This window comes from Cyclobacterium sp. SOCE241, assembly GCF_056867545.1.
This window is the reverse complement of the sequence record NZ_CP149779.1, coordinates 4,498,366-4,729,051: the sequence shown is the minus strand read 5'-3', so window position 1 is coordinate 4,729,051 and position 230,686 is coordinate 4,498,366. Positions and strand designations below refer to the sequence as shown.

Sequence of the window (230,686 nt, the reverse complement as noted above, 5' to 3'; positions counted from 1 at the left end):
TTCATTCTGTCCGGCATGTAGCTGACTACCGGGCAATAAAAACATGGTAGCGTCTTTCAACTTTATTTCCCCTATCCCTTGGGAAACTATTTGACAGGGGGGGGGATTTTGCAAAAAATTCGAATGCTTCTTTCGTAAGGGGATGATGTTGGGAAGCAAGAATCCAACCTGAGCCAATAAATTCTAAACCTTCAATTTTTAACCACTGTCCATCATCACTCACCACAACAACTTCATACAACTCACCAAAAAGTATTTGGGTACTTAACCCGGCATCACTCACAGGTTTCTCATAAACACTGAGGAGCGAAAGCCTACAGATACCAAAAGTAGGATTAGAATGCCATTCTTTGAAGGTCTCGTTTTGCATCTTTTTCTTTTAGTGAATGTCGTTTGTCATGCACTTTTTTCCCTTACCCAGCGCCACTTCTATCTTAGCCAGCCCCTTGTCATTAATAAATACCCTAATAGGCACTATGGTAAGTCCTTTTTCTGCAAATTTGTTTTGCAGTTTTTTCAATTCTTGTTTTTGTAGCAATAGCTTTCTTTCTCTAACCGGGTCATGATTAAAATGAGCGGCCAGCGTATAAGGTGCTATATGCATTTGTTTTATAAACAATTCATTGTTTCGGAAATAGCAATAGGCCTCTGTAAGCGAGACCTTTCCTTCCCGAATTGACTTAATCTCCGTCCCCTTCAGTACAAGCCCTGCTTTGTATTTATCGATGAATTCAAACTCAAAGCTTGCTTTCTTATTTTTAATATTTATTATTTTCTCGAATTTATTCTTTTTAGCCATGATTTCCAATTTTCAATTTTGCCAACGGACTGACGTTCAAATCTGTAAACAAACCTTCCTGGTACTTAAAATGCGCCGCCATGGCTACCATGGCCGCATTGTCTGTACAATATTCTAATTTGGGAAGGTAGACTTTCCAGCGGTATTTTTTTGCGGCATCCGCAATTGTTTGCCTTAGGCCTGAATTGGCTGAGACTCCTCCGGCAATCGCCACTTCTTTTATTCCCTGTTCTTTGGTGGCCTTTACAAGTTTTTGCATCAACATTTTTATTAATGTGTGTTGCACAGAAGCACATATATCCTCCAAGTTATTCTCAATGAAGTTGGGATCTTTCTTTATGTTTTCTTTAAGGAAATAAAGCACCGCAGTTTTTATGCCACTAAAGGAAAAAGAGAGTCCTTTCATTTCTGATACCGGAAAAGGATAAGCCAACGAATTTCCTTTGGCAGCTAATTTATCCAAGTATGGCCCCCGGGGTAGGGTAAACCTAAAATTTTAGAAATTTTATCAAAAGCTTCGCCTACTGCATCGTCCTTCGTTTCTCCCAAAACCTCCATGGACAAAGCACTTTTTACCAATACTAGCTGTGTATGTCCTCCACTAACGGTTAAACAGATAAAAGGAAAGGAGGGTTTTGGCGCATCAATAAAATGGGCCAAGACATGGGCTTCCATGTGGTTCACCTCAATAATTGGTTTATCCAAGGCATAGGCAAAGGACTTGGCAAAAGAAACTCCTACCAATAAAGCCCCCATCAATCCCGGGCCACGGGTAAAAGCAATGGCGTCTAACTCAGATTTAGCGATTCCCGAGGATTTAATTGCTTCAGCAACAACCGGTATAAGATGCTGCTGATGCGCTCTAGAGGCCAATTCCGGTACAACTCCACCATATTTCTCATGTACAGATTGCGTGGCGACAATATTATTAAGTATTTTGCCATCAGAAATCACTGATGCTGACGTTTCATCACAAGAGGATTCTATTGCTAATATATTACAACTCATTTCGTGCCTGTTGGAAAATAAATCGAAAGTTAAGGAAATTTTGCTGAACGCCCTTAGAAGGACGTTTAGGATCATGAGCTATCTGCTTATATTCCTACTTACCATTACTTTATTGTTACAGATTCCTGTATTGCAAACTTATCTTGCCGGTTTCTTTACCAATCATATTAGCAAAGAAACAGGCTATGAAACAGAAATCGGTCGGGTAAACATCAGATGGTGGGATGCTATCAGTTTGCAGGAAGTAACCATAATGGACCTTCAGGATAGCCTGATGATGGATCTAGAGGAAGTGTACATAGACTTTTCCATTAAAGGTTTGATGGACACAGAACAACCGGGATTTGATGAAATTAACCTTAAAAATGGGAATGTAAGAATCCTTACACACGCAGATGGACAGGGATTAAATATTTCCGTATTTCTTTCTCGGCTTCGGTCTATTTTCTTGCCCAAAAAGGAAAAAACCAATCTTAAAGCCTCCACTTTTACCATAGGTTATATATCCTTGATGGAAACTTCACTTGATATTGTGGACTATACCCTCCCGCCTTTCGACATAAAATTTGATTATAGTGACCTTCAATTCAGAAATCTGGTAGCCTCTGCCACTGACTTTTATGTGAGAAGAGACACGGTGGCATTTGACCTCAAGCACATGAAAGGAGTTGAGGCCAATTCGGGTATGGTTTTCCAACAATTACAAACTAATTTCACTTACTCCAATACGGGGATGGAGTTCAAAGACCTCTACCTAAAATCTAACCAAACGGAAATAAAAAATTACCTTAAATTCGAGTATGATTCCCCTACAGATTTACGTGACTTTAACCACATGGTGGAAATATCCGCTGAATTAGATGAGGCCATCTTAGACATAAGAGATCTAGGTTATTTTTCTGACAATATCCCCTCAATAGACGATAGGCTTTCGTTAAGTGGAGAAATAAACGGAAGGGTGGATTCCATCTATTCTGATGAGCTACTGCTAAGGTTCGGGGATAAAAGTGCATTGTTTGGAAAATTCAATATTGAAGGCTTACCGACGGTAGCCAATACCAATTTTGAACTTTCATTAATCAACTCCACCGTTAACCCTGACGACCTTTATCCCTATGCCACCCCACAAGCCAGAAGAGAATTAAATAAATTTGGTGTCATTCGCTTCAACTCCGATTTTGAAGGTCAGCTTGATAATTTCACAGCACAAGGTAACTTTCGAACTGAAATCGGAAGACTCAATGGAACGCTTAATTACCTACAGCAAAACGGAACCCCAACCTATGAGGGTCAATTAGAAGCCACAAATTTGAATTTAGGAGTTTTAATGGGATACCGGAAAACTTTCAGAAAACAAGTTTTCGAGGACAAATTAAGGGATCAGGTTTAAGTGTAGCTACGGCCATAATTGAATTGGATGCAACCTTTAGCAAATTGGGAATCAACCATTATAATTTTCAAAACATAACCACCAAAGCCACATTTGCAAAGGATCTTTTTGCCGGAAAAATGACAGTAAATGATCCAAACCTGGTGATGGGGGTAGATGGTATGCTAGACCTCAGAAATGACAAGGACTCAGCAAACTTAATTTTGGATCTGGACACGGCATTTTTAAATGAAATAAATATTTCCAATCAAGCTATCTTCCTAAGTGGTAATTTTGAGTTAGACACCAAAGGGGTAAGCCTAGATGACATTGAGGGGGTGGCCAGATTTAGAGACATTTTGGTAAGCTATGATGGCAGGGACTTATTTCTGGATTATTTTCTTTTCCAATCTCTATTCACAGACAATTCCAGGGTAATCTCTCTTAACTCAGACCTATTAGTGGCCGGAATCAGCGGGAATTTTAAGGTAAAACAACTGGGAGAAGACTTGAAACAATTATGGAAAGATTACCAAGCCATATTAACCAATAATTACTCCGGAAATAAAATAAAACCCTCGGCTACGGAAAAACCTTATCAAATTGACATTTCTCTTGATCTAAGGGATGCAAACCCAATTTTAAATCTGATTGACCCCATGCTCTTCATTTCCAACAATACGCTTGTAGAGGGGCTTTTTATCAGACAGACCAAAATACAGTATTTAACTTCTTCAGTGGTATTGACACCATCTATTATGGAAACAATTATTTTATCGACAATAATATTGATTTAAATACTGCCAAATACAAAAACAGCAAAGAGGTTTTGGCCTCTTTCTATGTATTGTCTAAAGAGATTCAACTTAATTCCGGCTTAAATTTTCAAAACTTATCAGCAGAAACCATCTGGAACCAGTCCAAACTGGACATGACATTCTATTTAGATCAGCTTCTTACTGAAAGCTATTTTGATATAGAGGCAGAAGTGAACCTTTCTCAGGACAGCACCCTCATCAAATTTTCCCCTTCAGAAATAAAATTGCTCAATGATTATTGGCAGTTTGAGGAAGGAAACAGCATTAGCCTAAAAGCAGATGAAACCCAATTTGACAAACTTAAAATATATCATGAAAATGAATACATAGCCGCCGATGGTAAAATCAATCATAAGCCTGAGGATAAAATGGAAATTGTAATCAATGAATTGAATCTTGATTTTTTAAACTCTTTTGGTCTTAGGGAATATGAAGGGATCGCCAATGGTATGGTCCACCTTGAAGAAGGCTGGAACAAAAAAGGGATGAAGGGCAATTTATCCATAAGAGACATCTACATCAATAAATTTCTGGTAGGAGAATTAGAGGCCAGTGCATTTTATGACGATGATGCCATCAACCTTACCATTCAAAATATCCGCGAAGGGCAGAAAATCATTGAACTGTCCGGAGATATGGGTAATGAAGAAAGAGAAATGGCATTGAATGCTCGTTTCTCTAATGCTCGCCTGTCGGTGATTGAACCTTTTGTAGCCGACTATCTCACAAATATTGACGGAAAGCTCAGTGGAAGCCTCACTGTGGGGGGAAGCATTACCCATCCGATTGTAGAAGGCCTTGGAGAACTCGAGGGAGCTACTTTTAGATTTAACTACCTCAACACCACCTACCAAGTAGATGGAAATATTATTTTTGAGCCAAACGACATTAGTTTCAGAGGATTGGAATTGCGTGACTTTAATAACAATGTTGCCGGCCTGAGAGGAGGAATTGTTCATGACAATTTCGATAATTTCATTCTAGATCTTACGGCTCAGATAAGCAACTTTCAGGTAATGAACACCAGCTCTTCAGACAATGACCTGTTTTTGGGACAGCTTTTGCTACTGGAGATATTAACGTATTCGGTGCAGCCAATAATTTGGAATTAACAGCTAACGCAAGGTCTAATGCCAATACTAAAATTTACATCCCTATAGGAGAATCAAATGGCCAAGCTCAAGAGGAATTTATAAACATCATTAACCTTAGGGATACCACCAACAATGTAGCGTTTGAAGAAACCGTTGAAAAACTAAGCATCAATAACCTTCGAATGAATTTGAACCTGGACATTACGCCCGATGCCTATATAGAGATTCAAATCGACCCCAAAACAGGCGAGAATATACAGGGCCGTGGCAGAGGCGTATTCAATATGGACATTGATACCCAAGGGAATTTCACCATGACAGGCAATTTTGAAATAGTAGATGCCTTATACAACTTCTCCCTGTACAATGTAATCAACAAAAAGTTTGTTATTGAACCTGGAGGAATTATCAATTGGTATGGAGACCCTTATGCCGGAGTGATGGATATATCTGCCGTGTACGAGGAGAGCGTGTCCCTTACCTCACTCCAAACAAATACAACCAGCTCCACCTTGGAAAACAGCCAGATAAAAAGGCGCTTTCCTGTAAAGGTCATCATGGATCTTGAAGGAGAGTTATTGTCTCCGGACATAGGCTTTGATTTTGATTTTTCTGAATTCCCTGAAGACAGTGAATTGCAAACCACTATCTCCGCTTTTAAAAACAGAATCGCCAATGACGAACAAGAGAAAAACAGACAAGTTTTCTCTTTGATCATGCTTCGTAGATTTTCACCTGAAGGTCAATTCAATAGTGCAGGAATAGGTTTTTCTAACCTCAGTCAACTCATTTCTTCCCAATTGAATAACCTGATTGCCCAAGTAGATGAAAACCTTGAAATCGATTTTGACTTGCTCACCTTAGATGAATCTGCCTTGGAATCTTTTCAACTTAGGGTAGCTTATACCTTTTTTGATGGCCGGTTAAGAGTAACCCGGGATGGTGGATTTACAGATTTGCAGGGTAAAGCTGACTTGAATACTATTGCAGGAGATTGGCAGGCCGAATATCTATTGACAGAAAATGGCCAATACCGTGTAAGAATTTATAACCGAAATAATTTCAATACGCTCACAGCTTTGGATATTAATAACCGTGCCCCAAATACTTACGGGGTATCCATTTCCCAAAACCTCTTGTTTAGCTCATTAAAAGAACTTTTTCAAAACTTTAAAAGAAATAAAAAGAACTTATACATTAATGATTCTGACGAATACCTGAGGGGAGAATTTGACATCAACCTTGAAGAAGTGGCTCCAGATCTATTTAAACCTGATCCCAGGGAAGCTCCTTCTGTAATCAATATTATCGACAAAGAAAATCCTTAATTCATCCAAACAATTTGGCCTGGATTTGATTAAAGTATTATGGATAAAGTTACTCTATTTTGGTTTAGAAGAGACCTTAGGCTTTCGGATAATATTGGGCTCTTTACGGCCTATGAAAACGAGAAAAATGTGTTGCCTCTTTTTATTTTTGATGAAAACATCCTTGAAAAACTTGAAAACAAAAATGATGCAAGGGTTCAATTCATCCATAATCAGGTTAAAAAACTTCATTCAGCGCTTAAGGATTATGACAGCTCGATTCTTGTAAAAATAGGCAAACCCCTTGCTATTTTTGAAGCTTTGACGAAAGCTTACGCTATCCAAAATGTTTACACCAACCGAGATTATGAGCCTTATGCCCGAGATAGGGATGAGAAGATTGAGCAATTTTTAGCTGAAAAAGACATCCCTTTTTATGATTTTAAGGATCAAGTAATCTTTGAAAAAGACGAAATCACCAATAATTCGGGCAGCTATTACAAGGTTTTTACCCCTTACAGTAAGGGCTGGCTACAAAAATTAAAGCAAACGACATTAACGCCTGTGGATCTGGATGGAAGAAAAAGTCCTTTTATAAGACCCAACCCTTTCCTCTCCCCAGCCTGAAAGATCTAGGCTTTAAGACGAGTGAAAATAGCATTCCTCCATTAGAGATTGATGAAAAATTGATTCGTGCATATGACAAAAATCGGGATTTCCCTGCTCGGCAAGGTACAAGTAGGCTCGGGATTCACCTGCGGTTTGGTACGATTAGTATACGACGTTTGGTGAGCGATGCTCACGAGCTTAATGACACTTATCTCAATGAATTAATTTGGCGGGAATTTTACATGATGATCCTCTACCATAACCCTGCGTTAGTTGACACTTCTTTTAAGGAAAAGTATGACAGGATTCGGTGGGATAATAATGAGGAATTATTCCAAAAATGGTGCGAAGGGAAAACAGGCTACCCTTTGGTGGATGCTGGCATGCGCGAACTGAATACCACCGGATACATGCACAATAGAGTAAGAATGCTTACGGCCAGTTTTTTAACCAAGCACCTTTTGATAGACTGGCGTTGGGGAGAGGCCTATTTTGCAAGTAAGTTACTGGATTATGAATTGGCTTCAAACAATGGTGGCTGGCAATGGGCCGCTGGCACAGGAACAGACGCCCAACCCTATTTTCGGATTTTTAATCCGGAATCCCAAATGAAAAAGTTTGACAAAGATAAAAAATACATAAAAAAATGGATTCCCGAATACGGATCCTCAGCCTACCCGAAGCCGATTGTTGAACATAAACAGGCAAGAGAACGGGCCTTAGAAACTTATAAAAAAGCTTTAGATGGAGAATAGGGCTATGGACTTAGGGGAAAGTAACTATTCTTTTATAAGATGCTGATTGAATCCCAGCTTTACCAATTGTTCGAAAGCCTGCCAAACTTCCTGAGGGATTTCTTGTTCTATTTGAAAACCAAGCTTTGGATAGGCTTTAATTCTTTGCAAATCCCCCACCATTGACTGAATCACAATGGCCATTGAAATTTCTTCATTGGGATAGTTTTCAAAACTAATTTTGGGACTTGTAACCGTAACGGATTTTTCCGGCCAGTTCTTTTTAAAGGTCGCATAAGACCTTCTTTCCATATAAGGTTTTTGGACGATAATAAATCGATGAAAGTCAAGCCCCTTTTCTTTAAGAATTTTTTGAGTAAACCGGATATTTTCACCGGTATTGGTTGACTTGTTTTCTACAATAATGCGGGCTTCTGACACTCCCATATTCAACGCGATTTTTGCGAATTTATCCGCCTCAGTTTCTTCCCATACGCCTAATGTAAAATTTCCTAAACCACCTGAAAGTATTAAATAGTCTGCCATGCCTTCCAGCCATAATTGTGCTCCTCGCTCCGCCACTCTGGTGTCATGACTACCTAAAACAAAAATGGCATCAGCTTTTTTAAGGTATCATTTAATTGGTGATAATCCCATAGCACCTTCGCCAAAGTTTTAATCTCTGTGGTAATTGCAGGTTGTGTTTTATTGAGCATTCCTTTTTTATGTTTAATCCTTAAAATCTATTCGGTATATTAAATTTACCACTGAAACCGCCAAATTACCTGTAAATTTTAAAAATGATATATTTTTCCGACTAAATTTAAAAAGGCGGACGATAATTGTTAAATTGATGCCCTAAAATCACACTAACAACATCATGATATCAAGAAGGAAATTAATTAAGCGCCTGGCCTCTCTTCCTGTTTTGGGAGGAATGGCAGGAAGTACTACATTATTGGCTGAATCTTTACCATCTGCTACAGAAGCCGTAGCCAAGAGAGATTTAATTAAAGAATTAGGTTTAAGAACTTTTATCAACGCTGCCGGAAATTACACATCCATGACGGCTTCTTTAATGCCACCGGAAGTAATGGAGACCATTAATATGGCTTCCAAAAAATATGTATTGCTAAACGATGTACAAGACAAAGTCGGTGAAAAAATTGCCAAACTATGCCATGCAGAGGGCGCAATGGTTACGGCCGGTTGCTGGTCTGCCTTGGTTTTAGGGATGGCCGGAGTATTGACAGGGAAAGATGCAAAAAGGCGGCAAAACTCCCGTTTTTGGAGGGTACAGGAATGAAATCAGAAGTTATCCTTCAGAAAAGTCATGCCAATGGATACCACCATGCACTGACCAACACCGGGGTAAAGCTGATATTTATTGAAACGAAAGAAGAATTAGAAGCAGCCATCAACGAAAAAACTGCCATGATGTGGTTTTTAAACAGAGAGGCTCCAGTAGGAAAAATCAAACACGAAGAATGGGTTGCAATCGCTAAAAAGCATGGCATCCCAACCATGAATGACATTGCTGCGGATGTTCCTCCGGTAGAGAATTTATGGAGATTCAATGACATGGGGTTTGACTTAGTAGCCATCTCCGGAGGTAAGGCCATGGCCGGGCCACAGAGTGCGGGAATTTTGATGGGTAAAAAACACTTGATTGAAGCAGCTAGAATTAGTGCTCCACCTAGAGGAGGGAATATTGGTCGTGGACAGAAGGTTAATAAGGAAGAAATTTTGGGCATGTATATGGCCTTGGAAACTTTCATCAACAGAGACCATGACAAAATCTGGGAAACTTGGGAAAACAGGGTCGCATTGATTGACGGGGCCATTGCCGGCATCCCGGGGATCAGCACCGAAGTGGTGATTCCGGAAGTAGCCAATCACAACCCATCCCTAAAAATTTCTTGGGAAGGGACTCAGCATGATTTTTCTGCCAAAGATCTGGGGGCTGATCTGAGGGATGGAGACCCTTCCATCGAAACTATCGATTGGGAAGAACCAAAAAGCCTGAGACTGACCGTTTTTATGTTAGAAAAAGGTCAAGATAAAATTGTAGCCAAAAAGTTAAAAGAGGCCTTAACAAAAAGAACTGCCTAATAATAGCTAAACTAGGCTTTAAGAGAGCAATAATGGATCCGGCCGCATTAGTTTTGGTGACTAATCGCGCCGGATTTATTCTTTCTGAAAATCAACTTTATAGTTTACCATTGCTATCAGACAGTAAGAAGAAAATCTTGAATAGTGCCGAGTAAAAGTGCCAATTTTTTTATTAAAATCAAGGTCTAAATTAGCTTCCTAATCAGACAAAAAATAATAAATCCGGCTCGAATCATAAGTTTAAAGAAAATTCCAAAGTGAGCAATACTTCTTCTATCTTCTAATACGAATCAAATAAAAAAGGGCCAACACACATAGTTTTTCACCGTTGCCGATGGTTTCTGATATTCTATATTTATTATTGTAAGATTTTCTATGGTGAAGTTACCCCAAATACAAAGAGGAAAAATATATATCCTCCTGGCTGTCCTTTCTTGGATGGGCTTGCTGCTGGTCAATTTGATCAGGGTATTCGGTGAAATTAACCAAATGGAAGGGGTCATTAGCAAGGAAATCACATGGGTCCTTGAAATCTTATTTTTTATTTGGCTTTACATTTATTTCAATGATTCCATTAAAAAGAATGAAAACCGAAGTTTTATAGATTTTATTTGGAGACCGGCATCTACAGGTTTAATAGCTACCGGTACTTCTTTTCTGATCAATTTTTTTTATTACCTGCTAGGGGATTCAAGGCTGTCGGAAGATCTCCTTTTGATGAATTTCTTTTACCATGTTAATTTTGCAGTGGTTTCCATTTTTCTAATATCTACTACCCTGAGTTGGAAACACCTTATACTCTACCAAAAGAGCAAGGCCATTGTTCAACAATGGCAGGCTTATGAGGTAATCTTACTGATCAGTATGTTTTTTGTATTGATTAGTCAGGCCAGTTTCAATTATGGTTTCATGTTTGGATTGATCTTTTTGATCATCTATGGCGCCATACTTTCCATCAATTTAAAGTGGATTCCTTATTTAACCTTTAGGGAAAAATGGAAATCTATTCTTTTTATGGTGATAATCATTGCCTGTACTGGATACCTTTTCTTCCGCTTGGTTTCCTACACCCAACAAAACATTCATTTTGTTAACCTTTCGGAAAACCTCTTTCTTCTGGGACTTTTTGTGTTCGTATTGCTGTATGCGGTGTTTAGCTTATTGGTGACCTTGTTTAACCTACCCACATCCTCGGTGTTTGAGCAAAAACTTACTGAGGCCATTAGTTTTCAGAAACTAAGCCAATCTATAAAGCCCGGAGAAAATGAGGAGCAAGTATTGGATATATTAATGGACAGCTGCATGAGTGCTGCTTATGTGGATGCAGGCTGGCTGGAGTTGCACCCTTCCGAACCGGAAGAAACTTCCAAAATTCAATTACAAAAATTTATTAGCAATGGAGAAAGGCAGGAAGTGCTGGAATTGTTAAGAAAAGTAGAACCATTTTCCTCTTATTTAACCCAACGGTCTGAAATAAAAAAGAATACCTATATGGGCAAATTCCCCACGAAACCTATAAATCGGTATTGGTACTTTCCGTTTCTGCCAATAAAAAAACCCTTGGCGACATTTTTTTATTAAAAGAAGTCAAAGATGGCTTTAATAAAGAAATGATAAATATTATTTCAACTTTTGTTGGCCAGACTTCCATCTCCATAGAAAATCACCGACTACTTAATGAGGCCATTAAAAATGAACGGTACCGGGAAGAACTGGAAATTGCCCAAAGGGTACAAAGAAGTCTTCTGCCTTCAGAGTTACATCATAACAACAGTTTTGAAATTGATGGTTTTTCTGCTGCAGCCGATGAAGTAGGTGGCGATTATTATGAGACCTTTCGCTTTGATAATGAAAACTTTGCATTAATTATTGGAGATGTTTCAGGAAAAGGAACTTCGGCGGCATTCAATATGTCACAAATGAAAGGGGTTTTTCACAGTTTGGTACAATTAAATCTCTCACCAATAAACTTTTTATCCAAAGCCAACAGTGCTCTAAGCCGCTGCTTAGAAAAAACAACTTTATAACTACTACGTATTACACCATCAATACATCTTTGAAGGAGATTTATTTTGCCCGAGCCGGCCATTGCCCTACCCTATTTTATTCCCTAGAGCAAGGTTGTTCTCGCTTTCTGAATATCAAGGGCATGGGACTTGGAATAGTAAGAAATGAAGGATATGAAAATTACCTCGAAGAGGGCTATTTAAAGTACCGGCCGGGAGATGTCATGGTTATGTATACAGATGGAATAGTGGAAGCTAAAAATCAAGAAAACCAAGAATTTGGTTACGACAAACTAAGGCTTCTATTGGATCATTATAAGACATTACCTGCAAAGGAAATAAAAAGTAAGATTGTAAATGAAGTTTATGATTTTGTGGGTAGAGAGGCCCTACCGGATGATGATTATTCTATTTTAGTCATCAAATTTAATGCATAAACTTATAATAGCTTAAAACGTATAATTGAATATGTTAACTATAAATAAGACGGCTGAAAAAAGCCATTTAACAATTGGCTTGCAAGGAGAAGTTGATGCCAGCAATTCTGTAGAATTGGATGAGGTGATACAAGAGGCATTGGATGACAACATCAAGAATATTTTGGTGGATGGCACTGAACTCCAATACATTTCCTCGGCCGGCTTGGGCGTGTTCATGTCCTATTTGGAGGATTTTAATGAGCAAAACATCTTATTTATTATTTACGGTTTAAATGATAAGGTCATGAATGTCTTTCATATCCTTGGTCTTGACCAATTGATTACGATTATAGACAGCAGGGAGGAAGCCGAAAAGTTAGTCCATGAAGCATGAATTAAAATTATATTGTGAAAAAAGTCGGCTGTCGGAATTAAGAACATTTATTACAGAAGTTCTTTCCACTACCGACTTGAATGATATAAGCCAGAATCAATTGATTTTGGCAGTGGAAGAGGTATGTGCCAACCTTATCATTCATTCACATGATTGTAACCCCCATAGTTTTATCTCACTCAAAGTGCGGTTAAACGATGACAACATCGTCTTCGAGATAAGGGACTCTGGAAAAGCTTTTAATTTAAAAAAATACAAATCCCCGGAGGTTAATTCTGTGGTTAAAGAGAAACGAAAGGGAGGACTGGGTTTACTTCTGGTAAGGAAAATAATGGATAAAATAGAATTTGAAACCAATCATTCTATCAATACCTGCCGCCTGATAAAAAAACTCAATTCCAAATAAATGTTAAATCCCTTCACTTATCCGAGGTAACAACCCAAATTGTGGGGTAAAATTTGTAACATTGCAGATTAAATTGTACCAATTGTCCTATGAATTTGAAGCATATATATTTCCTTTTGGTAGGAATTTTATTTGCAAGTGCCTCTCCGCTTCCTGATCCAATCAAGGAAACAAATCTACCGTCGGACTATCTCTTGAAAATTAATGGTGAGGCTTCTTATTCTGAGGAGTTTTTATACGTACTCAATAAAAACCGGCAACAAGAGGACGCACCGATCAGTAAAGAGGATTTTGATCAAAATTTTGACCTTTTTGTTGATTACAAGTTAAAAGTAAAGCATGCCATGGACTTGGGTATGCACCAAACCGAAGAATTTATAGAGGAATTCATTGCTTTTAAGGAGGAGTTAAAAAAACCCTACCTTTTAGAAAACTCACTTACTGAAGGGGAGTTAAGGAAAGCCTACAGCAGGATGCAAGAAATTGTAAAGGCAAGTCATATACTTTTCAAGTTTCCCCCAAATGCCGCTAAGGAAGATTCTATTGCAGTTTTTAAAATGGCAATAAAAGTTAAAGCCGAAGCCGAAGCCGGTGCTGATTTCCATAAATTGGCAGCAACCTATTCAGAGGACCCTTCCGCAAATATCAATAAAGGAGATTTGGGATACTTTACTGCTTTGCAAATGGTCTTGCCTTTTGAAGAAGCTGCCTACAATTTAAAACCCGGGGAAATATCCGATCCAGTCATATCTGATTACGGTTACCATATTATCAAACTAGAAGACCGCAGACCCAACCCGGGACAGCTTCATGTTTCACATCTTTTGATTCGTTCCGGAGAACATACGGGAGATCAAGAAGACCAAATTGCCCGAAATAAAATTAACCAAATTCATCAATCACTGCTCAATGAGCCTTCTATTTGGCCGGAATTGGTGAATACTTATTCTGAAGATGAGGCCAGTAAAGTGAACAAAGGCCTTATACCATGGTTTGGAGTAGGAGCCATTGTTCCGGAATTTGAACATGCCGCCTTTTCATTAAAAAATAAAGGAGATTTTTCGGCTCCGGTTAAAACAGACTATGGTTACCACATCATTAGACTGGAGGGCTCCAAACCTGTACCATCGTTTGAAGAAGTATTACCAAAAATCAAATCAAGTATCTTGCGAGACAGCAGATCCAAACTAATAAAAGAGCAGGTTTTGGCCATGCAAAAGGCAAAATTTAAAGCTGTTGAAAACCAGACACTCCTCTCTAAGCTAAAAAACACCTTTTCTAAAACCAAAGGAAGACCAAAAGCTGAACTTTATAAAGAATTGGAGGCGCTTGCCTTAACGAACGTGGAACCGCTTATCCAATCAGATTGGAAGGAGGCAAACTTGGGAGATTTAATTGAATTTCTGAAAATTTCTGACCCATCGGGTAAGACAGTTCTTAAGGTCAATTTTGATAAGGCTTATACGGAATTTTCGACCCAACAATTCTCCCTCTGGGAAGAAGAATACATTTATGAAAACAACTTAGAATACCGGCAATTGGTCAATGAGTACAAACAGGGTATGCTGCTATTTGAATTGATGAACAATGAAGTTTGGCAAAAAGCTTTAGAAGATAGCGCTGGTCAGATGGATTATTTTGAAAGCAATAGAGAACAATACCTCTGGGAAAAGAGAGTAAAAGCACTTGTGGTGAAAGCAAAAAATGGTCAGGACATTTCAGAAGTTACCAATTGGCTAAAGGATCAACCTCTTTCAGACAGTTTATCCGGTGAATTGAATACAAAATTTCTAGAAGAAAACCCTTTGCTGTTTACAGTAAACCAAACCATTTACGAAATAAATAAAAATGAATTGTTTAGCGACCTGGATTTAGATCAAAGGTTTCATAAGCTAAAACGAAATAATGAAACCATCCTACTCGTTTTAGGGGAAACCTTGCCTGCCAGACAAAAGCAATTTGGTGAAACTCGAGGGAAACTAATTCAGGATTACCAGCAGTTTTTAGAAAAAAATTACTTACAGAACTTAAACAAAATTATAACATCCAAGTAAATGAGGATGAAAAGGAAAAAATATATCAATCACTTGTTCAATAAAACATTGCTGGCAGCCGGCCTTATGCTTTTCATGACTTCTTGTGATTTGTTCAAGATGAAAAATGAGGAGGAAGACCCCGATAATCTTATAATAGCGACGGTAGGCAATGCGAACTTGTACCATACTGATATCGATCATTTAAGCAAAGAGATGTCTCCGGATTTGGATTCTGCGGAATTGGTCAATCGATATATTCAAAGCTGGGTAAAGAAGCAGTTAGTAATCAAGGAGGCTAGTCAAAACCTAACCATTAACGAAGCAGAGATAAACAGAAAGTTGCTTGACTACAGGTATGCACTTATCGCTTATGAATACGAAAAAAATTACGTTGAAGAGGAATTAAATAAAGAGGTAACCCAAGCGGAAATAGAAGAGTATTACCAAAACAACAATAAAAATTTCGCTTTAAAGGAGATCATTGTACGAACAAACTTTGTGAAGCTTGAGAAAGATTTGCCACAAAGACGACAATTGGAGCGATTGCTAAACAGTGATGAAGAAAGCAAAAAACAAGAACTAAAAGACTTTGCCATCCGGTATGCCAACAATTACTTTATGGAAGATTCCACTTGGATCAACTTTGAAGATATTATATTAAATACACCACTAACCCAAAATAACAACCACGTGCAATTGATCAGAAATGAAAAATTGATCCATGTGGATGATGAAACTTACGCTTATTATTTTAAAATTTTGGAATACAGGTTACAAGACCAAGTCCCACCGTTGGAATTTGTGAAAGACGAGATTTCCAAAATTATTGTTAATAAGAGGAGAGCAGAAATAGCCGAAAAATTAAAAAGAGATATTTACAATAATGCACTTAAAAACAATGAGTTTACCATATATGAATAAATGGACCAAAACCCTTAGCTTATTTTTACTGCTCGGCATTTCCATGTTTCAGGTTGTATTGGCCCAGGACAACAGTGATGGGGCAGAAACGGACGAAAAAAGCCGGAAAAAAAGCCTAGTGGTCAAGTACTAGACAAAATAATCGCCAAAGTCGACAACTATATCATATTAGAGTCGGACCTTCAAAAGGCCTATTTGGAGGCTTCTTCGCAAGCCCAACAGGGTTTTGAAGTACCGACCAAATGTCAGGTGTTTGAATCCTTATTAATCAATAAGATGATGATGGCAAAGGCAGAAATCGATTCTGTAATCGTTTCAGATGCTGAAGTGATTATCCAAACAGATCAGCGATTCAATATGGTTCTTCAGCAGTTTGGAGGAGATGAAGAAATGCTTATAGAGAACTATGGCAAAACCGGAGACCAATTAAAAAGTGAAATCCAAGATGCTGTTAAAGAACAATTGGTTGTGGGAAAAATGCAGGGAGTCATCACAGAAGGCCTTCAGGTTTCTCCCAATGACGTAAGAAAGTTCTACAATTCTATACCAAAAGATTCTCTCCCATTTTTCTCTTCAGAAGTGGTTGTGGGGCAGATTGTAAAAAAACCGGAAGTTAGCCAAGTTCAAAAAGACAAGGTATATAATCAATTGGCTGAGATAAAGGCAAAAATATTAAGCGGAGAATCTGATTTTGCTACCATGGCTAGGCAATATTCTGAAGGTCCTTCCGGCCCACAAGGAGGGGACCTTGGATTTTTTAAGAGAGGTGAATTAGCTCCTGAATACGAGGCTACAGCCTTTGAACTTAAACAAGGAGAAATCTCTGATCCTGTTGAGACGGTTTTTGGTATCCATTTAATTCAATTACTTGAACGAAGGGGAAATACTTTCAATTCCCGGCATATCCTGATCAGACCTACTCCTTCTGAAGAAGATATTTTAAAAGCAGAACGAGAACTGGACAGCCTCCGACAAGAGATCGTAAATGGCAATATCGAATTCGCAAAAGCTGCCAAAGAAAATTCAGACGATAGGGAAACTTCAGATGCAGGTGGTTTTTTCACTGACCCATCTACGGGGTCCAACCGACTGACTTCAAGAACGCTAGAAGATCCTATTCTCTTTTTCACCTTAGACAGTATGGAAATAGGTGACATCACCCCTACCATCAGGTTTGATGATGTAGATCAGAGGGGCCAATCAGAGCCGGGAGTAAGAATTTTGTATTACAAAAATCGTTACCCTGCCCACAGGGCCAATATTTCTGATGATTACGAAAAACTAAAAGAAGCAGCCAGAAGGAAAAAAGAGGAAGAAATTCTTGCCAATTGGTTTGTATTAGCCAAAGAAGAGGTCTTTATAGATATCGATCCTGCCTACGATAATTGTAATGTATTGGCAGAAAAATAAAGATTATAACACCATTAAAAGGGCTTTCTATTCCATAGAAAGCCCTTTTTTTGTCTTCCCGTATAGCCTTACATTGTTGCAAATCTAAACTTACCTTTGATTCAATTTGGCCGGATAGAGTGATGGTTTATATTCATTCATGAAATTTAAAATGTAGGACAACCATAAGCCGGGATCTGAACCTCTCCCCTTGCATGAGATAATTTAAATATTGCTTCTATTTGGCTTTACCGGATTCAGTCTTGGTAGCGTAAAGGGTGCCTAATCGGGTCCGATTTCTATGAATTTGGCCTTGACAATTCTGATAAAGGGACTGTTTATTCAATCTTCAAGGATCCTAACGTAATGCGGATAGTGACAAGCGTTGTTTTAAAAACTCTGAAAAACCTTCAATTCTTTCAGCCTTATACATTTTTAATGCAGATACACTAAATTGATATGCCAGCAGTTCATTTTGGCTGTTGTAATGTTTGATCGCTTGATTAAAATATTGAAGCCCAATCAATTTTTGAAGATCAATACTCCTGTAAATCAATGCCTGCTCTTCTGGATTAGATGCCAAAAAAGTTCTTGGACTACTATCATTGAATCCATTTCGGTATTTATCTAAAAAAGATTGAATAGCGGCTTTATCCTGAATAAATCCCTCAATGGGATCCGTAGCTTCCAGTACAACAAAGCCATTTTCAACGGCCACCTTCAAAAACACATGGTACGTTGTTTCTTTAATTTCATAATCAAACCCAAAATAATCAAGTAAGCCTGCCAAAATCAATGACCCACTCACGCAATCGTAGTTCCCCGAATTAAAGGTGTCCTGGGCCATACTGAATGGTTCATATTGTTGAAGCAGTTGTTGATGTGTTCGGTAAAATATGTTTTTCACCATTTTTTTGACTTACCTAACCTATTATAGTCTTTACTCAATTGCTCATATAAGCTGGTAAATTTCTCACTATCCACACGCCATGACATCAGTAGAGAAGTTGAGGCTGTAGGCTTGGTGAAATCAGTTAAAAGCACATAGGTTTTGGCCGAAACCGTTGTTGAAACGGTGGCAAAAAAAGTAACCCCCATATATATAGTGCTTTAGGCATTTGTCTAAATTAATTCATTGTTAACTAAAGTTAACAATTTCTTAACATAAAGACAAAAAAATATCCCTCCTGAAGGAAGGATATTCTCAATTAAAAGTTTAATCTGTTATCGCAGTACTAAAAAATGTTATTTTTTAACCTTTTCGGGCTTAGAAATAAAAGAATTAAAAAGCATATGAAAAGTTAACATTCACAAGTGTACCGGGGTTTAAACTTGAGAAAATTTGATCTTCAGCCCCATAAGACCTAAAAACTTCTTTTCTGGATTGATTAAGCAAGTTTTGAACATTAATACCGGCCTTAACTTTCTCACTGGCCCCAAAAGTTTTGTTCAAGCTTAAATTCACTGCATGGAAAGGAACAGTATAGGTATCAGTCCTATTTCCAAATCCGATATAATTCAGTGTAGAACCTTGGACATTATAAAATATACCTGCTTCAATACCGGAAACATAATTGTTATAGCTTAACCCTGTATTGATAATATAAGGGGCTTGGCCGGACATATCTCTGGTATCATCAATGGTTTCTCCCTCTCTGGCTGTAAGTGCTCTTGATCTTAATTCTGCTTCTGACATTTTAATTCTAGATTCCGTAAGGGTACCATTAAAATTAAAGAAGAAAGTTTCAAGTGAAGGGCTCAGAAAAGCCAATGACTTACGCAGTTCTAATTCAATACCGGCCACGGTTCCGTTTCCAACATTTCTTGGTTGAAAGGCACCGGGGTCAGAAAGGAACTGCACCATTTCTATGGGTTTGTCAAAGGTCTTATAAAATGCACTTATAGAGAACATCTGTCCACCTGATAGGAATTGCTCCCATCTCAAATCAAAGTTATTAATCCTTGTGGCTTCTAGATTACCATCCCATAAAACTTCAGTTCCTCCATCGGTTGTCTCTTGAAACAAACCACCGATAAAAGTTCTTCCGGTGATTGGATCAAGAATTTCTGCAAAAGACATTTCCTTAAAGGAAGGTCTGGCAATTGTACTTGAATAAGAAAAACGAAGGTTCTGATTTTCCTTTATACTCCTGATCAAGTTAATGGTAGGGAAAAGATCCAGATCTCCCATCACCTTTTCGTTATCATAAACAATGGTTTGAGTCTGGTTACTCCCTGTATAATACTGGTCAAATTTTTCAGCGCGTAGTCCTACAATCGCTTTCAAGTTTTCAAAAGGGCTAAACTCACTATGAACATATAATCCAACATTGGTCAAGTTTGAATTATAACTGTTAGGATTGTTTGGGATAAATAAAGGGCTGTACCTGATCCCATTTCTATTGTCTTCGGAGAATAAATTACTCTCTATCAGTACCTGATTAGGGTCCCCGGTAAAAGTCGAGTTACCGGTTGCAAACTGAAAGTCTTGAATTAGGAAATCCCTCTGTTTATAGGCATATGAAGATCCAAATCTTAATTTAGCAGATTCTCCAAAGAGCACATGATTCTTAGAGAGATCAAGTTTACCTACAAGGTTTTCTTCATCCAATGACCTCCAAATTCTTTGAGGTAATCCCACCTCTGATGAGATGGTTTTATTTGGTTCTCTGAATCTAAGTACCCTTACATCCGGATCCTCAATGGAAGATAAGGTTGGGGCAATTTTCCAATCCAATTCCCAAGCGCCATCTTTGCTGAAATGTACACCACTCAGCATCAAATTGGTTAATGCTCTTTGGCTGTATTCTATATTGTATTGATCCGCCTCGAATTCCGCTCCTAAGTTGGTGTTTACGAAGTCAAAATTACCAACCTTAGAAGATCCGTTTTGTAGGTGGATAAAGTTAAGTTTATATTTGGAATAATCGGTTTTATAAGCCACTCCAAATAAGCCTCCTAGCAATACATTGCTTTCGCCATAATTACCCACTGAGCTTTCCAAAGGTTCCAATTCAGTTTGATCTGATTCTCTTGGTTTGGCATAGAGATTAAATTCAGCCCCTTTAAAAAATCAGAGGTGTTTTTGTAAGTTATTGCAAAATTATAACCAAAGGTATTGTTTTTGTGTTTGAATTGATCTCCAAGAGAGAAGCCCAAAGAGTAATTCATAAAGTTTTGCTTCTTTGTCCCGCCAAAAGTAGGGTTGAAATCACGCAAAATGCTTTGGTACAATTGGCCTTGCTCACCACCTGGATTTCCTACTACATCAGCATATTGTGGTATTTCTGCAATTCCCTCGGTAGGTATGTCTCTGAACCCGTTGTCAAAACCTAAAAAATCAGTACTGCTTCCTTCTGTAGTTAAAAAATTTGAGTTAAAGTGCATGGAAGGATTATATCCGCCACTAATTGAAAGACGCATGGTTTTTTCTTCCGGGAAATCCTTGGTTTCAATGTCCACAACTCCCCCGGTAAAATCTGCCGACAGGTTGCTGGTAAAAGATTTCGAAACGATGATATTGTCAATGATATTGGTAGGGAAAATATCCATCTGAATGGTATTCCTATCCGGATCTAAACCTGGAATATCCATTCCATTTAAAACCGTCTTGGTATAACGGTCTCCCAATCCACGGATGTAAACATATTTTCCACCTTCTATAGAAACACCTGTTACTCGCTTAATGGCCGATGCTGCATCTCCATCTCCAATCTGTCGGAATGCAGCAGCAGAAATACCATCCATTAATTGAGGTGCATTTCTTTTCACGGTCATAAGGGCAGCTTCTGTGGTTCTGATTGCCTCTGCCGTAATGGTCACGGTTTCTAGGTCAGAAGTAAATTCCGACATCTTAAGATTATCTAGTAAGGTAACCTCACCTTTATTTACTTTAATCTCTTCCAATTGAAGGGTATTGAAAGATATAAAAGAGGCCTGTATTGAATAAAGCCCTTCCGGCAGTTCAATTTCAAAATCTCCATCGAAGTCGGTAACAGCTCCTAATTGTGCACCAACAACAGATACAGCAACCCCAAATAAGGGTTCTCCGGTTCCTTCATCATAGATAGTCCCACGAATTGTCCCATTCTGGGCAAATATATTGGAGGACAAAAGCAGAAAACCTATAAGGATCCAGCTATAGTGTAATTTTTTCATTTTGTGTTATTTTAATAGTACAGCGATACGATCAAAAAGTTGGAAAGGGATACGAGACATATCGTATCCCTTTCAAAAAATAGTGGTTGGTATTAATTATAGGTTATCTAAGTTTCCTGCTTCAGCAGACCAAGTCCAGTCACTGAATACAGATTTATCAGCTCCTACGGTATTTGCTCCGGCAGTTACGGCAGTAGCGTGCGCGTCAGTTCCGTTTTTGAATACATCAGTAAGTGCTACACCATCTGCTAAAACCACTTCAAGGTTTTCAAAAGCAAGGTCTCCATTTTGAAAGTTTTCTAGGGATTTGTCTCCACTGATAGAGAAGTCTCCTCTACCTTCTGTTTCTGCAGGATCAGCGAAACCTTGGAAAAGGATATTTTTAAATGTTCCTCTAGCACCATCTCTGAAATCACCTAGTTCGGCAACATCATTTCCAACGATAATACCATTTTGAAGGGTATGGCCATCATTGAAAGAGCCTTCTGGTCCATCAATTTCTAGTGAATGATCTGTAGAACTTCCGTTGATTACTATGAAATTATCTAAGGTTCCTGACCAAGCCATATCCGTATCTAAAGCATCATCACCAGCGTTCCAGATAATAGCATTTTTCACATTCATTGTGCCTCCAAACCATTCGATTCCATCATCTTGGTTAGCGATAACTTCAATGTTTTCAATGATCGTGGCAGATCCTACAGATCCTAAAGTCAAACCATTGATTTCATTTCCTTCACCAATATTGGCTCCACCATGTCTGATAGATATGTACTTAAGTTTTCCTGAATAATCTTCTGGATTATCTCCTCCGTGTAGTCCATTGGTATCGGAAGGTGGTATACCCTCTATTTGTACTTCTGAAACATCACCTGCAAAAGATCCAGGGGCTCTACCAAGAACCAATAATCCTCCCCACAATCCATCAATATCAGGATCAAGGTTAGGGCTTGCAATCATACCCGGTGTAATTTCATCGGCTATTGAGGTGAAAATAATAGGTTGATCAGCAGTACCTTCAGCTTCAATGGTAGCTCCTCTTGCGATGACCAAGGCAGTAGCATTGGCGCCAGATCCGGCTTCACCTTTTACAATCACACCCGGTTCGATGATTAATTCAACACCTTCTGTAACTGTAATTCTACTTCCAAGCACGTAAACCTTACCTGTTTCCCATACTTGATCAGCAGTAATGTTTTCGTCAACTCTTACAATTGTAGAAATTTCACCTACAGTAACAACAAACGTAGACGTTTGAGTATCTCCATTCATGTCTGTGGCAATAATCTCAAATACTATATTACTATCAGCATCTTCCTCTGTGGCTTCATAATTGAAATCATAAGTGGCGGATACTTCGCCAGTATAATTAATAGTTTCTATTGTAGTTCCATTTCTTTTACAACTAAAGTAGTTAATCCATCTGCAGCTGTAATATTAACGGCAACCGGATCAATACTTTCTTCAACTTCAACACTTGCAGTTGCCGGGACTCCTGAAATAACAACTTGGTTATTTGGGTCATCCTCCTCGTTACACGCTGCTAAAACAGTAATAGCTAGTGTAGCGATCGTCATCCAATTAAATAATTTCTTCATGGTTAGGTATTAGATTTTAATTCTGAATTAGATTCAGGCACAAAATTGAGCTAAAAAATTACCCTCCTATAAAAAAGTGAATTATGAAATTTTAAAATTAAATTCAGGGAATTAATCTTCTCTTAACATTGCAGACAAAAACACCTCTATTTCGCCTTTCACGCGTTAACAACGCTTAATAATCAGTTATTTATAAATAATAAAAATTCTGATATCCGGAAAAATCATTAATAACGTCCTCGAATTAAACCAACTAAACTACCCAATTACCTGTGATTCTACTGTAACCTTCTGTTCTCAACCCTTATATAAAAGTTTAGCCTTATTAAGCGAAGAAGCTTAATAAGGCTATTTTAATATTGGGATGGCTTAAGGTCTCGTAAACCTTAGATCACCAAGTCTTTTTGTTCAATTCTTCTTTTAAAAACTTTGCTGTATGACTACTTGGGTGATTGGCCATTTTTTCGGGAGTTCCGCTAAAAAGTATTTCTCCGCCTTTTTCTCCTCCCTCCGGACCAAGGTCTATAATATGATCCACTACCTTAATCACATCCATATTGTGCTCAATAATAAGTACCGTATTCCCTTTGTCTACCAATTGTTGGAGCACTCCTAAAAGCAAACCGATGTCTTTGAAATGTAAGCCTGTAGTGGGCTCATCCAATATATAAAAGGTTTTTCCGGTATCTTTCTTTGAAAGCTCTGTGGCTAGCTTCACGCGTTGTGCCTCTCCTCCGGAAAGAGTGGTTGCATGCTGACCTAAGGTGATATAATCCAAACCTACATCATGCAAGGTTTGTATTTTTCTTAAGATCTTGGGGATATGCTCAAAAAACTCCACAGCCTGTTCTACCGTCATGTCAAGCACATCAGCAATGGATTTTCCTTTAAACCTCACTTCTAAAGTCTCCCGATTATAGCGTTTGCCTTTACAGGTTTCACAGGGAATATGCACGTCCGGAAGAAAATCCATTTCAATCAGCTTCATTCCTCCACCTTCACAATCTTCACAACGCCCCCCTTTACATTAAAAGAAAACCTTCCTGGTTTATACCCTCTAATCTTAGATTCAGGTAAGTCTGTAAACAAGGCCCTGATATCTGTAAATACTCCGGTATAGGTCGCCGGGTTGGATCTTGGTGTTCGCCCAATAGGAGATTGATCTACCTCAATCACCTTATCCAAATGCTCCAAACCAGTTATCTCTTTAAAGGGTAATGGTTCTTTTTTGAATTGTAAAACTGCCTGTTAAGCAAAGGATACAGGGTTTCATGGATTAGGGAACTTTTTCCCGAGCCCGAAACTCCGGTAACACAAACCATCGTTCCCAGTGGTATTTCCAAGTTTACATTTTTCAGGTTATTTCCGTTGGCTCCTTTCAATTTAAGTTTCTTACCGGAACCTTTTCTTCTTTTTTCCGGGATGGGTATACTCAATACCCCATTGAGATATTGAGCAGTTAGGCTATCTGAGGCCAAAATTTCCTGTGGAGTACCACTGGCAACAATTTGCCCCCATGACGACCTGCTCCCGGTCCAATGTCTAACACATAATCAGCATCCATCATCATGTCTCTGTCGTGTTCCACCACAATGACCGAATTGCCGAGGTCTCTTAAATCCTTTAGGGCATGGGTTAATTTCACATTGTCTCGTTGGTGCAAGCCTATACTTGGTTCATCCAAAATATACAAGACTCCTACAAGCTGGGTGCCTATTTGTGTAGCCAGGCGAATCCGCTGGGCTTCCCCTCCAGACAAGGTTCTTAAAGGTCGATTGAGAGAAAGGTAATTCAAGCCAATATCTAACAAAAAACCAATTCTTTTCCTGATTTCTTTCAATACCTCAACGCCAATAATTTTCTGACGCTCAGTCATTCGCTCCTCAATATTTTCAAACCATTCTCCTAAAGTGGTAATATCCATTAGGGCCAGTTCGCCGATATGTTTTTCAGCAATTTTGAAATGAAGGGCCTCTTTCTTTAATCGGTAACCCTCACAGTCCGGACAGGTGCGGGTGGTGGTGAAATCGGAAATCCATTTTTGTATTTTATCTGAGCCTCCCTCCTTTTGTTTTTGAAGAAAATTTAAAATTCCTTCAAAGGTAGTGTTCCACTTGGTTCCGGGATATTTAACCGAATCCACCGCTACCTCCATTTTATCTCCATACAAAAGGGTTTGAATTACCTTTTCATCTAATTTTTCAATGGGCGTAGCCAAACTACCTTTATAGCGTTTCAGTATCGCATCAATTTTCTTAAATATCCAAATGTCTCTGTACTCCCCTAAAGGAGCTATTCCTCCCCTACTGATGCTTAATGAAGGGTCAGGTATTACGCTTTCTTGGGTAATTTCTTCAATTACCCCCAAACCATTGCATGTGGGGCAAGCGCCGTAAGGGCTGTTGAAAGAAAAAAAATTAGGCGCCGGCTCATCATAACTAAGCCCGGTATGAGGATCCATCAGGTATTTGGAAAAATGATGAATATTTCCTTCCTCATCGAGCAACATCATCACTCCTTTGCCATGTTGTAAGGCTGTTTTTAGTGATTGGGATATCCTGTAACGGTCACTTTCCTCTGCCAGCACCCGGTCTACTACAATTTCAATGTCATGAATCTTATATCGATCTACTTGCATTTTAGGTTCTAGGTCCACCATCTCTCCGTCTATCCTCACTTTTGAATAACCCATTTTACGGATTTGCTCAAACAATTCACGATAATGGCCTTTTCTTCCTTTTACAACCGGTGCAAGAATGGAAAGCTTTTTATTCAAAAAGTAATTAAAGATTTGATCAATTATTTGATCCTCGGTTTGACGAACCATTTTCTCACCGGAAAGGTAAGAATATGCCTCACCTGATCTGGCGTATAAAAGCCGCATAAAATCATAAATCTCTGTAACAGTCCCTACCGTAGATCTGGGATTTTTTGAGGTCGTTTTTTGTTCGATGGATATCACCGGAGAAAGCCCGTTGATTTTATCTACATCAGGCCTTTCCATTCCTCCTAAAAAGACCTGGCATAGGCAGAAAAACTTTCCATATACCTTCTTTGGCCTTCAGCGTATATGGTATCAAACGCCAGTGAACTTTTACCACTGCCACTTAAGCCGGTAATGACAACTAATTTATTTCTAGGTAAGGTAAGATCGAGGTTCTTGAGGTTATGTTCTCTCGCCCCATATATTTCAATATGTTCTTGAGAAGGTTGATTTTCTACTGACATTGGATAGGATTTCACTTTTACTGGTTTAGCCTAAATTTAAGCAATAACTATTCTAATTGTTGCTAAATACAAATTTAGCCCGAGGCAATTTTTATTTACCTCTTAAGACTGCCTCTTGTTTTCAAAAGTGGCAGCACAATTTACAACCTTTTTAAGCCATCTCTTAATTTTATTCAGGAATTAGGATCGACAAAAAAGAGCATAACTAAGATAAACCTAAAATTAGGCAAATGGTTCATTTTAAGGAAAAGGAACTAATTGGAAGCCTTGTCTCTAAGGTCCTGTTCGGTGTCCCCTGTGATGGTAGATTTTAGCCCACTCAATATTAGGTTCCACCAATAATGAAAAATAAACTTGTGTTTTTCTCTTCGAAAATACACTTCTCCCTTTTGTAAGTCACCGGATTTTTGTGGATTATCGGTCCTGACCACAATTTTATTGGCCAGAAAAGCCCCGATATCCCTAAAAATATTTCTGTTTCGTTTATAATTTTTGTCCAAAATTTCTATTTCGAGGTTGTGATATTTGGCAATGACATCCCCTGTCCCATCAAATTCATCCGCCACAATATCAAAGTATAAATTGTCTAGCCTCCCCCTTTCAGAGCCACTCGGGTAGCAGGCATTATCATATTGTTTAGACTAGTTAGGTTCATTTCCCCTATACTCCCTTTAATAAAAAATCTACCTTCTTCATCATTGACCAGGTAATCTGCTTGCATATCAATTTGCCCTTTACCCATCAACCTTCCCTTGGCTAAAATTTTCAAGGTATCATTCTGAGCAAGCTTATCTTGGAAATTGGTAAATCCCAAAATCTCACCATTTACTTGGTCAAAAAATATCTTTCCCGAAGAAGGTGCTTTTGTATCAGGCCTTTCTTGATATGTAATCTTCATGTTCTCAAAATTTATCTCCTTCAACCAAATACTTTTTGGCAGTTCATGAATAATTTCGTGAATCATTTTTGGCCTTTTGGAAGTATCTTCAACTTTTCGTTTATCCCTAAAAACCTCTAGGTTTAAATGATCCAATTGCAGCTCATCGGCCACTATTACCCCTTGCCTAAAATAAGATTGAAAATCCATTCCCAAGATCTCCAATCTGGCATCATTAAATTCCATCCAATTGGTTTCTTTTACAAAACGGTTGATGTAAGAATACTTTCTAAGCTTGTTGTTAAAGCCTATTTTTTCTATACTTAATTTTTGTTCGCTTGTATTAAAGGCCAGTTCCTTTGCCTCTACCACATTGATATAATCATTGACATGCAGTTGTACATCCTCTAGATATCCTTCAATATTGTCTACAGAAAATAAGGCTTGTTGACTCTCGAGATCCTGATCAGTAAGGCTAAAACCATCAGCAAAAATAAATAGGTCTTTGATCAATAATCGCGTAGAATCTGTTTTACTGTCCTTGTTTTGAAAGTAAGCTTGATTGACCCTGAAATGATTGAGACTAATTTTCTTGTAATTCTCTCCTTGATTGCCTTTCCCTTGCTCCATTTTACCGGTAATCTCCTCCAAATCCGGCGTGATGGTTTCCAAAATCACATTTGCTATATAGGCAGAATCAAGGTGAATGCTGTTGTAAAATAAAAAATCAACCCATTGAAAACCTGTGAGACTTGCCTCTTTAAATGAAAGATTGAACTTTATTTTATTTTCTTGTTTTAATTTCTCTCCGGGATAAATATGAACCGAATCCATTTTTAGAAAGGTGCCTTGGTAATTATAATCCAAGCTTATCTTGCCAAAATTAACCTCATGCCCGGCAAAATCATTGGTGCGGACAATCATATTGCTTACAATTGTTTCCGCATTTTTATTGAGATAACTATTAACAAGTACAGGCAGTAAATAGAAAAAACCAAGCAAAACTAGCCCAACAGCAAAGGTAATTATGACAGGTTTTTTCATAGTATCGGTTTTTATTCCATTCAAGTTAAGGATAAAAACCAATTCCTTAAGAAAAGGTTTTTACATAGGTAATTTAATAACATATTTCCCCCTTTTCTAACGTTTAGTTTTGTGTTGATCAACCAAGGATTGTAGATTTTGACTTCCTTATAATTGCTCTTGTGTGCAACCGCCCAAGAGGCAAGATTATCAATACTTTCGGTAACCTCTATTTCTCTCAAAGGTGGCAAGGAATACAGGTCTTCCTTTTGAAGCTCAAAACCATATTTGGCCTGATTTTCAAAGATCTCCTTCATGGCTAAAATTCTGAAAATATACCTGCTGGTTTCTTCATTTAGGTACAGGTTATAATAATCAGGGCTTAATTGTTGGTTTTTCTTCGAGCAATTCCTGCCATGCCCAAATTATAGCTGGCGGCCACGCTCGTCCAATTGCCGAACTTACCATAGGCTGCCCTGATGTATTTGCAAGCAGCAATGGTAGCCTTTTCAAAGTGGTACCTTTCATCTACATAGCGGTTGACCTCCAAACCAAAATCTCCTGCGGTTCCTTTCATAAACTGCCAAAAACCTTTGGCACCGGCAGGAGAGGTTACATTCAGCAATCCTGATTCAATGATGGCTACATATTTAAAATCGTCAGGAATTCCATTTTCTTCCAAAGTCTTTTCAATAAATGGGAAATATTTCCCTGACCGCTTTAGCATCAATAAGGCATTAGACTCCCAATAGGCATTGACATAAACTTCACGTTCAAACCTTTCAAAAACATCCGGCTGTTCGATAGGCACTTTCTCTCCTGCAAATACAGGCTTTTCCGGAAGATCAAATATTTTCACCCGTGGCTTGCTCCTTGCCTCTCCGGGGCGTAATGTTGCTCCTCCCCCATCATTTACAGGCACTTGAAATTTTTCCTCCTTACTTTGGTAAAACAAAAAACCTATAATCATAAATTGCAAAGCAATCAGAAAGTATAAATTATAAATATGCTTCTTTTTCAATGGATTAATAATTTGGAGAAAGTAAGTATTTGTTGTAAAACTCATCAATGGCATTGACAGCTTCATCGGCAGTATCCACTAAGACAAAAAGGTCTAGGTCTTCCTTGCTAATGTTTTCAAAAGATTCAAGCATGGTACTTTTGATCCATTCAATCAACCCTTCCCAATAAACTCTTCCTACCAATACTATAGGAAAACGTCCAATTTTCTTGGTTTGAATCAGCGTCAAGGCTTCAAACAATTCATCCATGGTGCCAAATCCTCCGGGCAATACAACAAAGCCTTGGGAATATTTGGTAAACATAACCTTGCGAACAAAAAAGTAATCAAAAGTAATCAGCTTGTCGGGGTCTATATACACATTATTGAATTGCTCAAAAGGCAAAACTATATTCAAGCCTACAGACTTCCCATTCTCAGAATGAGCCCCTTTATTTCCTGCCTCCATAATCCCAGGCCCTCCTCCGGTAATTACCCCATATCCATGCCTCACCAACTTGGCCGCAATGGCTTCAGCACTCTTATAATTTGGGTGATCTGATTTTGTTCTTGCAGAACCAAAGATAGAAACACAAGGACCTATTTTGGCTAACTTTTCAAAACCCTCCACAAATTCACTGATGACTTTAAATATTACCCAAGAATCTGCACTCTTTATCTCGGCCCAGTCTTTCTCCTTAAAGGCCCTTCTTATTTTATCCTCCTCTTTTCCTTCTTCCATTCTCATCCAATCAAAAACTAAATATCTAAAATTAAAGCATTATTTTTTTCTAATGTAAACCATCAGCAACGAGTAAACAAACGACTTTTATAATTAATATGAAAATCTTTGTCGCAAAAATTCGAATTAAAAATGCCTAAACATTAAAATTCAGAATATTTTACCTTATTTAAAGTATGGAATCAATTTATAATGCTGAATATTGGCCATTTGCCATTCTATTAACAAGTATCGCATTGGTGGTTGTATTGGTGTCTCGTTTAAAGTTTCACCCTTTTGTAGCCCTGGTATTAGCAGCAGTGTATGTGGGCTTGGTGACGCCCCACCTAATGGAAAATGAGGGAATAGTCGCTGCTTTGGATGCACCCATGATCGCCTTAGGTGTGATGGCAGGAAAAATCGCCTGGGTAATCGCACTGGCAGCCATCATAGGCACTGCCATGCTAGAAAGCGGTGCTGCAGAAAAAATAGTAACACAGCTATTAAAAAAACTGGGCGAAAAACAAGCTGCATTGGCCTTACTTATCGCTGCCTTTCTGCTTTCAATTCCTGTTTTTTTGGATACTGTTTTTTTCTACTCATCCCCTTAGGCATAAGTCTGGCCCTCAAAACCGGCAAAAATTACATCCTTTATGTAATGGCCATCGGAGGAGGTGCAGCCATTACTCACAGCATCGTCCCACCCACTCCAGGCCCGCTAATTATGGCCGAAAGTTTGGGGATTTCCTTGGGAACAGTAATTCTTTCCGGAATTGTTTTAGGAATAGCCCCTGCTATGCTTGTATTAATTCTGGGCAAGCGGATCAATAGAAAAATGGTCGTTCCCATCCGCATTACATTACCTAAAAAAACGGAGATGCCTCGGAAATCCCCATGACTTGGGCACTTGCTCCTATTGTATTACCCATATTGATGATAGGTTCTGGCACGATGGTTCAAGTCCTTACAGGAGATGTACCTGAGTGGTTGGTATTTTTGGGAAATAAAAATCTGGCCATGGCTGCAGGAGCAGGTGCAGCGCTCTATCTTTGGGCCAAATCTGAAAAGATGGGCTCAAGTGAATTGTGGGCAAAAGTAGGCAAACCCTTGGAAATTGGAGGTGTAATTATACTAATCACCAGCGCCGGCGGGGCCTATGGTGCCATGATCAATAATAGTGGTATTGGAGAGGCAATTGGAATAGCTACAGAAAGTTTCCCCTTGCACTTTATTCCTCTTGCCTGGCTTATATCTGCCGTGCTAAAAACAGCACAAGGCTCAGGTACAGTAGCCATGATTTCCAGTGTGGCCATTATGTCTGCCTTGATTGGGGATGGGCAAACTTTAGGTTTTCATCCCGTTTATTTATTAATGGCCATGGGATTTGGCTCATTATTTATTTCTTGGATGAACGACAGTGCCTTCTGGGTGGTGGCAAGAATGAGTGGGATGACCGAAAAAGAAGCCCTAAAAACATGGACCTTGTTACTCGCATCCATTTCTTTGCTGGGCATGGCACAGGTTTGGTTGCTTTCTTATATATTCCCTTTTGTCTAAACAAAAACCCAAATACATGAATGTACTTATCATAGGAGGAGGCGGATTTATTGGCAGTAGACTAGCATTAAAATGGCTGGAGCAACAACCCCTATCCAAGGGAAAAATCACTTTGCTTGATCGTTTTATTCCGGAACACATTATGAAAAACCCGGAATTCAAATGCGTTGAAGGGGATTTTAGCGACCCCTCAATTATTAACCCTCTTTTAATAACAAAACCTGAATTAATCTTCCATCTGGCGGCAGTGGTGAGTGGTGAAGCTGAAAAAAACTTTGACTTAGGTATGCGTGTAAACTTGCATGGTAGCCTACATTTACTGGAAAAGTGTAGAGAATTGGCTTATTGCCCTAAAATTGTATTTGCCAGTTCTTGTGGAATATTTGGAGGGGACGTAAACCAAGTGCTCACCGAAGAAACTGCCCCCAAACCAAAGAGTTCTTATGGAACACAAAAAGCAATCGTTGACCTATTAATGAATGATTTCAGCAGGCGAGGTTTTGTGGATGCCAGATGCCTTAGATTACCAACCATCACCGTGAGGCCCGGCAAACCAAATGCGGCGACCTCTTCTTTTTTAAGCAGTATTATTCGAGAGCCTTTGAACGGCAGGCCTACTAGTTACCCGGTTGCACCTTCATCACCTTTTTGGATACTCTCGCCCAAGCAAGTGGTGCGAAACTTTATTCATGCAGCAAAATTACCCACCAAAACCATTGGAGATGATCGTACCATAAATTTACCCGGTATTACCGTAACTGTTCAGGAAATGATTGATAGTTTGGAGCAAGTCACACATAAAAGCATAACAAAACTTATTTCTTACCAACCTGATGCCTTCCTGCAAAGCATTGTCCTAACTTGGCCACCAAATTTCGACACAAAAAAGCAGATGCCTTGGGCTTTACGGCAGACAAAAACACAATCGAAATCATCACGAATTATATTCAAGAAGAAAATATTCAGGTACCCGAAAAATAAACTCACTCATGAAAAGTACAATAAAAACGGCACTCATTACCGGAGCGGGTTCAGGCATAGGAAGGGCCGTAGCTCAAGCATTGGCAAAAGACAATTGGTCGCTAATATTAACCGGTAGGAGAGAAACAAGCCTCAAAGAAACTGCTGCACTTTGTGAAAAAAGAGACCACTCGATCTTCCCCGCAGACATTACTTCCCCGGAAAGTGTTCAAGCATTGTTCAAAAAATCCGTGATCATTATGGGCGTTTGGATCTATTATTCAACAATGCCGGTATAAATGCCCCGGCCATCCCACTGGAAGAACTGAGTTTTGAGGATTGGAAAAAAGTAATCGACACCAACCTTACCGGAGCATTTCTTTGCACACAGCAAGCTTTTAAGCTCATGAAGACACAGGACCCTAAAGGTGGGCGCATCATTAACAATGGTTCTATTTCTGCTCATACGCCCAGACCAATGTCTGTGGCCTATACAGCTAGCAAACATGCCGTCACAGGCCTAACACAATCCACTATCTTGGACGGCAGAGATCAAAACATTACATGTGGGCAGATAGACATTGGCAATGCTAAGAGCGATATGACCAAAAAAATGGAAGAAGGTACACTGCAAGCAGACGGTTCCCGCAAAGTAGAACCAACCATGGATGTCAATGAAATAGGAAAGGCAATAGTGTATATGGCCGGACTCCCCTGCTGCCAACATTCCTTTCATGACCATCATGGCCAATGGAATGCCCTATATCGGTAGAGGGTGATCAAAACCTCATTGGCCAATAGGATAATAATTAAAGCCCCTTATCCAATGCCAACTCATTTTTTTGACTCATTCTCAGGTAAACCCGAATTCTGTAATAGGTCTTCTTTTACTCAACCTGGTTTAGTTTGATACCGGAGCCAAAACGACCCCTCATTAAGCTTGAAAATTAATGGTAATTATAATATTAGCCGACCTAAAACTGTTAATGGAAGCATTTTTGCTACAATAAGTAAACTAAAGAAAGCGCCGGAAATTCAAATCCCATAATCAATAAACTACGCTGGTTTAAACTTGGAAAAGTGATGAATAGGCGACTTAAAGTAAACTGAATGCTTGGAAATAGTGAATAGCCGATTAAGCCGGCAGGAGGACTTTATGAATTTAACTGAATTAATCAATGAACATTATTTTACTATTAATCGGAGTAATAATAGTTGCTGTAACGAATATGGATGCACTGTCCACCATTCTCCGAATCAATGGCGGTAGTAAAATTTCAAATTTTGTGGCAAGAAATGTATGGCGAATAAGTGTTTTTGTTTCAAGAAAATTTTCACGTACAGCTATTTTAAGCAATGTAGGTGCCTTAATTGTCGTGACTTTATTTTCACTTTGGGCAGTGCTTCTTATGATTGGGTATGGGCTCATTTACAATTCATATGTCCACTCCATTGTAGAAACTTCTACTGAACTGCCTGCAAGCATTACCGCCAAATTTTACTATGTTGGCTACACATTGACCTCACTTGGCAATGGGGACCTGAAAACCGGGAATGATTTCTGGCGAATTATTTCAAATTTCACAGGTTTAAATGGTATGTTTTTACTGTCTATTGCCATTTCCTATTTTATTCCACTTATGAACGCAGTAGTAAAACAGCGTATGTTGGCCACATTTATTTCAAATCTCGGAGATACACCGACTGAAATAATTTCAAACGGATGGAATGGAACTGATTTTAATATTCTGCATGAACAATTCAAGGAATTGTACCCCATGATTCTTATGCAATGTGAACAACAATTGGCTTACCCGGTATTGTTGTATTTCCACTCAGAAAATCCAAAATACTCTCCCCAACTTAACCTTGCCAAGCTCGATGAAGCTTTGAGTATCCAAGAGGTTTACAATATTGATCAATCAGACAAAGCTTACATTTGGAAAAACCTACGCATGGCCATGAACAAGTATTTGAAGGTGATTAAGAATTCTTATTCATTCAATACTGAACCTGTCCCTGACTTTCCTTACAAAAACAAATTGCCATCACTTATCAGGGATATCCCGAAAGAAACAGCAGATTACCGCCTAACCAACATTAAAGAAAGAAGAGCCTTTATTGCTAGCCTAGTTAAAAATGACGGATGGAAATGGAAGGAATTCGTTGATTGAAATCATTTATAGTAAATTTGAATTCATTGCAATTTGGAAAATTCTATAAGGGAAAAACGCGAAGCAACACCAGGGTTGACTGTTGTAACTACCGGGATTTCAAGTTATTTGAAGACTGAATCATAGCATTGATGAACTATTGTTAAAAAAGGTTACAACTTCACCTTTCGGCAGTTGTAACCTTTTAGCTTCAGTCTTTATCCCTGCTTTTTAAGCCAATGCAGCTGAAATTGCTTTGCTTAATGGGGTGGTTGGTCTGCCGATCAATTTTGAAAGCTGGTGACCGTCATCGAACAAGTCTCCTTTTTCTGTGGAAACATGGCTTGAAGCCAAAAACTTGGCAAAGCCTTCTGGCAAACCACCTTTTACAAGCGCTTGAGCATAGTCATTCTCAGGTAAATTTACATAGGGAATGTCTTTCCCGGTTTGACGACTTATTTCAGTCGCATAATCTTTCATGGTAAAAGCTTCGTCACCGGCAAGTTCATACTCTTTTCCTTCCTGACCTTCTGAGGTTAAAACCGTAGCCGCTGCTGCTGCATAATCTTCTCGGGTAGCAGATGAAATTTTTCCCTCTCCAGAACTTCCATACAATGTCCCTAAACCAATTACTTGGTGAAGCGATCCTGTATAGTTCTCGGTATACCATCCATTTCGTAGAATTACATAAGGGACACCTGATTTTTTCAATACATCCTCAGTACCAACATGCTCCCCTGCAAGACCTAGTGTTGAAGTGTCAGCTTTTAATAGACTTGTATAAGCGATTATCTTAACTCCTGCATTTTTGGCTGCTTCGATCACATTGGTATGTTGTGACAATCGTTTCCCAATTTCACTCCCCGAAATCAGCAATAGTTTGTCAATTCCTATTAAGGCTTCTGATAGTAGCATTGGGTTATCATAATCAAATTTCCTCGCCTCCACTTCTAAATCTGCAATTTTTTGTGGGTCTCGAACCAAGGCCACAATATTTTCTACTGACGTTTTTTCTTTCAAATCTTCAATTACCAAACGTCCAAGTTGTCCAGATGCTCCTGTTACTGCTATTTTCATCTTTTCTAGTTTTATTTTAAATACAATTACCTTGCTCACCTAAAGTTTTCTAGTTACTTTTGGTAAGTCAAAGGTAAATAGTAAGCATTTATTAAACAATAACTTACGCACAGGTAGGAGACTTACTTTAAAGTAAGAAATGCAATAAATCAACTAGTTATGAATGAAAAAAAAATTAAAAAAATGGGAAATATAGAGAATTGCCCTGTTCGAAATGTAATAGACAGGATAGGTGATAAATGGTCCATGTTAATCATTTTGTTATTGGCAGATGAGCAAGTATTACGCTTTAACGAAATCCATAAATCCATTGGAACAATTTCCCAAAAAATGCTTACTGTAACCCTAAAATCTCTGGAATCAGATGGATTAGTGAAGCGAACCGTCTACCCTCAAATCCCACCAAAAGTAGAGTATGAATTGACCCCAAGGGGAAAATCGCTCCTTCCTCATCTTCTGGCCTTAACGGAATGGGCAAATAAAAATATGAGTAACATTAAAGCTTCCAGAGCACAATATGAAAAAGCTAATGGTTAAAAATCATTTTCAAAGTTTATAGGATTCCTCTTTGAATCCTTTCCAAGATCAATACCTGTTCTAGCAACCATACCATCTCTGACTTTGACGCATACAGGCCACAAATAAGGGATTCACAGAAAAAAATATTGGAGGTATTGAAGCTATTTTAAGAGGGAATCTAATAGGCACATTAATTGTGGAAATGGAAGGGATCTATTCACTACCTGATTAAACCGTAAGGGATTCAAAATTATTTGTCAAAGAAAATATCAAAACTTTGTTAACTCCAAAAAAACTAAAAAAACAGTATATGAATGACCAAGAATTTAAGGCTTTTGTTGTTGAAGAAAAAGATGGTGAATTTATTGGATCCATTAAAACAAGAAAAATTGCGTCCTTACCCGAGGGAGATTTATTAATCAAAGTGTCTTATTCATCACTTAATTATAAGGATGCCTTATCCGCTTCCGGGAATAAAGGCGTTACTAAAAATTTCCCCCATACCCCAGGTATTGACGCTGTAGGTGTTATTGCCGAATCTGATAATGCTGGCTTTAGTGTTGGGGATAAAGTAATTGTAACCAGCTATGATCTCGGAATGAATACGTCAGGGGGTTCAGTGAATACATTCGAGTTCCTGCGGAATGGGCAGTAAAGTTACCTGCAAACCTGAGCATGAAAGAAGCAATGATTTATGGAACAGCAGGCCTTACTGCAGGGATGTCCGTATTGCGTCTTACCGATTTGGTAAAGCCTGAAGAAGGCAAAATACTTGTTTCAGGAGCCTCCGGAGGTGTAGGTGCTTTGAGTGTGGCAATCCTCTCTAAACTGGGATATTCAGTGACCGCCATTACGGGAAAGGAACATGAAAAAGACTATTTATTGAAGCTAGGGGCCCAAGAAATAATACTCCGAACTGAGTTTGAAAATTTAGATAAACGCCCCTTGTTGAGACCTGTTTGCGCAGGAGGGATAGATACTGTTGGGGGTGTCATCCTAGAAAACATTATAAAATCTACAGTCCCAATGGGTGCAATTACCTGTTGCGGAAATGTGGCCTCACCAAACCTCAACTTAACCGTTTTTCCCTTTATTTTAAGAGGAATATCACTTATCGGGATTGACTCTCAGAATTATCCTATGAGTTATCGAGAACAGGTTTGGAATAAACTGGCGGAAGAATGGAAACCCTCTCAGCTTTCGGAAGCTTTCAATGAAATACCACTGACTTCACTTCCTGAAAAAATCACCTTGATCCTTCAAGGCAAATTAAAAGGTAGAACTGTAATAAAAATAGCCGAGTAAAAAAGGAGTTTTCAAAGAATTAAATCAAAAGGTCAGGTGCTAGCAGAGGGGGAAATTTGTTCGCTCCTGACCTTTCTTTATTCATTTTTTTGGCATCACTACTCCATCAGCTCCCTTGTTCAATTTCAACTTCACCAGCACTTCATGTAAAGTTTCCGCAGCCAAACCGTGAAGAACCAAGCGATAGGCAGCACTATAGGTGGTAACAGGAACCATGGGGTGTTTATTATTGATTAAACCAAGATGCCCCGGGGTACCAAGTATCTGGGAGGCATAAATGGCAATGGTTTCATCCAGTTGCAATGAATTGGATGCTCTGATAAAGTCATTGGAAGTAAGGAAAAGTTGGTAAAAAGGAGTGAAAAGCTCAATGGCAGACCTCAAGTCCAAAACATTTGTCCACCGGTCTGGGAACTCAATATGGTCAAATTGATCCTCAGTGATCATGCCGAGATTTAGCTGTTCCGGCGGGCTGATGGTAATGTTTTTTTCCTTTAATTGTCGATTCAGTCGGATGACAAAATTGTACAAGTTCAGATCATGCTTTAAGAACAAATCATCCTTCACATCCTCAAAATCTTTTGGCTTTAAAGGGCTTCCTACAATTTCTACATTCGGAATATTGCCGGCTATAAACTGCAAGATTTCGGTACCTATATGAAAATGCCTAAAGATTAACAAATTGGCATCCGGGCTAACAAAGCGTTTGAGTCCCCATGCCAATATTCTGTGAAGAATCTTAGATGAATTGATAAGTTTGGGAAAGAAAAACTTAAAAATATGAATAAAAAACATGGTAATCTTGGATCCCATTTCAACAAAAGGAAGCAAATACCTCACAGATTTGGAAGAATTGTCCCTCATCAAGACCAGTTTTGTCCTTTGGTTAATTGGGATGCTGTCATCCAGAAACAAGGCCAGCCAAGGATTAGGGTCTCGCTCGTCATGTTCTGATAAATCTAAAATATTGTCTTTCATATTGCGTTAATAATTCCCCAATTCCTCTAATTGCATGCGGTATAATTTCGCTGTTATTTTGGCTGTTTTTACAATCTTTTTGGCTACTTCCAAATTCATTTTGGGATGATTCAATGCCTCTTCTAAGTTGTGGAAATGATTTTCATCTGCTGTACCATGATAGGTAAAAAAGGAGACCTGGCTGTTATTCAATTGCAATTGGTCTTGCATCAATTTCCCCAATAACCTGCCAAACGTTTCCCTATCCCTTCAATAATAAACATTGAACCTAACAAATCTACAGGGTTGGCCTTGCTCGCCTGCTGAAACATAAATGAGGTCAGCGCAACTGTTCCTATATTTTTTCACCTGATCTAATGGTTTCGAGATTTTCACCCAAAGCCTCAAAATTTCTTTCTAGCATCTGGTAATCCTTGTGTTCGGTAGCTGTATGTTTTATAAAGGCAGAACGCAACTCGAATAAATCAATGTCAATATTGGAGGCAGCCCTGGAAATCCACTGTGAACCGTCAATAACCTGCTGCCGGAGGTCTGTCAACAATAGCTTATAGTCAGCCATACTTAGACTTCCAGCATGTATTTTGGCCACAATTGGGACTTTCAATAATGCCGTTTCAAAATCTATCCATACCCGAGCAAGGTTACGAATCAGCCATTCTGAAGTTTCGTTTGTATCAATAATCAGCTCAGGAGGTGCTATTTCTCTTTGAGGATAAATTTTTGATTCTTCGCTTTTTCCCACCACCGAAAGTGCATAAATGAAGTAATAAATCTCCCACTTTCCGGAACCATGCAAAGGATGCTATCTCCCTTCTTCAGCTTTCCTGAATACATCAATTCTTCTACCATAATAAAAATAGAGGCTGATCCTGTATTCCCTTTAGCGCTAAGGTTGCTAAACCATTTTTCATCAGGAATGGCCCCTCCTCCTTTTTGCATCAATTCCTTAATGCTGTCTTTAAAAACCTCGGAAGAATAATGGCAACAAAGCCAATCTACTTTAGAAACCTTTACTTTGCCCTGATCGATTAACTCAAAATAGTGGGCAACACCTGTCTTTATAAGCTTGTCTAGAAGTCGGGAATCTTGATGTAAATTGATTGCTCCTGCCTTGGAAGCTTCTTCATAGCTTGGATAATCAAGCCAGGTTTTTTCTGCTTCATCTTCGTTGTCAATTTTACCGGTATACATGCAAACGGGAAACTCATTAGCAAATGACTTGATGTCAATCCAATCAATCCTTAATGAAAGCCCTTTTAAGTTTATCTTGTTTTGCAAAACAAAAGCACCGGCCCCATCAGACAGCATCCAGCGTAAAAATTCCGCATCAAAAGGCAGGGTCTTTACCTCTTGCGCCTCAAACCTTGAGGCCTTAAACATTCTACTAGGTAGCTCACTACCTACACAAACAGCATTCTGCTTTTGCTCACTTTTGATCTGAGCAAAAGCATTCTTTAAAGCCATAACCCCACTGGCACATACACTTTGGAAACTGGCAAGCTCACAGCGCTTAAAATCTAATCCGGCGTGTACCATACTGGCAAAACCGGGTATAGGCAAATCCCCTTGGCTTGTACCCGTACACAACAATTCTACATCCGAGGCTTTTAAGTTACTTTTTTTAAGGCATTATTAACTGCATTCACTGCCAATTCAGCATTGGAATGTGTGGTTTCTTGCGCTTTATTTAATGCATAATACCTGGTTTTGATGCCATTTTGTTTTAGTATTCTTGGTTTTACCCGACTTTCCTTTCCATCAATTCGCCCCAGAAAATCTTCTATTTCATCATTTGAAACCGGCTGATTGGGCAAATAGGCCCCCATCGCGGTTATGTACACCTCGTTCATTTCTTATCTCTTTTGTCCCGCAAATATCTTATCTAAGAAGTGTAAAGCAAAACCGTAATTCTTCCTACCCTTGCCATGATGTTCATTATGGTAAGTGCCAAAATGCCTCCACCCCTTTCCTATTCCATCTCCAAATCTATAGTTGCAATGTCCGGCAAAATTCAAAAGGATGCTCACCAAAGGGAAAATGAAAACGGCTAAGATAGAGAAAGACATGAATGGCATTATTGTCAATGGCACCGTGCTTAAAAGCAGAGCTTCGAACCAATGAAAGCTATATACGGAATAAACCGTTGGGGTATAGGATTTATGATGAATATAATGCACATGCTTCATCATCAATCTCCAATGCATTAACCGGTGTACGAAATAAAAATGCACCTCATTCCAAAGGAATAATACAATAATTCCTCCCAATACTGTATACCAAGTATTGGGTAGCAATTCTACTACCCCTAAACGGATGATAAAGACAATGGGTAAAATGGAAAAGCCAAACACAATAATTGACCTAAAAGAATGCTTGATTTCAAAGGCAACTTGCAGACAGGAAACTTTTTCAGAACTTATTTTATGCAGCAAATTGCGGGATTCCAAAAGCCGGCAAACCGCCAAAAACAGGGGCGCTAAACCAAAGTACAATAGCAAAAAATAACCAAAGGAGATTGCAAACAAGCTGAAATAAGAATAATCATACAATATATGTTCTATTAAAGGTTCCATTGGGTATTTTAATTTTCCTCAGTCCGTAGTCAATCCTCTTCCTACTACTGACATTCTAGACTAAATATTAACTATCATTTTCCTTCTAAATCTTAATAAAAAGATAAAAAATTAAAGGATCTAAAAAAATATCAAAAATTTCCCGAAGGATTTAAGACTTAATTACGTCTATAGTAACATGAGAAAAGTGTTTTATTTAGTGGTATTGATAGGGATCGTTTCGTGCAAAAAAGAAAGGGTTCCGGTGACGCCCGGAAATATTTCCATTGCGGAAGTAGTTCAGGCCAATTATAAAAACAATTATACTCAGGAGGTTAGTGTACAAATTGGGAAACAAAACCTCACCATTTATAGCACAGGCTTGCCTGATCACAAAACACCTTATTGGGGCAAAGGTCATGAAATGTATGAGGAGTTTCCCGGAAGAAACCATGCCAACATGAATAAAAGCATGACTTCATTTAATTATAAAATGACCATACCTATATACCCCAATGAAAGTGCACATAAAGAAGAAACAGAATTAGGTCCGGTTGGAATGGCATTGAACGGTGTCCCCATATACAATGATTATGAAGGAGGTGGTGTGTTGCAGGAAAATGCTTGGAGCACTTTTGATGCTTCTGGAGGCCACCCCGGGCCAAGAGAGGATTACCATTATCATAGCGAAGGTGCCTATCTTACTGTAAATGATGATAACCTTATTGGCTTTTTACGGGATGGATTTCCTGTGTATGGCAGAAAAGATAGGGACGGATCCTATCCCAATGATTTGGATGAAAATGGGGGACATATTGGTATCACTTCAGATTTTTCTGAAAGCATTTATCATTACCATGTCAGTAATGAGGCATATTCAACTTCCGGTCTGTATGTCATAAAATCCGGCGCCTATCATGGAACCAAAGGCACCTTTACTCAATAATCCATGGCGATTTATTTTACTCATCCTATCAAATCAATATGGGTAATCCTCTCGTGCGTGGGGATGAACGCATGTTCCTATAATGGAGAAGAAAGCTCTTTTGATGGGACGATTAATTATGAGATCGACACCTCGGGAATCCCAAAAGATACCATAGATTTTAATGCACCGGGCCTGACTTATAAAAATGGGCGCTATTATTTATCAGGTGAGAAATATTCTGGAATTGTTCATAAAAAACAAATCGGTTTCAATATTGTGACCTATAGTTCGGTTTACAAGGGAATGTTACACGGCACTTATAGAAGCTATTATTCCAATGGAAAAGTTTTTGAAAGACGCATGTATAAAAACAACCTGTCCTTAGGCAAGCAAGTGGGTTACTGGGAAGAAACCGGAAATTTAAAATTTGAGTACAATTATTACAATGATAAAAAAGAAGGCGAACAAAAAAGTTGGTATGCCAATGGAGCCTTGGCCTATAGCTATCATTACAAAGATGACAAACAAGAAGGCCTACAACAAGCGTGGAGGCAAAATGGAAGTTTGTATAGAAATTTTGAAGTGCACAACGGTATCCGATATGGATTACAAAAAACTACCACCTGCTATGAATTAGAAGCTGAGGAAATAAAATAACTACTAGAAAAAACCAATCTGTTTTATGAAAAATTTAAATCACATCCTCCAAAACAAAAAACTGAAGGTCAACTATTACGAAAACTTTCTTGAACGCTTAAAAAAATCAATGATGAGTTGGAAGAAGTAAAAAAGTCCCTGCCAAATATCAGAGATATCAACAAGGACTCAAAAACTGAAACAAGCAAATAATAATTATTCAAAAGTGGTTGTACCATTGGGCTGAAGCACATATTGAAAAGTATATGTAGCTCCTTCATCTGTAAGAGGGTCTAGTTCTTCATCGGAGGGATTTCCTTTATAGTAGCTCAAAATTTCCAACTTAGCATAATTACCGGAGCTGGTCTGCAATAAAATCACCTTTCCGGGAATAGGCTTTATGGCATGAGTTGTTGAATTATAGCTGTACCAGCCATTACCACTTCCTGTAGGTATTGCCAGCGTTGTTTCGGTATCCAATGCAAATGAAGCTGTTTCAGGAATTTCTTTAATTTCCTGAAAAATCCCATCCACCAATGCGGCACTAACATTTTTGGACGCATTGGTTCGAATAGTTGTGCCTTTAAAAGCCAAATCCCAGCTTTCATCCACTGTCATCACCCTGTTTTCTGATAAACTAAAATATTGAAAAGGCATCTCCTCTAAAACTTGCCCCGTAGTTCTATCGATTACATCATTAGGAGCAGAGAGATCTTCTACCATTTCTGCCACTAATGGCAATTGAGGCTCATTCTCTGTCTCAGATTCGCAAGCCATAAAAACAAACATGGCTAGGCCAAAAAACATAAACATTGATAAATTTTTCATTTGATGTATGGTGTTATAGTTATAAATTTAGTAGTGGTATTTTAATGCCTACAAAGAGTAGCCTTCCCGGCATATTAGGCTGGGTAATACTGGTTTTATCTAGCAGATTATTGACACCTGCTTCCAAGAAAATTCCATTGTTGAAAGTTTTTGTGGATGTCAGGTTGAGCGTATACCATCCCGGAGCATACTCTGCCACATCATCCAAAATCAGGTTGCCATTCAAATCTGAAAATCCAAATTGGCCTCTATATATAAGCCGAAGTGCCCAATTGATTCCTGTACGGTTTTCCAAATAGTTAACCTTTAAGTTTCCACTGTGCTTACTCCTGTTAAATAATCCTCCATAGTCAGCCTTGCTAACACGGACGGTTTGGTTATTGGCATCTTTCTTATACATCTCTCCTCCCTCTATCTGATCCATAACATCCAAGTCTCGGGTATCTAAAAAGCATAACCGGTACTGATGCTTAAGTTATCATTGTATTTATAAGTAAAATCCAAATCCAGACCTTGGGTGACCACTCGGCTGATATTAAAATATGAAAAGGCATTTTGACCTGAGACCAGCTGGGCAATGGGTGCTGTCTCTATCATGTTTTGCAAAGCGTTTCTATATAAATTTCCTTTTATTAACAAGGATTCCACAGGTTTCCATCGAAAACCCGTGTTTATGGCCCAAGAATGTTCAGCTTGAAGTTCTCCTAAATTCTCCGGGAGAATTAACCTTTGTGCTACCAATCCTTTGGCTTCAAGATCTCCCAATCCATCTTTGGCTAATTTTGCACCGAATACATAATACCCTGCTGAAGCATTGTTAAAATTTAAAAGCAGTTGCCTGAAGTCAGGTGCCTTAAATCCGGAACCGATAGATAATTGCCAACTGAATTTATCAGAGAACCTGTATTGGCCGGAGAGCTTTGGGCTCAATCGACTACCATAGACACTGTGAAAATCTCCCCTGGCACCGGTAACAATATTAACCTTATCAGTTGGATCCCATTGATGTTGTAAATAAAAATATGTCGCCTTAAAATGGTTTTTTTCATCATATCGAGTAGCTTCAACTGACTCCCCTGAAAAGCCCAAACCTAGGCTTATCAATTGCTTTTTGTCTAGTTGGTAATCAGTCTGTAACTCCGTTCGCTGATAAAATTGCTGAAAATCCTGAATATCAAAAACAGTTCCTTCTTTCTGGTATTTGGATACTGAACTTGTACTAAATACAGAACTCATATTCCTTAATGTAAATAACCAATTATTGTTGGGTTTGTACCTTAGTGTTGGATTAATATTGATTTCATCGCGTTGGTCTGTTGCATCTAATAATTCTGTTCCTGAATTTTCCACAACCTCCAAAACACCTGTAGCTTTTTCAGTATATCCACGCAAGAATAAATTAAAGCTCAATCCTTCCCCCAATTTGGTCCCTAGCTTCACTTGCCCACTGTGGGATTGGTAGGGGTTTTGGGTATTTCCCGTCACTTCTGGACTTAAATCATAACCATCTGTCTTATAATAATCATAAAGAATATCTATGTTCCAATTTGATTTCCTTATGCCAAATTCCAGGTAGGGATTCCATGTATTCAAGCTCCGCTGTCTCAAGCCAAGGTCTATTTTCTTTCCATGGCCTCCTGATTTGGTGATTATATTTACTACACCGGCCATGGCTTCACTACCGTAAATGGCACTGGCCGGCCCTTTTAAAATCTCAATCTTTTCAATATTGGACACAGAAATCCGATTCAAGTCAAAAGTACCTGCAGTTCTGCCAATTAAAGGCTCCCCATCCAGCAGGACAAGAATATAGTCTGTATCAAGCCCCTGCATTTGCAAGCCCGTGCCATGGTTAGAAACAATTTGTAAGCCTGTTTGCTCGCTAAGCACTTCTGAAAGGCGAACAGCCCCGGTCTCCTGAATAGCTTTATTTCCAATCACAGTGACCGGCATGGGTAAATCTTCTACGGTGCGATCCGTACGAGTGGCTGAAACCACCACCTCATTCAGCTCTCCTTCCTTCTCCTTCAGGACTATCACCTCTGCATTCAACCATTCTTCCCAACTATAATGCTTAGACTCGTGCCCCAGGGCAAAAACAATAACAGAATTTCCAGTATTCAGCTTTGTCATTTGAACCTCCCCGGAAGGCCCGGCAACTATTGGAGGGTAGTTGTCCACTTGCACCACAGCCTGTGGCAAGGGCATCCCCTTGTCATCAACAATGATTTTGTCTCCATTCTCCCCATGTCCTAAAAAAGGGTAGAGAAGGAATAAAATCATCATATTAAGCTTAATTAGATTAATTCTAATCATTTGTTTAAATTTTTTTCATCAGTGGACTATTACCTCTGTCGTATCTTTAACTCAAACCATCTATTAGATTTTTCCAAGCCTTGTTTTGTGGGATTCCCGGTTTTCTTAATCCAAAAAATTGCCCTATCATCTCTCCATTTTGGTCAAACAATTCCAAGGCAGAAACAAGCCCATCCTCGGTATTTTTTTGAACAACAAAAGCCTTATCTATAACCTGTTCATTAAGGTGCATATTGAAATCAGGATCCATTACATTGAGCCAATCTCCCAGCTGTTTAATATGCTTTACCTTACCTTGATGAATTTGGATATTCCCCCTATTGCCGGCAAAAATCATGATGGGCAGTTCCGTTTCAGCGGCAAAATTCACCACTTTTCTAGCAGATAATTTATCTACAGGATAGGCCCACTTCTCACCAATCCATTCCACTGCGTTCAAGCGATTCAATTTGTATTTGCGCAGCATGCCAAAGAAGTCATGGGTATCTTTCATATTTTCCCAGTCAGAAGAAAAGCTTTCAAAATCCAAATTTTCCCTACAAGTATATTCAGGCACCTCATAAGCCACTGGTTCCGGTGCTGGAGACTGATCGGGATCCAAGTGTTCTGAAATCAACTGATTGGCATAAGCTTCATCTGACTCTCCCTGAATATAGACTTTCATTATTGCGTCTCCTTGACCATCAAAATACTGTAAGCTAAATAAAGGGCCTCTTGGACTTTCATTACGAACAGCAAAACCATATTTCCAAGCGCTAAAAAACACCCTTTGCTCAATAGGACCTATCACTGTAGCTATTTGATGGGATCCTGATCCATGAATTTCTATTTTTTGGAATCTTCCTTTGTGTTCCAAAACACAGCCTTCACTTCTGGTTAGTGCCATTACCTTCCCAAGCTTGGGGAATTTTTTAACTTGGTCAATAAAATCAGTTGATAACCGAACCACATTTTGTCCAAGTCCGGTGGCGATTAATTCCGCCTCTGAAGCGTTTAACTGTTTGGCTGCATCTCTTATCCTTAGTTTTGGATTTTGCGTTTTCAAAGCTTCCCAAGAAGCTTTCAAAGTATTCAAAGTGCTGGGTATGGTTTCCATTTTATTCTTTATTTAAGCGTTTTATTTAGAACCGAAAAGTCAATTCCTATTTATTGAACAAGCCGGGTTGATGGATACATTTTGGATTTATTGGAACAGTGTACTATCAATTGATCGGTACCAACGCAGTGCATTAAGCGAATGGGATGATCAAATACCTTTTCGAGCAAGCATTCATTCAGGCCGGACTTCAGTGGTCCACAATAACATACCTTCCCGGCTTTCAAAAGAAGGATTTTGTCGGCATATTGAGCGGCAAGGTTCAAGTCATGCAAAATTACAAGCACACCAATATTTCTGCTTTTTAACTGTTTCAAAACCTCAAGCATGGCATGTTGTTGAGCAATGTCTAAGCTAGAGGTGGGCTCATCCAGCAAGACATACCTTGGGAAAGGTTTTTTTCCCAAACTTGAGCCAATACTCTCGAAAGTTGAACCCTTTGCTTTTCCCCTCCCGACAACTGTTCATATTCCTGCTGCTGCAAATGATCTATCTGAGTCAATGACATGACCTCATCCAGTACCTTTTCAGGGTTCTTGGCTTGTTTAGAGATTAGCCCTAACTCCACGACTTCCCGGACGGTAAAAGGAAAATTAACCGTAGAATATTGAGGCATTACTGCCCGCATCTCTGCCATTTGATTGGCCTTTAGTCCGGCAATATTCTTTCCATTGTATTTTACAACCCCAAAAGAAGAAGTTGAATCCCCTGAAAGCAAATTAAAAAGCGTAGTTTTACCTGCCCCATTTGGACCCAATATGGCCATGATTTCACCCGGCTGAATAGCTAAATCGGTAGCGTCAAGAATTGTCCGCTTTTTGGTCCGTAATTGAATATTTGATGCAGATAGCATATTAGATTATTTTTTCAAATTATATATCAAGCCCATAAAGAAAGGTGCTCCCAGTAAGGAGGTAATCACACCAATTGGCATTTCGGCAGGAATGGCAATGGTTCTAGCTAGTAGATCTGAGAAATTCAATAAAATTGCACCCAATAAGAAAGATCCGGGTAAAACCAACTTATGGTCCGCACCGAAACAAATCCGCATAAGATGGGGAACAATCAAGCCTACAAAGCCTATCATTCCGGACAATGATACCGCAACGCCTACAATTAAAGCCGTGGCCACGAGTAATATGACCTTCGTTTGCTTTACATTTACTCCCATATAAAAGGCCTCTTTCTCTCCCAAAGCCATTGCGTTCAAATTTTTAGCTCCCCGCATTAATAAAAGTGAGGGGATACAAATGAAAATGGCGGCTATGGGAAGCTTTTGCCATGATGCGCCACTTAAATCACCCAGACCCCAAAAGGTGAAGCTTCGCAATGCAGCATCATCTGCATAAAACAAAGTGAGCCCAATCAAAGCACCTGCCATTGCATTGATCGCCACCCCTGCCAGAATTATGGTGGCAGTATTTCCTCCCCCATTTCCGGTTCCCAAATAATACACGGCCAACACATGCAATAGACCACCAACGAAAGCAAACATAGGCAATCCAAAATCAGCAAGTAGAGGAACGGTACCTACAATGCCAGGAAGCAAAACAAGAAATATGACAGCAAACAAGGCACTGCCACTACTCACCCCTATTAGACCTGGTTCCACTAGTGGGTTTCTAAACAAACCTTGCAAAGCTGCTCCGGCAATTCCTAATCCTCCACCTACCAATACTCCTAGTAATATTCGTGGCAATCTTATCTGCAATAATACACCTGCAGACCTGCTTTCAAAGCCCGACAAATCAAAGCCTATCGAATTTGAAATAATTGCAATCACCTCCGATAAATCAAGAGAATAGGCACCCTTGGTTAGGGAAATGAGTAAAACGAAGCATAGAATCACTGTCAAGGACAGTAGCACCCAATAATTCAAATGCTTTTTACTTTTCACTAACCCTGATACTATCATTTTCCCCTTACACTTTTAGCCAGTTCCAAGGCTACTTGCCCTACTCTAGGCCCCATACCTGACAAATAATGTCCCTCAAAACTCAAAACTTGTTTTTCTCTAAAAGCTTCAGTTTCTTTTACTCCATTGACAGCTGCAAGCCCTTCTAAACCTCCCAGACTTTCTAGTCCAGAATCAAATAAGACAAGGTAATCCGGAGACATGCTTACCAGCGATTCTGGTGTCAATGGGATAAACTCTTTAAAGCCCTTGGCTGCCAGCTTTATTCCTGCCAAATTGAAAATTTCTTCGGCAAAGGTATTTTCTCCTGCTATAAATAGGGTCTCAGGTCCCCTTGCCATAACAAAAGCTGCAGTGAGGCTGTCTCTTTGTTCTTTCAACAAGTAAGCCTCCAACCGCTTTAAATCTTTGTTTATGTTTTCATTGATTTGCTCCCCAGTATCAGGTACTTCAAAGAGCCTTGCCAAATCCCTTACAAGGTTTTTCGTCTCATCAGGGTTGGTTGCTTTTTGAAAAAATGAATTTTTAGGTCCATTAGCTTCAACTGACTGACTACCTCCTCAGATAGGTATCCTTCCTCAACCAAAACCATGTCGGGGGAAAGTGACAATATTCCTTCAGACTTGATTTGATTTCTATAACCTATACTAGGAAGGGCCTGCATTTCCTTAGGATAAGTTGACGTTCGGTCGGTAGCTATTATTTGATCACCAAAACCAAGGGAATATACAATTTCTGTAATGGTCCCTCCTGCAGTGATAATCTTTTGAGGGCTACCACCTTCTGATAGCTCAATTGATTTTTTTCACCTGTGGCACAGGATATTAAATTGAGCAATAAAAAAGCCGAAAGCAAAATCCTTTTCATTTATTTAGATTAATTATTATTAAAATCAATAATGCGAATGTACCTCTATTTGGATTAATTCCAAATAAAAATAATAAGAAATTTAATGAGAAAATTTTCTCATCCTACAGATTACTCCATGCCTTAATCTCTACTCCATCACTGTTTTAAGAATTAAAATAATAATGGCAATTTCCAATGGAGCTTCACAATCCCAAAAGCCGATCCTATAATTGGATTGTGCTAATTCAATAATATTTAAGATATTTAATGAAAGAAAACTTAAGTTGTTTAAGAAAGATTAGCATTCCGAATGGCCACTTTACTAATAATTGGGTAACAACAGTATAAAACTGTACTTCTCTTACCTAATGTAATTAGGGACAATGAATTTTATCCAAATGGACTATGCTACTTATTCAATAGTATTTTTTATCAATCCATGACTTTTAGTCATAAATGTGTAAACAATAGCATATCGCATGAAACATAAACCCCAACTTATTAAAATGAAGAAATTAAAGTATTCCCTTAATAAAAGCCCCTTGATTTTGCCAATGCTTGCCTTAGTTGTGGCATGCGCAGGCCCCAAAACTGTTGAAAATGAAGCAATTGAATCAACTGACTTCGAAATTGTCAAATACAATAATCCCGGCACAAGTTCATTTTTAGGTGTAGGCCTGTGGGCCTGGCCATTACCTATGGATTATGATGGCGATGGGGACATGGACATGCTTGTATCCTGTCCTGACAAACCCTTTAATGGGCTTTACTTTTTGAAAACACAAGTGGTGAAGATTTTCCGGATTTTGCTCCTCCGGTCAGAATAGGCGATGCGATTTCTAAAGTACAGGTTTCTCACACTTCTCAAGGTGTAAAGGTTTTGATCCCCGGTGCAGAACTGGTGGATTTTAAATCCGACTTGGCATCCAAGGAACAAGCACTCTTTCCCATTGAAGAATTAACCAAAGACCTAGGTAAAAAACCAAGATTTAATCAATGGAAAATGGTTGACTATGATGGAGATGGTGACCTAGACGTAATTGTAGGGATGGATGACTGGTCTGCTTATGGCTGGGACGACGCCTACAATGAGGAGGGTGTTTGGACCAACGGCCCCCTTTATGGCTTTGTGTACTTATTGGAAAACAAAGATGGCCAATATGAAAACCGAGGCAGAATCCAGGCCGGAGGTAAAGAAATAAATGTATATGGCGCTCCGTCACCAAATTTTGCTGATTTTGATGGAGATGGTGACTTAGACCTTATATGTGGGGAATTTCTAGATAAATTAACCTATTTTGAAAATAAGGGAACAAGAGAAAATCCTGTCTATAAAGAAGGGCGATATCTTGAAAATGAAGAGGGAATCATTGCAATGAATCTTGAAATGATTATTCCTGTAGCCCTTGATTGGGACAAAGATGGACATGTAGATTTAGTGGTAGGTGATGAAGATGGTCGTGTAGCTTTGATAAAAAATACCGGTAAAACAGAAGATGGACTCCCCATTTTTTCATCCCCAAATTACTTCAGACAGCAAGCTGACAATTTAAAATTTGGTGCTTTGGTAACACCTGTAAGTGTGGACTGGGACAATGATGGAGACGAGGATATTATTGCAGGAAACTCTGCAGGTCATTTTGCATTTATTGAAAATTTGGATGGTGCCGTTAAACCGAAATGGGCTGAACCAAAATTGCTCGAAACGGATGGTGAGCCAATAAGAATTCAGGCAGGTGATAATGGGTCCATTCAGGGGCCTGCAGAAGCCAAGTGGGGCTATACCACCTTATCCGTAGCGGATTGGGATGGAGACGGTCAGAAAGACATCATCTTTAACTCTATTTGGGGAAGAGTGGAATGGATAAAGAATACAGGGAATGGCTTATTGGCCCCTCAGCCTGTAATAGTGGATTGGAAAGGCCAATCTCCACTTATCCTGATTGGAACTGGTGGAAACCTAAGGCCAATGAATTGGTCACACAATGGAGAACCACTCCATTTGCAATAGATTGGAACAAAGATGGGGTTATGGATTTGGTGATGCTGGATCATGAAGGTTACCTTGCCTACTTTGAAGGAAAAGAAGGGGAGGGAGCACCAATTCTTCAGCCCGGAAAACGCATCTTTTACGGAGAAAATGGCTCCACATTTACCAACAAAGACAAAGTAGAAGATACCAATCCAGGCATCCTCAGGCTCAACATTTCCGATGCAGGCAGCAGTGGAAGAAGAAAAATCAGTTTTATGGATTGGGACAATGATGGGGACCTGGACCTATTGGTCAACAGCGTTAACATTTCACTATTTGAAAATGTAAGTGAAAGCCCGGATAAAGTCATATTCAATCACAAAGGCCCTATTTCTGAGAAAATCCTAGCCGGTCACACCACCAGTCCAACATTCGTAGATTGGGATAATAATGGCACTTGGGACGTTTTGGCCGGTGCTGAAGATGGACATTTTTATTATTTCCGCAGGTAGTACTTAAATCAAAATAGTATAAAAGCCTCTGCAACAATTGCAGAGGCTTTTTTATGTTTTTCAATTTCCGTTTACTGTGTTTTTACAGCGATGATGACAAAATCTTTAGTTACCACAATAGATGGCTTTATACCGTTGCCAATCAACCTGAGTTTAAAGCTTTCGGAGGTATATAGACCACCGGCTGTTTTTACATACTTTTCCCTATTAATTATTCATAGTAATTATTTCCAACCAATCATCCGGAAGAGCAAGCAATTGATTCTGACTCAGCAAGACCTTTTCCAATTCCGAATAAGGTATATCCTGAACATCTACATTTTCACTAACCGCAATAGCCGCTGCTGCTCCAACACTCTGACCCATTATCATAAAAGTAGGAACGATTCGAATACTTCCATAACCCACATAGCTTGAGGAAAGACAGGTAGGCGTCAATACATTACTACATTCATCTTTCTTTGGCACTGTGGCTTGAAACGAGATTTTAAAAGGTTTCCAAGTTCCATCGTTTTCTACATGGGTAAACCCTTCATTATAAGCTTTGCCATCTTTTACAATTCTTCTGGCGTGGTGCACATCCGGCGGCCACCATGCTATCGCAATCGGATCTGAAACAGTATCTTTAACCTTAATATCGACATTGTGTTCAGTGATGACGTATTCAGATACCATTCGTCTTCCACTTCGAATATAGAGGCGCCGTGGCCAATTGCCATTGTCGGTGAACTCATCTTTAGGCAAACCCCACCCTTCCCAATTGGCCCTGGTAAGACTGTCCACACTTTCGTCGTTTTGTAAGAACCACAGCAAGCCTAAAGTAAAAGAACGGTGATATTGAATAATACTGTCCTGTTTTTCGTAATCCCCTTCTGGGTATTCCCAATTCTCTCCATAAAGATTTGCCGATAGATCGTGCCAACTGCCTATGTCCGTTTTCCCATTCTGCCTATTGGCCTCTGGCTTGAAGAGCTGGCCTCCTTCTTTCAGGTACCTTCTGTAAATTTCATACCTTTCAGGTACATAGTCCTCAGGTTTATTAATTGGTAGCATGTTTTGCTCATCTTTTGTCAGGCACATCCTAAAACAAAAGCCCTGAATATAATGGCTGGGATCTCCATGGTTTCCTAATTCCCCAGCTTGAATGGTAGGGATTAGTCCACTTGTAGAATCACCTTCTATAATATAAGGGTCAACTTTTACTGTAAACTGCTTAAAAGTATTTACTTCCTGAACTCCATTAAGATTCTCCCCATATTTTTCATTCCCCTCACGAATTGTTTCAGTAGTTATTCCAGCAAAATGCAGCAAATGACCTTCTATGGAAGCATCAACAAATACTTTGGCCTTTATTTCTGAGCCATTTTTAAGGATAACCTTTTCTACCCTATTCTCATTTTTTACTACCCCATTTTTTTCCCTTATTCGGGTATTTCTTATGAGGGTTATGTTGTCTTCATTTTTCAGCATCTGTTCAATTACCGCTTCAGCAACTGAAGGCTCATATTTTGAATACCATTTTGGATTTTCAAAATCGGCCTTTTGCCCGTAATAAGCCTCCACCTTCTCATAAAATTCGCGTGCTATTCCTCCTATCACTCGAGCGCTTCCAAATCGAATGTCTTTTCCAAGTCCTTCTACCACCATCCCTCCGGGATGCCCGGTAGGCACTATAAGGATCACTTTATTCCCAAGCCTAGCAGCCTGAATTGCTGCAGTAAACCCAGCCTCGCTACCTCCTAACACACAAATATCAGTCGTAATATGAGATTGCTGCACCTTATCCTCACAAGCATATAAGGTAATGCCCAATATGGATAAGAAAAGTAATTTGAAAAATTTCATAGGTCTTTGTATTTGGTTTAATGTTAATCTTCTCTAGGCAATACTAAGGGTGCTTATGTCCTTTAATGGGCTAAAGAATTCACTTACTGCTTTGACGACAATTGTTCTTTTATCTTTTTTCCAAATACCTTTCCTGAAAGATAAACAAGTCCTCTAGTAAGCCAAACGCAGTTGCAGAAGGCTTAAGCCTAGACAATAATGGGGCAATGATTATTTTTTATCTAATTAAGATAGTCTATATATTGTATTTCAATTGTACAATTATATTGACTGAGGGAAAATTGAAAAATCAAAATCAGTTGTGGAGCCCAGTTGCAATATATAAAGGTGAATCTTTATTTTGTGACATTTTAAATCTTTATTTCACTAAACTTGATAAACCCAGGGTTGATCATGCAAAACACATTATAATTTTAAAGAATATTTCCTGTAAACCCTCAGTAAAAGACAGGTATAGAAATGCTTCACTTCTCCCAAAAAAAAATATAGCCTCAAAATTCCACCTATAAAATGAACAATAAACTAAAGCTGCTATTTACGGTTCTTGTAAGCATTTTCGCATTAAATCTTGATGCGCAGCAGAGAACTGAACTTCCTCCCTATGACAAGGAAAAAATTAAAGTCAGCAAAGATTGGTTGATCGCCACTCCACAGACAAAAACTAAAACCTACTCCAAACCCAATGGCCAAATCGTGCTAAGTAATGGACTGATCAGTAGAGTATTCGACATTAGCAAAGGTGGAGCTACTGTCGGCCTGGAAAACTTAATGACGGGTGAAAACATGCTTCGCGCAATAAAACCAGAGGCAGAAGTAAGCATTGATGGTTTAAATTTTCAGGTCGGGGGCTTAGTTGGGCAGCCGGTACAAAACTACCTACTCGACAAATGGGTGGAACAAATGGAAGCCCACCCATCTGCTTTAAACCTGCTCGACTACCGCGTCGGCAATACAGAACCCCGATTTGATTGGAAGAAAAGGCCGGAATGGATGCCTAAAGACCTGGATTGGCCTGCACCCGGTAAACAACTGGTTTTCACCTACGGATTTAGCCAAAAACTGATCACCAATCTTGTAAACCAAAGCAATACCGACCAAGGCAGAAAAGTATTGTTCATGGATGATTTCAAAGATTTGAAGGAAACTTGGGAAGTCTTTGCATCAAAAGCAGATGAGAGAAATTCTTTTATCAATGAAGGCAAGGCCGGTGAAATCATGGCATTGGCCAATCAATACGTCTATGCAAGCATGCCAGTTAAGGCTACGAGTAAAGTTTGGATTGTAGAAATCGATCCGGGCACTGATAAGTCCGGCAGCTGGGGGCCGGGAATGGCTTTGCAATCAAAAAATGGAGCCTTATACAAGTTTAACCTGAGAACAGGAGATCTTAGTTTTGGTGTATATGATGGGAAGAATGAAAAAAGGATTGGGAAATTACTAGCCGGAAAGAAAGTTTTCCTAAGGGCAGAACAGCTACCGGATGGCCTAACCTTCTCCTATTCTTACACAGGCAAGGATTTCAATCATTTGGCAAAGATCCCTTCAGACAAAAGTCCTATTACCGCACTTAGAGTAGGTAAAATGGATCAAAAAGCCGGTGCCGGTGATTTTATCACTTCCGGAGAAAGAGGAAGAAGTCATATTAACCAGGTAATGATTTTAGGAGAGCTCCGAGAAAATGCCAAAGAAGATAAATTGAACCGATTTAAGTATTTGAAGGACCTCCAGGTGAAGATTTTCTACGAATTGTATGATGGTATCCCTCTTCTTTCTAAGTGGATTGAGGTAATCAATAATTCCGGCCAAAAAATAGTTGTTGACCGTTATAAAAGTGAAATTCTTGCTTTGGTGGAGGCAGAAAGTGCAGTGGATGATAAAGAAATTTGGAAAAAACCCAACCTGTCTGTAGAAACAGATTTCCGTTTTGGAGGCATGTCACCAGATAATCTATACTCTAGCAGCATTGCTTGGAATTCGGACCCCGCTTACAAAACTCAGGTGAATTACAATATGAAGACACCTACCTTGCTCGAAGCTTACCCTAAATTGGGTCCGATGAAAACCTTGGCTCCGGGGGAAAGCATGAAAAGTTTCAGAACCTGGGAGCTATTTCATGACAGCTGGGACCGGGAGCGAATCGGTCTGGCAGAAAAAGGATGTACCGTTCTCAGGCACCTTGGGCTACCGAAAACCCCATTATGATGCATGTTCGGAATGCCGACAATGCTTCTGTCAAAAAAGCCATTGATCAATGTGCTGAAGTAGGCTTTGAAATGGTAATCATGACATTTGGTAGTGGTTTTGAAATTGAAAACGACAGCCCCGAAAACTTAGGCAGAATGAAAAAACTCGCCGACTACGCCCATGAAAAGGGCATTGCTTTGGGGGGTATTCTCTTTTGGCCAGCAGGAGCATAGACAAAGAGAATGATGTCATCATGCCCGAAGGAAAAAAACCAAGATTTGGCAATTCCCCTTGCCTTGAAAGTGAATGGGGACAAGAATATTTCAAAAAGCTTTATGCTTTTTACGAAAAAACAGGGCAGGATATTTTGGAGCACGATGGCAGTTACCCCGGAGATGTATGTGCCAGCCATAATCATCCCGGACATTCCGGTTTAGACGACTCCCAATGGAACCAATATGAAACCATCAGGGAATTTTACGAATGGTGCAGAAGCAAGGGTATTTTCCTCAATGTGCCGGATCATTACTTTATGGCAGGAAGCAATAAGACTGGAATGGGATACCGTGAGACCAACTGGTCCCTTCCTCGAGCCCAACAGGAAATCATAGAAAGGCAAAATATTTATGATGGCACTTGGCAAAAAACGCCTTCCATGGGCTGGATGTTTGTTCCTTTGGTGGAGTACCATGGCGGCGGTAAAGAAGCCACAATTGAGCCATTGAAAGACCATTTGCCCCATTACGAACAAAGGTTGGCCAACCTCTTTGGTGCAGGGGTACAAGCCTGTTACCGAGGACCACAACTGTATGACAGTCCCCAAACCAAAGCAATAGTGAAGAAGTGGGTGGACTTTTATAAGGAACACAGAGAAGTATTGGACAGTGATATTGTACATATTAGAAGACCCGATGGAAAGGATTATGACGGACTGCTACATGTCAACCCGGAGGGGAAAGATAAAGGACTGATCATGCTTTACAATCCTCTGAAAGTGCCTGTTGTCAAAACTATCAAGGTCAACCTGTATTATACCGGCCTTTCCGAACAAGCGGTATTGACAAACCAAAATGGGGAAAAACTATCCATCAGCCTAAATAGAGATTATAGCATAAGTCTTCCCATCAATATTCCTGCAAAAAGCCAGCAGTGGTTTGTAATCAATTAAATCAATCCCTTCTATTACGATTCCTATTAAAATGATAAAAATAATTAGTCTTTCAGGGCTTTATTGCCTTCTCGCTTTTGTCAGCTTAGGGCAAAATCATTCCGAAAAAATTTATACACTTTCAAATAGCCATATAATTAAAACCATTGAGGTTCAGGATGGAGTTTTAAAAACCACCCAAATTGAAAATAAATTGACAGGTGAAAAGATTCCAATCCATACAAAAGTTGAGTTTCAACTGAGAGTTTCTGAAGGAACCGATCAACCAAACACATCCGAAACATTAAGTTCAGTGGATTTTGTCCTGGATAGAGTATTGGATAATTCACCACATCGCCTGACTTTTCTTTTAAAGGAAAAACAGGGAAAAATGTCTGTGGAATTGACCTACACATTGGATGAAAATGAGTTTTACACCAGAAAATTCCTAAAGATAAAAACCGAAATTAACCTGGTATTAGAACGGATTGACTTAGATGTTATTGATGGAGGCCTGGTTCAGCCTTATCAGCTGAAACGGATTACTGCTCAAGGACCTGCACAGTGGAAACCGGGGTTGGGACAACCTCTCTTTGGGCAAAACGCTCCCATTTTTATGGGCATTGAATTCCCTGCAAGTGACAATTTTGTAGATTCGGATCAAACTGCATACTGTGGCTATTTATGGGGAAAATCACTTAAGGCCGGTGATACTTATTTGACCTATTCATCAGTAACAGGGATTGGAAAGGACAGTGATGGTTTGGGAAAAACTTTTCAAGCCTATATTGATAATATCAGGATACGACCTCTAAGACTACAAGTTCAGTACAATAGCTGGTTTGATTATGGCCAAGCGGTAAGCAAAGAAAAATTTATCACCAGTGTGAATAAGGTACATCAAGAGCTTGTAATAAATCGTGGAGTTCCGCCTTTAAATGCATATGTAATTGACGATGGTTGGCAAGATGTTCATGCAGACTGGTCTGATGAAGTATGGAAGATCAATGAAAAGTTTGACATGGATTTTTCCGGAAGTTTTGAAAAAATGAGGACAGTAGATTCAAATCTTGGACTTTGGCTTAGTCCGGGATTACTTTTTGGTGCTCAGCCGGCAGCAAAACCACTAGGCCGGCAAGGTTTTGAAATTTTGGGTAATTGGATGAGCATTGCCGGTCCCAAGTATATGGGTTTGCTAGAAAAAAGAATGTTGGATTTAACCCTGCAGGGAGTCACCTATTTTAAACTGGATGGGATTTTTGGTCACCTGAACATTCGGGAATTTGAATTAGACGGAAGCGATTACGGCCTACCGAAAATGCCACAGCTGGACACCGATGGATTAAGCCCATCAGATAGCCTGCTCAATGATGCTAAATATGATGCATTGAAAACTTATTATTTGGTCGCCGGGACAGAAAAACTTATAGAAATATTCAAGCAACAACATCAAATTAATCCTGAAGTATATATCGTCATTTCAAACGGCGCTTATCTAAGCCCTTGGTGGCTCATGTATGTAGATGCTGTCTGGATGATCAATGCAGGGGATGCCGCCGGGGGCAGTTCCAGAACCGAGGAACTTGTTTACAGGGATGGAGTTTATTATGACACCTGGATCAAAGAAAAAACCCAATATCCGATGAATTCCCTTTTTAATCATGAACCTAAAAAGACAAAAACCGGTGAAAGCAAGGAAGATTTCTTTAACTACCTGATGATGAACCTTTCCAGAGGTACTGGGTTTGTAGAATTGTATTTAAAAACACAGGAGTTATCTGAGGTAGATTGGGATGTTTTAGCCGAGGGACTCAAATGGGTTCACCATGCCTTTCCTTATTTTAAATATATCCAAATGCACGGTGGCGACCCGAACAAACAAGAAGTGTATGGCTATAGTGGGTGGAATGATAAAGGAGGATATATCTCCTTCCACAACCCAAATAAATCCTCCTATAAGAAGTATAAAATAAAATTGGATGAAAATTTAATCCACCATAAAAATAAGGTTTCTTACCGATTGATACCCATTATAGGAGAACTCCTCAACAAAAATTCAATCGTTCATAGTGGAGACTTACTGGAATTAGAATTGGCGCCGGGAGAAATCCTAATTTGGGAGTTTCAAAAAGTCGAATAGATTTAAGAGAATAAGAAAACCAGAGAAACCTAAGCCTAGCATAATTAGATTGCTTATTTTATGAAAAATGAGGGTGAAATTAATGATTTTACCCTCATTCAATTTTTCAAATATTAAGAAGTAAGTTTATATATTCACTTCAAGTTTAATTATTTAGAAAGCCCTAAACCATTAAAACCCAAGTAACCTCAATTTTTCACCTGTAGCCAAAATTTTTCATCGCAAACTTTCCCTTTTTCATCGCAGACTTTTTTGCTTTCATCGCAGCTTCTAAAAAGGATGCTTTAGGCTACTTATGTTTGAGCCATAATTCAATCACAAACAGACAATTATTAATCAAACATTCAAAAAAATATTATCATGAAAAACATACTTAAAAGTTCCGCAATTGCCGCATTGATGTTAGTTTCTTTAACTTCAATGGCCGAAGAACCAAGCACAAGTTTGACCAAGGGAAGTGAAGCTACAAGCCTGGTTTTTAAAATGAATGCACCTTCCCAAGCATCTTCCGTCTCCATCAGTGATGAAAATGGACACACCTTATTTTACGAATATGTGATAGATACTGATTATTCAAAATTATTTAACCTAAAAAACCTTCACTCCGGTACTTACCATCTAAATGTGAATAACGAAGCCAGTACAATAGTATACTCTGTAGCTATAAAAGACAAAATGGTTACTAGCATCAATAAAATAGAATCCAGCACTCCTTCTGTATTTGAAGAAGAAGGCCAAAAGGTTCATCTCAACTTGGAAAACAAAGGCCTATCCAAAGTGAACATCAAAATTCAAAATGAGGCGGATGCCCAGTTCTTTGGAGAAACATTAATTAGCCAAGCTAATATTGTTAAAACTTTTAATTTTGAAAAAGCCAACAAAGGAAACTATACTATCACCGTAAAAGATGGCAAGAAAGTCTACCAAAAAACATACAGGTTGATTAATCAAAAAAGCAGCTCAGGAGCTCATTGTGGATACAATATTTCCGTAGCGAGATGCACAAGTTTTATTCCTCGATTGATAAATCACCCGGCCACATCTTTTAGGGCTAGGTGATTTTTTTAATGGCAAATCTTTAGTAAAACAAGAGGCTTGAAATAGATGCACGCTAAAGAAAGTTTCATTTTAAAGTAAAAACGAATATATTGAAGAAGGAAGCGTTGCTGATAAAATTAACAGCATACCAATAACCAAATGGGGAAATTCCAAACTATTCTTCATAAGCTATAGAATAAGAAAAGCATTTTCGTAAACCTTCAATTCATGATAAAATGTATTGCCATAGATGATGAACCTCTTGCCCTTGAACTGCTTAAAAAATATATAAACAAAATAGCATTCCTAAATTTGGTAGCTACCTGCGACAATGCTTTTGATGCCATGGAAGAAATGCAGAAGCAGCAGGTAGATCTTATCTTTATAGACATTCAAATGCCCGAATTAACAGGCCTACAGTTTATCTCTAGCCTTGAAAAAAACCTTTGGCCATTGTTATCACCGCCTACAAAGAATTTGCCCTAGAAAGTTTTGACTTAGATGTAGTAGATTACCTGCTAAAACCTGTTCCTATGGACCGTTTTTTGAAAGCATGTAACCGAGCCAAAGACCGTTTTGGAATGTTAACTGCTCAAACTAATGATCAGACCAAAGACCCCGACCATTTTTTTGTGAATGTAGATTACAGCCAAGTGAAGTTAAAGTTTATAGATATTTTATGGCTTAAAGGATATGGGGATTACCTTAAATTTTACTTGAAAAATAATACCCAGCCATTGGTAGTCCGGATGAGTTTCAAGGAAATTGTTTCCATTTTACCCCTAAGCAGTTTATCAGAATTCATAAATCTTATATGGTGGCAATAGATGAAATTACTTCCATCCGTAAAAGCAGTCTCTTTTTGGGTGAATTGGAATTTTCAGTGGGTGAATCTTACAAAGAAAGCGTAGAAAAGCTAATTGGTTGAATCTGATAAGTTTCGGATTTTTAAGAAACTTAATCTTTTTATCTTGGTTAATTCTAAGTACTAATTTTCTATCCAATCCTAATCTTTAATTTATGAAGGAAGCACACAAAGACCAAAAGGAACACCAACAGGACTTGGAGAAAAAATCCAATGAGATAGAAGAATCGGGGAAATATACTGAGATCCTTAGCCGTGTAATACATGAAGGGGAGGGGATATTTAAAATAAATAATCGGGCAATATTTTTAAGTGCTTGCATTGCCGGCTTGGAAATAGGTTTTAGTTACCTGTTGGTTGCTACCTTGTTTTTTACTTTTGAAGGAAATCTTGAGGAAAATACAATCTTTAAATTATTCGGCCTAGTTTACCCATTGGGATTTATCATGGTGATCTTAGGTAAATCCATATTGTTTACCGAACAAACCTCCGTTTTGGCTTTACCTGTTTTAAATGGTCAAAGGTCAATTCTGGAACTTTTGACCATCTGGTCTATAGTCATTATTGGAAATCTCTTGGGGGAATTTTATTTGTTTTCTTTGTAGGAGATTTGGCTTCCCAACTCAAACTTTTTGATAGAGAAACCATGGTAAAAATTTCCGTTCATATCTTAAACCAAAGTTATTGGGTATTGCTGCTGAGCTCCATTTTTGCAGGTTGGCTGATGGGGCTTTTAACTTGGCTATTAAACAGTACCACTGAAGCCTTAACCCGAATCTTATTGATTATCCTAATTACCGGCACCATAGGCTTTGTAGGTTTTCACCACAGCATCGTAGGGAATATAGAGGTTTTTGCCGGTTTCTTTTATTCAGATCATATCTCTCTTAGCGATTATTTGGGATTCCTTGTCCTAACGCTATTAGGTAATGGAATTGGTGGGGCCATTGTAGTAGCCTTATTTAAATATCGAATTTTCGAGTCCCATTATGCTTCAAAAAGCAAACATTAAAAGGTGAAAGTAGTCACAACAAACCCATGATCTGAAGGGTAAGGAAAAGTTTTGCCATTGATGGAAAAGGGTTCACCCAAGTGTGCATTGTGGGAATCTGAAGCAACGGGCTTTAAGGCATCCCCCTTATAAAATATATAGTCTATCCGGTGTTCATCTTTCACCCCTTTACTGTCCCAAGTGATCCCCGGATGGGATATCGGGTCAGGATGTAAAGTTCTGTAAGTATCAATCAAACCTAATTCTTCTAAAACCTTAGTACTGTACCAGGGAACCTGCAATCCATTGTGAATTTCCTTGGTCTCTTCTCCCCAATCCAAATGTGAAGGGCTATTCAAATCACCCCCGAAAATCACAGGAATTGAATCAGTGGAGGCACTGTATTTTTTGAGGTAGGGAAGAACCTTTTGAATCATATTGTAACGGGTTTCTGTCTTTTCCCAATCAAGCAATTCAGCGGTACTCATCCCCATTTCTTCAGGTTCATTTTCCCAAGGTAAATAATGAAACCAGTTAGAAAAAAGGCGGATAGTTCGACCATTTATTAACACTTCTCGTCCTCCAAAATAAAAAGGGAATTTAGTGTCTATACGCTCACCAAAGGGAAACTTAGAGAATATGGATAAGTTGATGTTTTTATCATCCAAGGCAGTCCCCTCCTCAGCAATTAAATGAAAATTATATCCCAGAGAATCTGCAATTCTTTTGCCTGAACCATAAGTTTCTACCATCAATATTACATCCGGATCTATTTCCTGAATGATGTGAATGACCTCCTCAGGGCCCTTTGGTATATCATTGCCCCCATGTAAGATATTCCATGCCATCACTTTAAAAGTCACTTCCTCTTTTTTTCAGTGCAGGCATTGATCATTAAAAGGAAGGTCAAGAAAAATAGTATTCGATTCATCAGGCTAATTTTTTCGGAAAAGTATTAAATCAGCGAAGCAAAAGCAACCTAATTTTACATTCAGACACCTTAAGCCCGGTCTCAAAAAGCTTTTGAACAAAGACAGATCTTTAGAGATCAATTTATTAGAAGGACTAGAGGTTAACATAAAAATTGTAGCCAAAGTGATCTTTTCCTTCTATATTTCAAGAAATCAACCTTAAGGCCTCTCTTTTGCTTAAAGGACTTAAGGACGTTTCCCTTACAAATTTCTTCACCCAATTTGCGTCCGTACGGCTGTATTCCCGTAATATCCAGCCAATGGCTTTATTGATAAAAAACTCATTGGAACCTAGGAGATGACGAATGCAATGTTCCAGAAGGTCAAGATCCATTTTATCTTTGTACTTCAACTGAAACAGCAGGGCACTCCTTTGCAACCAAATATTATTGGACTTCAACCATTTGTCTATGTGTTCCTTCCTCTCTTCCGGAAAAAGCAGGAAATAATTGCCCATCAATTTATTGGCAATCATATCTACCGTATCCCACCAAGATTGATTCGCAACCATATGCTCATAGAGCAATATGTCTTCTTTCTCGGTAGCTTTCAAATACTTAATGGATAGTTCTTGTCCAAAATAGTGAAACTCGCGTTCGTTTTTATTCCATAAAACCTTTACCAATCCATGCTGTTCAGTTTTTGGGGGCAACATGGATTTTTGTAAGAAGGGTTTTTGGAGCGCTCTTCTTTGCTGGGTTGAAATACCAAAAAACCGGAATTGATGCCGCAAATAAGCCTCTTGCTGCAATGCCAGTTGCCTATTGGCATGGCGACTAAATTCCTGTTCAAGGACTGCGATGTACTCAAGAGTATTGTTGGATAGCATAGGAAAGCCTATTTGCTTGTCTGAGGATTGGAGTGATTTTTTTAATAAAAATATAGCTTTTTCTCCTTACAATGCATTATCTTTTTCTAATATTTCAATTAGTTTTTTATTGAACTCTTCTACTCCATTTTGATTTAGGTGATGAGAATCAATAAAATGCACTGAATCTTCTAAAGTGACAATCTCATTAAAATTGTAATACGTTGAATAAGTACTCATTAAGCTGTCAAAATACGTTGTATCCGTATAGCTGTCATAATTAACTCTTGGAATCGGTGCGTAAACTAGTACTAACTCAATATTCCTTTGTTTCAACTCCTCAACTATTTCAACAAAAGGTTCAAATTGAGAATCTTTTATTGTTACCTCTTTTTCTTCCAATGGATAAGGTTTAAAATAATCCATTTTATTTTCCACATATCCGCCTGATATATACTTATTATTACCTTTATACGGAGACTCCGTGAACGATTCGTTTAGTCCTAAAAAATCTCGTATAACGCAATAAAAAAAGGTGTTATAGGTCTTAATGTTATTGATTTTTAAAACCATTTCCAACGAATAAAAATCATTTTTATCATTGGAAATTAAGTCCAGAGATGACTCTACTCCGTCAAAGTGGAAGGTAGCAGGATAAACTTCGTATATTACAACCTTGGGGTTCAAGGTCTCAAAATACCTGTCAAAAAGAACTTTTGTTTGAATATGTGATTGAGCACTAGAGCCCAAGTTAAAGCTTTTGTACCCATATTCTGAAAAATTCTTGGATCAAACCCCCGATAGGTATGAGATGATCCTAGGAATAAAATATCTACATCTTTAAAATTTTTGATCTCAGAAACCCTTGAATATAAATGTCCATTAGCACCAATCTTATAATTAAGATTGGGCTTTAATAACTGGGGTACCAATTCGCCCCATAAAATCAGGGTGACTAGATAAAACAAGCCGGCAAAAAGTAAAAATTTAAATGTTTTTAAAGCGAAATTTTTCATGGAATACTAAAATTGGAAGTAAATAAAAGGTGATTCCACGGAAGGCATAAACATTCCAATAGCAAAAATTATGAGGGCATAATATGACCACCTAATTGCACGAATTCTTTTATGTCCCAAGTTGGCAATTGCATATTGACCTTCACGTCCATTCCACTCTATTAGGACAAAAATCACAAGAAGAAGAATTACTACGATGGAATGTCCTCTACCTTCAAATTCAGGTATTGAGAAAAGAGAAGGAGATAAAATCCCAGAAATATAGCTTATTGCATGTTCAATATTATTGGCTCTGAAGAATATCCATGCAAATACAATTAAACCAAAAGTTATTAACATGGATGACAATTCTTTTAAATTAGGAAAGGTCTTTCCTTCAGCCACCGGTTTGATATTATTTCGGTTGTTCCTAGTCAATAAGAGGGGTAAGAAAAAATAGCATTTAAAGCACCCCAAGCTATAAACGTCCAATTCGCACCATGCCAAAATCCGCTGACTATAAAGATTATAAAGGTGTTTCTAATTTTCATTCCCATTCCTCCACGACTTCCCCTAAAGGAATGTAAAGATAATCTCTAAACCACGTAGAAAGGGAAATGTGCCACCTTCTCCAGAATTCAGCAATATCTCTTGAAAAATAAGGAAAATTGAAGTTTTGCATCAAATTAAAGCCAAAAAGCCTGGAAGTTCCTATGGCTATATCTGAGTACCCAGAAAAATCCCCATAAATTTGAAAGCTAAATAATACAGCCCCTACAATCAAGGTGCTTCCCGAATAGTCTGCGGAATTGTTAAAAATTACATCAGCGAACCTTGCACAGTTATCTGCAATCACAATCTTTTTAAATAAACCCCATAGGATTTGCCGCATACCGTCAACAGCTTCGGAATAATTAAATGTTCTTTTTTTAAAAAACTGAGGCAATAAATTGGTCGCTCTTTCTATGGGGCCCGCTACCAATTGTGGAAAAAACTTACAAAAGCTGAAAAGGCTATAAAATCAGTGGTGGGTTCGAGTTTACGTTTGTATACATCGATAGTATAACTCATCGTTTGAAAAGTATAAAAACTAATTCCAACAGGTAAAATTATGTTTAATGAACTGACATTGATCTGTGTGCCGAAAAATGAAAAGGCAGAAATAAAATTGTCTAAAAAGAAGTTATAATATTTAAAGAAACCAAGAAAACCGAGGTTTACTATAAGACTTAACCATAGTAAAACTTTCCTTTTGGTTTGATTTTCTTCTATTTTCAGCAGCCTCCCTACCGTATAATCTACCAAAGTGCTGAATAATATCAATGATAAAAACCTCCAATCCCACCATCCATAAAACAAATAACTTGCAAGAACAATTAGGGAATTTTGCCATTTTAAATTTTTATTGGAAATGCTCCAATAAAGTATAAAAACAATTGGTAAGAATATTGCAAAGTCAATTGAGTTAAAAAGCATTCGTCTTGTCTATTCAATTATTTATTATGCACAACCATTTCAATGTGCATGATGCACAACTTATTATTGAACCTTTATTAAAAAATTTTATCTCTCTTTTCTGTGAAAGATTGCACTAAAATTTCTTTGTAAAATTAGGCATTTAGGTTAAGTATTCAAGAAATATATTCATGTTTTATTCCATACGCCCCCTCTACTAAAGTCTCTAAAAATATGACAATAATGAGGCATTTTTTCCAGAGACTGTTAATAAACCTCTGCCTTTAGTTTCACGTTTTCCGGTCTAAGGTTAGAGAAGCACAACTTAGACCAAAATTAAAGAAAGTTTTCCACTTTTTTCGATCCAAATGGCTTCGGCAAGCTCATCCACCGTAGCCAACTCAATAGCCATGAACTTTGGCCCATTTATAATGGCAAATACACAGGTGCTGTATGAAGAAGCTTTTTTATAGGAAAATTACTTTAATTATCGCGGGAAAGGCTAAGCAAATAAAGAATGAAAAGCAGAATACCTGTTAATCAATGCCTTTCTATAAATAACTGAGGATAGTATTTGCAATACCCTATCCTCAGTTACTGTTGGTCAATGGGAGGAAACTGAAGCATGGTTCCAAACTCCATTATTGACTGATTTTTCTACATATTCTTTAAAACCAATAGGTTTCCTGCTGAGTACTTGCTCAATATCATTTGTGATTTCCGAATTGTCTGGATTGCCCAGCACATCAGTGAACAAATACTCTATCAGCCATATAAAATCTTCAGGAACATTTTTCTGCCGCATTGCTGCTACATAAGCCTTAACACTAATTCCTGTAAACTGAATTTCTCTTCCACTGGCTTTGGAAATCATATGGACGGCTTCCTCGAAAGTCAATCCTTCAGGGCCGGTTAATTGGTATATTTCACCATTGTGTTTGTCATCAATCAATGCGCTTACAGCAACTTCAGCAATATCATTGGCATCAACAAAGGGGATCTTTGCTTCCGCATATGGCAAGGCAACATGCCCATTTAAAATCCCTTCAACCAGAAAATTTTCACTGAAATTCTGATTGAACCAATTTGCTCTAACAATGGTATAATCCAACCCTGAGTGTATCACCAGCTGCTCGCATAATTGGGCCTCTCGCTCTCCTTTGCCTGATAATAATACCAGCTTTTTTACATTGCTTTTTTAGCAACTTTTACCAGTTCTTCGATGGCCTTTAAGGCCCCAGAAACTGCCAAATCCGGCTGATAACTGATATAAATGGCCTCCATTCCTTTAATGGCTGCTGACCAACCCTCTGGATGGTGCCAGTCGAAGGCAGGGTTTCCCTTTCTAGACCCAACCCTAACTTGGTGACCCAAATTATTTAATAATTTTACGATACGTTTTCCGGTTTTTCCGGTTCCTCCAATGACTAAAATGTTACGTTTCATGATGTGTAAGTGAGTAGTTTATGATGATTGAGTATTTAGTATAAGCCCAACTAAAAGCATTACAAAAGAAGCAATAGCGCTTAATGTCCTTACCAAATGCCATTGCTTCCATGGAGTCTCAAATTTTTGACGAAGGGCCTTAAGTTCTTCTGAAGTGGAAGCAGTCAAATCTGTCCTATCAAGCATTTCATTTAGTGGAACATTCTTGAATACAGTTACAAAAGCAACTCCCAGAGTAAATAGCATTGTTGCTACCACTAAAAACCAAAAGGACTTATCCGCATTTTGATATTTAAGGTAGATAAGGGCAATATTTAAGACGAAAGGGCCAAAGAACACAAGGATAAATGTGGGGTTGACAATCACCCTGTTCATCTGTTGAAATGCATATAAAAACCCAAAGTCATCCATTTGTCCTATACCCGGAGTTATGGCATTCGTCCATGTAAAACATAAACCCGCAGTTAAACCTGTTAATAAGATGGTCGTACCTAGCAAAACCGTTTCTATATTAAATTCCATTTCGACTAGTATTTTAAAGTTTGGGTTTTTGGGTAGACCATTGTGTAATAATATAGCACCGCCACACCAAGGAGCTCAAATGCAATGATCCAAAACCCTAAATCAGTAAAAGTATAATGATTCCCGCCATTGGGAATCACGAAAAGGGGTACGGTAATTAGCGCATCTAAAAATGCAGCCACCAGCAAAAATACTTGACCGACAAAATAACCATGGGTTTTACTACCCTTCTGATAGTATAAATACGAGCCCAGCCACACCAATGGCATCACTACAATAAACAAAACCATATTGGTTTGTTGATTCGGGTCTTCAAGAAATTGGTAATGAAAGGAAAGGGTGTACAAACCCACAGCCAATAACCAGATTCCTCCTGTTTTGTGCGGGTACTTTTTAGTTTAAAATTATAAGGTTGATTTTCAATATTTTAAATATCGATAATTTGCGATTTTGGGTGTCTCGGTATATTTTTAGTTCATGTTTGTCAGGCGAAAAAGAAATGCAAGTGGTAGTTTTAGTGTACAAATTATCCGAAAAGTAGGCAGAATCAATAAAGTTGTAAAGACCTTAGGTAGTTCCTCGGATGAGAGGGAGCTGGATACTTTGGAACGACAAGCCAGATTAGAGATAGATCGACTTCAAGGGCAGGCAACTATTTTTTCTAGAGAAAAAGATGAAAGCCTTACCTCAATGCTTTCCACAATAAGCAACAATGAGATAGAATTGGTCGGCCCTGATAAGATACTAGGACATGTCTATGAATCAATTGGATACGAACGGATTGGGATAGATGAATTGTTCAAGGAATTGGTAATATCAAGATTGGTGTATCCGGGATCCAAGTTGAAAACTATCGATTATCTAGCAAGATATAAGAATAAAGAAATAAGTGTTTACTCGATCTACCGGTATATGGATAAGATTCACAAAGAGTTTAAAGAAAAGGTAGAGGAAATAACCTTCGAGCACTTTAAAGATGTATTAGGAGGCCGTATAGGCGTTGTTTTTTATGATATGACCACATTGTACTTCGAGACACCGGATGAAGATGATCTTCGTAAAATAGGTTATTCGAAGGACGGCAAACATCAACATCCCCAAATCAAATTAGGTTTGCTCGTTGGCCCAGAGGGATATCCTCTAGGGTATGATATTTTTGAAGGAAACATCTACGAAGGCTATACATTGATTCCTTTTTTGGAAAGTATTGAGAAGAAGTTTTTAATAGGAAAACCTATTGTGATAGCAGATGCCGGACTATTGTCAAACTCCAATATCCAGGCACTCATAGATCACGGCTATAAGTTTGTTCTAGGAGGAAAAATCAGAAATGAAAACCGAGAGATCAAAGAAGCAATCCAGCAATTGGAGATAGCCGAAGACAAACCCAGAGAAGTCAACAAAGGAGGTAACCGGCTAATTATAAGTTTTTCAAAGAAAAGACAAAAAAAGGATGAGTACAACAGAAAAAAGGGCCTAGAAAAGCTTGAGAAAAAGGTGAAAAATGGAAAGCTAGACAAAAATAGTATCAATAACCGTGGATATAATAAATACCTCAAATTGGAATCGGAGGTTAAGGTAGCCATTGATTACAGAAAATATGAAATGGACGCTAAATGGGATGGATTAAAAGGATACCTGACCAATACTGATATGAATCCAAATGAGGTAATTGGTGCATACGGAGACCTTTGGCAGATTGAAAAGGCATTCAGAATAAGTAAAACTGATATAAGAGTAAGGCCTATTTACCACAGGATACCCAAAAGAATAAGGACACACATCTGCATTTGCTTTGTATCCTATGCTGTATTTAAAGAACTCGAAAGGTTATTGAAAATAAAGAAAGTAGCATTTTCAGCAAATAGGGCTGTGGAACTAACCAAAAACATGTATCAGATAAGAGTGTTTTTGCCGGAATCAAAAACTTACACTACCGTTCCTTTAAAACCAACTGATGAACAACAAGAACTTATCTCAGCAATCATGAAAATTTAGCTTGGGTGTCCCATCGCACAAAACAGGAAACAAAACCATATTGGTTTGTTGATTCGGGTCTTCAAGAAATTGGTAATGAAAGGAAAGGGTGTACAAACCCACAGCCAATAACCAGATTCCTCCTCCAATTAAAATTGCTTTGATCGTTTTCATGTCTTGTATTGTTTTGATTACAAGACAAAACTAGCTTAGCCTCTAGTAAACCATTTATTTAAAAAGATGTAAGATTTGTTTGAAAAGACGAGTTATTTAATCTGGCTGGGTCTGTAACCGTATTTTTTCGCAAAAGCATTAGAGAAGGAGCTTAAACTGTCATAGCCAACATGCCACGCTGCTTCCTGTACAGAAGCTTGTTTTTTACTAATAAGGCTGTGAGCTGTTTTTAGTCTTTCATGCTGAAGATACTTGAACACAGGAATGCCGAAAACCTCCTTAAATTCTTTTTTAAGCTTGGTTGTATTCAAACCCAAGGCCTTTAATAGCTCTGTTAATGAGGGTGGATTATCCAAATTATTCGACAAAATCTCTTTGGCCATTTCCAGACGTTTTCTATCTTCTGATTGGAATCTCTGGGCATGATCCATTGACAATTGACCAAAAAAATGTGACAACAAGGCGGTAATCTGACTCTAAAAAACATCATTTTGGTTTTACCCTTGTAGCTAATATTAAAAAGACTTTCAATAATCTGATGCATTTCGGGAGTCATATAAAAGCTCGGCCCTTCAACATAATGGTCCTTGGGATTAACCAAATTTTCCAAAAGTTCCGAAAAATTTTCCCTTCTTGGTTGGGGAGATTTTGTAAATTTCTAGTGGCTGTGGCGATAAGTATACATTCAAGTGGTTTATTATTGGAGACCGTATGAATACAATCCACCTGCTCATCTGCAAAAAAAGAGAGTGCTAAACCTTTGGTATAAATAAATTCACGCTTTCCGGTAGGAAAATTCATTTCTAAATTCACATTTCCGGAACCATAAAAGGCTACTGCAATCACGGGCTCATCAAATTTACAAGAATCTTTAATGATCTCCTTGGAGAAAGCAGTTTCAACTAAAACTGTAAAGTCGTTGATTTCAATAAAATCCCTAGTCATTGATGGTAGGTCAAATAATCTTTCAATTTATACAATTTTATTGACTAAAATAAGTGGGCAGTTTATTAATCCCAATACAGAGCGAGCAAGGTATACTAATCTTTTAAATTAACTTGTATTTTTTTATCCTATAACATCAATGTTAACAGGAGTTGGAAATACTTAAATCAAAACATTCTCTCCTAGAGAACAATTAGGGGGCCTATACACTAAAATCATCAAACCAAACGTCCTCAGCGGTTTCAATCACCAGGACGGTTTCCATGTTTCCGTCTTGTGAAATATACAATTTTTCTTCTAAAAGCTCATACTAAATTAACACAGGTACATGATTACATATTTTTGTAAAAAATGTAATAACAAACTCCGAAGCTACCTAAACCCTAGAATAATATAATTAGAATAAATCATCGGAGATTTGAATAAGATTAAGCCATTGCAAATGGCCATTTTAGAATATTTTCCCTTAATTTCATTAAGGTGGATAGAAAGGTGTAATTGCAAATTACACCTAGGTGGGTATTTATTTGAGATGGAAAAGTGAAGCCTATAATTTTAACCTGGTAGATTTTGTTGTTAAAAAATTGACGCCGACCTCGATGGCCTTGGCAGGCTCGGCTAAGGTTTGGGAATTAACCAAGTTTTCCTCCCGGCCACTGAGCAGAGTCGAAGCCATAGGGTAACATTATCCCATTTACTTACCTCCCCATCCACAATTAGGAACCGCTTACCTAGAAATATTCTGATTATTCAGACTCCCTTTGCCACAGTCCCAGATTGCTTTCTCTGGCTTCCCGTTCGTAGGATACAAAGTCATCTGCGTATTTTATATTGGGTGGAATCGATAATACCTTGGCAAAACCATTTTTGATTAACTCCTCATTGACAAAGGTTCCATCCGACAAATATACATAGGCAAGCACCCTTCCATATCGGTCTAAACTGTCCACACCATATTCTAACCTAACTTCTTGGTTGGCCAATAAGTCGGTCAGGTAAGCTTTGGCTTCCTGACCATAAAAGCCAATTTTCTTATTATTTCCATTTCTTGTTTCAGGCGCATCCACGCCAATCAAGCGAATCTTCACACCTTTTTTCGACCCATCTTCAGCCCAAAAAGTATCACCATCCACAATTCTGGCTACAGACATAAAGCCCGAAAGCTTCGCTTCATCCTTTCCGGAATTATAATAAGCAACAATTACCGATACAAGAAGGATAAAAAAATACTTATACGCTTTATTCATATGAAAAGCTTAATATGGTTCAAAGGTTTGATAGGGAAGGCAAAATTAAGGTTTTCATATAAAATAGTAGCTATAGAAGGTCCATTATTGTAGCACCTCTATTAGAGCAGCCTAAAGTTATCTTCTATTGTAAGTCAAAATTTGGAGACCTTCTGCATAGGATTCATTGTCTATGAGCTCCCAGTTTGCATTGCTGGTGGAAGACCCAAACAACTTGGTACCTTTTCCAAGCACTATGGGATTAAGTTTGATTTTTAATTGGTCAATCTTTCCATGATCTAACAAATAACCGGCAAATTGACCACCTCCACATAGGTAAATATCTGTTTCGGTATTTTGTTGAATTTCGTTGATTCTACCCAGCCCTCCTCGCTCTATTTTCACCATTTCTGACAACTTGTCAATTTTTAAAGTAGTGGAAAATATATGATGTTTCATATGTGGATAGGCCGGCTGTCCGGGTATCAAGCCATACTGATACCCAAATTCATAAGTTTTTCGGCCCATGATTACGGTACCGAAATTTAAGAGGTCCGCTTGGTATTTGTCAACACCTTTACCTTGCATAAGAAATTGACTGATATCTCCATTTTCACCGGCAATATACCCATCCAGTGAAGTGGCCACATAGTACACGATCTTTTTCATCCTTATCCTTTAATTAAACTGATTGGCTATTTCTTATGGTTTCGCGAGAGCCCAATAAACAAAAAAGTCACGCTCATTAGCAGTAAATATGCCTTAAACCAAGCCGAATTACCATAAATCTCAGTAAATGCTACCAACAAATATACCCCTAGAAAAAGGGCTGCAAGCATATAATATTTTCGGGGACTGCTCACCTACGATTTATCAATTAAATTTCAATAGTAGCAAAGCACAACACTAGACACCTCTGCAACAAAGACTTATAATCGCTAACAATTTACACAAAAAATCAATTGACTTAATAGGTAAGCCATTGCATTATAAATCGGTAAAAAACAATCACAATTAAATTAAAACCAAGGGGGCTACAGGGCATGGAATTTCCACTACCGGCTTCAGCAGGCTCCTTAACTGGTCTAAGTTTAGCGAAGCGTAATTTAGACTTTCGTAAATACCAGAAACTACGATGGCATAAAAAATAAATCCCCAAGCTTTGGCTTCGACAGGCTCAGCCACCGGTGAAGAATCAATCCAATATTCGCCATTAAAAAGGAGAGACTTTTGGAAAGAAAAAGCTATTTAAGTTCCGCATTTTTTTAATGAAAAGAATTCAATAGGAAGGGGCTTTATCCCATTCTTAGGGTGAAATTGCATTTTCCTGCTTTAGCCACCCAAAAGCAGGAAAGTTTTCAACTTTCATTGCTACCAAAACCACTAGATCAGGAAAATCCCTCCAAAATTATTCAACGCTGCCGGCTTCCTAAGGCTTAGCCACCGTTTGTGAATCCCCAAACCGAACTATATTATAGGACTCGAAAAGTCTGACCCGTGTTTATGGGAAGTATTGTAATCACAATAAAATCAGTTTCTGTAATAGGTAAAAACCTGTTCCGGAGTATGCTGGAAGCCTAAACCGAGATCCATAAGTATCCCTTACTCAAATTATTGTAGCATAATCGTTGTAAGCAGTTATTTAAATATTCTTTTGTCAAAAGGGAAATCTTGAACATTGAATATTTTTATCTTTTTAAAGTCTTCGTGACAAGGATTAATTAAATAATTGAAGTCCCCCTGAACTACTGCAGAAGGAACTTTTAAAACACATCTGTCTGAAGCGTCGATAAATTCATCTCCTAATTTCTGGGTACTCCTAATTGGTGGATGCGTATCCCAATCATCCGGAAGGTCTTTTAATTTAAGCTCTTTTAGTGCGATGGAGTCAGGTAAGTCTATTTCAATCATCACATAATCACTTGGTAAAGTTGCTAGCGTTAAATGTACTGCTACTTCAGCCATAGCTAATGCCCTACTTTCAGCTGAGTATATTATTTCAGTCCCTTTAGAATTCCATCTATTGCCGGATTTAGCGGCTCCTTTTCCGCTTAACCCTTTTGAAAATTTTTTCTTAGACAGTCTAAAAACCCTCACTACGCAAAAATTCCATGGTCAATTCGGTTAAGTTCTCCCATTACCAATTCTTTTCCATAAGAGTCCTTCAATAGTTCAGCCGGTTTCAAATTACCTAAAGCATAGCAAGGGGTATTAAGCCATAAATAAAACTGTTCTGATGTATCAAATACTTCTTTCCCAACTATCGTCACTTCTGCCAATTCTATTATTTTTTCTGTATGAATAGGTTTAAACAGATAGTTGGCATCGTTACGATGTCTTTGTAGTGTTTTTTTAGATAAGTTTAAATATTCGGCCCAGTCATCCTCTGAAAAAGGTGTAATCTCCTTTATTCGACGAAATAGCTTATAAGGTAAACCTTGCCTAATTGCCTGAATAATAAGCATTTTATTCTCAAAAAATCAGAATAGGTGATGTCATCTATCTTGATTTTACCGCGTGAAGATTTATCTATTTTTTTGACGTAAACCTTAAATTCCTCATTAACAGCTGTTAAATCAATGGTAGGTTCCTTTTGTTTATGGGTAGCCATACTTTTGACATTTGTCTATTAATATAAGACAATTGTCTATAAATTCAAAATATTGGAATGAGTTTTATATACACTGTAGCGCAATTCGGGATAGCCTCCTTGATACAATAGGTATTTTAGCTTACACACTGGTGCATACGTCTCCATCCCACGACCTACATGACAAGGTTAGGTTTATAATTTTGTATACATCCGTGGACATTTTGTGTTTTTTACTCAAAAATGGCACGGATCGAACCGAAATCCGGCTTGCAAAGGTACAGTTTGACGGAAAAGGGTGGCACAAATCAAACCGATATATCCCAATGGCTTTGACAAGCTCTGCCACCGATTCCGAACAACCCAAACTTTACTCCCGGCGGCTGAGCGAAGTCGAAGCCATAGGGTAACGGATACATTCTGCCTACTTCTTCGACTCCGCTCAGGAACCGGCTGGGACATTGGCGAATAATCCAAAGAATAAGTTTTCAGGTGTGCGGGCGGCCTTAAATATTAGCCGAAAAGATACTTAGCGGCGGACTTTCCCTGAAGGCTAAGGGCCTGCCCTGAGTTACTTCGTTTCAGGACAGGCCCTGAATAAGACAGGGTAAACATTGATGAAAAGAAACGAACCAAAGAAAAATCTAGCCAAAAGAAAACTCCTAAAACAAGACCCAACCCCGTCTCGTAGTTTCGGCCCGGCCACCGCTCCCTTACTTTAGCGATTGCATTAAAAATCACCAAAATTAATAAAGTCTAATTCAATGAGTCTTTACCTAGTATAAGTTTAGCGACGCGTAACTTAGACCCCACATGGGAAAGTTTTCAACTTTCGTGAAATTAGGCCCCTATTCCCAACTGCCAAAGAATACAAAGCAGTGACCAATACTAATTTATAAAACCAAAGATGTCAAGATGGTCAGCTATCTCCAGTTTTAACACACAAAGTCAGTATTGAAAGTCAGACCGATCAGACTGCAATAGAAGAAGCAAATTTTCATTCTCCCAACACTAAAAAACAAAAAGGAGAAAACCATTCCCCATAGTAACCCTAATTCCCAACATCACTTCGTTCAACACTGCATTCAGACTAGGCTGTTCCAGCCGTCAGAATGCTTAGTTATTATGTGCTGTGTTTTATTAATACATTTCTCGTCTATACCATATTGTTGTATCATATTTAATGAAGTTAGTTTTTAGTATGGTCGAAATCAATTCTTCCTTGTCTATTCTACTCCAAACTATGTTTTCAATGTCACGATTATTTTTTCGCTGAAATCTTGATTGAATCAAATCTTCTACCTTCGTTTTGTCAAATTCTTTGTAATAGAAAAAACTATTTAAAAGACTTACAGTTTGAGATAAGGCAATTTTATCTTCTTGACTTTTATCGGATAAATCATCAATAAGCTTTACTAAATAGCTATTTAGTTCTGAATTCCTAAGGATGAAAAGTGCATTCGATGAATTTATTGCAATTTGACTTATGGATTTGTCAATATCGAAATCACGTAATTGAATAAAGCATCTGCTAGAATTAATACGACCTAAACTAAAGTCATCATCTGTAATAACAATTTCTTCCCAAATTTTTTCTTTAATTAAAGACCATCTTAAATCTAGTCTACGTTGTTCAGGGATTAGTTTTATTGAATCTACTTGAAAATTGTCTCGGATAATCTTATCTACTATTTTATCCGATTGTTGATTACATAAAAGGTAGTCAACATGGTCTGTATTGGAATCCGAGTTCCCAAAAATTGTTTTTAATAACTCTAAGGCCGAGGTGTTAGAAGACTTTACTTCTTTAATTAATGAGTCTGCAGAAGAATATGAGGCACAGTCTATAGACCAGAAATGACCTAGGTCTTTTAATTCATTTATACTTATAGTTTCTCTTGTTGTGTTTTTTTCTATTAATACACATTGAATTTTTGAGAGAGCTTTCTCAAAGGAGTTTAAATCTTCTATTCTCACTTCTCGATTAGAATATCTTGAGTTTCGAGTGAATGAATTAAGTAGCCAATTTGCTTCATTTGCTGCCCAAGTAATTGAGAATCCTTCCTTTCTTAGATTTTGAAGTTCATTTGTAATATGTTCAAGGTATAATTGATAAATTGTAAATAAAAGAGCTTCTCTCTCCGGTGTTATTTCAATGTTTGACCTTGCAACATTCGTTTTTGGCGCATTTTTACCTGATGTATTAACTATAACATATAAGTTCCGGCCATTAAATCCAGGAGTGTTAAAATCAACCCTAATACCTTCGATACAAGTCCCAATTGGTTGAACATTATTTCTATCAATTTCTCTGTAATCAAGGAAATCCCACTCTTTCCAATGCTCAATGTAACGCAATGCGAAAGCCATTGTTAATCCATCTTTTTGAACTTCTTTAATCTTTAGATACTTATCATCTATGTCAAATCCTATTTCCTTTAAATGACTTTTTAATACATCTTTTGGAGTAGTGTATCCAATTGGGGTAAGTTTTTCATTAACTTCTAGTTGTAACTTACAGTTTGGTATAAGTATCCATTTTTTTAGTTCTTTCTCAATATTTGAAAGATCTACATCGGCTCGTACGTGAAGTTTAATTTCAGTTCCGTGTTTTTTAATTTCATTGCAAACTTTATCTATGGATAAATATTTCAACAAATATTTTCCATGTACTTTCTTTATTTTTAGTAAAATGGCTCTATCTGATTCACTTGACTTTGTTAATATGTCAATATCATCGGCTATTAAGAAACATGTTAGCAATCCAATTCCAAATCGACTTATAGGCGAAAAACTAGGGTATTTCTTTTTAAAAGCTTCATCCTGATATCTTGAAGAACCTACTTTAAGTAGGTGGTTTTGAATTATTTCTAATGTCATACCTGTTCCATTATCAATGAATGACAGCTCTCTATTTTTCTCTTCCCACTTGATTTTTATTTCAGGTTCGTATCCTAATCCCTTTCCTTCTGATTCTAATTCATGTTTTTTAGTTTCGATGCGTCAATTGCGTTTTGGGTTAATTCTCTTAAGACTACTGATGAGTCATTATAAAGAGTATGACCAACTAGAAGGTCAAGTATTTTAGTTTGGTCGAGAACGAATTCAAATTGTCTCTTTTCAAAATCTTTCGTTTCAATATTTGTATCATCAATATTTCTCCAAGGGTAATTATATGTGTTCCCAAAAAATTTATTAGCTGTTTCGTTGAATTTGTAATTATCCTTTAATTGTTTGTTTGCATAATTTATGTATGATACTAAACCGAAAAACCCTTTTTCTTCTTCAAATAACGCAATAATTTCCAAGGTGTCCTTAGGTATCGTATTATCTGCAATACCTTCTTTATTTTTCTTGACTTGAGGCCTAATAGTTTTAACTGCTCTTTGTTTTGCCCATTCTTCTTGGCTTATTGGGTCAGTCGGATTTATTAGGTTGAATTCTATAGAAGGGGTTCTATCTGAAGTTATATGAAGTAGATCTGCAGTACGTAGAATTAATGCGGAATAATGTAAATTAACAACTTCTTCTTTTGAAGGACCATATTGTTGTGTTGGCTTGTATTTTTCAAAATCATCTAAATCAGACAAGTGATGACTTTCACAGATTAGTGCCAAGTCCCGTCTAAACATATAGTCAATGCTAGAAATTAGCTTTTTTATTTCAGAAACAACCTGTAATTCATGTTGGAAATTAGGGTTTGATTCATCAAGTATCCAGTATTTTATTCTTTCTGCATGAGACCTTCTTACAAGTTCTTGATAAATGAACCTATCTTGCGTATCCGGATTTGAAATAGATAGAATTTTATCCCTATAATCTAAGCCAAATTGCCCTTCAAGTATTGATTGTTTATATGACGGGAAAACCGACTTTTTTCTTTCTTTAAATTCTTCTTTGGTTACTAGCATCCCTAAATCATGAAAATAAATTGAAAGAGTTAGCATAAGCCAATTTGCAGGTGTTAAAATTTCTTGAGTATCTTCTGGAATTATCCATTCAAGAGAGTCAAGCATAAAATCGATATGACTTATATCATGTTTAGTATATTCATCAAAAATCCCTTCTCTACCAATTTGACCTAGTATATGTGCTACTTGCCTTTTTACATGCAATAACTTAAGTCCACTAAAGGATTTCAAACTTTCTGCTTTTTCGGCCAATTTTTCGGCTTTACTTGTCAATTTTATTTCATTCATATCTTAGTAGTTCACTGTTTTTATATGGTACATAACGGTTGGTACATGTTGCGGAGAGGATTTCGGTGAGCGTCAGCGTCCGCCAGAACGTGACGTTCATGCGAGAATCCGCGGATGGCGCCGCACCAACCCCGCTCTGAAATATGTACTTTGTTATGCTGCGTATTTTTTTACTTTTTCTAGTAATTTGTCTAACACTATTTTATATTTATTCAACAATATTTGCCATGTTTCATTATGGTTTAGTATCGGATAATCAATATCAAACTTCTTTAAGCTTTTTATAATTCCTGATTTATCTGTGTGAATTGGAAAACCCTGTCTGATTCTATTCATTGTTTTAAATGTATCAACTATTTCTTCTCCATCATTATCAATTTGATTCAAAAATTCCTCAAGTAAAACAAATGATTTTACATCTTTTTCTTTATTACTCGTGATTTTTCGAAGTAGTTTGGGATTTAAATCGTTTACCAAATTTCCGAGAGTTGAGATTGCATAGGTGAATTGTTCTCGATTGTCAATTGTTCTAAATAGATTTAGAATATTACGTTCTTGTCCTAATTTTAGTAAGTTTTCATTATGCTTACTATAAACAATTGCATTTATATTATCCCTAACTTCAATAATCGAATCTGCAATTAAATTAGTTTGAATTCTCGTTCCAATATCTATTTGATTATCAGAGAAAATAATTTCATATCCTTCTATTTTTTTAATTTTATTAATATCAAATGGATAAGGATTTATTTTATCTTCTGTGCTAATAATTTTTCTTCAAATTCTTTTAAAGTGCCGTCTTTAACTCTTTGAGATACCCATTCAATTGCAAATGGAAAAGTCAATTTAACTAGTTTATCTTCATCTAAATTTTCTAACATTCCCCATTCAATAAGAGCAAACCTAGTCAGAGTAACTTTAAACCAAGATTCTGAGGAAATATCTTTAAGAAAACCTTTGTTCTCTTTAAAATATCTAATTTTAAAATCAACAGCAACACCATTAATTGCGGTGATTCCATATGTTCCAGAAAGGAAAGTTACTTTTTCCATTGTTGTTTATTTTAATATGCAGCATAACAATTGTATATAAACAAGCTTATATGAGGAGTTACGTATATATCAACTATCCACCCAACCCTCTTTAGCTAATAAAACAACAAATTAACGATTTGGAACTAAAACTCAAGTGTATCATTTACACTTTTACTTAAATGGCAGAAAAATATTTTGAATTGCAGGGATACACAGCTCAATACACCTAAGGTATTGAGATTTTAAAAGGCTATACCTAAGCTTATTGCAGTAAAATCAAAAAATAATATCGTAATGCAGGTGAAAAATTAAACGCTTAAAAAAACTTACTTTATCAAATCATCTGCACTAAAATCAGCCACTGCCAACTTATCTTTAGTGCTAAAACTCAGATTCTGGGACAGTTCAAAAAGATGGGCTTCGGTTTCGAAAAAATGCATCATATAGCCGGCGGTATTGACAAAAGCCACAAAATCACCTATGGCAGGTAATTGGGGTAGGGAGATTTTGCGTTTGAGCAATACATCTCTCTCCAAACAGTAGGCACCTGTGAAAAACACATCTACAGGCGCATTTGACTCTTCCTTATCGGCATACATCACATAGGGATCCAAAAGAAAATCCTCACTGGAACTCATCATCTGACTCATATTCATTTCCAATCCCACCAACCATTGTCCTCTGGCATCCTGTTTTCTATGCGCCACCCTGGCTATGGTCATTCCCGTTTGGTTAAGCAGAGAACGTCCCGGTTCTATCCGGATTTCCACCTGCATGGCCTTTAGTCTTTGGGCATTGCTTTCTTGGTTTACCGCATCCTTAAAGTCCAGCACCTCTTTTAGAAAGGCAGTACCGTTGACCTTGTTAAAATAGGGATAGGTTTTGAGTTTTCCGGTCAATTCCCCATTGATCATTTCATAGCCCAGACCATGACCATTAAAAGTTAACGGATTATTATTGGCCTTTACCCCTTTCTGCAGTGCCTGATCAAAGGCTTTCCATTGCTCCTCGCTTTCCAGGTAGTTCATTAATATCCCTCCTCCCATATCAATAAAGGCGATGGAGAAGCCTGCCGGCTTGAGTCGCTTGGCCAAGGCTAAGCAATCGGACAAGGCTTGGCCTCGCTGAAGCGTCGAATAGCCATCCAGGTGGAAGTGGAACCCCTGAAGGGAAAGCTTATTGAATGGGCCTTTTTCTCCAAAATTCTGCAGAATAAAGGCCTCCACTGTGCTGGTATCAAAACCGAAACGACTGTAAAGCTTGCTTCCTTCTACTGTAAAACCGCTTATGCGAATACCCACAATGGCCTTTTTATTCAGTTCCTCTGCTATGCTTTGGGCTTGCTTACACTCGTCCTCATTGTCCAAGACAATGGGCACCTGTGCATTGATGGCCAATGCATATTGCGCCTTTGTTTTGATGGCAGAAGTAAGCACCAGATTTTTCCCGGTTCCACCCAAAGCCAGTGATTGTTCCAGTTCCTTTTGACTGGCTGTATCCACACCAATGCCGACATCCAAAGCTTTTTTCACCAAAGCTTTTGATTTATTGGCCTTTCGGGCATAGTAAATTTGATGCTTTAAACCATGGCTTTCAAAAAGCTTTTTAAAAGAAGTAATATTTGCCGAAAAGGAGAGCAGGTGATGCAGGTTGATCGGTGAACCATGTTTTTCAATCAGCTCCTTAATGATTTGTTGGTCTTTAAAAATTTGATGCATCCATGGAGAAGTTATGGGTGTCAAACCTGCATTCGGATTGCCTTTGGTATAGTTAGGATTCATTTTCAATACAGTTTTTATCTTTTTCTATAAGCACAATGGATTGGGCAACATCTATTGCCCACTGAGAAGCCAAATTATTCCGTTTCCGCGACAAGGTATCATTATCTAGCGTTAACCCTTCTGTAGGCGTTCCATATAGGGAAAGGGCTTCATCCGCTATTCCATCAGCTGCAATCAGCCTCCCCCGACTATCCATATCCAGGCAACCGGGTGTATAAATGCCCCCTCTAGTATTCCGGAATTTTTTTCCTATGCCTTTTTGCAAGATTGCACGATAAAGAGGACTTGGCGTTTCGTTTTCATTATTTCTGGGAATACGAGCATTAATCAGGTAGTCGATGGCTTGCTCTTTTTGGCTCCCCACTTTCAGGAGACCATAAGTATCAGTAGATTCATCAACTTCGAAAGTCGCTCCTTTCACAAAATCGAAATCCAATATTCCTGCTTTGGCAAGGGCCAACATTTTCTTCATGTTCTTTACCGGAGGGCCATAAGCTATTCGATTAAAAAGACCAAAATATTTGCGGTCAAACAGTTTGTGTGAAGCAGCATCTAGACCGCCAAAGCTGTAGATTTCATTGAAAACAGAACTTATCCTACGCCAAGTAGCAAAGGCTGCATTTAAAGGGCTATTCTCTCCCCTTTTTCTGCCTCCACAAGTAGCTTTTCTATGGTGTCAGCAACTTCCATATGAGTCAATTGTGATTGGTCGGCAAAAGGATCCAATAATTTTTCCCAATTAAACCTTTCTGCTTCAGGATTGTAATTGTGAAACACTTTTATTTGCTCAAGAATACTTTCATATTCAGGAAGAATTAGCAATCGCCATCGGTAATCCTTAAAAAGCACCTTATAGTAACTTACTGTACATTCTTTAATAATCAATGGAAGGATGGATTTATCATAAGACACAGGCTCGGTGCTCTTAATTCTATCTGCTGCAAAAACAAAGCGGTTGCTTTTCTTCCAAGCTGCCTGTACGCGGCATCATGGGTATACCAGTTCTGGAATAGGGGTAAATTTTCTTTGGTTCCTTTCCTGAAATCCTGTAGGTCATTTCACCCGATTGATTGACTGTAAATTCCCCGGCCCTTCCTTCGGTAAGTGCTAATATTGCATCAATACATGTCAGTCCAAACCCTTGCATGGCCACCTTAGCACCGGGTTCGATATGCTCCAAAGCCAGATGTGTAGGGTATATAAAATCAATAAAACGGTTACTCTGAATTTCTTCCAAAAAGCCGGCCCCACATCCAAGATGTCCCGTGGTCAATAAAATTTTATTGAATTCCGGATAGTCACACGAATTATTTCCCTCGGTATAAAGTTGGTATTTATTTTCTGCTCTTTCAATACCTGTAACCGTGTAAATATGTTTGACCAACTCAATATTAGTAGGCAAACGACTACAAAGTCGGGCAAAACTTTCCATCAAATAAGTACCAACCAACGCTCTGGGAGCAAATGCTTCAGCCTTTGCCTCCCGGGTATACTCAGGTTTGCTTTGCAACCAGCTTACAAAATCCGGTGTAGGCTCCAGAATGGCCGGTGGTCCCTCGTCCGTCCAGCAATTGATATTGCTATTGGCATAATTCATCAACAAATAGGAAGGTTGATCCGGCCGGTAAACATTCCCTGCAGCAAAGAATTTATTTTGATTGAAAAGATGTATAGCTACCGGATCTTGGATTTTATGGGCTTTCAGCTGCGCCAACAGGCGTTCAAAAGCATAAAAACCCTTAGGTCCGAAGCCAACGATAGCTACATTAAATGTTCTTTGTTTCTCTTTAGTCACAGTCCTTACCATCCAATGGAAGAATTCACATTCATTTTACTTTTAGGGAAATGCTTCGCTACCCAATCCATATTATAAATGGTGTCGAGGTACCGCTCTCCCCTATCTGCCAAAAGAAACACACAATTGCTATCCTTCGGGATGTATTTGATGTACCTGTTGATGGCTGATATAACACCACCGGTAGACCCTCCACAAAGTATGCCTTCTTTTTTGAGCAAGGACCAACAGCCTTCAACACAATCCAGGTCACTCACCTTTATATGACCTTAAATTTTTTCTTGTCGATAAACTGTGACTGCACGCCTGCTCCATGTCCCGGTATCAATCTCGGTGCTGCTTTCCCTCCAAACAAGACACTACCAATTGCATCCACCGCTATAATTTTGGTGGCCGGATTATTCTCCGCAATGTAATTGGCATAACCCATCAAGGTCCCACAGGTACTCGTGGAGACAAAGAGATAATCTACGGCTCCACCCAAGTCTCTCAAAATTTCCTCAATGGTTTTATGATGTGCCATCGGGTTATTAGGATTCCCATATTGGTTGGTCCAGAAACTATTGGGTATGCTTTGCAAAAGCTCTTGAACCCTATTCAGGCGGGCAGCAAGAAATCCTCCTTTTTTTGTTGGCTCTTTTACGTATTCCAACCGAGCCCCATAGGCCTTCAGTAGTTTCTCTGTATGTGCATTCAAGTTAGGATCCACCACCACAATTAATTTTAAGCCATAATGAATACAAGCTTGGGCAAGACCTAAGGCCATATTGCCCGAGCTGGATTCTATAATGGTATCCCCTTTTTTTATTTCTCCTTCTTCAATTGCTCTTTTAAGCATAAAGATAGAGGTTCTGTCCTTTAGGCTACCTGAAGGGTTGGCCGCTTCTAATTTCCCAAAGAAAGATGCCCCACTGCTCGGAAAAAGTTTGTCCAAACGTACCAGGGGAGTCTCTCCTATCGTTGCCACAATATCACTGGCAACATTCATCGCATTTGCTGTCGTAATCATACCCGTTCTGTTTTAATCGATGGAATCCAAACTAATTAATAATTTATATTCATATAATCCATAAATTTTATGCCAGTTTATCTGTAGGCATTCGTCTTACCATTCCAGAAAACCTGACTTTCCCATTAATTTTTCATTCCACACTAACTAAAATCTCTACGAGGATGTTTAAAAGTCACATGTTATCCGTCGAAAAGGCGTTCAATGGAAGAAGATTATTTTTTTATTGATTTTCAGCCTTATTCAATTATTTTCCACTATTTTCAATTAAAATATTAATGGTGACTACCCACCAAACTAGTACCGGGTTAAATATTCAATAAAATGGAGAGAAGATTGATCAAGTGGAATCAAAGCCTATATAAACTTGGGGATCTCTTTAACAAATAGCGTTCACAAAAAATCTTATTGAGGCCATTTTTCACTCAATACCAAAGAAACTACTACCGAGAAAATACCGGATGGATCATGCTAGGTTCAGTTATTTAAATACGTTCCACATCAAATTTTCCGTTCCCGAAACTGCGTCTTGATTTTGGCAGTTTGTTGCCTTTTTCCACAACACTGCTGACAAAATCTTACCGAAAACAAAATTGAAAAAGTCATATCCCTACCGAAACCCCTAACCCTGAAAGGGTGACACTGTAATAGTCGAGGGTGCCAACCCTCGGAAAATAGGAATACGCACGCCCTGATTTTGGCGGTATTGTTGCTTTTTTTGGCAACAATGTTGACAGAATCGCTTTCGCCTATAGTTATCCTAATTTCTACCTGTTCATTTTTGGCTTGATCCAAAAACGAACCAAAAAATCAAGGCTGTATGTAAATCTTAACGCAAAATGAATCACTCCCTGGCTAAACAAAAAAACTCGGCCGAAAAGGCCTCAAACAGTTTTTTGTTTTTAACGCCATTGAGCAATCCATTTTACTAATTTCCATAAGGCCGAAAAAAGTAAATGAAATTGAATAAGGTTACGCAGCTAAAGCCATATTGGCTAACTATTTAACCTAGCATAGACTCATTTTCGCCTGACATTACTCCCTATGGTAATACAAACGGCAAGTCTTAACCAACCCAAAAACACCGTAGGTGTGGCATTTTGTAGCCAAGGCTGCAAAGCCTTGGTCAAAGCATGAAGCACAATCTGATTTTGGCGGTATTGTTGCTTTTTTTGGCAACAATGCTGACAAAATCACTTTCGCCTCTAGATATCCTAATTTCTACCTGTTCATTTTTGCCCCTGAGAAAAGACAAATCAGGGCAGGCCCTGAGCAGAAATCAGGGCAGGCTGAAGTCAAAACGAACCAAAAAAATCAAGGCTGTATGTAAATCTTAACGCAAAATGAATCACTCCCTGGCTAAACAAAAAAAACTCGGCCGAAAAGGCCTCAAACAGTTTTGTTTTTTAACGCCATTGAGCAATCCATTTTATAATTTCCATAAGGCCGAAATAAAGTAAATGGAATTGAATAAGGTTACACCTTCAAAGCCATATTGAGCTAACTATTTAACCTAGCATGACTCTTTTCGCCTGACATTACTCCCTATGGTAATACAAACGGCAAGTCTTAACCAACCCAAAAACACCGTAGGTGTGGCATTTTGTAGACAAAGCTGTGAAGCCTTGGTCAAAGCATGAAGCACAATCTGATTTTGGCGGTATTGTTGCTTTTTTTGCAACAATGCTGACAAAATCACCTTAGCTCGACAAACAAAAAAAGCTACATGAAATAAAATCTCATAGCTTTGGTCAATTAACAATAAACCCAAAATAACCTGCTGTAGGAGAAGGAGTCCGAACCTCCACGGAGCAGTTAGGAAAAATACGAGCTCGCTATTTTTCTTTATCCTGTGATCTCCACCCCGAGACAGGAGGGCATGTCTGCCAGTTTCATCATCCTACAGTATATATCAGTAATTAAACTTCCGTTCATTACCCAAAAAGACCTTTTGTCTTTGTTTGATATATCAAAGGTAATAAAAGATTATTAAATTAAAATTATGGCAACAAATTATATTTATTTATATTATTTTTAACTTAGTAGCATTTAAATTGCTTATTTCATTTTACAGCCACCTCTACAAACCCTTGATTGAAATATTTGCAAAAGTCTATAAAGCTTGATTTTACCACTATAGAACGCAGCAAAACCCCTCCGAAAATTAAGCGTTAATTCCGGAAACATTTTAAAATTAAAACATCAAAAAACCAATACAAAAAATACCGAATTTTTAAGCCTCCCAAACTCCGTAGAGGTGTCATTTTGTAGCCGAGGGAGTCAACCCTCGGAAAATGAGTACGCACGTCCTGATTTTGGCGGTATTGTTGTTGTTCCTTTTACAACAATCCTGTCAAGCCCCAACCGAAAACAAACTGACTCGTCCTGAAAAAAGTTTACAGTTTTAAAATTTATTGCTTGTTAGTACTACCCCAAATTTACACCCCTCCTATATTCAATATTCCCGTAGGATCTGAAAAAATCAAAGTCATGGATGTATGTCAATGGTCAGAAAAAAGTAAGATACGATTTTGGCGTGGTGTTGCTTTTTTTTGCAATAATGTTGACAGAATCGCTTTCGCCTATAGTTATCCTAATTTCTACCTGTTCATTTTTAGCTTGATCCAAAAACGAACCAAAAAATCAAGGCTGTATGTAAATCTTAACGCAAAATGAATCACTCCCTGGCTAAACAAAAAAAACTCGGCCGAAAAAGGCCTCAAACAGTTTTTTGTTTTTAACGCCATTGAGCAATCCATTTTACTAATTTCCATAAGGCCGAAAAAAGTAAATGAAATTGAATAAGGTTACGCAGCTAAAGCCATATAGGCTAACTATTTAACCTAGCATAGACTCATTTTCGCCTGACATTACTCCCTATGGTAATACAAACGGCAAGTCTTAACCAACCCAAAAACACCGTAGGTGTGGCATTTTTGTAGCCAAGGCTGCAAAGCCTTGGTCAAAACGATCTGCACGTTACGATTTTGGCGGTATTGTTGCTTTTTTTGCAATAATGCTGACAAAATCACTTTTATCAGGATCATAAAATATAATTCATAGGGGAATTTAACCTTTTGAGATGGTTTGTTGACTTTTTCTAATGGTTACCCTTTTCTTTTCCTGTTCATTTTTTCCTTGATGAAAAAACGAACCAAAAAAATCAAGGCTGTCAAATCTTATTTCAAATGATGGGAAATCATTCAAAGAACAAATGTCTTTTACGTAGCCATCATTTGATTTTTGGATCAGGATTCCAGGCTAAAAATGAGTGGATCTCCTTGTGGGAGCTAACTCATTTTCTTAACGCCCTCCATCCTGCTCCAAAAACCATAACCTTTGAAGGCCGATAAAGCCTAATACTTTGTGCTTTCAAAAAGAAAAGTAATTACCGGTATAAGAATTTCCATACAAAGACGTATAGTTTACGAATCCCAAAACCCCATAGGGGTGACAGTTTTGTAGCCAAGGCTGTGAAGCCTTGGTTAAAACGATCTGCACGATACGATTTTGGCGGTATTGTTGCTTTTTTTGGCAACAATGCTGACAAAATCACTTTCGCCTCTAGTTATCCTAATTTCTACCTGTTCATTTTTGCCCCTGCCTGAGAAAAGACAAATCAGGGCAGGCTTGATCCAAAAACGAACCAAAAAAATCAAGGCTGTATGTAAATCTTAACGCAAAATGAATCACTCCCTGGCTAAACAAAAAAAAACTCGGCCGAAAAGGCCTCAAACAGTTTTTTGTTTTTAACGCCATTGAGCAATCCATTTTACTAATTTCCATAAGGCCGAAATAAAGTAAATGGAATTGAATAAGGTTACGCAGCTAAAGCCATATAGGCTAACTATTTAACCTAGCATGACTCATTTTCGCCTGACATTACTCCCTATGGTAATACAAACGGCAAGTCTTAACCAACCCAAAAACACCGTAGGTGTGGCATTTTTGTAGCCAAGGCTGCAAAGCCTTGGTCAAAACGATCTGCACGTTACGATTTTGGCGGTATTGTTGCTTTTTTTGGCAACAATGCTGACAAAATCACTTGGGGAAGTTTTTTTACCTTTGAACACAAACCATTAAAAACGAAAATACCATGCGAAGAATCGTACCCAATATTTATTCCAACAACATGGCAGAAAGCAAACACTTTTACAGGGAATTTCTTGACATGGAATTGGCCATGGACTTGGGCTGGGTAATAACCTTTGTCTCAAAAGACAATCCCACGGCACAAATTTCCATTCTTGAAAACAAAAACTCAAGCCCCCTAGACAATTCCGCTATCTTCCTATCCATAGAAGTTGCAGATGTTAATCACTACTACAAAAAAGCCCAAGAACTAGCAATAAACATCAGCTACAAAATCAGGGATGAAGACTGGGGAGTAAGGCGATTTTTTGTGACAGACCCAAACGGAGTTACGCTTAATCTACTCAGCCATATATAATTCTCAGCAGTATTTATTGGTTTGTTGCCCCATTTGAATCTTGACACAAGTATGCTTCAAAGCATTGGAAGGTCAATTTTTTAAACTATCTTTATCTTTTAATCCAAAGAAAGTTCTCGAATTTTAGCCTAGAAAAAATCATTAGCCCAAGTTAAAACCCATAGTTGTAATTTACTTTACAAAATGACAAACAAAATAGCCCTCCTTCCACTCCTTTTTGTACTTTTTATCCCCATTTCAGCACAAGCCCAGATCGATCAAGACAAAACGGGGGCTTGGTACATGTATTTTTTCAATACCTCATTTAAAGATAGTCAATGGGGTTTTCAAGGTGATATCCAATACCGTAATTGGAACAAGGGGGAGACCTAGAGCAATTGTTGTTGCGGGGAGGATTGACCTATCAACCCAAGGAAGCAAATATCAAATTTACCTTGGGCTATGCCAATATAACCTCAGGAGTTTATGGAGATGACAAAAGCACCTCCGGGGAAAGCAGAATTTATCAAGAAGCCCTGTTTCCATCTCAGTTTGGAAAACGATTTTATGCCACCCACAGATTTCGCTATGAACAGCGCTTTGTGGAAAATCAAGATTTCAGAACACGCTTTCGGTACAATCTGTTTTTAAATATCGCCTTGAACAAAGCGGCAATGGAGAAAAACACAGTTTACTTGGCCCTTTATAATGAAATATTCATCAATGGGGAAAGAGGTATAGGAAACGGAAACTCGGTTGAAATTTTTGATCGCAACAGGTTTTATGTGGCCCTTGGCTACATGATCAATAATGACTTAAAAATCCAACTGGGAGGTATGAGACAATCAACTGACCAATGGAGTAAAAATCAATTGCAGCTCAGCCTCCACCATAATTTTTAATAGCCAATCCAATATGATGTTTTCAATCATTAAGGTGAGCTTAAATTAAACACATGTATTTTACTCCGGTAGTGTATTAAGTTTTGTTAGGAATTTAATAATCACAAGAAATTCAAGCATTGGCTGATATTGAAGTAATTTCGGCAGCTAATAGATTGCCTATTTCTTATTTCCGGTTTAAATTTACATGTATTGAAAGCCTCTCCGAATCAGGTGATTTTGTAGTTTTCTCCCTCCCAGAATAACATTAGACGTTCGGATTCATCCCAATCAGCTTTAATTATGAAAAGCAGAAGCGCATTATTTTTGGTAGTTTTTACATTGCTTTTTAATTTCAAATCTGAAGCACAGACTTCCGGTGACCATGTGGGCGCTTGGTACATGTACTTTTTCAACACCACCTTTAATGAAGGTCCTTGGGGTTTTCAAGGAGACCTTCAGTACCATAGTTGGAATAAAACAGATGATATGGAACAAGTGCTGTTTCGAGCAGGGCCGACCTATAAACCTAAGCATTCAAATGTGAAATTCACCTTGGGCTATGCCAATATCACTTTTGGTCAAAGAGGAATAGACAATTCAAAGAAAGTTGAAAATAGAATATATCAAGAGATTTTATTTCCGGCAAAAATAAGCAACCGCTTCTATACCACCCATCGTTTTCGCTATGAGCAAAGGTTTCTCGCCGAGCAAGACTTTAGAACAAGGTTTAGGTATATTTTATTTCTAAATATCCCACTAAATAAAACCGATTTAGAACAAGGTGCCCTTTATTTGGCATTCTACGATGAAATTTTTCTCAATGGTGAAAAAAATATAGGCCATGAGCAGTTAGTAGAAATATTTGACAGGAATAGAACCTATGCAGGCCTGGGTTACCTGATTAGGAATGGTTTAAAAATTCAACTTGGAGGCATGCGACAAATAGCCAATTTGTCCAAAAGAAACCAGTTTATCTTAAGTCTTCACCATTCACTGTAAAGATTAGCTTCTTTGCCGCCATACCTAATAAGCCCAAGCTGGAAACAAAAAAAGAGCCGGATAAATCCGGCTCTTTTTCAATCATTATACAACCCTTATTTTATTCGTTTAACACATCAATATGTGTATCAAATTCAACTTCATTTCCCTCCTCATCTTCAATGATAAACATCACATGGTATTCACCTGCGGTGATATTGGCAGGAACATCTATGTGTTCATGAAATTCGACCTCAGTCAACTCGTGGTAACCTTCTTCAAAAACTTCCTCCATTTCCCAGAGGACCTCTCCTGCACCAGCAGTAAGCCCATGGGCATGAATGTCAACAGTAATGGTATGAATCCCATTGGCAGCTCCAACAAAAAACTCTACATGAAAATCTTCTCCCCTTACCACTTCGGCATCCATTTCAAATCCACTGATATGAATCAATTCTCTTATTTCTAAATGTCCCTCCATTTCAGTAATGTTCCCTGCAGCATCTGTAATTACCAATTCCACATGGTATTCTCCAGCCGGTGCAGTAGCAGGAATATCTATATGCTCATGGAACTCAGGGTTTTTCACCAAATATTTAGCATCCGTGTAGACTTCTTCAAAGTCCCACTCGACTTCTCCTTCGCCTACTTCCAGATCATGAGCATGAATACTCACTGTAATAGACTCTACATTGGCATAAGCAAGAATGGTAGCTTCCATATGCAAATCCTTTCCACGATAGGCCACTGGATCTGTAGAATGTGTACTCCCTTCACCCATTTCAAATGTGGAAACAACCGGAGGATCAAAGGTAATGTCTTCATCATCTTGACAGGAAAATAAAGTCAAAACCATAAAGGATAATAGTAGCGTTTGTCTAAGTCTGTTCATAAACAATAATTTTTTACTGGTTAATTAATGCAACACAATTGCGTAAAATTAATGCAATAATATTGCATTATCAAGAGAGATTTCGATTTTAAAAAAATATTCCAATGAAAAACCAATTCTAACATGCAACATTGTTTCAATAGTATAAATTAAATATCTTTGCAATAAGATTGCAAGTAAATAGAGGCTATCGCTTCTGTTCTGATGCTACGATCACTAAACTATTTTCTAGATTATTTCATTACGACCCAACCAATTCAACATCCATGAAAAGTATTAACAAGCCAATTTTATTTGTTCTTTCATTTATGTTTATTTTAAGTTCATGTCAAGAAGATGCTGAACCTAATTTGCCCTCCCCCACCATAGACAACCTCGAGATTGGCCTTAACAACGATGAAATTGGGGTGATTGGTGAAGATTTTCATTTAAATGCAGACATTCTAGCCGGGGAATTAATAGAACAAGTACAAATACAAATTAAGCCAATTGACGAAGAAAGCTATGACGCTTACTGGGCCTTTGAATTAACTTGGGAAGAATACAAGGGTGTAAGAAATACCAATGTACACAAGCACTTTGATATCCCTGAAGATGCTGTGGAAGGAGTTTATGATTTCCTTATTATCGTTACTGATCAAAACGGAACCATTACAGAAGAAAAGCGAAGTATCACCATTTACAAGGAAGAAAACCTCCCGATAGCACCTTAACTATAAACATTGTTTTTAAAACTTCAAAAAATAAAATTGGCCAATTACCGATCTACCATAACCTTAGAGAAAGAAAGGAATTCCACCATTGGTGTTCAATAATGATTGTTTATTACTAATCAATTGTAGAATTAGCCAATTGAAATTCTTACCTTTTAATTACCTATGGGCTTATCATACCCCAAAACCGATAGCTAGTTCTTAACCTATTTATTTTTTGGCCTGAAAAATATCTTTTTCCCAAAACCGAGGGATTTATAATTTTATTACGTCTATACCATCATCGCTGAAAGTTTTAAATGATCAATTATGATGGGTTTAAGAATAGTCTTCCTTTTAATAGGAACGTGGATAGTTTTCACTTCCTGTGATTCAGAAGAACAAGATCAATTGATTTTGAATGAGGATGGTATAGTTCTAGACGTAGACATGAGTTTATTTCTTGAAGGAACCACTGTAAGCACCATTCCTTGTACATTATCGGATGGTACTGTGACGGATTGCTATCAAATCACCACCACAAGTACAGCCTCCGACCATCAAATGGGTCCTTGGTGTCCAAGCAATATTTCAGATGGTGAAGAGGCAGGAGGAATCTGGCTGGAAAGTGGACAAGTTTACGATGTTGATGGTGCATTTATCAAAAATCTCGCTACATTTTACAATGACAACACCTGGATGATGTATGACGAAAATGGAGACATTTACATTACAGACACTGAAGAAGACTGTATCAATGCTGCCAATCCTGATGTGGGGGCCGAGTATCAAAATTTCTGTGTGGAATGCTTGCCATCCTATATCACTGATCTTGCCCAAAGCTGGGTAATTCCAATTACTCCCATTAAGCAAAGTAACGCAAGTAATTTTGCCATGGGAGGTGGCCCTACAGGTGTTTCCGGACCAACTGTCAGAGGAATCGCATTTAACGGTATTGAATTTTCAGGAGCTGCTCCAACAGATGCCATACTTTCAGCCTATACATTAGCCCCTTTTGATGATGCAGGAGGACATATCAACGTACATCAGGGCTACCATTATCATGCCGCCACAGGGGTAAGTACTGAAGTCTCACAATTGGATGGACATGCCCCAATGATTGGCTATGCCATGGATGGACACAGTATTCACACCCAACTCAATGAGGACGGATCAGAGCCATCAGATCTTGACCAATGCAGAGGGCACTATGATGAAACTAGAGGGTATCATTACCATGTAGATGCTGCCGGTAACAACAATTTCATTAATTGTTTGGCGGGAGCATATGTTAACTAAATAGAAAAAAATGAAAAGATGGATTGTAAGTCTTGTATTGGTTGCTTGGGCAAGTTTAGCGCAAGCCCATCAACCCGCCATTTCAACCGTAATTTTAGCTGAAAAATCAGATCAAAGTTGGATCCTTCAAATAAGATCTCCATTAACTTCCTTTGAATATGTAATCAAACAAAATTACGGAGAAAATTCATTTGCTTCGGCAGACGAGTTTAAAGCTTTGGTTATTAATTATTTAAAAGAGAATATTTCCATTCGTTTCAATGGGAATTTTGAACTACTTCTCCAAAAAGGAACAGTAAAGTTAGGCCATGAAACCAATGTGTTTTTTCAGGTGACAGAAGTTCCCGAAAAAATAAACTCACTAGAAGTAAGCAATACTAGTTTCAAAACCATCAATCGGAACCAAAGTATGTTTATGGTTTTGGGAGAAGGGCTGGACAAAGACCAATTTATACTAAACAATGAAAATGAGCATTCTGCCATTCTAAAAGTAGAAGACAATAAACTTGTACAGCAAGAGGCCACTCTTTTTTAGGCCTGTTCCAAAAAGAAACCCTCAATTCAAGTTTTAATATTTGGGTTTTAGGAGTAATCCTTGCTTTGGCATTAATCTATTCCTTACAAAGGATGAACATCATACCGGCAAAAAAATCCAATTAAGCAAACAATCATAAGTTCCAGACATGAGTCCTTCAAAGAAAATTGTAAATAATCTGATCGTTATACCATCATTGTTTATTGGTATTTTCCTTGCCTGTTCCAATGAAATGGAGGATTTGGAAATTGAGCCAATATCAAACGATTATGACATCAGTCCCATTTTAACTAAATTTGAAGGAACGGGACTTTCATTTGAAATAAGTGGAGAGAAGGTAATTTTCACTACTCAGGATTTGCCCAACCATACAAGCCCATATTGGCCTTCAGACAATGCGCTGTATAGTGAATACAATGGCAATAATCCTGACTACAGGAAGAATCCAAATACAATTGCAAGCCAAAACATTGTCTTGACCATCCCTCTGTACCCATCAGAGGCAAGCTATCATCAGCCCACTCCTCTTGGAGCCATAGGTATTTCAAGAAATGGGGTTGTTTTCTATAATCAATATGCAGGACCTGATCAACCACTAACCACTGAAATTAATTCTTTCGATCAGTGGGCAGGCCACCCACAAATGCGTGGGGAATACCATTACCATATTGAACCGATCTATCTGACGACAACATTTGGTGAGGATGCATTTTTGGGTCTTTTGTCTGATGGCTTTCCTGTTTATGGTCCGGTAGAAAATGACCATGGCATTACCAACGAAGATTTGGATGCCTACCATGGCCATTTTTCAGTGACAGTAGATTTCCCAGAAGGCATTTATCATTACCATATCAACAATGAAGACCCCTATCTTAATGGGAATGGCTTTTTTGGAACCCCTGGAAGTATTACAAAATAATGACTAAAATTAATTTCTATCCGGCACTCGCGGTTTTCTTATTGATACTAGCCGTTTCTTGTGAATATAACAATGAAGCTCTGGAAGTGGATGCTGCTGACCCACAATTACATCTTAGTAATGGTATGCTTTATTATAAAGGAATGGTTTTTACCGGAGTATTGAGCAGCGCCTATGACAATGGCAACAAAAGATCAGCAGTTCACTACACCCAAGGGCGGAAAAATGGTGATGAAACACGATGGTACCCTGACGGCAATATAGAAGCATCAAGAGTATATTCCAAAGGAAATAAAGTAGGTACACACCAAGGTTGGTGGCCAAATGGCCAGCTTAAGTTTATCTATGAATTCAACCGGCATGGAGAATACAATGGGTCAGTAACTGAGTGGTATTTTTCAGGCCAAAAGTTTATGGACTTTCATTATTTAGATGGAAAAGAAGAAGGAAGCCAGAAGCTCTGGCAAGAAGACGGCCGAATCAAAGCCAACTATGTTGTCAAAAATGGAGAAAGATTTGGCCATATTGGGTTGAAAAAATGTGATCCGGTCCAAATACAAAACAACGATGTCAATTAGATTAAGAATACTGGTTTTACTATTACCAATGATATCTTACGGCTGCGGGAAAAAGGAAGTAGGTACTATCCCACCCCCATAGCTAAAAAACAAAGCTCCCCTATTTTAATGCTGCGGATTTTACTCCCGACTGGGACACAAAGTCACATCGAATCCCCACCTTTTCTTTCGTTAATCAAAATGGGAAACTGATTACCAATGAGACTTATAAAGGAAAAAATTATGTAGCCAATTTCTTTTTTACCATTTGTCCCGGAATATGTCCAAAACTTACGGCCAATATGGCCCTTCTTCAAGAGGCTTATAAAAGTGATCCTGATCTATTGTTATTGTCCCACTCTGTTATGCCCTGGAATGACAGTGTTCTTGTCTTGAAAGAATATGCCATTGAAAATGGGGTAGATGATTCGAAGTGGAATTTGGTCACAGGTTCCAAAGAGGCCATTTACAGTATGGCCAGAAATGGCTATTTCGCCGATGAGGATTTTACAAAGACGCAGGATCCTGAAACCTTCATCCATACCGAAAACTTTATTCTCGTAGACAAAGAAGGTTATATCAGAGGTGTTTACAACGGCACCCTTGAGTTGGATTTGGAGCGATTAAAAAGGCATATAAAAATTTTAAAAGAGGAATCAATGTAAGTCTACTTAGAGAGTTTGGACCATTAAGTTCCCACCAATAAAATTGGGATAAATGAAAAAAATCAACTACTTTAAACTAATGTTATGATAATTCTACCAATTTGCAAACCAAGTTTCAATTTGAATGGCTTTTTAGATTTTTATAATTGTGTTTAAACCAAGAAACCATTGATTACGTTTTTGATTTATACAGAAAAATATTAGATTTTGATATGATTGAAGTAAAGAAAAATAAAGACGTCGTAAAAGCGACCAAAGAAGGAAGAATTTACATAGAAAATGAAGACTTTTTCAAACAAGAAAAAGTTCAAAGTCTTATCAGCAGATTAAAAAAGTCTTCCATTTTCAAAGAAATAGAATCCAAAAAAAGGAATTGAATCCCGAAATTACCTAATTTCAAATGCCTTGGAACCTTTTAATACTGCCTCTTTTAGGAGGGTACTACTTATTATCCAGGTTTAATAAATTCAAATTCAAGCAACAAAGACTAGATCGACAAAGGCTTGTTTTTGATACAATTTTAATAGGAACTTGGTTATTATTTTTTTCATTTATTACCCGCCTAATTGTGCAATGGGCATCCCCTAGTCTAATTCCTTTTATTCACGGATATTTCCCAATAAAAACCCCTTTTATTGGAACCACGTTTTTTTCGTTTCTTATAGCTGTGTTGATAACAGAAATTGGAAACTTAACTTTTTGCAGAGATCCTAAAAGACAAATTGAGAAGGCTATCAAAGTAGTCGGAAATGAACTCGAATTATTACTTAGATCCTCATTCAAGGATGCTAAACTTCTGGAATTTACATTGGATACTGATAAGTTTTATATCGCATGGGTAAAAGAATTACCTATTCCTACTGTCAGTAACTACATCAGAGTCATTCCGGTATTTAGCGGATATCGAGATGTACAAAAGAAATTGATCTTTACAACCCATTATCTTGATGTTTATTCTGAATATGTAGAAGAAGTCAAATTCCAGTCACTTTATGAATTGGATGTTGATTTGATCATAACCTTAGACAACCTTGTTACCGTTTCTTACTTTGACATTGAAATGTATGAACGTTTTAATAGACCCAGCGCAGACCTAAAACCCTAAATACCCCCTATATTAGCTTCCAATATTTAACTATTGAGAATAAGTTAATTTAATCTTTAATAGGTTATTATAGTTGAGATGGAGAACAACCTCCAACTTAATAAAGACCGTACCGCCTCATTCCCAACCCACTTATTAAGCAAGCTCGGTTAAAGTTGAAGGATTAAGTGCTCTTTGGGCACCAATTGCTTTATTGCTAGAAAATGGCTCCCATTTCAAAGTTTATTTGTACTTAAAAATTTTATTTTTCTTTTCGGTATCCATCACCATCAAGTAAATCCATTCGTTGTCAAGCAGGGATTTCAGGTGACTGTTTCTCTCCAAAAGCTCCCCCACTTCTGAAGCATTGCACTTAACTCAACCGGCCGTTTCTATTCAGCTAAAAAATTTTCAAGATCAATTTCCAATCCCTCTTACAGAGGTGGTTGGAAGACAACTTTATGTCACTGATTTTGGAAAGGAGATCGCAAATGCTGCAGAAAAAATTCTCCATGAGGTTTATGCCATCAATTACAAAACACTGGCCTACAACGGGCAACTTTCCGGTCGGCTAAAAATCTCTATTGTTTCCACTGGAAAATATGTCATGTCCTATTTTTTATCAGGTTTTATAAAGCAAAATGAGGGGGTCGATTTGACAATGGACGTAACGAATAAATCGAGTGTGGTGGGAAGTTTAGAATTGAATGAGGTCGATTTTGCATTGGTTTCTGTACTTCCCAAAAAATTAAAGGTCAATAAAATTGCGCTGATGGAGAACAAACTCTTCTATGTCGCAAGAAATAAAGAAAAACCTGACCAAGAAAAAACTTTTGAACAAATGCCTCTCATCTTTAGAGAACAAGGCCCCGCAACACGAAATGCCATGGAATCCTTCATAACAAAAAACAACTATTCAGCCCGTAAAAAATGGAGTTGACTTCCAATGAAGCAGTCAAACAAGCGGTCATTTCAGGATTAGGGTGTTCAATCATGCCGCTTATAGGCATAGGGAATGAATTAAGCAATAAAGACTTACAAATTATCCCTGTCAAGGGTCTACCATTAAGCACAGAGTGGAATTTAATTTGGCTTAAATCTAAGAAATTATCACCTATAGCTTTGGCCTATATTGAATTTTTGAACAAAGAAAAAGCGCTTATAATAAATGAAAAATTTTCTTGGGTAAACGGTTTTTAAGCTATTACCATAGACTTCTCTGTACAATATTGACAGATTAATTTTCTTGTTTCTGTAGATTTATTATGTAAGATTTATTACTACTATTCTGTTTTAAAGGTACGCACATTGGACCAATCACTCCAATTCAGGTTTTGATCCCGATAGCGAACCCTCCAATAATAAGTAGTATTTGGATTGAGTCGCTCCGTTTTTTCATCGGTTAAGTCATCGTCCTTTTGTCGATTTTCTTTATAATACCAGTTTTCAAATTGTTGCCAGCTCTCATAAGCTAGATTTTCAAAATCCTCTGATTTTGACACCTGCCAATGGGAAGCGGCATGAAAGGTGCCTGTAAATTCGCTATTAAATTCTCCAGCTTTCAAAACAGCACCCTTTATAGAAACGCCCTCTCCAGAAGGAGAAAGAGCTTCGGGAGCAGATGGTTTGCGCTCTTTTCTCCATACGGTAATGCTATCCCTCAGTTCATTTTCCCTATGCGCTATCGTATTACCTCTACTGATACGCTTAATGGTAAACTTAGGGTCTTTTCTGTTTCCATCTACTGATACCATTACAAAGCCGTATTCATCTTGGGTAACCGTAAATTCATCGTAGTCCCTTCCTTCAAATTCGCCCCAGTTATCTATCGCTCCCCCAGCTGAAGCAACATTGATCCAAAGGTGCTTGTGGTCCCTAGACTGTCCTCTTGAATAACCGTGCGTATGCCCAAAAAAGTGGATACTAGGTTTCCCGGTCTTGGTGGAAAACTGTTCCAATTCTGTCACAATTTTCCCTGTAAAATCCTCTTCGCCGGGAATCCATAGTTCGGATTTAAAAGGATGATGCAATTGAGCAAAAACAAAATCAATATTGTCGTCTTTCTCTGTGTCTGCAAGTAGTTCTTTTAGCCAATCAAGTTGTTCCCTTAAATCCCTGTAACCATCATTTGAATCCAAACCAATTACACGTGTGTTGCCATAATCTTTGTACCACCAGTGTTCTGCATAGGCCGGAGTACCATTCTCTGGCAAACTGAAATACTTAAAGTAATACACTGAATTCCGTTCATGATTACCCGGTACAGGATATACGGGCACTTCAGAAAATAATTTCTCTGCCGGATTAAAAAGTGATCTTTCCACTGATAAAATTTAGATCCTGTTTGCACCAAATCACCCGGAATAAGTACCATGGCCAAATTGTCCGACAAAGATCCACCAAACTCTTTTTCAAGGTAACCGATAACTCCTTCGTTCACCACTTCACTAAATTTATCAGGTTGATTGTGGTCATATTGCATATCACTCATGGCCACCATCTTAAAATCTTCACCGTCATTAGAAAAAGGAGGTGTTTTAAATTGAAAGATATCAGAGACCCCATCTCCTGTTCGAACACGGTAATAATATTCAGTAAAACGATCTAGACCGGTGATTTTAACAGTATGAACCTGAACCTTATCAAAATTGATTGCCTCAGCTGTTCCGCTAGCAGTATTGCTTAGATTAGGACTTGTCCCCCATTCCACAATACTTTCCTCTCCCTCTGAAGTTTGCCACATTACTATGGCAGAATTTGGTTCTACATCTTGTAGATAGGGCTTAATCTCAATTACCTGTGCCATCGATTGAGAGCAAAAACAAGCAAACAGTAAGGCTAAAAAAACTTTGAATTGCATTTTCATTTTATTTATAGAGGTACTTGGTTTATCAATGAATTTATATTTAATCTCCTACTATTCAAGCCAATACATATGAATGGTTGTCGATATTTTTTTACTATTTTATATTCATTTCTTTGGGAACTCCCCTGTTCAATACCCCTTCTTTTCATCCATTCATTCGTTTCGAATAACAATTGGGAGGCGATCTATTCCACAACTCCAAGGTAGAAAAATATTATTTACCTCCCAAGGAATAAAACCGAATATAAAACCAAAGCCTTTACAGAAAAATAATTTTATTTATTATGTTTGGTTTTTTATATAAAAAAATAACAAAAGATCCAATATGAAACCACCTTTAGACCCAAAGAAGCCTACGAATATCTTGATAGGCCTGTGCCTGCTCCTCTCTATTGCTTGCAGTCCTTCTAAGAAGGACCTTTTATTAGCACCTAGATCAACTTATGACATTGACAAGGACGACAACCAAGACAGCATTCGTCTCAAGGCTGCCCATGTTGTACCGACAGAAAACCAATACAATGCGCTTAAAGACGAGTATATTGGTTTTGTTCATTTTGGCCCAAATACTTTTACGGCCAAAGAATGGGGGTCCGGCATGGAGGATCCTACCGTATTTGATTTAAAAGAACTTGATACGGACCAATGGTGCGAAGCAATGAAAGCTGCTGGCATGACCAAGGTGATCTTTACTGCCAAACATCATGATGGCTTTGTATTATGGCAATCAAGGTACACCACACATGGCCTGATGTCTACAGGTTTTAGAAATGGCAAAGGGGATGTACTGAAAGACCTCGCTGCCTCTTGCGAAAAATATGGGCTTGACCTTGGTGTATACCTTTCTCCTGCAGATTTGTACCAAATCGAAAACCCTTTGGGTCTGTATGGAAATCTTAGTAAAAAAACGAAAAGAACCATCCCTGCCACTGTCAAAGGAAGGCCATTTGAAAACCAAACTACTTTCGAATTTGAGGTAGATGATTATAACGAATATTTCCTTAATCAACTTTTTGAATTACTTACCGAGTATGGTCCTATAAAAGAAGTTTGGTTTGATGGCGCCCACCCAAAAAGAAAAGGAGGACAAACCTATGATTACTCCTCCTGGAAAACCTTAATCAGAAAACTAACCCCGGAAGCTGTTATTTTTGGCAGACAAGACATTAGGTGGTGTGGCAACGAATCAGGGCAAACTCGAAGGATAGAATGGAATGTTATCCCTTATCAGGAAAACCCTAATCAGATGAATCGCTTTGAAGACATTACCGGGGAAGAAGTTGCTTTTTGGAAAATTTATACACGGCTAAATATTTGCACTATCAACCTGCAGAGACAAATACTTCCATTAGAGAAGGCTGGTTTTACCGAAATGACCACGAACAAGGAGTAAGAAGTGCTGATGACGTTTTTGACATGTACGAAAGAGCTGTTGGTGGAAACTCAATCTTCCTTCTCAACATCCCCCCTAACACTCAAGGGCTTTTTCCTGATAGGGATGTAAAAGTACTTAAAGAAGTAGGCAAGAGAATAAGGAATACTTATAGTAAAGATTTATTAATTGATGCCAAAGGACCCAAAGAGGTTTTGGACAATGATGACCAAAGCTTTATTTTACTCGACCAATCAAAATCATTTGAGGTTAGCTTGAAAGCCCCCATAAAAATGAATCGATTGGTTATCCAAGAAGCAATCAAATCTCATGGTGAAAGAGTGGCGGCCTTCACATTGGAGGCTTTACTTGAAGGGGAATGGAAAGAAATAGCACATGGATTCAATATAGGCTATAAAAACATTCTTCGATTTCCTGAAGTATACACCAATAAGCTTCGGATTACGGTAGATGAAGAAAGGTATATCCCCGCCATCAATAAAGTGGCTGCTTACTATTATGAAACCCGTCCTCCACAATTAACCATTGAAAGAAACTTAAAAGGTATGATAAGCATTGCGCCAAAAAAAGTGGATTTTGGCTGGAAAACCTATGAACAAGATATTGCCGGAAGCCTGAATAAGGACCTAAGCATCAGGTACACCTTAGATGGAAGTGAGCCCAACAGCGAATCTAATTTGTATGAAGGACCTTTTCAATTGGAACATGGAGAAGTAAAGGCTGTAGCCTTCGGCAAAAATGATCGTGGAGCAACCGCCGAAGCTCACTTTGGGGCTATTAAAGCCAACTGGAAAATTGTAAATGCAAGTTCTCCTGAAAAGAATCACGAAGCTTCAAAAGCAATTGATGGCAATAAAGAAACTTACTTCAAAGCAAAAGGAAGTGAAAATGGCGGACAACAGCTTACGGTAGACTTAGGCAAGGTCCTTACCATAACAGGTTTTACCTATTTGCCACCTTCAGCGGACAAAGAAGGAATGATTGCCTTAGGAGATATTTATTATAGCTCAGATGGATCCAACTGGCAGTTACTGGAGCGTTTTGAATTTGGAAACCTTATCAATGACCCCTCTTTGAGAAGACATGACTTTAAAATCCCTATAAAAACAAGATATATAAAACTTGAAGCCAAAAGAATTGCCGGAAGCAATACATTTGCTGCAATAGCAGAACTTGGACTATTGATAAAATAGGTGGCAAATTAATTTTGACTGCTAAATTGAAAATAGCAGCGGAAACAATTTTCTGCTGCTATTTTTTTGTCCCTATTTAATTCATCTCACCCCCACTTTTAGGTCTTACTTATTATAAAAATTTCTAAAAAAAGTCCACTTACATTCTTATGTAAGTGGACTATTAAGCTCCTCCTCTTGGGCTTTCCGATTCACTTTGATCTCGGGACAGGCGAACCAAGGGCCCTTCCCGGTCCACCGGGATCAGATGCTCTAAATTATTTATTGTATCCGTTTTGAATAATATCTAAAATTACTTTTCTAGATTTCTGACTTTTTATAAATTTTTCAGCCTTCAATGCTTCTGTTCTAGAGTTGAAGAGAATCGCTTGTTTGAGTACCCAGGGTATCCCTCTTTTAGTCCAGATGTTATTCCTTTGAGAATCGTTGTGAAATAGAAGTCTTTTGTCCATGTCCCCTGTCTGTCCAACATAGAATTTATCGATTAACTCAGAATATAAGATATAGACATAATATTGATCCATAACGAAAAAAGCCAACACATTACGTGTTGGCTTTAGCTCCTCCTCTTGGGCTCGAACCAAGGACCCTCTGATTAACAGTCAGATGCTCTAACCAACTGAGCTAAGGAGGAATTTGTTTTTCTTTTTAGGCCTTTGCCTTAATTGAGATGCAAACATAACAGGTAAGTTATTTTTTTCCAAATATGAGATGATGGTTTTTTTAATTTATTTTTCAACAAAATAAATTCTCATTCAAAATCAATCACTTAGGGAAATAAAAAAATTGTTAAATAAATTTATTCTATACCTGTCTCCCCAAAATTAATCCGGTTAGTTATTTTTGATTGGAATCGCTTTTAAATATTCAAAAATAAATTAAATTTGCCATTCCTTTGAAAGCAATCAAAAGGATTATTAACAATCTCGGGGTGTGGCGCAGCTCGGTAGCGTGCTTGCATGGGGTGCAAGAGGTCGCAGGTTCAAATCCTGTCACCCCGACGAGAAGCCAGGCTGGTTCAATCCGGTCTGGCATTTTTTATGAATTACTCTGTATACATATTGTATCCCATGCTACCGCCAACAATTCACAAATGGTCTGGATATACAGCAATAAAACGATTTGGCCTGAAAAGACGATAGACCTCCTTAGCCAAACCATTACATACCCGTTAAAACTTCTACTACTGAATAAGGCGAAATCAGAATTTGTACAACTTGCAAAATTAAAGTGAAATAAAATATTTCACCCCCTTAACTTCTATCATATACCCTTCACATTCTCAGAGATTAAAGAACTTTTTTATAATTTTTTTTATTTATTTTTACCTTTTACCATTTGATATTTACCATAACATACTTAAATTGATATAATTATTACATTTACTGGTTATAAGCACTGCCTGGCTTAGGCAATCTCTCAATCAAACACCCCATAAACCAATGGAGTGAATCAATAATAATCCGTAATAAAAGTCCAACAATATGAAATTGGTTACAGCAGACCTTTTAGACATTCACCATTACCCTTTTGGTTCGACTGATCCTAATGGTGAAAAAATAGCCAGCAGACTATTCTTACCTCCCCTATTAGAGGAATCTGCACGAAAAAAAATTTGGTCTCATTTGACAAATTACTTTATTACCCACCGAATAATGCCCAATGAATTGGCCAGAAAGGACATTATTAATTACACCCTTAAGTTTCTTTTCAGCCCTCCCTACCACAATCATGGAAGAGGGAAACTTGGCCACTTTAGCAAGGAAATAAAAGATAAACTCCCTATTGACAACCTAGCTGATTGTTATTTTATTGACAATGGAAACACAGTTGAATTGCATATTTTTGACAATATAACCTTTTCATAACGTAGATAACTCATCAAAAGCCCACTATCAGATAATGTAAAAACAATACTCCTTTTAGCAGAAGGACACTATTTTTTGCCGGACTACTCCTCAAAAACTTCTTGATTTGGCTTTTATTTAAAAACCAACTGGAAAGAAGCCCCTTCATTTGGACTACTCTCCACCCTGAGTTCACCTCCCATTTTTCGCATCAGATCATTGGCTAAGGAAAGACCCAATCCGGTACCTTTCTCCCCTCTCGTTCCCATCGAACTTTTATTGAATTTACCGGCCAACAAGGTCTTTGCCTCTTCTTTGGTCATTCCTTTCCCTTGATCTTTTATACTTAAAACTTTGTCTGCATAATGAATAATAATAACCCCTTTTGGAGGCGAAAATTTGATCGCGTTAGACATAATATTTCTGATAACGGTCTGCAGTACCGGCTTGTCAGCCAAAACCCTATCCCCTTTTTTAATTTGAGTTTTAATTTCCAATTGCTTCTCCTTTATTTGACTGGCATAAATTCCGATCACTTTCTCTGCTTTCTCTAGCAGATCCACCTCTAATAGCTCAACCTTAATCGCATTCAACTGAGTCTGAGCCCATTTCAACAAGTTATCCAATAGCTCAAAAGAACTTTTGAAGAGGCTTTCGCAACCTTCAAAAAAGTATCAAGGTTTTCTTTATCACCTTGCACCCTGTACTCACTGGCCAACTCCAACAAGGTATAAAGATTACCAATTGGACTACGCAGGTCATGCGCTATAATTGAAAATAGCTTATTTTTTGTATCAATTTCGGCTTCCAATTCCTTTTGCTTATTTTTTAAATTCTGATTGAGCATGAAATAATCCTTAGCCCCATTGTATTTATTTTCTACCAAAAAATAGGCGCTTATACAAATCGCGACTGCAATCGGCCACCATCGAAGAATATCATTTGCGGAAAAAGAACTGAGCAACTCAAAAAGAACAAAATTAATCAACAAACCATAAATAAGTAAAACCATCATATGCTTGCTCTTCCAAACAAGAAATAAGGCAGGAATGATAAAAATAGGGATATTTGAAAGTATCAACGGACCTAAAGACCTTTCACTCAAAGTCATGGACGTAATCACAGCATTACATGAAATAAGCCCAATCGAATTGCCATAGGCCAGAATAAATGGGTTTTTTAGTTTGTTAGCAGTAAACCAAGAAACATGAAGAATTAATGGTGTAATTATACTTATGAAAATATATGGAGATACAATCATTTCTGTATTGTAGTACATTAAGGTCAAGGTCCCTAATAAACAATATGAAAAAAGACCTATCAAAACAGCCTTAATCGCCCCCTCTTTAAGCAAGAGCAATTGCTTTTGTTTCCATAAGCATTCAGTAGTGGCAGTATTCAGCAGATTAGTCATAAAAAGGTAATTGAATGCACACCTATATTTTTAATATCCTCAAAAAATACCAAGACTCTTAGAATGACTGAGTAACAATTCTTCGGAAAAGCAATTCATCCCAATAAAGCCGTTCCTTAAATTAATATAATTTAAGGCAATATTAATAAAAATAGACTTTAACAACTTATTTATTTAACAAATCTAAGACCTTTTATTAAATAAAAAATAGCCTAATTTTTATCCCTATCAGTAGTATATCAAGAGTTTAGCTATTCAGCACAAAAAACTCTCAGCTTATCACCTCTCACCATAAAAATAGAAACCCCTAAAATGAAAATATTAAAATTTATCATTTTTCAATTATTCATCCAATGCTTTGGCACCTACACCACCTATTCTCAGAAGCTACATTCTGGAGAATATTACCAAGAAGTTAGCAAAAGCATCACACTTCCTCCACAAGCAGGACTAGACGTCGTTAAATTGTTTAAAAACCAAGACACCATCAAAGCCATCACCTCACATGGCATATTTTATTACCAAAGCGAAAAGTGGACAGGTAAACCTTTTGTCTCAGGAATTATCAATGCCAGCACTGATCAATCACAAACCGTTTGGATGAACAACGATAAGACGATTTGGTCTGAAAAAGGAGAAAGAATCCCAAACCCTCCACGCACTCATGGAAGCCAAGCCATTACTGCCACGCTTTGGACAGACAACAACTCCCTATTGGCAGGAACTACCAACGGCTTGTACATATGGAATGGCTCATGGGAAAAAGACCTTTCTTTCCCCGAAATAAAATCAACGCCATCACACAGGACAGTGATGGCACCGTTTGGATTGCTTCAGACGAAGGACTCTGGCAGAAAAAACAGCTGAATGGCTAGACATCGACAAAATAGGTCTAGCGCTTGGACATGATAGCCAATACCTGACTATCACCACAGGAATGAACGGAAAGGACATCTTATTTAGCTCCCCTAAAGCGATTGCTGCTTTGGCTGCAAATGGAAACCACTGGCTCAAAAGAGGTGCAGATGGGCTACCATATGGCCCTGCCACAACAATACTTGAAACAGACAGTTTGCTATGGATAGGCACTCCTAAAGGCTTGATCCGCAAGGGCAAAAACTGGAGATATTACACCAGCAAAAGATGGTTGGCAGATGACCAAATCAACGACATCCTACCCATTGAACCCGGAAAAGTATGGGTAGCAACACCCAATGGCATCTCAGAGATCGGATTAAAAGCCATGACTCTGGAACAAAAGGCAAATAGAATTGAAGACATCATCGAAAAAGACATAACCGGATAGGCATCATCAACAGGTCTAAATTAGCCATCGCGGGAGACATCAACAGTAGTTTTTAGAAAACCAAGACAATGACGGCCTATGGACATCCTGTTACCTCATTGCCGAATCATTCAGATATGGCGTCACCAAAAGCGAAGATGCAAAAGCCAAAGCAAAACGAACCTTTGAAGCCCTAGAAAGATTGGAGACAGTTACCGGAATACCAGGATATCCCGCCCGATCTTATGTAAGATCAGAAGATCTATTGGCTCCGTCAAGGTCTCCTCATCCTAAAAACTGGCATCCATCGCCGGATGGAGAATGGCAATGGCTGGACGATACCAGCTCCGATGAGATTGTCGGCCATTTATTTTCAATGGCGCTCTACCATGATCTGGTAGCTGATGAGGCGGACAAAAAGAAGGTAGTAGACTTGATCGACAGAATTGTTAGCCATATTGTAGACAATGACCTACAATTAATCGATTACGATGGAAAACCTACCAGATGGGCCATTTGGACTCCCGACTCACTAAACAGATCTTCCAATTGGTATTACGAAAAAGGTTTGAATTCATTGCAGATCCTTTCATCTTTACAAACAGCCTATCATTTCACCGGAAAGGCCAAATACAAAAAGGTTTATCAACACCTCGTAGAAAAAGAAGGCTATGCCCAAAATGCATTACAGGCCAAGATGACTGATCCCTTTGATATCAGCCATTCTGATGACATATTAAATTTCTTCCCTTATTACAACTTACTCAAATACACACCTAAAGAAGACCCCAACTACCCGCTTTACTTACAGAGCCTTCAAAGATCATGGAAAGCGGTAAAAACAGACAATATGCCTGTTTGGAATGTTTTTGCCAGCGCTTTATTAAAGGAGGACAAGGATTTAAACATCGCCTTGCGAGAAATCAAGACTTTTCCTTTGGACATGATTACCTGGTCTATCGACAACAGCCATCGCTGGGACCTAAGGGTAGATGAATTTCCCGGCAGAGGAAGAAGCCCACAAGCTTACACCGCCATCCCTTCTCCTGAAGGCAATGCCTTTAGATGGAACACCAACCCAAAACAATTAAACATTAGCGGAGGTGGAAAAACTGAAGTAAGTGGCACCTATTACCTCGTGGCTTACTGGATGGGGAGGTATAATGGGTACTGGGAGTAAAAATCTAAAAACCACCTAAAAGAAAAGCCGCTTAAAATAAATTTAAGCGGCTTTTTCATGTTTGCCTAACAGAACAAACCGTGTACCAGGAGCGGGAATCGAACCCGCACGACCGTGAGGTCACAAGATTTTAAGTCTTGCGTGTCTACCAGTTCCACCATCCCGGCAACATTAGCGACAACTAATATAGAAAAAGCAAAATCAATTCCACTATAATTGCCATCTAAATAATAAAGCCCTTCTTCAAGGGCTTTATGTGAGCGAAAGACGAGATTCGAACTCGCGACCCCGACCTTGGCAAGGTCGTGCTCTACCAGCTGAGCTACTTTCGCTTGTTACTTTCACACAGAAAAACGTTTATTTCCGCGATTGTGAATGCAAATTTACGCCTTAATTTTTAAAGTCCAATAATCCGAAAGAAATTTTTATCAACTTATTGCTACTCCCCTGACAATAAAGCTGATAAATTATTCCAGCATCTTTTTAACCTCATTTAATTTAAGCAATGCCTCCACCGGGGAAATGGTATTGATGTCCAATGCCTCCAACAACTCCTGGGCTTTTTAAATTTTGGATCCAGTTCAAACATACTCAATTGGTAATTGTTCTTTGGTATATCTTTGATGTTCTCTTTGTGCTGTTGTAGCTGCTTATCCTTCTCAAGAAACTTCATTATCTCGGCAGCTCGCAAAACAACCGGGTTAGGCATTCCGGCCATCTGGGCCACGTGAATACCAAAACTATGCTCACTGCCTCCCTTTTGAAGCTTTCGCATAAATACCACTTTATTCCCCAACTCTTTTACCGCCACATTGAAATTTTTCACTTTAGGGAAATCGTTTGCCAGCTGATTCAGTTCATGGTAATGGGTAGCAAATAATGTTTTGGCTTTGCATTTGGGGTGATTGTGTAAATATTCCACAATAGACCATGCTATGGAAATACCATCATAAGTTGAAGTACCGCGCCCAATTTCATCCATAAGCACCAGACTACGGTCAGAAAGATTATTTAAAATACTGGCTGTTTCGGTCATTTCCACCATAAAAGTTGACTCTCCTTTTGAAAGATTATCGGAGGCACCGACTCTAGTAAATACCTTATCAACTATTCCCACACGAGCAAATGAAGCCGGAACAAAACTACCCATTTGTGCCATCAACACAATCAGCGCCGTTTGCCGAAGCAAAGCGGACTTACCTGCCATATTGGGCCCGGTAATGATAATTACCTGCTGACTGGAATTATCCAGGTAGATGTCATTGGGCACATAATCCTCTCCTATCGCTAGTTGTTTTTCAATCACAGGATGCCGACCATCCTTTATTTCAATGGCATCTGAGTCGGCAATTTTTGGAGCACAATATTTGTTCTCTGAAGCCACCTCCGCAAAACTCAACAGGCAATCCAAGGTAGCGAGTACCCTTGCATTTTGCTGGATTTGTTCTACATAATCCCCTGCATCCTGCACCAAAAGTTGAAAATACTTTTGCTCCAAAGCAATCAACCTTTCCTCTGCATGCAGGATCTTTTCTTCATACTCCTTTAACTCCTCTGTAATGTACCTTTCGGCATTCACTAGGGTTTGTTTTCGTATCCATTCCGGTGGCACCTTGTCTTTATGCGTATTGCTCACCTCCAAATAATAGCCAAACACTTTATTGAAAGCTACTTTCAAGGAGGTAATCCCAGTACGTTGCACTTCTCTTTGCTGAATCTGAACGAGGTAATCCTTTCCTGAATTGGCCAATTTCCTGTATTCATCCAAATCCGAATCCACACCATTTTTTATGATCCCTCCTTGATGAGTCAGCATGGGCGCATCCTCCAAAAGCTCTTTGTCAATTTTCTCCAACAAATAAGAACAAGAATTAAGTTGGTCGGACAGTTTTTTTAAAGCGCCATTTTGCTGGGTCTTCAGCAGTTCCTTGATTGGTAACGTATAATTGAGGGCTTTTTTGAGATGGTTCATTTCCCTGGGATTGATCCTGCCAACAGCCACTTTGGAAATCAATCGCTCGAGGTCACCAACATGCTTGAGGTGGGAGAAAAGCTCTTCCCTCAACTCTGAATTTTCATAGAAAAAGTTTACTGATTTTTGCCTTTCCACAATCAATGCCTTCTCCTTAAGCGGTAATACCAACCACTTTTTCATCATTCGGCTCCCCATAGGAGTCTGAGTACGATCCAAAATCTGGATAAGCGGCACCCCTCCCTCTTGTTGAGGATATACCAACTCTAAATTTCTTATGGTAAATTTATCCAACCACACGTATTTTTCTTCTGCAATCCGAGAGATGGAAACAATATGTTTGACTTGCTTGTGTTCCGTCTCTTCCAAATAATACAGAATGGCACCTGCCGCAGTAATGCCCAGCTCCATGTTTTCCACCCCAAACCCTTTAAGGTTATTGGTCTCAAAGTGATTGGTAAGTTTTTCATAGGTATAGGCAGGCTGAAAAACCCAATCCTCGCAATGAAAAGTATGAAAATCATTTTTTAACAAAGTTCCGGCAGCTCCCTTAGCAGCTTTGGAATAGATAACCTCCGAAGGATTGAAGCTCTGTAGAAGCTTTTCTATATAAGATTGATGTCCTTCGGCACACATAAATTCCCCGGTGGAGAGATCTAAAAACGCAATCCCCAGCCGGTCTTTTCCAAATTGAATACTGGCTAAAAAATTGTTTCTTCGTTTATCAAGTACATTGTCATTGTAAGCAAGACCCGGAGTCACCAGCTCTGTAACCCCTCGCTTTACAATCCCTTTTACCTCCTTGGGATCCTCCAGTTGGTCACAAATGGCTACTCTATTCCCTGCCCTGATCAACTTAGGAAGATATGTATCCAGTGAATGATGTGGAAACCCTGCCAACTCTATATGAGAAGCAGAGCCATTGGCCCTTTTAGTCAGGACGATGTCAAGGATCTTGCTTGCCTTAACTGCGTCTTCTCCAAAGGTTTCATAAAAATCCCCTACCCTAAAAAGCAAAATAGCTCCGGGGTGCTTTGCCTTGATGGCATTGTATTGTTTCATTAAAGGGGTTTCCTTGGCTTTCGTCTTGCCCATCGTCTTTTTTCTGTTTCAGGACATGAATTTAATTAAGAATGTAAGGGAAACAAAACCTAAATCTAAACCTACCTTTCCTTTGACATTGTTTTTAATGCCATTAAATAAGTAAATTTGACGCTTGGAAGGCTTTATTTTGCCTATCAACCATTGAATCAGCGTGTTAAAAATTTTAAATTTTCTGCCATGAAAAAACTAAGCATGGATGAACTCAACCGGCTCTCTGTAGAAGATTTCAAAGAGGTCGAGAAAAATCCAATCGTCTTGATTTTGGACAATGTTCGTAGCCTAAACAATGTAGGGGCTGCATTCAGGACTTCCGATGCTTTTCTGGTGAAAAAAATTTTCCTTTGTGGCATTACAGGTAAACCTCCACATAGGGAAATTCAAAAACAGCTTTAGGCGCCACCGAATCGGTAGAATGGGAACACCATGAGAGCACTTTGGAAGTAATCAAAAGATTAAAAAAAGAAGGTTATGAAATCTGTGCTTTGGAGCAGGCTTCTCACAGCACCCCTCTCAATAAATTCGCCCCAAAATCCGGAAAACCTTATGCCTTTATTTTTGGCAATGAGGTTTTTGGCGTGGAAGAAGATGTAGTTTTAGCTGCAGATCAGGTGTTGGAAATCCCTCAATTTGGAACCAAACATTCCTTAAACATTTCTGTGAGCATTGGGATAACCCTCTGGGATATGGTCAGCAAAACGAAAGCGTTTAAATAAAACTGCCATATCGTGAGATACCTATTAATTGCGGGTATTTCACATCTAAGCGCTTTCCTATTCCTCTTTTTTGAGGTATTTGTCTATAATTTCATCCGTTTCCTGATCCTCTGCCAGCTCCAAAAGCGCTCTATTCACTTCATAAACCAAAGAACTCTCTAAAGGAAAGGCAAACCCATACCCCTGCTTGTAATACTCTGCTTTGGCCATGAATAATTCCTCATCTTCCACTTTCTTGAGATGAAACAAGAGTTGAGGACGGTCATACAAAACAGCCGCCACTTCCCCATTTTTCAACTTTGAAACAGCTTCCTCTAGGGAGGTAACTCCCAATGCATTGGCATTGTGTTCTTCAATAAACACCTCAGATGGGGAATTGGCTATAGTTGCTACATTTTTATTGGCCAGTTGCTCAATATTTGAAATTGGAGAAGTTCCTAAGGAGGCCAGGGTAAGGGTGCTGGCAATACCTGCAACCATAGAGGTGGCAAAAATGATGGAAATAATCATCCAACTTCCTGCAATAATTCTTCCGGCCAAAGTAATTGGAGCTTTGTCACCATATCCTGTAGTACTCATGGTCACGATAGCCAACCACATCCCATTGCCGATGCCATCAACCGGGTCTTCAGGAAATTGATCCTTGGAATGCTTTCTTTCTGCCAACCACAATAGGGTGCCCACTATGGCAAGAATGAATAAAAAACAAAAACAGCTATTAATAATTTTATACTGAAAAACGGTTTGATTTTGTCCCAAAAACTCATTTTAGCTGACCGGGAAACTATTGCTAAACTTGAATTGTAAAAGGGCTGAGAAAACCTGTAATTCTCCACCCTATTTGAGGTAATACTTATAGGACCTACTACCAGATCAGAAATCCCCTCATTCAAAGATTGAAGGGCTGACTCTACAGAATTATATGTTTTAAATATATAATTCCAGCCTTGCTTGTTGGCCAATTCATCCCAAATTTCGACGGCAATTCCTCCACCACCTTGACCATCTTCGAAAACAAAGGGTGCGCTTCCTGCCACAGCCACTACCAAGGTGTCCTTCTGCAGGGATATTTGTTGCCCTTGAAGTACACAAGGAAAAAAAGAATACTTATAAGAAATAAAACTATTTGTACTTGAATTCTAGGTGCCATCTCAGGAGAAATAAATGAATGGTAAAACATGAATCAAAAAGGTCACAAAGCCATAAACAGAATATAATCAACAATAAAACACTATTAAACTAATTTTATAATTATTATAGTCTGTTAATCAAAATAATCACAAAGTTGATGCCATTTTAAGTAATTTTATTACACATCTACCCAATTGGCAAAAAACTAAACCTGTTTATTTAAATATTTTTATTAATTATGACATATTATTTATTGTTTATCAATAATTATATATTACTTTTCGGGAAACTAATTATTAGAATCATGAAAACCGAACAATTTTTGAAACTAATGAATGTAGCATCCTGGATGATTTTCGTTTTTCTCTGCATGGAAGCCGGCACCTCATTCTTCACAGTTTTAACCGAGTTTCTCTACCCTAATGAAAAAGAACCTCCTTTCAGTGTAGGTTTATCCGGTTTGTATACTATTCATTCCAACCATTTTTATGTCATTGTACTCTTCGTTTTACTAGTAGCAATTCTTAAGGCATTAATATTTTGGCGAGTGATCAAACTGTTTTCTTCACTTAACCTTCATCATCCATTTAGTCCGGAAATATCAAAACTGCTGGAAAGTATCTGTTTTTTAACTTTTTGTACAGGAATAATAGCAGCTATTGGAAACTTTTACACCAAATGGTTAAATAAATTCTATAGTTTAGGGCAAGTAGGACTAGGTAATGGTACTGAACTCCTATTTATGGCAGGAGTACTATTTGTATTTTACCTTCTATTCAAACGTGGTCTAGAAATTCAAAATGATCAAGAATTAACCATTTAAAGTATGCCTGTAATTGTAAATTTAGATGTTATGATGGCTAAGAAAAAGATGTCACTAAATGAACTTTCAGCCAAAGTAGGGCTAACTTTATCCAACCTGTCTATTTTAAAAACCGGCAAGGCCAAGGCCATACGCTTCAGTACTCTTGAGGCCATTTGCAAAGCCTTGGAGTGTCAACCGGGGGATATTCTAGAATATAGGGATGAGGAAATCTAATTTTTCGCCATCAAAATGTGATATGGTTTAAAAAAAGGTGAAGCGATAAAACTTATTAAAATGAGACATGTACCTTATTGGGTGATTATTTTATTGGCCATGGCCTGCAATGGCGGGAATGATGAGGAAAAGGGAAATAGTATTCTTTCTATGAAAGTAGATACGGTGATCATAGAACCGGGAGAAGAATTGCTATATCTCCAAAGTAGGTTAAGGGTAAGTGGTCTAAGTGCAAATAAAAATACCTATATAATTTCAATAGTCAGGAAAATGCCATTGAAAAGATCAATCTCAACACTTTGGCTTTTGAGAAAAAATATGGGTTCGAAAAAGAAGGGCCTGATGGAACGGGTGACAATGTTTCTGCATTGAGTATCCTTGATAAGGGAAGGCTATTTATTAGCTCCTTTCCTAGAGATCATATTTTCGATTGGCAGGGTAATAAAATCGAAAGTTTTGATATTACAGCAATCAGTAAGGACTTAAACCACCATCAAGAGGGAGACCGGCCATACAAAACTTTATATTTAGATCAAGGATCTCGACTAGTATCCTTGATACAAAATTTTGAAAAGAAATCCAGTAAGCTGGCCATAATCAACCCGAAAAAGAAAAACATGATCAAATTGTCTATCCCAGCCATAGAAAAAGCTAAAAATTTTGATCTAACCCTCAACAGTGGAGGAATGGAGATTGCCCTGGGAAATGTTCATTACTTGGTAAACGAGGGAGGACAAATCATTTTAGGGACAGGGGTCAGCAATGAACTCTACGTGATGAAAATTGAAAGTGATTCCCTGCAATACATTACTTACCAAAGCCAATTAACTCCTGATGAAAAAACTGGTAGTTATCCGGCTATTGTGGGAGATCAGGTTGAATTGGCAAAATTACATCAGCAAATTCAGGAAGACATCAATTTCATGGCTCCTGTTTGGGATGAAAAAAGCAGGTTTATTACCGGTTTTCTTTTCATTCCCTCTTTGAAGAGACAAAAAAAATGCAGGGATTCCCCAGCCCAAGGGTGCGAAGGTCTTCCTAAGTGTTTTGGACAAGGATTTCAAACTGCTGGCTGAAACCCAGGTATCTCAATTGAACCAAACCCCGGAATACTACTTTTCCAAAGACGGAAAACTCTGGGTATTCGAAAACATTGAAGATGAAATGGGTTTTGTAAGGCTGGATATTAGTTGGTAATCAAACCATTATGGTCAAAAAGGGCCAAGCCTTAAAATATTTACTAATTATTTAGGAAATCAATAATTTATCAGCTAGCTTTTTAGTCTAAACTGATAAACCTAATGAAATTCCTCGCTTATTGCTTTGCTTATTTTTTGCCTGTTGATAGTTTTTGCCTGTGGTGGACCAAAAACAGGAGAAGACGGAGCACTCCATTCTTTAGACATTAGTATGGACACTGTAGTAATTGATCCGGGTCAGGAAATTTTATACCTCAAAAGGAGAGTTAGGGTAAATGCAATAAGTGAGGATAAGAAATACCTTTACAATGTTGATCCCCTGAAACGCAGTATTGAGCAAATCAATCTCAATAAACTAGCCCTATAAAAAAAAACACCACTTGGAAAAAGAGGGACCAAATGGCACCGAAGCTATCTGGGCAATTTCTTTAATTGGTGATGACAAGCTACACATAAACAATAGTACGAATGAACATGTTTTCAACTGGCAAGCGGAAAAGCTCGAAAGTTTCAACATCAATGAAATAGGGCAAGAATCAGACCTGCTGGAGGAAGGGTATCAGGTTCATAAAACGATAAGTATAGCCTCGGACGGTAAGCAATTTGCCTCTTTAATATCCGATCAGGAAAAAAAGGACATGTCTTTTGCAATAATAAACATTGAAGACAGAACCTTTAAGAAATTTCCAGTCCCAGCCATTGATAAAGCCAGGAATTTTGAAATATCATCCAATGAGGGTGGAATGGGTAGCATTCTAAGTGCCTCTCGATATTTAATAAAGGAGGGAGGAAAGGTATTATTGGGAACCAACGTAAGTAATGAACTCTATGTGCTGGACGAAATAAATGACTCCTCAGGCACATCACCTTCAACAGCCAACTGAACCCAAATGAAAAAAGTGGCACTTACCCTTCTGAAGTTGGAGATCAGTCTCAATTTGATAGCTACTTTCAAAAAATAGCAGAAGACATTAACTTTATGGAACCTGTTTGGGATGAAAAGAAACATGTATATTATCGTATGTCTTTTCGGTCGAAATTTGATGAAAATGCTACCGCCAGAGAAGGTCAACCATTCCTTCCCACCGGATCTGAATGTTATATAAGTGTATTGGACAAGGACCTCAATCTAATCGCAGAAGACCATTTCCAAACAATTGATACCTATCCAAATATATATTTTGCAAAAGACGGCAAACTATGGCTATTTGAAAATATTGAGGATGAAATGGGTTTTGTAAGGCTGGATATCAATTGGTGATCAATTTTTAGTTTAATTAATAATTATCATCTTTAAGTATTTCCTAATTTCTTAGGAAAACTAAAAACAATCGGCTAATTTTTACTCCCTAAACTATAGGGCAATGAAATCCAGCTTTTACTGCATCACTTTATTTATTTTTTGCGTGCAACAATCAAAAATCAACAAATGACAGTGAAGTACTACCTTCCTTAGAAATATCATTAGATACGGTCGAGATAGATCCAGGTGAAGAATTACTATTCCTTAATAGCAATTTGAGCTTAAGCGCACTAAGTGAGGATAAAAAATACCTTTATAACATCAACTCCAAGCAATATACCATTGAGCAAATCAACCTAAATACCTTAGCATTTGAAAAAAGTACCGCTTAGAAAAGGAAGGCCCGAATGAAGTTGGCCAAAGTATACATGCATTTTCACTTATTAATAAAGACAAGCTTTTTATTAGCACTTTTTATAACGACGGTGTTTTTAACTGGCAGGGAGAAAAACTAGAAAGCTTTGGTATTAAAGAAATAGGAATTAGTTTAGGGCAGTTAAAAGAAGGGGACAGGCCCTATAAAACGGTTAGTATAGCTTCAGATGGCAGTAAATTTGCTTCTCTAATTCACAATTTTGAAGATAAAAAACGTTCTTTTATTTTAATAGAACCTGCCAATAATACAATAAAAGAACTCCCAATTCCAGCCATTGAGAAAGCCAATAAATTTGATGTTGCATTGGTAGAAGAGAGGACAGTTGCCATTGTTGGTCCTCAACGTTATCTAAACATTGAGCAAGGAAAAGCGATACTAGGAACCGAGGCAAGTAGTGAACTCTATGTGTTAGACAAAAACGCAGACTCGCTAAGACATATAACTTTTAATAGCCGGCTTATTCCCAATGAAAAGTCAGGCACATATCCGCCAGAAGTTTCAAGTAAGAATCAGTTTTTAACCTATGCTCTGAAAATACGGGAAGACATCAGTTACAAGGCACCTGTTTGGGATGATAAAAAACAGGTCTACTATCGGTTTTCTTATCAATATATTTTTGATGAAAACGCCCTACCAAAAGAGAATCAACTTTTCCCACGACCTATCGGAGCAACAGTTTATCTAAGCGTCTTGGATAAGGATTTTAATTTGGTGGCAGAAGGTGCTGTTCCTCAATTGGATCGAACCCCGTCCTTCCATTTTGCCAAAGACGGCAAACTTTGGCTGTTTGAAAACATTGAAGATGAAATGGGCTTTGTGAGACTGGATATCAATTGGTAATTAATTGTATGAAATTAGAGGCATAGGGAATTTAAATACTTCAGATTTTCAAGAAATTCCTTAAAAACTTAGGATAAAAACTAACTATCAACTAACTTTTACCCTTTAACTCTAAGCCAATGAAATCCAGCTATTACTGCCTATTTTTTGCCTTTATTTTCGCATGCAAAGGAACAAACGAAAAAACAGATCAAGACCTTCTAGGTTTTGAAATTACAACCGACACTGTTATTGTAGACCCGGGTCAGGAAATACTATTCCTCACTTGGAAATTGGGGTTAAGTACGCTGAGCGAGGACAAAAAGTACCTTTATAATTTCAACAACCAAGATTTTGCCATAGAACAAATAAATTTAAACAGCCTTAAATTAAAAAAATATCCTTTCGAAAAAGAAGGCCCCAATGGAGTTGGAGAGTATTTAATGGATTTTTCGCTCATTGACAATGATCAATTATTTTTTAGAACTTTTACCGGTGAGGGTGTTTTCAACTGGCAGGGCAATAAGCTCGAAAGCTTTAATTTGGCTAATTTGGGAAAAGAAAAAGGGCTTTTGGAAGAGACTGACAGAGCCTATAAAATATTGAGCTATTCACCGGAAGGGAAAAAGTTTGTTTCATTAATTACAAATTACCAATCCAAAACCAATACACTGGCGATAATAGACCGAGAAAAACAAACTTTTGTAAAGCATGCGATTCCGGCTGTTGATAAAGCAAGTAATTTTGAGGTCTTTTTAAATGATGGCAAATCTGCTTTTGGTTTAGGTTCCTATCGTTTTTTAATAAATGAAGGAAGTAATATTATTCTAGGGACCAATGTAAGCAATGAACTTTATGTCGTAAATCAAAAAAGTGATTCTTTACAACTTTTGTCCTACAAAAGCGATTTAACGCCTATTCAAAAAACAGGCTCCTACCCTGCCGAAACTTCCGATATGGATGAATTTAAAAGTTATTGGCAAAAAATTCAAGAAGATATAAATTTCAGGGAACCCTATTGGGATGAAAAGAAGCAGGTTTATTATCGGATTTCATATCATACAAAATTTGATGAAAATGCAAAAATTCCGGAGGGAGGTATGTTTCCTTCCCCAAATGGTGTTGAGGCTTATTTAACCATATTGGACAAAGACCTCAATCTTATTAAGGAAGGGAGTTTCCCCAATTGAATCGGGTGCCGGAATTCCATTTTGCCAAAGACGGCAAACTTTGGCTGTTTGAAAATATTGAAGATGAAATGGGCTTTGTAAGGTTTAATATATCTTGGTAAACTGAAACCTGACCTTTGGGGTTTCCAAAACCCCGAAGGTCTTTTCCGTAAACAAAGTCAAAAAAACCTTCGCGGTCTCAAAGACCACAAAGGTTAAGTTCCCTGACCTTTGGGGTTTCCAAAACCCCGAAGGTCTATGGATATGTTTTCTAGAAAAATTTGCATTTTTATTCAACCAACCTAATACAAGTTATGACCGATAAATTTGAAGTAGGGGGAATGTATCATATCTATACCAGAACAATTGGAAATGAAATACTATTTCGCAACGATGACAATTATGCATATTTCATAAAAAAATATTTTTATTATCTTGATGACAAATTGGATACTTTGGCCTTCTGTCTTCTTCCCAACCATTTCCATCTTTTGGTAAACATAAAAGATAATTCGACCAATGAAGTGATTGTTAAAGGATTTTCAGATTTCTTAAACTCCTATTCTAAAAGTTATAACAAAGTATTTGGTAGTAATGGCGCGTTGTTTCAACGGAAATTTAAACGCAAGAAAATTGATACGGAGGAATATTTAACCAGGATAGTTATTTACATTCATCTTAATCCGGTAAAACACGGATTAGCCAAAGGTCCGTCAGAGTGGAAATTTTCTTCATATAAAAGCTATTTATCCAAAAGCCAATCCAAATTAAATAGAGAACTAGTTATAAAGTGGTTTGGTGGGTTAGATGGGTTTAATACCACTCACAACTCAAATACTGATCTTTTTCTACCTGAAGAATTTACTTTAGAAAAATATTGACCTTGGGGTTTCCCAAACCCCGAAGGTCTTTTCCGTAAACAAAGTCAAAAAACCTTCGCGGTCTCAAAGACCACAAAGGTTAAGTTCCCCTGACCTTTGGAGTTTCCAAAACCACGAAGGTCTTTTTCCTAAACAAAGTCATAAAAATCCTTTGCGGTCTCAAAGACCACAAAGGTTAAGTTCTCCAGACCTTTGGGGTTTCCAAAACCCCGAAGGTCTTTTGCGTAACCGAAGTCATTAAAAACCTTCGCGATCTCAAAAACCACAAAGGTTAAGTTCTCCTGACCTTTGGAATTTCCAAAACCCCGAAGGTCTTTTTCCTAAACAAAGTCATTAAAATCCTTTACGGCCTCAAAGACCACAAAGGTTAAGTTCTCCTGACCTTTGGGGTTTCCAAACCCCGAAGGTCTTTTCCGTAAACAAAGTCATAAAAATCCTTTGCGGTCTCAAAGACCACAAAGGTTAAGTTCTCCTGACCTTTGGGGTTTCCAAAACCCCGAAGGTCTTTTCCGTAAACAAAGTCAAAAAACCTTCGCGGTCTCAAAGACCACAAAGGTTAAGTTCCCCTGACCTTTGGAGTTTCCCAAGCCCCGAAGGTCTTTTGCGTAAACAAAGTCATAAAAAACCTTCGCGGTCTCAAAGACCACAAAGGTTAAGTTCCCCTGACCTTTGGAGTTTCCAAAACCACGAAGGTCTTTTTCCTAAACAAAGTCATAAAAATCCTTTGCGGTCTCAAAGACCACAAAGGTTAGGTTCCCCTGGAATTGTTTTTATTCCCGGCTCGATGCTATCAATCTAATTCTTTTATTTCTTAAAGATATTCAATAACTTTAAGGTTAACTATTGACAAAAATTACCCGTTTAAATGAGTCAAAAGCAAATGACATTTGGCGAAATATTTGTCATATAAAATTATCAATTTTCAATAAATGACCCGAGTCTTACCCAAAATCATATATAGGTTATCCTTTTCCTCCCTATTACTCCTCCCCCTATTGGTGGGCTGTGGATGGGAAAAGCCGGAAGCCATCCAACAGGCCTACAAAGATCTGCCGGAAGCCATAGATTTTAATTACCATGTCAAACCCATTCTCTCAGACAAGTGCTTTGCCTGCCATGGGCCTGATGCAGCCAACCAAGAAGCTGATTTAAGACTTGACCTGGAGGAGTTTGCCTATGCAGCACTAAAAAGTAATTCAGGGCATTATGCCATTGTACCGGGTAAACCGGGCAAAAGTGAGGTAGTAAACCGTATACTGACAGAGGATAAGGAGTTGATGATGCCTCCACCTGAATCTAACCTAAGCCTGAGTACATCCGAGATAGCCACCTTAACCAAATGGATAGAACAGGGAGCCAAATACAAACCCCACTGGTCATTTATCCCTCCGAAAATGCCAAAGATTCCTGAGATTGAGGATAAAAGCTGGGCTAAAAATGAAATTGATCATTTTGTAGCGGCCAAATTAAAAACTCACAAGCAAAGTCCTTCAACAAAAGCGAGCAAAGAAACCCTTATTCGAAGGGTGAGTTTTGATCTGACTGGCCTTCCCCATCCTTGGAAGAAATAGAAGCATTTGTGGCCAATGATGCCCCGGATGCTTATGAAAGATTAGTGAGCAGGCTGCTTGCCTCCTCAGCCTATGGGGAACGCATGGCTGCAGACTGGATGGATGTAGCTCGATACGCTGATTCAGATGGTTACTTGGATGACAAGCACAGGGATTTTAGTCCTTACCGGGACTGGGTGATTCGCGCTTTTAATAAAAACATGTCCTATGAGCAATTTATCACTTGGCAATTGGCCGGTGATCTTGTTGAAAACCCCACACAAGAAAGCATTTTGGCAACAGCTTTTAACCGACTGCATAAAAAGAATTCTGAAGCCGGTATCGTTTTCGAAGAATACAGGGCAGAATATGTGGCAGACAGAACCTCCACCGTAGGCAAAGCCGTAATGGGCCTCAGCATGGAATGTGCCAGATGTCATGACCACAAATATGATCCAATCAGCCAAAAGGATTTTTACCAGCTTTCTGCTTTTTTAACAGCACCAATGAGCTGGGAACAGCCGTATATGGGCCGGGGCAAGTTCCCGGGCCAGCCCTTTTGCTAACGAATGAAGAACAAGACAAGCTACTGGAATATATTGACAGCCAAATTAAATCCAAAAAGGAACACCTGGAGGATTTGAGAAAGGCAAACCCTGAAGTGCCGGAAAGTCTAAATGCCAAATCAATTCTCACTAAGGTCCGGACAGACCTTTCAACAAAGATTAGTGCTGCTTACAATTTTGACAAAATAATACCGGGAGACAAAAAAACCAGCTTCACAAGTCCAGGAAATTCAGCGCAAGCGGGATCAGTTATGATTAAAGAACCGGTGATCAAAGAAGGCGTTAAAGGTAAAGGCATTTTTATCAATGATTTCACCACCCTGAGCTTACCGGAAAAAGTAGGTTGGTTTGACCAGACGGACCCATTTTCAGTAAGCCTGTCCGTATTTCCGGATACACTTTACAATGAAGCGGTATTGTTTACCCACTGTGAAGATATTCGCTTGGGATTAAAAGGATATTCCTTATTTCTAGAGGAAAACAAGCTCAATTTTATCATTGCATATAGCTGGCCGAACAATGCCATACAAGTAAAAACGGTTGACCCAATCCCGGTTAAAGAATGGACCAATTTAAGCATAACCTACGATGGTTTGGGTAAAGCTGATGGCATTGGCATCTACCTCAATGGAGAAAAGGTTCCTGTAACCGTATCTGCGGACAATATCTACAAATCCATTTTATTTAAACCCGACATTCATACCTACGGTTTCAGAGGCTTTGTCCTTGGGGTTCGGGACAAAATGAAGACCTTTTTGAATGGTGGGCTGGATGAATTAAAAATATACAATCAGGAATTGAGTGCATTGGAAGTACTTTTGAAGCCAATCCGCAAAAGGCCACTGCTTTACTTTCCAAAAGTGAAGATCCGGAGGCAAGGCAAATCATCGCGGATTACCTTTTCAATGCTTCCAATACGCAAGCCAAACAGCTAAAAAATTCCTTAAATAATTTAAGGAAAGAAAGGGCAAAAACCACTACCGACATCAAAGAAATAATGGTCATGGGAGACTTGGAACAACCTAGGCCAACCTTTATTTTAGATCGAGGGATGTACAATGCACCTACGGAGCAAGTGGAGCCGGGGATTCCTGAAACAGTACTTCCTTATGACGAAAAATTACCTAAGAACCGACTGGGGCTTGCCAAATGGTTTTTCGATCCTAAAAACCCTTTGACGGCAAGGGTTTTTATCAATCGAATCTGGCAAATGCATTTTGGTAAAGGGCTGGTGGTCACTTCAGATGATTTTGGAAACCAAGGAAGCTTGCCTACACATCCTGAACTGCTGGATTGGCTGGCAGTACAATTTCGTGAATCCGGTTGGGACATTAAGAAAATGCATAAACTAATCGTAATGTCTGCTACTTACCGTCAATCTTCCAAATACAGTCCGGACTTACTAGAAAAGGATCCTGACAATTTGCTTCTGGCGAGAGGGCCGAGTTTTAGGATGACAGCAGAGATGGTACGTGACAATGCACTTGCCATTAGCGGTTTGCTCGTGCATAATACAAGTAGCGAAAGCGCTTACCCTTACCAGCCGGAGGGACTTTGGGATGAAATCAGTACCAAGTCCTGGAGATACAAATACTTACAAGAGCCCGGGGAAGGGCTATATAAAAGAAGTCTATATACCATTTGGAAAAGAACTTCAGGCCCACCTTCCATGATGATTTTTGATGTTGGTGACAGGGCAGAGTGTAAAGTTAGAAGGACAGAAACAAGCACGCCATTACAAGCTTTGGTCTTGTTAAATGATCCTCAATATGTAGAGGCAGCAAGGGTGGCTGCAGAAAAATTAATCAAAAAATACAAACCTCAAGAGCAACTTGCCAAGGCCTTCATCTTAAGTACAGGCAGGCAAGCGGATACTCAAGAGCTAGAAATAATTGAGCAGTTTTATCAAGAAGAAGAAGAAAGATTTTCTCAGAATATAGGGGATGCCATGGCTTACTTAAGCACAGGTAGTAAACCTGTGGATGAATCATTGGATCCTGTGAAGGTCGCTTCTTTGGCAACAGTCATTAATGGCATCATGAACACTACAGACGGGTATACAATTAGATAATGGCCATGAGAGATAGTAATAGCAATAAATTTGGAGAAACCAGGCGTGGCTTTTTGAAAAAAACTTCACTTGGATTTGGAGCAATGGCACTCTCCAGTCTCATTGGTAACCAATATGGCTTTGCAGACAGCCCTGACAGTTCAGGTCTTTACAAACCACAAGGGCTTAACACAGGCACCCATTTCCCTGCCAAGGCAAAACGGGTCATTTACCTTTTCCAATCAGGAGGTCCTTCTCAGATTGAAACATTTGACTACAAACCCTCGCTGGAAAAATGGCATGGAAAAGAAATTCCACCCTCCGTTCAGGGCACCCAACGTAACTCCGGTATGGTGGCGGATCAGTCCACTTTCCCATTGGTGAAATCAATCTATGATTTTAAACAATATGGACAATCAGGAGCTTGGGTAAGTGAAATTTTTCCCCACACCGCCAAAGTAGTTGATGAGCTTTGCATAGTCAAGTCCATGATCACAGAAGCCATCAACCATGAACCGGCCGTCATGTTTATGCAAACAGGCTCTCAATTGAGCGGTAGGCCTTCGATAGGTTCCTGGCTGAGTTATGGTCTGGGAAGCGACAATGAGAATTTACCCAATTTTGTGGTTTTGCTGTCTAAAAGCCCCGGATCCCAACCATTGAATTCCAATGCTTGGAGCAATGGTTTTTTGCCTTCCCACCACCAAGGTATTCAATTTCGCTCAGGCAAAGACCCGGTCTTGTATCTCAATAATCCACACGGAGTGCATGATCATGACAGGCGCCGTGCCCTCGACCATATTGGGAAACTCAATGAAAAACAATTTGATTTATGGCAGGATCCGGAAATTCAATCGAAGATCAGCCAATATGAAATGGCTTATAAAATGCAAAACTCTGTACCTGAAGCTGTTGACACCAGCGAGGAGCCGGACTATATTTACGAGCTATATGGAGAAGATGCCAGAATTCCCGGCACCTATGCCTCCAATTGTCTTCAGGCAAGAAAATTAGCCGAAAGGGATGTTAAGTTTATCCAGCTTTACCATATGGGCTGGGACCAGCATGGTAGTTTACCAAGCGGCATCAAACGACAAGCTTTAAGCACGGATCAAGCCACCGCCGGATTGATTCAAGACCTCAAACAAAGAGGTCTCCTTGAAGACACCTTGGTGGTTTGGGGAGGTGAGTTTGGTAGAACAAGCTTTTCACAAGGAAGGCTTACTGCCACTAATTATGGCAGAGACCATCACCCAGGATGCTTCACCATGTGGATGGCCGGGGCAGGAGTAAAAAAAGGAATGGTCTATGGAGAAACCGATGAATTCAGTTACAATGTAGCCAAAAACCCTGTGCATGTTCATGACTTTCAGGCCACTTTGCTTCACTTATTGGGTATAGACCATGAAAAATTAACCTTTAAACATCAAGGCAGAAGATTTAGGCTAACAGATGTCCACGGACATGTAGTCAATGAGCTCCTGGCATAAATAAAATTCATGCATTCACGAAGAAAATTCATTCAAAAATCCATCACCGGTGGAGCTGTGATTACTGCCGGCCTACCCCTCTTCAATATCAATTCCAATGCAGCGCAGCTTCAAAAAGACTTGCTGGGTCATGGTGATTTCCAATACCGCGTAGAAAAAATTGGAGCAAAGCAGAGAGAAGCAAGCATCCGGTCAATAACTGCCACGAGATGGTCTTGGATAAAACCAACAGGCTGATATTGTTAACGGACCATCCGAAAAACAATGTCCTGATTTATGATACTTCAGGAAAAATATTGGACTCTTGGACCTTAGGTTTTTCAGGTGCCCATGGGTTGTCTATTTCAGCTGAAAGTGGAGAAGAATTTCTGTTCATCACAGATACCGGTTTAGGGAAGGTAGTAAAATGCACCATGGATGGTAAAATCCTGATGGAACTGGACCATCCAGGTAAAATTGGAGCTTATAATGAGCAAGCTTTTTACCGACCCACCGAAACAGCCATAGGGCCAAATGGGGATATTTATGTGGCCGATGGTTATGGTTCTCAGTTTATATTACAATATGACCAAGCAGGTCAATTTATTCGCAAATTTGGCGGAGACAGTTTTCTCCAACCCAACAAATTTAAACAGGCACATGGCGTAGCCATTGATTACCGAGACCCTGCCAATCCGACGCTACTTTGCTCTGCAAGGATCAAAAATACTTTTAAACGATTTACTTTAGATGGGGAATACTTGGAAGACATTTACTTACCCGGTGCATTTATAAGCAGACCTGTTTTGGATGAGCAAAATCTCTATTCCGGCGTTTGTTTTGGGATGGAAGATGGAAATTATAACATGCACCTAAACAAAGGTTTTGTTACCATTTTGGACGAAAACAACAAAGTTATCTCTAATCCGGGAGGAACTAGACCCACCTATAATAATGGAAAACTGGATCTAATGCTACAAGAGGAAGCAGTGTTTAAGCATTGCCACGATGTATGCCTGGATAGGGACAAAAACCTTTATGTTTGTCAATGGAATGCGGATGGTGTTTACCCCTATAAATTACACCGAGTATAGTAATGTGATTATTTTTTTATGGTCCTTTTCACAATTGTTGCAGGAAATTTGATTTATCTGCGCTACATTTGAGGTCAATAAGTTCTTTTATTATTTCTTTATCAACCGAAATAGGTTTTACTTAACGTGAATTAATAGGGAATCGTGTGAGAATCACGAACTGTCGCGCAACTGTAAGTAACCCCAAAGGTTTTTACCCATAGCAAATCCACTGTTCTAATTTTTAGAATGGGAAGGAAGGTAAAAATGTTACAAGTCAGGAGACCTGCCTATTTCGAATTGACAACGCTTTCGCGATCTAAAGTTTGGTGTCAGGTTAGATATTATCAGCTAAAACAATTGTTTTCCATGGGATAATTGTGCCAAATTTGATCAATATCTACCTCCAACTCCTCTTTCATTTCTTCAAAGCGTTTGAAATAAAGCAAAGGGCTTTTAACTCATTTTATACATTAAAAAGTTAAAAGAACATGCAAACGCACATTCTAGGCTATCCGCGAATTGGTAGCAAACGTGAACTCAAAAAAGCCTGCGAGCAGTATTGGTCAGGCAAAATTTCCGGCACAACATTAGAAGAAGCCGGAAAACAAATCCGTTTTCAAAATTGGAAAACGCAGCAAGAGCAGGGAATAGACCTTATCCCTGTCAATGATTTCTCATTTTATGATCAGGTGCTGGACATGTCCCTAACTGTAGGAGCCATTCCTGAAAGGTATGCAGCCCTAGTGGAAAAGAAGTTTTCCTCTCTGGACCTCTATTTTGCCATGGCCAGAGGTTATCAAAAAGAGGGGCTAGACATTACTGCTATGGAAATGACCAAATGGTTTGATACCAATTACCATTATTTGGTACCGGAATTCACAGCAGACCAAAGCTTCAGTTATCATTCTTCAAAAGTGGTAGAAGAATTTAAGGAGGCGATAGAACTAGGAATCAAAGCCAAGCCGGTCCTAATAGGTCCTGTGACCTACCTTTGGCTAGGAAAAGAGAAGACCGATGGCTTTGAAAAAATTGACCTTATTCACAACCTCCTACCGGTATATTTGGAAATCCTTAAAGAACTGGTAGAAAATGGTGCAGATTGGGTGCAATTTGATGAACCAATATTAGGCTTGGACCTTAGTGAAAAGGAAAAAGACGCTTTCCTTATGGTCTATAAAACCATCAGAAAAACATTCCCCAAGCTAAAGACTTTACTGGCGACCTATTTTGAAGGATTAAATGACAATACAGGTTTGGCATTGTCTCTTCCCGTATGTGCCCTGCATTTGGATTTGGTCAGAAACCCCGAACAATTGGAAGAATTAGTACCCCAAATCCCGGAGAATTTAAGCCTTTCTTTAGGTTTGGTAGACGGTCGGAACATTTGGAAAAATGACTTAGAACAATCGCTGAGAATCCTAAACAACGCCATTAGTATCCTAGGTCGAGACAAAATAATGATTGCTCCCTCGTGCTCCCTATTGCATGTACCATATGATTTGGAACTGGAAAATAAAGAAGACATCTTATTTCCGGAAATTAAAAGATGGATGGCATTTGCCAAACAAAAACTAAAGGAAGTTACCTTATTGCAAGAACTATCTTTACCTAATCCCGGAAAAAATCAACTCTTGGAATTTGAGGCCAATAGGAATGCGATGGCTAACCGTAAAAACTCAGACTTAATCCATAATAAAGCCGTAAAACTAAAGGTTGAATCCATTGCTCCTGCCGATGATAAAAGGAAGAGTGAATATGCATCCAGAAGCATTCTCCAAAAGAATTTCCTTAAACTCCCCTATTACCCACCACCACCATTGGCTCTTTTCCCCAAACAGGGGAAGTTAGGAAGTGGAGGTCTCAATACAAGAATGGTTTTATAGACAAGAAAACCTATCAAGGTTTACTGAAAGAAGCCACAGAAACGGTTATAAGAAAACAGGAAGAAATAGGCTTAGATGTATTGGTGCATGGAGAATTCGAAAGGAATGACATGGTGGAATATTTTGGTGAACAACTGGCCGGTTTTACCTTCAGTCAGTATGGCTGGGTCCAAAGTTATGGCAGTCGCTGCGTAAAACCACCGATCATTTATGGAGACATTTCGAGACCTAAACCGATGACAGTTTTTTGGTCTACCTATGCTCAATCTTTAACTAAAAGACGAGTAAAAGGCATGTTAACCGGGCCGGTAACCATCCTTCAATGGTCTTTTGTACGAAATGATCAAGATCGGGCAACAACATGTAAACAGATCGCCTTGGCCATTAGGGAGGAAGTAATAGACCTTGAAAAAGCAGGAATCAACATCATACAAATTGATGAACCTGCCATAAGGGAAGGACTTCCTTTAAGGAAATCAGCATGGGAAAGCTACCTAAAATGGGCTGTTCAATCCTTTAGACTTTCCTCCTCGGGTGTGAGTGATGCCACACAAATCCACACGCATATGTGTTATTCAGAATTCAATGACATCATGCCAAGCATTGCAGCCATGGATGCGGATGTGATTACCATCGAATGTTCTCGATCTCAAATGGAATTATTGGATGCATTTGCAGATTTTAAATACCCTAATGAAATAGGACCCGGCGTCTATGACATTCATGCGCCTAGAGTTCCTAGTAAAAAGGAGATGGTACAACTGATAAAAAAAGCGCAAGATGTAGTCCCTACAGCCCAACTCTGGGTGAATCCCGATTGTGGGCTTAAAACCAGAAAGTGGGAGGAAACTGAAAAAGCGCTAAAACTTATGGTAGAAGCTGCGCAGGAATTAAGAGAAACAGAACAAATTTCAATGGATTAATAGTAAACAAATTTATTCCCGGGTTAGGTAATTCATTTCACCTAATCCGGGTTAATTTTACTGATTTTGAGGAGAACTCAATTGCTGGTGAAGCAATTCATCTTCCATCATTCTACGGTCTATTTCCTCAGCGTAGGTCCTTCCCGGCTTAAAACCATACTGAGTATAGGCTTTTGCTGCCCATTCCTTGGCCAAAAACAAATCTCCAAGAACCTCTTGTCCCAAAGCAATATTATAGCACAGCTTGCCATAGGTTTTTTCGTCAGCAGGAAACGATAAACCTTCTTCCCAACTTTGGATGGCATTTCCCCATTTATCTACCTCTGCATAGCGTGCACCTGTTTCTAAATAGGTATTTTTCTTTGATTTGGCATAGAAAGTACGGTTTATATCGAGGTACATTGGAGCAATTCTCCGGACATAGGCTGCACCTGCCATCTGCCCAACATACCTGGTAGCCTGGGCTTTTTCTATAAGCAAGGCCATTGCTTGGGTCTTAGTCTCAGCCTCGGCAGACCAAAGGTTATTTTTCACCAGATCATCCTGATCCAAAATTGATCCGCTCTCAGGATCATACAACCTGAATCCTACCCGAACAGTAGCAACTCCTTCCACCAAAACCCCGGGTACTTCGATGGTTCGAGCATCTTCACCTTTGCCTATCTCCTTCTTAATAGTAATCTTCTTATCTGTTAGGACAAAATCCGAACTGAACTTTTCCAAGGTCAATACAGCATCTGCCTGGTAACGCATACAAAGAGCCCGCACCATTTCTCGATTCAATGGATTGGGAAATGTTTGCGAAAATAAACCGCCTGTCAACCGCTCATTGGCCCTTACAATTTTATACCGTGGGGAGGTACTCAGCTCTTGTTGCACAGAAGCCAAGGTTCCATCTATAGCATTCTTCACTTCAAAAGGCAACTCCCCTGTAAGAATTCCTTCGATAATGGCTACCCCTTGGCTTTCAGGTTTGGTCCTGTCTACAATTAATAATCGTTGTATATGGTTTGGAACGTTAATTTCTGCAGGCATCAACCTGGTCAATGATACATTTTTAGTACAAGATCCCAGTACTAGGAGCGCAATAATAAATAAGCTATTAAGGGATTTTAAATTCAGTAATTTCATAATGCAAGAGCGGTTATTTTGCAATTTAAGGCGAATAAGCAAATCTAATGCCCAACCTTAAGCAGAAAAAGGACTTTTCTTTCGAAAAGTCCTTTTTCCTATAAAATTGAATTCATTATTTACCAAGGCTTGCCGGTACCTTGAATAACCCAAGGTTTTGACCAAGCACTATTGGCACCGTCTACTTCCGAGTAATTGGTCGTTTCTAGGCGACTTGAGGCTAGTTCAGCATTCTCTTTGTTAAGATTCATCTCATCGGTCATATAATAGAACCGAACCGGAATAATCGACCTTATCGTATAAGGCCCGGCCTCCAACTCCGGATAGCCTGTTCTTCGGTAATCAAACCAGGCTTCTGCAGCTGCAGTCCAAGAAGCAATCCATTTTTGCTCTATTATTTGCTTAACTGTACCATCAAACATTACATTTTCCTGTTGAAGATAGGCTGCCACTTGATCTGACAATCCCCAAGTTACAAAAGAGGACTGGATTGCTTTATTGTAATAATCTTCTGCAGTTCCACCCACAGCCCAGCCTTTCAATGCTGCTTCAGCCAAAATGAAATTAACTTCAGTGGCAGAAATCAATCTGGCTTTTAATAATGGCCCATTTGCCTCTCTGTATCTGTCATTTAACCAAGAAACATGAGGGTTAAATGCAGCCTGATTGGCATCGGGACTTAGGTTATAAACCTGTGCCCCTGCGATCCCCGGGGGAATTCCTACATAATCCTGGTTTTGACTAATGTCTTCTATGTCAACATTCCTGGCCTCCAATACGTCGGGAGAAAGGTATCTTTTTCCATCTTGTATTACATCTGTTCCTGCAGGTAAACTGGCATCCACCACCAAAGGTATTTCCACGGGATTGGCCCATACCCCAAGTCTTGGGTCATTTATTCCTCTCATGGCCTCTACCAATGTTTCGCACATTTTTAATCGCCGGTAGTTACTTGCGTCCACATCAAACTTGGTATTATTTGGCCAGCTACTTGCCGAACTCTCTGTATTAAAAGCCATGGCCGCATCATCTCCCGGGTCGGTAATGATAGGATTGGTACCGGGATCGGCTAAAATTCCTTCTATACCTTGTTTGGCAAAATCAGGCAGCTTTTCTGACAACCTCATATAAAATCTAAGCCTAAGTGAATTGGCCATTTTTTGCCATTGAGTAGGATCTCCATTAAAGTAAACGTCTGCACTTTCAATAGAGCTATTATAGGCTGATTGAGGTTTGGATAGCAATTGATTTGCCATTTCCAATTCATCAAGAATGCCTCGATAAATAGCTTCCTGTGTATCAAATTCAGGGAATGTTCCCTCAGGGGTTCCTTCAGCACCTTTGAGTGCTTGGGAATAAGGAGCATCCCCCATAGATCTGTAATCAAACCGAACATCATTCCGCGAATCACCAAAGTAACTCCCTGATGCAGTTCTTGATCCAATTCTATCGCCCTTTCGTATACAAATTGATTGTTCCTAAGAATAGCATAATAACCTGACCAACTGTTGCTTCGATTCCAGTCGTAAGAATTATGAGAACCGGACCAGCCATCCTTTTGGGTATGTTGCATCACTCCTGCGATGTCTTGGTACCCAAGATTCAGTACAGTTTTACCTGCTTCAGTCAATACCGTTGATAGTACAAGGTTGGGGTTAGCCGATTCAGGACTTGCACCATTTGGATCAATATTCATCTCTATGAGATCTTCTTTACAAGAAAACGTACATAGCAATAAAAGCGCCCAACCGAATATTAATTTATTTTTAATAATCATAGTAATTTCATTTATCAGTTGAAAACTAACAATTAAAAAGTAGCATTTATTTTAAACCCAATTGGCATCACCCAAGGCATCACATTCCATCTTTCTATCCCTTGCTTGAATTGGGTACCTGCTTGTACGCTTGATGAAGGCTGAAAAGCCATCTCCGGATCTATATTTATTTTCGCCGCTGTCCAGAGAATAATATTTCGGCTGTAAACAGAGAAACTAAGGTTCTGCATTTTCAGTGAATTGGCAAAGGTTTGAGGCACATCATACCCAAAAGAAACCTCTCTCAATTTCACAAAGGAAGCATCATACAAGAATGCCCTAGCAAAACTCCAGGCTGTACTACCTGCATAAGGCAAAGTTAAAGTTCCTCCGGGCTCCCCAATATTTTCACCCAGATTTTCTGCATAAGCCGTTGGATTCCCATTGTCATCAAACTCTGTGGCATACACCCCAGGGATGAACACACCCCCATGTGGCAAAGTAAATGGCCCAAAGGTGAATGGATAACTTCCATATTCAGGAGTAGGTCCACCTACCAATGGGAAATTGTTACCATTGATCAAAATCATAGATTCTTGATTGTCTACAAGATAATTCTTCAGTGCTTCTCCTTCCAATTCTCCCGGATTGATCAACTTGTCCAAGAATACTGAAGACCTGCCATGCTCCTCTCCAAAACGGTAAGTTTGAGACACAAAATCACCACCATTTCTCCAATCAAAGGTCAAATTCAAGTGAAAATTTTTGTAAGACAAGGAGGTTTGCATGCCCAAAACAAAATCCGGATTGAAATTTCCAATCTTATTTCTTGAACTTACAGCATCTATGCTTTGCCATTTTCCGGTTTGATCCAAAATCGGATAACCAAAATAGGGTGATTCAGGATCTTTTACAGTCACTACTTCGGCATCATAAATATCCCCAATCTCTTCACCTACATAAGTCCATGAACCGCCTCGGGCATCTTCCCATAGGGTGTAATAGGGCATATTGTCTGCCAGTTCAATAATCTTGGTCCTGTTTCGGGTAAGGTTAAGATTCACTGACCAGTTCCAATTGTTATTTCGGATGATATCTGATCCAAGTGTCAACTCCACTCCTTCACTTTGCAACAAACCGGCATTAATGCTCTTTGAGGTATATCCTGTGGATGGCGGTAATTCAATAGGTAGAATTTGATTTTCATTCTGTACCTTATAGTAAGTACCGCTAAACCTTAACCGATCATTAAAAAATGCAAGTCAAGCCCTCCCTCATAAGATGTGGCAATCTCAGGTTTTAAGGTAGGGTTCAGTAAGCCACTTCGCAAAGAAAGCCTAGGTATATCGCCCCAAGCGCCTGCATTATACAAAGTTGCTAGGAGTTGGTAAGGATTGGCATCATTCCCTACAGAAGCATAGCCACCTCTCAACTTCACCAAACTGAAAGGCTCAGGTAATTCCAGAATTTCACTAACCAATACACTTAAAGCAGCAGAGGGGTAGAAATATGGGTCTGCATCCGGCAAAGTGCTGGACCAGTCATTTCTAGCTGTAAGATCTAGATAAAGCATGTCCTTATAGGAAAAGTTTGCCAAGCCATAGATACTATGGATTCCTCTTTCAAAGCTACTATTGCCGTATTCAATATTGGCGGGAGCTATATTGCTTATTGTATACACACCTGGCGTAATCAAACCTACACCGGACTTGGTTCCTGCATATAAGTTACTACCATTTTGGTACCTAATGTTTCCACCACCCGAAAGGGTAATACCAAAATCATTTATATCCTTATTATAGGTAAGCAAGAAATCTGCGTTGGTCTCCAAGCCATGAAGCTCTGTGATACCATAGGCACCATCCGGTTCCTGACTGTAACTCCTGCCTATTTTACTTTCTCTGGTTTCATTGTACAAGTCCAGGGAATAGCGCGCAAAGAAATTAAAGGATGGAGAAATTTGCCAATCCGCTTTAACATTACCAAACACCCGGTCTCTTTTAAAACTATTGTTTACCTCATAGGCTAAGAAATAAGGATTGTCTGTAACCCGTACTTCTCCACCGGCATCCATCGTTTTTTGTTCCAAGCCTTCTTGTCCGGGAAGCCAGTAATCTTTTAAATCCAGAATATTTACATGTGGAGAAGTTTCGTATGCCCATTGCAAAGGGTTGGTTCCACGTTCTCCGGCAGGTCTGTTGTCTGAGCTATTGCGACTGACATCAACATTGGTACTGATATTAAATTTATCATTTACCTTAATGTTTGAATTAATATTCAAGGTATTTCTGAATAAGTCAGAATTGGGAATGATACCCTTATTCCGCATATTCGAATAGGATATCCTATAGTTCATCGCATCATTGCTATTGGCAATTGAAAAACTATTGGAAGAGGTAATTCCTGTTTGTACAAAGTTTTGAACATTGTTAGGGTAGGAAACCAAAGGCATCGCTATTGGATTACCATTTTCATCCAAAGGGCTGTTCCATTGCACTTGCTCGTAACCTTTGTCCAATTCTGCACCAAAGGCAGCATTTACGTTTTCTTGAACCAGGCTACCAAAAGGATTGGTCAATGGATTACCACTCACATCTACAGGTATCGCTGAATATTGTCCTGCTCCAAATTTACTGTGCCATTTAAGGTATTTATACGGCACATCAAAAACAGTATTGGTACTTACATTGATTGTTAATCGATCTACATTACCTCCTTTGGTGGTAATAAGTACCACTCCATTTCCTGCTCGGGATCCATAAAGGGCTGCAGCACTTGGTCCTTTCAGTATAGAAATGTCTGCAATATCATCAGGGTTAAGCCCCGAAATGGCATTACCATAATCAACCCTGTTTTCAGAGCCAACCGAAGAGACATTATTTAGTGTATTGGCAATCGGAACACCATCCACTACAAATAGCGGCTGGTTATCAGTACTCAATGAGGTTGCACCTCTAATAACCATACTTACGGAAGAGCCTGTACCCCCTGTCGTACTGATGGTAGCACCGGCCACTTTACCGGCCATGGCATTCAGGAAGCTTTCTTGGGCTACTCTGGTCATCTCCTCTCCTTCCACACGTTCGATGGAATAGCCTAAAGAGATTTCCTCCCTCTTAATTCCAAGAGCAGTAACTACCACTTCATTCATTTCCGAAGCGTCTTCTGAAAGCGAAACATTGATTACAGAACGGTTACCTACCACTTCATTTACAGGCTCAAATCCTATAAAGGAAAAGACCAATACCGCATTGTTGTCGGGCACAGTTATGGAATACTCTCCATTGACATCTGTGGCTGTGCCTGTTTGACCTCCCTGAAGCAATACATTTACTCCGGGGATACCTAAGCCATCTCCTGTTGAGGTGACCTTTCCTGTGACCTTTCTACTTTGGGCCATCACATCTGGAACCATGGATCCTATCAGGAAACATAGTATAATTAAATGATACCAGTTATTGAATTTTGTAAACCTCTTCACCATAAATTATTTTTATAGTTTATTCTTTTTTTTTAATTATACTACAATACTGGAAAACATACTACTTCAAACACAATATATATTGGCAAATAAACACCTAACCAAAAGGTCAGCCAACATACTCTATTTAATTAGGCATTTCTATTTTGTTATCTCAATGTTAAGTAATTATTTATTCTGAGACACCCATACTTTAAAGCAGTTTAACCAAATTTACTTTAATTTAAAAAATAACACGACTAAGATTAAGCTCACCTGCCAAAATAACCTCTTCAAATCCTTGTCAATAAATCGCTTAAGTAAAATAGAAAGCTAACAGGAGATGAGTAAGGTTGTAAACCTTATCAATTTGGAGAGCTTGAACAGTCCCTGTTTTCAGTTGCGCTGAAAAATGCACAAGAAAACAAGCGCCTAAATCTGAGAAAAACTTAACGCTAAATTAATTCAAAAAAATCAGTCAATTCGGGTTAGCCAAGTGGATACCCAATAGGAAAAAAATCTTATTTTTTAATCAGTTTATTTTTAAACCGACTTACCCAATTCAACTTTTTCGATAATCCACCCCTCGGGCTTATTCGGTAAATAACATTCAACCGGTAATTTCCGGTACCCAGATTAATCAGGTAATCATTAACCGGAACTAAATTAACTTGATTGTAAACATAGTTTACATTTACAGACCATTTATCCGAATTATATCCAGTAAAACCTCTTAAGAAATAATTAGGTCGGACGGACCAATTACTCTGGTTATGCCCATCTTCAAAATTTAAATATGTCCTGCCTAAAGCAAGACTTGTAGCAGCAGATAAAGTGATGAAAAAATGTTTTTTAAAAACCCAGGAATAAGCATAACCTAGGTTGGGACCAATTTCGAAATACTTAATTTGATCAAAATTTATTGCATTAGCTTCAGAAGGAAGTATTCCTTCGGCATTCCTTACCTGCCCTCCATACATTTCAACTCCGGCCAAAAATGAACCCGATGAAATCTTTTGCCATTCATTTTGAAGAAAAGCAGCTCTGTATGAAAACTTATCCCCATTGAATAAATATTGAACCGAGGCACCTAATTTTCTTAGTTTCATCCCCGGAAAAATTCTTAAATCATTCCTTATTTCAATGGAGCTTCCTCTTTCTAAATAATACCCATTATAGAATTGTCCGAAAAAATCAATCACCCAGTCCTTAGGATAAGCATGTGCCTGCAAATCTAAATACTTTGTCTCACCACGACTTTTATCAGGATTTAAGAAGCCAAAACCATAAGCTAAATTGAGAGTAAGTCCTTCAAATGTTGCTCCAACTCCCATATTTAAGGTAGAGTTTGGCCTATACCAATAATGGACATCCTCAATTCTTAGACCCAACCCGGTGTATTTTCTTGACATATAAGTGCGCACCACCAATTGATCCGGATAAGTCTGATAATACGCTATAGAATCTACAGTATCTTGAGCCAACACCGGCGGATGTAAGGTCAAGATCAACAAGATAAATGCTAAGCTATATTTCATAAAGACTATTCAATTACTCAGATTTAATGTAAAACAAGGCATTTAGAACCTGAAAATATGATCAATAGAGAAAGGGAGGTTAGGAAAAATTAATTCGAAATAACCTCCAATTATTTTCTAAAAAAAGAATAAGTATAAAAAGTTGCTTAATCACCCATCACAAAGATACAATAATTTAGGTCAATAAAGCAAAAATAAAATCTTAGTATACTTCGATATTTTAATGAAATAATTACAAAGTAAATATTTACACCCCAATGAAATACTTTAAAATCTTTATTATAATGGTTTTAATAAAGGATCCTGCAGAGATTTTACCAAAATATTACAATTCGAATTTTAGACATATTTATAGAAAAAATTGTTTTATTAAAACAAAAAAGAAGCCAAGCAGCTTAACAACTTGTTTATCCTTATTATCATAAATTTTTTATAGGGCTGATTATCATACACTCATCCTATCAGCTTTTTAATCTTCCAAATAATTTATTATAAAAATATTCATATTATTCACATTAGTACTTTATCATGAAAACCTTCTTTAAAGGTCGACTAACTAACCTAATCCTGTAATGTGTGAAAGGCTATGCGTTTAGATGATTCCTACTTTAAATGATTGTTCTAAAAGTATTCCCTGAGATGTAGCAATCCATCTATTCTTACCAAATGGGTAAAAATTTGATCAAATGAAAGATCAGTACTTTATCTACATTTGAAAATAGGTCTGAATAAAAGCCTTAAATCTTATCCTTTCCCAAAAACCATTTGCGGAAATAATAAAGAACTGGATTTTTGTATTTTAATTGCTTCCAGGGTCTGCTTGCATGGGGTCTATGCCAGACAGGAAGGTAGGGAAGGATAAAATTCTCAAACCCCAGCTCCACAGCTTTTTGGCTAATATGCGTATCGTACCAATCTTTACTGTTGTCCAGATCAGTGAAATCGTATTTCTCTAAAAAATTATTATTGATTAAGGTACAGCAAAAACTAAGACTGCGATTTGTTTTGGTTGGCTCCATGCTTTTTAGCTGCTTAAATTTAAGGTAGGGAAATTAACCTTTCCTGCTGCATCATGGGTAATTGCACCTACTAATCCAGCATTGGGATATTCTTGTGCAAATTGCAATAGTTGCGCTAAGGTGTCACGATTTACCTTAACATCTGACTCTACAATAATTAAAGGAACGCCCGCATTTAGGGCCTTTTTTTGAGCGACTTGAAGGACCGTCTTGTAATTTGGAGAAGGGTTTGATGTTATCTCTTCTAGGTTTACCAAGTTAAACCCTTTGGAACTGCTGGCATTTTCCAACGCCTTTTTGGTTTCGTCGGTGGAGTAATCATTAAAAACCCAATACTCATAATTCCCATTGGCTTCTGATATGGCTTGGATTGTCTCTAGTGTAGCTTCGAGCGCATCTTTTACGGGAGTGATTACTATTGCCTGCATCTTGGAAATTAAGAAAAATCCCCGGACCTGAATCCGGGGATTTATTAAAAATTATTTCAATTTTGCCAATACTTCTTTTATGCGCTTAAGCGCTTCTTTTAGTTCAGCTTCTGAAGCTGCATAAGATAACCTCACAGAGTTAGGCGCTCCAAATGCTGCTCCGGTAACCAAAGAAACGTTTGCCTCTTTCAACACATACAAGCAAAAATCGTCAGCCGTTTCAATTTTTTGATCTCCGGCAGATTTACCGAAAAAATCAGAAACATCAGGAAAGAAATAAAATGCTCCCTCAGGAACGTGCGTTTTGATTCCCGGAATGTCTCTCAACAATTCCAAAACCAAATCCCTTCTCTTGAGATAAGCTGCTGCCATTTCTTCTGTTGGTTTTTGATCACCAACAAGACCTGCTAGCGCAGCACGTTGCGCAATTCCTGTTCCTCCTGAAGTAAATTGACCTTGAATTTTTTCACAAGCCTTTGCTATAAATAGCGGTGCGCAAATATAGCCCACTCTCCACCCGGTCATCGCATATCCTTTAGAAAATCCATTGACAGTAATGGTTCGCTCGAACATGCCCGGGAAAGAAGCAATACTTGCGTGCGATCCGGTAAAGTTGATCAACTCATAGATCTCATCTGCAATAACCACTAAATTTTCTTTGCTTTTGATAACTTCAGCAATGGCTTCTAATTCTGATTTACTAAAAACAGAACCTGAAGGATTACATGGAGAAGAATAGATCACCGCCTTGGTCTTGTCCGTGATAGCTTCTTCCAACTGCTTGGCTGTAGCCTTAAAATTATTTTCAAGATTACCTTCAATAAGCACCGGAACACCTCCTGCCAATTTGATCACTTCTGAATAAGATACCCAATATGGAGAAAAAATGATTACCTCATCACCTTCATTGATTAGGCACATAAAAATGTTGGCAATCGAATGCTTCGCACCGGTAGAAACCACAACGTTTTCTGCCTTTGCTTCAGCTATATTATTTTGCTCTCTTAGCTTTTTAGCAATTGCCTCTCTAAGGTCCTGATAACCTGCTACAGGAGGATAGGAAAAATACTTGCCTTCATCAATGGCTGACTTGGCAGCTTCTTGTATGTGTTTAGGCGTTTTAAAATCAGGTTCACCCAAGCTCAGACCTATAATATCTATTCCTTGAGTCTTTAATTCCCTGGCTTTTTTGCCATAGCCAGCGTCGCTGACTCTTCCATATTGTTTATACGATCAGATAGGATGGAATTCATTTATATTTTATTTAAATTACGTTTGATAATCAGATTAATAGGAACTATAGACCAATAAATAAATACATAACGAGTGATGGCCCACCATCTCCTTTTTTAATTTTGCAAAAATAAGCATAATGACAACGATTCCTAAATCTTTGACTAGTTTTGAATGACTGAAGATTTGTTGTACCGCTTAGATCATAGTAGGATTTCACACTTTACTGTAATATCCGGCCTTTATTTTCGTTTTAAAATTGATATGAAAAAACTCATTTACTCATTTTCTGTGATGTTGTTTTTTAATGCTTCTGTAAGTATTGGGCAAGAAGAGACCTCTACTGTAGAGGTAGACTCATCGGGAGTAGAAGAAAATAGACTTCTGCCGACATCAACCCCTATCCTATTGTTTTCAGATGCAGAGGACGAGCTTAAAGAAGAAAAAAAGAAGAAGCGGAAAAAGAAGAAAAAAACTTTCATTTTGGTGAAAAAACCAGCAGAGCCCTGATCAAAAGTAGTTTCAGGGATCAAGTCACTTATCAATTTTTCAACTACACCACCAGAAACAAAACCCCTGATCCCTATATCAGAGATATTTTTTGGTATGACACCAAAAATAAAGCCATTAAAAATGGGGGATTCTTACCTTCAAAGGGGTACTTACTGCATGGTCCATACGAAAAGCGAATCGGAGAAAATGTGGTAGAAACAGGTATGTATATGTATGGTGCCAAACATGGGCGCTGGATGACTTTTGACAGCAAAAACATCCTATTGGACAAGAAACATTACTCAGAAGGCTGGCCAAAAGCATCCAGAGTAACTTACTACAATCGAGGTGCGCGGAAAATTGAAAAGTTAACTCCCATTGAATACGACTTAGAGGAAGGAAACTTTTTCCACTTTTATCCGGATGGTCAAATAGCAGTGGCAGGAGAATATAAATTTGGTGAACGGATCGGTATTTGGACGGAATATTGGCCCAGAGAAAATGATAAAACAGTAAAAAAACGAGAAATTCAATACCAGAATGAAGCCTTAAACAATAGCTTCCAGCCGTATATTAGAGCAGAGTGGGACAAGGAAGGAAACTTGATCTATAGCCACACTCAATAAAAAGCATCTTCAAAATGCTTGAAGGCAATGCCACCAGATTTGCTTTGATATACACCCACTATGTCAAATCGTATATCCTTTTTCCAATCTTCTTCGTATATGTAATTGTCTGCTGCCCTAATGATCAATTGACGTTTTCGATAATCCACAAATTCCTCAGCATATCCATAACCTGTACCACTGCGGTACTTTACCTCTACAAAAATAAGAATACCGCCTTTCTCCATAATAAGATCAATTTCTGCATGCTTATACCTGTAATTCGCAGTGATAAACTGATAGCCATTCGCCACTAACCAGTCCTTGGCCATTTGTTCGGCTTTGCTTCCTTGGTCATTGTGTTCAGCCATTGTATGATATTGACTATATTTGAAAAAAAACTATTGCAAAAGGTGAATCAATTTATAAATAAAAAAGTAATTTTCAGGGATTTAGGCACCAAAGATTACCAGGAAGCTTGGGATTATCAAGAAAAAAATTTGCCAAAACGGTAGCCACCAAAATTGAAAACAGAAAACTTGACCCTGAACAAGCACAAATCACTGACAATTACCTCTTGTTTGTGGAGCACCCTCACGTATATACATTAGGCAAAAGTGGTCGACCTGAAAACCTGCTTTTAAATGAAGCAGGATTGAAAAAGTTTCAAGCCAGTTATTATCCAATAAATCGTGGTGGTGACATTACCTACCATGGGCCCGGGCAACTGGTTGGCTACCCTATCTTGGACTTGGATAATTTCTTTACAGACATTCACAAATACCTCAGGTACCTAGAAGAAGCAGTAATAGCCACACTGGAAGATTATGGAATTGAAGCTGGTAGAATTGAAGGATTAACCGGTGTTTGGCTGGATCATATACATCAGAAAAACCCGCGAAAAATCTGCGCTCTAGGTGTAAAATCCAGCAGATGGGTGACCATGCATGGGTTTGCATTCAATGTCAATCCTGATCTTAGTTATTTTAATCATATTATTCCTTGTGGAATCAGTGACAAAGCAGTCACCTCTATGGAAATGGAACTAGGAAAAAAATATCCATTGCTGAAGTTAAAGAAAGGGTCAAGTTTCATATCGGTCGATTATTTGGCATGGAAATTTTAGAAAGTGAAGGATTAAAATGAAAAAAGACATAAAATTTCACCCTGTAACGGGTGTGAAAATGGCCATTGTGAAAGAGGAGAATAAAGAAGGGGAAAGCTGGGCAGTTTACCTGATCAACAATAACCTCATAGAACTGGAAACTTTAATGATTACTGCAAAAGGATATGGAACAGTATCCGGAGAGCCTAAGAAAACCTCTGTCCTGAGACACGTGATTGCGAAGTTAGAAGCCACAAGTTTTGTAAGAATAGAAGCAATTGATCCTGCTTTGTTTGTATTGAATAATGAATTTTGGGTAAGTTATTATATTCTGGACCAAATATTTGACAAAAAGTTTATATTTGTAGCAGGCAGTGTGCAGGGGAAACACATGACTTACATTCCGGAACTGGACATGCATGGGATATTACACACCTAAAGCTTATGGCTGATTTTTTCGAACATTTAAATGAAATCCTTTTTCTGGACATTGAAACAATCTCCGGAGCTAAAAATCTTGAGGACTTACCGGAAAGGTGGCAGGAAGAATGGAAAAAAAGGCCCTTCAATTACAAAAATCGGACGAGAGGGATGCAGGAGAACTCTACTTTGAGAAGGCAGGAATTTACGCTGAATTTGGAAAGATCATTTGCATTGGTGTAGGATATTTTACATACAAAAGGGAAGAAGATCAGCTTATTTATAGAACCAAATCCTATGCGGCATCAACAGAGCATGAAACTTTATTGGAATTTAGGACATTATTAGAGAAGAAGCCCTGGAGCATTTGTGCGCACAATGGCAAGGAATTTGATATCCCCTATATCTGTAGAAGAATGTTGGTTAATAAAATCCCCCTTCCGGAAGTGCTACAGATCTCGGGTAGGAAACCATGGGAAATCAAACATTTAGACACCCTTGAGCTGTGGAAGTTTGGAGATTATAAACATTATACCAGACTGGATTTGCTAGCAACTATTTTTGATATACCAAGTTCTAAGGAAGGGATCGATGGAAGTATGGTCAACACCGTTTATTACAAAGAGGATGATTTAGACAATATCCGTAAATATTGTCTTAGGGATGTAGAGGTAACTGCGAGAATATACCTTGCTTACCAAGGTTTGCCGGGAGACCTTTCCTTTGAAATTATTAATCTCGATTCACCTGCCGTTTAAACATTACAATAATATTACCAATAAAGGAAGGCCCATTAAATAGAATAAATATCCTTACCTTTATAAATACAAGACATTTTTATGGGAAGAAAATCAGGAAGAAAAAAATCAGGATTTAAAAAGAAGGGCAGCAAGCCCACTGACATAGAACAACTAAAATTAAAATTAACGCAATTTTTTGAAAATAATTTCGGCGAAGCCTATGCCGAAAAACAACTCATCAAAAAACTGGTGCTTCGGGATGCCCACACCAAAAAATTATTAAATCCTGCCTTGCGGGAACTTTTAGAGGAAGGCAAGATCAGTTGCAATCCCAGAAACCTTTATTCCTCCACAGCTGAGCCGGAGTTTATTATTGGAGAAGTGGATTTTGTCAATGCAAGGTTTGCATTCGTTATTCCTAACAATCAGGAAAAGAAAGAAGATGACATCATGGTCAAAGAGGCAGATTTAAAATCTGCACTTGATGGTGACAAAGTCCGCGTAATGATTTTACCCAAAAGAGGTAGAGGCAATCGAAGAGAAGGAAAAGTTTTGGAAATAATGGAACGGAGCAGGGATGAGTTTGTCGGGAGAATTGAAATCTCTCCACGTTTTGCCTTTGTCGTTCCGGACTTTAAGAAAATGCACCACGACATCTTTGTTAGGAAGTCGGACCTTGCAGGAGCTCAGCATAACCAAAAAGTAGTCGTAAAGCTGACTGATTGGAAAGAAGGAGACAAAAGCCCAAGTGGAAAAATCATTCATGTTTTGGGTAAAGCCGGAGACCATGAAGTAGAAATTCATTCCATCATGGCTGAATTCGGTTTACCCTTTGATTATCCGGAAGAGGTTGAAGCAGAAGCAGAAAGCATCTCTGAAGTAATCCCGGAAGATGAAATCAAAAAAAGAAAAGATTTTAGAGACATAGACACCTTCACCATTGACCCTGCAGATGCAAAGGATTTTGATGACGCGATATCCTTCCGCTATTTGGACAACGGAAACATGGAAATAGGTGTTCACATCGCTGATGTTACACATTACGTCAAGCCCAAGACATTGATGGAAAAAGAGGCTTATGACAGGGCCACCTCCGTCTATTTGGTGGACAGAACCATTCCCATGCTCCCCGAACGACTCAGCAATGGCCTTTGTTCCTTGCGCCCCAACGAAGACAAGCTCACCTTTTCATGTGTTTTCGAGATCACCGATCAGGCAGAAGTAAAGGATTTTTGGATTGGCCGAACAGTGATTCACTCCAATAGGAGATTTACCTATGAAGAGGCACAAGAGAACATGGATAATGAAAGCGGCGAATATGCCAAGGATTTATTAAAGATCAATTCTCTTGCAAAATTACTTAGAAGTGCACGGTTTAAAAAAGGTGCCATAAATTTTGAAACAGTAGAAGTGAAATTTCAACTTGATGAATCCGGAACCCCTACAGGGCTTATCATCAAAGAAAGAAAAGACGTTCACAAGTTGATTGAAGAATTCATGCTATTGGCCAACAAAACAGTGGCCACATATATTTATAATAAGAATAAAGGTAAAAGTACTTTTGTCTACAGGGTTCATGATTATCCTGACCTGGAAAAGCTGGCGACATTTTCTAACTTCGCGAAAAAATTTGGGCATGAAATTAAAATCCTAGATGAAAAGAAAGTTTCCAACAGCCTGAACAAATTGATGGATGATATAGTTGGTAAACCAGAGCAAAATATTCTTGAACAACTTGCCATCAGGAGTATGGCAAAGGCAAAATATACCACAGAGCCCAAACAGCATTTTGGTCTTGCCTTTGATCACTATACCCATTTTACCTCACCAATCAGGCGATACCCTGACATGATGGTACACCGACTGTTGCAACATTACCTGGATGGTGGCAAGCCACCTGAGAATCAGGCATGGGAAGAAAAGTGTGTTCACTCTTCCGAGCGTGAAAAGAGAGCTGCAGATGCCGAAAGGGCCAGCATTAAGTACAAGCAAGTAGAATACATGAAGCTTGCTGAAGAAAAAGATTACTCAGGTATAATCACAGGAGTAACAGAATGGGGCGTATACGTAGAAATCTCTGAAACCAAATGTGAAGGAATGGTTAGGGTGCAAGACCTGACAGATGACTATTACGATTTCGACGAGAAAAATATGCGACTCATTGGTGCCAAGAACAAAAGAATGATCACCCTTGGTGACAAGGTGGAGGTTAGGGTAACGCGCACCGATATAGACAGACGAACCATAGATTTGGAATTTGTAAACAATGATAAATGAAAACCAGCTTGAGGACATTAAAACTAACCTCGAGCAGCACATCCAGCAACTTGACCTTCAAGGAAATCCTCAAGAGTTATATGAGCCCATCACCTACCTTATGGGCCTGGGAGGCAAAAGGATACGTCCATTACTTACATTACTGGCTTATAACCTGTACAAGGAAGACTACAAAAAGCACTAAGCCCGGCAGCAGCGGTCGAGGTCTTTCATAATTTCACACTTATGCATGATGACATCATGGACAATGCGCCACTTAGAAGAGGGAAAGCTACGGTCCATGAGAAATGGGATGATAACACTGCCATCTTATCAGGAGATGTTATGCTTGTAAAAGCCTATGACTTACTCTTGTCAATTGCTCCGGAATACCTAAAGGAAAGCCTTCAGTTATTTAACAAGACCGCAGCAGAGGTTTGTGAGGGACAGCAGTTTGACATGAATTTTGAAAGGCGGGAACTGGTAAGTGAAGAAGAATACTTGAACATGATTCGGCTAAAAACAGCCGTATTATTGGGTTTTGCCTTACAGCTTGGGGCCATATTGGCAGGAGCTACAAAAAGCGATGCACAACGGCTGTACGATTTTGGGATGAATATTGGAATTGCCTTCCAATTAAAAGATGATTTACTGGATGTGTATGCGGACAAAGAAAAGTTTGGTAAACAGGTAGGAGGAGATATTATCGCCAATAAGAAAACCTATCTGCTGGTAAAAGCCAAAGAATCCGCAACCGGACCAACAAAGGATGAGCTTGAAAAATGGCTTCATGCAAAATCTTTTTCCTCAGAAGATAAGGTGAAAGCAGTAACTGCTATTTACGATCAACTTCTGATAAAAGAAAAAACCATGGCTGTTATGGAAGACTATTTCCAAAAAGGCTTTAAGCAGCTATCTGAATTACAGGTGAAAAATAACAAAGGGTTACAATTACTACAAAGCTTAACTCAGCATCTCGCCAATAGAGAAAAATAGAACCATGGAACTATCTGTAACATTAATTATTATCATAATCACCTGTATTACATCTTATTACGGCTGGAAGAATCCGGAGTTTATCAATAAAAATTTGTTCACTCCGTATATTATAAAAACTGATGGGGCGTATGGTAGATTCTTAACTTCAGGTTTCATCCACAAAGATGGCACTCACTTGTTGTTCAATATGTTCACCTTCTATTTTTTCGGAAATGTGGTCGAGTCCTATCTCAATTATGCTTTCGGTCCGGAATTAGGCATAGTGGCCTTTGTGCTATTCTACCTTATTGCCATTATTATTGCTGATATACCAACTTACCTTAAAGAGCAAAATAATCCAAGTTACCATGCTTTGGGAGCTTCAGGGGTACTTCTGCAACAGTATTTGCAAGCATTATCCTAATGCCATTGTCAGACATCTGCATCTTTGGAATCTTCTGTCTACCGGGTTTTATATTGGGTTTACTCTTTTTAGGTTATGCCTTTTATAAAGGGCGTGCCGGTGGAGACAATATCAATCATGATGCCCATTTCTATGGCGCCGTCTTTGGAATCCTGGTGATTGTACTTATTTCTCCTGAAAATGCATTGCATTTTTGGGAGCAAGTAAAAAACTTCAGCCTTTTCTAAACAGGTTTATCATTGTTCTAAAAACCTAATCTAAAGTGAATGCTGAAGTTTTATTTATTATTTGGCTTTCTTTAATTGCCTAACCAATTTATCAACTACATCTTTTAGCAGTGGTATCCAATGTGCCCCTTTTCTTCAGCAAATACATCAGGTCCAGGAATACCCACGCGCATGCCTACAACACTAACCGCATTGCCTCCACTTCCTTCTGTTTTAAAATATACATCTACTGCATTGATATCATGGGTGAATTTAGACAATTTATCAATGGATGTACGAATTTCCTCTTGTACGGCATTATTGATTTCAATATTAACTGATTGAACATCAATTTTAATTCCTTTGTAGTTTTCTGTATGGTTCATTGTAATTGATAGGTTAATTCCCTCCTTTAAGAGAAATGGTCACTGTAACTTTTCTTTTTCTAAAACTATAGTACAAAAAAAGGCCATTCTGTCGAATGGCCTTTTTTTGATTGATTAGAAAGCTTAAGCTTCTGCAGGAATCACCGTAACGATGGATTTACCATCATGCTTTTTAGTAAAAGCAACTTTACCGGGAACCAAGGCAAAAAGCGTATGATCTTTACCTAAGCCAACATTTACACCAGGATGGTGTTTTGTACCTCTTTGTCTAACGATGATATTACCAGCAATAACTGATTCACCACCAAATTTCTTTACACCAAGTCTTTTACTTTCAGACTCTCTACCGTTTTTGGAACTACCTACACCTTTCTTATGTGCCATAACTTGTATTATTTAAGGTTGCTTCCCGAAGGATTAAAGCGTAATGTTTTCAATTAAAATTTTCGTGAACTGCTGACGGTGACCGTTTTTCTTTTTGTAACCTTTTCTTCTCTTCTTTTTGAAGACAATTACTTTGTCACCTTTCACATGATCAAGGATTTTCCCTGATACCTTGGCACCTGACAATAAAGGTGCGCCTACCGATACAGTGCCATCGTCTTCTGCCAAAAGCACCTGATCGAATTCTACGGAAGCGTCAACTTCACCTTGCATTTTGGGTGCAAAGATGTGCTGATCTTTTGTTACTTTGAACTGCTTACCGGAAATGTTAACTATTGCGTACATAATGGTTTGATATATTACAATTATCAAAATGAGGTGCAAATATAAGAAAATTAACAGCATAGATAAAATATTTCACTAATATTAATTTGAATATTTACTGTATTTGAATGAAAACTCCATTTACAAATGTGCGCATAACACAAATTTAAAGCTGTAACATTCAATTATCTGTCTTCAAACCGAATTTACCACCTACTAAACACTGATTTACACCTACTTACAATCTACCTCAAGTAAGAGTCTAAGTAAGTTTTTTGACCCTAGGTCAATTTTTTGGGCGTTTTTGGTAGTTTTTAATTATTTCAAAAATAATTAGAAAAAGTTAACCTTGCATATTTGGACCGTTTAGATTAAACCTTTACTTTGGTTCAATCAGTATATTTAATTAATATATAGGTTTTTATAATGCTTTGACCTTCGGTCAATTTTTTAGGGTTTTTAGGATTATTGGGCTTTACTTTTTCATTTTTCTTGCCCATATTTGTTAAGGCAATATTAACAATTCACTCTAAAACGCTTTTATTTAGATGGTAAGATGAAATAATGCACTTGCCTAAAATTTAATTTTAAATCAGATTAAACCAATTCTACTAATGAAGTCCGAGCCAATATTAGAACAAGGAGATAACAGTCGTTTTGTTTTATTTCCTATCCAACACGATGACATTTGGAAGTATTATAAAAAGGCAGAAGCAAGTTTTTGGACTGCTGAAGAAATAGACTTGGGCCAAGACTTAAATGACTGGAAAAATCTAAGTGATGGTGAACGCCATTTTATATCCCATGTACTAGCATTCTTTGCTGCAAGCGATGGGATCGTAAATGAAAACCTAGCTGAACATTTTGTAGCAGAAGTTCAATATACAGAAGCAAAGTTCTTCTATGGTTTTCAGATTGCCATGGAAAATATCCATAGTGAGACCTATAGTTTATTAATTGACACCTATATCAAAAACCCTGAAGAAAGGGATCATTTATTCAATGCTATCGAGCATTTGGATTGCGTAAAGAAAAAGCGGAATGGGCCTTGCGATGGATTGATAAGGGGAATTTTATGGAAAGGTTAATCGCCTTTGCTGCTGTGGAAGGGATATTCTTCTCCGGCTCATTTTGTTCCATCTTCTGGTTGAAAAAAGAGGTTTGATGCCGGGATTAACTTTCTCTAATGAGTTAATATCAAGAGATGAAGGTTTGCATTGTGATTTTGCCTGCCACCTTTATACCAAACATTTGGTTAATAAATTGCCTCAGGAACAAGTTACGCAAATTATAAAAGATGCGGTAGAAATTGAAAAAGAATTTGTTACAGACGCATTGCCTGTAAGACTTATTGGCATGAATTCTGAATTGATGTGCCAGTATATTGAATTTGTAGCAGACAGGCTGCTACTTGAATTGGGATGTTCCAAAGTTTGGAACAGTAAAAACCCGTTTGATTTTATGGACATGATATCTTTGGAAGGTAAAACCAACTTCTTTGAAAAACGTGTCGGTGATTATCAGAAAGCCGGGGTAATGAAAGGTAAGGACGATTCTTCTTCAGGGAAATTTTCTATAGAAGAAGACTTTTAATCATTTTTTAACCATTATAATCAGTTTAGTATGTTAGTAATAAAAAGAGACGGTAGAAGAGAGTCCGTCAGATTTGATAAAATCACAACTAGGATTGAAAACCTTTGCTATGAATTGGATGCACGCTACATTCATCCAATCGAGGTGGCAAAAAAAGTAATTGATGGTCTCTATGATGGTGTGACCACCACAGAACTTGACAATCTTGCAGCAGAAGTTTGTGCCTCTCTTACTGTTAAGCATCCTGATTATGCAATTCTTGCTGCAAGGATTGCCATATCTAACCTACACAAAACCACCAGCCAGTCGTTTTCAAATACCATGAAACGACTTTATACTTATATCAATCCAAAAACTGATGAGAATGCAGCCTTAATTGCTCCGGATGTTTATGGAATAGTTAAAAAACATGCTGCAAAATTAGATCAAGTAATTGATTACAGCAGGGACTTTGACTACGATTTCTTTGGCTTTAAAACTTTGGAAAGAAGCTACCTTATCAAACTTGACGGTAAAGTAGTGGAAAGACCTCAACACATGCTCATGCGTGTGTCTATAGGTATCCACAAGGAAGACATAGATGCGGCCATTGAGACCTACCACTTATTGTCTCAAAAATGGTTCACTCATGCCACACCCACCCTCTTCAATGCAGGTACACCAAAACCTCAACTGTCCTCTTGCTTCTTATTAACTATGAAGGACGACAGTATTGATGGAATTTATGACACCTTGAAACAATGTGCGAAAATTTCACAATCTGCAGGAGGAATAGGGCTCTCCATCCACAACGTAAGGGCCAAAGGTTCTTATATCAGAGGCACCAATGGAGTTTCCAATGGAATTGTACCAATGTTGAGAAACTTTGACATGACTGCCCGTTACGTAGATCAAGGGGAGGCAAAAGAAAAGGTAGCTTTGCCATTTACCTCGAACCTTGGCATGCCGATATTAAAGACTTCCTTGACTTGAAAAAGAACCATGGGAAAGATGAACTGCGTGCTAGAGATTTATTCTATGCCGTTTGGGTATCCGATCTCTTTATGAAAAGAGTGGAAGCCAATGAAGAATGGTCTTTATTCTGTCCACATGAAGCACCTGGTTTGGCTGATTGTCATGGTGAAGAGTTCGAAAGACTCTATGAAAAATACGAAAAAGAAGGTCGTGCGCGTGAAACGATCAAAGCGCAAGAGCTATGGTTTGAGATCCTAGAATCCCAAATTGAAACAGGTACTCCTTATATTTTGTACAAGGATGCCGCCAATGGCAAATCCAACCAGAAAAATTTAGGAACCATCAAATCATCCAACCTGTGTACTGAGATCATGGAGTACACCTCTCCGGATGAGGTGGCAGTTTGTAATTTGGCTTCTCTTGCTCTTCCAAAATTTGTATCCACAGGAAAAGACGGCAAAAAGCACTTTGACCATCAAAAATTATATGAAGTCACCAAAGTGGTTACCAAAAACCTTAACAAGGTAATTGATGTCAATTATTACCCGGTTCCTGAAGCGCGTAAATCAAACTTCAGACACAGACCTGTAGGTTTAGGGATTCAAGGGTTGGCTGACACATTTATTTTATTGAGAATGCCTTTCGATTCAGAAGAAGCTAAAGGACTCAATGAAGATATCTTTGAAACCATCTATTTTGCCTCTATGGAAACCTCTATGGAGCTGGCAAAAATCAATGGTACCTATGAGACTTATGAAGGATCGCCTGTATCCAAAGGGCTTTTCCAATTTGACATGTGGGGCGTAACACCTAAATCAGGACGATGGAACTGGACAGGACTTAAAGAAAAGGTGAACAAGTATGGAGTGAGAAACTCACTTTTAGTAGCTCCTATGCCTACAGCATCAACCTCTCAAATATTAGGTAACAATGAGTGTTTTGAACCATATACCACCAATATCTATACTAGAAGGACCTTATCCGGAGAGTTTGTGGTAGTCAACAAACACTTGATGAAAGATTTAATCAGGTTAGGACTTTGGACTGATGGAATGAAAAACAGGTTGATCGCATCCAATGGATCTGTTCAAGATATGCCGGACATTCCACAAAACCTTAAAGACCTCTACAAAACTGTTTGGGAAATTTCTCAAAAGGTCATTATAGACATGGCTGCTGATAGAGGTGCCTATGTTTGTCAGTCACAAAGTATGAACTTGTTTTTACAAGAGCCGAATTTCGGTAAACTAACTTCCATGCATTTCTATGCTTGGAAAAAAGGTTTGAAAACAGGAATATATTACTTACGTTCTAAGGCTGCAAGTAGTGCCATTAAGTTTACTGTCGACAAATCTCAATTGAATGATGATAAACAAACCGCAATTGATGATGCAGAGGCTAGAAAGCAACAACAAGACGCCATTGTATGCTCATTGGACAACCCTGATGAGTGTGAAGCTTGTGGCAGTTGATCCATATTAACTTCAACGATAAAAGGCAACTGTTCTCTCATGGACAGTTGCCTTTTTTTATTACTGGACTAAATAACCGCCCAACTCACGAATACCAGATAAGTTTGGCCTTGAGTAGGGAATAGACGATCTAATAGGTTTAAAATTTTCGATATTTTTTTCAACCTCACAATAGCCGGGTTACCCTACCCCCAACAACCTGACTTTCTGACCCTAGCATCCATGCTTACGAACCCTATGGTAAAATCCCGATTGAAGATTGCTTATTTGGAATACACAATTTGAACCTCCTCAGGGGCAGAAACTTCAGTCTTTAGATTGCCATCACCTTGTTTTACATGCTTGACATAAACTAAGCCATAAGGTGTAGGAAAGGTGCCTTCCACCCAATCCAAATCACCCAAATGTGGCTCAATTAACAATGTCTTGGACCCGGGCTCCAAAACCTGCACACCAAGGACATGCTTGCTCAACCACGCAGTAGGCCCCGAAGCCCATCCATGGCTCAAGTTATGCCTTAGCTTTTTATAGCTGTACCCACCGTAACTGGCATGAACATCTACTTTACCTTCAGGTACAAAATCATCTATTCTGGCAGCATTTTCTAACCAGTCAATATTAAAATCCTCCCAGAAGGTGGTCGCTCCCAAATCAATCATGGCTCCCCAGTACTCCCTAATGTTATCGATAGCTCCTTGATAATCTTCAGCTTTGGCTTTGGCCTCCAACATATAATAACCATAAAAAGTAGAAAAGTCAGCTACTCCATCTTTGGAAACTTGCCGGTTGGCTTTAATAGGGTTCATAATTCGGGTCAAAGACATAAGGGAAGCTGCTTGTTTTGATCCAGCATGGTCAGGACGATAGGTCCTTAATTTAGCAGTCATAGCAGTTGCTTCTTTAGCCATCTCAGCATTTTCCAAAACAGTAAAAATAGCTGCAGATGCATCAAAAGCCCAAATCAACATGGATTGTAATCCAGCGTGAATGGCTGCAGGGTTTTCACTTGAAGGCCAATCTAAAAAGCGGGTTCCGTCCAATTTCTCCTTGTTGCCTTCTACCCTACTTACCATATGGCGCATAAGTTTTATCAAATATTCTTCTTGCTCTTTAAGGTAAGCTTTGTTCCCATGGTGCAAATACCAATCCCTATGAATAATAATCCACCACATAGAATAAGTGCTTATCCCATTCATCCATTCAGGCATTGGGGTGATATCTCGAATTAAGTCAAGGCTTTTAGGCACCACTTCATTGTAACCAAATACCGCATTAATTGTGGATACTTCCGGATGTAGATCGCCCACCCATACCAAACGATCTCTTTTAATTCCATCCCAAAGGTATTCTTGCATATTCATATGCACAGTATAAGCACCCATATTCCATATTTTATTTAGCCGCTCATCGTTGCTTTTAAAACTCCCCAAATAAGGGATATCCCTATAGGTCAATATGGCATTGGCTTCTTTAAGTAATAATTCTTTGTTGGGGTCTACTAAGTCTATACGTGCATACCTAAAACCTGAATGACCAATTTCCAATTTACCAAGCCAAGGTAAAGCAACAATAAAGTCTCTCATTGCATGATCATTTGTGGCTCCTTGAAGGGTGTCAATGGCTGACATGGCCTCAGTCACAGACTCTCCCAACCTAATGCGAACCCTCACCGGATCTTTTGATCCAATCATACCTGTAACCAATTGAATGCCTCCGTGTAAATTCACACCAAAATCCAACAAGATACCCGGCTTTTCTGTTGCTGTACTCTTCATGACCAAAAAGTCTTGGTTAGAAGTAAGAATGGCCTGTCCTATCGGTTGACCCAGCAGATGATTTTCATTCTTTATCAGTGCCTCATTTTCGGTAGATTTCCAGAAGATTTTAACCGGAGCAATGTATTTCCTCGTTCTGTTATCATCAGCTATTTTATACTCCATGCCATTGTTAAAGGCAGGAGGAAGCTGGCCAAAAGCACTGAATTCAATTGCTAGTAAAAATATTAAAGAAAAAATAAGCTTAGGCGGTATTTGCATTACATTCATTTGATCTCGTCATTTTGGTTAAAAAGCCAATATAAAATGAAATGTCCATAGACCTATCCTGTTGCTACCTGCCTATTGAAAATTATCACATAAAACCAGATAATATTATAAATTTCTTGCCAAAGGCTTATCCACAAAAAATCATGCTATTTGACCCGCGATAGAAAAGAGACAATTAATTTCATCTTCAGGATTAAAATGTTGAAAGAAAGCCTCATTAGAAAGAAATTACTCACCCACAAGCAGGGATATGCGTCAAGTCAACTTTAAGGTTGATCTATCATAGAAAGGAAAACCTATTGTCAATTTCAAATTAAACCATCAATCTACACCCAATTCCTCTAATGCTGAATCAATTTTATCATTCCATCTTTGTTGGGCTGAGCCATTGGTCCCATTGGAAGTTTCCCGATCATATTCTTCCTGCATTTGGTTCATTTCTCTGAAGGCTTCTAAATAGTGAAAAGAGACTTTTCTTTCATAATTGTGTGGCGCTAGCGACAGGGCCTGAAGCGTATTTTTAAGCCGCTCAGTAATGATCTTGGCTATGTCAAAATGCCTTTGCTCATGATTCAATCCATAGCTATCGTTTCCGATCCGGACCCATGAAGAACTTTTTAACATGTAAGTTTTTAATACCAAATCGACGACAATCTCACCATTTTCTACCTTGCTATTGGACGCATAACCTATACTAGCAAATATTGATGCTGCATAATTGTTAAACCTGGGTCTGCCTTTGAAATCCTCCCATGTAAGCGGCCTGTTGGGAGAATAAAAACAGTATCCTTGTCATTCGACCCTTTGTAATCACTTATTTCTAACCGAACAGTCTTTGCAAGTTTTTGATTATTGGCCCCATCTTTCTCTATCCAATCATTAAAATATTTCATGGATAAATTCACGGAACGTCTTAGAAAAGCCTCCAATAGATTAACTTGTCTAAAGCCTCTTTGGTAACTAATGCCACCTTGGAAATCCAGCAAGTCAACTAGTTGCTCGTCCCGATCTATGGCAAAGGTAAAATCTAGGTGAATGTCTCCTTCAACTGCCCCGGTCTGGGAATCTTTAAGTTTTTCTATAATTTTACAGTCTTTTACCCGGATCACTACCGGCAATAAATCTCTATTTCCCGGATAGGCTTCCAAAATATACTGCTCCAATGCATGAATGGTCCCCCCTTTTAAGTTTACGGTTTCCAAGTTATTTCCTCGCATCAGATCAACAACCACAAAAGCTGTAGGATTAAGGTCTTTTCTTTCATCAATGACCCGAGCAATATAATATTCCTCCGGACTAAAAACCTGAGAAGCCACCCGCAGAGGTATGGGTTCAAGATTTACTTTTTGCGCATATCCCTCCTTAATGAATAACAGCATGACCAATAATAGGATAGCCAATTTAAGTCGGCAAAATACAATTCTTATATAGGGTCTTTTTAGCTTCATACCTTTAAACCTTTAACCCATTAGCTCATTTACAGGTTTCATAGATTGCAAGTTTAATGTTGTCTAAACTATAACAATTATTATTGCGGCTTCTGTTATATCATTTACCAAGAATATGTAATAGGATCTGTGGTGAGTGTTGCAATCGCAAGTAAATCTCTAAAAGACAACGAAGTCGTTGATTTTAAAGCGATTTCAGCACGTAATAAATTGCATATTTCGGGTTTAATTAACTGTTTTTTAGGAGATTTTATTTTGATGATTTGGCTTTATCATTGAAGTCCAGGCAGAGGTCAATCCAGTAGGCCAAGTCTCTTCTGGTTTGAATGGCTTCGGCACCTACATAACAATACCCCTTGTACACCCTCCCTTTCATAACCATGGATTGAAACCCGTTTAACTCTGCCACTTCTTCAAGTTTTTCAGGGTCAAATCTACACATAAGCCTTGAGCCGCTTACATTCACACACATCTTTTCATTGATTAAAAAGGCAAGCCCTCCAAACATTTTTTCTTCTACTTTCGTTTGACCGACTTCATAAAGGTATTCTCTTACCCTATCGGCAAGTTTTTCATCATATGCCATGGCTTCCTAATAATTATGTATTCCTCAAATTACCAAAATAGGATCAAAAGCACTACTATTTCCCAAGCTTTTCAGTGAATATTTCAGGACAATAATTCCTTACAAAATTTTTCACCAACGCTATAAACCTAATATTTTAAAGACAATCTATAGAATTACAATTCTTTTCAAGTTAATTTTATCCAATCATTCAATTCCTATAACCAAAGCCTCCCCCATTCAAATGAAGCTTTGACTATTACTCAAATTGTTCGGTTTCCGATTTCTATCTATATGACAAACAATCAACCTGAATTAATCCAAAACCTGAAGAAGCTCAAGATTCTTGTTTTCTTTATTTTTCTTCTTACAATAATGCATCCCATCACTGCACAAATAAAAACGGAAGTTGAATGGAATAATGGAAATCCATCCCTATTTATTGATGGACAAAATCACCCGCCATTTGCCTACATGTCCTATTTAGGAGAAGTGGAATATTACAAAGAAATAGCAGCTACAGGGATCCACCTGTACAATTTTCCTGCTTATTTGGGAGAAGGAGGCATCAACACCTCCTCAGGCATAGGTGCTTTTAGAAATGCTATCTGGAAAGGTGAAAGTCATTATGATTTTTCAAGCATTGAGACAGATTTTGAAAAAATACTTAGTGCTGATCCCAAAGCTAAGGTAGTCATTCGACTATATTTGGACCCTCCCCGCTGGTGGACTTTAGCTAATCCCTCAGCTGCGGCACAGCTACCGGATGGTAGCTTGTTTCGCCAGAGCTTTGCCTCCCAAGAATGGAGGGAGCATACTAAGGTAGCCTTGGAGGATTGTTTGGACTGGTTGCTGAAGTCCAAATACCGTAACCACTTGGCGGGTATACACGTGGCCAGCGGGTTTACAGAAGAATGGTTCTATCATCCCAAGCAATACCAAGACCAAAATCCGGTCAGGTTGCAAGCATTCCGAGACTGGCTAAAGGAAAAGTATACTTCGGTCAATTCCCTAAGAGCTGCTTGGAATAATCCTAATGTTACTTTTGCCAATGCCCAATTGACCAATATTGATGAAGCAGTCGACGAAGTCTCATGGAGAGACCCTGACAATGACACCAATTATATTGATACCTATCGATTTCATACAGAGGTAATGGCGGATAATATTGCCTATTTCTGTAAGGTTGTCAAAGAGAAAAGCGATGGATATTTATTAACAGGGGCATTTTATGGCTACCATTACTTTGTCACTGATCCAAGGCGAGGACATGGAGCCTTGTCAAAATTATTAAAAAGCCCATACTTGGATTACCTGTCCAGTCCAAATGTTTATAACAGGGTGGTAGGTGAAGATTGGCCGGCAATGGCCGCCATTAATTCCGTTCACAAACATGGCAAACTTTGGTTGGCAGAGAATGATACCCGGACTTCAAAAACTACTTTGCTAAAAGACCAATCCCAGGGAATTGCTCCTCCGGGACAATATGAAGGGGGCGTTTGGCTTGGCCCCAAAAGCCTCAAAACTTCAGTGGCTTTATTATGGAAAAATGCAGCTCGAATGTTGGCCTATGGCTATGGAGGCTGGTGGTTTGATATGTGGGGAGGCTGGTTCAGCGATCCGGAAATGCTTCAGGTCTTGGAAAAAACCCAGCAATTTCACCAAGATTTCCCATCTAAAAACCCGGAAAAGATGAAGCCTGGTGTATTGGTAATTGTAGATGAAGAACTATCATTTTGGGACAAAAGTTATGGTAGGCTTACTGAAAAAATATTGTCTAACCGGTATCCAATAGCCAAAACAGGTAGTTCCTATGACCTTTATTTAAGGACAGACATTCAGGAGATTACCTACAGTCAATACCAAGTAATATGGCTAATGGGCTTGCTTCAATTAACAGATAAAGAAACTGCACTAATCAAAAAGTTGCAGAAGCTGGGCAAAACCGTATTGTGGACCAACGATAAAGGAACAACGCTTAACCTCCCAGGAAAAACCGACAACTTTCTTCCGGAAAAGTTACAATGGAAGCCTTCTGAACTAAAGAAAATCTGGGCAGAAGCCGGTGTTCATCAATACATAACTTCGGAAGACATCATTTATGTTGGTAGAAATTGGCTGAGCTTGCACTCTATAGATGGTGGTGAAAAAATTATTCAGCTCCCCTATTTTGCCCGGGTTATTGACCCTTTTACTAATAAAGTGATGGCAGATTCCACCAACCAAATCACTATAAAGATGGATGTCATGTCCACCGTCCTTTATCGAGTCCACCCTTTATAAATCACCTTTTAAATTTAAAATACTGTTTATCTGAACCTTATGGAGTTTTTTTATAATTTGCAGAAATTAGACGCATACAACCATACATTTTAACCAACATGAAACTTTTATTACGAACTTATTTTCCCCTATTGTTATTGCTACTGTTTCAATTTTGCATCTCCCCGGATGATGTCAATAAAACGATTGATGACGAAGAGGAAGAAGAGGAGGAAGAAGAAGAGGTAGTACTGGAAGACCCCACTGATTTGCCTTTTACAGTCAACTGGTCTATCAATAAAGAAGGTGATGAAATTGGTGGCTCCTTTTCCCCTTTTTTACATGTGGGAGAAACCAACCTCTACCTATACAGCCCCTACAGTGGCAAGGGCATAGTATCCATGAACAAAAACAGCCAGGAGACCAATTGGACCATTAACAAAGCCAGTATAGGCGTACCCTATGTCATGAAAACAATTGGAGATCACCTTTGGGCCATGACGGCCGACATTAATAATCCAACTGTGATCAAAGTAAATCCTTCAGATGGCAATGTACTATTTGAAAAGCCTTCCGGAACATTCCCTTCCGGGCAGGTAGATGGTAACTGGTTTGGCTTAAGAAAAAGGGAAACATCCCTCTATAAGGTCAGTTTGGAAACCGGTAATGACGAAATCGCATGTGAGGAGTTATTGGTAGACAATATTAGAAATTTCCTTTTCAGAGATGACAAGCTGGTGCTGATGGTGGTACGTGGAGGTAGAAATTTGCTTTCCATAGATCCCAATACTTGTACTGAATACTGGGAGATTTTCAATTATGATGAGAACAATTATGGTCACCTTATCCACAACTCTTTTGCTGTGGACCTTGGGAGTAAAATACTAAGCATTAGCCAAGATAATTTCATATTGCGCTCCTCCACTACAGGAGAAGCGGAATGGAAATACCCCGAAGGTTTCAATAACAACAACCTTGACCTAACGCATATGCTTCACTTGGAAAGCAAGAAGTCCCTGATATACCATGACAATGAAACCGGAAAAGTAGTGGCCTTTAATTGGCCCTCTCATTCCAAAACATGGGAATCTCAGGTTCAGAATAGGGATGTCGGTCAATTATTTCTTGTCAAAGACAGGCTCTTCCTTTATACTAACAACAACTTCCTCTATGAGATTGATGTTGAAAATGGCCAAACCATTTCTGAACGTGAAATAAAGGAACTTTATCCATTTGAAACTGCCACCATTTCCTTTGCTGTCAATCGACTTGAGGATCATTATGGTGAAAAATATTTCAAAGTTTATGATGATGAAATCTATTACACCACCGAACAAAGCCTCTTGGTTTCAGCGAGGTTAGACTAACATTTATCTGATGCGTTCCCTTCCACAAGCCCAGGGGACGCGTCAGATTAATTTTCCCTCCAAAACGCTATCTAGGTCTCCTGTCGAGAATTATTCTGAGATTTCGTCAAATTCAGGCTACCTTTTAGGAGTGAATAATAAGGTGCAGATCAAAGAAGGCTAAAGGACATCAACCACAATATCTTTAGGTGAAACCCTCGGAAAAGACAAGAAAGAACCACGATTTTGGCGATATTGTTGCTTTTCCCTCCAGTAATGCTGACAAAATCTCAACGTCACTCAAATCCGAACCAAACAAAAAACCCCACAACAAATGGTGATTTGTTGTGGGGTTTCCTATTTCTGTATAATTGCATGAAATTTATTTCTTCTCCAGAAGGACTTCTGCATGGACAGCTACTTCGCTCCATGTTTTGCTTACCCCATCTTTACCGGTGTGTAAAGCTTCACAGGCCTTATTGATAGAAGATACGGCATCTAGCGCATCCCAATCTTCTAAATTCATTACCCCATCAAAGATAAACTGGGTGTCATTTACTGTAGAATACTCCAAAGGTATATTTTGAGTCGATCCATTGAGGGTCACATCAATGGAACATTTGCTACCTTCTACTTTAAAAACTCCTGAGATCAATTCTGTATTTTCCATTACACCAAAGAAGAATTCTAAGATTTTAGGATCCCTTGTTCCTGTGGCATCATTGGTAAATAGGCTGCTTACAGGAATGCTAAACTCTGTACCATTCATGGCTTCCAAGGCAGTAGCTCCCTGACCAAAATTGCTAATATTGATCTTTGTGAATTGTCCACCCACTGGCACTTTCTCAGTGGTCTTATAAGCCACAAAGCTTACCTTGGTAGAATCTTCCACCAAACTAAAGTTGTTTTCAACTACAACCTCTGATTCAGTTTCGGTGCTTTTATTGGCATTGTTACAACTAAAATTAGCAAGCAATAAAAGGCTTAAGGCAATTAGTTTTAAGTTTTTCATGGTTTTTTTAAGTTAAAAATCTTACCAAATTTAAACATATTATAGGGGCAATTAAAACCTATAGCCAAATCATTTTCAATATACTTTAAGCTTGGTTTGTTTTAATTCCTAAAAGGAAGGCCTTATCTGAATAATCCATTAGTAAACAAAAGGATTAACTAGCCAATCACCCGGTTCAAGTCCTTTAAAAACACATTCACACCCTCCTCTATTCGATTAGTAATGGTATCCGTTTCATTAAAATCCGGATTTTTTAAAACCACCCATTCCAAAATGGAATGGGGATGGGTAGATGCCCTGTAATGAGCCCCCATTTCCCTGTCAGCAATTAATCCTGAGTAATGGCTTTGAACTTTTTGTTTTGCCCTGCCAACCAAATTTCGAAACTTGCCTCTTGATGATTAAAAATGATAACCAACTTTAATTTCTTTGCTTTTAACTCCTTTGTACTCAGCGAAAAATAGGTGAAGTCCATTGCTCCTTGATAAAAACTACCCACAATGAATTCTTGGTGGTTAATTTTGAAATAAGTCCTAAGGGAAAGCATATACGCAATTAAGCTCTTGTAAACTCTCGCAATATCTCCCGCTTGAATTAGCTTTTGGTAATAAGAAAAACTTCCATCCATCGATTCCATCGTTGTGTTTAAGGTGTTGATGAATTTAATTTAGTGGGTAAAACCTTAAATCAAAAATAGAAGCAGTATTTTTCCAATTCAAAACTTCAACTGTGCCTGAAAGCGCATCAGGCTTCCGGTTTGGTGGTTGTACTGTAACTCATAATCTTCATACCTTCGATCAGAAATAGCATATTCAGCTACCAACTCAAAATGGTCAAAAGGACTCCATTCTATGCCAATTTCAGTGTCCTTTACGGTATAACTTCGTGCATCCAACTCATGTTTTTTCCCTCCATCATAATACTGAAAACGAACAAATGGGGTAAACAAGGTTTCTCCTCTATTTACCATATAAGAAAGGGTAGCATATCCCCCTCCAAGTGCTTCACTTTTATTGAATTGCTGACATGGTCATACTCCGGACCTCTACCTACATTGTACTCGGCCTGAATACCGAAAGGCTTGGGGTAAAGCAGGAAAGATAGTGCTGCCCTTTGGTCCAAATACCCGTCTGTATTGACTTTAATTTCAGGACTATGCTCAGTAATCACATACTTTCCGGAATAAGCCTGAATTCCAGGCTCTACAACTTGATTGCCTATTTCAATAGGATAGGAAAATCTGGAGACCAGATGAAATTCATTGTTTAGATCCTGATGATTAGCAGTTTGCCCATTGTAAAACCCCAAGGCAAAAACACCGAAATCTCCTGAATGCTTGTAGGATTTGAGCTCCTTCATCAGTGTACGCTTTTCTTTACTCGCCCAATACAAAAACACACCCACATCCCGTTCATCCTTTACCCCACTGTTGATGGCATCATTTCTATCCAAAGGCAGGCGAGTACTACTGGACTGCATGTTTTCAAAGCCAAATGGCACCTTACTTTGACCTATTCTAACCCTAAATTCATTGTCAGCATCTAGCCCTACGTCCAAATATGCATCTTTGATTCGGGCCACATGGATGGATTCACCTACAGATTTGGAAAGATCCGGTTGGATGTACATGAAAACCCTCGGGCTAATTTGGCCATAAAACTTAAATCTAACCCTTCGCAAAGAAAGACCACCACCCGCTCCACCCCAATATTCATCGCATTGTTCACAACCAAGATTAGGATTGGTTTCCAGCAATTTATTGTATCGCACCTGCATGTATCCTCCAAAATGGATTTTATCATACCACCTATCGCCACCATTGTTTTCTTCCTGAGCAAAAGCTTTGGTGCCTGTCAATAACAACACCAATACAATCATTTTTTTTAGCATTAGTCCGCCACTTTATTAAGTATACCTCCTTCAGCATCTATTACTACCTCCCAATCTTGCTTCCATATGGAATTAAGTTCCATTTTATAAACCACCTTTCCCTCTTCAGAAATGCGCTCCAAATCATCAATGCTGTAATTGCTAAACTCTTCTTTTATCTTTTCTTTTACCTGTATGGGTAATTCCTTGGTAGAAATATCCTCTTTGTGTTTTACCAAATCTCCGCCGGCATTGTACCAGATTTCATGGTCCACATTCCAACCGGTTTCAAATTCCACACTGTAAAATTCTCCCTCCTTTTCCCATTCTATGTCTGATGCTTTTGCATAATCAGCCTTGAATTGATTCAATATTAGGGAGGGAACCTGGTCTTGAGAGATGTCCTGAGCTTGGGTAAACCCAAATAAGCTAAATGCGCCGATTATTAATAGTTGCTTTTTCATGTTGTCTTAATTTTGATTTACGACAAAGAAAAAAGACAAATTTGGAAAGATTTGGGAATCCTAAGACAAGAGAAATTAGAGAGAAGAAAATTTAACTTCAAAGACATGCTCCCCCTTTTCAAAATGGTAAGCTATGGTAAAACCGTACAAGTCAGCAATGGCTTTAACAATAGAAAGACCTAAGCCTGTACCGCTAGATCGAGAGTCTGTTTTGTGAAAACGGCTGAAAAGTTTTTCGCTTTCCAAAGGCTGGGAAACGCCCGTATTACATAAGCGGAGACTATCTTTTGACAAGCTTATGTTCACCCTTCCATTTTTAATATTGTGGAAAAGGGCATTCTTAAGCAGGTTAGCCACAAGGATGTCGGCCAGGGTGGGGTCGATAGTTACCTTTAATACTTCTAACTCAGTGACAGTAATATTTAAGGCTTTGAATGATGCCAGCTCTTCCAGCTCAAACCGATTTTGCTGCACAACTTCATTTATAGATACCTGCTGGTTGTCAAAAAACTGTTTGTTGTCAATCTTGGAAAGCAGGAGCAAAGATTGATTTAGGCGAACAAGTCTTTCAATGATCTGAAAAATCGCGGCAATCTTTTCAGCTTCAGCCTGTTTTAAATCACTGCTTTCCAGAAGCAGTTCAAGTTTATTTGTCACCATGGCCAGTGGGGTTTGTAACTCATGGGAGGCATTGCCTATAAACTCCTTTTGTTGTTCAAATGCGGCCAAGCTGTGCTGCAAGAGGGTATTGACAGCCTGTTGTAAATCCAAAAATTCTCTAGTTTGGGTATTTGTTTCAGGAAGCTTCTGGGTACTTCCAAGGCGGTAATTTTTCAGTTCCTTTAGAAAATCATAAAAAGGCTTCCACAACTTTTTCAGTACAATATTATTGACTACCATTATGCCTGCAATAAGGAGTATGTAAAGCCAAACTACATCCCAAAAGAGCTCGTTTATCAGATCGTCTTCCTCCACCATTGAATTGGCCACTTTGAGCTCGTAGTATTGCCCATTGTATTCAAAGGCCGTCGTCAACATCCTTACCGGTTCAGGCTCGGGAGCCTGGTCATCTGCATCCTGCATGTAGATTTCCGTGTCAATATAGCTATCCCTCATGTTGAGGGCTTCTTCAGCAGCTATTTTGCGGAGGGTAAAGAAACTTTCGTCGAAATAGGTTTTGGTCAATATGGTAGCATCCACCTGAGCATTCTGTATAATTAAGCGCTTGTAGTTTTCCAGTCCTTCGTCAATACTGCTTTTGATTTCATTAAGCATATTCATATAAAATACCACTGACCAAACAGTAACAATTCCCAAGATGGAAATAGACAGGTATTTCAGAGACTGGTTGAGGAGCTTCATTTTTCCATAAGTTTATAGCCTATCCCGTATACGGATTCTATTTCTATTTCAGCCTGAGCGTCCTGCAATTTTTTACGAAGGTTTTTGATTTGGTAATACACAAAGTCCAGGTTATCGGCTTGGTCTGAATTGTCACCCCAGACATGTTCGGCCAATCCGGTTTTGGTCACCAATCGCTTTTTATTGAGTAAAAAATAATAGAGGATATCAAATTCTTTTCGGTTGAGAGAAATATTCTGGCCATTTACAAAAACCAATCGTTCGCTGATATCCAGCCGGGTGTTTTTAAAAGCAATGCCATTTTCACCCGCTAGGTTTTTCCTTCTTAGCACTGCCTTTACTCTTGCATTAAGTTCAGCCAAGTGAAAAGGTTTGGTCAGGTAATCGTCTGCCCCAAGCTCCAGACCTTTAAGCTTGTCATCCAGAGAATTTCTGGCTGAAATAATGATGATATTTTCCGTTTTCCCCGCCTGCTTCAGTTCGTCCAGAATATCCAAACCACTCCCATGGGGCAGCATAATGTCCAATAGAATACAGTCGTATTGGTAGACAAATACTTTCTCAATGGCCGAATGATAGTCAGAGGCCGTTTCCACGAGGTAATCTTCTTTTACTAAAGATTCCTTTATACTCTGTTGTAAGTCTATTTCGTCTTCAATAACTAAAATTTTCACGGCCTAAAGGTGCTTTGAGAATTGGGAAAGAAATGGGAATTATTTTTTATAAGCCTGTTAAATGTAGGGCTTTTTGAAAAACTATTTCCGAAGAGTAACCTAGTTAAAATAAAAACCTTTCACCCAACCCGTAGCTTAGCAGCGTCTTTCCATAAATAATGTGGCAAGGGTTCGCTCAATTCCCACTTCACATTCATTGGTTTTGACCCATAATGATCCATTAAATTACCTTCCCCTACAAAAACGTATCCCATGGTATTTCCATATTCATCTTTTACTTTTTCTCGTACGAATAAAAGGATTCGCCTGTTATTTTCACGGTGTTTAATGTAGGACAAACCTTTAGTAGTCTCAGGTCCTGCTGAATTTTGGGATTGCCAGTGGAATATTAATTCATTAATTGCGTAATCATCGTACATTGTGGTTGATGAGAAGTTTTCATCTGATTTAATCAGATTTATAAAAAGTAATTCGGTATTAAGTTTTGGGTTTAGAGCCACACCTTCTCTGCTTGAAGACTTTTTATCAAAAGTACTTAATCCAAACCCTGCTAAAATTTGGTCTCTAGTATACCTTGAATGAACTTTAAGAGGCTGTTTATAAGGTAAGTTAATATTTAACTCCTTAAAATCTATTTGGTCAATTAAGAATTCGAGTACTTCAATGATTTCACCCAATAGTACTTTGTTTTTCCCAATTTCACTAATGCTATCTCGAAGAGAATTAAAACCACCTTCTTTTTGCCAAATATCATAGTGCAACATCAATAACATGAGATGCTTTTCTTTTGTCATTTCTTCAGGATTTACCTGAAAATTATTTGTCGCTAAATCGAGAATAAATTTAAAATAGCTCGTGGATTTTGTGGATAACCATTTATTCCAAATAGCACTGACTATCTGCTTTTCATTTAAATCATCAAATTCTTCAACCACACCTGCTATTTGGCAAAGCCGATTCCAACCACCTCGCTTATATATAGATTGGAGAGGGATATTATAAAATTCTAAAAAGTTTTTAAGGTTTAATGGAAGTGAAGTTTGATGCCTGAAATTTTGGATTTTTAGTATTAGTTGTAACCTGTTCAAAGAAGTTGCGGCAGATATGTTCTTTAAAATTATTTCTTTAGCTTTCCTTTCTAAATTGACTGAACACCCTAAGGGCAAATGCGGAAAATTTTCTTCAATTTCTTTGATAACTGATGTCGAAGTTTTACCAATTAATGCTCGAAACTTATTCTCAAAATTGTATTCTGGCCTGGAATTTCCAACAAAATCTAAAACCGTTAAACATTCCTTATCATTTGATAGGCGTAAGCCTCTACCTAATTGTTGAAGAAATAGCGTCAAACTTTCAGTAGGTCTCAAAAACAATACTGTATCAATTTCAGGAATATCCACCCCTTCATTAAATATATCAACCACAAACAAGTAGTTAATTTCTTTGTTCAAAAGTTGGTGTCTTAGAACATCTCTATTCTGGTTATTTCTGCTTGTAAGGAAATCCGCTTTTAACCCTGCTAATGAAAATTTTTGAGCCATAAACTCCGCATGTTCTATAGACACACAAAATCCAATGGCTCTAACGTTGTTTAAATCTTTTGTATAATGTTCCAATGAATTAATTATATCCTTAACTCTTCTATCGGAGGAAGTATAAATATTAGTCAACTCACTTACTCTATATTTCCCTTTTTCCCATGCAACATTCGATAAATCAATATTATCTGTGATTCCAAAATATTGGAATGGACACAATAATTTTCTATTTAATGCCGCAGGGAGTCTTATTTCAGCGGCTATTCGGTTATGAAAATCTTCTTGAATATCCCCACCATCCATACGTTCAGGAGTGGCCGTTAAACCTAAAAGTACTTTGGGTTTAAAATAATTGATTATCCCTCTATAGGTTTTTGCTGTGAGGTGATGACATTCGTCTATTACAATATAGTCATAAAAGTCAGGAGATAAATTAATCGAATCTAAGCTATTATTGATAGTTTGACTGATGCAAAAACGTGTTCAAAACTATTAGGAACCTGACCACCAACCCATAACTCGCCAAAATTATTATCCCTAACTATCCCTCTATAGGTTGAAAGTGATTGAGTTAATATCTCAACTCTATGGGCTAAAAATAAAAGTTTACTTGACTTATTTTCTGTTTTAAATTTTCCATAATCAAATGCTGAAACCACCGTTTTTCCTGTTCCGGTAGCTGCAACTACTAAATTTCTATAACGGCCATGAACTGCCCTCTCAACTTCCAGTTTTTCTAATATCTCAGACTGAAAAGGATAAGGTTTAACATCAAAAAACGAAATATTGATGTTGGTATTTTGAGAATTTTTAGCCTGGGTTAAATTTAATATAAGTTTTTCCTTCCCTGACTCATCATCAAACAATTCAAAATCTTCACTTTGCCAATAAGAATCAAATGTCTTTTGAAACTTATCAATTATATGACTAACCTCCTTTGTTGTGACTTTAATATTCCACTCTAAACCATCAGTAAGAGCCGATCGTGAAAAATTAGAAGATCCGATGTATCCAGTATGAAAGCCCGTATTTCTGTAAAACAAGTAGGCTTTGGCATGTAACCTTTCATTTCCAGTATTATAGGAAATTTTTACTTGGGTATTTTCTAATTTTGACAATAATTGAATTGCCTTATAATCTGAGGCACCCATATATGTCGTTGTAATCACTCTCAATTGACCTCCTCTTTGGGTAAATTCTTTTAATTCTTTTTCAAGAATTATTATCCCTTTAAATTTTATGAAGGAAACCAATAGATTAATTCTATCAGATGATAAGATTTCTTTTTTCAATTCACTTTCTAGTGACAACCCAGTATTCCCTCCTGTAAAAAGTTCGCTATGAATTAATCGAGTATAGGGAGTGATTTCTTTTAATCGTAAATCCAAATCAGAAAAGTGAGTTCACTCTAGAAAATACAGCTTTTAAAATTTTGCCTTCTACTTCGATTAAATCCTTGACAAAATCCTCATTATTTAGCTCTTCTTTCAAAAGAAGAATAATTTTATTAGCTATCTTTATCTGAATTTCCAGCTTACTTTCGCCCCCTTTATCACCTTTCACAAATTCAAGTGCATTTTTAATTGTCCGAGAAATATGTTGTGCCAGTAAACTTGAAGCTTCTATTTTATCAATATTGGTTTTATTAATATAAAAATCACCCTTATCTAACTCATTTATTTTCTGAGTAACTAACTGGGTAACCAACTCTTCATAAATTCCTTGATTCATAATACCTTATACTTTTTCATAAAACAATTAATAAGGATTTAAAATAAAAACAACTATTTTTTCACATCCCCAAAGGGGAGAGAGTAAAGTAAATTTGAATTAAAAAATTCATTTGTAAGCATTATAACCAATGAAAATAACTACACCAAACTCTTTTGTCATTCAGTCATTTCATTACCCCCTACCCCAAAAACGCCCCAATATGCCATAAAATCCCAGAAGGGTCGTGTAGGAAATATTCGCTGCCCCAGTCGTTGGTGACGATTTCGGATAGGCGGATGCCGCTGTACTTTTGAGGGAGGTTGAGGGTTTTTGTTTTTTCCAGATGCTTGGCCAAGTCTTCCACTTCCATAAAGACCATGGTATTGTCTACCCAGTCTTTGACATAGGCATCCTGCAGGTAGAAGCCAAAGGTACCGGATTTGAAGTAGGACATCTTGCTGGAAAGCACGATTTCGGCAAAGCCCAGATCGGAATAAAATTGCCGGGAAAGCTTATAATCTTTGGCACCAATAAACGGCCGAATTGACTTGATTTTATGTTCCATAGTTTATACTCATTTATCCTAACTAACTGCTCAAAGAATCAGTTTAACACTACCTCTGTATCTTTTGATTTCCCCAGATTGAAACTCAATTTCGATATAATAAGCAAAATTACTGGAGGATGCCTTTTTTCCTGAACCTTACCATCCCACCACAAATTCGATGAATTGAAATCAAAATTGCTGGCATGGTAAACCAATTCCCCCATCTACTAAAAATAGAATAGCTTATGACTTTAGCATTGGTATAGTTACTTTTTATAATTTCAAAAGTGTCATTTTTACCATCGGAATTAGGTGTAAAAGCGTCGGGTATGCGAATGACAGCCGTATCCTTACAAGAGTTATTGAACAAAGGATCCGTAGGCTCAAAACAATCCCCACACTCATCAAGCACTGCAGTACCATTAACTGTCCCGGCACAATCTAAACATGACTGGTTATATGCCGGATCTGAAGGTGCTAAACATTCTCCACAATCATCAATTATTGCATCTCCATTAACAGTGCCCGCACAATCCAGACAGGATTGATTGAAGGCAGGGTCTAAAGGTTCCAAACATTCTCCACAATCATCAAGCACTGCTGTGCCATTAAGGATTCCTGCACAGTCAAGACAAGACTGATTGAAGGTAGGATCTGTTGGTTCTAGGCAAACGTCGCAATCATCAAATACAGCCGTTCCATTTACCGTTCCAGCACAATCTAAACATGACTGGTTATATGCCGGATTTGAAGGTGCTAAACATTCTCCACAATCATCAATTATTGCATCTCCATTAACAGTCCCCGCACAATCCAGACAGGATTGATTGAAGGCAGGATCTGCTGGCTCCAAACAAACACCACAGTCATCAAGCACTGCAGTACCATTAACCGTCCCGGCACAATCTAAACATGACTGGTTATATGCCGGATCTGAAGGTGCTAAACATTCTCCACAATCATCAATTATTGCATCTCCATTAACAGTCCCCGCACAATCCAGACAGGATTGATTGAAGGCAGGGTCTGTTGGCTGCAAACAAACACCACAGTCATCGATTTTAGCGGTTCCATTCAATGTCCCTTCACAATCATTACAATATTCCTCTCCAATCTCAATTTCAACAGAAGTGGTAACAACACATCCATTGATGTCTGTGACGTTTAAAAAATAAGTACCTGAATCTGTAAAGGTATTGGTTGCCGAATCAGGGTTTTCTCCTCCACTCCATTCATAGACATCCCCTCCCGAAGCCGTAATGGAAGTGCTTACACAGGCTTTGGTGTCCCCACTTAAGGTCACAGGAAATAAAGGTGGGTTTAACCCCCAGGTTATGTTGGTGTAGTATTCTGGTGTGGATGAAAAAATGGTAATGCATTCAAACTCCCCAGGAAAAAGTAATATGGTATATCCTTCATTTCCGATAATGGTGGTTTCATCCACGAAAGTCATTCCTCCACCGTCAAAAAGGGGGACAAATGGTATGGACAATTCCAGTGTCACGGGTAAATCTGGTCTACCAATAGAAGACAATAGCAATACGGGATTACTTACCACCTCAGAAAAACACATGGTCGTTTCTCCTCCTTCTCCTGCGGTCCATGTGGTCCGAGGTACAGTTTGGTTGGGAATAGGGCTTTTGAAATTCTGGAAAATGGTATAGTTAAAAAGAACATTAGTATAGCTGAAATCATAATTGGCGCTCATCTCCATGGTAATATCCTTATTCCCATGTTTAATGATCCCTGTAGCACTTTGGCCGGTAAAACTACTCCAAACTGCCCAATCGTAATTTTGATTACATTGTCCAAAAACATTAGTCACCATAGGAGACAATAGTATCAGAAATATTAGCCTCCTGAGCCAATTTTGTTTTAAACATTGCATGAAATATGGTATTTTACTCACCCTCAAAACCTTAATAATTTGATAAACCTAAAACTTTATTTTGAGAGATAATAAATTTAACTGAAAAAACGATTCAAAACCTGTAAATGCTCTTCTTTTTATCCATTAACAGCTAATCCACCAATCCATTTCCTTACAAGCAATGGCAATCTTAATTTTGATTGGGTATAATAGCGAAATTTGTTCGAAGAATCCTCCTGATTAAACTTTTCCCCCTTGGCAAGGAGGCTTTGACCTGCACTTGACTGCAGAGGGTCGCTTCTCCCAATCCATTTCTTATGTGGGCGATTTAAAGGGCGATGGTTCTATCGCCATCAATTTTGGCGGTGATGCCGGTGGAGCCGGAACGCTCTATACCCTTTTTCTCACGCCTCAATAAAGATCTATAGGTGCGTCAGCTCCCAAAGCTCTACTACTTCATCAGTACGCCAGTTCTGGTTTCGCTTTGTTTTCTTTGAGGCTGGTTTAACAGATTTTTTAAAGCATCTTGCCAATTGAAAACGACCGCCTTCAGCCAGTTCTTTTTCTATTGGATGTTCTTTGGTCAGCTCCGTGATTTGAGCCAGGTTAGAGAACAAAAGCAGCAGTTTACCATCGGGCAACAAGCGTTTCTTTGCCTCTGCAAAAAACTCAGGGAACAGCTTCTCATTGTAATAGATGCCAGTATCTAGGTTTCTCACTTCATTGGTTGAAGGTAGCCAAGGAGGATTAAAAACAATAAGTTCGCTTTGTTTTTCCCACTTTCCGAAAAGATGTCCCAGATCCAACTCTATCTTTCGTGACAATTTAGTATCTCCCATAAAGGCTTTCAACCCCACGATTGCATTGGGATTGCTGTCTGTTCCAAAACCTTTTGGAAGCCGTACTGCACCATTTGTAAAGCGAGAATACCACTTCCTACGCCAATGTCTATGGCCGTCTTTTTTGGGCCGGTATAGCGTTTTAGCCACTGGTCAAACTGCACCAAATGATCAAATCGGGTTGGGAAATAGGTGCCATAATAAGGGTGTAATTTATTCCTTAGCACTGGAATGGAAATCCCATTTTTGTACCATTCCCAGGAACTGTTTAGTCCCTGTACTTGAGGAAAAGTCAGCAAGAAATCACTTTTTTCCGGATACAACTCTTCCAACCAACCGATAAAAGGGGCCTTCTTAAGCGCCAGTTTATTCGCTGCAATTTCTATCAAAACAAGATTGGAAAGCTTGTGGTAAGCAGCACGGTACTCGCACTCGTCTTGAAAAGACTTGCGAGTAAACCTTTTTTGTAGATGGGTCTTAAGCGCTTTTAGTAACTTCAATCCATTGCTATAGAGCCCATCAATTAAAATCGGCTTACCTGCCTCTAACAATTGAATCGTAAGCAAAACATCTGACCCTTCATTAAAATTGGCATATGGTCTTTCAAAGGCAAAAGGCTCGGGTTTATTAAGGTGAATAGCTTTAGTCATACTTTATTTGTTTTTTAACACGGATTATGCAAAAGAATTTGTAATCAGGGTCGCAATTGCGAAAAAACCAAGCTGTTTGGAGATTTTAGCATAGCAACACTATGGTGAAATTGAAAACAGCAACGAAGGGACTGATTTTGAAGCGATATCAGCACGGAATAAAAGATCTATTGCATATTTCGGGTTTAAAGTAAATGTTTAATTCTTTCTAATAAAGATTAAAGTTTTAATGCTTTTAGAAATTATTTCATAGGGTTATTTTTGGGTTGAATAAATTGAATGTGGGTAGGGAAATTGGCGGTTTTGAAACCTAAGAATGTGATCTTTGACAATTAATCCTTCGTCAATATTGATGGCATTTTTAATGGTACTACTCCCATCCCAATTTTCTCTACCTTCGACCACAATAGGTAAATGAACAATTAAAGCTGCTGAAATAGATCTCGAAGCACTTTCCCAAAAATAACTTGGAGTATGATCAACAGCATAGTAATCAATCCCATCAATACTGGTCATTGGATTTTTAAAAGTGGTAGGCTTAGCAAAATAAAACCCCATTCCCTCATCACAGCTGACATCGATAAATAGTGAACCCGGCTTTAGCATTGATTTCTCCTCTTCTAGCACATAATTAATGGGATCGTCAGTATCCTGATAAGTTCCATTAATTATAATTTCTGAGGCATTAACTAAATCAATAAAAGGCTTTTCTGTCCCGTCATGTTCCACCACAATTAATCTCGCCTCCCCTTTTTCTCCTTTTCGCAAGCGGGAATAATGTACATCTAATACTTCTTCTCTGACTTCATGATCTGGCCTTTGAATACAAATGGTAATGTCGCGGAATCCATGGGCCTTTAAGGCATATATTGCTCCTCGACTGACAGCTCCAAAACTCAAAATGATTACTTTTCTCTGGTTACCATAGTGCCCATCTATGCCTTTCAATTGCAAGGCATGGATAACTGTGCAGTAACCAGCCATTTCATTATTTTTATAAAATGTATGCCTGCCTATTTGCCCGCTTGGACTCCAAACATACATATCTTCAAAAGCAATTAGGGTCAGCTTTTTATCTATAGCGATTTGAGTTACCTGTTTTTGTTGGGCACAATGGGGATACCCCCAAAGTAGACCACCTGTTTTAAGCTCCTCGAGGTCTGCAAGAACAGGTTTTGCGATAATAACAGACCCAATATCTGCTAACAATTCCCTTCTTGTAGCAATACCACCTGAAAGTGCGGATATTTCCTGATCAGACTTATTGAAAGGTAATCCATACCCTTTTTCAAATACAAGTTGTTTCCGAATTTTTTCCGGTAGTCTCTCTAAATGTTCCGGATGTATTGGTACCCTTCTTTCATCTTCTTTTTTGAAGTTCCAATTACTCCCATTGTTAATAAAGCCATATAATTTTTAAGCTTAATAGCGGACTGCAAGGCAATGACAGGTGCAAAACGCTGGATTTAAATTACTTCTCAATCGTAATTCTAGCTTCCAGGCATTAAGTTGGCTTCTAGTGTTAAATAAAAAATTAAAATCCTAAGCCTCATCATCTCCATTGATGTGTCATCCAAAGATATTCACATGCTACCAATCGGGTTAAAAACTGAAAAAAGTAAAATATCAGCGTTCCGTTATTAAATTAGAGAAGATGGGTAAATTGCTTAAAATCAATATTACTTAATCAAAGGTACTTTAATTAAATTCATTACTACGCTATTCTATAAATATTAAACCCGGATTCTGTAATGGGATTCGTGATAAGTGTTGCAAACGCAAGAAAATCTAGCTGTTTGGAGATTTTAGCATAGCACCGCTATGGTGAAATTGAAAGTAACAAAGAAGTGGCTGATTTCGAAGCGATTTCAGTACGTAACACGTAATAGATTGTCTATTGCATATTTCAGGAAAATGAAAGACCAATTTATTTAAAAGGCCCAATGGTGCAATCCATTGGGCCTAGCTATAATGAACTTTATAGAACCTACCATTTCATAAAATTCTCTGGTAGGACAAAAAAGCCCATCAAACATTACTTATTAATATAGAACAAATTGTACGCTAAATTCTACACCAACTTTTCGAAATGATTAATAATTATATGTATTAACCATTTTCCTGTATTACTCCACAGGCCACCCTTGATCCGGCGGCTCCGGAAGGTTGGGAAGTAAAGTCATCAGCCTCTGCATGAATAATTACCGCTTTGTTTAGGATATCTGAATCTTCCCCGTCACCGATAGACCATCCGTCTACCACCATTACCAAGGATCCTATGCCATCTTCTCCAACGGTCAAATTGTCTATATCTCCGGCATGAAATTCATTTTCACCCCTTTTACCGTGCTCATCATCCGCAGGGTTCCAATGCCCGCCGGCAGAAGATGCATCTTCAGCACTGCAATCTCCATTCTCATGCAAGTGAACAGCATGCTTTCCGGTTGACAAGTTGTTTACTGACAACACCAATTTAACTTTTCCTTCGGCTGTTTGCGTAAAGGTAGCCGTCCCTGAAACCTCACTTCCACTAGCTCCTGAGAGTACAGCCATGGCTGTCTGCTCGGCAGTATCGGTTTCACTTTCCATATTGTCCATCTGGTTTTCTGTAATTTCTAGTCTATCGGTAGCACTTTCCTCGGAATTATTGGCTCCCGGTCCGCAGGCAACTGCCAGGGATACAGCCCCGATAAAGAGAAAATAATTAAGTGTCTTCATAGTCATAGTAGTTTTTATAAATACAAACTACTATCAAGGAAAAACTATGCCAAAAACCGATTTATTCAAATAATTTATAACAATAAACAGATACAATTAAATGAATACTAGATTTCACTGTGAAGAAAACATCTCTTATTATTCCATAAAAGCAGACTTAGCCATCATTTGTGCCCTGAAGAAAACTAAATGGCTTTACCCACTTTGGCCAAGGTTTTTTGATCAAATCGACCCTCCAGCTCTATGACCATAAATTCTTTGTCATTGTCTGAGCGTATCATCAAAACCAATCCATCCACCATATCCTTCCCTTTGGAATAGATGGACAATCCGCTATCCTTGTCAGTGGCATCCATCATTAGCTCATAATGCTCCTTGTCCAAGCCCTTGCTTAGTTTGCGAAAATCTGCCAATGCACGCGAGCCTCCCACCGGCAACTTAAAGAATTTTACCCTTTCAATGCTTTCCGTAATGGCATCAAGATTGGCCTCCTCTATTTCAAGATTCCAGCCTTTGGCAAAATCCAGAAAATTGCCGGCAAGGTCCAAATGAAAGAAATTTTCCTGCCCCTTGTATTGCTTGTACAGTTGGTCTACACTTTTGCTTTGTGCATGCACTGCGCCAGGAAGTGCGATCAAGAGCGTCAATATTGCTACAATTGCTAATCGATTCATGTTATTGTAATTAAATGTTGATTGTTTATTTTTGTTTCTTTGCCCGGCCATATTCTTCCATTCCCGGCAAATTGGTGTTTTCAGAAAGCATGTTAAGGTCTTGGTAAGTAAAATCCCCCAGCATGCTCATCAAGGTAAATTCACTGGTAGACCCCGATACCATAAGCAATTCCTTGATTCTCCCCCTTCTTCTCGGACCATAAACTTCAGGGAGCTATCCTTGTCCCTCACATCCATTAGTTCTTCATAAAGGTTCGTTTTCAAGTCTCTCATGGCTTCATCAAACAAACTCAAGCCCCCAATTTTTTCGGCAGAGAGAATTCTAATCCCTTTGATTCTGGTAATTAATTCCATGAGATTTTCGGCATCTTTATCCTCTTGCTCCATATTGGAACTAAGAAATCCACCGGCCATTTGCATTAATTTAGGGCTTATGTATACCCTAGAGAAACGCTCATCCTGACGGTATTTCTCATAAAACTGCTCTATCACTTCTGTCTGTGCTTGTAGCCAGCAGGGCAATAAGCACAATGCCAAGAATATTGTCTTTTTCATTGCTAATTGTTTTTGTCGTTTTCATACCAATTCGCACCTGAATTGAGGTATTTTATCTTTTCCATGCTTTCCAGGTGGCTGGTTCCTTTCTTGAGGTTGATCTGGATTTTACCCATGGCCTCCACTACTTGCCGATAAGCTTGGACCTCTTGCTGCTCCTCATAGGTTCGGAAGCCCCACCAACAAGCGGCCACTGTTAGGAAAACCAACATTACTGCTGCCATTTTTTGCCAAGGGAAGCTTCGTAATGGCAAGTGAATTCCATTTGGGCGCTCTTCCTGTATGGATTGAATTCCCGAATAAAAGGCTTTTAGCGCTCCATCCTCCGGCTCTTCCTCAAGTTCCTGAAAAAGTTTTTTTTCTTCCGCCACTGAGGTTTCACCTTTCCAGTATTTTTCCCACAAATCCTTGTGCTTATTTTCCATAATTCTCAAGAAATGATTTTAATTTTTTTCTAGCACGGTGCAATTCCACCTTTACCTGTCCTTCGTTCAGTTCCAGATAAGTAGCCATTTCCTTATGCGTCAGCCCTTCTACCTCTCTGAGGAAGAAAATTTCTTTTTGTCGCTCAGGAAGTTTCTCAATAAATTTGAATACCATCTTGGTTTTCATGCTGAGATCAACTGCCTCCACTTCTTCCAACGGCAAATCCCCAATCTCCTCCAGTGCTCCCCATCTACCTGCTTCCCTGATTTGCTGAAGGGCCTCATGCTTTAAGGTCTTCACCATCCACCCGGTTGGGTTTTGGATGGTGGCAAGATAATCCTGTTGCATAAACCCTTTGTACATGGTGTCCTGCACAGCGTCCTGTGCCTTATCCCGATCCTTTAACCATAATAAGGCAAATCGAAAGAGCCGGTTTTTTAAGGGCCATAAATGAGATTCAAAAAAGGACTTCATGTAGTAAGATGATGATCGAAAAACAAAAAGGTTACACTTTTCAGAAATTATTTTTTATAATTTAAAGCATTCAGGCAAAATTTTAAGTCTTCCTCACAAACAAGAAGCTTGTAAGTGGGTTGGCTAGAGGAACGGATAAGCGCTCACCATTCCCTACAAATCCGAGGGATTATCCCTGTTAAAAATAAAAAATATAGTTTGCCTCCTAACAATTTATTAATTTGCCTACTCAAAGGAAAGATAAAAATCAAGCATGCAAAATAGCAAAAATCAACTGCAAGAAATAAAGGTCAAAAAAAGCCCCGGTAAAACCGGGGCTTGTGGTGATGAGTGGGCTCGAACCACCGACTCACGGATTTTCAGTCCGATGCTCTACCAACTGAGCTACATCACCGCTGAAAGTGATGCAAAGGTAGGTATTTGTTACTTTTGTACAAGCAATTTAATTAAAAAAATCATGGAAATTTATTAACACATTCAATATGAGTAGCTTACCACAAGTGCTTTTTTTATTGGTTTTAGGTACAGCAGGGTATATTTTGTACAAGAGAATAAATTATATCCGGAAAACCATCCAACTGGGTCAACCCATACAACGCAATGACAATCCCGGTGAACGATGGAAAACCATGTTGCTGGTTGCCTTTGGACAAAAAAGATGTTTAAGAACATAATTCCTGCCCTACTTCACCTGGTGATATACGTTTCATTTGTAATCATCAATCTTGAAGTATTGGAGTTTATCATCGATGGCATTGCAGGAACCCATAGGGTCTTTGCCCCATTTCTGGCCGGTTTTTATTCCATAGCCATGAATTTCTTTGAATTCTTGGCCCTTGGGGTATTGGTCTCTTGCCTGATCTTTCTAGTGCGAAGAAACATCACTAAGGTACCCCGGCTTAACATGGCGGAGTTAAAAGGCTGGCCAAAGTTAGATGCCAACCTAATCCTAGTTATTGAAATTGTCTTGATGTTGGCCATCCTAACCATGAATGCCACTGATCAGCTTTTGGCCTATAGAGGCATTGGTGGCTATATCCCACTGGGAGGCCTTTGGATAAGCGGAAGTATCCAAGGGATATTTGAAGGATTGGAGTCCGGTACTTTGGTATTGATTGAAAGGTTTGCTTGGTGGTTTCATATCATTGGTATTTTAGGGTTTGCGATATATGTTACTTATTCCAAACACCTACACATATTCCTTGCCTTCCCAAACACCTGGTATTCCAACTTGGAGCCAAAAGGGAAAATGGAAAACATGGAAAGTGTAACCCAAGAGGTGAAAATGATGTTAGGAATGGCCTCGGAGCCACCGGCCAATGAAGCCGCAGAGATAGGACGATTTGGTGCCAAAGACGTTAATGATTTGTCTAGGATAAACCTATTGAATGCCTTTTCGTGTACGGAATGCGGACGCTGTACTGCAGAATGTCCGGCCAACCTTACCGGAAAAAAATTGTCTCCACGAAAAATTATGATGGACACTCGAGACAGGGCTGAAGAGGTGAGTCAAAATCTACTTGCCGGAAAAAAGGGTTGGACGATGGCAAATCTCTATTGGGAGATTACATTACCCAAGAAGAAATCAATGCTTGTACCAACTGCAATGCTTGTGTAGAAGCCTGCCCTGTCAACATCGATCCATTGGCCATTATCATCGAATTGAGAAGGTATACGGCCATGGAAGAAAGTGGCAGCCCTGCACAGTGGAATGCCATGTTCCAAAATATTGAGACCAGCTTTGCTCCATGGAAATTCCCTCCTACGGACCGATTTAACTGGGCAGCAGATTTAAACAAAGAAGAAAAGTAAACGAACAATATTATGAGTGATACCTATAAAGCCCCTACAATGGCCCAGAAGATGGCTTCCGGAGAAAGTCCGGAGATTTTATTTTGGGTGGGTTGTGCCGGTTCATTTGATGACCGCTACAAGGCAGTAACCTTGGCATTTGTCAAAATATTAAACAAGGTGGGCGTTAACTTTGCCGTACTCGGAGATGAAGAGACTTGTACAGGAGATCCGGCCAGAAGGGCAGGAAATGAATTTCTCTACCAAATGCAAGCCATGAGCAATATTCAGGTTTTGGACGGTTATCAGGTAAAAAGAATCGTAACTGCCTGCCCACACTGTTTCAACACCATTAAAAATGAATACCCGGCTTTGGGAGGTAATTATGAAGTGGTTCACCATTCTCAGTATTTGCAGGAGTTGATCAATGAGGGCAAAATCGTAATGAAAGACGGTGGTGAGTTTAAAGGTAAAAAAATCACTTTTCATGACAGTTGCTTTCTAGGCAGGGCCAATGATGTATATGAGGCCCCTAGGGAAGTCATCAAAGCCTTGGATATGGAACTTGTGGAAATGAAGCGATGCCGATCCAAGGGCCTTTGCTGCGGTGCCGGCGGTGCACAGATGTTTAAGGAGCCGGAGTCCGGAAAAAGACATCAATGTGGAACGCACCGAAGAGGCCTTGCAAACAGGAGCCAAAACCATTGCCGTAGGTTGTCCTTTTTGCCTGACCATGATGACTGATGGGGTAAAAAACAAGGAAAAAGAGGCTGAGGTAAATGTGCTTGATTTGGCTGAATTGATTGCAAGAGACCAACAATTGTAGACAAAAAAGGATTTTATTCGTCTTGTACAGGATCAGTTTTTAGGTTTTATTCTTTTTTGAGGGAACTTAAAAAGATTTTGTATCATAATGAATCTATCTTCGTTTAATAAAAAAGCAGCAACTATGCCTGTTAATTTTGTAAATTTGATTCTGTTAATAAATTAAAAGAGCCTATGTACGTACCATTTGATGATATGCCAAAAGATGCGAGAATTTGGGTCTATCAGGCAGACCGGCCCTTTGAGGAGCAGGAAAAAGTTTGGATAATTTCTAAACTCGTTGCCTTCTGTAACCAATGGAACACCCATGGTGCAGAGATGCCTAGTTCTTTTGACATTAGGCTTGACCAATTTATTATTCTTTCTGTAGATGAAAGCAAGTTAGGGGCCAGCGGATGCTCCATTGACAGCTCTGTTAGGATCATTCGGGAGATAGAAGTTAAATTAAATCTGAATTTGCTAGACAGTGGCAAGGTGGCCTATATGGATGGAGAAAATGTTAGGGTGGCCTTTTTGCCTGAAATTAAAAATCACGTTTCAGCCGGTTCATTGAAGTCTACCAGCAAAATGTTTAACCCTAGTGTAAATAAAGTTTCAGACTTGGATGAACAATGGCTTATCGAAGCCAATAACAGTTGGCTAAAAAAATACTTTGCTCATTAATACTGCCAGAGAAAAAATAGTATGAGAAACATAAAGTTCACCCTTCCTGCAAGCCGCTGTTTACTTCCTGTTTTACTGCTTGTGTTACAAGCATCTTGTACCAGTTTGCAACAAAAAGCCCAGACCCAGTTCAACACCGGGGAATACCAACTGGCTATTGCCTCCTATTCTAAACTGTTAGAAAACGAGCCGGATAATAGTGAAGCCAATTTCTATATCGCAGAAAGCTACAGGCTTTCCAACAGAATAGAAAAAGCTACTGAATACTATGAGAAGGTCAATGAAGCAGATGCCACATTCGACAGTCAATACCATAAAGGAAAGAGTTCAAAAGGAAAGGGTGAATATGAGGAGGCAAAGGAAGCCTTTGAAGCAGCAAAAACGCTGACTATGGATGACGAGAAAATAGCGCTTGCCAACAAAGAGATACAAAATATTGACGCCATCGCAGACATTACTCCCATTTGGCCCAATCATGAGTTGGAAAATTATACCTTGCTGAATTCATCCGGATTGGATTATGCTCCGGTACTTAGTGAAAACCAATTGTTCTTCACCAGTTCCAGAGGAGCCGGGGGCATGTATACCGGCTCTGGTCAAGGTTATACCCGCTTATTTAAAACAAGAGCAGACGGCATTAACGTGGACGTACAAGGAGTGCAAACCCTTACTGAATTTCAAAATGAATCAGGTCTAAATCAAGGAGCCATTGCCATAAGTCCCGACGGAAACAGGATTGTTTACGCAAGAGGCAACAGTAACCGCAAAGGTGATCTACCTGAAGTTAGCCTTTTTCTTCTACATTTAATGGCAGTGGATTTACTCAGCCGGCTTATATGGGAGTAAATGGGGAACCTGAATATTGGAATTCTACTCCGGCCTTTAGTCCGGATGGAGAAACGCTCTATTTTGCATCCAACCGTCCCGGAGGTTATGGTGGAACGGATCTTTATAAGGCCACTAAGATGGCTTCAGGCAACTATGGGGCCGGTGTAAATCTGGGGCCGGAAATTAATACACCCGGCAATGAAATGTTCCCGAGACCTTTGCCTAACGGCGAATTTTATTTCTCCTCAGATGGTCATCCCGGCTTCGGTAAGTTGGATCTTTTCGTTTATAAGGAAGTAGATGGGGAAAATAAGGTTGTAAACCTTGGACCCAATTTTAATTCAGTAGCGGATGATTTTGGGATTTTCTTTACCAAATATCCTGAAGAAGGATTCATTACTTCTAACCGGGAAGGCGGAAAAGGGGATGATGACATCTACTTCTTTAAAGACATGACTCCTGCACCAAAAGTGGTCAATGTAATGCTCAATGTGGTCACCAAAACCATTGCTGAAAATGGTTCAGAGGAGATTCTTCCTCAAGTAAGGGTGATGCTATATGATGATAAAAATGAAACCCTAGATGGTGACCTTAGTAGCCAATCAGGACGCCTGAGGTTCTCTCTGGAGCCCAATGAAAACTACTCAATAATTGCTTCAAAAACCGGATATTTCGCTAAAAGTATTCCTTATACCACCGTTGGAAAAACACCGGCAGAAGAGGATCTCATACAAGATGTAACCAATATCACTTTAGATACAACCATAATTTTGGATCAGTTAATACTTGAAAGAGCTATTGTACTTGAAAACATTTATTACGATTTGGACAAGGCTGATATCCGACCTGACGCAGCCATTGAACTCGACAAGCTGGTGAAAATTCTTAAGGACAACCCGGGTATTCGCATTGAACTAAGTAGTCATACTGATGCTAGAGCTACAGACGCTTATAATGATGACCTTTCTCAAAGGCGGGCTGAATCCGCAGTTGCTTACATTGTCTCTCAAGGAATTTCAGCCGATAGGTTGGAGGCTAAGGGATATGGCGAAAGGCAATTGATCATAGAAAATGCTCAAACAGAAGAAGAACATCAAATCAACAGAAGAACGGAGTTTAAGGTTATAGAAATCACGGAGTAAAATGCTTACCTTTGCCCCTTATCTGTTTTTTCCAAATCTGAGTTTATGAACGATAGGTACATGCAGCGTGGGGTTTCAGCCTCCAAAGAAGACGTACACCAAGCTATTTCTAACCTTGACAAAGGCCTGTATCCTAAAGCCTTCTGCAAAATTGTGGCAGATGTTTTGGGCAATGATCCTGAATATTGTAACATCATGCACGCTGATGGCGCAGGAACAAAGTCCTCTCTGGCTTATCTTTATTGGAAAGCTACCGGAGACCTAAGTGTGTGGAAAGGAATTGCCCAAGATGCAATCATCATGAATATAGACGACCTGCTATGTGTGGGTGCAGTCAATAATATATTGGTTTCCTCCACTATCGGCAGAAACAAAAACCTTGTTCCCGGTGAAGTAATTGCGGCCATAATCAATGGCACCGAGGAAGTATTACAGATGCTTAGAGACCATGGGGTAAATGCCGTTCTTACCGGTGGAGAAACAGCAGATGTAGGTGATTTGGTACGTACCATTATTGTGGACAGTACGGTTACCTGCAGAATGAAGAGAAATGAAGTCATTTCCAATGACAATATAAAAGCAGGTGATGTGGTTGTGGGAATGACCTCATTTGGTCAAGCAACTTATGAATCTGAATACAATGGGGGAATGGGAAGTAATGGACTTACCTCTGCCAGACATGATGTATTTTCAAAGCAGTTAATGTCTGCCTATCCGGAGAGTTTTGATCCTTCTGTTCCTGAAGACTTGGTCTATTCCGGAAGCCATGACCTCACAAGCCCCGCTCCGGGTACACCGTTGGATATGGGAAAACTGGTCCTATCACCTACCAGAACCTATGCGCCAATTATAGCTGCTTTATTGAAAGAAAACAGAGCCGGAATTCATGGTTTGGTTCATTGCAGTGGTGGAGCCCAAACCAAAGTGCTTCATTTTATAGACAACCTTCACGTTATCAAAGACAACCTGTTTGATACTCCTCCGCTCTTTAAGATCATTCAAGAAGAAAGCGGCACCGATTGGAAAGAGATGTACAAGGTTTTCAACATGGGGCACAGAATGGAAGTTTATTTGGATGAAAAAGATGCTGAACAAGCCATTGCCATTGCTGCCAATTTTGGAGTAGAAGCAAAAGTAATAGGCCGTGTGACAGATCATCAAGGCAAAAAAGTTACCGTCAAAAGTACACATGGCACCTTTACCTATGAGGGTTAAGGCACTCAATTAACCCTGAGCAAATGAAAATCCTTATAAAAATAATTTTAGGCTGCCTCATTTTTTTATTGGCCATGGGATTACTAACGCTCACGACGGTGGACTGGACACCTTATAAAGAGACGGCTTATTACAAAGAAACCAAGCAAGAACTTGAGATTTTGACCTTTAAGGGGGCAGACAAAGGCTATCTTTTGGGTGGTTGGGCCAAGGCGAATATAACTCCTGACAAACCTGCCAACTTGGTGGCTTACAAACCTCGCGGACCTTATGAATTCGTGGCAGACAGTAGCTTTGTAAAAGCCATCATTATAGGCAATGCGCAATTTAAGGTAGCCTTCTTAAATTACGAGCTACTTATTGTTCATCCGGAACTTGCCTTAACCTTAAGAGAGGCCATAACCAAACAGCAATTACCGGTCGATCAGGTCTATTTTACAGCCACACATACCCATAGTGGAATGGGTGGAACAATACCCGGACCTGTAGGAGAAATTGCAATGGGGGATGGGATGAACCCTTGGTAAATACCATTAAAAGCGGCACATTAAAGGCCATTTCAGAAGCCTTAGGAAATATGGACACGGTAAGCCTTCGCACCAAAAATCAGAAGCTGCTGACTTTGTATCCAACAGACTTATTGCTACTGACCCTATAGACCCGTATATTAGGCAGTTGATTTTGGAAAATACTGCAGGTCAAAGCTGCTCTTTGGTAACTTACAGTGCCCACGCCACATGCCTTAGTAGCAAGTTTATGGGACTTTCCGGAGATTATCCTTATTACCTTTCTGAATTAATGGAAGAAAAGTATGACTTTGCCGTATTTGCAGCGGGTGCAGTAGGCAGTCATCGCCCAAAAGCACCCGGAAATGACATTCAGAGCATCAAGCAGTATGCTTCATCATTGGATTCAGTAGTCAATGAGAATAAATACGAAAAAGCCCTTGTAGGCAAACAGATTTTAGCCACAAGGCTCCCTTTAAAACTTCGTTCCCCGCATTATCGGATCAGTGATAATATTCGGCTTAGGCCCTGGCTTTTTGACTGGGCCATTGGGGATAACCCCGCTTATTTCGATGTGGTCAGAATTGGAGATGCCTTATTTATTTCTTCTTCCGGGGAAGTCTCGGGGGTGTTTTATAAAGAATGGGAGGAACATGCCAAAGCTCTTGGGCTATCCTTGTTCATTACTACTTTTAATGGAGGATATATTGGCTATATAACGCCTGACAAATATTATTCAGGAGATTATTATGAAGCCAGAGATATGAATTTCTATGGGCCTTATAATGGAGATTATTTTAAGGAGATTGTATCAGACTTGATATCCTTTGGTGCAGGCAAATAAACTTTTGCTTGGTAAAATCCATTTTCAAAAAACCTCACCTTCGCTTCTTTCCAGCCCCCTTTGGCAAAAAACTCTATAATCAGGTAATTCTTTTCTCGGATGTTTGGTCAAAACGCCAAAGCTGGTGATCATTACCCAAATCAAAAGACTTTTTCCCTTGAGAGGAAAGAAATCCAAAAATAACCACTTGGAATTGGGAGTTACTCTTTTGTTGACTTCCTTAAATAGTTCTTTGATTGCTTTGTCTGTCAACACGTCCAATAAAAATTGGTGACAATTACGTCAAAATTGTATTTTTCCTGAAACTTAAAATCAGCCCTACAAATAAATTCCACACGGTTTTGTAGATCTTGAGGGATGCTTTGGATGGCTTTGTCAATCATTTTTTCCGAAGCCTCCATATAAATCACCTTACCTTCTTTACCACATCTGTTCAAAATTTCAGGTAAATTGGCTCCGGTTCCCCCTCCCACCACCAAGACAGTCGCTCCAGGCTGAATAATATCTAAAAACGCCCACTTGCTTTCATGAAACTTATGACCCAATACCAAGGTAGCCAGCGTGTCATAAAAGGGAGCAATAAAATTATAAGAATTCATAATATTAGGTCTACCATAGGTTTTAACTTATAATCTTGTCCCGGATTAAAATAATAACAGCAAAATTGGCAAAGAAAAGGAGAGCTCAAGGCACTTTCTTGTTTTCATGGTATCATTAGCCGGAGACTCTAAAAAACTGATAATATGCATCAGCAACATCAATCCCCAAATTAAGGTGTAAATATGAAAATAAGAGGGCAGAATTAAGAATAGTACAACCAGGTAGGCCAACCCTATAAAGGAAAGACCCCACAGTAATTTTCGTGTATCTTTCATGCCTATAACTGTACTAATGGAAGCTTGACCTTCAGCCAGATCTTGTTCTCCATCACTATAGGAGAGAAAAACCAAATTGTACCAAGCCAATAAAAAATACGCGCCAAGGAAGAAAGCCCAATTGGCAGAGGAGAAAGCATGATCGAGATTTAAAATAGGTATCAGCACCAGGCCTGCCACATAAAAGAAAGCTGTAGAAAATTCTTTTATGGCAGCCATTTTCTTCCCTGCAATGCGCAAAAGTGTCATGGTAAGCATAATAATCAGGGCAAGAGCTAGGCCTGAGCCAAGCATTTTAATCGAAGGTAAAAACAGAAAAGCCAAAATCAAACCCGATATTATGGCCACAAATAGTGATAACATCAAAAATTTAAAGTGGTTTTGGTGAAATCTATGCCTCTGAGATAAGGCTGGCCCCGCCACTTTTTTCGCATCCAATAAATGGTCAAAGGTATAAATGCACCAAACAGCCAATGCCAGAAGTAAATATATTTTCCACGACAAATCCACTTTCATAAGGTGAGCAAAAAATACATTCCTGAACAAGCTCCCACCACCACATCCAAAGAAAGGAGGTTAAACTTTTCATAAATAAGCGAATGCTTCAATTTCATCGTCACAGAAAAATTCTTAGTAAAAGGCAATTTAAGGAAATGAAAGGATCAAAACATTTAAAAATTATGTAATTTCCACTTTCTAAGAAAATCTACTATTCATGAACAAATTATTTTATATTCTTTTGTTAATTGTCAGTCAACAAGTTTTTGCCCAAGAACCTATTAAAGTAGCTTGCGTAGGCAACAGTATTACTCAAGGTCCCGGAAGAGACAATCCTGACAGCTACCCACTTCAAATGCAGAAAAGGTTAAAGGATAAATACCAAGTGATCAATTTTGGAGTAAGTGGCCGTACTTTATTAAAGAAGGGAGATCATCCTTATTGGGAAGAGCCACAATTTGAAGCTGTAAAAGAATTTGCGCCCGATGTGCTGGTAATAAAGTTGGGAACCAATGATTCTAAACCACAGAACTGGAAATACAAGGATGAGTTTCTTAAAGATTATGTGGAAATAATAGAAACCTATAAAGCAAGCATGCCGGCCGACGGAAAAGTTTATGTATGTATACCGGTTCCTGTCTTCAAGACCAATTTTGACATCACTGAGGAAATAATTGTTAATGAAATGGTACCTTTGATCCGCCAAGCAGCTGAACAAACCGGTTCCACCCTTATCGATTTACACACCCCTATGGAGAAATACGGGAAGCTATTCGCAGATGGGGTACATCCCAATACCAAAGGCAATAAAATCATGGCAAAACTGGTTGCCAAAGCCATCAAATAATTTTGTAAACCAGTAATTTGAATATACTAAGCAAAGCCGGCCCTTTTCAACGTCGGGCCGGCATTGCTTAATAATTCTGAAAATGTCAAGTCTAACCTTCGACAGCTATTTAAACCCTAAATATGGAATAGAAAATCTTTTACGTTCAGAAATCGCCTCAAAATCAGCCACTTGGTTGCTGCTTTCCATTTTCACCATAGCGGTGCCATGCTAAAAAATCTCCAAACTGCCTGATTTTCTTGCGATTGCAAGACTTCTCGTAAATACGGGAGAGGTTATCAATAGCTACACCGGGAAAAAGATTGAAAATCAATCAATTCCCTATACGTTTTATCTGGGATTAAACCATATTGGGTAATTCCGTGTTATATTCCTTCATGCTGCATTACACCACTTATATCTTAAAACCAGAGGCACCTTGGGTAACTTTTATTCATGGGGCAGGAGGTAGTAGTGCCATATGGTTTAAGCAAATTCGTGATTTCAAGAAATCGTATAATGTACTGTTGGTGGACTTGAGGGGGCATGGAAAATCCAAGGACAAGGTTTACGAGAAACTAAAAAATACAGTTTCCCGGTTATTTCAGATGAAGTAATGGAGGTTTTAAACCATCTAAAAATCAAAAAATCTCATTTCATTGGCATCTCTTTGGGTACAATTATTATTCGGGAAATAACGGAGAGATACCCTGAAAGGGTGTCAAGCATGGTGCTGGCAGGAGCTATAATGAAACTTAATCTACGTGGCCAAGTACTAATGCGCTTGGGTATTTTATTAAAATCTGTCATCCCGTACCTACTCCTTTATAAGCTTTTTGCTTTTATTATTATGCCGAGGAAAAATCACAAGGCCTCCAGGTACCTATTCGTTAAGGAAGCAAAAAACTTTACCAAAAAGAGTTTATAAGGTGGTTTAGTCTTGCTTCCAGAGTCAATCCTTTGCTGAGTTTATTTAGAATTAAGGAAACCCCTGTCCCCACCCTTTATCTAATGGGGGAGGAGGATTATATGTTTTTGCCCACTATCACCAAGCTGGTTAAGACTCATCAATCTGCACAGCTTAAAGTAGTTCCAGCTTGCGGTCATGTAGTTAACGTAGAAAAGCCTGAGGCTTTCAACAGCATCGCTTTACAGTTTTTAAAGCTAATTAGGTAAAACAAAACTTTGCCTATTCGACAAGGAGCTTGACTTTTGCTTCCCTTAACCCTAACATAATAGAAAGCACAATTTACTAAACCACTAGAAAATGCCCATAAAAGTATCTTCTTTAACCTCTCTTATACTTACACTATTCATTCTCTATTCAAGCTCCTTAAAAGCCCAAGAAACAATTGATTTTGATATCAAATTGGCCGGTTTTACCATCGGGCAAATGAAAGCCACAAAAACCTTAGAAAACGACACCACCATATACAGGTTGGACAGTAAGGTTAGTTTCTGGCTATTCGGAACCATCAAAGTAGACTACCACACTGAGGTAAAATACCACGATGATATTTTCATAGATTCTAAAGTAAGTTCAAAAACAAATAGAGGAAACTTTATCAGTAGAATATGGCTTGAGGGTGATGAATATAAAATTGATGCAAATGGATATAAATATGAACACAAAGACATTATCAAATCACCTATTCACCATAGTGCGGTAAGACTATTTTTTGAGGAACCAAGAGGGATAACAGTGATGATAGCAGAAAATTTAGGGAAATTCTCTGAGATCAGATCTCATGGCAAAGGCATCTACACCACCCATATAGAGGGTGATGAAAATAAATATTACTACCAAAATGGGAAAATGCAAAAAGTCAGCATGCATAATCCCATAAAAAATTACGAAGTAAAACGCAGAGAATAAGCATCTAAGTAGTCATATTAGCTGTACTAAGGGTATATTGGAAGATAACCCAAAGAAACGATGCTGCTACGACACCTATTAATTACAACAATTTTTCTAGTGAGTGGTCTTTCATATGGCCAAAATTTTAACTTTTCTGGAGCTGTAATTGTTCCTTATGGAGAAAGTGAGCGCATACCTACCTATGCCAAGATACTGAAAGAAGAACTAGAAAGCCGGATAAATTCTACATTTCCTATCAAGCAAAAAGAGGAGGCCGCCTCCCCAATTATCCTATTGACTCAATACGATGCCATTCAAAGTCTTCCCAAAAAATGGAAAAAAGATTAAAAGACGTCGAAGCCATGCCCGGTGAAGGCTTTAAGGTGGTCATCGATGACACCTTTTCTCCGCCCATGGCCATTATTATAGGGAAAGATGACAGAGGCTTGCTATTTGGTATAGGCCATCTTTTGAGAAAAATGGATTGGTCAGAAAATCATTTGCTATTGAATAAAAGCATTGAAAAAACTAGTTCCCCAAAATATCCCATTAGAGGGCATCAATTGGGATACCGTCCCAAAACAAACGCCTACGATGCCTTTTCTGTAGATCGCTTTGATCAATATATTAGGGAGCTGGCATTGTTTGGAGCCAATAGTATTGAAATTATGCCTCCACGAACCGATGATGATTTCACTTCGCCTCACATGACTATTCCCGCCATTGATATGATTAGCGAACAATCACGAATAGCTGATGAATTGGATTTGGATGTGTGGATGTGGTACCCCAATATGGCTGAAGACTATGAAGATCCTAAAACAAGAACCATTGAGCTAACCCAGCGCAAAGATGTATTCGCCTCCATTCCAAGATTGGATCATTTATTTGTTCCCGGCGGGGACCCAGGGAACCTAGAGCCGGATGTATTGTTCCATTGGTTAGAAGAAGTGGCTACAGTGCTTCACCGATTTCACCCTGCTGCCAAAATATGGGTTTCCCCCAGGTATTTAGGCCGACGAAGGCTTGGTTTGACCAATTCTTTTTTCACGTCAACCAGAAGTATGATTGGTTTGGTGGCGTAGTTTTCGGCCCTTGGGTAAAAATACCATTACCTGAATTGCGACAGTTAACTGATTCCTCTATTCCTATCCGTAGGTATCCTGACATTACTCATAATTTGAGTTCACAGTACCCTATTCCTAAATGGGATTTGGCCATGGCTATGACTTTGGGTAGGAGTCTATTAATCCTCGACCTAAGGACCAAAAAACCATCCACAATTCACTGGCCCACTTTGCTAATGGGAGCATTAGCTATTCTGAAGGTACCAATGACGATGTAAATAAATTCATATGGACAGATCAAGAATGGAATCCGGAAACAAAGGTCTTGGAAACTTTAAGAGATTATTCCCGTTTTTTCTTTGGCCCTAAATGGGTGGATGCTGCAACAAATGGCTTTTTAGCCCAAGAGGAAAATCTGCGAGGTAGATTGCTATACAATTCCAGTGTTTCCCAAGCCTTGGCTCAATGGCAGGCAATGGAAGAAAAAGCTGACAATAAATTAATGGCTAATTTTAGATTTCAAATGGGGTTAATCCGAGCCTATTTTGATGCTTATATTCAGCAAAAACTACTGTTTGAAACTCAGCAAGAACAGAAAGCAATCAATGTATTACAAGGGTCAGAAAAAATTGGCAGCCTCAAAAGTATAGAAAAGGCTACAAGAATTCTTACAGAACCCGCCTCAGACCCTTATTTAGCACAGTTGAAGCAAAGAAGTTTAGAACTGGCTGATGCACTTTACCAAAGCATAGGAGCGCAACTTACCATTGAGTCTCATGGTGCAGCTTCAGGAAGAGGAAATTTTATTGACAATTTAGAGGTACCGCTTAATGATTCCCCTTGGCTTTTGGCCAATCTCAAGGCCATTCAAAAAGTACCGGAGGAAAAGCTAAGAGAAGATAAAATAAAGCAACTGCTCAACCGTACTAATCCGGGTCCGGGAGGTTTTTATGACAATTTCGGGATGGGAAAAAGCTGGAATAGAGTTGTTAAAACAAAAATATGGAGTCAAGACCCCGGTGGGTTATATGGCCCTAGAGAAAGCTTCGGGGTAGGCCTAAAAGGTCAAGAATGGGTGCATGAAATACAGGCTGTAGGATTTGGAGGGACTGCCACTCCTCTGGCCTGGATGAACCAAATAACCACGCTCTATGATACTCCCTTGCTCATAAAATATGAAGAACTAAACCCTGAAAAAGCATATAAAATTAAAATAGCTTATACCGGTAGGTTCAGGTCTAAAATGAAATTATCTACTGATGATGGTCATTTGATTCACGACTTCATTCAGACCGGGGCCAAACCTTTGTATGAATTTGAATTACCTCAAAGCAGTTATGCCGATGGGGACCTGGTGCTCCATTGGACGTGTGGTGAAGGAGAAAGAGGGGTTCAAGTGGCTGAGATATGGATTATTCCAAAACCGGATTAAATATTTTATCATCAACCCTAGCATCAAATAAACAAATTTATAGTTGAGGATTCACCTCTCTCTCCAATTATATTTTAAAGAATTATACTTATCCAATTTTTTGTAATTTCAAAAACCGACTCTCTTCCGGACTCGTGCCAAAAGTAGTGCCAAATAAACAAACAACTTCCCTCCCTTTCCGTTAGCAAAAAAGGCTAAAGTACGGGTTTTAATGCATCCTAGTGAGTTTCACATCACAATGGATGTCGTTATTACATTGATTTGATTCATTTTGGAATTTTCTTATTCAAGAAAATTAGTTGAAGAAGGCAATCTATTAAATGGTTTAGATTGCAATTTCCTCAAATCATCGAGCCTCATGCTTTTCTTTATTTGGATAATAAATTTTACTTAAATTAATTTTTTATGGTTCCTAACCAAAAAAAATATTCTTTCTATTTCTACATTATAACGATTTCGTTAGCGGTACCGAAGATTCTTTTCACCCTTAGACCGGAAGTAAATTTATTTACCGAAGAAGCACAATATTGGCTATGGTCACAGAACATGGCTTGGCATTATTATTCAAAACCTCCATTGGTTGCTGTATTAAATTTTTTAAGTACCTCGGTATTCGGCAATACAGAAATGGCCGTTCGAATAAATGCTATATTGAGTGGAGTTGGAATTGCATGGGTTACTTATTTATTTGGATCCTATTTGTACTCGAAAAAAATAGGATTTTGGGCGGCCTTGATCGTCCAATCTATGCCTGTTTGGTGGCTTGCATCCACCTTCCATATGACAGATTCTTCTCTCACCCTTTTTTGGACATTAAGTATTTATCTTTGCTATAGAGGGATTAGGGAAAATAGCTCCAAGTGGTGGCTTCTTGCCGGGATAACTACTGCAATGGGGCTAATGGCAAAAGTTGTCATCATGTTGGTATTCCCTGTTTTAATAATTTACTTACTTTATATAGGGAAATTTAATGTCCACAAGAAAAATTTCTTGAAATTCATTTTGATTAGTTTATTGGGATTCATCCCTGCATTTATTTGGAACTGGCAAAATAACTTTGATACCTTCAGACATTTGTTAGCCTTATCAGGTACAGAAGGTATAAATAATATCCCTACCAACTTATCCATCGCTAGCAGAAGTTTTATAGAGTTTATATTAAGCCAAATGGCGGTTGTTTCTTTGTTTTTACTTCCTGCTTGGTTAGCAGCTTTTCGGTATACCATTAAAAGCAAAAACGCTGAATCAATTTACCTTATTCTTCCCGGATTATTGGCATTCGTAACATTTGCCGCGTTAAGCATTTTTAAAGATGCCATGATAAATTGGCCGGCCTTTGCTTACACAGGTTTGGCAATTGTCTTAGCAAAATGGATCGATCGGCAATCTATACGTTGGAAAAAGATTACTTTCTCCGGGGTATTTCTTGGGATGTTTATTCCTATTCTTTTCTTATCACCTGATTATTTGGGGTTAAAATCCTCCAATATAATGATCAAAACAGAGCAGAATTTAATCAAAAGGTTGCTGGGACATCAACAGCTTGCGGAAAGAATCGATTTCTTGACAGATAGCTTGGCAATTGAAGCCCCCTTTGTGTTTTCTGATTCTTATCACACGGCATCTGAACTCTCCTTTTATTTGTCCGGAAATCCTCAAACTTATGTTATAAATATGGGCGTTCGTAAAAACCAATTTGATCTCTGGAAAGGTATGGATCAATTTTTGGGAAAGGAAAAATTCGGAGTTTTTGTAAGCTGGAACTATGATAATTTTGAAGGCAAGGCTGCTTTTCAAGAAATTATCTATGAAGAATCCTTTGTCACGTCCTTTAAAGGTATTCCAAGAAGGCCGATAAATATAAAGTTTTGTAGGAATTTAATAGAATACACACCTTCTATTCCTTCTTCTTATTAAAATTATATGGCATTTCTTTTTCGAATTTATTTAAATAGAAAAACTAAGTCTGATTCAATTATATAACTAATTATAGAAAAATTAACACAATACAATCGCAATAACCTTATTCACAGTATCTTAACTTACTTTTTCGAAAGTGAACACCAAATAAGATCGGTTTTTCACACTATCAAATACAAAAAACTGTATTTCTTACATATTTATATTTATATTAATGTATTTCATACAATTAAAAAATCTTTGTACAGTAATATAACAATATACCTTAATAATAATTGGTTTTATAAATTTATCTTTAGTACATTTATTCTATCAAAAAAATGAAAACGGAACCAGTTGAATTGAGAAGTTGGAATCCGTAGCGGAAGTTGGTTATTTTTTAATGTAGGGTTTGTCCAGGGTTTTATTTATGATAAAACCCTGGCATTTTTTATCCAATTCCTGCTTTGAACCACAAGATCAAATCACTTATTAATTTATTTTATCAAGCTATATTTCATCCTTAAAAAATAAAAGTAGCCTATCCCTTATTCCAAATAGGTTCCGGACCTCACAGCTAAAAAAGTTAATGAAGTATCAATTTTTAAACCCTGTATAATAAATGAAATGCGGTGCTTCTCTTACGTACTCAAACAATAAACTCCGTCAAAATGGCCAATACAGATGCCAAAAGAATGATCAGTAATTTATGCAATTGAAACCGATGTTGTGGGGAGCTTTCAAAAAATATAATGGTAGATATATGCAAAAAGCCACCTGCCACCAAACCAAATAAAATATCGAGGGTTTCTCTACCTATCAATGATCGATCAAAAAGAAAATCTGTTGATAACATACCCAGAGGTGAGGCCAAAGCAAATAGGGTCAACAATAAAATTGTATTTGTTTTATTAAGACGGGACAATAAAACAGCCGATAATGCAAAGGCCTCCGGCATTTTATGCATAATCATTCCCAATAGAAGGGTTTCACTTCCATGATGATGTCCGGTGAGCATGGGTTGTTTTGAAAGCAATGTTCCTTCCAGAAATGCATGCAAAAACAAACCAATCATTAAAGTCCATACTGTATTGCTAGCTCCGTGTCCTTTATGGTCATGAATATGTCCATGTTCAATTCCCGAGGACATAAAATCAAGGACTTGTTGTAGCAAAAACCCAAGCAAGATATACAAGCCCATAAAATAGGCTGATTCTTTATTGGCAAAAAGTTCAGGGAAAATATGGAGAATTGTAATGGCAAAAAGATACGCACCGGCAAATATTAATGCCAGCTTAAAGCTTTTCTCATTCCAACCTGGCACCAGGATTGCAACCAATCCTGCACCCAATGCAAAAAAAGTAAAAGTACATACAACATATATTAGCTAGGGTTATTTGGGCTCTTTAGCACCTACGGTAGTCAAAAATGGAGCGAGACCATCACTAACGTAAGATTGAATTTGGCCTTGGTCATCATTAAAGATAAGAAAGATCTCTATACCTTCCACTGATTTTTGTATTTCCTTTGCGCGGTCTAATCCCAAAACCATAAAGGCTGTAGCATAGGCATCAGCCACCATACAATCATCAGCCACCACCGTAGCACTTAGCAAACGATGTACCACAGGATAACCCGTAAATGGGCTAATTGTGTGAGAGTATTTTACACCATCTTTAACATAAAAATTACGATAATTGCCTGAAGTAGCCAAGCCTTTATTTTCCAGGGCAACAATACTATAGATTTCATTGGCCAAACCTTCTTCATCCGGATGTGAAACGCCTACTTTCCATAATTCACCTTTGTCATTTACGCCATTTCCTACAAGTTCGCCACCAATCTCCACAAGGAAATCTACTATACCCATATCCTTTAAAAAATTGGCAACAACATCTGCTCCGTATCCTTTTGCTATGGCACTAAAATCAAGATAAACATCAGTATTGGATTTTTTAACGCCTTTTTCATTAAAATCCAAATTCTCAAAGCCTACTTGCTCCAATAATTGTTTCACTCCTAAACTATCATGCAAAGAAGGTCCGTCCGGTCCAAAACCCCAGGCATTGACCAAAGGACCAATGGTAGGATCAAAAGCGCCATCTGTAATTGAAAACACCTCCTTGCTGGTCTGCAACACAGGATAAAAATAATCCGATTCAAAAACAAGGGAATCATACCTGTTTAGTCTACTAAGTTCAGAATCCGGTATATAGGTAGAAAGAGACTGGTTAAAATCAACGAGAATTGAATCAATTTCTTTTTTAAAATTACGCCCCCCGGATCTAAATAGACAATCCTATAGGTGGTGCCCATGGTCTTTCCACTCAAAACCATTTTTGGGTGGGTTGTATCTGTAGAAACTGCAGTTTCTTTATTTTGTCTGTAGAGGTAAACCATAAACACCACTAACAGTAACAAAATGCTGTAAATGATATTTTTTTTGGCTGATTTTCGCATAAAACAATGCCAGTTTTAATTTTCCGAAAGTTAATTCTATTTTTTCAATTGCTCATTACTTTTGGTCATTAACCTTAGTTAGTGTTTCAGCGGAAACCCTTTAAAACCTGAAAAGCTTCAATGATTTTTCTATATTTGTGAGACATAGAAGGTTCATATGAGAGAAGAATATCTGCGTGGTGACCAGGAAAGCTTAAGCCCTGGAGACAAGGAAATAGAAAAAGCACTAAGACCCCTGAGTTTTGATGATTTCACAGGTCAAAAAAGACGGTTGAAAACATCAAAATTTTTGTTTTGGCTGCCAAAAAAAGAGGTGAGTCTTTGGACCATGTTTTGCTCCATGGGCCTCCCGGCCTTGGAAAGACCACCTTGAGTCACATCATCGCCAATGAATTGGAATCTACACTTAAGATTACCTCCGGTCCGGTTTTGGATAAGCCTTCAGATCTCGCTGGATTGCTCACCAATCTTGAAGAAGGCGATGTTTTATTTATAGATGAAATCCATCGCTTGAATCCGATTGTGGAAGAATACCTCTATTCAGCCATGGAGGATTTTAGGATCGATATTATGCTTGATTCAGGTCCGAATGCAAGGACTGTACAAATAAACTTAAACCCATTTACCCTAGTAGGGGCCACTACTAGATCCGGCCTACTTACCTCACCCCTGAGGGCTCGGTTTGGTATCAATGCCCGGCTTGAATATTATGATGCAAAGTTACTGTCTACCATTGTAACCCGCTCTGCAGCTATCTTAGGCACCCCCTTGGATCCTGAAGCAGCCTTTGAAATTGCCAGAAGAAGCCGCGGAACTCCAAGAATTGCCAATACCCTGTTGCGACGAACCAGAGATTTTGCTGAAATAAAAGGCAATGGGAGAATTACTTTAGAAATTGCAGAAATGGCGCTTAATGCATTGGATGTGGATCAAAATGGTTTGGATGAAATGGACAATAGGATCTTGCTTACCATTATCAATAAATTTGCCGGCGGTCCGGTAGGTATCTCAACTATCGCCACAGCTTGCGGAGAAGAGGCTGAAACGATAGAAGAGGTCTATGAACCATTTCTAATAAAAGAGGGCTATCTCAAAAGAACAAGTAGAGGCCGAACTGCCACTGACCTTGCCTATACCCATCTCAAAATAAAGCCAAAGCCCGGGGGACAGTCTGGTAATTTATTTGAAAGCTAGGGTGCTAATCCAGAAATTAATAACAAAATGCCTTGAGTACAATTGAAAAGCATACGCAAATAGTCAAAAAAACAGCGTCAAAACTCGGTTTTGACTATTGTGGAATTGCTGAAGCTACTTTTTTGGAAGAGGAAGCGCCTAAGTTGGAAAATTGGTTAAACAAAAATTACCACGGAAAAATGGCCTATATGGCCAACCATTTTGACAAGAGACTAGATCCAAGAAAACTAGTAGAAGGAGCAAAATCCGTTGTAAGCCTAATGTTTAACTATTATCCTCAGCAAAATTTGGATGAAAGCAGAAATGCACTAAAAATTGCAAAATATGCTTATGGGGAAGATTATCACTTTGTGATCAAGGACAAGCTAAAAGAATTTTTAAAGTGCTTAAAAGAAGAAATAGGTGAGGTACATGGAAGGGTTTTCGTAGACAGTGCTCCCGTAATGGAAAGGCAATGGGCAGTAAAGGCGGGATTAGGCTGGAAAGGAAAAAACAGCTTACTGCTAAATAAATCCTCAGGTAGTTTTTTCTTTTTAGCGGAGCTAATCATCGATTTACCTTTGATCTATGACAATCCGTCCGATAAAGATTATTGCGGAACTTGCACCCGATGCGTAGATGCTTGCCCAACAGATGCAATTCTACAGGACAATTTAATTGATGGATCAAAATGCATTTCCTATTTGACCATAGAGCTTAAGGAAGCCATCCCGGATGATTTTAAAGGGAAAATGGAGAATTGGGTATTTGGCTGTGACATTTGTCAAGATGTATGCCCTTGGAACAGGTTTTCAAAGCCCCATAAAGAAGAAGCATTTCTTCCCCATGCTGATTTAGAAAAATCAGCATGGGAAGAAATGACAAAAGAAACTTTTAATAAGGTATTCAAGCGGTCAGCTTTAAAAAGGACCAAATGGGAAGGATTTCAAAGAAATATTCATTTTGTTAAAAATGAATCATCTTAAAATTCAACATTTGTAAAAACCCCTTCTGTAACTACTATGTTGGTATCATTGTCATCATCATAAGCCACGAAGGAAAATTCACCGGACATCAGTTCATTCTCTTTGTCCAGCTTGGTTAATTCTACTTCAATCGTACCTACCAGTAGTGTTATTCCACCAAATTCAGTTTCCCCATCCAAAGAAGCTTTTGCCACCACACCAGCTGCTCCTGTAGGGTTACCGCTAGATAGATTTTCCTCAGTAAAACCTACAAATTGACTTCCGGCTTTTAAATCAGAATAATTCAGTCCTTGAAGTGACAATGAAAGAGTGGTCAAATAGCTCTGTCCAAAATCTGTAGCCGTAAAGCTTAATTCAAATACATCTCCATTCAAATCCAAATCCCCTTCAACTTGGTCAAGTTGAATTAATGCATCATCAGATTCAACAGCACTAAAGGCTTCTCCATTGATTTTAGCCGTCACAATCTCTGCTTCGGGATCATCCATGTCATCTTCATCATCAAAAACCTCTGATAGGTCACAACTACTAAAAATCATTAATAATGATGCAAATAATAAGTAATGAATTTTTTCTGTATTCTCATATCGTATAATTAGTTGGTCACAAGGATTAAAACCCCGAGTTCATTAAATAAGTAGGACAATAAATCTAATTAATAAATAAATACCAAGACATAAATTCTAATAATTTATTTCTACTAACTTCAGATCCATTACAACCATGATAAATTCTTATTTTAAAATGGATAGAAAATTGCTAACTACTCGCAATTTTAGCATTTATTATTGAATCATTCTTTTCATCTATATTAAATTTGAATACCTTTTTAAGGTTAGGTGAGCTCCCCCTACAATTAGCAAAAAACGGAATAATATAATTATAAAATAAATTTATTACATTAACACTGAATAGTACTGCTGTTATATTTTTATTAATTAATAGTGAAGAAATACTATTTATTTCCTCTCTATTGAAACTAACAACTGCAATTACATCCTAAACAATAATGAAAAAAGAGTATTTATACTCGATTTTGCCAGAGAACTAAAGGTTTAAAAAACCATCCTGAAATTATTAAAATGTAGTTTCAATCAAGAAAAACCTTTAATTCTTAAGTTATTATTCCAAACATTTTGAGGCAAAAAAATACAAACGCATCAATTTTCCCAACCATAAAATCCTAGGTTTTTCACAGCTTGAAATTATAAAATTAATCTCTTGTATAACAAGAAATTAATTTTAATAAATGAACTAGCTTAATATTTTTCAAAAACTGCCTATTATTTATATTTTTTAATATCTTTATAATCCAAATCTTTAATAAATCTATATTATGAAAAAACTTATTGCATTCCTTGTCCCGTTCTTGATAACGGGAATCTCCTTTGGAGAAGAAATTAAACCTGATGTTTTAGACTTCAATTCGGCACTTATTGAAGCTCAATTTTCAGAACTTGATCAATTGGAAGAATATGTTCTTTCCAATGAAGGAGTAACTTTGAAAGAAGTAATTGCTCAAAACAATGGGTTAAACGTAAACCTTGATGCAGACATGTTGAACAACTTTGCTGTAAATGCAGGTGATCACCCAGTGGCTGGTATACCATCTTTCCTTTGGGGATGTGTATTGGGACCTATTGGTATAGCCATTGTTCATTTAGACGCTGAAGACAAGGAACAAACTAGAAAAGCAATTTGGGGTTGTGTAACCTTAGGTGGTGTGTACGCCCTTTTGGTAGCAGCATCTTATATATTTGCTTTCTCTGCTTATCCATTTTAATGAGTACACTTCTGAAAAAACCTATACTAATACTACTGATATTAACACTGTTGCCCGAAATTAATTTTGGGCAACAGTTTTTTAGGATAAGTGCGGACTTTTCAATCAAGGAAAAAATTGCAGATGGAACCTCAAGATTAATTGTAGGAAAGGTCTATTATGATCTTTCCGCAGAGAAAATAATCTATGACATCTCTTTTCCTGAACCGGAAACTTGGGTATTAAAAGACACCACTTTATATCGATTTCAATCCAATGAATTACTGGGTAAATCATCTTCTTTTGTAATTCCTACTTCTTCATTTTTCCATTTTACATTATCTGGACAATTGGCCAATTTCGGGTTAAGAAATAGTGGCTATACCATAATAGATGTTGCCAAAAAGAAGATCAAATTTTAACCACTTGGGAGCCAGAAGAAGAAAAAGTAAAAAGTTCGTTGGGTAAAGTTATAATGTCTAATTTAGACAAAAAATTACAAGCCATAGCATTCTACAATCCTGATAATGATTTGTTGAGCAAGCAATTTTATAAAAATTATACTAACGTATCGGGTTGTGAAGTCCCAACAGAAATCACGCAAATAAATTACCATGAGCAAGGACAAAATTACCAGGTTACTTCCTATAAAAATGTGATTATAAATGAAAAAGGAAATGAAATTATTTACGATTACAAGCTTCCTGATCTGTAGTTTAATTGGAGTAACCTTTGCTCAGTCCAATAATGAAGTGTTGGCATACAAAGATTTGCTAACTGAAAAAAGAAGGCGGTTCATTACAAAGCAGCAGAAGAAAACAAGAATGAGATAGAGACAGTTTTCTCTGGATTGTTTAAGGTTTACAAAAATTTTATTTCTTCCCAAGATGGATCTAATTGTGTGTTCTACCCCTCATGTTCAGAATATGGCTTATTGGCGGTAAAAAATATGGAGTATTGCTAGGGACAGCGAATACAATGGATAGGTTGACAAGGTGCAATGGTCTAAGCCCTGAAAAATATGCTTGGACAGAAGACCGAACCTTAATGATAGACGAATTGAAATGAAGTATTTGTTAGCAGTAATCGTGCTGCCCTTATTTTCCCTATCCGGATATAGTCAAAATTTGTACGATTTCGATAATTCTGCAGCTTTTGCAAGTTACCTAAGGCAAACAAATCAATTCAATCTTGCCATTCCTGAATATGAAAGACTTGTATTCATGAAACCTGGCGACTTAACTATTGAGAAAGACTTACTGGCAGTATATTGGGAAGCTGAGATGTGGGAAACGGGAATAAATAGAGCTTTAAACCTTTACCCAAATGAAAACACCATGCCTAGTGAACTGGCCTTTGAATACGTGGCATTGTTGTTTAAAAACAAGCAGTTTAATGATGCCAAATCCTTTTCAGAAAACAATACCCACCTTCAAGCTCATGAGCGCTACTTTTATTCCGGAACCTCTGATGCACTGAGATTCGAATGGAAATCTGCCTATGAAAGCTATAGCCTGCTCGGAGAAAGTAATTTTCAATCTGCACAAAAATACTTGGAAATTTCTAGGCAAGCCTTGGAAGAAAAAGAAAAAGTCCTGCGCTGGCAGCTGTTATGTCTACCATCGTGCCCGGTTCAGGAAAAATTTACACTGGTGATTGGAAGGATGGATTAGTAGCACTTCTTTTTGTTGGAACCACTGGCTGGCAGGCTCAAAGAGCTTTCCAAAAACAGGGTGTAGAAAGTGTAAGAGGATGGATCTTTGCCTCTATCTCCTTTGGATTCCATATTGGTAATATTTTTGGATCACATAAGTCCGCAAAATTGATAAATCTTAAAAAGGATGAATTCCATCAAAATAAAATCGAGCATCTCTTTTATTCTAATTTTTAGCTTTTGCTTTTTGCACCAATTCAAAGCTATTCCCAATCCATTGATCAAACCTTTGATTTTGGACGGCAACTTATGCAAACGAATCAACCTGATAAAGCCATCGCAGCTTTTCAGCGTGTGCTGTTTTTTGGTAATAAGGATTTTCAGCAAAAGGTCTTTCCAAACATTGCGGAGTGTTATTTTTTAATGGGTGATTATTCCGCTGCGGCTAGGTATTATGATCTCGCCTATTTTGCGGCAAAAACAGATACTGCCAAAACGAATTTCACCTTTAAAAAAATTGAAAGCTTAATTAGAGAAAAATCATTTCTCTTCGCCCAAGTAGAAATACTCAATCTACCTGATGATTTGACTCATTCCTTGACCAAGAAAAAAATCTTTACGAAGGCATAATTTACTATGGCTTGGGAGAATACGAAGACTCAAAAGGAAGTTTTTTAAACCTTGTGTCGGAAGAAAAGCAAAAGAAAGCGGTGTTGGAATCCTTTTCAAAATTAAAGAAAGTGGAAAAGATAAACCCTAAAAAAGCCCGAGTTATGAGTATGATAATACCTGGTTTGGGGCATTTTTATGCCGGAGATGTAAGAAATGGAATTAACTCATTGGTCCTAAATGGCGGCTTTGCTTACCTCACTTTACAGACCATGTTCAATTATTCTCTATGGGATGCAGCGATTTCCATATTGCCTTGGTACCAAAGGTTTCACATGGGAGGATATAATCGAGCAGAAGAAGCTGCTCATGAAAAAATACGAGACAAGACAGGGGAAATTTTTGAGGAAATTATCGTGACAGTGGCCTCAGCTCAATCTAGCACCCGAAATAAATAAGATAAAGAAAACTCCAATTGGGTGAAGTTTAGGTCAAAGATTCTTTCTTGTGCTTCGGGATTTCCAAACTCGTAAGAGTACCTTACTTCTCCTTGGATGGTATGATTTCCAAACAATTTAGACAAACCAACACCAGCGGTAAGTCCATACATTAACTTTCTAGGCCTATCACCTTCTTGACCATAAGTGGGAATTACAAGATCACCTTCTATTACCCTTACTTCATCGTTTACGTTCAGTAAATAACCTAGGTGTGGACCGATCTTAATATGAAAACGACCAGAGTTGCCCAAGTAAAAATTAGATAAAACAGGGACCTTTAAATAATCAAAACTAGTTTTATTGCCGGTGTTGATTGTATCTGTAGCGGCATATCCAGTGGTCAAAAGCTGAAATTCTATTTGTCCTCCTGCATTTTTTTCGAAAAATTGTTCAATCACCAAGGAAAAACTTGGTGCTTTAAAACCAGTAACATCTCTGGGATAAGCTCCCAGAGATGTTCTGTAAGTAGCACTTGATTGTGTATATCCTGCTTTTATACCAATGCTAGTTTGGGCCATTAATTCCCCAGAAAAAATGCTCACAAGAAATAATAGTATAAAGGAAGGTTTCATAAGGTGCTAAGTTGGTCTGCTGACTCAAGTAAAATGGGCCAATAACCTATTTTTTCTTCTCATCTATATCTTCTTCCCTATCTCTTAATTTCTTGTCATCCACATTTTTATTCAAAAACGCATTGATTTTATCAATAGAAAATGAGCTTGAAATTTCTCCAAATGAATTAATATTCATTTTAAAACCTTCCAATTCCTCATTTACTCTTGGAATATCTTTCTTCTTTGAATTTTTTGCCATGACCAAAGGGTTTAAGTATGTTTTGGGCACATTAAGATGCCTTTATATTCTTTAACGCAAAATCTATCCTTAAGATTAGCTCTTCTTTACCTAAAATTTCAAATATCTGCATAAGATCCGGTCCTGCTCCTACGCCGGTAATGGCAAGTCTTACCGCTTGCATTATTTTACCTAATTTAATTTCTTTTTCCTCCGCAGTTTCTCCCAACATAGTTCTAGCCAAATCAGCGCTAAGGTCTGTGGAAATTGCTTCAAGCTTATCTCTAAATGCAGTTAGTACGATCACTACATTGTCATTCCATTTTTTATTAACAATGCGCTCATCAAACTCCGTTGGTGCAAACACCATGAATCGACCTTCCTTCCAAAGATCAGCAGGGAAAGTAGCTCTTTCTTTCATGAGAGAAACTATCTTTTCAGCCTTTTCTTTACTTATACTTATGTCTTCTTTTGCAAGATCTGCCAATAAGTAATCAGATAATTCTGCATTACTTTTCTTTCTTAGGTACTGTTCATTGTACCATTTAGCCTTATTTATATCAAATTTAGTGCCCGACTTACCAATTCGTTCTATGGAAAAGGCTTCGATTAATTCATCCACCGTAAACATTTCTCTTTGATCTCCAGGGTTCCAACCCAAAAAGGCAAGAAAGTTTAAGAAAGCATCTGCCAAATAACCGGCTTCTTTAAACCCATCTACCAATTCTCCATTCTCAGGACTTGTCCAGTTTAAAGGGAAAATTGGAAAACCGTGTTTCTCGGCATCCCGCTTAGACAATTTGCCATTGCCATCAGGCTTCAATAATAAAGGAAGGTGGGCAAATTGTGGCATGGAATCTTCCCATCCCAAAAATTTATATAACAATACATGAAGTGGAGCCGAAGGAAGCCATTCCTCGCCCCTGATTACATGAGTAATTCCCATTAAATGGTCATCTACAATATTGGCCAGATGGTAGGTAGGCATACCATCAGATTTCATCAACACTTTGTCATCTAAAGAGTTGGAATGAACCATTACCCAGCCACGTACCAAATCATTTAATCGAACCTCTTCTTTTCTCGGTATCTTGATACGGATTACATAGGGATCTCCTGATGCCAATCGCGCTTTGACCTCATCTGCAGGTAAGGTAAGCGAATTCTTCATCTGAGTTCTGGTGATGGAATTGTATTGCGGAGATACCACCCTTGCAGCAGTAAGTCGCTTTCTCATTTCATCCAGCTCTTCCGGTGTATCAAAAGCATAATATGCATGTCCTTGATCCAATAAATATTGGGCATACTCCATGTACATTGGCTTGCGTTCAGATTGCCTGTAAGGACCCACCTCTCCCGGCTTCCATGGGCTTTCATCAGGAGCAATCCCTATCCATTCCAAAGCATTTTTAATGTATTCCTCAGCTCCAGGGACATACCTGTTTTGGTCAGTGTCTTCTATCCTTAACAAAAATTTTCCACCATTCTTTTTGGCAAAAAGATAATTGTACAATGCAGTTCTAACACCGCCTATATGTAAAGCTCCGGTAGGTGATGGAGCAAATCTAACGCGTACTTCCTTACTCATAAAACAGCAATAAATTTCAATTTAAGTGGGCAAAGATAATCAATAATTAACGAAATTGACCGAATATAGTCCAAAGTATTGCCAATGTTAGCCATATCTAAAACTATAAAACGGTCTTGGATGTTTAAATAGCATAACATGCCAAAAAGCGCATCCCATATTGATCCTTCCCAGACAGAAATGTTTCGCCTGCTTAAAATTTTTGGTATTGCATCTCTTTCCTTGGTTTTAATCCTTTCTTTCTTCAATGAGTATAGGGCCAATAATTCAGGAGAAGACCCCACATTTACAATTAAAGATGCCGGTCTTTTGTTCTTCTATAATGTCAGAAGAATCGATTATCGTACCAGCAGATTGGCAGAAGCCAAACTGGAAATATATACCCATAAATCCTTTGATAATGACAGTACCCTTAACACGATAATTTTGAACATTATTGTCAATAAACACAACCAAACAGCCTTTCTGTTCTTAAAGCCCCAAGGGAATTACATCAACCGGAAAATACTACTCAGAAATAGAGAAGGCCAAAAACAAGATAGTTTAACCATATCACCAAATACATCCAATAGGCAAACTCATTTGGAAAATGTCAAAACAATTGGGCATTGGCTCGAACAAGAATCTGGGAATATAGAAGTTTTATCAAGCAATAAATGGACCCCTATATTTGAAAGAAAAAAGAAAAACAGGCATTTTTACATAGCCTAAATGATTTCTTAAAAATCACCGGCAGGCATTGAATTTGTTATTAACTATGAAAATTTGCTCCCATTCTCATAATAAACGGTCTTTTCCCACGTATTGCGAATGGCAACATTTTTTGTTAAATTAAATAACTTTTTTGATGCAAGACCTATATATTGACCCAAAACGATGACCTATGGAATTGAAAAGAATCGACAATATCTGGCATTTCTTTGCAACGCAGAATCAATTGTTTCTTAAAAAGGAAATTGATACCCGTGTACTTTATGTTTTTAAAAAAATAAGATCAAACTTTTACACTCCTTCAACCCAAACTTTACAGCTCATTCAAATTTAAGTATTGGTCCGGAAAACTTTGAAATGGCGGTGGAAACCTATGCTGCCAGTCAAAAAAGATTTGGTCTGCCAGCTCCTGTTAATTTACAACAACGAATATTTTTTCCTAAGGAATTACTTGCCTTGTCTTCAAGGTTTTCCTTTATTGTAGAAAAGGATAGATTTAAAAACTTAAGGGTGACTTTGGAACCATTTATCCCTAAAACAATCAAAGATACCAGCTCCCCAATTAACCTTATTTGTGAAACACTCTGGTCTTTCAGGTACTTTTCAAATACCATCAAAAACTAAGGTTAGAAGCTTTATGTAATAAAATCCACAAAAATAAAATAATCCCAAAGGATCCTTTTTAACTTTGAGCATGAATACTACCAAAGAAGAAATTAGCTTTCCAATATTTACGATGGCCAACAGAGGAATTCTGCTTTTGTGTGGGATTTACACCATTGCATGGGGCGGACTTTTTAAATGGTTTGGTCCTGCCCTATTTTCATGGTTGGCCATGGAAAGGGAATTCACCATCATGATGTCAACAGAATGGTATGGGACAATAGGAATTATTGCCGGTGTACTCCTCTTTCTTTCTGCTTTTTACCCTGTAAGCTGGATATATCTCATAGCAGTTGGCCTCACCGGAAAACTTATTTCCATCCTTTCTTTTATAATGGTCTACCTGCCAAATTTGGAATGGAACAAAAGAATTGGATTTCACTTATTCTTCAATGAAATCCTTTTTTTTCTTTAGTAACAGCCATGCTGTGGAAAGCTTGGAAAGTAAAAAAGTACTTGGCCACACTCCCTGATTAAGTGATTAATTTGAGCTCTTGAATCTCACTCCCTCTATATACAATCCGATTGGGCTGGATTAATTGATACAAATAACCCAACCCTTTTGGATTAATTCCAACTATAGAATAAGGATTAACAGAAGGATAATGATTATGGCCCCGGTAGAAATGTATACTCCTCCTCCCAAATCTTTTGACTCCTTGTTAATCTCCCTTAATTCTTTCCGCACTTCTTTTCTTTCACTTTTCTCCATAGCTTTAAAATCCATGGCTTTGATTTCTAAAAAGCGATCATCCAACTCATCCAATCTTGCTTGATCTTCAGAACTTAACTCTTTCTTATTTGGTTCCGGCTCATCTTTTTCGCCTTGGCAGAAGGAACAACTGAGACAAAGAGCATCAATACGGACAAAGAATAGGCTAGCTTTTTCATTTTAACTAATTTTTAAATTTAACATTAACTTTTTATCAGGACATACATGGTAAGCCGATGAAAAATATTTTAATACCAATAATCTTACCAATTTCCATTAATGCCCCTTCCTGCGTCTGAGTTCTTGAAAACCGTCTTGTTGTGTGACCTATTCTATTTAAACTTTTCCACCATTAATATATCGCAAAGGCACTTCTAAAGAAAATCAGCTCAGCCCCAACAAGTCTATTCGGGAATCCGGCTTAAAATTCATTAACTTGGATTAAAATTGTTGGTATATTTGCTCTCCTAACGTAGCGCAAAAATCAAAAACCTACCTGAAAATGTCTAAAGACAATAAAAAATTATTCTTACTGGATGCAATGGCTCTTATTTACAGAGCACATTTTGCTTTCAGCAAAAATCCCAGAATCAATAGTAAAGGATTAAATACAGGAGTCATGTTGGGCTTTACCAACACCCTTTTGGAAATCTTAGAAAAAGAAAAACCCTCTCATATAGCAGTAGTATTCGATACTTCGGCACCTACCTTTAGACACAAGCAGTTTGAGGCCTACAAGGCCAATAGACAGGAACAGCCCGAAGATATCAGCATAGGTATCCCATGGGTGAAACAAATAGTTAAAGCCTTTAATATCCCTACCCTTGAATTGAACGGTTATGAAGCCGATGATATCATAGGCACGCTCGCAAAGCAAGCAGAAAAAGGCTGTTATACTGTTTACATGATGACCCCTGATAAAGATTACGGACAATTAGTGGATGATCATATTTTCCTATACAAACCTGCTTTCATGGGCAATGCTGTAGACGTAATGGGTCCCAAAGAGATTTGTGAAAAATGGGATATCGAAAATGTAGATCAGGTTAGGGACATCCTGGGTTTGATGGGTGATGCTGTGGACAATATTCCAGGGATTCCGGGAATTGGAGCCAAAACTGCAGTAAAGCTACTTAAGCAATTTGGAAGCATTGAGGAATTGGTTAAGAACACAGACAAGCTGAAAGGTAAACAAAAGGAAAATGTCGAAAAGTATGGAGAACAAGGGATATTGTCTAAAGAGTTGGCAACCATTATTCAAGATGTACCCATTGAATACCATGCAGATGACTTTACCGTTGAGCCACCGGATGAAGAAAATCTAAAGGCGCTATTTGCAGAACTGGAGTTCAAAACATTAACTAAAAGAGTTTTTGGGGAAGGAGTTAAAAAGTCAAAGGTAAAAGTTGACGAACAGTTGGGATTGTTTACAGGGAATGAAAGTAAGGCCGACACCTCTACTGAAATTGCTGAACAAGCTCCCCTTATTCCTAATGCAGAGGCGCTTGATACCATTTTTAGCCGCCCTCATGATTACCATAAGGTAGAAGGAGAAGCAGCCATAGGGGAGTTGGTCAACTATCTTTTGAAACAAAAGGAAGTTTGCTTTGACACGGAGACCACCGCTCTTAACCCCAACAAAGCTGAATTGGTTGGAATATCATTTGCCTATATAAGTTCAGAAGCCTATTATATCCCTTTCCCTAAAGATAGAGAAAATATTGATGTTATTTTGTCCCAACTAAAGCCGGTATTTGAAGCTGAGCATATTTTGAAGATTGGTCAAAACATCAAATATGACATTTTGGTATTGATGAACTATGGCATTGCTGTCAAAGGAAAACTTTATGATACCATGCTGGCTCATTATTTAATAGAGCCGGAGGGAAAACATTCCATGGACTGGTTAGCAGAGCAATACTTAAATTACAAGCCTGTTTCTATAGAAAGTCTAATCGGCAAAAAAGGCAAAAACCAAGGCAATATGGGGGATGTTGATCCAGATGAAGTGGCTCCCTATGCCTCTGAGGATGCAGATATTACCCTGCAGTTAAAAACCAAGTTTGACCCCATAATCAAAGAAAATAAACTGGAAAAGCTTTTATTGGAAGTGGAAAGTCCTTTGATAGGTGTCTTGGCAGCCATGGAGTTTGAGGGAGTTAAAATAGATACAGATAGCCTAAAAGAAATGTCCTTGTCCTTGGAAAAGGAAAGCAAAGAAATTGAAGCCAAGGTTTATGAAATGGCCGGGGAAACTTTTAATCTCGCATCACCTAAGCAGCTTGGAGAGGTACTTTTCAACAAGCTTAAACTAGATGACAAAGCCAAGAAAACCAAAACCGGACAGTATGCTACCGGTGAAGAGGTCCTCAGTAAATTGGCCGGAGAGCATGAAATTGCCCAGGCAATTTTGGACTTTAGGCAAATGGTAAAACTTAAGTCAACCTATGTAGACGCACTTCCAGCGCTGATCAACCCTAAAACCGATAGAATCCACACTACCTACAATCAATTTGTGGCAGCAACAGGAAGGCTGTCTTCTATAAATCCCAACCTTCAAAACATCCCAATCCGTACTGAAAGGGGTAGGGAAATACGGAAAGCTTTTGTCCCCAGAGATGAAAACCATGTCATTCTTGCAGCAGATTATAGTCAAATAGAGTTGCGAATTATGGCTGCCTTCTCCCAAGACGAATCAATGATAGAGGCATTCAAGCAAGGCCGTGACATTCACGCCACTACTGCTGCTAAAATTTTCCAAGTTCCTCTGGAGGAAGTTACTGGAGACATGCGAAGGAAAGCCAAAACAGCCAATTTCGGAATCATTTACGGTATTTCTGCATTTGGCTTGTCCCAGCGACTAAGGATCCCTAGAGGAGAAGCAAAAGAAATTATAGATGCTTACTTCAAAGAATTTCCTGCAGTAAAGGCTTATATGGACGAATGCATTGAAAAAGCCCGAAAGAATGAATACGTAGAAACTATTTTGGGCCGGAGAAGGTATTTGAGAGACATCAATAGCAGAAATGCCACTATGAGAGGGTTTGCTGAAAGGAATGCAATCAATGCCCCCATCCAAGGGTCAGCTGCTGACATGATTAAATTGGCCATGATCCACGTGCAAGATTGGATGATTAAGGAAAAACTAAAATCCAAAATGATACTCCAGGTTCATGATGAATTGGTTTTTGATGCCCATAAAGATGAAGTAGACCTTTTGAAAAAGAAATCCCTCAACTGATGGGCAATGCCATTAAAATTGAAGTGCCACTAGAAGTAGAAGTAGGGGTTGGAAAAGATTGGCTGGAAGCCCATTGATTCCAATTCGGAGGAAAACAACATTTGATAAATCTATTGTATCAGTAAAAGCTCAACAAAAAAACTGTGGCTAAAGTAAAGACTTCTTTTTCTGTCAGAATTGCGGTGTAGAAAGCCCAAAATGGACCGGTAAATGCCCTTCTTGCGGTGAATGGAACACTTTTGTGGAAGAGGTGGTACAGAAAGAAGAAGCGCAAAGAGGAAGCTGGAAAGCTAATAATAAAAACACTAAAAAGGCCAACCAACCCAAAACCTTGGGGGAAATTACCTTTGAAGAACAATCCCGCTTAATTACTGGGGATATTGAACTAGACCGAGTGCTGGGTGGTGGGATCGTCCCAGGATCTTTGGTACTTATCGGTGGAGAGCCCGGCATTGGAAAATCAACATTGATGTTGCAGATCGCTCTTATGCTTTCAAAGACCAAGGTACTATATGTTTCAGGTGAAGAAAGTGAAACGCAGATCAAAATGCGCAGTGAAAGGATGCAACACCATTCGGAGTCCTGCTATGTGCTTTCAGAAACCAAAACACAACAAATTTTTCAACAGATAGAATTACTCAAACCGGAACTTCTAGTCATAGACTCGATTCAAACCCTCCACAGCCAATATGTTGAATCTGCTGCTGGTTCTGTCAGCCAAGTAAGAGAGTGCACCGCTGAATTGATGAAATTTGCTAAAGAAACGGGAACACCAGTCTTTTTAATAGGGCATATTACAAAGGATGGCACCATTGCGGGACCTAAAATTCTAGAGCATATGGTAGATACTGTTTTACAGTTCGAAGGGGATAGGCATTTAAGTTATAGAATCTTGCGTACCTCCAAAAATAGATTTGGGTCTACCAATGAATTAGGTATCTATGAAATGCATGCCAACGGACTTAGGCCTGTTACCAACCCTTCAGAAATATTGATGACCCAAAGGGAGGAGCAATTAAACGGAGTGGCGATTGGGGCTATGCTCGAAGGAAATAGACCACTGTTGATTGAGATTCAATCACTCGTTAGCCCGGCAACTTATGGAACCCCACAGCGAAGCAGTACTGGGCATGATGCAAAAAGACTAAATATGCTGCTTGCTGTATTGGAAAAAAGAGGGGGCATGCGATTGGGTCAGCAAGATGTTTTTTTAAATATTGCCGGTGGTTTGAGAGTGGATGATCCGGGGCTGGACTTAGCTGTAGTAGCCTCCATCATTTCATCCTATGAAGACAAATCGATAGATCCAGGGATTTGCTTTGCAGGAGAGATTGGCCTTGGTGGTGAGGTAAGGGCTGTCAATAGAATTGAAAACAGAATTGCAGAAGCGGCTAAAATGGGATTTAAAAAAATCATGCTATCCAGATATGCCATTAAAGGGCTGGAATTAAATAAATACCCCATTGAAGTACTTGCTGTAAGTAAATTGGAAGAAATGTACCGACATATATTTCTATAGTCGGTACACAATATCAGGTTTACGCTACACTAAACTTTATGCCCTTAGGATATATCCATTAGAATAAAGCTTTTTATTCAGGTTTTTTAGCACCAAAAGCTGCAAAGCAGCAATTCTTGTGGAGCACCTCTATTCCGGAAAATCCAACTTTTTCCATAAGGTTAAGTTGAAAGAGTAAAGACCTTGGGCTGTCCTCTTTTTCAATATAAGCAAATACATCCTTGCGGTATTCAGGACCTTTAAGCTTTTCCAGATAACTACCGTACCAATGCCACATCATTTCCTGAATTTCAGGCACATCATGATGTACCAAATCTGATATCCAAAATGTACCTCCCGGAGCCAATAAGCTAAAAATTTTGGCAAAGGTTTTTCCCAATCTTCTTCGTCCCTAAGGTGGTGTAAAACTGCTGCAGCCACAATAATATCATATTTGCCTTCTTCCAGCTTTGCCTTTCTTAGATCACCTTGGATGGTATTCACTTGACCTGTTGTTGCCCAAGTTACCCTATCTTTGGCTTTGGTAAGCATGGGTTTACTTAAATCTAGCAAATCACTGTTAATTTGAGGGAAATTTTCCAAAATCTTAAGGCTAAGGTTGCCGGCCCCACAGCCAATATCTAATAAATTTTTGGCCTTAGGGTTTGAAACTTTCGCAGCATGTGCGATCAAATTCATACACAATGGGGCATCCATTGTCGCTTGTTGGCCTGTGTCTAAATTAGAAAAACGTTCTACATCATGATCAAATCTTTCTTTAATTTCCTTTACAGTAGACTTGTGTTGCATGGTTTATTTTTTAGGGTTTATTTAAACTAAACTTTCTTGATTTTAGCCATTTATTACTGCAATAACAACATTTTCACAAGAATCCACAAATTCTTCCGAAAAAGAAAAAACCATATCATTTTGAATATCAATGGATTAAATATTCTATTTTTTTTTATTCAACCAGTTGCCAAAATGAGAAGTTTTCTCCATTGTCCAACCTTATAACATGACCATTTACTATCGCCATCTTTTTCTCTCCTTTCTTGGACAGAAAAAACAATGGAGATTTGTCTAATGTGGTGTTAACGTCGGGTTCGTTTCCTTCTGTAAATACCACTAAGGGTAATTGATGGGCTTGCCCTTGGTTGGTTTTTTCGGTAGCGACCGCTAAATAACCTTCTCTAAGCAAATCCAGAGCTCTTTTTTCTGTCAGCTTTTCCAGAGGTATTGTCTCTGTCCATATTTTCCCTCTCTCCAACACCATACCATTTGCATCAATTTCTTGATAGCCATGGTAAACCGATAAATCTCCCCAATCCACTATATTTCCTTTCATTAAAATAAGACTATCAAGGAATTCCTCACTACTTTTGATGCCTATATCTATAAGATAAGCTTTATCACCGACAACGGTTTCCACATTTCTAATTAACAAATCCATCAATTTTGAATCATTTTCGGGTATCGCTATGTACTGCTCCTCTGTATAATTAAGGTAACGCTCTGTGGCAATACCATATAGTGCATCCAATAATATCATAAAATTTAACTGACGAATGTATTGCTTTTCCGGATCCCCGGGATAGGCGCCAGATTCGATTAAAATTGTACTTGTCCCCCATTTCTGGATATTGTCACCAAACGCCCTAGGTTCAAAACTGTCGTTATATTTACCTACTTGCCCCGGCACCACCTGCTGTAACAAGTGATTCATTCCTACGATTACTTTCATGGCCTTACTTCTCACTGCATTCACTTCTCTTGCTTCATTATAAGCCGGTGCTAAAAAACTGATGGTAGCGGGGAGGGAGCTCCCTCCACATTGTAATACCTGTTCTGATCGTGTAAGTTAAAGCCAAATTCGGGGTTAAATTCATCTCTTACATTTTTCAAAATGATTCCCTCCGGACTGCTTTGCCGAACAGCATCTCTATTTAAATCGATTTGTTGTGCATTTCTTCTTTTGAATTTTTCCGCTCCATCGGGATTCAACATAGGAATAAACCTTAGACATAAATTTTCTCGAATTGCTTGCCGAATAGATTCAAACCCATCTTCCGCTGAACCTTCAAGGAAATTGAAAAGATCGAACAATGCCATGGTTGCAGTACTTTCATTGCCATGCATTTGAGACCATAGCAAGACTCTACGCTCACCTTTTCCATAGCTAAGTAAATGTATTGGCCTACCTTCTACAGATTCACCAAGTACATTATTTTCAAATAATGCATGCCTTTTTGCAATCAGAGGAGCAATAACCTGATATCCAAAGCGCCTGTTATCAATGGACTTTTCTTTGTATTGCATGAAAGCACTTTCCAGAATTTCAGGATTGATAGCTTCTGTTTTTACCCTTTTTTCTTGGCAACTATAAAGTAAAATTGAGAGAAGAGTAAAAATCACAGGAATTCTAAAAGACGATTTCATTGTGTTACAGGATATTGGTTACCATGTAAATATGGTGAATTTTAATTAATTTCAAGTCCTGATTTAGCAAACAGCCCAGGGGAAAAACATTTAAACCGCTACCATTTTATGAAACTAGAAATTCTTCCTTTTAAATTACCTCTCAAACATACCTTTACCATTGCTCACCAAAGCAGGGATGTACAAGACACCTTGATTGTAAAGTTAAACTCCGGAGAAAACTATGGACTGGGGGAATCAACAACCAATCCTTTTTATGGAATATCTCTGGAGAATATGGAAGCATGTTTGGAAGAAACCAAAGCAAAACTCTCAGCAATAGATGCGATCCATCCTGAAGAGCTTTGGGAAATCACCAAACCGTTCTTTGAGGGCAATCCATTTGCTCAATGTGCACTGGACATGGCAGCCTGGGATTTATATGCCAAGCAGCAAGGTAAAAAACTGTTTGAATTGCTTGATCTTGACCCTCAAAATATTCCTGTCACCAACTTTACCATTGGTATTGCTCCCGTTAATAAAATGGTTGAAAAAATGCAGGAACAACAATGGCCCCTATACAAAATTAAACTGGGTACTGAACACGACATGGACATTGTTAGGGAACTACGAAAACATACTGATTCTGCTTTTAGGATTGATGCAAATTGTGCTTGGAATGCCAAACAGGCCATTTCATACTCTCAAGAACTTGCAGATTTAAATGTAGAATTTATGGAACAACCCCTTCCAAAAGATGATTTTGAAGGAATGAAAAAAGTATTTCGAGAGAGTGCTTTACCTGTAATCGCAGATGAAAGCTGTATTACTGAAGCTGATGTTGCCAAATGCTATGGCACCTTTCATGGCATCAATGTAAAACTGGTCAAGGCCGGCGGAATAACTCCAGGACTCAGAATGCTTAAAGAGGCCAAAGCTTTGGGTATGAAAACAATGGTAGGCTGTATGACCGAGTCTTCTGTAGGGATATCAGCTATAGCTCATATTGCCCCCTTACTAGACTATGTAGACATGGATGGAGCCATGCTTTTGTCGAAGGATATCGCTGATGGAGTTAAAGTTTATGAGGATCATGTTGCATTCCCTGACAGAAACGGAACAGGTGCTTTACTCTTGTAATCCAGAAATTTGTGATGAGCCACTCTTATAATACTGAGCTTCCTGATAGAAAAATTTATTGTGAAGGGAAAAGTTTCCTTCACTTTTGCGGCACTTCCTATCTGGGCATGGGAAGCCATCCAAAATTCAGGCAACTCCTAATTGATAGTATTTTGAAGTATGGGCCAAATCATGGCTCTAGCCGCAATAGTAATGTTAAGTTGCAGATATACGATACCTTTGAGGAACATTTTGCTGCTGAAGCAGAAGCTGAGGCCGCCTCCCTTCTCAGTAGTGGCTTTATGGCCGGGCAACTAGCATTCAATACTTTAACCCCTATGGTTGATCTCACCTGGACTGCGCCTGACACCCATCCGGCCATCACAAGTGGAAAACCTCTACTTTCAGGGCTATCGCATAAAGAATGGCAACAAAAATGTATTGCTAAATCCCATGAATTAATGGGACAAAGAATACTTCTCCTTTCCAATGCTGTCAATCCCCTAATTCCTGAAATTCATGATTTTGCATGGACCAAATTGCTTTCTCCCTCCAACAAATACTTTTTACTTATCGATGACAGCCATGCCTTTGGAGTTCTTGGAAAAGGTATTTATGGCACCTTCTCTTCATGGAAAAAGTTACCGGTTGAGTTAGTTGTATGCGGATCACTAGGCAAAGCCCTTGCCCTACCGGCAGGAATTATTTTGGGTAATCAATCAATCTTAGAAAAAGTTAGAGAAAGCGCAGTTTACCGGACTTCCTCCCCTCCTGCCCCGGCATTTCTAAATGCTTTTATTGAAGGCCAAGATATTTATTTCCAACAACAAGAAGTTCTACGCAAAAATCTGAGCTATATGTACTCCGCCATTGCCAAGCTTGATGATTTTAAGATGTTGCCCCAATACCCTGTTATATCTTTTGAACCTGCAGCTTGGGTAGATGAATTGCATCAAAAAGGATTTATAGTCTCCTCTTTTCCTTATCCTTTTCAGGACAGTCCTCCTATAAACAGAATCATATTATCAGCCTGGCATCTTCCAACTGATTTGCAAACCCTGGTAAAAGCGGTTGCGGGAATGGGTGGTGGTTAATTGTTAATTGTTAATGATTTGACTTCGTAAAGGAACCCATTTTGTTATTACCGATATTGGTTATTTTCATTAATAATTTATAATTGTTAATTATGTGGATATCGTAGAGGAGTCCATTTTGTTATTTTCGATATCAGGTGTTTCCAATTATAATTTATAATTAAAGAATTAATAATTATTAACGGTAAAACTAGAATGAAAGAGAACATTGTTAAATCCAAGAGTTTTACATTCGCTGTCAAAACAGTTAGGATTTATCAATTCTTGTGTGAACAAAGGAAAGAGTTTATTCTTTCAAAACAGCTTTTAAGAAGTGGCACAAGTGTGGGTGCTATGATTCGAGAAAGCGAACATGCTGAGTCCAGAAAGGATTTTATACATAAATTAGCTATTGCCCAAAAAGAAATAAATGAAACCATCTATTGAATCGACCTTCTAAAAGATACCAATTACCTAAGTGAAGAACAATATATCAGCATTAATACTGATGCAATAGCACTTATCAAATTAATTACTAGTATAATAAAATCAACAAAAAATAAAAGTTGATGGTTAATTATTAACTTCAGGGTAGCGCAAAGAATATTGTATTTTTTCTCCTGATGTCGACTGGTGTTAATTAAAAATTGTAAATGGTTAATTGTTAATTAAAAGGATAGCGTAAAGGAGACCATTTTGTTATTCTCTATATCGGGTATTTCATTAATAATTTATAATTAAAGAATTAATAATTGTAAATGGTGAATTGTTATTTAATGAGATAGCGTAAAGGTCACATTCTTGTTATTATTGATATTGATTATTTACATTAACAATTTATAATTAGATCATTAATAATTAAATAATTATGGATTTTCAACAAGATCATAATTCTCTAAATATTCCTTGGGAGTAGTATGCCATTCAGAAAGTCTGCTTACTCCAGTTTCTAAGCAATTGTAATAAAGATCGTAAAGCAATGTACTTACTTCCTTTGGAAGTTTATATTTTTCCCCCTTTCCATCATGATAGGTTTTCCAATTAGCCGCTTCTTTTTCCTTTATAATTTCTAACATGGCAAAGGTCACCGGTAGTCTGGCAGATTTTACACGTCGGAGATGTTCGGGATTTCTGCTAACCGCCTTCTCTGCTTGGTCAAAAAGATGGTTGTATTGAAGCAATAATTCCGAACTCAGAAAGCTATCTGTTTCCTCCTTTGGGCTACCGAAAATAGACATTTTTCTTCCTGTAAATCCTTGATTGTTGGCATGAAGGAGATCACTATAATTCTTAATATAAGGTGCTGCTTTGCCATAAAAAGCCTTCCAAAAGCCCTCCATTTCCTTGGCAACATCCAAATCAGGATCCCAAAGTAATTTGGCCAACAGGTAAGCCCTAATTTCAGCGGATTCACCCCGGACTGAATATTGCCCTGAGCAAAAACTGCACTCACATTATTGTTCCGAAGAAATGAAATATTGGGTTGCAAGGTCCTAAGATTTGGGAATGGAGCCAGCAAATTCGCAAATTGAATATTATAATCCCAAACTAAGATATTATCAGTAATCTTACCCCAACCTTTCAAATCATTGCTAAAATCCGGATCGCCTGATTCCATTGGCTCATTTCGAGTACTCTCTATGCTACACAACATGATGTTAACATTTTTTCTGGGAACAATATCCTTTGGAGGGACCCTTGTATACTGATATGCCAAGGTAGAAATGATCTTGTCAGGAAAGCGCTCTGCAACCTTATTGACAAAAGATAACATGGACCCCATGCCCAAGGCAGGGTATTGACCACTATGAGTTGCATACATTTTTTCCTCCGGAGGGTAGGCTGCATACTTGGCATCTAAAGCAGCACAATGTTCACATTGGCAATAATTTACGTTGTCGTTTTGACTTACAGACCAATAAAGTGCATCAGGTTTTTCATTTATGGCTTTTTGAAGGTTTTCGCAGACAATTTCTAGAACTTCCGGATTGGTAAGGCAGAGTTGAGATTCGGGTTGCACACTCTTTCCATCCCAAGACGGCACCAATCCCGGATGCCTTTTCCCATCATAAAAACTAAAATATTCAGGGTGACTTTCCCCATATTCTTCAGGGTTAAGAAAGTTATGAAAAGTATGCACCCAGTGCCCCCATTCTGCAGGATCTTCCCCTCGCTTGGTATGGGAATGCAATTTGTGCCAGGCCATGAATTCAGGGGTATAGGCATCGTGATAAAACACCTCCCTAAAAGAGAAATCAGGAACTTGAAGATCTGCTATTAGGGGAAGCTTTATGGTTTTTTGAGGAGGAACAACTTCAAATGTTGAAGTGTATTTTTTACAGTCCAGGTATTTTTCCAGAAAAGTATAAACTGCATATTCCACCCCTTTCTTTGGTCCACCGGTAAGTATCAATTGCTTGCCATTGTTTCCTATATAAATTCCATCCTTCCCCATTTTTTCGTAAGGCAAAAACGCAGTTTCTGCACGATTAACTTTTCCAATCAGGATTTCATTCATCAAGGGAAGTCCCAAGTCCCGAACTACAGGCAGTTTTGCCCCTGAAATTTCGAACAAATAATGTTGCAATACCTTGGCTCCCTTAATTTCCTCTATAGTAGGCTTCTCCGGAATGATGATGGTAAAATCAGATTTTCGATTTTTGACCAAGGTAAGCTCTTGAGCCAGACCGGTGGAAACGAAAGAAAGAGCTAATAAGAGTCCAATTAATGTTTTCATAGGGAATTTGGGACTATTGGCGGAAAGGAATAAAATGAAATATACAATAGAGAAAGGGAAAAATTTATTTTTTGTAAAAAAAATTAAGAGTTGACCTAAAAGAACAGGCATAATACTTGATACTAACTTATTTAGTTAAACCTAAAAGCAAATTAAACATGTACAAACAGATATTGACCCCACTTGTTCCCTTCCTATTATTTATTGCTATTCCGCTTAAAGCTCAAATTACGATTGATGCGGAGACCGGGCTGGTATTCCCCGGGTACAATGACGTAAGGATTCCCAATAATTCAGGAACTTTGTTTAGTTTTCAAGATGATTTTGAAGCTGAAGGACCGGTCATTCCATTCCGTGTAAGACTGGGCTATACTTTCAATGAAAAAAACCATATTTATGCATTGTATGCCCCACTAGGAATAAATTACAATGGCACCCCAAACAAAGACATCAACTTTCAATCTAGTGTATTCACACAAGGGGAAGCTTTGGATGGCTATTACAAGTTCAACAGTTACAGACTGACTTATCGTAGGGATATCATTGCTTCCGGAAATTGGCTTGTAGGAATTGGTTTTACTGGTAAAATCCGTGATGCTCAAGTCCGTTTGACCAATGAGCAAGGTCTAGAGGACAAAAAGGATGATTTAGGTTTCGTCCCATTGTTACACCTATATACCTCTTATGACTTAGGTAATGACCATTTAATTTATTTTGAAGGAGATGGACTCGCAGGAGGACCCGGAAGGGCCTTTGATTTGTTTTTAGGCACCAAACTCCCCTCACAGAACAATTGGCGATTAAAGCCGGGTACCGTTATTTGGAGGGTGGAGCAGATGTAGACGAGGTTTACAATTTCACTTTGGTACAGTTTGCTGTAGCGGGCTTGATTATTCAGCTATAATATACTTAGCGGAATAATTATTCAACTTCACCTGCTTGCTGTGTCTGTTTTTCATACAAGGCAGCATAGGTTCCTTTGGAAGCCATTAAATCTGCATGTTTACCTTGTTCTACAATCTCGCCATCATCTAACACCAAAATTTGATCCGCAAGCTTTGCTGAAGACACCCTGTGGGATATAATAATGGAGGTTCTATTCTTCATTATTTTCTCCAAGGCATTTAAAATAGCATTTTCTGTTTTGGTATCTACAGCAGAAAGACAATCATCGAGCAATAATATTTTAGGTGATTTTACTATTGCTCTGGCTATGGAAACCCTTTGTTTTTGGCCTCCCGACAAAGTGATGCCTCTCTCCCCAAGTCTTGTTTCAAAGCCTTGGGGAAACTCGATGATGTTTTCATAAACATCTGCATCTTTTGCTGCCTGTTTAATTTGTTCCATATCAAGTGATTTCCCTAAGCCAAAACCAATATTATTAGAGATAGAATCACTGAATAAAAACACATCTTGAGGCACATACCCAATTTGTTCTCTCAAACACGCAATATCATAGCGTTTTATATTCAAGCCATCCAAAAGAATTTGCCCTTCATCAGCATCATACAAGCGCATCAATAGATTGGCTACAGTGGATTTACCTGAGCCGGTGGTTCCTATTATGGCCAATGATTTTCCAGCCTTAATTTCAAAGCTAATATGATTCAAAGCCTTAATGCCTGAATCAGGGTAAACAAATGTAAGGTTTTCTACTTTTATATGTCCTTCTATATCTTTTACCAGATTTTCTGTGCTTAAAATATCGTTTTTCTCATCCAAAAATTCATTGATCCTTGCCTGTGAAGCTGCGGCTCGTTGCACTATACTTGTTACCCAGCCAAGGGAGGTCACCGGCCAAGTCAACATATTAACGTATAGAATAAATTCTGCAATAACTCCATAACCTATAGCACCTTCAATTACCTGAATCCCGCCTACATAAACTGTTATAATGGTACTTAATCCTATCAAAGCCATGATCAATGGAAAAAAAGGGATTGGACTTTAGTAAGGGAAATGGATTTTGTTTTATAATCCTCACTGGCTTTTGGAATTGATTGGCACTGTCTTTTTCTCTCACAAATGATTTGATCACCCTGATTCCAGAAAAAGCTTCCTGAACAAAAGTGCTCAATCCAGACAAGCTACGTTGGATCTTTTCAGACCGCTTATTGATCATATTGTTGACCAAATAAATGCTTATGGACAATACAGGTAGAGGCAAAAGAGAATAGAGGGTAAGGGGTACATTTACAGTGAGCATATAGCCGATCACCATTGGAAACAACACAATCAAATTAATTCCATACATCAAGGCAGGACCTAGATACATTCGTACTTTTGAAACATCCTCTGTAATTCTAGCCATCAGATCTCCTGTACTATTTTGTCTGAAAAAACTTAAGGGAAGCGATTGATAGTGTGCATAAATTTCATTTTTAATATCATATTCTATCAGCCTAGACATCGCTATAATAGTTTGACGAATAAGGAAGAGGAAAAGGCCTCTAAGAAGGGCCATCGCTAAAATGAGAATGCCGAAGATGAAAATGTACATTAAAAATTCGGACCTCGCTATTTCCCGAACAACTTCTCCCTCATCATACAACTGATAATAGCTGAAACTTTCCACAACGTAATCGATGGCAATTCCCACCAATCTCGCCGGAATGATTAAAAAAGTTTGAAATAAATGTAAAAACGATACCTAATATGAGGTATAGCTTGTATTTGAATAGATACTTATTTAATCTCCAAAGGGGCTTCACAAAATAAAAGACTTTTTAAACCACAATATCTTTTACAATATTATGTTATATTGCAAATGAAAGGCAGGTGAAGTACATAAAATTCTGTACTCACTTGTTTTTTAACTGAACTCAAATATAACATATTATAAACATCAAAGTTCAATGGAGGCTACCAAAACAGCGGAAAAACCCAAGATAAATGAAATCTATGCTCAGATAGAAGAAATGGAGCATGAGCAGTTGGTCATATGCTATGACAAGTCAACCGGGCTCAAGGCCATCATAGCCATTCACAACACAGTACTAGGTCCATCCTTGGGTGGAACCAGAATGTGGCATTATTCCAATGAAGCAGATGCGATAAAGGATGTATTGAGACTATCTCGGGGTATGACCTTTAAGGCATCCATTTCCGGATTAAATATTGGGGGAGGAAAAGCAGTAATAATAGGAGATCCCTCCCAAAAATCGGAAGCTTATTTGAGACGATTTGGCCGATTTATTGAAAGTTTAGGTGGTCGCTACACCACTGCAGAGGACATGAATACCCACACGGCAGACATGGAATACATTGCCATGGAAACCAAACATGTGACAGGCTTACCTGAAAGTAAAGGAGGTGGAGGCGACCCTTCCCCTGTCACCGCCTATGGTACTTACTTGGGAATGAAGGCTGCTGCTAAACAAGCCTATGGCAATGACTCTCTTGAAGGTAAAAAAATTTTAATCCAAGGCGCCGGTCAAGTAGGCAAACATTTGGCAGAACATTTGAGCAAAGAAAATGCAGTTTTGATGGTCGCAGATATTGATAATGAAAAAGCAGCAAAAGTAGCTGCCACCACCAAGGCGAAGGTAGTAAAGGCTACTGCTATTCAGGAAATTCCAATGGACATATTTGCGCCTTGTGCCATGGGAGGTCAACTGAATGATACCAACATCCCCAAATTCACCTGCGATATAGTGGCTGGTGCAGCCAATAATCAGTTGGAAGATGAGCAGAGGCATGGGCAAATGCTTTTGGATCACGGCATACTCTACGCTCCTGATTTTCTGATCAATGCCGGTGGATTGATGAATGTCTATCAAGAGTATCAAGGCAATTACTCAAAAGCCTTGGCCTTAGAAAAAGCAGAAAAAATCTATGAAACCTGTTTAGATGTTTTTCGTGATGCCACTTCCAGTGGAATTTCTCCACATGAAGCAGCTCTTAAAAAAGCAGTAAAAAGAATACAGGATATCGGGCAATTAAAAATGTCATGGTAAGCAACTTCTTTTTTACTTCATGTAAGATCAAATATTTGTCCTTTGCAGGTACATTTACTAATTTGCAGAAAAATTAGTTTTGGCGTGGAAAGGATGCTTCTGTCCTTTTTGTCAATAAACACTTATCACGTTCTTTAATTTCAGTTAATGTTAAATAGGAGAATCCTCAGAGTAAAAGCATTCCAAACGTTATATGCTTTTCAACAGTGCAAGCATTCCAATGCAAATCTGGCACAAGACTTCATAAGAGAAGCTTTTTTGCCTGACCTTAATTCCATGGAAGTTCAAGACAGAAGTTTGCTTAAAAAGGAAGCAAGTCGATGTATTGAAGTTTTTACAAAAAACATCGATAAGGTTCAATTATCATTGGATAAAGGTGACAATGAAAAGGTAAAAGAAACAGCAGTAAAAGCCATTAGCTTTTATAATAAGAGCAACAAAAAGGATCAGGAGTTTTTACGAACCAATATGTTGGCAGCTGTAGAGAATATTCCTGCATTGTATTTATATGCCATTAGCATGTTGGTCGGTTTTGGGGAACATGTAAGGAAAGAGAAAGTTAAAAAAGAAAATTTGAAGATCAACCTGTTGTTCAGCAAGATTCAGCTTATAATCTTGGCTCCAACAAGGCATTGGGAATAATAGAGCAAAATCATTCATTCAAGAAGGAATGTCTTAGGTTTGAAGTAGATATCGAGGAATTGGAATTGGAAATCAAAGAATGGTATAGAGAATTGGTGAAGCCACATGAGGACTACCAAAAATACCTGACCATAGAAAATCCAAGCATCGAAGATGACAAAGAGATTTTACTGACTATACTAAAAAAGATTATTTTTAAAAAAGAGGCTATATTGAGTTTCTTTCAGGACAAGGACTTGAATTGGACTGAGAACAAATCTATTGTCAGAAGTTTGTCTTCCAAAGTTTTGAAGACCATTAAAGGCACTGAGGAGGAGTCCGATGAAATTCTTCCTGAATTGGCATTGAACTGGGAAGAAGATAAAGAATTCTTTCAAGAAATTTACAATCTCACAGTAGCTTCAGAGAGGGAGTACAGTGAATTAATTGCTACTACAACCAAAAACTGGGAAGTTGAGCGAATTGCCTTAACTGATCGAGTAATACTAATAATGGCATTGTCAGAAATGGTTAATTTTCCAAGTATCCCAACGAAGGTATCTATAAATGAATACATAGATATTTCTAAAACCTACAGTACCCCCAAAAGTAAACAGTTTGTAAATGGACTTTTGGATACTTTATCAAAAGAATTAACCGAAAGCGGAAAAATACGTAAGAGTGGTAGAGGCCTTATAGATAATAAATAGAACATAAAATGGGTAAAAAAAGTAATTCAATATTTGCATTTGCTCTAGGAGCAGGACTGGGTGCTACGCTAGGGGTGCTTTTTGCCCCTGATGCAGGAAATAATACACGAGATAGATTATCCTACAGGTTAGCAAAATATCGCAATGAACTAGAAGATCTAATCAATGAGATGATAGATGAAAAACACCTTCCTGATAATCTTGCAAGATCTGAAGGAGATAAAGTCATTACAGAGGCAAAATCCAAAGCAGAGAATTTGCTAAATGATGTCAATAAGCTAATTGATCAAATCAACAACGACAACAATAAAAATTAAACAGATTATTTATGAAATATTCAAATCTTTCAGTATGGCTTTTGGGCCTCACACTGATTATGGCCGGAGCCTGTGGTGAAAAAGGGAGTGGAAATGATGAGAAAATACAAGAACTAGAGCAAAAGATTTCACAACTTGAAAAAATCAGGTAGTCACTCCTTCTTCTGCACAAAATGTTCAACCTGCAGATCCTGCAACCGTAGGGGCTTTTGATTTTGAAGAAGAAATCTTTGATTTTGGCACCATCGACGAGGGAAAAGTAGTTGAGCATGTATTTAAGTTTAAAAATGAAGGACAGGTTCCTTTAATTATTTCCAATATACAGGCCTCTTGTGGTTGTACTAGCCCTGAATGGTCAAAAGAACCTGTTAAGCCGGGTGATGAAGGTTTCATTAAGGTCGTATTTAACTCTAGAGGAAAATCAGGTGTTCAGAGTCCAACAGTTACAATTCAAGCCAACACTTCACCGAGTGTAACGAGATTAAGACTAAAAGGAACAGTAAATAGATCAACAGGAACATCCACCACACCTAGTGCAGGTCCAGTAAAAAGATAAAAATGTATAATTCAATATTACTTCAAGTAGACGGTGCCGCTGGTAGTGGCATTATGGGTCAGGTATTTCTTTTTGGCAGTATCATTCTGATCATGTATTTCTTCATGATTAGACCTCAACAAAAAAAACAAAAAGAGACTACCAAATTTATCTCCGAAATTAAAAAGGGAGAACAGGTGGTTACCGTAGGTGGAATCCATGGAAAAGTATATGCCGTGGAAGGAGACATTGTAACCATCGACCTGGACAAAGGAATGAAAATTCGCGTGGAAAAATCTGCTTTGTCTCTTGACTATACAAAAAAATTATCCAGTGATAAATAATTTTCTGTACACTTGAGTACACTAAGTAACTATTTCAGGAAATTAAGACGAAAAAACTTCCAATTTGAAGGTGGTAGTATTGTGCGTAGTCACTGCTACCACCTTTTGGTTACTCAATGCCCTAAATAAAGACAATTATACCACTATAGTTAACCAGCCTATATCCATCGATTATGATGAGGAAGAATACATGGCTGTTAAACCTTTACCGCAAGTAATTAAAATTGAGATCAACGGAAATGGTTGGGATCTCTTAAAAAAGCATTTAAATATCAGCCAAAGCCCACTGGAAATCACCCTTGACGACCCTTCACGCCAACCTTTTTTGGTAACAGATCAAATAAGCCAGCAGATGGCCGAACATATTTCAGCCACCAATTTGATACGAATTACCCAAGACACTTTATTTTTTAATATTGACAAAATTGTATCTAAGAAAATTAAAATAATTCCTGATACATTAGCCAACACACTTGCGGTAAATTATGATTATGCCTCCCCTATTGTGGTAGACCCTGAATTTGTAACTGTTAGGGGACCAATTTCAGTCATTGAACAGCTGGATGGCAAATTAATGGTGCCTTTAGCAGATGAAAACATAAAAAATCACTATTCCAAATTACTGCCTTTAGAGCTGGATAAATCCAAGAGAAACTTTCTAAAATTAGATGAAGAAACAGTACAAATAAGTTTTCAGGTAGTCGCTTTTATCGAGAAAACACTGGAATTAGACATTGATCAATTGTATTTTCCAAGTAATGTAAACACCAACAGTGAAGCAAGTAGTGTGAGGGTGGAACTATTGGTGGACGAAAGAAAGCAGAATGAGTTGGAATCCCTTGACCTCAAAGCAATATTAAATTACAATAATAGAAATAGGGAAGACAGCTCCATAGCCGTAACTTTGAATGTAAACCCCACCTATATCCGAGAAGTTTCTTTCACTCCAAGCAGTTTTGATTTGACCTATGAAAAATAAAAAACCTTTATTGATTGGCATTAGTGGAGGAATAGGCGCCGGAAAAACCTTGATTTCAAAAATATTTTCCCTTCTCAATATACCAATTTACAATGCAGATGAGCGGGCCAAATGGCTTATGGTTTACCAGCAAAACTTGAAAAAATATCTCAAAAGAGTTTGGGGAAGAATCCTACGACAAAAATGGAGGATTAAATCGTTCATACCTGGCAAATATTGTTTTCTCTGATGCTGAAAAGACCTCTCGAATCAATAAACTTGTCCACCCAGCAGTTGGCGAAGACTTTAAGCAATGGGCGGATAGGCAGCACACAGCATATGTATTGAAGGAGGCAGCTTTATTGTTCGAAACAGGCGGTTATAAATCGCTAGATTATACCATACATGTTACCGCCTCAGAATCCATTCGAATAGATAGGGTCAGATCAAGAGATCCCCAGCGGAGCAAAAAACAAATCCAACAAATCATTCAGAAACAATTGACTGACAAGGAAAAAATAATCTTGCAGATTATTTAGTCACCAATGATGAATCCATTCTGGTAATTCCTCAAGTAATAAAAATCCACAAGCAATTGCTTAGCAAGACCAATTAAATTTCACTCAACCTAATTTGATCCAGGTAGAACTTCATTCGCGAATGCCTGTGATTTAAAAAATCAATTTTATCAATACGGTCTTGTTTGTGGTTGTAAAAAACCTCAACATATTCATCTCCCAGTAAGTACAAGTTTACCTTATGGGTATAATACCGAATGGCTACCACAAAGATGCCTTCTGTGTAAAGCTTTTGTGTTTTCTTTTGGATACTCAGCCTGTTAAAGTCCTCTTTACTCATCGAATGCTTTGTTAAAGTGATAATAATAGGCTTTTGGGTGAAATGCTAAGCAATAAGGAGAGACTACTGTTTATTAATGAATAAAATTAAAAAATTTAATCAAAAATTACATCCTTAGAGCAAAGTAATTTGATTGAATTAAACTATCTTAACATTTTTAAACTTAAAAAGTGCCTTATGGCTCCTTACTATATTAGGACTAATTTTACCTGCTTATTTAACAAAAGAAGGGACCGCATGAAGGTAATAATTAAGCTGGAATCAAAATGGGTACAAATCCCAGAATTAAGAGATTTGGAAACAGCAAAACAAATTGGATCTAAGGTTTTAGGCTAATAGAGCTTTTTCTCTTTCCCTACAGCATAGAAGGGGTTGACTACAGGCTCTGTTCCTTCGAATAACATATTTCAATTATGACAGGAAAGCATAACAAATACGCTTATTTATTTTTCATTTTTGGTTTAGTACTCCTATTTAATAGCTCTTGTTCTTCAAGCCGAAAAATTCGGCAGAAAAATATTCAACAAGTCATTAACACGGCAAAATCTTATCAAGGCACACCATATAGGTATGGAGGCAATACCCGATCAGGTATGGATTGTTCTGCCTTGGTTTACCTTTCCTTTCAAAGTGTAGGAGTAAAACTTCCACGGGTATCCGCCGAACAAAGTAAAATTGGAAAAAAGATATCAAGAAGTAAATTGGAAAAAGGGGATGTGATCTTTTTTGCTACCGGGAGGAGGAGAAATAAAGTAACCCATGCAGGGATTGTTTTAGAAAAGAGGAGGGGCAAGACTTATTTTATCCATGCTTCCACTTCCTTGGGAGTAACAGAAGACAATTTACAATCGAAATATTGGTCAAAAAGATGGGTAAGGGGAGAAGAATTTTTAGTCAGTAGATTAAAACCTACAAAAAGGGCCGAAAAACAGCAATTAAGTTAATAGTAATATAAAAATTTGGGCCAAAGTTTATTAATTTTTAAAACATCCTTTGGTATTCAGCAATATTAACTAATTTTGCACTCGAATTAAAAAGTATTGTTCCAATTCATCTTAAAATATAACAATGGCGAATACTGGTAAGATAACTCAGGTAATTGGTCCTGTTGTGGATGTTTCCTTTGAGGGAAGTAAACTGCCTAATATCCTTGATGCACTAGAAATCACAAAAGAGAATGGCCAGAAGGTTGTTCTTGAAGTACAACAACACCTAGGTGAAGACCGGGTAAGAACCATTGCTATGGACTCTTCGGAGGGTATGGTAAGGGGTATGGAGGTAAGAGACCTCGGCACACCTATATCAGTACCTACCGGTGACAATATCAAAGGAAGGTTATTTAACGTGGTAGGAGATGCCATTGATGGATTGCCACAACCTGAATCTCAAGAAAAACTTCCTATACATAGATCTGCTCCTAAATTTGAAGATCTATCTACCTCTACAGAAGTTTTGTATACAGGTATCAAAGTAATTGATTTGATTGAGCCGTATGCAAAAGGTGGTAAAATTGGTTTGTTTGGAGGAGCCGGTGTTGGTAAAACAGTACTGATCCAAGAGCTTATCAACAATATTGCGAAAGCATATTCCGGACTCTCGGTATTTGCCGGTGTAGGAGAAAGAACAAGGGAAGGAAATGACCTTCTTAGAGAAATGATTGAATCCGGAATCGTAACTTACGGAGATGATTTCGTTGAATCATTAGAGAATGAAGGTGGTTGGGATCTATCCAAAGTGGATCTAAACAAACTTAAAGATTCAAAAGCGACCTTTGTCTTCGGACAAATGAACGAACCTCCTGGGGCTCGTGCAAGGG

227 protein-coding genes, 5 tRNA genes, 33 pseudogenes and 1 riboswitch (2 of these 266 running past the window's edge) are annotated in these 230,686 nt (G+C 38.4%); of the genes and pseudogenes, 136 read left to right on the top strand and 129 right to left on the bottom strand.

Annotated features, from left to right (window positions below; all coding sequences use genetic code 11):
• From WG932_RS24030 to tsaD, 4 genes and pseudogenes are all read right to left on the bottom strand, one after another.
• A protein-coding gene (locus tag WG932_RS24030) for an NlpC/P60 family protein (RefSeq protein ID WP_483085674.1) crosses the window boundary here: on the bottom strand, positions 1-45 show its beginning. The gene continues 450 nt to the left of window position 1, outside the view; the window shows 45 of its 495 coding nt (coding positions 1-45); the start codon lies at positions 43-45; the stop codon falls past the left edge of the window.
• A complete protein-coding gene (locus WG932_RS24025; RefSeq protein WP_483085673.1) occupies positions 26-370 on the bottom strand; it encodes a hypothetical protein in 345 nt (114 codons plus the stop codon). The genes WG932_RS24030 and WG932_RS24025 overlap by 20 nt, the downstream gene beginning before the upstream one ends.
• A pseudogene (gene smpB / locus WG932_RS24020) lies at positions 336-799 on the bottom strand (SsrA-binding protein SmpB). Before smpB ends, WG932_RS24025 begins: the two are co-directional and overlap by 35 nt.
• A pseudogene (tsaD, locus tag WG932_RS24015) lies at positions 792-1,807 on the bottom strand (tRNA (adenosine(37)-N6)-threonylcarbamoyltransferase complex transferase subunit TsaD). The pseudogenes smpB and tsaD overlap by 8 nt, the downstream one beginning before the upstream one ends.
• 73 nt (positions 1,808-1,880) lie before the next feature.
• Between tsaD and WG932_RS24010 the strand changes: the two are divergent.
• From WG932_RS24010 to WG932_RS23985, 6 genes are read left to right on the top strand one after another with little or no spacing between them, the layout of a single operon-like run.
• Positions 1,881-3,197 (top strand): AsmA family protein, encoded by a 1,317-nt coding sequence (locus WG932_RS24010; protein WP_483085672.1) that lies wholly within the window; start codon positions 1,881-1,883, stop codon positions 3,195-3,197.
• A 23-nt stretch (positions 3,198-3,220) separates the two neighbouring features.
• Entirely contained in the window at positions 3,221-3,973 is a 753-nt protein-coding gene (locus WG932_RS24005) for a hypothetical protein (RefSeq protein ID WP_483085671.1), read from the top strand.
• A 32-nt stretch (positions 3,974-4,005) separates the two neighbouring features.
• Positions 4,006-5,106, top strand: a complete 1,101-nt coding sequence (locus WG932_RS24000; RefSeq protein WP_483085670.1) for a translocation/assembly module TamB domain-containing protein — start codon at positions 4,006-4,008, stop codon at positions 5,104-5,106.
• Entirely contained in the window at positions 5,097-6,416 is a 1,320-nt protein-coding gene (locus tag WG932_RS23995) for a translocation/assembly module TamB domain-containing protein (protein WP_483085669.1), read from the top strand. The genes WG932_RS24000 and WG932_RS23995 overlap by 10 nt, the downstream gene beginning before the upstream one ends.
• Before the next feature lie 39 nt (positions 6,417-6,455).
• On the top strand, positions 6,456-7,022 hold the full coding sequence (locus WG932_RS23990) for a deoxyribodipyrimidine photo-lyase (RefSeq protein ID WP_483085668.1): 567 nt from the start codon (positions 6,456-6,458) through the stop codon (positions 7,020-7,022).
• A gap of 59 nt (positions 7,023-7,081) precedes the next feature.
• Positions 7,082-7,759, top strand: a complete 678-nt coding sequence (locus WG932_RS23985; protein ID WP_483085667.1) for a cryptochrome/photolyase family protein — start codon at positions 7,082-7,084, stop codon at positions 7,757-7,759.
• A 24-nt stretch (positions 7,760-7,783) separates the two neighbouring features.
• Here WG932_RS23985 and WG932_RS23980 read toward each other — a convergent pair whose 3' ends face one another.
• Positions 7,784-8,320, bottom strand: coding sequence for a YdcF family protein (locus tag WG932_RS23980; protein ID WP_483085666.1), 537 nt, complete (start codon positions 8,318-8,320; stop codon positions 7,784-7,786).
• A 298-nt stretch (positions 8,321-8,618) separates the two neighbouring features.
• Here WG932_RS23980 and WG932_RS23975 point away from each other — a divergent pair, with 298 nt between their 5' ends.
• The 9 genes and pseudogenes from WG932_RS23975 to WG932_RS23935 all read left to right on the top strand — a co-directional run bounded on the left by WG932_RS23975 (position 8,619) and on the right by WG932_RS23935 (position 17,442).
• Complete coding sequence (locus tag WG932_RS23975) at positions 8,619-9,044, top strand: hypothetical protein (protein WP_483085665.1); 426 nt, start codon at positions 8,619-8,621, stop codon at positions 9,042-9,044.
• Complete coding sequence (locus tag WG932_RS23970; RefSeq protein WP_483085664.1) at positions 9,041-9,850, top strand: aminotransferase class V-fold PLP-dependent enzyme; 810 nt, start codon at positions 9,041-9,043, stop codon at positions 9,848-9,850. The genes WG932_RS23975 and WG932_RS23970 overlap by 4 nt, the downstream gene beginning before the upstream one ends.
• Positions 9,851-10,225: 375 nt before the next feature.
• Positions 10,226-11,431 carry a hypothetical protein gene (locus WG932_RS23965; RefSeq protein WP_483085663.1) on the top strand — a complete coding sequence of 402 codons (1,206 nt, stop codon included), beginning with the start codon at positions 10,226-10,228 and terminating at the stop codon, positions 11,429-11,431.
• Positions 11,432-11,460: 29 nt separating this feature from the next.
• Positions 11,461-12,293, top strand: a pseudogene (locus WG932_RS23960) (PP2C family protein-serine/threonine phosphatase).
• 31 nt (positions 12,294-12,324) lie between these two features.
• Positions 12,325-12,669, top strand: coding sequence for an STAS domain-containing protein (locus WG932_RS23955; RefSeq protein ID WP_149394423.1), 345 nt, complete (start codon positions 12,325-12,327; stop codon positions 12,667-12,669).
• Positions 12,659-13,075 carry an ATP-binding protein gene (locus WG932_RS23950; protein WP_149394424.1) on the top strand — a complete coding sequence of 139 codons (417 nt, stop codon included), beginning with the start codon at positions 12,659-12,661 and terminating at the stop codon, positions 13,073-13,075. Before WG932_RS23955 ends, WG932_RS23950 begins: the two co-directional genes overlap by 11 nt.
• A 95-nt stretch (positions 13,076-13,170) precedes the next feature.
• The gene (locus WG932_RS23945) at positions 13,171-15,129 is read left to right on the top strand and encodes a peptidylprolyl isomerase (protein WP_483085662.1); all 1,959 of its coding nucleotides are present in this window, start codon (positions 13,171-13,173) and stop codon (positions 15,127-15,129) included.
• A gap of 6 nt (positions 15,130-15,135) precedes the next feature.
• Positions 15,136-16,032, top strand: coding sequence for a peptidyl-prolyl cis-trans isomerase (locus tag WG932_RS23940; RefSeq protein WP_317192285.1), 897 nt, complete (start codon positions 15,136-15,138; stop codon positions 16,030-16,032).
• Positions 16,010-17,442, top strand: a pseudogene (locus WG932_RS23935) (peptidylprolyl isomerase). Before WG932_RS23940 ends, WG932_RS23935 begins: the two are co-directional and overlap by 23 nt.
• A 337-nt stretch (positions 17,443-17,779) precedes the next feature.
• Here WG932_RS23935 and WG932_RS23930 read toward each other — a convergent pair.
• The 12 genes and pseudogenes from WG932_RS23930 to WG932_RS23875 form a co-directional block, all read right to left on the bottom strand.
• Complete coding sequence (locus WG932_RS23930) at positions 17,780-18,331, bottom strand: hypothetical protein (RefSeq protein ID WP_483085661.1); 552 nt, start codon at positions 18,329-18,331, stop codon at positions 17,780-17,782.
• Positions 18,325-18,519 carry a hypothetical protein gene (locus tag WG932_RS23925; protein WP_483085660.1) on the bottom strand — a complete coding sequence of 65 codons (195 nt, stop codon included), beginning with the start codon at positions 18,517-18,519 and terminating at the stop codon, positions 18,325-18,327. Before WG932_RS23925 ends, WG932_RS23930 begins: the two co-directional genes overlap by 7 nt.
• A gap of 184 nt (positions 18,520-18,703) precedes the next feature.
• Entirely contained in the window at positions 18,704-20,425 is a 1,722-nt protein-coding gene (locus WG932_RS23920) for a TonB-dependent receptor domain-containing protein (protein ID WP_483085659.1), read from the bottom strand.
• The gene (locus WG932_RS23915; RefSeq protein WP_483085658.1) at positions 20,380-21,579 is read right to left on the bottom strand and encodes a TonB-dependent receptor; all 1,200 of its coding nucleotides are present in this window, start codon (positions 21,577-21,579) and stop codon (positions 20,380-20,382) included. Before WG932_RS23915 ends, WG932_RS23920 begins: the two co-directional genes overlap by 46 nt.
• A 96-nt stretch (positions 21,580-21,675) precedes the next feature.
• Complete coding sequence (locus WG932_RS23910; RefSeq protein WP_483085657.1) at positions 21,676-22,851, bottom strand: hypothetical protein; 1,176 nt, start codon at positions 22,849-22,851, stop codon at positions 21,676-21,678.
• A gap of 107 nt (positions 22,852-22,958) precedes the next feature.
• Positions 22,959-23,177 (bottom strand): hypothetical protein, encoded by a 219-nt coding sequence (locus WG932_RS23905; protein WP_483085656.1) that lies wholly within the window; start codon positions 23,175-23,177, stop codon positions 22,959-22,961.
• A gap of 391 nt (positions 23,178-23,568) precedes the next feature.
• A pseudogene (gene uvrA / locus WG932_RS23900) lies at positions 23,569-26,405 on the bottom strand (excinuclease ABC subunit UvrA).
• Positions 26,406-26,659: 254 nt separating this feature from the next.
• Complete coding sequence (locus WG932_RS23895) at positions 26,660-26,971, bottom strand: hypothetical protein (RefSeq protein ID WP_483085655.1); 312 nt, start codon at positions 26,969-26,971, stop codon at positions 26,660-26,662.
• Positions 26,972-26,991: 20 nt separating this feature from the next.
• On the bottom strand, positions 26,992-28,326 hold the full coding sequence (locus WG932_RS23890) for a hypothetical protein (protein ID WP_483085654.1): 1,335 nt from the start codon (positions 28,324-28,326) through the stop codon (positions 26,992-26,994).
• Positions 28,327-28,346: 20 nt separating this feature from the next.
• Complete coding sequence (locus WG932_RS23885) at positions 28,347-28,622, bottom strand: hypothetical protein (protein ID WP_483085653.1); 276 nt, start codon at positions 28,620-28,622, stop codon at positions 28,347-28,349.
• Between the two features lie 65 nt (positions 28,623-28,687).
• Positions 28,688-29,326: a lytic transglycosylase domain-containing protein gene (locus WG932_RS23880; RefSeq protein WP_483085652.1), complete on the bottom strand. Its 639-nt coding sequence runs from the start codon at positions 29,324-29,326 to the stop codon at positions 28,688-28,690.
• Positions 29,327-29,330: 4 nt separating this feature from the next.
• The gene (locus WG932_RS23875) at positions 29,331-30,053 is read right to left on the bottom strand and encodes an LOG family protein (protein WP_014020291.1); all 723 of its coding nucleotides are present in this window, start codon (positions 30,051-30,053) and stop codon (positions 29,331-29,333) included.
• Positions 30,054-30,223: 170 nt separating this feature from the next.
• On the opposite strand from WG932_RS23875, the pseudogene WG932_RS23870 reads away from it, so the two are divergent.
• The 5 genes and pseudogenes from WG932_RS23870 to WG932_RS23850 all read left to right on the top strand — a co-directional run bounded on the left by WG932_RS23870 (position 30,224) and on the right by WG932_RS23850 (position 34,717).
• Positions 30,224-30,924: pseudogene (locus WG932_RS23870) on the top strand (GntP family permease).
• Positions 30,921-31,583 carry a GntP family permease gene (locus WG932_RS23865; RefSeq protein WP_483085651.1) on the top strand — a complete coding sequence of 221 codons (663 nt, stop codon included), beginning with the start codon at positions 30,921-30,923 and terminating at the stop codon, positions 31,581-31,583. Before WG932_RS23870 ends, WG932_RS23865 begins: the two are co-directional and overlap by 4 nt.
• Positions 31,584-31,599: 16 nt before the next feature.
• Complete coding sequence (gene denD, locus WG932_RS23860; protein WP_483085650.1) at positions 31,600-32,682, top strand: D-erythronate dehydrogenase; 1,083 nt, start codon at positions 31,600-31,602, stop codon at positions 32,680-32,682.
• Positions 32,573-33,315, top strand: a pseudogene (locus WG932_RS23855) (SDR family oxidoreductase). Before denD ends, WG932_RS23855 begins: the two are co-directional and overlap by 110 nt.
• Before the next feature lie 406 nt (positions 33,316-33,721).
• Positions 33,722-34,717, top strand: a complete 996-nt coding sequence (locus tag WG932_RS23850; protein ID WP_483085649.1) for an ion channel — start codon at positions 33,722-33,724, stop codon at positions 34,715-34,717.
• 210 nt (positions 34,718-34,927) lie between these two features.
• On the opposite strand, the gene WG932_RS23845 is transcribed toward WG932_RS23850, so the two are convergent.
• Positions 34,928-35,773, bottom strand: coding sequence for an SDR family oxidoreductase (locus tag WG932_RS23845; RefSeq protein ID WP_483085648.1), 846 nt, complete (start codon positions 35,771-35,773; stop codon positions 34,928-34,930).
• A 159-nt stretch (positions 35,774-35,932) separates the two neighbouring features.
• Between WG932_RS23845 and WG932_RS23840 the strand changes: the two genes are divergently transcribed.
• The 3 genes from WG932_RS23840 to WG932_RS23830 all read left to right on the top strand — a co-directional run bounded on the left by WG932_RS23840 (position 35,933) and on the right by WG932_RS23830 (position 37,597).
• Positions 35,933-36,310: a winged helix-turn-helix transcriptional regulator gene (locus tag WG932_RS23840; RefSeq protein WP_483085647.1), complete on the top strand. Its 378-nt coding sequence runs from the start codon at positions 35,933-35,935 to the stop codon at positions 36,308-36,310.
• A 292-nt stretch (positions 36,311-36,602) separates the two neighbouring features.
• Positions 36,603-36,947 (top strand): alcohol dehydrogenase catalytic domain-containing protein, encoded by a 345-nt coding sequence (locus WG932_RS23835; protein ID WP_483085646.1) that lies wholly within the window; start codon positions 36,603-36,605, stop codon positions 36,945-36,947.
• 20 nt (positions 36,948-36,967) lie between these two features.
• Entirely contained in the window at positions 36,968-37,597 is a 630-nt protein-coding gene (locus tag WG932_RS23830) for a zinc-binding dehydrogenase (protein WP_483085645.1), read from the top strand.
• Between the two features lie 81 nt (positions 37,598-37,678).
• Here WG932_RS23830 and WG932_RS23825 read toward each other — a convergent pair whose 3' ends face one another.
• The 6 genes from WG932_RS23825 to WG932_RS23800 form a co-directional block, all read right to left on the bottom strand.
• On the bottom strand, positions 37,679-38,575 hold the full coding sequence (locus tag WG932_RS23825) for a DUF6999 family protein (protein WP_483085644.1): 897 nt from the start codon (positions 38,573-38,575) through the stop codon (positions 37,679-37,681).
• Between the two features lie 6 nt (positions 38,576-38,581).
• Complete coding sequence (locus tag WG932_RS23820) at positions 38,582-38,767, bottom strand: hypothetical protein (protein WP_483085643.1); 186 nt, start codon at positions 38,765-38,767, stop codon at positions 38,582-38,584.
• A gap of 142 nt (positions 38,768-38,909) precedes the next feature.
• On the bottom strand, positions 38,910-39,317 hold the full coding sequence (locus tag WG932_RS23815) for a hypothetical protein (protein WP_483085642.1): 408 nt from the start codon (positions 39,315-39,317) through the stop codon (positions 38,910-38,912).
• A complete protein-coding gene (locus WG932_RS23810; RefSeq protein ID WP_483085641.1) occupies positions 39,272-40,162 on the bottom strand; it encodes a 3-oxoacyl-[acyl-carrier-protein] synthase III C-terminal domain-containing protein in 891 nt (296 codons plus the stop codon). The genes WG932_RS23815 and WG932_RS23810 overlap by 46 nt, the downstream gene beginning before the upstream one ends.
• A 20-nt stretch (positions 40,163-40,182) precedes the next feature.
• The gene (locus tag WG932_RS23805) at positions 40,183-40,425 is read right to left on the bottom strand and encodes a hypothetical protein (protein WP_483085640.1); all 243 of its coding nucleotides are present in this window, start codon (positions 40,423-40,425) and stop codon (positions 40,183-40,185) included.
• A 3-nt stretch (positions 40,426-40,428) separates the two neighbouring features.
• Positions 40,429-41,148 carry a sterol desaturase family protein gene (locus WG932_RS23800; RefSeq protein ID WP_014020281.1) on the bottom strand — a complete coding sequence of 240 codons (720 nt, stop codon included), beginning with the start codon at positions 41,146-41,148 and terminating at the stop codon, positions 40,429-40,431.
• 178 nt (positions 41,149-41,326) lie between these two features.
• On the opposite strand from WG932_RS23800, the gene WG932_RS23795 reads away from it, so the two are divergent.
• Both WG932_RS23795 and WG932_RS23790 read left to right on the top strand, forming a co-directional pair.
• A complete protein-coding gene (locus WG932_RS23795; RefSeq protein ID WP_149394436.1) occupies positions 41,327-42,073 on the top strand; it encodes a YHYH protein in 747 nt (248 codons plus the stop codon).
• 63 nt (positions 42,074-42,136) lie between these two features.
• Entirely contained in the window at positions 42,137-42,712 is a 576-nt protein-coding gene (locus WG932_RS23790) for a toxin-antitoxin system YwqK family antitoxin (protein WP_052316220.1), read from the top strand.
• Between the two features lie 195 nt (positions 42,713-42,907).
• Here the strand turns inward: WG932_RS23790 and WG932_RS23785 are convergent, their stop codons facing one another.
• Genes WG932_RS23785 through WG932_RS23745 form a run of 9 tightly spaced genes read right to left on the bottom strand, consistent with a single transcriptional unit; the run spans position 42,908 to position 49,549 of the window.
• The gene (locus tag WG932_RS23785) at positions 42,908-43,519 is read right to left on the bottom strand and encodes an HmuY family protein (RefSeq protein WP_014020277.1); all 612 of its coding nucleotides are present in this window, start codon (positions 43,517-43,519) and stop codon (positions 42,908-42,910) included.
• Between the two features lie 19 nt (positions 43,520-43,538).
• A complete protein-coding gene (locus tag WG932_RS23780; RefSeq protein ID WP_483085639.1) occupies positions 43,539-43,943 on the bottom strand; it encodes a hypothetical protein in 405 nt (134 codons plus the stop codon).
• 20 nt (positions 43,944-43,963) lie between these two features.
• A complete protein-coding gene (locus tag WG932_RS23775) occupies positions 43,964-45,835 on the bottom strand; it encodes a TonB-dependent receptor plug domain-containing protein (RefSeq protein WP_483085638.1) in 1,872 nt (623 codons plus the stop codon).
• A 46-nt stretch (positions 45,836-45,881) separates the two neighbouring features.
• On the bottom strand, positions 45,882-46,931 hold the full coding sequence (locus tag WG932_RS23770; RefSeq protein WP_483085637.1) for a hemin-degrading factor: 1,050 nt from the start codon (positions 46,929-46,931) through the stop codon (positions 45,882-45,884).
• A gap of 50 nt (positions 46,932-46,981) precedes the next feature.
• Positions 46,982-47,308 carry an ATP-binding cassette domain-containing protein gene (locus WG932_RS23765; RefSeq protein ID WP_483085636.1) on the bottom strand — a complete coding sequence of 109 codons (327 nt, stop codon included), beginning with the start codon at positions 47,306-47,308 and terminating at the stop codon, positions 46,982-46,984.
• Complete coding sequence (locus WG932_RS23760; RefSeq protein WP_483085635.1) at positions 47,281-47,784, bottom strand: ATP-binding cassette domain-containing protein; 504 nt, start codon at positions 47,782-47,784, stop codon at positions 47,281-47,283. Before WG932_RS23760 ends, WG932_RS23765 begins: the two co-directional genes overlap by 28 nt.
• Before the next feature lie 6 nt (positions 47,785-47,790).
• Complete coding sequence (locus WG932_RS23755; RefSeq protein ID WP_483085634.1) at positions 47,791-48,846, bottom strand: FecCD family ABC transporter permease; 1,056 nt, start codon at positions 48,844-48,846, stop codon at positions 47,791-47,793.
• Complete coding sequence (locus WG932_RS23750; protein ID WP_483085633.1) at positions 48,843-49,313, bottom strand: ABC transporter substrate-binding protein; 471 nt, start codon at positions 49,311-49,313, stop codon at positions 48,843-48,845. The genes WG932_RS23755 and WG932_RS23750 overlap by 4 nt, the downstream gene beginning before the upstream one ends.
• Positions 49,314-49,318: 5 nt before the next feature.
• Positions 49,319-49,549 carry a hypothetical protein gene (locus WG932_RS23745; protein WP_483088715.1) on the bottom strand — a complete coding sequence of 77 codons (231 nt, stop codon included), beginning with the start codon at positions 49,547-49,549 and terminating at the stop codon, positions 49,319-49,321.
• Positions 49,550-50,174: 625 nt separating this feature from the next.
• Here WG932_RS23745 and WG932_RS23740 point away from each other — a divergent pair.
• Genes WG932_RS23740 through WG932_RS23730 form a run of 3 tightly spaced genes read left to right on the top strand, consistent with a single transcriptional unit; the run spans position 50,175 to position 52,179 of the window.
• On the top strand, positions 50,175-50,522 hold the full coding sequence (locus WG932_RS23740) for a hypothetical protein (RefSeq protein WP_483085632.1): 348 nt from the start codon (positions 50,175-50,177) through the stop codon (positions 50,520-50,522).
• Between the two features lie 53 nt (positions 50,523-50,575).
• Complete coding sequence (locus WG932_RS23735; protein WP_483085631.1) at positions 50,576-51,706, top strand: FG-GAP repeat domain-containing protein; 1,131 nt, start codon at positions 50,576-50,578, stop codon at positions 51,704-51,706.
• Positions 51,670-52,179, top strand: a complete 510-nt coding sequence (locus tag WG932_RS23730; protein ID WP_483085630.1) for an FG-GAP repeat domain-containing protein — start codon at positions 51,670-51,672, stop codon at positions 52,177-52,179. The genes WG932_RS23735 and WG932_RS23730 overlap by 37 nt, the downstream gene beginning before the upstream one ends.
• A 207-nt stretch (positions 52,180-52,386) precedes the next feature.
• Here WG932_RS23730 and WG932_RS23725 read toward each other — a convergent pair whose 3' ends face one another.
• Entirely contained in the window at positions 52,387-54,024 is a 1,638-nt protein-coding gene (locus WG932_RS23725) for an FAD-dependent oxidoreductase (protein WP_483085629.1), read from the bottom strand.
• Positions 54,025-54,534: 510 nt separating this feature from the next.
• Here WG932_RS23725 and WG932_RS23720 point away from each other — a divergent pair.
• The 9 genes and pseudogenes from WG932_RS23720 to WG932_RS23680 all read left to right on the top strand — a co-directional run bounded on the left by WG932_RS23720 (position 54,535) and on the right by WG932_RS23680 (position 62,410).
• A complete protein-coding gene (locus WG932_RS23720) occupies positions 54,535-56,226 on the top strand; it encodes a hypothetical protein (RefSeq protein WP_483085628.1) in 1,692 nt (563 codons plus the stop codon).
• On the top strand, positions 56,223-56,441 hold the full coding sequence (locus WG932_RS23715; protein WP_483085627.1) for a hypothetical protein: 219 nt from the start codon (positions 56,223-56,225) through the stop codon (positions 56,439-56,441). Before WG932_RS23720 ends, WG932_RS23715 begins: the two co-directional genes overlap by 4 nt.
• Positions 56,423-57,376, top strand: a complete 954-nt coding sequence (locus tag WG932_RS23710; protein WP_483085626.1) for a hypothetical protein — start codon at positions 56,423-56,425, stop codon at positions 57,374-57,376. Before WG932_RS23715 ends, WG932_RS23710 begins: the two co-directional genes overlap by 19 nt.
• Before the next feature lie 31 nt (positions 57,377-57,407).
• Complete coding sequence (locus tag WG932_RS23705; RefSeq protein ID WP_483085625.1) at positions 57,408-59,495, top strand: alpha-galactosidase; 2,088 nt, start codon at positions 57,408-57,410, stop codon at positions 59,493-59,495.
• Between the two features lie 360 nt (positions 59,496-59,855).
• The gene (locus WG932_RS23700; RefSeq protein WP_483085624.1) at positions 59,856-60,554 is read left to right on the top strand and encodes a hypothetical protein; all 699 of its coding nucleotides are present in this window, start codon (positions 59,856-59,858) and stop codon (positions 60,552-60,554) included.
• Between the two features lie 207 nt (positions 60,555-60,761).
• Positions 60,762-61,019 carry a LytR/AlgR family response regulator transcription factor gene (locus WG932_RS23695; RefSeq protein ID WP_483085623.1) on the top strand — a complete coding sequence of 86 codons (258 nt, stop codon included), beginning with the start codon at positions 60,762-60,764 and terminating at the stop codon, positions 61,017-61,019.
• The gene (locus WG932_RS23690; protein WP_483085622.1) at positions 60,980-61,360 is read left to right on the top strand and encodes a LytR/AlgR family response regulator transcription factor; all 381 of its coding nucleotides are present in this window, start codon (positions 60,980-60,982) and stop codon (positions 61,358-61,360) included. Before WG932_RS23695 ends, WG932_RS23690 begins: the two co-directional genes overlap by 40 nt.
• Positions 61,348-61,461: a hypothetical protein gene (locus WG932_RS23685; RefSeq protein WP_483085621.1), complete on the top strand. Its 114-nt coding sequence runs from the start codon at positions 61,348-61,350 to the stop codon at positions 61,459-61,461. Before WG932_RS23690 ends, WG932_RS23685 begins: the two co-directional genes overlap by 13 nt.
• A gap of 92 nt (positions 61,462-61,553) precedes the next feature.
• Positions 61,554-62,410, top strand: a pseudogene (locus WG932_RS23680) (formate/nitrite transporter family protein).
• Here WG932_RS23680 and WG932_RS23675 read toward each other — a convergent pair.
• From WG932_RS23675 to WG932_RS23640, 8 genes and pseudogenes are all read right to left on the bottom strand, one after another.
• Complete coding sequence (locus tag WG932_RS23675) at positions 62,407-63,252, bottom strand: endonuclease/exonuclease/phosphatase family protein (RefSeq protein ID WP_483085620.1); 846 nt, start codon at positions 63,250-63,252, stop codon at positions 62,407-62,409. The pseudogene WG932_RS23680 and the gene WG932_RS23675 overlap by 4 nt on opposite strands.
• A 253-nt stretch (positions 63,253-63,505) precedes the next feature.
• Positions 63,506-64,189 carry a DNA alkylation repair protein gene (locus WG932_RS23670; protein WP_339676658.1) on the bottom strand — a complete coding sequence of 228 codons (684 nt, stop codon included), beginning with the start codon at positions 64,187-64,189 and terminating at the stop codon, positions 63,506-63,508.
• Positions 64,190-64,255: 66 nt separating this feature from the next.
• The gene (locus WG932_RS23665; protein ID WP_483085619.1) at positions 64,256-64,918 is read right to left on the bottom strand and encodes a hypothetical protein; all 663 of its coding nucleotides are present in this window, start codon (positions 64,916-64,918) and stop codon (positions 64,256-64,258) included.
• 272 nt (positions 64,919-65,190) lie between these two features.
• Positions 65,191-66,639: pseudogene (locus tag WG932_RS23660) on the bottom strand (MBOAT family O-acyltransferase).
• A gap of 583 nt (positions 66,640-67,222) precedes the next feature.
• Positions 67,223-67,744 carry an NmrA family NAD(P)-binding protein gene (locus WG932_RS23655; RefSeq protein ID WP_483085618.1) on the bottom strand — a complete coding sequence of 174 codons (522 nt, stop codon included), beginning with the start codon at positions 67,742-67,744 and terminating at the stop codon, positions 67,223-67,225.
• 59 nt (positions 67,745-67,803) lie between these two features.
• The gene (locus WG932_RS23650; RefSeq protein WP_483085617.1) at positions 67,804-68,064 is read right to left on the bottom strand and encodes an SDR family oxidoreductase; all 261 of its coding nucleotides are present in this window, start codon (positions 68,062-68,064) and stop codon (positions 67,804-67,806) included.
• An 18-nt stretch (positions 68,065-68,082) separates the two neighbouring features.
• The gene (locus WG932_RS23645) at positions 68,083-68,586 is read right to left on the bottom strand and encodes an anthrone oxygenase family protein (protein WP_483085616.1); all 504 of its coding nucleotides are present in this window, start codon (positions 68,584-68,586) and stop codon (positions 68,083-68,085) included.
• Positions 68,587-68,591: 5 nt separating this feature from the next.
• Positions 68,592-68,939 carry a DUF5367 family protein gene (locus tag WG932_RS23640; protein ID WP_483085615.1) on the bottom strand — a complete coding sequence of 116 codons (348 nt, stop codon included), beginning with the start codon at positions 68,937-68,939 and terminating at the stop codon, positions 68,592-68,594.
• A 124-nt stretch (positions 68,940-69,063) separates the two neighbouring features.
• On the opposite strand from WG932_RS23640, the gene WG932_RS23635 reads away from it, so the two are divergent.
• Complete coding sequence (locus WG932_RS23635; protein WP_014021456.1) at positions 69,064-70,584, top strand: IS1634 family transposase; 1,521 nt, start codon at positions 69,064-69,066, stop codon at positions 70,582-70,584.
• Here the strand turns inward: WG932_RS23635 and WG932_RS23630 are convergent.
• The 17 genes from WG932_RS23630 to WG932_RS23550 all read right to left on the bottom strand — a co-directional run bounded on the left by WG932_RS23630 (position 70,564) and on the right by WG932_RS23550 (position 85,316).
• Positions 70,564-70,737 carry a hypothetical protein gene (locus WG932_RS23630; RefSeq protein WP_483085614.1) on the bottom strand — a complete coding sequence of 58 codons (174 nt, stop codon included), beginning with the start codon at positions 70,735-70,737 and terminating at the stop codon, positions 70,564-70,566. The two genes, WG932_RS23635 and WG932_RS23630, sit on opposite strands and share 21 nt — an antisense overlap.
• Positions 70,738-70,829: 92 nt before the next feature.
• Positions 70,830-71,120, bottom strand: a complete 291-nt coding sequence (locus tag WG932_RS23625; RefSeq protein ID WP_483085613.1) for a helix-turn-helix transcriptional regulator — start codon at positions 71,118-71,120, stop codon at positions 70,830-70,832.
• 169 nt (positions 71,121-71,289) lie between these two features.
• Entirely contained in the window at positions 71,290-71,682 is a 393-nt protein-coding gene (locus WG932_RS23620) for a hypothetical protein (RefSeq protein ID WP_483085612.1), read from the bottom strand.
• A 746-nt stretch (positions 71,683-72,428) separates the two neighbouring features.
• Positions 72,429-72,929: a thermonuclease family protein gene (locus WG932_RS23615; protein WP_483085611.1), complete on the bottom strand. Its 501-nt coding sequence runs from the start codon at positions 72,927-72,929 to the stop codon at positions 72,429-72,431.
• Positions 72,930-73,046: 117 nt separating this feature from the next.
• On the bottom strand, positions 73,047-73,577 hold the full coding sequence (locus tag WG932_RS23610) for a dihydrofolate reductase family protein (protein ID WP_483085610.1): 531 nt from the start codon (positions 73,575-73,577) through the stop codon (positions 73,047-73,049).
• A gap of 969 nt (positions 73,578-74,546) precedes the next feature.
• Positions 74,547-75,005 (bottom strand): RES family NAD+ phosphorylase, encoded by a 459-nt coding sequence (locus WG932_RS23605; protein WP_483085609.1) that lies wholly within the window; start codon positions 75,003-75,005, stop codon positions 74,547-74,549.
• Positions 75,005-75,373, bottom strand: coding sequence for a type II RES/Xre toxin-antitoxin system antitoxin (parS, locus tag WG932_RS23600; protein WP_483085608.1), 369 nt, complete (start codon positions 75,371-75,373; stop codon positions 75,005-75,007). Before parS ends, WG932_RS23605 begins: the two co-directional genes overlap by 1 nt.
• Before the next feature lie 1,265 nt (positions 75,374-76,638).
• On the bottom strand, positions 76,639-78,378 hold the full coding sequence (locus tag WG932_RS23595) for a hypothetical protein (protein ID WP_483085607.1): 1,740 nt from the start codon (positions 78,376-78,378) through the stop codon (positions 76,639-76,641).
• A 95-nt stretch (positions 78,379-78,473) separates the two neighbouring features.
• Positions 78,474-79,697: an HD domain-containing protein gene (locus tag WG932_RS23590; protein WP_483085606.1), complete on the bottom strand. Its 1,224-nt coding sequence runs from the start codon at positions 79,695-79,697 to the stop codon at positions 78,474-78,476.
• Positions 79,698-79,850: 153 nt separating this feature from the next.
• Positions 79,851-80,174 (bottom strand): hypothetical protein, encoded by a 324-nt coding sequence (locus WG932_RS23585; RefSeq protein ID WP_483085605.1) that lies wholly within the window; start codon positions 80,172-80,174, stop codon positions 79,851-79,853.
• A gap of 269 nt (positions 80,175-80,443) precedes the next feature.
• Positions 80,444-80,749, bottom strand: coding sequence for a hypothetical protein (locus WG932_RS23580; protein ID WP_483085604.1), 306 nt, complete (start codon positions 80,747-80,749; stop codon positions 80,444-80,446).
• 308 nt (positions 80,750-81,057) lie between these two features.
• Positions 81,058-82,512 (bottom strand): type III PLP-dependent enzyme domain-containing protein, encoded by a 1,455-nt coding sequence (locus WG932_RS23575; protein WP_483085603.1) that lies wholly within the window; start codon positions 82,510-82,512, stop codon positions 81,058-81,060.
• Positions 82,502-82,984, bottom strand: coding sequence for a hypothetical protein (locus tag WG932_RS23570; protein WP_483085602.1), 483 nt, complete (start codon positions 82,982-82,984; stop codon positions 82,502-82,504). Before WG932_RS23570 ends, WG932_RS23575 begins: the two co-directional genes overlap by 11 nt.
• Before the next feature lie 149 nt (positions 82,985-83,133).
• Complete coding sequence (locus tag WG932_RS23565; protein ID WP_483085601.1) at positions 83,134-83,424, bottom strand: hypothetical protein; 291 nt, start codon at positions 83,422-83,424, stop codon at positions 83,134-83,136.
• A gap of 19 nt (positions 83,425-83,443) precedes the next feature.
• Positions 83,444-84,319 (bottom strand): FAD/NAD(P)-binding protein, encoded by an 876-nt coding sequence (locus WG932_RS23560; RefSeq protein ID WP_483085600.1) that lies wholly within the window; start codon positions 84,317-84,319, stop codon positions 83,444-83,446.
• Entirely contained in the window at positions 84,313-84,564 is a 252-nt protein-coding gene (locus tag WG932_RS23555; protein WP_483085599.1) for a hypothetical protein, read from the bottom strand. Before WG932_RS23555 ends, WG932_RS23560 begins: the two co-directional genes overlap by 7 nt.
• 2 nt (positions 84,565-84,566) lie before the next feature.
• Positions 84,567-85,316 carry a pyridoxal-phosphate dependent enzyme gene (locus WG932_RS23550; protein ID WP_483085598.1) on the bottom strand — a complete coding sequence of 250 codons (750 nt, stop codon included), beginning with the start codon at positions 85,314-85,316 and terminating at the stop codon, positions 84,567-84,569.
• Positions 85,317-86,406: 1,090 nt separating this feature from the next.
• On the opposite strand from WG932_RS23550, the gene WG932_RS23545 reads away from it, so the two are divergent.
• The 5 genes from WG932_RS23545 (at position 86,407) to WG932_RS23525 (ending at position 91,628) form a co-directional block, all read left to right on the top strand.
• A complete protein-coding gene (locus WG932_RS23545) occupies positions 86,407-86,646 on the top strand; it encodes a hypothetical protein (RefSeq protein WP_483085597.1) in 240 nt (79 codons plus the stop codon).
• A 2,766-nt stretch (positions 86,647-89,412) separates the two neighbouring features.
• On the top strand, positions 89,413-89,766 hold the full coding sequence (locus WG932_RS23540) for a VOC family protein (RefSeq protein WP_483085596.1): 354 nt from the start codon (positions 89,413-89,415) through the stop codon (positions 89,764-89,766).
• A 183-nt stretch (positions 89,767-89,949) separates the two neighbouring features.
• Positions 89,950-90,138 (top strand): hypothetical protein, encoded by a 189-nt coding sequence (locus WG932_RS23535; protein ID WP_483085595.1) that lies wholly within the window; start codon positions 89,950-89,952, stop codon positions 90,136-90,138.
• Positions 90,117-90,647 carry a DUF2490 domain-containing protein gene (locus WG932_RS23530; protein WP_483085594.1) on the top strand — a complete coding sequence of 177 codons (531 nt, stop codon included), beginning with the start codon at positions 90,117-90,119 and terminating at the stop codon, positions 90,645-90,647. Before WG932_RS23535 ends, WG932_RS23530 begins: the two co-directional genes overlap by 22 nt.
• Positions 90,648-90,929: 282 nt before the next feature.
• Positions 90,930-91,628, top strand: coding sequence for a DUF2490 domain-containing protein (locus WG932_RS23525; protein ID WP_149395100.1), 699 nt, complete (start codon positions 90,930-90,932; stop codon positions 91,626-91,628).
• 100 nt (positions 91,629-91,728) lie between these two features.
• Here WG932_RS23525 and WG932_RS23520 read toward each other — a convergent pair whose 3' ends face one another.
• Positions 91,729-92,499 carry a DUF4625 domain-containing protein gene (locus WG932_RS23520; protein ID WP_483085593.1) on the bottom strand — a complete coding sequence of 257 codons (771 nt, stop codon included), beginning with the start codon at positions 92,497-92,499 and terminating at the stop codon, positions 91,729-91,731.
• A gap of 266 nt (positions 92,500-92,765) precedes the next feature.
• Between WG932_RS23520 and WG932_RS23515 the strand changes: the two genes are divergently transcribed.
• The 10 genes from WG932_RS23515 to WG932_RS23470 all read left to right on the top strand — a co-directional run bounded on the left by WG932_RS23515 (position 92,766) and on the right by WG932_RS23470 (position 99,450).
• Entirely contained in the window at positions 92,766-93,212 is a 447-nt protein-coding gene (locus WG932_RS23515; RefSeq protein ID WP_483085592.1) for a DUF4625 domain-containing protein, read from the top strand.
• A gap of 309 nt (positions 93,213-93,521) precedes the next feature.
• Positions 93,522-94,490 (top strand): YHYH protein, encoded by a 969-nt coding sequence (locus WG932_RS23510; RefSeq protein ID WP_483085591.1) that lies wholly within the window; start codon positions 93,522-93,524, stop codon positions 94,488-94,490.
• Between the two features lie 10 nt (positions 94,491-94,500).
• Positions 94,501-95,025: a DUF6702 family protein gene (locus WG932_RS23505; protein WP_483085590.1), complete on the top strand. Its 525-nt coding sequence runs from the start codon at positions 94,501-94,503 to the stop codon at positions 95,023-95,025.
• Positions 95,026-95,173: 148 nt separating this feature from the next.
• Positions 95,174-95,944, top strand: coding sequence for a YHYH protein (locus WG932_RS23500; RefSeq protein ID WP_483085589.1), 771 nt, complete (start codon positions 95,174-95,176; stop codon positions 95,942-95,944).
• Positions 95,944-96,522, top strand: coding sequence for a toxin-antitoxin system YwqK family antitoxin (locus WG932_RS23495; protein WP_483085588.1), 579 nt, complete (start codon positions 95,944-95,946; stop codon positions 96,520-96,522). Before WG932_RS23500 ends, WG932_RS23495 begins: the two co-directional genes overlap by 1 nt.
• 152 nt (positions 96,523-96,674) lie before the next feature.
• Positions 96,675-97,166 (top strand): SCO family protein, encoded by a 492-nt coding sequence (locus WG932_RS23490; protein ID WP_483088714.1) that lies wholly within the window; start codon positions 96,675-96,677, stop codon positions 97,164-97,166.
• A 146-nt stretch (positions 97,167-97,312) separates the two neighbouring features.
• Positions 97,313-97,543 carry a hypothetical protein gene (locus tag WG932_RS23485; protein ID WP_483085587.1) on the top strand — a complete coding sequence of 77 codons (231 nt, stop codon included), beginning with the start codon at positions 97,313-97,315 and terminating at the stop codon, positions 97,541-97,543.
• Positions 97,544-97,833: 290 nt separating this feature from the next.
• Positions 97,834-98,271 carry a hypothetical protein gene (locus WG932_RS23480; protein ID WP_339681169.1) on the top strand — a complete coding sequence of 146 codons (438 nt, stop codon included), beginning with the start codon at positions 97,834-97,836 and terminating at the stop codon, positions 98,269-98,271.
• A 346-nt stretch (positions 98,272-98,617) separates the two neighbouring features.
• Entirely contained in the window at positions 98,618-99,190 is a 573-nt protein-coding gene (locus tag WG932_RS23475; RefSeq protein WP_483085586.1) for a LysR substrate-binding domain-containing protein, read from the top strand.
• On the top strand, positions 99,181-99,450 hold the full coding sequence (locus WG932_RS23470) for a LysR substrate-binding domain-containing protein (protein WP_483085585.1): 270 nt from the start codon (positions 99,181-99,183) through the stop codon (positions 99,448-99,450). The genes WG932_RS23475 and WG932_RS23470 overlap by 10 nt, the downstream gene beginning before the upstream one ends.
• Before the next feature lie 83 nt (positions 99,451-99,533).
• Here the strand turns inward: WG932_RS23470 and WG932_RS23465 are convergent, their stop codons facing one another.
• Positions 99,534-100,529, bottom strand: a complete 996-nt coding sequence (locus tag WG932_RS23465; RefSeq protein ID WP_483088713.1) for a metallophosphoesterase — start codon at positions 100,527-100,529, stop codon at positions 99,534-99,536.
• A gap of 314 nt (positions 100,530-100,843) precedes the next feature.
• Positions 100,844-100,993, bottom strand: a pseudogene (locus tag WG932_RS23460) (hypothetical protein); the annotation flags it as partial.
• Positions 100,994-101,441: 448 nt separating this feature from the next.
• Here WG932_RS23460 and WG932_RS23455 point away from each other — a divergent pair.
• Together WG932_RS23455 and WG932_RS23450 are read left to right on the top strand one after the other, a co-directional pair.
• Positions 101,442-102,509 carry an alpha-L-fucosidase gene (locus WG932_RS23455; protein ID WP_483085584.1) on the top strand — a complete coding sequence of 356 codons (1,068 nt, stop codon included), beginning with the start codon at positions 101,442-101,444 and terminating at the stop codon, positions 102,507-102,509.
• Positions 102,431-103,702, top strand: a complete 1,272-nt coding sequence (locus WG932_RS23450; protein WP_483085583.1) for a discoidin domain-containing protein — start codon at positions 102,431-102,433, stop codon at positions 103,700-103,702. The genes WG932_RS23455 and WG932_RS23450 overlap by 79 nt, the downstream gene beginning before the upstream one ends.
• 257 nt (positions 103,703-103,959) lie before the next feature.
• Here the strand turns inward: WG932_RS23450 and WG932_RS23445 are convergent, their stop codons facing one another.
• Both WG932_RS23445 and WG932_RS23440 read right to left on the bottom strand, forming a co-directional pair.
• Positions 103,960-104,286: a GIY-YIG nuclease family protein gene (locus WG932_RS23445; protein ID WP_483085582.1), complete on the bottom strand. Its 327-nt coding sequence runs from the start codon at positions 104,284-104,286 to the stop codon at positions 103,960-103,962.
• Positions 104,263-104,336, bottom strand: a tRNA-Asn gene (locus tag WG932_RS23440). The genes WG932_RS23445 and WG932_RS23440 overlap by 24 nt, the downstream gene beginning before the upstream one ends.
• A 293-nt stretch (positions 104,337-104,629) precedes the next feature.
• Between WG932_RS23440 and WG932_RS23435 the strand changes: the two genes are divergently transcribed.
• Together WG932_RS23435 and WG932_RS23430 are read left to right on the top strand one after the other, a co-directional pair.
• Positions 104,630-104,703, top strand: a tRNA-Pro gene (locus WG932_RS23435).
• A gap of 483 nt (positions 104,704-105,186) precedes the next feature.
• Complete coding sequence (locus WG932_RS23430) at positions 105,187-105,570, top strand: hypothetical protein (RefSeq protein ID WP_014020220.1); 384 nt, start codon at positions 105,187-105,189, stop codon at positions 105,568-105,570.
• Positions 105,571-105,683: 113 nt separating this feature from the next.
• Here WG932_RS23430 and WG932_RS23425 read toward each other — a convergent pair whose 3' ends face one another.
• Positions 105,684-106,175 (bottom strand): sensor histidine kinase, encoded by a 492-nt coding sequence (locus tag WG932_RS23425; protein ID WP_483085581.1) that lies wholly within the window; start codon positions 106,173-106,175, stop codon positions 105,684-105,686.
• A complete protein-coding gene (locus tag WG932_RS23420; RefSeq protein ID WP_483085580.1) occupies positions 106,160-106,963 on the bottom strand; it encodes a sensor histidine kinase family protein in 804 nt (267 codons plus the stop codon). Before WG932_RS23420 ends, WG932_RS23425 begins: the two co-directional genes overlap by 16 nt.
• A 743-nt stretch (positions 106,964-107,706) precedes the next feature.
• Here WG932_RS23420 and WG932_RS23415 point away from each other — a divergent pair.
• The 3 genes from WG932_RS23415 (at position 107,707) to WG932_RS23405 (ending at position 109,428) form a co-directional block, all read left to right on the top strand.
• On the top strand, positions 107,707-107,838 hold the full coding sequence (locus WG932_RS23415) for a two-component regulator propeller domain-containing protein (RefSeq protein WP_483088712.1): 132 nt from the start codon (positions 107,707-107,709) through the stop codon (positions 107,836-107,838).
• The gene (locus tag WG932_RS23410; protein WP_483085579.1) at positions 107,787-108,269 is read left to right on the top strand and encodes a hypothetical protein; all 483 of its coding nucleotides are present in this window, start codon (positions 107,787-107,789) and stop codon (positions 108,267-108,269) included. The genes WG932_RS23415 and WG932_RS23410 overlap by 52 nt, the downstream gene beginning before the upstream one ends.
• A 181-nt stretch (positions 108,270-108,450) precedes the next feature.
• Positions 108,451-109,428: a hypothetical protein gene (locus tag WG932_RS23405; RefSeq protein ID WP_483085578.1), complete on the top strand. Its 978-nt coding sequence runs from the start codon at positions 108,451-108,453 to the stop codon at positions 109,426-109,428.
• An 83-nt stretch (positions 109,429-109,511) separates the two neighbouring features.
• Here WG932_RS23405 and WG932_RS23400 read toward each other — a convergent pair.
• From WG932_RS23400 to mutS, 3 genes and pseudogenes are all read right to left on the bottom strand, one after another.
• Positions 109,512-109,595: transfer RNA gene (locus WG932_RS23400), tRNA-Leu, on the bottom strand.
• 92 nt (positions 109,596-109,687) lie between these two features.
• Positions 109,688-109,760 (bottom strand) — tRNA-Gly (locus WG932_RS23395).
• Positions 109,761-109,895: 135 nt separating this feature from the next.
• Positions 109,896-112,495, bottom strand: a pseudogene (mutS, locus tag WG932_RS23390) (DNA mismatch repair protein MutS).
• A gap of 186 nt (positions 112,496-112,681) precedes the next feature.
• On the opposite strand from mutS, the pseudogene WG932_RS23385 reads away from it, so the two are divergent.
• A pseudogene (locus WG932_RS23385) lies at positions 112,682-113,217 on the top strand (RNA methyltransferase).
• Positions 113,218-113,274: 57 nt separating this feature from the next.
• Here the strand turns inward: WG932_RS23385 and WG932_RS23380 are convergent.
• Positions 113,275-113,889 carry an ion channel gene (locus tag WG932_RS23380; RefSeq protein WP_483085577.1) on the bottom strand — a complete coding sequence of 205 codons (615 nt, stop codon included), beginning with the start codon at positions 113,887-113,889 and terminating at the stop codon, positions 113,275-113,277.
• 11 nt (positions 113,890-113,900) lie between these two features.
• The gene (locus WG932_RS23375; protein WP_483088711.1) at positions 113,901-114,260 is read right to left on the bottom strand and encodes a transporter substrate-binding domain-containing protein; all 360 of its coding nucleotides are present in this window, start codon (positions 114,258-114,260) and stop codon (positions 113,901-113,903) included.
• Positions 114,261-114,679: 419 nt separating this feature from the next.
• Here WG932_RS23375 and WG932_RS23370 point away from each other — a divergent pair, with 419 nt between their 5' ends.
• The 10 genes and pseudogenes from WG932_RS23370 to WG932_RS23325 all read left to right on the top strand — a co-directional run bounded on the left by WG932_RS23370 (position 114,680) and on the right by WG932_RS23325 (position 121,134).
• Entirely contained in the window at positions 114,680-115,171 is a 492-nt protein-coding gene (locus tag WG932_RS23370) for a DUF2975 domain-containing protein (protein ID WP_483085576.1), read from the top strand.
• A gap of 3 nt (positions 115,172-115,174) precedes the next feature.
• The gene (locus tag WG932_RS23365; protein ID WP_014020213.1) at positions 115,175-115,387 is read left to right on the top strand and encodes a helix-turn-helix domain-containing protein; all 213 of its coding nucleotides are present in this window, start codon (positions 115,175-115,177) and stop codon (positions 115,385-115,387) included.
• Between the two features lie 60 nt (positions 115,388-115,447).
• Positions 115,448-115,759 carry a hypothetical protein gene (locus WG932_RS23360; RefSeq protein ID WP_483085575.1) on the top strand — a complete coding sequence of 104 codons (312 nt, stop codon included), beginning with the start codon at positions 115,448-115,450 and terminating at the stop codon, positions 115,757-115,759.
• Positions 115,687-116,463, top strand: coding sequence for a DUF4221 family protein (locus WG932_RS23355; protein WP_483085574.1), 777 nt, complete (start codon positions 115,687-115,689; stop codon positions 116,461-116,463). Before WG932_RS23360 ends, WG932_RS23355 begins: the two co-directional genes overlap by 73 nt.
• A 265-nt stretch (positions 116,464-116,728) precedes the next feature.
• The gene (locus WG932_RS23350; protein WP_483085573.1) at positions 116,729-116,953 is read left to right on the top strand and encodes a hypothetical protein; all 225 of its coding nucleotides are present in this window, start codon (positions 116,729-116,731) and stop codon (positions 116,951-116,953) included.
• A 13-nt stretch (positions 116,954-116,966) separates the two neighbouring features.
• On the top strand, positions 116,967-117,470 hold the full coding sequence (locus WG932_RS23345) for a DUF4221 family protein (RefSeq protein WP_483085572.1): 504 nt from the start codon (positions 116,967-116,969) through the stop codon (positions 117,468-117,470).
• Entirely contained in the window at positions 117,449-117,847 is a 399-nt protein-coding gene (locus tag WG932_RS23340) for a DUF4221 family protein (protein WP_483088710.1), read from the top strand. The genes WG932_RS23345 and WG932_RS23340 overlap by 22 nt, the downstream gene beginning before the upstream one ends.
• Before the next feature lie 257 nt (positions 117,848-118,104).
• Positions 118,105-119,105, top strand: a pseudogene (locus WG932_RS23335) (DUF4221 family protein).
• 119 nt (positions 119,106-119,224) lie between these two features.
• Positions 119,225-120,274: a DUF4221 family protein gene (locus tag WG932_RS23330; RefSeq protein WP_483085571.1), complete on the top strand. Its 1,050-nt coding sequence runs from the start codon at positions 119,225-119,227 to the stop codon at positions 120,272-120,274.
• A gap of 293 nt (positions 120,275-120,567) precedes the next feature.
• Positions 120,568-121,134, top strand: coding sequence for a transposase (locus WG932_RS23325; protein WP_483085570.1), 567 nt, complete (start codon positions 120,568-120,570; stop codon positions 121,132-121,134).
• 367 nt (positions 121,135-121,501) lie between these two features.
• On the opposite strand, the gene WG932_RS23320 is transcribed toward WG932_RS23325, so the two are convergent.
• Positions 121,502-121,678: a hypothetical protein gene (locus WG932_RS23320; RefSeq protein ID WP_483085569.1), complete on the bottom strand. Its 177-nt coding sequence runs from the start codon at positions 121,676-121,678 to the stop codon at positions 121,502-121,504.
• 385 nt (positions 121,679-122,063) lie between these two features.
• Here WG932_RS23320 and WG932_RS23315 point away from each other — a divergent pair.
• The 7 genes and pseudogenes from WG932_RS23315 to metE all read left to right on the top strand — a co-directional run bounded on the left by WG932_RS23315 (position 122,064) and on the right by metE (position 130,651).
• Positions 122,064-123,250, top strand: a pseudogene (locus WG932_RS23315) (DUF1549 domain-containing protein).
• Positions 123,244-124,185, top strand: a complete 942-nt coding sequence (locus tag WG932_RS23310; protein ID WP_483085568.1) for a LamG-like jellyroll fold domain-containing protein — start codon at positions 123,244-123,246, stop codon at positions 124,183-124,185. Before WG932_RS23315 ends, WG932_RS23310 begins: the two are co-directional and overlap by 7 nt.
• 68 nt (positions 124,186-124,253) lie before the next feature.
• The gene (locus WG932_RS23305; protein WP_483085567.1) at positions 124,254-125,321 is read left to right on the top strand and encodes a DUF1553 domain-containing protein; all 1,068 of its coding nucleotides are present in this window, start codon (positions 124,254-124,256) and stop codon (positions 125,319-125,321) included.
• Entirely contained in the window at positions 125,321-126,790 is a 1,470-nt protein-coding gene (locus WG932_RS23300; protein ID WP_014020205.1) for a DUF1501 domain-containing protein, read from the top strand. The genes WG932_RS23305 and WG932_RS23300 overlap by 1 nt, the downstream gene beginning before the upstream one ends.
• A gap of 9 nt (positions 126,791-126,799) precedes the next feature.
• A complete protein-coding gene (locus tag WG932_RS23295) occupies positions 126,800-127,027 on the top strand; it encodes a hypothetical protein (RefSeq protein ID WP_483085566.1) in 228 nt (75 codons plus the stop codon).
• The gene (locus WG932_RS23290) at positions 127,000-127,863 is read left to right on the top strand and encodes an NHL repeat-containing protein (RefSeq protein ID WP_483085565.1); all 864 of its coding nucleotides are present in this window, start codon (positions 127,000-127,002) and stop codon (positions 127,861-127,863) included. Before WG932_RS23295 ends, WG932_RS23290 begins: the two co-directional genes overlap by 28 nt.
• Before the next feature lie 95 nt (positions 127,864-127,958).
• Positions 127,959-128,150: riboswitch (cobalamin riboswitch) on the top strand.
• Between the two features lie 183 nt (positions 128,151-128,333).
• Positions 128,334-130,651: pseudogene (gene metE / locus WG932_RS23285) on the top strand (5-methyltetrahydropteroyltriglutamate--homocysteine S-methyltransferase).
• A 57-nt stretch (positions 130,652-130,708) separates the two neighbouring features.
• On the opposite strand, the gene WG932_RS23280 reads toward metE, so the two are convergent.
• The 8 genes and pseudogenes from WG932_RS23280 to WG932_RS23245 all read right to left on the bottom strand — a co-directional run bounded on the left by WG932_RS23280 (position 130,709) and on the right by WG932_RS23245 (position 141,236).
• Positions 130,709-131,698, bottom strand: coding sequence for a DUF6340 family protein (locus WG932_RS23280; RefSeq protein WP_483085564.1), 990 nt, complete (start codon positions 131,696-131,698; stop codon positions 130,709-130,711).
• Between the two features lie 203 nt (positions 131,699-131,901).
• The gene (locus WG932_RS23275) at positions 131,902-133,155 is read right to left on the bottom strand and encodes a SusD/RagB family nutrient-binding outer membrane lipoprotein (RefSeq protein WP_483085563.1); all 1,254 of its coding nucleotides are present in this window, start codon (positions 133,153-133,155) and stop codon (positions 131,902-131,904) included.
• 436 nt (positions 133,156-133,591) lie between these two features.
• On the bottom strand, positions 133,592-134,671 hold the full coding sequence (locus WG932_RS23270) for a hypothetical protein (RefSeq protein ID WP_483085562.1): 1,080 nt from the start codon (positions 134,669-134,671) through the stop codon (positions 133,592-133,594).
• A 104-nt stretch (positions 134,672-134,775) separates the two neighbouring features.
• Positions 134,776-137,022: a SusC/RagA family TonB-linked outer membrane protein gene (locus WG932_RS23265; RefSeq protein WP_483085561.1), complete on the bottom strand. Its 2,247-nt coding sequence runs from the start codon at positions 137,020-137,022 to the stop codon at positions 134,776-134,778.
• 497 nt (positions 137,023-137,519) lie between these two features.
• A complete protein-coding gene (locus WG932_RS23260) occupies positions 137,520-138,536 on the bottom strand; it encodes a DUF4421 domain-containing protein (protein ID WP_483085560.1) in 1,017 nt (338 codons plus the stop codon).
• Between the two features lie 737 nt (positions 138,537-139,273).
• On the bottom strand, positions 139,274-139,555 hold the full coding sequence (locus WG932_RS23255) for a hypothetical protein (protein WP_483085559.1): 282 nt from the start codon (positions 139,553-139,555) through the stop codon (positions 139,274-139,276).
• A 5-nt stretch (positions 139,556-139,560) separates the two neighbouring features.
• Positions 139,561-139,983 (bottom strand): glycosyltransferase family A protein, encoded by a 423-nt coding sequence (locus WG932_RS23250; RefSeq protein WP_483085557.1) that lies wholly within the window; start codon positions 139,981-139,983, stop codon positions 139,561-139,563.
• A 51-nt stretch (positions 139,984-140,034) separates the two neighbouring features.
• Positions 140,035-141,236 (bottom strand): annotated as a pseudogene (locus WG932_RS23245) (pyridoxal phosphate-dependent aminotransferase).
• A 244-nt stretch (positions 141,237-141,480) separates the two neighbouring features.
• Between WG932_RS23245 and WG932_RS23240 the strand changes: the two are divergent.
• Together WG932_RS23240 and WG932_RS23235 are read left to right on the top strand one after the other, a co-directional pair.
• Positions 141,481-141,726 (top strand): hypothetical protein, encoded by a 246-nt coding sequence (locus tag WG932_RS23240; protein ID WP_483085556.1) that lies wholly within the window; start codon positions 141,481-141,483, stop codon positions 141,724-141,726.
• A gap of 191 nt (positions 141,727-141,917) precedes the next feature.
• Positions 141,918-142,334, top strand: coding sequence for a toxin-antitoxin system YwqK family antitoxin (locus WG932_RS23235; protein ID WP_483085555.1), 417 nt, complete (start codon positions 141,918-141,920; stop codon positions 142,332-142,334).
• Here WG932_RS23235 and WG932_RS23230 read toward each other — a convergent pair.
• Entirely contained in the window at positions 142,328-142,684 is a 357-nt protein-coding gene (locus WG932_RS23230; RefSeq protein WP_014020195.1) for a YraN family protein, read from the bottom strand. The genes WG932_RS23235 and WG932_RS23230 overlap by 7 nt on opposite strands.
• 42 nt (positions 142,685-142,726) lie before the next feature.
• On the opposite strand from WG932_RS23230, the pseudogene lipB reads away from it, so the two are divergent.
• From lipB to WG932_RS23200, 6 genes and pseudogenes are all read left to right on the top strand, one after another.
• A pseudogene (lipB, locus tag WG932_RS23225) lies at positions 142,727-143,459 on the top strand (lipoyl(octanoyl) transferase LipB).
• Complete coding sequence (locus tag WG932_RS23220; protein ID WP_149393676.1) at positions 143,456-143,857, top strand: hypothetical protein; 402 nt, start codon at positions 143,456-143,458, stop codon at positions 143,855-143,857. Before lipB ends, WG932_RS23220 begins: the two are co-directional and overlap by 4 nt.
• A 5-nt stretch (positions 143,858-143,862) precedes the next feature.
• Positions 143,863-144,596 (top strand): annotated as a pseudogene (locus WG932_RS23215) (3'-5' exonuclease).
• 81 nt (positions 144,597-144,677) lie between these two features.
• On the top strand, positions 144,678-146,855 hold the full coding sequence (gene rnr, locus WG932_RS23210) for a ribonuclease R (protein WP_483085554.1): 2,178 nt from the start codon (positions 144,678-144,680) through the stop codon (positions 146,853-146,855).
• A pseudogene (locus WG932_RS23205) lies at positions 146,845-147,830 on the top strand (polyprenyl synthetase family protein). The gene rnr and the pseudogene WG932_RS23205 overlap by 11 nt, the downstream one beginning before the upstream one ends.
• Before the next feature lie 4 nt (positions 147,831-147,834).
• Positions 147,835-148,463 (top strand): annotated as a pseudogene (locus WG932_RS23200) (rhomboid family intramembrane serine protease).
• Between the two features lie 104 nt (positions 148,464-148,567).
• On the opposite strand, the gene WG932_RS23195 reads toward WG932_RS23200, so the two are convergent.
• The 3 genes from WG932_RS23195 to rplU all read right to left on the bottom strand — a co-directional run bounded on the left by WG932_RS23195 (position 148,568) and on the right by rplU (position 149,557).
• Positions 148,568-148,828 carry an HPF/RaiA family ribosome-associated protein gene (locus WG932_RS23195; protein ID WP_483085553.1) on the bottom strand — a complete coding sequence of 87 codons (261 nt, stop codon included), beginning with the start codon at positions 148,826-148,828 and terminating at the stop codon, positions 148,568-148,570.
• Between the two features lie 123 nt (positions 148,829-148,951).
• Entirely contained in the window at positions 148,952-149,212 is a 261-nt protein-coding gene (gene rpmA, locus WG932_RS23190) for a 50S ribosomal protein L27 (RefSeq protein ID WP_014020187.1), read from the bottom strand.
• Positions 149,213-149,245: 33 nt separating this feature from the next.
• Positions 149,246-149,557 (bottom strand): 50S ribosomal protein L21, encoded by a 312-nt coding sequence (rplU, locus tag WG932_RS23185; RefSeq protein WP_041935086.1) that lies wholly within the window; start codon positions 149,555-149,557, stop codon positions 149,246-149,248.
• 593 nt (positions 149,558-150,150) lie between these two features.
• Between rplU and WG932_RS23180 the strand changes: the two are divergent.
• Together WG932_RS23180 and WG932_RS23175 are read left to right on the top strand one after the other, a co-directional pair.
• Positions 150,151-151,129: pseudogene (locus WG932_RS23180) on the top strand (ribonucleotide-diphosphate reductase subunit beta).
• 30 nt (positions 151,130-151,159) lie between these two features.
• Positions 151,160-153,555: pseudogene (locus tag WG932_RS23175) on the top strand (ribonucleoside-diphosphate reductase subunit alpha).
• A gap of 263 nt (positions 153,556-153,818) precedes the next feature.
• Here the strand turns inward: WG932_RS23175 and WG932_RS23170 are convergent.
• From WG932_RS23170 to WG932_RS23155, 4 genes are all read right to left on the bottom strand, one after another.
• Complete coding sequence (locus WG932_RS23170) at positions 153,819-155,591, bottom strand: alpha-L-rhamnosidase-related protein (protein ID WP_483085552.1); 1,773 nt, start codon at positions 155,589-155,591, stop codon at positions 153,819-153,821.
• A 330-nt stretch (positions 155,592-155,921) separates the two neighbouring features.
• On the bottom strand, positions 155,922-156,224 hold the full coding sequence (locus tag WG932_RS23165) for a DUF922 domain-containing protein (RefSeq protein ID WP_483085551.1): 303 nt from the start codon (positions 156,222-156,224) through the stop codon (positions 155,922-155,924).
• Between the two features lie 65 nt (positions 156,225-156,289).
• On the bottom strand, positions 156,290-157,048 hold the full coding sequence (locus WG932_RS23160; RefSeq protein ID WP_483085550.1) for a hypothetical protein: 759 nt from the start codon (positions 157,046-157,048) through the stop codon (positions 156,290-156,292).
• Positions 157,049-157,298: 250 nt separating this feature from the next.
• Positions 157,299-157,634 (bottom strand): TfoX/Sxy family protein, encoded by a 336-nt coding sequence (locus WG932_RS23155; protein WP_483085549.1) that lies wholly within the window; start codon positions 157,632-157,634, stop codon positions 157,299-157,301.
• 273 nt (positions 157,635-157,907) lie between these two features.
• On the opposite strand from WG932_RS23155, the gene WG932_RS23150 reads away from it, so the two are divergent.
• Positions 157,908-159,896: a beta-galactosidase gene (locus WG932_RS23150; protein WP_483085548.1), complete on the top strand. Its 1,989-nt coding sequence runs from the start codon at positions 157,908-157,910 to the stop codon at positions 159,894-159,896.
• 98 nt (positions 159,897-159,994) lie between these two features.
• Positions 159,995-161,242: an outer membrane protein assembly factor BamB family protein gene (locus WG932_RS23145; RefSeq protein WP_483085547.1), complete on the top strand. Its 1,248-nt coding sequence runs from the start codon at positions 159,995-159,997 to the stop codon at positions 161,240-161,242.
• A 361-nt stretch (positions 161,243-161,603) separates the two neighbouring features.
• Here the strand turns inward: WG932_RS23145 and WG932_RS23140 are convergent, their stop codons facing one another.
• The 22 genes and pseudogenes from WG932_RS23140 to WG932_RS23035 all read right to left on the bottom strand — a co-directional run bounded on the left by WG932_RS23140 (position 161,604) and on the right by WG932_RS23035 (position 179,000).
• Positions 161,604-162,233 carry a YceI family protein gene (locus tag WG932_RS23140; RefSeq protein WP_014020177.1) on the bottom strand — a complete coding sequence of 210 codons (630 nt, stop codon included), beginning with the start codon at positions 162,231-162,233 and terminating at the stop codon, positions 161,604-161,606.
• A gap of 158 nt (positions 162,234-162,391) precedes the next feature.
• Positions 162,392-162,861, bottom strand: a pseudogene (locus tag WG932_RS23135) (DUF7000 family protein).
• 87 nt (positions 162,862-162,948) lie between these two features.
• The gene (locus tag WG932_RS23130) at positions 162,949-163,203 is read right to left on the bottom strand and encodes a porin (protein WP_483085546.1); all 255 of its coding nucleotides are present in this window, start codon (positions 163,201-163,203) and stop codon (positions 162,949-162,951) included.
• The gene (locus WG932_RS23125; RefSeq protein WP_483085545.1) at positions 163,197-164,123 is read right to left on the bottom strand and encodes a porin; all 927 of its coding nucleotides are present in this window, start codon (positions 164,121-164,123) and stop codon (positions 163,197-163,199) included. The genes WG932_RS23130 and WG932_RS23125 overlap by 7 nt, the downstream gene beginning before the upstream one ends.
• Complete coding sequence (locus tag WG932_RS23120; RefSeq protein WP_483085544.1) at positions 164,123-164,566, bottom strand: PepSY-like domain-containing protein; 444 nt, start codon at positions 164,564-164,566, stop codon at positions 164,123-164,125. The genes WG932_RS23125 and WG932_RS23120 overlap by 1 nt, the downstream gene beginning before the upstream one ends.
• 75 nt (positions 164,567-164,641) lie before the next feature.
• Positions 164,642-165,928: a sensor histidine kinase gene (locus tag WG932_RS23115; protein WP_483085543.1), complete on the bottom strand. Its 1,287-nt coding sequence runs from the start codon at positions 165,926-165,928 to the stop codon at positions 164,642-164,644.
• On the bottom strand, positions 165,925-166,602 hold the full coding sequence (locus tag WG932_RS23110; protein ID WP_339680506.1) for a response regulator transcription factor: 678 nt from the start codon (positions 166,600-166,602) through the stop codon (positions 165,925-165,927). Before WG932_RS23110 ends, WG932_RS23115 begins: the two co-directional genes overlap by 4 nt.
• A gap of 119 nt (positions 166,603-166,721) precedes the next feature.
• On the bottom strand, positions 166,722-168,443 hold the full coding sequence (locus WG932_RS23105) for a DUF3427 domain-containing protein (protein ID WP_483088709.1): 1,722 nt from the start codon (positions 168,441-168,443) through the stop codon (positions 166,722-166,724).
• A gap of 60 nt (positions 168,444-168,503) precedes the next feature.
• Positions 168,504-169,393: pseudogene (locus tag WG932_RS23100) on the bottom strand (DEAD/DEAH box helicase family protein); the annotation flags it as partial.
• Positions 169,394-169,529: 136 nt separating this feature from the next.
• Positions 169,530-169,871: a hypothetical protein gene (locus WG932_RS23095; protein WP_483085542.1), complete on the bottom strand. Its 342-nt coding sequence runs from the start codon at positions 169,869-169,871 to the stop codon at positions 169,530-169,532.
• A gap of 181 nt (positions 169,872-170,052) precedes the next feature.
• A complete protein-coding gene (locus tag WG932_RS23090; protein ID WP_483085541.1) occupies positions 170,053-170,418 on the bottom strand; it encodes a VOC family protein in 366 nt (121 codons plus the stop codon).
• A gap of 109 nt (positions 170,419-170,527) precedes the next feature.
• Positions 170,528-172,228: a T9SS type B sorting domain-containing protein gene (locus WG932_RS23085; RefSeq protein WP_483085540.1), complete on the bottom strand. Its 1,701-nt coding sequence runs from the start codon at positions 172,226-172,228 to the stop codon at positions 170,528-170,530.
• Positions 172,229-172,692: 464 nt separating this feature from the next.
• Positions 172,693-173,109 carry a hypothetical protein gene (locus tag WG932_RS23080; RefSeq protein WP_483085539.1) on the bottom strand — a complete coding sequence of 139 codons (417 nt, stop codon included), beginning with the start codon at positions 173,107-173,109 and terminating at the stop codon, positions 172,693-172,695.
• Positions 173,110-173,117: 8 nt separating this feature from the next.
• Positions 173,118-173,759, bottom strand: a complete 642-nt coding sequence (locus tag WG932_RS23075; protein WP_483085538.1) for a hypothetical protein — start codon at positions 173,757-173,759, stop codon at positions 173,118-173,120.
• Between the two features lie 255 nt (positions 173,760-174,014).
• Positions 174,015-175,160, bottom strand: coding sequence for a N(5)-(carboxyethyl)ornithine synthase (locus WG932_RS23070; protein WP_483088708.1), 1,146 nt, complete (start codon positions 175,158-175,160; stop codon positions 174,015-174,017).
• A gap of 708 nt (positions 175,161-175,868) precedes the next feature.
• A complete protein-coding gene (locus WG932_RS23065; protein ID WP_483085537.1) occupies positions 175,869-176,477 on the bottom strand; it encodes a superoxide dismutase family protein in 609 nt (202 codons plus the stop codon).
• A 185-nt stretch (positions 176,478-176,662) separates the two neighbouring features.
• Positions 176,663-177,151: a DUF4252 domain-containing protein gene (locus tag WG932_RS23060; protein WP_149393694.1), complete on the bottom strand. Its 489-nt coding sequence runs from the start codon at positions 177,149-177,151 to the stop codon at positions 176,663-176,665.
• Between the two features lie 25 nt (positions 177,152-177,176).
• A complete protein-coding gene (locus WG932_RS23055; RefSeq protein WP_483085536.1) occupies positions 177,177-177,314 on the bottom strand; it encodes a hypothetical protein in 138 nt (45 codons plus the stop codon).
• Entirely contained in the window at positions 177,281-177,706 is a 426-nt protein-coding gene (locus WG932_RS23050; protein ID WP_483085535.1) for a DUF4252 domain-containing protein, read from the bottom strand. Before WG932_RS23050 ends, WG932_RS23055 begins: the two co-directional genes overlap by 34 nt.
• A gap of 2 nt (positions 177,707-177,708) precedes the next feature.
• Positions 177,709-178,131, bottom strand: a complete 423-nt coding sequence (locus WG932_RS23045; protein ID WP_483085534.1) for a hypothetical protein — start codon at positions 178,129-178,131, stop codon at positions 177,709-177,711.
• Positions 178,121-178,606 carry an RNA polymerase sigma factor gene (locus WG932_RS23040; protein ID WP_014020160.1) on the bottom strand — a complete coding sequence of 162 codons (486 nt, stop codon included), beginning with the start codon at positions 178,604-178,606 and terminating at the stop codon, positions 178,121-178,123. The genes WG932_RS23045 and WG932_RS23040 overlap by 11 nt, the downstream gene beginning before the upstream one ends.
• Positions 178,607-178,927: 321 nt before the next feature.
• Positions 178,928-179,000: transfer RNA gene (locus tag WG932_RS23035), tRNA-Phe, on the bottom strand.
• Between the two features lie 88 nt (positions 179,001-179,088).
• Here WG932_RS23035 and WG932_RS23030 point away from each other — a divergent pair.
• From WG932_RS23030 to WG932_RS23000, 7 genes and pseudogenes are all read left to right on the top strand, one after another.
• Positions 179,089-180,418 (top strand): annotated as a pseudogene (locus WG932_RS23030) (4Fe-4S dicluster domain-containing protein).
• 12 nt (positions 180,419-180,430) lie between these two features.
• Positions 180,431-181,223, top strand: a pseudogene (locus WG932_RS23025) ((Fe-S)-binding protein).
• 173 nt (positions 181,224-181,396) lie between these two features.
• On the top strand, positions 181,397-181,885 hold the full coding sequence (locus WG932_RS23020) for a hypothetical protein (protein WP_014020157.1): 489 nt from the start codon (positions 181,397-181,399) through the stop codon (positions 181,883-181,885).
• Positions 181,886-181,906: 21 nt separating this feature from the next.
• Positions 181,907-183,855 (top strand): annotated as a pseudogene (locus WG932_RS23015) (CHU_0125 family OmpA-like outer membrane integrity protein).
• A gap of 45 nt (positions 183,856-183,900) precedes the next feature.
• A complete protein-coding gene (locus tag WG932_RS23010) occupies positions 183,901-185,070 on the top strand; it encodes an AIR synthase related protein (RefSeq protein WP_483085533.1) in 1,170 nt (389 codons plus the stop codon).
• A 23-nt stretch (positions 185,071-185,093) separates the two neighbouring features.
• Positions 185,094-185,597, top strand: coding sequence for a hypothetical protein (locus WG932_RS23005; protein WP_483085532.1), 504 nt, complete (start codon positions 185,094-185,096; stop codon positions 185,595-185,597).
• A gap of 154 nt (positions 185,598-185,751) precedes the next feature.
• A complete protein-coding gene (locus WG932_RS23000) occupies positions 185,752-186,420 on the top strand; it encodes a hypothetical protein (RefSeq protein WP_483085531.1) in 669 nt (222 codons plus the stop codon).
• A gap of 24 nt (positions 186,421-186,444) precedes the next feature.
• On the opposite strand, the gene WG932_RS22995 is transcribed toward WG932_RS23000, so the two are convergent.
• Genes WG932_RS22995 through WG932_RS22985 form a run of 3 tightly spaced genes read right to left on the bottom strand, consistent with a single transcriptional unit; the run spans position 186,445 to position 187,799 of the window.
• Positions 186,445-186,675, bottom strand: a complete 231-nt coding sequence (locus WG932_RS22995; RefSeq protein ID WP_483085530.1) for a hypothetical protein — start codon at positions 186,673-186,675, stop codon at positions 186,445-186,447.
• A complete protein-coding gene (locus tag WG932_RS22990; protein ID WP_483085529.1) occupies positions 186,669-187,019 on the bottom strand; it encodes a class I SAM-dependent methyltransferase in 351 nt (116 codons plus the stop codon). Before WG932_RS22990 ends, WG932_RS22995 begins: the two co-directional genes overlap by 7 nt.
• Before the next feature lie 45 nt (positions 187,020-187,064).
• Positions 187,065-187,799, bottom strand: a complete 735-nt coding sequence (locus WG932_RS22985) for a UbiA prenyltransferase family protein (RefSeq protein ID WP_483085528.1) — start codon at positions 187,797-187,799, stop codon at positions 187,065-187,067.
• Positions 187,800-188,010: 211 nt separating this feature from the next.
• On the opposite strand from WG932_RS22985, the gene WG932_RS22980 reads away from it, so the two are divergent.
• The 9 genes from WG932_RS22980 (at position 188,011) to WG932_RS22940 (ending at position 194,893) form a co-directional block, all read left to right on the top strand.
• On the top strand, positions 188,011-188,640 hold the full coding sequence (locus WG932_RS22980) for a GDSL-type esterase/lipase family protein (RefSeq protein WP_483085527.1): 630 nt from the start codon (positions 188,011-188,013) through the stop codon (positions 188,638-188,640).
• A 377-nt stretch (positions 188,641-189,017) separates the two neighbouring features.
• Positions 189,018-189,236 (top strand): alpha/beta fold hydrolase, encoded by a 219-nt coding sequence (locus tag WG932_RS22975; RefSeq protein ID WP_483085526.1) that lies wholly within the window; start codon positions 189,018-189,020, stop codon positions 189,234-189,236.
• Positions 189,236-189,547: an alpha/beta fold hydrolase gene (locus WG932_RS22970; RefSeq protein WP_483085525.1), complete on the top strand. Its 312-nt coding sequence runs from the start codon at positions 189,236-189,238 to the stop codon at positions 189,545-189,547. Before WG932_RS22975 ends, WG932_RS22970 begins: the two co-directional genes overlap by 1 nt.
• A gap of 32 nt (positions 189,548-189,579) precedes the next feature.
• Positions 189,580-189,795, top strand: a complete 216-nt coding sequence (locus WG932_RS22965) for an alpha/beta fold hydrolase (protein ID WP_483085524.1) — start codon at positions 189,580-189,582, stop codon at positions 189,793-189,795.
• 91 nt (positions 189,796-189,886) lie between these two features.
• Positions 189,887-190,495: a DUF6134 family protein gene (locus tag WG932_RS22960; RefSeq protein ID WP_339680538.1), complete on the top strand. Its 609-nt coding sequence runs from the start codon at positions 189,887-189,889 to the stop codon at positions 190,493-190,495.
• Positions 190,496-190,594: 99 nt separating this feature from the next.
• The gene (locus WG932_RS22955) at positions 190,595-190,825 is read left to right on the top strand and encodes a hypothetical protein (RefSeq protein WP_483085523.1); all 231 of its coding nucleotides are present in this window, start codon (positions 190,595-190,597) and stop codon (positions 190,823-190,825) included.
• Positions 190,810-191,562: a hypothetical protein gene (locus WG932_RS22950; protein WP_483085522.1), complete on the top strand. Its 753-nt coding sequence runs from the start codon at positions 190,810-190,812 to the stop codon at positions 191,560-191,562. Before WG932_RS22955 ends, WG932_RS22950 begins: the two co-directional genes overlap by 16 nt.
• Positions 191,563-191,869: 307 nt before the next feature.
• Positions 191,870-192,976, top strand: a complete 1,107-nt coding sequence (locus WG932_RS22945; RefSeq protein WP_483085521.1) for a hypothetical protein — start codon at positions 191,870-191,872, stop codon at positions 192,974-192,976.
• A 405-nt stretch (positions 192,977-193,381) separates the two neighbouring features.
• A complete protein-coding gene (locus WG932_RS22940; RefSeq protein WP_483085520.1) occupies positions 193,382-194,893 on the top strand; it encodes an ArnT family glycosyltransferase in 1,512 nt (503 codons plus the stop codon).
• Positions 194,894-195,524: 631 nt separating this feature from the next.
• On the opposite strand, the gene WG932_RS22935 is transcribed toward WG932_RS22940, so the two are convergent.
• The 3 genes from WG932_RS22935 to WG932_RS22925 are packed head-to-tail and all read right to left on the bottom strand — an operon-like array spanning position 195,525 to position 197,335.
• Entirely contained in the window at positions 195,525-196,226 is a 702-nt protein-coding gene (locus tag WG932_RS22935) for a ZIP family metal transporter (RefSeq protein WP_483085519.1), read from the bottom strand.
• A gap of 42 nt (positions 196,227-196,268) precedes the next feature.
• A complete protein-coding gene (locus tag WG932_RS22930; RefSeq protein WP_483088707.1) occupies positions 196,269-197,087 on the bottom strand; it encodes an FAD:protein FMN transferase in 819 nt (272 codons plus the stop codon).
• Positions 197,060-197,335, bottom strand: coding sequence for a hypothetical protein (locus WG932_RS22925; protein WP_483085518.1), 276 nt, complete (start codon positions 197,333-197,335; stop codon positions 197,060-197,062). Before WG932_RS22925 ends, WG932_RS22930 begins: the two co-directional genes overlap by 28 nt.
• 157 nt (positions 197,336-197,492) lie before the next feature.
• Here WG932_RS22925 and ruvB point away from each other — a divergent pair.
• Together ruvB and queG are read left to right on the top strand one after the other, a co-directional pair.
• Positions 197,493-198,529, top strand: a pseudogene (gene ruvB / locus WG932_RS22920) (Holliday junction branch migration DNA helicase RuvB).
• Positions 198,530-198,561: 32 nt separating this feature from the next.
• On the top strand, positions 198,562-199,494 hold the full coding sequence (queG, locus tag WG932_RS22915; RefSeq protein ID WP_339680548.1) for a tRNA epoxyqueuosine(34) reductase QueG: 933 nt from the start codon (positions 198,562-198,564) through the stop codon (positions 199,492-199,494).
• On the opposite strand, the gene WG932_RS22910 is transcribed toward queG, so the two are convergent.
• The gene (locus WG932_RS22910) at positions 199,491-200,033 is read right to left on the bottom strand and encodes a hypothetical protein (RefSeq protein WP_483085517.1); all 543 of its coding nucleotides are present in this window, start codon (positions 200,031-200,033) and stop codon (positions 199,491-199,493) included. The genes queG and WG932_RS22910 overlap by 4 nt on opposite strands.
• 797 nt (positions 200,034-200,830) lie before the next feature.
• On the opposite strand from WG932_RS22910, the gene WG932_RS22905 reads away from it, so the two are divergent.
• From WG932_RS22905 to WG932_RS22870, 8 genes are all read left to right on the top strand, one after another.
• Positions 200,831-201,277 (top strand): hypothetical protein, encoded by a 447-nt coding sequence (locus WG932_RS22905; protein WP_014020142.1) that lies wholly within the window; start codon positions 200,831-200,833, stop codon positions 201,275-201,277.
• Between the two features lie 50 nt (positions 201,278-201,327).
• Entirely contained in the window at positions 201,328-201,678 is a 351-nt protein-coding gene (locus WG932_RS22900) for a hypothetical protein (RefSeq protein ID WP_483085516.1), read from the top strand.
• A gap of 53 nt (positions 201,679-201,731) precedes the next feature.
• Entirely contained in the window at positions 201,732-201,971 is a 240-nt protein-coding gene (locus tag WG932_RS22895; RefSeq protein WP_483085515.1) for a hypothetical protein, read from the top strand.
• A 135-nt stretch (positions 201,972-202,106) separates the two neighbouring features.
• On the top strand, positions 202,107-202,220 hold the full coding sequence (gene yidD / locus WG932_RS22890) for a membrane protein insertion efficiency factor YidD (protein WP_483085514.1): 114 nt from the start codon (positions 202,107-202,109) through the stop codon (positions 202,218-202,220).
• Positions 202,172-202,324 (top strand): hypothetical protein, encoded by a 153-nt coding sequence (locus WG932_RS22885; protein ID WP_483088766.1) that lies wholly within the window; start codon positions 202,172-202,174, stop codon positions 202,322-202,324. Before yidD ends, WG932_RS22885 begins: the two co-directional genes overlap by 49 nt.
• Complete coding sequence (locus WG932_RS22880; RefSeq protein WP_483085513.1) at positions 202,321-202,929, top strand: hypothetical protein; 609 nt, start codon at positions 202,321-202,323, stop codon at positions 202,927-202,929. The genes WG932_RS22885 and WG932_RS22880 overlap by 4 nt, the downstream gene beginning before the upstream one ends.
• Before the next feature lie 221 nt (positions 202,930-203,150).
• Positions 203,151-203,540 carry a hypothetical protein gene (locus tag WG932_RS22875; protein ID WP_483085512.1) on the top strand — a complete coding sequence of 130 codons (390 nt, stop codon included), beginning with the start codon at positions 203,151-203,153 and terminating at the stop codon, positions 203,538-203,540.
• 11 nt (positions 203,541-203,551) lie between these two features.
• The gene (locus WG932_RS22870) at positions 203,552-203,977 is read left to right on the top strand and encodes a hypothetical protein (RefSeq protein ID WP_483085511.1); all 426 of its coding nucleotides are present in this window, start codon (positions 203,552-203,554) and stop codon (positions 203,975-203,977) included.
• Here the strand turns inward: WG932_RS22870 and WG932_RS22865 are convergent.
• From WG932_RS22865 to gltX, 3 genes are read right to left on the bottom strand one after another with little or no spacing between them, the layout of a single operon-like run.
• Positions 203,953-204,591 (bottom strand): outer membrane beta-barrel protein, encoded by a 639-nt coding sequence (locus WG932_RS22865; protein WP_014020137.1) that lies wholly within the window; start codon positions 204,589-204,591, stop codon positions 203,953-203,955. The two genes, WG932_RS22870 and WG932_RS22865, sit on opposite strands and share 25 nt — an antisense overlap.
• Before the next feature lie 46 nt (positions 204,592-204,637).
• Positions 204,638-204,832: a hypothetical protein gene (locus tag WG932_RS22860; protein ID WP_041935078.1), complete on the bottom strand. Its 195-nt coding sequence runs from the start codon at positions 204,830-204,832 to the stop codon at positions 204,638-204,640.
• 31 nt (positions 204,833-204,863) lie between these two features.
• A complete protein-coding gene (gltX, locus tag WG932_RS22855) occupies positions 204,864-206,399 on the bottom strand; it encodes a glutamate--tRNA ligase (protein WP_149393711.1) in 1,536 nt (511 codons plus the stop codon).
• 138 nt (positions 206,400-206,537) lie between these two features.
• On the opposite strand from gltX, the gene WG932_RS22850 reads away from it, so the two are divergent.
• The 3 genes from WG932_RS22850 to WG932_RS22840 all read left to right on the top strand — a co-directional run bounded on the left by WG932_RS22850 (position 206,538) and on the right by WG932_RS22840 (position 208,188).
• Positions 206,538-207,110, top strand: a complete 573-nt coding sequence (locus tag WG932_RS22850; RefSeq protein ID WP_483085510.1) for a hypothetical protein — start codon at positions 206,538-206,540, stop codon at positions 207,108-207,110.
• Between the two features lie 357 nt (positions 207,111-207,467).
• A complete protein-coding gene (locus WG932_RS22845; RefSeq protein WP_483085509.1) occupies positions 207,468-207,734 on the top strand; it encodes a hypothetical protein in 267 nt (88 codons plus the stop codon).
• A 70-nt stretch (positions 207,735-207,804) separates the two neighbouring features.
• Positions 207,805-208,188, top strand: coding sequence for a hypothetical protein (locus tag WG932_RS22840; protein ID WP_483085508.1), 384 nt, complete (start codon positions 207,805-207,807; stop codon positions 208,186-208,188).
• 162 nt (positions 208,189-208,350) lie between these two features.
• Here WG932_RS22840 and WG932_RS22835 read toward each other — a convergent pair whose 3' ends face one another.
• Complete coding sequence (locus WG932_RS22835; protein WP_483085507.1) at positions 208,351-208,539, bottom strand: hypothetical protein; 189 nt, start codon at positions 208,537-208,539, stop codon at positions 208,351-208,353.
• 448 nt (positions 208,540-208,987) lie between these two features.
• On the opposite strand from WG932_RS22835, the pseudogene polA reads away from it, so the two are divergent.
• Both polA and radA read left to right on the top strand, forming a co-directional pair.
• Positions 208,988-211,803, top strand: a pseudogene (gene polA / locus WG932_RS22830) (DNA polymerase I).
• A gap of 66 nt (positions 211,804-211,869) precedes the next feature.
• A pseudogene (gene radA, locus WG932_RS22825) lies at positions 211,870-213,245 on the top strand (DNA repair protein RadA).
• Between the two features lie 73 nt (positions 213,246-213,318).
• Here radA and WG932_RS22820 read toward each other — a convergent pair.
• The 4 genes from WG932_RS22820 to WG932_RS22805 form a co-directional block, all read right to left on the bottom strand.
• On the bottom strand, positions 213,319-213,525 hold the full coding sequence (locus WG932_RS22820; RefSeq protein WP_483085506.1) for a hypothetical protein: 207 nt from the start codon (positions 213,523-213,525) through the stop codon (positions 213,319-213,321).
• Positions 213,522-214,034 (bottom strand): class I SAM-dependent methyltransferase, encoded by a 513-nt coding sequence (locus WG932_RS22815; RefSeq protein ID WP_483085505.1) that lies wholly within the window; start codon positions 214,032-214,034, stop codon positions 213,522-213,524. Before WG932_RS22815 ends, WG932_RS22820 begins: the two co-directional genes overlap by 4 nt.
• Positions 214,035-214,188: 154 nt before the next feature.
• Positions 214,189-214,992 carry a hypothetical protein gene (locus WG932_RS22810; RefSeq protein ID WP_483085504.1) on the bottom strand — a complete coding sequence of 268 codons (804 nt, stop codon included), beginning with the start codon at positions 214,990-214,992 and terminating at the stop codon, positions 214,189-214,191.
• A 26-nt stretch (positions 214,993-215,018) separates the two neighbouring features.
• The gene (locus WG932_RS22805) at positions 215,019-215,663 is read right to left on the bottom strand and encodes a M14 family zinc carboxypeptidase (RefSeq protein WP_483085503.1); all 645 of its coding nucleotides are present in this window, start codon (positions 215,661-215,663) and stop codon (positions 215,019-215,021) included.
• A gap of 108 nt (positions 215,664-215,771) precedes the next feature.
• Here WG932_RS22805 and WG932_RS22800 point away from each other — a divergent pair, with 108 nt between their 5' ends.
• From WG932_RS22800 to WG932_RS22790, 3 genes are all read left to right on the top strand, one after another.
• A complete protein-coding gene (locus WG932_RS22800; RefSeq protein WP_014020126.1) occupies positions 215,772-216,782 on the top strand; it encodes a dipeptide epimerase in 1,011 nt (336 codons plus the stop codon).
• Positions 216,783-216,934: 152 nt separating this feature from the next.
• Positions 216,935-217,855, top strand: a complete 921-nt coding sequence (locus tag WG932_RS22795; RefSeq protein ID WP_483085502.1) for an aminotransferase class I/II-fold pyridoxal phosphate-dependent enzyme — start codon at positions 216,935-216,937, stop codon at positions 217,853-217,855.
• Positions 217,856-218,050: 195 nt separating this feature from the next.
• Positions 218,051-218,281: a four helix bundle protein gene (locus tag WG932_RS22790; protein ID WP_316928177.1), complete on the top strand. Its 231-nt coding sequence runs from the start codon at positions 218,051-218,053 to the stop codon at positions 218,279-218,281.
• 419 nt (positions 218,282-218,700) lie between these two features.
• Here the strand turns inward: WG932_RS22790 and WG932_RS22785 are convergent, their stop codons facing one another.
• Positions 218,701-219,072, bottom strand: coding sequence for a hypothetical protein (locus WG932_RS22785; RefSeq protein WP_483088765.1), 372 nt, complete (start codon positions 219,070-219,072; stop codon positions 218,701-218,703).
• Between the two features lie 99 nt (positions 219,073-219,171).
• Positions 219,172-220,289: pseudogene (locus tag WG932_RS22780) on the bottom strand (DUF4838 domain-containing protein); the annotation flags it as partial.
• Between the two features lie 440 nt (positions 220,290-220,729).
• Between WG932_RS22780 and WG932_RS22775 the strand changes: the two are divergent.
• Entirely contained in the window at positions 220,730-221,413 is a 684-nt protein-coding gene (locus WG932_RS22775) for a hypothetical protein (protein ID WP_483085501.1), read from the top strand.
• A 79-nt stretch (positions 221,414-221,492) separates the two neighbouring features.
• On the opposite strand, the pseudogene WG932_RS22770 reads toward WG932_RS22775, so the two are convergent.
• A pseudogene (locus tag WG932_RS22770) lies at positions 221,493-223,282 on the bottom strand (ABC transporter ATP-binding protein).
• A 144-nt stretch (positions 223,283-223,426) separates the two neighbouring features.
• Between WG932_RS22770 and WG932_RS22765 the strand changes: the two are divergent.
• From WG932_RS22765 to coaE, 9 genes and pseudogenes are all read left to right on the top strand, one after another.
• Complete coding sequence (locus WG932_RS22765) at positions 223,427-224,527, top strand: Glu/Leu/Phe/Val family dehydrogenase (protein WP_483085500.1); 1,101 nt, start codon at positions 223,427-223,429, stop codon at positions 224,525-224,527.
• A gap of 147 nt (positions 224,528-224,674) precedes the next feature.
• Positions 224,675-225,169 (top strand): hypothetical protein, encoded by a 495-nt coding sequence (locus tag WG932_RS22760; RefSeq protein WP_483085499.1) that lies wholly within the window; start codon positions 224,675-224,677, stop codon positions 225,167-225,169.
• Positions 225,160-225,858, top strand: coding sequence for a transcription antitermination factor NusB (gene nusB, locus WG932_RS22755; protein ID WP_483085498.1), 699 nt, complete (start codon positions 225,160-225,162; stop codon positions 225,856-225,858). The genes WG932_RS22760 and nusB overlap by 10 nt, the downstream gene beginning before the upstream one ends.
• A gap of 8 nt (positions 225,859-225,866) precedes the next feature.
• The gene (locus tag WG932_RS22750; protein WP_483085497.1) at positions 225,867-226,175 is read left to right on the top strand and encodes a YtxH domain-containing protein; all 309 of its coding nucleotides are present in this window, start codon (positions 225,867-225,869) and stop codon (positions 226,173-226,175) included.
• Between the two features lie 11 nt (positions 226,176-226,186).
• Positions 226,187-226,327 (top strand): hypothetical protein, encoded by a 141-nt coding sequence (locus WG932_RS22745; RefSeq protein WP_483085496.1) that lies wholly within the window; start codon positions 226,187-226,189, stop codon positions 226,325-226,327.
• Positions 226,328-226,401: 74 nt separating this feature from the next.
• Positions 226,402-226,731 carry a DUF1573 domain-containing protein gene (locus tag WG932_RS22740; protein ID WP_483088706.1) on the top strand — a complete coding sequence of 110 codons (330 nt, stop codon included), beginning with the start codon at positions 226,402-226,404 and terminating at the stop codon, positions 226,729-226,731.
• A 2-nt stretch (positions 226,732-226,733) separates the two neighbouring features.
• Positions 226,734-227,054, top strand: a complete 321-nt coding sequence (gene yajC / locus WG932_RS22735; RefSeq protein WP_483085495.1) for a preprotein translocase subunit YajC — start codon at positions 226,734-226,736, stop codon at positions 227,052-227,054.
• A gap of 70 nt (positions 227,055-227,124) precedes the next feature.
• Entirely contained in the window at positions 227,125-228,033 is a 909-nt protein-coding gene (locus WG932_RS22730; RefSeq protein ID WP_483088705.1) for a YbbR-like domain-containing protein, read from the top strand.
• Positions 228,023-228,551 (top strand): annotated as a pseudogene (coaE, locus tag WG932_RS22725) (dephospho-CoA kinase). Before WG932_RS22730 ends, coaE begins: the two are co-directional and overlap by 11 nt.
• A 73-nt stretch (positions 228,552-228,624) precedes the next feature.
• On the opposite strand, the gene WG932_RS22720 reads toward coaE, so the two are convergent.
• Positions 228,625-228,870: a hypothetical protein gene (locus WG932_RS22720; RefSeq protein ID WP_483085494.1), complete on the bottom strand. Its 246-nt coding sequence runs from the start codon at positions 228,868-228,870 to the stop codon at positions 228,625-228,627.
• Between the two features lie 413 nt (positions 228,871-229,283).
• Between WG932_RS22720 and WG932_RS22715 the strand changes: the two genes are divergently transcribed.
• A complete protein-coding gene (locus tag WG932_RS22715; protein ID WP_483085493.1) occupies positions 229,284-229,814 on the top strand; it encodes a C40 family peptidase in 531 nt (176 codons plus the stop codon).
• Positions 229,815-229,938: 124 nt separating this feature from the next.
• A protein-coding gene (gene atpD / locus WG932_RS22710) for a F0F1 ATP synthase subunit beta (protein ID WP_483085492.1) crosses the window boundary here: on the top strand, positions 229,939-230,686 show its start. The gene runs 764 nt beyond the window's last position; only the first 748 of its 1,512 coding nucleotides appear in the window; it begins with the start codon at positions 229,939-229,941; its stop codon lies beyond the right edge, outside the window.

Coding starts and splice junctions, on each gene's coding strand:
- WG932_RS23525 (WP_149395100.1), top strand. CDS start 90,930: ATGAAAAGCAGAAGCGCATTATTTTTGGTAGTTTTTACATTGCTTTTT.
- WG932_RS23560 (WP_483085600.1), bottom strand. CDS start 84,319: ATGGTAAGGACTGTGACTAAAGAGAAACAAAGAACATTTAATGTAGCT.
- WG932_RS23495 (WP_483085588.1), top strand. CDS start 95,944: ATGACTAAAATTAATTTCTATCCGGCACTCGCGGTTTTCTTATTGATA.
- WG932_RS23265 (WP_483085561.1), bottom strand. CDS start 137,022: ATGGTGAAGAGGTTTACAAAATTCAATAACTGGTATCATTTAATTATA.
- WG932_RS23260 (WP_483085560.1), bottom strand. CDS start 138,536: ATGAAATATAGCTTAGCATTTATCTTGTTGATCTTGACCTTACATCCG.
- WG932_RS23290 (WP_483085565.1), top strand. CDS start 127,000: ATGGTCTTGGATAAAACCAACAGGCTGATATTGTTAACGGACCATCCG.
- WG932_RS23755 (WP_483085634.1), bottom strand. CDS start 48,846: ATGATAGTATCAGGGTTAGTGAAAAGTAAAAAGCATTTGAATTATTGG.
- WG932_RS23050 (WP_483085535.1), bottom strand. CDS start 177,706: ATGAAAAAGACAATATTCTTGGCATTGTGCTTATTGCCCTGCTGGCTA.
- WG932_RS23255 (WP_483085559.1), bottom strand. CDS start 139,555: ATGGAGCCAACCAAAACAAATCGCAGTCTTAGTTTTTGCTGTACCTTA.
- WG932_RS22990 (WP_483085529.1), bottom strand. CDS start 187,019: ATGAATTCTTATAATTTTATTGCTCCCTTTTATGACACGCTGGCTACC.
- WG932_RS22775 (WP_483085501.1), top strand. CDS start 220,730: ATGTACAAACAGATATTGACCCCACTTGTTCCCTTCCTATTATTTATT.
- WG932_RS23145 (WP_483085547.1), top strand. CDS start 159,995: ATGAAACTTTTATTACGAACTTATTTTCCCCTATTGTTATTGCTACTG.
- WG932_RS23470 (WP_483085585.1), top strand. CDS start 99,181: ATGGAGTTGACTTCCAATGAAGCAGTCAAACAAGCGGTCATTTCAGGA.
- WG932_RS23715 (WP_483085627.1), top strand. CDS start 56,223: ATGATGCATGTTCGGAATGCCGACAATGCTTCTGTCAAAAAAGCCATT.
- WG932_RS23365 (WP_014020213.1), top strand. CDS start 115,175: ATGCCTGTAATTGTAAATTTAGATGTTATGATGGCTAAGAAAAAGATG.
- WG932_RS23360 (WP_483085575.1), top strand. CDS start 115,448: ATGAGACATGTACCTTATTGGGTGATTATTTTATTGGCCATGGCCTGC.
- WG932_RS23825 (WP_483085644.1), bottom strand. CDS start 38,575: ATGAAAGACAATATTTTAGATTTATCAGAACATGACGAGCGAGACCCT.
- WG932_RS22805 (WP_483085503.1), bottom strand. CDS start 215,663: ATGAAATCGTCTTTTAGAATTCCTGTGATTTTTACTCTTCTCTCAATT.
- WG932_RS23570 (WP_483085602.1), bottom strand. CDS start 82,984: ATGAAGAAAATGTTGGCCCTTGCCAAAGCAGGAATATTGGATTTCGAT.
- WG932_RS23990 (WP_483085668.1), top strand. CDS start 6,456: ATGGATAAAGTTACTCTATTTTGGTTTAGAAGAGACCTTAGGCTTTCG.
- WG932_RS23875 (WP_014020291.1), bottom strand. CDS start 30,053: ATGAGAATGGAAGAAGGAAAAGAGGAGGATAAAATAAGAAGGGCCTTT.
- WG932_RS24025 (WP_483085673.1), bottom strand. CDS start 370: ATGCAAAACGAGACCTTCAAAGAATGGCATTCTAATCCTACTTTTGGT.
- WG932_RS23780 (WP_483085639.1), bottom strand. CDS start 43,943: ATGGATCAGATAGAGGGAGGAGAGATGTATAAGAAAGATGCCAATAAC.
- WG932_RS22880 (WP_483085513.1), top strand. CDS start 202,321: ATGAAGTATTTGTTAGCAGTAATCGTGCTGCCCTTATTTTCCCTATCC.
- WG932_RS22970 (WP_483085525.1), top strand. CDS start 189,236: ATGGAGGTTTTAAACCATCTAAAAATCAAAAAATCTCATTTCATTGGC.
- WG932_RS23515 (WP_483085592.1), top strand. CDS start 92,766: ATGAAAAGTATTAACAAGCCAATTTTATTTGTTCTTTCATTTATGTTT.
- gltX (WP_149393711.1), bottom strand. CDS start 206,399: ATGAGTAAGGAAGTACGCGTTAGATTTGCTCCATCACCTACCGGAGCT.
- WG932_RS22885 (WP_483088766.1), top strand. CDS start 202,172: ATGTTCAGAATATGGCTTATTGGCGGTAAAAAATATGGAGTATTGCTA.
- WG932_RS23155 (WP_483085549.1), bottom strand. CDS start 157,634: ATGGCATATGATGAAAAACTTGCCGATAGGGTAAGAGAATACCTTTAT.
- WG932_RS23720 (WP_483085628.1), top strand. CDS start 54,535: ATGAACAATAAACTAAAGCTGCTATTTACGGTTCTTGTAAGCATTTTC.
- WG932_RS23505 (WP_483085590.1), top strand. CDS start 94,501: ATGAAAAGATGGATTGTAAGTCTTGTATTGGTTGCTTGGGCAAGTTTA.
- WG932_RS23950 (WP_149394424.1), top strand. CDS start 12,659: ATGAAGCATGAATTAAAATTATATTGTGAAAAAAGTCGGCTGTCGGAA.
- WG932_RS23910 (WP_483085657.1), bottom strand. CDS start 22,851: ATGAATGGAGATACTCAAACGTCTACGTTTGTTGTTACTGTAGGTGAA.
- rplU (WP_041935086.1), bottom strand. CDS start 149,557: ATGTACGCAATAGTTAACATTTCCGGTAAGCAGTTCAAAGTAACAAAA.
- WG932_RS22865 (WP_014020137.1), bottom strand. CDS start 204,591: ATGAAACCTTCCTTTATACTATTATTTCTTGTGAGCATTTTTTCTGGG.
- WG932_RS23370 (WP_483085576.1), top strand. CDS start 114,680: ATGAATGTAGCATCCTGGATGATTTTCGTTTTTCTCTGCATGGAAGCC.
- WG932_RS23295 (WP_483085566.1), top strand. CDS start 126,800: ATGCATTCACGAAGAAAATTCATTCAAAAATCCATCACCGGTGGAGCT.
- WG932_RS23430 (WP_014020220.1), top strand. CDS start 105,187: ATGAAATTGGTTACAGCAGACCTTTTAGACATTCACCATTACCCTTTT.
- WG932_RS23520 (WP_483085593.1), bottom strand. CDS start 92,499: ATGAACAGACTTAGACAAACGCTACTATTATCCTTTATGGTTTTGACT.
- WG932_RS23230 (WP_014020195.1), bottom strand. CDS start 142,684: ATGGCTGAACACAATGACCAAGGAAGCAAAGCCGAACAAATGGCCAAG.
- WG932_RS23925 (WP_483085660.1), bottom strand. CDS start 18,519: ATGGGGGTTACTTTTTTTGCCACCGTTTCAACAACGGTTTCGGCCAAA.
- WG932_RS23685 (WP_483085621.1), top strand. CDS start 61,348: ATGGTGGCAATAGATGAAATTACTTCCATCCGTAAAAGCAGTCTCTTT.
- WG932_RS23150 (WP_483085548.1), top strand. CDS start 157,908: ATGACAAACAATCAACCTGAATTAATCCAAAACCTGAAGAAGCTCAAG.
- WG932_RS22750 (WP_483085497.1), top strand. CDS start 225,867: ATGGGTAAAAAAAGTAATTCAATATTTGCATTTGCTCTAGGAGCAGGA.
- WG932_RS22895 (WP_483085515.1), top strand. CDS start 201,732: ATGTCTAATTTAGACAAAAAATTACAAGCCATAGCATTCTACAATCCT.
- WG932_RS23725 (WP_483085629.1), bottom strand. CDS start 54,024: ATGAAATTTTTCAAATTACTTTTCTTATCCATATTGGGCATTACCTTA.
- WG932_RS23090 (WP_483085541.1), bottom strand. CDS start 170,418: ATGGAACATAAAATCAAGTCAATTCGGCCGTTTATTGGTGCCAAAGAT.
- WG932_RS22910 (WP_483085517.1), bottom strand. CDS start 200,033: ATGATTTTTAGTAGTTGTGACCTATCAGAGGTTTTTGATGATGAAGAT.
- WG932_RS23275 (WP_483085563.1), bottom strand. CDS start 133,155: ATGGGGGATGCTCCTTATTCCCAAGCACTCAAAGGTGCTGAAGGAACC.
- WG932_RS23630 (WP_483085614.1), bottom strand. CDS start 70,737: ATGAAAACGATCAAAGCAATTTTAATTGGAGGAGGAATCTGGTTATTG.
- WG932_RS23055 (WP_483085536.1), bottom strand. CDS start 177,314: ATGGTATCGGGGTCTACCAGTGAATTTACCTTGATGAGCATGCTGGGG.
- WG932_RS23540 (WP_483085596.1), top strand. CDS start 89,413: ATGCGAAGAATCGTACCCAATATTTATTCCAACAACATGGCAGAAAGC.
- WG932_RS22950 (WP_483085522.1), top strand. CDS start 190,810: ATGGAAAAAAGATTAAAAGACGTCGAAGCCATGCCCGGTGAAGGCTTT.
- WG932_RS23625 (WP_483085613.1), bottom strand. CDS start 71,120: ATGGCCAAAGAGATTTTGTCGAATAATTTGGATAATCCACCCTCATTA.
- WG932_RS23905 (WP_483085656.1), bottom strand. CDS start 23,177: ATGAAGAAATTATTTAATTGGATGACGATCGCTACACTAGCTATTACT.
- WG932_RS23550 (WP_483085598.1), bottom strand. CDS start 85,316: ATGATTACGACAGCAAATGCGATGAATGTTGCCAGTGATATTGTGGCA.
- WG932_RS23095 (WP_483085542.1), bottom strand. CDS start 169,871: ATGAATCAAGGAATTTATGAAGAGTTGGTTACCCAGTTAGTTACTCAG.
- WG932_RS23970 (WP_483085664.1), top strand. CDS start 9,041: ATGAAATCAGAAGTTATCCTTCAGAAAAGTCATGCCAATGGATACCAC.
- WG932_RS23760 (WP_483085635.1), bottom strand. CDS start 47,784: ATGCTATCTGCATCAAATATTCAATTACGGACCAAAAAGCGGACAATT.
- WG932_RS23575 (WP_483085603.1), bottom strand. CDS start 82,512: ATGAATCCTAACTATACCAAAGGCAATCCGAATGCAGGTTTGACACCC.
- WG932_RS23065 (WP_483085537.1), bottom strand. CDS start 176,477: ATGAAGACACTTAATTATTTTCTCTTTATCGGGGCTGTATCCCTGGCA.
- WG932_RS23580 (WP_483085604.1), bottom strand. CDS start 80,749: ATGGAAAAAGTAACTTTCCTTTCTGGAACATATGGAATCACCGCAATT.
- WG932_RS23510 (WP_483085591.1), top strand. CDS start 93,522: ATGATGGGTTTAAGAATAGTCTTCCTTTTAATAGGAACGTGGATAGTT.
- WG932_RS22860 (WP_041935078.1), bottom strand. CDS start 204,832: ATGGCAAAAAATTCAAAGAAGAAAGATATTCCAAGAGTAAATGAGGAA.
- WG932_RS22765 (WP_483085500.1), top strand. CDS start 223,427: ATGGAGGCTACCAAAACAGCGGAAAAACCCAAGATAAATGAAATCTAT.
- WG932_RS22820 (WP_483085506.1), bottom strand. CDS start 213,525: ATGATGTGGCATTGGTACGGTAGTTATCTGGAAAAGCTTAAAGGTCCT.
- WG932_RS23005 (WP_483085532.1), top strand. CDS start 185,094: ATGAAAATCCTTATAAAAATAATTTTAGGCTGCCTCATTTTTTTATTG.
- WG932_RS23165 (WP_483085551.1), bottom strand. CDS start 156,224: ATGTTAAAAAGTTCTTCATGGGTCCGGATCGGAAACGATAGCTATGGA.
- WG932_RS23330 (WP_483085571.1), top strand. CDS start 119,225: ATGAAATCCAGCTATTACTGCCTATTTTTTGCCTTTATTTTCGCATGC.
- WG932_RS23845 (WP_483085648.1), bottom strand. CDS start 35,773: ATGAAAATAGCAGTAACAGGAGCATCTGGACAACTTGGACGTTTGGTA.
- WG932_RS23865 (WP_483085651.1), top strand. CDS start 30,921: ATGACTTGGGCACTTGCTCCTATTGTATTACCCATATTGATGATAGGT.
- WG932_RS23790 (WP_052316220.1), top strand. CDS start 42,137: ATGAACGCATGTTCCTATAATGGAGAAGAAAGCTCTTTTGATGGGACG.
- WG932_RS23020 (WP_014020157.1), top strand. CDS start 181,397: ATGTACGTACCATTTGATGATATGCCAAAAGATGCGAGAATTTGGGTC.
- WG932_RS22760 (WP_483085499.1), top strand. CDS start 224,675: ATGTTAAATAGGAGAATCCTCAGAGTAAAAGCATTCCAAACGTTATAT.
- WG932_RS23915 (WP_483085658.1), bottom strand. CDS start 21,579: ATGAAAAAATTACACTATAGCTGGATCCTTATAGGTTTTCTGCTTTTG.
- WG932_RS23965 (WP_483085663.1), top strand. CDS start 10,226: ATGGTGAAGTTACCCCAAATACAAAGAGGAAAAATATATATCCTCCTG.
- WG932_RS23195 (WP_483085553.1), bottom strand. CDS start 148,828: ATGAACCATACAGAAAACTACAAAGGAATTAAAATTGATGTTCAATCA.
- WG932_RS23940 (WP_317192285.1), top strand. CDS start 15,136: ATGAAAAGGAAAAAATATATCAATCACTTGTTCAATAAAACATTGCTG.
- WG932_RS22840 (WP_483085508.1), top strand. CDS start 207,805: ATGAATACTACCAAAGAAGAAATTAGCTTTCCAATATTTACGATGGCC.
- WG932_RS22975 (WP_483085526.1), top strand. CDS start 189,018: ATGCTGCATTACACCACTTATATCTTAAAACCAGAGGCACCTTGGGTA.
- yajC (WP_483085495.1), top strand. CDS start 226,734: ATGTATAATTCAATATTACTTCAAGTAGACGGTGCCGCTGGTAGTGGC.
- WG932_RS23775 (WP_483085638.1), bottom strand. CDS start 45,835: ATGATTAGAATTAATCTAATTAAGCTTAATATGATGATTTTATTCCTT.
- WG932_RS23415 (WP_483088712.1), top strand. CDS start 107,707: ATGGAATGGCTCATGGGAAAAAGACCTTTCTTTCCCCGAAATAAAATC.
- WG932_RS23075 (WP_483085538.1), bottom strand. CDS start 173,759: ATGACTAAAGCTATTCACCTTAATAAACCCGAGCCTTTTGCCTTTGAA.
- WG932_RS23045 (WP_483085534.1), bottom strand. CDS start 178,131: ATGGAAAATAAGCACAAGGATTTGTGGGAAAAATACTGGAAAGGTGAA.
- parS (WP_483085608.1), bottom strand. CDS start 75,373: ATGCTTATTATTCAGGCAATTAGGCAAGGTTTACCTTATAAGCTATTT.
- WG932_RS23010 (WP_483085533.1), top strand. CDS start 183,901: ATGAACGATAGGTACATGCAGCGTGGGGTTTCAGCCTCCAAAGAAGAC.
- WG932_RS23240 (WP_483085556.1), top strand. CDS start 141,481: ATGAAAAAACTCATTTACTCATTTTCTGTGATGTTGTTTTTTAATGCT.
- WG932_RS23140 (WP_014020177.1), bottom strand. CDS start 162,233: ATGAAAAACTTAAAACTAATTGCCTTAAGCCTTTTATTGCTTGCTAAT.
- WG932_RS23670 (WP_339676658.1), bottom strand. CDS start 64,189: ATGCTATCCAACAATACTCTTGAGTACATCGCAGTCCTTGAACAGGAA.
- WG932_RS22905 (WP_014020142.1), top strand. CDS start 200,831: ATGAAAAAACTTATTGCATTCCTTGTCCCGTTCTTGATAACGGGAATC.
- WG932_RS23785 (WP_014020277.1), bottom strand. CDS start 43,519: ATGAAAAATTTATCAATGTTTATGTTTTTTGGCCTAGCCATGTTTGTT.
- WG932_RS22960 (WP_339680538.1), top strand. CDS start 189,887: ATGCCCATAAAAGTATCTTCTTTAACCTCTCTTATACTTACACTATTC.
- WG932_RS23805 (WP_483085640.1), bottom strand. CDS start 40,425: ATGAACGAGGTGTACATAACCGCGATGGGGGCCTATTTGCCCAATCAG.
- WG932_RS23590 (WP_483085606.1), bottom strand. CDS start 79,697: ATGAATGAAATAAAATTGACAAGTAAAGCCGAAAAATTGGCCGAAAAA.
- WG932_RS22940 (WP_483085520.1), top strand. CDS start 193,382: ATGGTTCCTAACCAAAAAAAATATTCTTTCTATTTCTACATTATAACG.
- rpmA (WP_014020187.1), bottom strand. CDS start 149,212: ATGGCACATAAGAAAGGTGTAGGTAGTTCCAAAAACGGTAGAGAGTCT.
- WG932_RS22785 (WP_483088765.1), bottom strand. CDS start 219,072: ATGTCTATTTTCGGTAGCCCAAAGGAGGAAACAGATAGCTTTCTGAGT.
- WG932_RS23885 (WP_483085653.1), bottom strand. CDS start 28,622: ATGAAGGAGATCTTTGAAAATCAGGCCAAATATGGTTTTGAGCTTCAA.
- WG932_RS23955 (WP_149394423.1), top strand. CDS start 12,325: ATGTTAACTATAAATAAGACGGCTGAAAAAAGCCATTTAACAATTGGC.
- WG932_RS23080 (WP_483085539.1), bottom strand. CDS start 173,109: ATGGGAGATACTAAATTGTCACGAAAGATAGAGTTGGATCTGGGACAT.
- WG932_RS23500 (WP_483085589.1), top strand. CDS start 95,174: ATGAGTCCTTCAAAGAAAATTGTAAATAATCTGATCGTTATACCATCA.
- WG932_RS23130 (WP_483085546.1), bottom strand. CDS start 163,203: ATGGTAAATAGAGGAGAAACCTTGTTTACCCCATTTGTTCGTTTTCAG.
- WG932_RS23770 (WP_483085637.1), bottom strand. CDS start 46,931: ATGGAAACCATACCCAGCACTTTGAATACTTTGAAAGCTTCTTGGGAA.
- WG932_RS23300 (WP_014020205.1), top strand. CDS start 125,321: ATGGCCATGAGAGATAGTAATAGCAATAAATTTGGAGAAACCAGGCGT.
- WG932_RS23060 (WP_149393694.1), bottom strand. CDS start 177,151: ATGAATCGATTAGCAATTGTAGCAATATTGACGCTCTTGATCGCACTT.
- WG932_RS23170 (WP_483085552.1), bottom strand. CDS start 155,591: ATGCAAATACCGCCTAAGCTTATTTTTTCTTTAATATTTTTACTAGCA.
- rnr (WP_483085554.1), top strand. CDS start 144,678: ATGGGAAGAAAATCAGGAAGAAAAAAATCAGGATTTAAAAAGAAGGGC.
- WG932_RS23705 (WP_483085625.1), top strand. CDS start 57,408: ATGATAAAAATAATTAGTCTTTCAGGGCTTTATTGCCTTCTCGCTTTT.
- WG932_RS23105 (WP_483088709.1), bottom strand. CDS start 168,443: ATGGATGGTGGGGATATTCAAGAAGATTTTCATAACCGAATAGCCGCT.
- WG932_RS23795 (WP_149394436.1), top strand. CDS start 41,327: ATGAGAAAAGTGTTTTATTTAGTGGTATTGATAGGGATCGTTTCGTGC.
- WG932_RS23700 (WP_483085624.1), top strand. CDS start 59,856: ATGAAAAACATACTTAAAAGTTCCGCAATTGCCGCATTGATGTTAGTT.
- WG932_RS23835 (WP_483085646.1), top strand. CDS start 36,603: ATGAATGACCAAGAATTTAAGGCTTTTGTTGTTGAAGAAAAAGATGGT.
- WG932_RS23455 (WP_483085584.1), top strand. CDS start 101,442: ATGAAACCACCTTTAGACCCAAAGAAGCCTACGAATATCTTGATAGGC.
- WG932_RS23645 (WP_483085616.1), bottom strand. CDS start 68,586: ATGGAATTTAATATAGAAACGGTTTTGCTAGGTACGACCATCTTATTA.
- WG932_RS23160 (WP_483085550.1), bottom strand. CDS start 157,048: ATGAAGCTAAAAAGACCCTATATAAGAATTGTATTTTGCCGACTTAAA.
- WG932_RS23830 (WP_483085645.1), top strand. CDS start 36,968: ATGAAAGAAGCAATGATTTATGGAACAGCAGGCCTTACTGCAGGGATG.
- WG932_RS24010 (WP_483085672.1), top strand. CDS start 1,881: ATGAGCTATCTGCTTATATTCCTACTTACCATTACTTTATTGTTACAG.
- WG932_RS22745 (WP_483085496.1), top strand. CDS start 226,187: ATGAAATATTCAAATCTTTCAGTATGGCTTTTGGGCCTCACACTGATT.
- WG932_RS23975 (WP_483085665.1), top strand. CDS start 8,619: ATGATATCAAGAAGGAAATTAATTAAGCGCCTGGCCTCTCTTCCTGTT.
- WG932_RS23800 (WP_014020281.1), bottom strand. CDS start 41,148: ATGGAACCTTTAATAGAACATATATTGTATGATTATTCTTATTTCAGC.
- WG932_RS23250 (WP_483085557.1), bottom strand. CDS start 139,983: ATGCAGGCAATAGTAATCACTCCCGTAAAAGATGCGCTCGAAGCTACA.
- WG932_RS23535 (WP_483085595.1), top strand. CDS start 89,950: ATGACAAACAAAATAGCCCTCCTTCCACTCCTTTTTGTACTTTTTATC.
- WG932_RS23890 (WP_483085654.1), bottom strand. CDS start 28,326: ATGAAAAAACCTGTCATAATTACCTTTGCTGTTGGGCTAGTTTTGCTT.
- WG932_RS22845 (WP_483085509.1), top strand. CDS start 207,468: ATGGCGGTGGAAACCTATGCTGCCAGTCAAAAAAGATTTGGTCTGCCA.
- WG932_RS23620 (WP_483085612.1), bottom strand. CDS start 71,682: ATGACTAGGGATTTTATTGAAATCAACGACTTTACAGTTTTAGTTGAA.
- WG932_RS23115 (WP_483085543.1), bottom strand. CDS start 165,928: ATGAAGCTCCTCAACCAGTCTCTGAAATACCTGTCTATTTCCATCTTG.
- WG932_RS23325 (WP_483085570.1), top strand. CDS start 120,568: ATGACCGATAAATTTGAAGTAGGGGGAATGTATCATATCTATACCAGA.
- WG932_RS23850 (WP_483085649.1), top strand. CDS start 33,722: ATGAACATTATTTTACTATTAATCGGAGTAATAATAGTTGCTGTAACG.
- WG932_RS22720 (WP_483085494.1), bottom strand. CDS start 228,870: ATGAGTAAAGAGGACTTTAACAGGCTGAGTATCCAAAAGAAAACACAA.
- WG932_RS23615 (WP_483085611.1), bottom strand. CDS start 72,929: ATGAATAAAGCGTATAAGTATTTTTTTATCCTTCTTGTATCGGTAATT.
- WG932_RS23305 (WP_483085567.1), top strand. CDS start 124,254: ATGGGAGACTTGGAACAACCTAGGCCAACCTTTATTTTAGATCGAGGG.
- WG932_RS23635 (WP_014021456.1), top strand. CDS start 69,064: ATGTTTGTCAGGCGAAAAAGAAATGCAAGTGGTAGTTTTAGTGTACAA.
- WG932_RS23085 (WP_483085540.1), bottom strand. CDS start 172,228: ATGGTGACTAATGTTTTTGGACAATGTAATCAAAATTACGATTGGGCA.
- WG932_RS22980 (WP_483085527.1), top strand. CDS start 188,011: ATGAACAAATTATTTTATATTCTTTTGTTAATTGTCAGTCAACAAGTT.
- WG932_RS23695 (WP_483085623.1), top strand. CDS start 60,762: ATGATAAAATGTATTGCCATAGATGATGAACCTCTTGCCCTTGAACTG.
- WG932_RS23650 (WP_483085617.1), bottom strand. CDS start 68,064: ATGAAACGTAACATTTTAGTCATTGGAGGAACCGGAAAAACCGGAAAA.
- WG932_RS22850 (WP_483085510.1), top strand. CDS start 206,538: ATGCCAAAAAGCGCATCCCATATTGATCCTTCCCAGACAGAAATGTTT.
- WG932_RS22715 (WP_483085493.1), top strand. CDS start 229,284: ATGACAGGAAAGCATAACAAATACGCTTATTTATTTTTCATTTTTGGT.
- WG932_RS22800 (WP_014020126.1), top strand. CDS start 215,772: ATGAAACTAGAAATTCTTCCTTTTAAATTACCTCTCAAACATACCTTT.
- denD (WP_483085650.1), top strand. CDS start 31,600: ATGAATGTACTTATCATAGGAGGAGGCGGATTTATTGGCAGTAGACTA.
- WG932_RS23040 (WP_014020160.1), bottom strand. CDS start 178,606: ATGAAGTCCTTTTTTGAATCTCATTTATGGCCCTTAAAAAACCGGCTC.
- WG932_RS23740 (WP_483085632.1), top strand. CDS start 50,175: ATGAAACATAAACCCCAACTTATTAAAATGAAGAAATTAAAGTATTCC.
- WG932_RS23125 (WP_483085545.1), bottom strand. CDS start 164,123: ATGCTAAAAAAAATGATTGTATTGGTGTTGTTATTGACAGGCACCAAA.
- WG932_RS22925 (WP_483085518.1), bottom strand. CDS start 197,335: ATGCGAAAATCAGCCAAAAAAAATATCATTTACAGCATTTTGTTACTG.
- WG932_RS23610 (WP_483085610.1), bottom strand. CDS start 73,577: ATGAAAAAGATCGTGTACTATGTGGCCACTTCACTGGATGGGTATATT.
- WG932_RS22790 (WP_316928177.1), top strand. CDS start 218,051: ATGAAAGAGAACATTGTTAAATCCAAGAGTTTTACATTCGCTGTCAAA.
- WG932_RS23220 (WP_149393676.1), top strand. CDS start 143,456: ATGAAAAAAGACATAAAATTTCACCCTGTAACGGGTGTGAAAATGGCC.
- WG932_RS23595 (WP_483085607.1), bottom strand. CDS start 78,378: ATGACATTAGAAATAATTCAAAACCACCTACTTAAAGTAGGTTCTTCA.
- WG932_RS23930 (WP_483085661.1), bottom strand. CDS start 18,331: ATGGTGAAAAACATATTTTACCGAACACATCAACAACTGCTTCAACAA.
- WG932_RS22815 (WP_483085505.1), bottom strand. CDS start 214,034: ATGCAACACAAGTCTACTGTAAAGGAAATTAAAGAAAGATTTGATCAT.
- WG932_RS23840 (WP_483085647.1), top strand. CDS start 35,933: ATGAATGAAAAAAAAATTAAAAAAATGGGAAATATAGAGAATTGCCCT.
- WG932_RS23120 (WP_483085544.1), bottom strand. CDS start 164,566: ATGAAAAAGCAACTATTAATAATCGGCGCATTTAGCTTATTTGGGTTT.
- WG932_RS23420 (WP_483085580.1), bottom strand. CDS start 106,963: ATGACTAATCTGCTGAATACTGCCACTACTGAATGCTTATGGAAACAA.